The 230,686-nt window shown below is 49.2% G+C and carries 180 protein-coding genes, 7 tRNA genes, 1 other RNA gene, 1 pseudogene and 1 riboswitch (1 of these 190 cut by a window edge); of the genes and pseudogenes, 116 read left to right on the top strand and 73 right to left on the bottom strand.

Annotated features, from left to right (window positions below; all coding sequences use genetic code 11):
• Nucleotides 1-116, bottom strand: a pseudogene (locus J7439_RS26830) (transposase); the annotation flags it as partial.
• A gap of 389 nt (nucleotides 117-505) precedes the next feature.
• Between J7439_RS26830 and J7439_RS00005 the strand changes: the two are divergent.
• Entirely contained in the window at nucleotides 506-961 is a 456-nt protein-coding gene (locus J7439_RS00005; RefSeq protein ID WP_209199577.1) for a hypothetical protein, read from the top strand.
• A 430-nt stretch (nucleotides 962-1,391) separates the two neighbouring features.
• A complete protein-coding gene (locus tag J7439_RS00010) occupies nucleotides 1,392-3,836 on the top strand; it encodes a macro domain-containing protein (protein WP_209199578.1) in 2,445 nt (814 codons plus the stop codon).
• Nucleotides 3,837-4,319: 483 nt separating this feature from the next.
• Here the strand turns inward: J7439_RS00010 and J7439_RS00015 are convergent, their stop codons facing one another.
• Together J7439_RS00015 and J7439_RS00020 are read right to left on the bottom strand one after the other, a co-directional pair.
• Nucleotides 4,320-5,300, bottom strand: coding sequence for a transposase (locus J7439_RS00015; RefSeq protein WP_209199579.1), 981 nt, complete (start codon nucleotides 5,298-5,300; stop codon nucleotides 4,320-4,322).
• A 696-nt stretch (nucleotides 5,301-5,996) separates the two neighbouring features.
• A tRNA-Leu gene (locus J7439_RS00020) sits at nucleotides 5,997-6,083 on the bottom strand.
• A 326-nt stretch (nucleotides 6,084-6,409) separates the two neighbouring features.
• Here J7439_RS00020 and queA point away from each other — a divergent pair.
• From queA to J7439_RS00050, 6 genes are all read left to right on the top strand, one after another.
• The gene (gene queA, locus J7439_RS00025) at nucleotides 6,410-7,438 is read left to right on the top strand and encodes a tRNA preQ1(34) S-adenosylmethionine ribosyltransferase-isomerase QueA (protein WP_209199815.1); all 1,029 of its coding nucleotides are present in this window, start codon (nucleotides 6,410-6,412) and stop codon (nucleotides 7,436-7,438) included.
• 183 nt (nucleotides 7,439-7,621) lie between these two features.
• Nucleotides 7,622-8,737, top strand: a complete 1,116-nt coding sequence (gene tgt / locus J7439_RS00030) for a tRNA guanosine(34) transglycosylase Tgt (RefSeq protein WP_209199580.1) — start codon at nucleotides 7,622-7,624, stop codon at nucleotides 8,735-8,737.
• Nucleotides 8,738-8,924: 187 nt separating this feature from the next.
• Nucleotides 8,925-9,272 (top strand): preprotein translocase subunit YajC, encoded by a 348-nt coding sequence (gene yajC, locus J7439_RS00035; protein WP_101746272.1) that lies wholly within the window; start codon nucleotides 8,925-8,927, stop codon nucleotides 9,270-9,272.
• A 144-nt stretch (nucleotides 9,273-9,416) separates the two neighbouring features.
• Nucleotides 9,417-11,285, top strand: a complete 1,869-nt coding sequence (secD, locus tag J7439_RS00040) for a protein translocase subunit SecD (protein WP_209199581.1) — start codon at nucleotides 9,417-9,419, stop codon at nucleotides 11,283-11,285.
• A gap of 10 nt (nucleotides 11,286-11,295) precedes the next feature.
• Nucleotides 11,296-12,213 (top strand): protein translocase subunit SecF, encoded by a 918-nt coding sequence (gene secF / locus J7439_RS00045; protein WP_101746270.1) that lies wholly within the window; start codon nucleotides 11,296-11,298, stop codon nucleotides 12,211-12,213.
• 108 nt (nucleotides 12,214-12,321) lie between these two features.
• Nucleotides 12,322-14,661 (top strand): AAA family ATPase, encoded by a 2,340-nt coding sequence (locus tag J7439_RS00050; protein ID WP_209199582.1) that lies wholly within the window; start codon nucleotides 12,322-12,324, stop codon nucleotides 14,659-14,661.
• A gap of 72 nt (nucleotides 14,662-14,733) precedes the next feature.
• Here the strand turns inward: J7439_RS00050 and J7439_RS00055 are convergent, their stop codons facing one another.
• Nucleotides 14,734-15,552, bottom strand: coding sequence for an inositol monophosphatase family protein (locus J7439_RS00055; protein ID WP_209199583.1), 819 nt, complete (start codon nucleotides 15,550-15,552; stop codon nucleotides 14,734-14,736).
• Between the two features lie 252 nt (nucleotides 15,553-15,804).
• Here J7439_RS00055 and J7439_RS00060 point away from each other — a divergent pair, with 252 nt between their 5' ends.
• The 3 genes from J7439_RS00060 (at nucleotide 15,805) to J7439_RS00070 (ending at nucleotide 17,713) form a co-directional block, all read left to right on the top strand.
• Entirely contained in the window at nucleotides 15,805-16,581 is a 777-nt protein-coding gene (locus J7439_RS00060; RefSeq protein ID WP_286198110.1) for an RNA methyltransferase, read from the top strand.
• A 34-nt stretch (nucleotides 16,582-16,615) separates the two neighbouring features.
• Complete coding sequence (gene cysE / locus J7439_RS00065) at nucleotides 16,616-17,434, top strand: serine O-acetyltransferase (protein ID WP_286196282.1); 819 nt, start codon at nucleotides 16,616-16,618, stop codon at nucleotides 17,432-17,434.
• 203 nt (nucleotides 17,435-17,637) lie between these two features.
• Nucleotides 17,638-17,713, top strand: a tRNA-Val gene (locus J7439_RS00070).
• Between the two features lie 72 nt (nucleotides 17,714-17,785).
• Here J7439_RS00070 and J7439_RS00075 read toward each other — a convergent pair.
• Nucleotides 17,786-19,768: a hypothetical protein gene (locus J7439_RS00075; RefSeq protein WP_209199585.1), complete on the bottom strand. Its 1,983-nt coding sequence runs from the start codon at nucleotides 19,766-19,768 to the stop codon at nucleotides 17,786-17,788.
• A 450-nt stretch (nucleotides 19,769-20,218) separates the two neighbouring features.
• Between J7439_RS00075 and iscR the strand changes: the two genes are divergently transcribed.
• From iscR to J7439_RS00160, 17 genes are all read left to right on the top strand, one after another.
• Complete coding sequence (gene iscR / locus J7439_RS00080; protein ID WP_209199586.1) at nucleotides 20,219-20,689, top strand: Fe-S cluster assembly transcriptional regulator IscR; 471 nt, start codon at nucleotides 20,219-20,221, stop codon at nucleotides 20,687-20,689.
• A gap of 109 nt (nucleotides 20,690-20,798) precedes the next feature.
• On the top strand, nucleotides 20,799-22,013 hold the full coding sequence (locus tag J7439_RS00085) for an IscS subfamily cysteine desulfurase (protein WP_209199587.1): 1,215 nt from the start codon (nucleotides 20,799-20,801) through the stop codon (nucleotides 22,011-22,013).
• A 46-nt stretch (nucleotides 22,014-22,059) separates the two neighbouring features.
• Entirely contained in the window at nucleotides 22,060-22,464 is a 405-nt protein-coding gene (gene iscU, locus J7439_RS00090; protein WP_066016291.1) for a Fe-S cluster assembly scaffold IscU, read from the top strand.
• Between the two features lie 100 nt (nucleotides 22,465-22,564).
• A complete protein-coding gene (iscA, locus tag J7439_RS00095) occupies nucleotides 22,565-22,900 on the top strand; it encodes an iron-sulfur cluster assembly protein IscA (protein WP_209199588.1) in 336 nt (111 codons plus the stop codon).
• A 179-nt stretch (nucleotides 22,901-23,079) separates the two neighbouring features.
• Nucleotides 23,080-23,622 (top strand): Fe-S protein assembly co-chaperone HscB, encoded by a 543-nt coding sequence (gene hscB, locus J7439_RS00100; RefSeq protein WP_209199589.1) that lies wholly within the window; start codon nucleotides 23,080-23,082, stop codon nucleotides 23,620-23,622.
• Nucleotides 23,623-23,643: 21 nt separating this feature from the next.
• Nucleotides 23,644-25,521, top strand: coding sequence for a Fe-S protein assembly chaperone HscA (gene hscA / locus J7439_RS00105; protein ID WP_209199590.1), 1,878 nt, complete (start codon nucleotides 23,644-23,646; stop codon nucleotides 25,519-25,521).
• Nucleotides 25,522-25,860 carry an ISC system 2Fe-2S type ferredoxin gene (gene fdx, locus J7439_RS00110; protein WP_209199591.1) on the top strand — a complete coding sequence of 113 codons (339 nt, stop codon included), beginning with the start codon at nucleotides 25,522-25,524 and terminating at the stop codon, nucleotides 25,858-25,860.
• 65 nt (nucleotides 25,861-25,925) lie between these two features.
• The gene (gene iscX / locus J7439_RS00115; RefSeq protein ID WP_209199592.1) at nucleotides 25,926-26,129 is read left to right on the top strand and encodes a Fe-S cluster assembly protein IscX; all 204 of its coding nucleotides are present in this window, start codon (nucleotides 25,926-25,928) and stop codon (nucleotides 26,127-26,129) included.
• A 175-nt stretch (nucleotides 26,130-26,304) separates the two neighbouring features.
• Entirely contained in the window at nucleotides 26,305-26,736 is a 432-nt protein-coding gene (gene ndk / locus J7439_RS00120; RefSeq protein ID WP_209199593.1) for a nucleoside-diphosphate kinase, read from the top strand.
• A gap of 117 nt (nucleotides 26,737-26,853) precedes the next feature.
• Complete coding sequence (gene rlmN / locus J7439_RS00125) at nucleotides 26,854-28,017, top strand: dual-specificity RNA methyltransferase RlmN (RefSeq protein ID WP_209199594.1); 1,164 nt, start codon at nucleotides 26,854-26,856, stop codon at nucleotides 28,015-28,017.
• A gap of 98 nt (nucleotides 28,018-28,115) precedes the next feature.
• Entirely contained in the window at nucleotides 28,116-28,877 is a 762-nt protein-coding gene (gene pilW / locus J7439_RS00130; protein WP_209199595.1) for a type IV pilus biogenesis/stability protein PilW, read from the top strand.
• Nucleotides 28,870-29,835, top strand: a complete 966-nt coding sequence (locus J7439_RS00135; protein WP_209199596.1) for a RodZ domain-containing protein — start codon at nucleotides 28,870-28,872, stop codon at nucleotides 29,833-29,835. Before pilW ends, J7439_RS00135 begins: the two co-directional genes overlap by 8 nt.
• 196 nt (nucleotides 29,836-30,031) lie before the next feature.
• Nucleotides 30,032-31,315 carry a histidine--tRNA ligase gene (hisS, locus tag J7439_RS00140; RefSeq protein WP_502950400.1) on the top strand — a complete coding sequence of 428 codons (1,284 nt, stop codon included), beginning with the start codon at nucleotides 30,032-30,034 and terminating at the stop codon, nucleotides 31,313-31,315.
• Between the two features lie 77 nt (nucleotides 31,316-31,392).
• Nucleotides 31,393-32,094 carry a YfgM family protein gene (locus J7439_RS00145; RefSeq protein WP_209199598.1) on the top strand — a complete coding sequence of 234 codons (702 nt, stop codon included), beginning with the start codon at nucleotides 31,393-31,395 and terminating at the stop codon, nucleotides 32,092-32,094.
• Nucleotides 32,095-32,098: 4 nt separating this feature from the next.
• Nucleotides 32,099-33,265, top strand: a complete 1,167-nt coding sequence (gene bamB, locus J7439_RS00150; RefSeq protein WP_209199599.1) for an outer membrane protein assembly factor BamB — start codon at nucleotides 32,099-32,101, stop codon at nucleotides 33,263-33,265.
• Nucleotides 33,266-33,418: 153 nt separating this feature from the next.
• Nucleotides 33,419-34,843: a ribosome biogenesis GTPase Der gene (gene der, locus J7439_RS00155; protein ID WP_209199600.1), complete on the top strand. Its 1,425-nt coding sequence runs from the start codon at nucleotides 33,419-33,421 to the stop codon at nucleotides 34,841-34,843.
• 20 nt (nucleotides 34,844-34,863) lie between these two features.
• On the top strand, nucleotides 34,864-35,187 hold the full coding sequence (locus J7439_RS00160; protein WP_209199601.1) for a cupin domain-containing protein: 324 nt from the start codon (nucleotides 34,864-34,866) through the stop codon (nucleotides 35,185-35,187).
• Here the strand turns inward: J7439_RS00160 and xseA are convergent.
• Entirely contained in the window at nucleotides 35,177-36,538 is a 1,362-nt protein-coding gene (gene xseA / locus J7439_RS00165) for an exodeoxyribonuclease VII large subunit (RefSeq protein ID WP_209199602.1), read from the bottom strand. The two genes, J7439_RS00160 and xseA, sit on opposite strands and share 11 nt — an antisense overlap.
• A 130-nt stretch (nucleotides 36,539-36,668) precedes the next feature.
• Here xseA and guaB point away from each other — a divergent pair, with 130 nt between their 5' ends.
• From guaB to J7439_RS00190, 5 genes are all read left to right on the top strand, one after another.
• Nucleotides 36,669-38,138, top strand: a complete 1,470-nt coding sequence (guaB, locus tag J7439_RS00170; protein ID WP_209199603.1) for an IMP dehydrogenase — start codon at nucleotides 36,669-36,671, stop codon at nucleotides 38,136-38,138.
• Between the two features lie 130 nt (nucleotides 38,139-38,268).
• Nucleotides 38,269-39,846 (top strand): glutamine-hydrolyzing GMP synthase, encoded by a 1,578-nt coding sequence (gene guaA, locus J7439_RS00175; protein ID WP_209199604.1) that lies wholly within the window; start codon nucleotides 38,269-38,271, stop codon nucleotides 39,844-39,846.
• 144 nt (nucleotides 39,847-39,990) lie between these two features.
• A riboswitch (Lysine riboswitch) is annotated at nucleotides 39,991-40,161 on the top strand.
• A 138-nt stretch (nucleotides 40,162-40,299) separates the two neighbouring features.
• A complete protein-coding gene (locus J7439_RS00180) occupies nucleotides 40,300-41,892 on the top strand; it encodes a Na+/H+ antiporter NhaC family protein (protein ID WP_209199605.1) in 1,593 nt (530 codons plus the stop codon).
• Between the two features lie 72 nt (nucleotides 41,893-41,964).
• Nucleotides 41,965-42,387: a CesT family type III secretion system chaperone gene (locus J7439_RS00185; protein ID WP_209199606.1), complete on the top strand. Its 423-nt coding sequence runs from the start codon at nucleotides 41,965-41,967 to the stop codon at nucleotides 42,385-42,387.
• 56 nt (nucleotides 42,388-42,443) lie between these two features.
• Nucleotides 42,444-45,848, top strand: a complete 3,405-nt coding sequence (locus tag J7439_RS00190; protein ID WP_209199607.1) for a glycosyltransferase — start codon at nucleotides 42,444-42,446, stop codon at nucleotides 45,846-45,848.
• A gap of 1 nt (nucleotide 45,849) precedes the next feature.
• On the opposite strand, the gene J7439_RS00195 is transcribed toward J7439_RS00190, so the two are convergent.
• From J7439_RS00195 to sctD, 4 genes are read right to left on the bottom strand one after another with little or no spacing between them, the layout of a single operon-like run.
• The gene (locus tag J7439_RS00195) at nucleotides 45,850-46,224 is read right to left on the bottom strand and encodes a tetratricopeptide repeat protein (RefSeq protein WP_101746243.1); all 375 of its coding nucleotides are present in this window, start codon (nucleotides 46,222-46,224) and stop codon (nucleotides 45,850-45,852) included.
• 29 nt (nucleotides 46,225-46,253) lie between these two features.
• Entirely contained in the window at nucleotides 46,254-46,523 is a 270-nt protein-coding gene (locus tag J7439_RS00200) for an EscF/YscF/HrpA family type III secretion system needle major subunit (protein WP_209199608.1), read from the bottom strand.
• A gap of 14 nt (nucleotides 46,524-46,537) precedes the next feature.
• Nucleotides 46,538-46,798: a hypothetical protein gene (locus J7439_RS00205; protein WP_209199609.1), complete on the bottom strand. Its 261-nt coding sequence runs from the start codon at nucleotides 46,796-46,798 to the stop codon at nucleotides 46,538-46,540.
• Nucleotides 46,776-48,215 carry a type III secretion system inner membrane ring subunit SctD gene (sctD, locus tag J7439_RS00210; RefSeq protein ID WP_209199610.1) on the bottom strand — a complete coding sequence of 480 codons (1,440 nt, stop codon included), beginning with the start codon at nucleotides 48,213-48,215 and terminating at the stop codon, nucleotides 46,776-46,778. Before sctD ends, J7439_RS00205 begins: the two co-directional genes overlap by 23 nt.
• A gap of 306 nt (nucleotides 48,216-48,521) precedes the next feature.
• On the opposite strand from sctD, the gene J7439_RS00215 reads away from it, so the two are divergent.
• Nucleotides 48,522-50,204, top strand: a complete 1,683-nt coding sequence (locus tag J7439_RS00215) for an AMP-binding protein (protein ID WP_209199611.1) — start codon at nucleotides 48,522-48,524, stop codon at nucleotides 50,202-50,204.
• Between the two features lie 148 nt (nucleotides 50,205-50,352).
• Here J7439_RS00215 and J7439_RS00220 read toward each other — a convergent pair whose 3' ends face one another.
• From J7439_RS00220 to acs, 7 genes are all read right to left on the bottom strand, one after another.
• Nucleotides 50,353-50,751, bottom strand: coding sequence for a hypothetical protein (locus J7439_RS00220; RefSeq protein ID WP_209199612.1), 399 nt, complete (start codon nucleotides 50,749-50,751; stop codon nucleotides 50,353-50,355).
• Between the two features lie 134 nt (nucleotides 50,752-50,885).
• The gene (locus J7439_RS00225) at nucleotides 50,886-51,464 is read right to left on the bottom strand and encodes a DJ-1 family glyoxalase III (RefSeq protein WP_209199613.1); all 579 of its coding nucleotides are present in this window, start codon (nucleotides 51,462-51,464) and stop codon (nucleotides 50,886-50,888) included.
• A gap of 282 nt (nucleotides 51,465-51,746) precedes the next feature.
• Entirely contained in the window at nucleotides 51,747-52,628 is an 882-nt protein-coding gene (locus J7439_RS00230) for a patatin-like phospholipase family protein (RefSeq protein ID WP_209199614.1), read from the bottom strand.
• 34 nt (nucleotides 52,629-52,662) lie between these two features.
• Nucleotides 52,663-52,739 (bottom strand) — tRNA-Met (locus tag J7439_RS00235).
• Nucleotides 52,740-52,793: 54 nt separating this feature from the next.
• Nucleotides 52,794-52,870: transfer RNA gene (locus tag J7439_RS00240), tRNA-Met, on the bottom strand.
• A 56-nt stretch (nucleotides 52,871-52,926) separates the two neighbouring features.
• Nucleotides 52,927-53,003: transfer RNA gene (locus J7439_RS00245), tRNA-Met, on the bottom strand.
• Between the two features lie 124 nt (nucleotides 53,004-53,127).
• Complete coding sequence (gene acs / locus J7439_RS00250; protein ID WP_209199615.1) at nucleotides 53,128-55,077, bottom strand: acetate--CoA ligase; 1,950 nt, start codon at nucleotides 55,075-55,077, stop codon at nucleotides 53,128-53,130.
• Between the two features lie 364 nt (nucleotides 55,078-55,441).
• On the opposite strand from acs, the gene J7439_RS00255 reads away from it, so the two are divergent.
• The gene (locus J7439_RS00255; RefSeq protein WP_209199616.1) at nucleotides 55,442-58,945 is read left to right on the top strand and encodes a PAS domain-containing hybrid sensor histidine kinase/response regulator; all 3,504 of its coding nucleotides are present in this window, start codon (nucleotides 55,442-55,444) and stop codon (nucleotides 58,943-58,945) included.
• Here the strand turns inward: J7439_RS00255 and J7439_RS00260 are convergent.
• Nucleotides 58,942-59,610: a response regulator gene (locus J7439_RS00260; protein ID WP_209199617.1), complete on the bottom strand. Its 669-nt coding sequence runs from the start codon at nucleotides 59,608-59,610 to the stop codon at nucleotides 58,942-58,944. The two genes, J7439_RS00255 and J7439_RS00260, sit on opposite strands and share 4 nt — an antisense overlap.
• Nucleotides 59,611-59,778: 168 nt before the next feature.
• On the opposite strand from J7439_RS00260, the gene J7439_RS00265 reads away from it, so the two are divergent.
• Nucleotides 59,779-60,507: a hypothetical protein gene (locus J7439_RS00265; protein ID WP_209199618.1), complete on the top strand. Its 729-nt coding sequence runs from the start codon at nucleotides 59,779-59,781 to the stop codon at nucleotides 60,505-60,507.
• 90 nt (nucleotides 60,508-60,597) lie between these two features.
• Here the strand turns inward: J7439_RS00265 and J7439_RS00270 are convergent, their stop codons facing one another.
• Nucleotides 60,598-61,257 carry a lysophospholipid acyltransferase family protein gene (locus J7439_RS00270; RefSeq protein WP_209199619.1) on the bottom strand — a complete coding sequence of 220 codons (660 nt, stop codon included), beginning with the start codon at nucleotides 61,255-61,257 and terminating at the stop codon, nucleotides 60,598-60,600.
• A gap of 240 nt (nucleotides 61,258-61,497) precedes the next feature.
• On the opposite strand from J7439_RS00270, the gene dinB reads away from it, so the two are divergent.
• The gene (dinB, locus tag J7439_RS00275) at nucleotides 61,498-62,625 is read left to right on the top strand and encodes a DNA polymerase IV (RefSeq protein ID WP_209199620.1); all 1,128 of its coding nucleotides are present in this window, start codon (nucleotides 61,498-61,500) and stop codon (nucleotides 62,623-62,625) included.
• Here the strand turns inward: dinB and J7439_RS00280 are convergent.
• From J7439_RS00280 to nhaC, 9 genes are all read right to left on the bottom strand, one after another.
• Entirely contained in the window at nucleotides 62,609-63,229 is a 621-nt protein-coding gene (locus J7439_RS00280) for a paraquat-inducible protein A (RefSeq protein ID WP_209199621.1), read from the bottom strand. The genes dinB and J7439_RS00280 overlap by 17 nt on opposite strands.
• 100 nt (nucleotides 63,230-63,329) lie before the next feature.
• Complete coding sequence (gene recJ, locus J7439_RS00285) at nucleotides 63,330-65,066, bottom strand: single-stranded-DNA-specific exonuclease RecJ (protein ID WP_209199622.1); 1,737 nt, start codon at nucleotides 65,064-65,066, stop codon at nucleotides 63,330-63,332.
• A gap of 99 nt (nucleotides 65,067-65,165) precedes the next feature.
• Nucleotides 65,166-66,404 (bottom strand): hypothetical protein, encoded by a 1,239-nt coding sequence (locus J7439_RS00290; RefSeq protein WP_209199623.1) that lies wholly within the window; start codon nucleotides 66,402-66,404, stop codon nucleotides 65,166-65,168.
• Between the two features lie 101 nt (nucleotides 66,405-66,505).
• Nucleotides 66,506-67,894: a threonine synthase gene (thrC, locus tag J7439_RS00295; RefSeq protein WP_209199624.1), complete on the bottom strand. Its 1,389-nt coding sequence runs from the start codon at nucleotides 67,892-67,894 to the stop codon at nucleotides 66,506-66,508.
• Between the two features lie 77 nt (nucleotides 67,895-67,971).
• Nucleotides 67,972-69,276: a homoserine dehydrogenase gene (locus tag J7439_RS00300; protein WP_209199625.1), complete on the bottom strand. Its 1,305-nt coding sequence runs from the start codon at nucleotides 69,274-69,276 to the stop codon at nucleotides 67,972-67,974.
• A 91-nt stretch (nucleotides 69,277-69,367) separates the two neighbouring features.
• Nucleotides 69,368-69,628 carry a hypothetical protein gene (locus J7439_RS00305; RefSeq protein ID WP_209199626.1) on the bottom strand — a complete coding sequence of 87 codons (261 nt, stop codon included), beginning with the start codon at nucleotides 69,626-69,628 and terminating at the stop codon, nucleotides 69,368-69,370.
• Nucleotides 69,629-70,054: 426 nt separating this feature from the next.
• Nucleotides 70,055-70,456 carry a hypothetical protein gene (locus J7439_RS00310; RefSeq protein WP_209199627.1) on the bottom strand — a complete coding sequence of 134 codons (402 nt, stop codon included), beginning with the start codon at nucleotides 70,454-70,456 and terminating at the stop codon, nucleotides 70,055-70,057.
• 375 nt (nucleotides 70,457-70,831) lie between these two features.
• Nucleotides 70,832-71,845 (bottom strand): asparaginase, encoded by a 1,014-nt coding sequence (ansA, locus tag J7439_RS00315; RefSeq protein ID WP_209199628.1) that lies wholly within the window; start codon nucleotides 71,843-71,845, stop codon nucleotides 70,832-70,834.
• A gap of 175 nt (nucleotides 71,846-72,020) precedes the next feature.
• Nucleotides 72,021-73,451, bottom strand: coding sequence for a Na+/H+ antiporter NhaC (gene nhaC / locus J7439_RS00320; RefSeq protein ID WP_209199629.1), 1,431 nt, complete (start codon nucleotides 73,449-73,451; stop codon nucleotides 72,021-72,023).
• A 281-nt stretch (nucleotides 73,452-73,732) separates the two neighbouring features.
• Between nhaC and J7439_RS00325 the strand changes: the two genes are divergently transcribed.
• Nucleotides 73,733-74,965 (top strand): cation:dicarboxylate symporter family transporter, encoded by a 1,233-nt coding sequence (locus tag J7439_RS00325; RefSeq protein WP_209199630.1) that lies wholly within the window; start codon nucleotides 73,733-73,735, stop codon nucleotides 74,963-74,965.
• Nucleotides 74,966-75,051: 86 nt separating this feature from the next.
• Here the strand turns inward: J7439_RS00325 and recD are convergent, their stop codons facing one another.
• The 4 genes from recD to J7439_RS00345 form a co-directional block, all read right to left on the bottom strand.
• A complete protein-coding gene (gene recD / locus J7439_RS00330; RefSeq protein WP_209199631.1) occupies nucleotides 75,052-77,055 on the bottom strand; it encodes an exodeoxyribonuclease V subunit alpha in 2,004 nt (667 codons plus the stop codon).
• Nucleotides 77,049-80,813, bottom strand: coding sequence for an exodeoxyribonuclease V subunit beta (gene recB, locus J7439_RS00335; protein ID WP_209199632.1), 3,765 nt, complete (start codon nucleotides 80,811-80,813; stop codon nucleotides 77,049-77,051). Before recB ends, recD begins: the two co-directional genes overlap by 7 nt.
• On the bottom strand, nucleotides 80,810-84,139 hold the full coding sequence (recC, locus tag J7439_RS00340; protein WP_209199633.1) for an exodeoxyribonuclease V subunit gamma: 3,330 nt from the start codon (nucleotides 84,137-84,139) through the stop codon (nucleotides 80,810-80,812). Before recC ends, recB begins: the two co-directional genes overlap by 4 nt.
• Nucleotides 84,140-84,218: 79 nt before the next feature.
• Nucleotides 84,219-84,506 carry a hypothetical protein gene (locus tag J7439_RS00345; protein ID WP_209199634.1) on the bottom strand — a complete coding sequence of 96 codons (288 nt, stop codon included), beginning with the start codon at nucleotides 84,504-84,506 and terminating at the stop codon, nucleotides 84,219-84,221.
• Between the two features lie 133 nt (nucleotides 84,507-84,639).
• Between J7439_RS00345 and J7439_RS00350 the strand changes: the two genes are divergently transcribed.
• The gene (locus J7439_RS00350) at nucleotides 84,640-90,447 is read left to right on the top strand and encodes a transporter substrate-binding domain-containing protein (protein ID WP_209199635.1); all 5,808 of its coding nucleotides are present in this window, start codon (nucleotides 84,640-84,642) and stop codon (nucleotides 90,445-90,447) included.
• A 61-nt stretch (nucleotides 90,448-90,508) separates the two neighbouring features.
• On the opposite strand, the gene ygfZ is transcribed toward J7439_RS00350, so the two are convergent.
• The gene (gene ygfZ, locus J7439_RS00355; RefSeq protein ID WP_209199636.1) at nucleotides 90,509-91,555 is read right to left on the bottom strand and encodes a CAF17-like 4Fe-4S cluster assembly/insertion protein YgfZ; all 1,047 of its coding nucleotides are present in this window, start codon (nucleotides 91,553-91,555) and stop codon (nucleotides 90,509-90,511) included.
• Nucleotides 91,556-91,677: 122 nt separating this feature from the next.
• Between ygfZ and J7439_RS00360 the strand changes: the two genes are divergently transcribed.
• Complete coding sequence (locus tag J7439_RS00360) at nucleotides 91,678-91,944, top strand: FAD assembly factor SdhE (protein ID WP_163370676.1); 267 nt, start codon at nucleotides 91,678-91,680, stop codon at nucleotides 91,942-91,944.
• Nucleotides 91,916-92,383 (top strand): protein YgfX, encoded by a 468-nt coding sequence (locus J7439_RS00365; RefSeq protein ID WP_209199637.1) that lies wholly within the window; start codon nucleotides 91,916-91,918, stop codon nucleotides 92,381-92,383. Before J7439_RS00360 ends, J7439_RS00365 begins: the two co-directional genes overlap by 29 nt.
• Before the next feature lie 118 nt (nucleotides 92,384-92,501).
• Here J7439_RS00365 and nadB read toward each other — a convergent pair whose 3' ends face one another.
• Nucleotides 92,502-94,127 (bottom strand): L-aspartate oxidase, encoded by a 1,626-nt coding sequence (gene nadB / locus J7439_RS00370; RefSeq protein ID WP_209199638.1) that lies wholly within the window; start codon nucleotides 94,125-94,127, stop codon nucleotides 92,502-92,504.
• A gap of 579 nt (nucleotides 94,128-94,706) precedes the next feature.
• Here nadB and rpoE point away from each other — a divergent pair.
• The 13 genes from rpoE (at nucleotide 94,707) to acpS (ending at nucleotide 106,101) form a co-directional block, all read left to right on the top strand.
• Nucleotides 94,707-95,294 carry an RNA polymerase sigma factor RpoE gene (gene rpoE, locus J7439_RS00375; RefSeq protein WP_209199639.1) on the top strand — a complete coding sequence of 196 codons (588 nt, stop codon included), beginning with the start codon at nucleotides 94,707-94,709 and terminating at the stop codon, nucleotides 95,292-95,294.
• Nucleotides 95,295-95,332: 38 nt separating this feature from the next.
• Entirely contained in the window at nucleotides 95,333-96,058 is a 726-nt protein-coding gene (locus J7439_RS00380; protein ID WP_209199640.1) for a sigma-E factor negative regulatory protein, read from the top strand.
• Nucleotides 96,059-96,062: 4 nt separating this feature from the next.
• Entirely contained in the window at nucleotides 96,063-97,064 is a 1,002-nt protein-coding gene (locus tag J7439_RS00385; RefSeq protein ID WP_209199641.1) for a MucB/RseB C-terminal domain-containing protein, read from the top strand.
• Between the two features lie 86 nt (nucleotides 97,065-97,150).
• Nucleotides 97,151-97,639 (top strand): SoxR reducing system RseC family protein, encoded by a 489-nt coding sequence (locus J7439_RS26835; protein WP_209199642.1) that lies wholly within the window; start codon nucleotides 97,151-97,153, stop codon nucleotides 97,637-97,639.
• Nucleotides 97,640-97,762: 123 nt separating this feature from the next.
• The gene (locus tag J7439_RS00395; protein ID WP_209199643.1) at nucleotides 97,763-99,205 is read left to right on the top strand and encodes a DegQ family serine endoprotease; all 1,443 of its coding nucleotides are present in this window, start codon (nucleotides 97,763-97,765) and stop codon (nucleotides 99,203-99,205) included.
• Between the two features lie 252 nt (nucleotides 99,206-99,457).
• Nucleotides 99,458-101,257, top strand: a complete 1,800-nt coding sequence (gene lepA / locus J7439_RS00400) for a translation elongation factor 4 (protein ID WP_209199644.1) — start codon at nucleotides 99,458-99,460, stop codon at nucleotides 101,255-101,257.
• 32 nt (nucleotides 101,258-101,289) lie between these two features.
• Nucleotides 101,290-102,099: a signal peptidase I gene (lepB, locus tag J7439_RS00405; protein WP_209199645.1), complete on the top strand. Its 810-nt coding sequence runs from the start codon at nucleotides 101,290-101,292 to the stop codon at nucleotides 102,097-102,099.
• A 21-nt stretch (nucleotides 102,100-102,120) separates the two neighbouring features.
• Complete coding sequence (locus tag J7439_RS00410; RefSeq protein WP_209199646.1) at nucleotides 102,121-102,495, top strand: DUF4845 domain-containing protein; 375 nt, start codon at nucleotides 102,121-102,123, stop codon at nucleotides 102,493-102,495.
• Entirely contained in the window at nucleotides 102,492-103,178 is a 687-nt protein-coding gene (rnc, locus tag J7439_RS00415) for a ribonuclease III (protein ID WP_209199647.1), read from the top strand. Before J7439_RS00410 ends, rnc begins: the two co-directional genes overlap by 4 nt.
• A 15-nt stretch (nucleotides 103,179-103,193) precedes the next feature.
• Nucleotides 103,194-104,165 carry a GTPase Era gene (gene era / locus J7439_RS00420; protein ID WP_209199648.1) on the top strand — a complete coding sequence of 324 codons (972 nt, stop codon included), beginning with the start codon at nucleotides 103,194-103,196 and terminating at the stop codon, nucleotides 104,163-104,165.
• On the top strand, nucleotides 104,162-104,932 hold the full coding sequence (gene recO / locus J7439_RS00425; protein ID WP_209199649.1) for a DNA repair protein RecO: 771 nt from the start codon (nucleotides 104,162-104,164) through the stop codon (nucleotides 104,930-104,932). Before era ends, recO begins: the two co-directional genes overlap by 4 nt.
• Before the next feature lie 44 nt (nucleotides 104,933-104,976).
• Entirely contained in the window at nucleotides 104,977-105,726 is a 750-nt protein-coding gene (gene pdxJ / locus J7439_RS00430; protein ID WP_209199650.1) for a pyridoxine 5'-phosphate synthase, read from the top strand.
• Nucleotides 105,727-106,101: a holo-ACP synthase gene (gene acpS / locus J7439_RS00435; RefSeq protein WP_209199651.1), complete on the top strand. Its 375-nt coding sequence runs from the start codon at nucleotides 105,727-105,729 to the stop codon at nucleotides 106,099-106,101. It abuts the gene before it with no gap.
• A 66-nt stretch (nucleotides 106,102-106,167) separates the two neighbouring features.
• Here the strand turns inward: acpS and J7439_RS00440 are convergent, their stop codons facing one another.
• Nucleotides 106,168-108,969, bottom strand: a complete 2,802-nt coding sequence (locus J7439_RS00440) for a response regulator (RefSeq protein WP_209199652.1) — start codon at nucleotides 108,967-108,969, stop codon at nucleotides 106,168-106,170.
• A gap of 69 nt (nucleotides 108,970-109,038) precedes the next feature.
• Here J7439_RS00440 and cysM point away from each other — a divergent pair, with 69 nt between their 5' ends.
• The 4 genes from cysM (at nucleotide 109,039) to mazG (ending at nucleotide 114,828) form a co-directional block, all read left to right on the top strand.
• The gene (gene cysM / locus J7439_RS00445; protein WP_209199817.1) at nucleotides 109,039-109,926 is read left to right on the top strand and encodes a cysteine synthase CysM; all 888 of its coding nucleotides are present in this window, start codon (nucleotides 109,039-109,041) and stop codon (nucleotides 109,924-109,926) included.
• Nucleotides 109,927-110,075: 149 nt separating this feature from the next.
• Nucleotides 110,076-111,413 carry a 23S rRNA (uracil(1939)-C(5))-methyltransferase RlmD gene (gene rlmD, locus J7439_RS00450; protein WP_209199653.1) on the top strand — a complete coding sequence of 446 codons (1,338 nt, stop codon included), beginning with the start codon at nucleotides 110,076-110,078 and terminating at the stop codon, nucleotides 111,411-111,413.
• A gap of 278 nt (nucleotides 111,414-111,691) precedes the next feature.
• Complete coding sequence (gene relA, locus J7439_RS00455) at nucleotides 111,692-113,944, top strand: GTP diphosphokinase (protein ID WP_209199654.1); 2,253 nt, start codon at nucleotides 111,692-111,694, stop codon at nucleotides 113,942-113,944.
• A gap of 77 nt (nucleotides 113,945-114,021) precedes the next feature.
• Complete coding sequence (mazG, locus tag J7439_RS00460) at nucleotides 114,022-114,828, top strand: nucleoside triphosphate pyrophosphohydrolase (protein WP_286198112.1); 807 nt, start codon at nucleotides 114,022-114,024, stop codon at nucleotides 114,826-114,828.
• Nucleotides 114,829-114,876: 48 nt separating this feature from the next.
• Here mazG and J7439_RS00465 read toward each other — a convergent pair whose 3' ends face one another.
• Nucleotides 114,877-115,677 (bottom strand): type IV pili methyl-accepting chemotaxis transducer N-terminal domain-containing protein, encoded by an 801-nt coding sequence (locus J7439_RS00465; RefSeq protein WP_209199655.1) that lies wholly within the window; start codon nucleotides 115,675-115,677, stop codon nucleotides 114,877-114,879.
• A gap of 57 nt (nucleotides 115,678-115,734) precedes the next feature.
• Here J7439_RS00465 and J7439_RS00470 point away from each other — a divergent pair, with 57 nt between their 5' ends.
• Nucleotides 115,735-116,442, top strand: a complete 708-nt coding sequence (locus tag J7439_RS00470) for a pseudouridine synthase (protein WP_209199656.1) — start codon at nucleotides 115,735-115,737, stop codon at nucleotides 116,440-116,442.
• Here J7439_RS00470 and J7439_RS00475 read toward each other — a convergent pair.
• On the bottom strand, nucleotides 116,410-116,856 hold the full coding sequence (locus J7439_RS00475; RefSeq protein ID WP_209199657.1) for a GNAT family N-acetyltransferase: 447 nt from the start codon (nucleotides 116,854-116,856) through the stop codon (nucleotides 116,410-116,412). The genes J7439_RS00470 and J7439_RS00475 overlap by 33 nt on opposite strands.
• The gene (gene trmJ, locus J7439_RS00480; protein ID WP_209199819.1) at nucleotides 116,849-117,589 is read right to left on the bottom strand and encodes a tRNA (cytosine(32)/uridine(32)-2'-O)-methyltransferase TrmJ; all 741 of its coding nucleotides are present in this window, start codon (nucleotides 117,587-117,589) and stop codon (nucleotides 116,849-116,851) included. The genes J7439_RS00475 and trmJ overlap by 8 nt, the downstream gene beginning before the upstream one ends.
• Before the next feature lie 194 nt (nucleotides 117,590-117,783).
• On the opposite strand from trmJ, the gene cydD reads away from it, so the two are divergent.
• A complete protein-coding gene (gene cydD, locus J7439_RS00485) occupies nucleotides 117,784-119,592 on the top strand; it encodes a heme ABC transporter permease/ATP-binding protein CydD (RefSeq protein WP_209199658.1) in 1,809 nt (602 codons plus the stop codon).
• A complete protein-coding gene (cydC, locus tag J7439_RS00490) occupies nucleotides 119,585-121,276 on the top strand; it encodes a heme ABC transporter ATP-binding protein/permease CydC (protein ID WP_209199659.1) in 1,692 nt (563 codons plus the stop codon). Before cydD ends, cydC begins: the two co-directional genes overlap by 8 nt.
• Before the next feature lie 86 nt (nucleotides 121,277-121,362).
• On the opposite strand, the gene J7439_RS00495 is transcribed toward cydC, so the two are convergent.
• The 5 genes from J7439_RS00495 to J7439_RS00515 form a co-directional block, all read right to left on the bottom strand.
• Nucleotides 121,363-123,021, bottom strand: coding sequence for an HAD family acid phosphatase (locus tag J7439_RS00495; RefSeq protein ID WP_209199660.1), 1,659 nt, complete (start codon nucleotides 123,019-123,021; stop codon nucleotides 121,363-121,365).
• A 218-nt stretch (nucleotides 123,022-123,239) separates the two neighbouring features.
• The gene (locus tag J7439_RS00500) at nucleotides 123,240-123,983 is read right to left on the bottom strand and encodes a YciK family oxidoreductase (protein WP_209199661.1); all 744 of its coding nucleotides are present in this window, start codon (nucleotides 123,981-123,983) and stop codon (nucleotides 123,240-123,242) included.
• A 49-nt stretch (nucleotides 123,984-124,032) separates the two neighbouring features.
• On the bottom strand, nucleotides 124,033-124,743 hold the full coding sequence (locus J7439_RS00505; protein WP_209199662.1) for an HAD family hydrolase: 711 nt from the start codon (nucleotides 124,741-124,743) through the stop codon (nucleotides 124,033-124,035).
• Between the two features lie 61 nt (nucleotides 124,744-124,804).
• Nucleotides 124,805-125,530, bottom strand: a complete 726-nt coding sequence (gene ubiG, locus J7439_RS00510; protein WP_353622973.1) for a bifunctional 2-polyprenyl-6-hydroxyphenol methylase/3-demethylubiquinol 3-O-methyltransferase UbiG — start codon at nucleotides 125,528-125,530, stop codon at nucleotides 124,805-124,807.
• 488 nt (nucleotides 125,531-126,018) lie between these two features.
• Entirely contained in the window at nucleotides 126,019-126,417 is a 399-nt protein-coding gene (locus tag J7439_RS00515; RefSeq protein ID WP_209199664.1) for a hypothetical protein, read from the bottom strand.
• A 382-nt stretch (nucleotides 126,418-126,799) separates the two neighbouring features.
• Between J7439_RS00515 and gyrA the strand changes: the two genes are divergently transcribed.
• The 3 genes from gyrA to pheA all read left to right on the top strand — a co-directional run bounded on the left by gyrA (nucleotide 126,800) and on the right by pheA (nucleotide 131,744).
• Complete coding sequence (gene gyrA, locus J7439_RS00520) at nucleotides 126,800-129,403, top strand: DNA gyrase subunit A (protein WP_209199665.1); 2,604 nt, start codon at nucleotides 126,800-126,802, stop codon at nucleotides 129,401-129,403.
• 125 nt (nucleotides 129,404-129,528) lie between these two features.
• Complete coding sequence (gene serC / locus J7439_RS00525; protein ID WP_353622974.1) at nucleotides 129,529-130,659, top strand: 3-phosphoserine/phosphohydroxythreonine transaminase; 1,131 nt, start codon at nucleotides 129,529-129,531, stop codon at nucleotides 130,657-130,659.
• Nucleotides 130,659-131,744, top strand: coding sequence for a prephenate dehydratase (gene pheA / locus J7439_RS00530; protein WP_209199666.1), 1,086 nt, complete (start codon nucleotides 130,659-130,661; stop codon nucleotides 131,742-131,744). Before serC ends, pheA begins: the two co-directional genes overlap by 1 nt.
• 181 nt (nucleotides 131,745-131,925) lie before the next feature.
• Here pheA and J7439_RS00535 read toward each other — a convergent pair whose 3' ends face one another.
• Entirely contained in the window at nucleotides 131,926-135,381 is a 3,456-nt protein-coding gene (locus J7439_RS00535) for a hypothetical protein (RefSeq protein ID WP_209199667.1), read from the bottom strand.
• Nucleotides 135,382-135,743: 362 nt separating this feature from the next.
• On the opposite strand from J7439_RS00535, the gene J7439_RS00540 reads away from it, so the two are divergent.
• The 11 genes from J7439_RS00540 (at nucleotide 135,744) to J7439_RS00590 (ending at nucleotide 148,874) form a co-directional block, all read left to right on the top strand.
• Complete coding sequence (locus tag J7439_RS00540) at nucleotides 135,744-136,679, top strand: ankyrin repeat and SOCS box protein (RefSeq protein ID WP_209199668.1); 936 nt, start codon at nucleotides 135,744-135,746, stop codon at nucleotides 136,677-136,679.
• Between the two features lie 78 nt (nucleotides 136,680-136,757).
• Nucleotides 136,758-137,939: an ankyrin repeat domain-containing protein gene (locus J7439_RS00545; protein WP_209199669.1), complete on the top strand. Its 1,182-nt coding sequence runs from the start codon at nucleotides 136,758-136,760 to the stop codon at nucleotides 137,937-137,939.
• 210 nt (nucleotides 137,940-138,149) lie between these two features.
• Nucleotides 138,150-139,265 carry a histidinol-phosphate transaminase gene (gene hisC / locus J7439_RS00550; RefSeq protein WP_209199670.1) on the top strand — a complete coding sequence of 372 codons (1,116 nt, stop codon included), beginning with the start codon at nucleotides 138,150-138,152 and terminating at the stop codon, nucleotides 139,263-139,265.
• Between the two features lie 11 nt (nucleotides 139,266-139,276).
• On the top strand, nucleotides 139,277-141,637 hold the full coding sequence (locus J7439_RS00555; RefSeq protein ID WP_209199671.1) for a bifunctional prephenate dehydrogenase/3-phosphoshikimate 1-carboxyvinyltransferase: 2,361 nt from the start codon (nucleotides 139,277-139,279) through the stop codon (nucleotides 141,635-141,637).
• A complete protein-coding gene (gene cmk, locus J7439_RS00560; RefSeq protein ID WP_353622975.1) occupies nucleotides 141,630-142,325 on the top strand; it encodes a (d)CMP kinase in 696 nt (231 codons plus the stop codon). Before J7439_RS00555 ends, cmk begins: the two co-directional genes overlap by 8 nt.
• A 264-nt stretch (nucleotides 142,326-142,589) precedes the next feature.
• On the top strand, nucleotides 142,590-144,269 hold the full coding sequence (rpsA, locus tag J7439_RS00565) for a 30S ribosomal protein S1 (protein ID WP_101749090.1): 1,680 nt from the start codon (nucleotides 142,590-142,592) through the stop codon (nucleotides 144,267-144,269).
• A gap of 340 nt (nucleotides 144,270-144,609) precedes the next feature.
• On the top strand, nucleotides 144,610-144,909 hold the full coding sequence (gene ihfB / locus J7439_RS00570; RefSeq protein ID WP_209199672.1) for an integration host factor subunit beta: 300 nt from the start codon (nucleotides 144,610-144,612) through the stop codon (nucleotides 144,907-144,909).
• A gap of 15 nt (nucleotides 144,910-144,924) precedes the next feature.
• Nucleotides 144,925-145,284: a LapA family protein gene (locus J7439_RS00575; RefSeq protein WP_209199673.1), complete on the top strand. Its 360-nt coding sequence runs from the start codon at nucleotides 144,925-144,927 to the stop codon at nucleotides 145,282-145,284.
• Nucleotides 145,277-146,449 (top strand): lipopolysaccharide assembly protein LapB, encoded by a 1,173-nt coding sequence (lapB, locus tag J7439_RS00580; RefSeq protein WP_209199674.1) that lies wholly within the window; start codon nucleotides 145,277-145,279, stop codon nucleotides 146,447-146,449. Before J7439_RS00575 ends, lapB begins: the two co-directional genes overlap by 8 nt.
• 300 nt (nucleotides 146,450-146,749) lie before the next feature.
• Entirely contained in the window at nucleotides 146,750-147,406 is a 657-nt protein-coding gene (locus J7439_RS00585) for a hypothetical protein (RefSeq protein WP_209199675.1), read from the top strand.
• A gap of 64 nt (nucleotides 147,407-147,470) precedes the next feature.
• A complete protein-coding gene (locus J7439_RS00590) occupies nucleotides 147,471-148,874 on the top strand; it encodes a hypothetical protein (RefSeq protein ID WP_209199676.1) in 1,404 nt (467 codons plus the stop codon).
• A 33-nt stretch (nucleotides 148,875-148,907) separates the two neighbouring features.
• Here the strand turns inward: J7439_RS00590 and J7439_RS00595 are convergent.
• Together J7439_RS00595 and J7439_RS00600 are read right to left on the bottom strand one after the other, a co-directional pair.
• Nucleotides 148,908-148,983: transfer RNA gene (locus J7439_RS00595), tRNA-Asn, on the bottom strand.
• Between the two features lie 86 nt (nucleotides 148,984-149,069).
• Nucleotides 149,070-150,218, bottom strand: a complete 1,149-nt coding sequence (locus J7439_RS00600; RefSeq protein WP_209199822.1) for a pyridoxal phosphate-dependent aminotransferase — start codon at nucleotides 150,216-150,218, stop codon at nucleotides 149,070-149,072.
• A 308-nt stretch (nucleotides 150,219-150,526) separates the two neighbouring features.
• Here J7439_RS00600 and uvrB point away from each other — a divergent pair, with 308 nt between their 5' ends.
• Together uvrB and J7439_RS00610 are read left to right on the top strand one after the other, a co-directional pair.
• Entirely contained in the window at nucleotides 150,527-152,539 is a 2,013-nt protein-coding gene (gene uvrB, locus J7439_RS00605; RefSeq protein WP_209199677.1) for an excinuclease ABC subunit UvrB, read from the top strand.
• 81 nt (nucleotides 152,540-152,620) lie between these two features.
• A tRNA-Val gene (locus J7439_RS00610) sits at nucleotides 152,621-152,696 on the top strand.
• Between the two features lie 57 nt (nucleotides 152,697-152,753).
• On the opposite strand, the gene J7439_RS00615 is transcribed toward J7439_RS00610, so the two are convergent.
• Entirely contained in the window at nucleotides 152,754-152,978 is a 225-nt protein-coding gene (locus J7439_RS00615; RefSeq protein ID WP_209199678.1) for a hypothetical protein, read from the bottom strand.
• 210 nt (nucleotides 152,979-153,188) lie between these two features.
• On the opposite strand from J7439_RS00615, the gene J7439_RS00620 reads away from it, so the two are divergent.
• Nucleotides 153,189-153,392: a hypothetical protein gene (locus J7439_RS00620; protein WP_209199679.1), complete on the top strand. Its 204-nt coding sequence runs from the start codon at nucleotides 153,189-153,191 to the stop codon at nucleotides 153,390-153,392.
• 116 nt (nucleotides 153,393-153,508) lie between these two features.
• Here J7439_RS00620 and J7439_RS00625 read toward each other — a convergent pair whose 3' ends face one another.
• Entirely contained in the window at nucleotides 153,509-154,126 is a 618-nt protein-coding gene (locus tag J7439_RS00625) for a hypothetical protein (RefSeq protein ID WP_209199680.1), read from the bottom strand.
• 299 nt (nucleotides 154,127-154,425) lie between these two features.
• Between J7439_RS00625 and purE the strand changes: the two genes are divergently transcribed.
• The 3 genes from purE (at nucleotide 154,426) to J7439_RS00640 (ending at nucleotide 159,247) form a co-directional block, all read left to right on the top strand.
• Nucleotides 154,426-154,908, top strand: coding sequence for a 5-(carboxyamino)imidazole ribonucleotide mutase (gene purE / locus J7439_RS00630; protein ID WP_286198115.1), 483 nt, complete (start codon nucleotides 154,426-154,428; stop codon nucleotides 154,906-154,908).
• Between the two features lie 11 nt (nucleotides 154,909-154,919).
• The gene (locus tag J7439_RS00635; protein ID WP_286198122.1) at nucleotides 154,920-156,068 is read left to right on the top strand and encodes a 5-(carboxyamino)imidazole ribonucleotide synthase; all 1,149 of its coding nucleotides are present in this window, start codon (nucleotides 154,920-154,922) and stop codon (nucleotides 156,066-156,068) included.
• Nucleotides 156,069-156,397: 329 nt separating this feature from the next.
• Entirely contained in the window at nucleotides 156,398-159,247 is a 2,850-nt protein-coding gene (locus tag J7439_RS00640) for an FAD-dependent monooxygenase family protein (protein WP_209199682.1), read from the top strand.
• Nucleotides 159,248-159,313: 66 nt separating this feature from the next.
• On the opposite strand, the gene J7439_RS00645 is transcribed toward J7439_RS00640, so the two are convergent.
• The 4 genes from J7439_RS00645 to J7439_RS00660 form a co-directional block, all read right to left on the bottom strand.
• Nucleotides 159,314-160,417 carry a serpin family protein gene (locus J7439_RS00645; RefSeq protein WP_209199683.1) on the bottom strand — a complete coding sequence of 368 codons (1,104 nt, stop codon included), beginning with the start codon at nucleotides 160,415-160,417 and terminating at the stop codon, nucleotides 159,314-159,316.
• A gap of 100 nt (nucleotides 160,418-160,517) precedes the next feature.
• Nucleotides 160,518-161,780: an L-methionine/branched-chain amino acid transporter gene (gene yjeH / locus J7439_RS00650; protein WP_209199684.1), complete on the bottom strand. Its 1,263-nt coding sequence runs from the start codon at nucleotides 161,778-161,780 to the stop codon at nucleotides 160,518-160,520.
• A 251-nt stretch (nucleotides 161,781-162,031) separates the two neighbouring features.
• On the bottom strand, nucleotides 162,032-162,547 hold the full coding sequence (locus tag J7439_RS00655; protein WP_209199685.1) for a hypothetical protein: 516 nt from the start codon (nucleotides 162,545-162,547) through the stop codon (nucleotides 162,032-162,034).
• 51 nt (nucleotides 162,548-162,598) lie between these two features.
• The gene (locus J7439_RS00660) at nucleotides 162,599-165,211 is read right to left on the bottom strand and encodes a hypothetical protein (RefSeq protein ID WP_209199686.1); all 2,613 of its coding nucleotides are present in this window, start codon (nucleotides 165,209-165,211) and stop codon (nucleotides 162,599-162,601) included.
• A 343-nt stretch (nucleotides 165,212-165,554) separates the two neighbouring features.
• Here J7439_RS00660 and fabV point away from each other — a divergent pair, with 343 nt between their 5' ends.
• Entirely contained in the window at nucleotides 165,555-166,757 is a 1,203-nt protein-coding gene (gene fabV, locus J7439_RS00665; protein WP_209199687.1) for an enoyl-ACP reductase FabV, read from the top strand.
• A gap of 151 nt (nucleotides 166,758-166,908) precedes the next feature.
• Here fabV and speG read toward each other — a convergent pair whose 3' ends face one another.
• Entirely contained in the window at nucleotides 166,909-167,457 is a 549-nt protein-coding gene (gene speG, locus J7439_RS00670) for a spermidine N1-acetyltransferase (RefSeq protein WP_209199688.1), read from the bottom strand.
• Between the two features lie 340 nt (nucleotides 167,458-167,797).
• Here speG and J7439_RS00675 point away from each other — a divergent pair, with 340 nt between their 5' ends.
• The 6 genes from J7439_RS00675 (at nucleotide 167,798) to J7439_RS00700 (ending at nucleotide 173,995) form a co-directional block, all read left to right on the top strand.
• A complete protein-coding gene (locus J7439_RS00675) occupies nucleotides 167,798-168,985 on the top strand; it encodes a thiolase family protein (protein WP_209199689.1) in 1,188 nt (395 codons plus the stop codon).
• Between the two features lie 111 nt (nucleotides 168,986-169,096).
• Nucleotides 169,097-170,266: an acyl-CoA dehydrogenase family protein gene (locus tag J7439_RS00680; RefSeq protein ID WP_209199690.1), complete on the top strand. Its 1,170-nt coding sequence runs from the start codon at nucleotides 169,097-169,099 to the stop codon at nucleotides 170,264-170,266.
• A gap of 2 nt (nucleotides 170,267-170,268) precedes the next feature.
• Nucleotides 170,269-171,057 (top strand): enoyl-CoA hydratase, encoded by a 789-nt coding sequence (locus J7439_RS00685; RefSeq protein ID WP_286198116.1) that lies wholly within the window; start codon nucleotides 170,269-170,271, stop codon nucleotides 171,055-171,057.
• Nucleotides 171,058-171,086: 29 nt separating this feature from the next.
• Nucleotides 171,087-171,977: a 3-hydroxyisobutyrate dehydrogenase gene (mmsB, locus tag J7439_RS00690; RefSeq protein ID WP_209199691.1), complete on the top strand. Its 891-nt coding sequence runs from the start codon at nucleotides 171,087-171,089 to the stop codon at nucleotides 171,975-171,977.
• Between the two features lie 258 nt (nucleotides 171,978-172,235).
• Nucleotides 172,236-173,486 (top strand): NupC/NupG family nucleoside CNT transporter, encoded by a 1,251-nt coding sequence (locus J7439_RS00695; protein ID WP_209199692.1) that lies wholly within the window; start codon nucleotides 172,236-172,238, stop codon nucleotides 173,484-173,486.
• A gap of 179 nt (nucleotides 173,487-173,665) precedes the next feature.
• Nucleotides 173,666-173,995, top strand: a complete 330-nt coding sequence (locus J7439_RS00700) for a helix-turn-helix domain-containing protein (RefSeq protein WP_209199693.1) — start codon at nucleotides 173,666-173,668, stop codon at nucleotides 173,993-173,995.
• 84 nt (nucleotides 173,996-174,079) lie between these two features.
• Here the strand turns inward: J7439_RS00700 and J7439_RS00705 are convergent, their stop codons facing one another.
• Both J7439_RS00705 and J7439_RS00710 read right to left on the bottom strand, forming a co-directional pair.
• Nucleotides 174,080-174,352, bottom strand: coding sequence for an HU family DNA-binding protein (locus J7439_RS00705; RefSeq protein ID WP_101746299.1), 273 nt, complete (start codon nucleotides 174,350-174,352; stop codon nucleotides 174,080-174,082).
• 265 nt (nucleotides 174,353-174,617) lie between these two features.
• Complete coding sequence (locus J7439_RS00710) at nucleotides 174,618-175,478, bottom strand: universal stress protein (RefSeq protein WP_209199694.1); 861 nt, start codon at nucleotides 175,476-175,478, stop codon at nucleotides 174,618-174,620.
• 270 nt (nucleotides 175,479-175,748) lie between these two features.
• Here J7439_RS00710 and J7439_RS00715 point away from each other — a divergent pair, with 270 nt between their 5' ends.
• Nucleotides 175,749-176,426: an OmpW/AlkL family protein gene (locus tag J7439_RS00715; RefSeq protein WP_209199695.1), complete on the top strand. Its 678-nt coding sequence runs from the start codon at nucleotides 175,749-175,751 to the stop codon at nucleotides 176,424-176,426.
• Between the two features lie 1,464 nt (nucleotides 176,427-177,890).
• On the opposite strand, the gene J7439_RS00720 is transcribed toward J7439_RS00715, so the two are convergent.
• Complete coding sequence (locus tag J7439_RS00720; RefSeq protein WP_209199696.1) at nucleotides 177,891-178,598, bottom strand: hypothetical protein; 708 nt, start codon at nucleotides 178,596-178,598, stop codon at nucleotides 177,891-177,893.
• A 568-nt stretch (nucleotides 178,599-179,166) separates the two neighbouring features.
• Nucleotides 179,167-179,565 carry a hypothetical protein gene (locus J7439_RS00725; protein WP_209199697.1) on the bottom strand — a complete coding sequence of 133 codons (399 nt, stop codon included), beginning with the start codon at nucleotides 179,563-179,565 and terminating at the stop codon, nucleotides 179,167-179,169.
• 735 nt (nucleotides 179,566-180,300) lie between these two features.
• On the opposite strand from J7439_RS00725, the gene J7439_RS00730 reads away from it, so the two are divergent.
• Together J7439_RS00730 and J7439_RS00735 are read left to right on the top strand one after the other, a co-directional pair.
• Entirely contained in the window at nucleotides 180,301-182,937 is a 2,637-nt protein-coding gene (locus J7439_RS00730) for a hypothetical protein (RefSeq protein WP_209199699.1), read from the top strand.
• A 113-nt stretch (nucleotides 182,938-183,050) separates the two neighbouring features.
• On the top strand, nucleotides 183,051-183,347 hold the full coding sequence (locus J7439_RS00735) for a hypothetical protein (protein WP_209199701.1): 297 nt from the start codon (nucleotides 183,051-183,053) through the stop codon (nucleotides 183,345-183,347).
• Here J7439_RS00735 and J7439_RS00740 read toward each other — a convergent pair.
• Entirely contained in the window at nucleotides 183,339-184,319 is a 981-nt protein-coding gene (locus tag J7439_RS00740) for a hypothetical protein (RefSeq protein WP_209199703.1), read from the bottom strand. The two genes, J7439_RS00735 and J7439_RS00740, sit on opposite strands and share 9 nt — an antisense overlap.
• 625 nt (nucleotides 184,320-184,944) lie before the next feature.
• Nucleotides 184,945-185,691 (bottom strand): hypothetical protein, encoded by a 747-nt coding sequence (locus J7439_RS00745; protein WP_209199705.1) that lies wholly within the window; start codon nucleotides 185,689-185,691, stop codon nucleotides 184,945-184,947.
• A 751-nt stretch (nucleotides 185,692-186,442) separates the two neighbouring features.
• Between J7439_RS00745 and J7439_RS00750 the strand changes: the two genes are divergently transcribed.
• From J7439_RS00750 to J7439_RS00760, 3 genes are all read left to right on the top strand, one after another.
• Entirely contained in the window at nucleotides 186,443-186,625 is a 183-nt protein-coding gene (locus tag J7439_RS00750; protein WP_209199707.1) for a hypothetical protein, read from the top strand.
• An 85-nt stretch (nucleotides 186,626-186,710) separates the two neighbouring features.
• On the top strand, nucleotides 186,711-187,391 hold the full coding sequence (locus tag J7439_RS00755) for a MiaE family protein (RefSeq protein ID WP_209199709.1): 681 nt from the start codon (nucleotides 186,711-186,713) through the stop codon (nucleotides 187,389-187,391).
• 392 nt (nucleotides 187,392-187,783) lie between these two features.
• Entirely contained in the window at nucleotides 187,784-189,793 is a 2,010-nt protein-coding gene (locus tag J7439_RS00760; RefSeq protein WP_209199716.1) for an ankyrin repeat domain-containing protein, read from the top strand.
• Nucleotides 189,794-189,840: 47 nt separating this feature from the next.
• Here J7439_RS00760 and J7439_RS00765 read toward each other — a convergent pair whose 3' ends face one another.
• From J7439_RS00765 to J7439_RS00775, 3 genes are all read right to left on the bottom strand, one after another.
• Nucleotides 189,841-190,302 (bottom strand): hypothetical protein, encoded by a 462-nt coding sequence (locus J7439_RS00765; protein WP_209199718.1) that lies wholly within the window; start codon nucleotides 190,300-190,302, stop codon nucleotides 189,841-189,843.
• Between the two features lie 97 nt (nucleotides 190,303-190,399).
• On the bottom strand, nucleotides 190,400-191,131 hold the full coding sequence (locus J7439_RS00770) for a UDP-2,3-diacylglucosamine diphosphatase (protein ID WP_209199720.1): 732 nt from the start codon (nucleotides 191,129-191,131) through the stop codon (nucleotides 190,400-190,402).
• On the bottom strand, nucleotides 191,131-191,640 hold the full coding sequence (locus J7439_RS00775; RefSeq protein ID WP_209199825.1) for a peptidylprolyl isomerase: 510 nt from the start codon (nucleotides 191,638-191,640) through the stop codon (nucleotides 191,131-191,133). The genes J7439_RS00770 and J7439_RS00775 overlap by 1 nt, the downstream gene beginning before the upstream one ends.
• A gap of 304 nt (nucleotides 191,641-191,944) precedes the next feature.
• On the opposite strand from J7439_RS00775, the gene J7439_RS00780 reads away from it, so the two are divergent.
• Together J7439_RS00780 and cysS are read left to right on the top strand one after the other, a co-directional pair.
• A complete protein-coding gene (locus J7439_RS00780) occupies nucleotides 191,945-193,615 on the top strand; it encodes a glutamine--tRNA ligase/YqeY domain fusion protein (RefSeq protein WP_209199721.1) in 1,671 nt (556 codons plus the stop codon).
• A gap of 41 nt (nucleotides 193,616-193,656) precedes the next feature.
• On the top strand, nucleotides 193,657-195,039 hold the full coding sequence (cysS, locus tag J7439_RS00785; protein WP_209199723.1) for a cysteine--tRNA ligase: 1,383 nt from the start codon (nucleotides 193,657-193,659) through the stop codon (nucleotides 195,037-195,039).
• Between the two features lie 244 nt (nucleotides 195,040-195,283).
• Here cysS and J7439_RS00790 read toward each other — a convergent pair whose 3' ends face one another.
• From J7439_RS00790 to J7439_RS00800, 3 genes are all read right to left on the bottom strand, one after another.
• Complete coding sequence (locus J7439_RS00790; protein ID WP_209199730.1) at nucleotides 195,284-196,561, bottom strand: hypothetical protein; 1,278 nt, start codon at nucleotides 196,559-196,561, stop codon at nucleotides 195,284-195,286.
• Between the two features lie 273 nt (nucleotides 196,562-196,834).
• The gene (locus J7439_RS00795; RefSeq protein ID WP_209199737.1) at nucleotides 196,835-198,130 is read right to left on the bottom strand and encodes a hypothetical protein; all 1,296 of its coding nucleotides are present in this window, start codon (nucleotides 198,128-198,130) and stop codon (nucleotides 196,835-196,837) included.
• 190 nt (nucleotides 198,131-198,320) lie between these two features.
• Nucleotides 198,321-199,085, bottom strand: a complete 765-nt coding sequence (locus J7439_RS00800) for an NUDIX hydrolase (protein WP_209199739.1) — start codon at nucleotides 199,083-199,085, stop codon at nucleotides 198,321-198,323.
• Between the two features lie 94 nt (nucleotides 199,086-199,179).
• Here J7439_RS00800 and J7439_RS00805 point away from each other — a divergent pair, with 94 nt between their 5' ends.
• The gene (locus J7439_RS00805) at nucleotides 199,180-199,854 is read left to right on the top strand and encodes an isochorismatase family protein (protein ID WP_101746310.1); all 675 of its coding nucleotides are present in this window, start codon (nucleotides 199,180-199,182) and stop codon (nucleotides 199,852-199,854) included.
• Nucleotides 199,855-199,865: 11 nt separating this feature from the next.
• A complete protein-coding gene (gene pncB / locus J7439_RS00810) occupies nucleotides 199,866-201,056 on the top strand; it encodes a nicotinate phosphoribosyltransferase (RefSeq protein WP_209199743.1) in 1,191 nt (396 codons plus the stop codon).
• Between the two features lie 13 nt (nucleotides 201,057-201,069).
• Here the strand turns inward: pncB and J7439_RS00815 are convergent, their stop codons facing one another.
• Nucleotides 201,070-202,383 carry an RNA ligase family protein gene (locus J7439_RS00815; protein ID WP_209199745.1) on the bottom strand — a complete coding sequence of 438 codons (1,314 nt, stop codon included), beginning with the start codon at nucleotides 202,381-202,383 and terminating at the stop codon, nucleotides 201,070-201,072.
• Between the two features lie 206 nt (nucleotides 202,384-202,589).
• Between J7439_RS00815 and J7439_RS00820 the strand changes: the two genes are divergently transcribed.
• The 8 genes from J7439_RS00820 to J7439_RS00855 all read left to right on the top strand — a co-directional run bounded on the left by J7439_RS00820 (nucleotide 202,590) and on the right by J7439_RS00855 (nucleotide 209,307).
• Nucleotides 202,590-203,159, top strand: coding sequence for a hypothetical protein (locus J7439_RS00820; protein ID WP_209199747.1), 570 nt, complete (start codon nucleotides 202,590-202,592; stop codon nucleotides 203,157-203,159).
• A gap of 226 nt (nucleotides 203,160-203,385) precedes the next feature.
• A complete protein-coding gene (locus J7439_RS00825; RefSeq protein WP_209199754.1) occupies nucleotides 203,386-203,946 on the top strand; it encodes a TMEM165/GDT1 family protein in 561 nt (186 codons plus the stop codon).
• A gap of 149 nt (nucleotides 203,947-204,095) precedes the next feature.
• An RNA gene (gene ffs / locus J7439_RS00830) (signal recognition particle sRNA small type) lies at nucleotides 204,096-204,192 on the top strand.
• A gap of 151 nt (nucleotides 204,193-204,343) precedes the next feature.
• On the top strand, nucleotides 204,344-206,506 hold the full coding sequence (gene dnaX, locus J7439_RS00835) for a DNA polymerase III subunit gamma/tau (protein ID WP_209199767.1): 2,163 nt from the start codon (nucleotides 204,344-204,346) through the stop codon (nucleotides 206,504-206,506).
• Nucleotides 206,507-206,574: 68 nt separating this feature from the next.
• The gene (locus J7439_RS00840) at nucleotides 206,575-206,901 is read left to right on the top strand and encodes a YbaB/EbfC family nucleoid-associated protein (protein ID WP_101746317.1); all 327 of its coding nucleotides are present in this window, start codon (nucleotides 206,575-206,577) and stop codon (nucleotides 206,899-206,901) included.
• A gap of 248 nt (nucleotides 206,902-207,149) precedes the next feature.
• A complete protein-coding gene (recR, locus tag J7439_RS00845; RefSeq protein ID WP_101746318.1) occupies nucleotides 207,150-207,749 on the top strand; it encodes a recombination mediator RecR in 600 nt (199 codons plus the stop codon).
• 17 nt (nucleotides 207,750-207,766) lie between these two features.
• Nucleotides 207,767-208,621 (top strand): DUF72 domain-containing protein, encoded by an 855-nt coding sequence (locus J7439_RS00850; protein ID WP_209199769.1) that lies wholly within the window; start codon nucleotides 207,767-207,769, stop codon nucleotides 208,619-208,621.
• Nucleotides 208,622-209,076: 455 nt separating this feature from the next.
• Entirely contained in the window at nucleotides 209,077-209,307 is a 231-nt protein-coding gene (locus tag J7439_RS00855; RefSeq protein WP_209199771.1) for a hypothetical protein, read from the top strand.
• Nucleotides 209,308-209,494: 187 nt separating this feature from the next.
• Here J7439_RS00855 and J7439_RS00860 read toward each other — a convergent pair whose 3' ends face one another.
• Entirely contained in the window at nucleotides 209,495-210,133 is a 639-nt protein-coding gene (locus J7439_RS00860; RefSeq protein WP_209199772.1) for a sulfotransferase family 2 domain-containing protein, read from the bottom strand.
• Between the two features lie 114 nt (nucleotides 210,134-210,247).
• On the opposite strand from J7439_RS00860, the gene cysC reads away from it, so the two are divergent.
• Genes cysC through J7439_RS00880 form a run of 4 tightly spaced genes read left to right on the top strand, consistent with a single transcriptional unit; the run spans nucleotide 210,248 to nucleotide 213,054 of the window.
• On the top strand, nucleotides 210,248-210,853 hold the full coding sequence (cysC, locus tag J7439_RS00865; protein WP_286198124.1) for an adenylyl-sulfate kinase: 606 nt from the start codon (nucleotides 210,248-210,250) through the stop codon (nucleotides 210,851-210,853).
• Nucleotides 210,854-210,870: 17 nt separating this feature from the next.
• On the top strand, nucleotides 210,871-211,914 hold the full coding sequence (locus J7439_RS00870) for a phytanoyl-CoA dioxygenase family protein (RefSeq protein WP_209199788.1): 1,044 nt from the start codon (nucleotides 210,871-210,873) through the stop codon (nucleotides 211,912-211,914).
• A gap of 4 nt (nucleotides 211,915-211,918) precedes the next feature.
• A complete protein-coding gene (locus tag J7439_RS00875) occupies nucleotides 211,919-212,464 on the top strand; it encodes a hypothetical protein (protein ID WP_209199790.1) in 546 nt (181 codons plus the stop codon).
• Nucleotides 212,461-213,054, top strand: coding sequence for an alpha-ketoglutarate-dependent dioxygenase AlkB (locus J7439_RS00880; RefSeq protein ID WP_209199791.1), 594 nt, complete (start codon nucleotides 212,461-212,463; stop codon nucleotides 213,052-213,054). The genes J7439_RS00875 and J7439_RS00880 overlap by 4 nt, the downstream gene beginning before the upstream one ends.
• Nucleotides 213,055-213,114: 60 nt before the next feature.
• Here the strand turns inward: J7439_RS00880 and J7439_RS00885 are convergent, their stop codons facing one another.
• Both J7439_RS00885 and J7439_RS00890 read right to left on the bottom strand, forming a co-directional pair.
• Complete coding sequence (locus J7439_RS00885; RefSeq protein WP_209199793.1) at nucleotides 213,115-214,698, bottom strand: aspartyl/asparaginyl beta-hydroxylase domain-containing protein; 1,584 nt, start codon at nucleotides 214,696-214,698, stop codon at nucleotides 213,115-213,117.
• Nucleotides 214,699-214,764: 66 nt separating this feature from the next.
• The gene (locus J7439_RS00890; protein ID WP_209199799.1) at nucleotides 214,765-214,998 is read right to left on the bottom strand and encodes a hypothetical protein; all 234 of its coding nucleotides are present in this window, start codon (nucleotides 214,996-214,998) and stop codon (nucleotides 214,765-214,767) included.
• Nucleotides 214,999-215,065: 67 nt separating this feature from the next.
• Between J7439_RS00890 and J7439_RS00895 the strand changes: the two genes are divergently transcribed.
• Nucleotides 215,066-216,004: a phytanoyl-CoA dioxygenase family protein gene (locus J7439_RS00895; protein ID WP_209199800.1), complete on the top strand. Its 939-nt coding sequence runs from the start codon at nucleotides 215,066-215,068 to the stop codon at nucleotides 216,002-216,004.
• Here J7439_RS00895 and J7439_RS00900 read toward each other — a convergent pair.
• The 4 genes from J7439_RS00900 to J7439_RS00915 form a co-directional block, all read right to left on the bottom strand.
• A complete protein-coding gene (locus J7439_RS00900) occupies nucleotides 215,953-217,239 on the bottom strand; it encodes a sulfotransferase family protein (RefSeq protein WP_209199801.1) in 1,287 nt (428 codons plus the stop codon). The two genes, J7439_RS00895 and J7439_RS00900, sit on opposite strands and share 52 nt — an antisense overlap.
• A gap of 41 nt (nucleotides 217,240-217,280) precedes the next feature.
• Nucleotides 217,281-218,222: a methionyl-tRNA formyltransferase gene (locus J7439_RS00905; protein WP_209199802.1), complete on the bottom strand. Its 942-nt coding sequence runs from the start codon at nucleotides 218,220-218,222 to the stop codon at nucleotides 217,281-217,283.
• 63 nt (nucleotides 218,223-218,285) lie between these two features.
• Nucleotides 218,286-219,554 (bottom strand): SAM-dependent methyltransferase, encoded by a 1,269-nt coding sequence (locus J7439_RS00910; protein ID WP_209199803.1) that lies wholly within the window; start codon nucleotides 219,552-219,554, stop codon nucleotides 218,286-218,288.
• Nucleotides 219,555-219,621: 67 nt separating this feature from the next.
• Nucleotides 219,622-220,269, bottom strand: coding sequence for a phage tail protein (locus tag J7439_RS00915; RefSeq protein ID WP_209199804.1), 648 nt, complete (start codon nucleotides 220,267-220,269; stop codon nucleotides 219,622-219,624).
• A 512-nt stretch (nucleotides 220,270-220,781) separates the two neighbouring features.
• On the opposite strand from J7439_RS00915, the gene J7439_RS00920 reads away from it, so the two are divergent.
• The 5 genes from J7439_RS00920 to J7439_RS00940 form a co-directional block, all read left to right on the top strand.
• The gene (locus J7439_RS00920) at nucleotides 220,782-226,040 is read left to right on the top strand and encodes a VCBS domain-containing protein (RefSeq protein WP_209199805.1); all 5,259 of its coding nucleotides are present in this window, start codon (nucleotides 220,782-220,784) and stop codon (nucleotides 226,038-226,040) included.
• 106 nt (nucleotides 226,041-226,146) lie between these two features.
• Complete coding sequence (locus J7439_RS00925) at nucleotides 226,147-227,574, top strand: TolC family protein (RefSeq protein WP_209199806.1); 1,428 nt, start codon at nucleotides 226,147-226,149, stop codon at nucleotides 227,572-227,574.
• Nucleotides 227,575-227,576: 2 nt separating this feature from the next.
• Nucleotides 227,577-228,347 carry an efflux RND transporter periplasmic adaptor subunit gene (locus tag J7439_RS00930; RefSeq protein WP_209199807.1) on the top strand — a complete coding sequence of 257 codons (771 nt, stop codon included), beginning with the start codon at nucleotides 227,577-227,579 and terminating at the stop codon, nucleotides 228,345-228,347.
• Nucleotides 228,295-229,725: an efflux RND transporter periplasmic adaptor subunit gene (locus tag J7439_RS26840; protein ID WP_209199808.1), complete on the top strand. Its 1,431-nt coding sequence runs from the start codon at nucleotides 228,295-228,297 to the stop codon at nucleotides 229,723-229,725. The genes J7439_RS00930 and J7439_RS26840 overlap by 53 nt, the downstream gene beginning before the upstream one ends.
• On the top strand, nucleotides 229,725-230,686 hold the start of the coding sequence (locus J7439_RS00940) for a site-2 protease family protein (protein ID WP_209199809.1). It continues 1,135 nt past the right edge of the window; only the first 962 of its 2,097 coding nucleotides appear in the window; its start codon is at nucleotides 229,725-229,727; the stop codon falls past the right edge of the window. Before J7439_RS26840 ends, J7439_RS00940 begins: the two co-directional genes overlap by 1 nt.

Genomic DNA, 230,686 nt, shown 5'->3' on the forward strand with positions numbered 1-230,686 from the left:
TTTTTGCCTGAGAAATTGTCTTTGCCGCATAGGAAGGCCCTGCGAACACAGCGTGCCATGCAGTGGTAGTAGGGCGTACTGGCTGGATCTATGAGGTTTTTTCGGGCGGTCGTCATGTCATTTTTTTGGTTACTGGGTAGATTTCCTTAATGCCCTTAAGAGGCTCCAGAAGAAAAATAGACAGTGTGGCCGATTAGTCAAATTTTTGGGTGTCCTTTATTTCTATCTTTATTTCTATCTTATTTCTAGTATTTCTAGAGGGGATGCAACTCTTTATAAAAGAGTATTACACGCTAAGCCCGATTTCGACTGGGAAAAGTTTATTAATAGTCTGCTGACAGATAATGTCACACCGGAACTTTCCAATCTTTAGGCTGTCTAAAATATATTGAGAAAATCTGATAGCCCCCTTTGCCATGACAATTCCAGGGGCATAAATTCGCTTTAACCGTGTGGAATCCCGGGGTGTGGGAAATGTCTGACAGCGTCCCACAGGCATTTGGCGGTGAAATCACGAGGTGACTGGTCGGTGAATGGTACTTCTGGAGGTGTCGTATATCCACAGGCTACCCAAGCCTATGGTGCCATTGAAACGGTGTCAGGCTCACCTGATCGTCCGGCTAACCTGACAGCGAGAGCAACTGCATTTGGGCGGCGTTGTTGTGTTAGTGGTTGTGTGAGTGGTTGTGTGAATAGTCGCCTGAGTTCTACGGTCGCGATAGTGGGTGGCTATCTGTTGCTGGTTGGCGGTGGTGTGGGCGGTGCTCTTCTCTATTCCCGGTCCATTGGGCTGGGGCTAGATGACCTTGAGACAGAAACCAACGTCGTCTATGGCGGCATGGCCGGTTTAGTGGTATACGCAGCAGGAGTGTGTTGTCTAGGTGCCTGTAAACGGGTTATGGGTACAAGGGATGTCGAGGCAGCTCAGGGTCGGGAAAATTTACCTGCCGATGCTGATTGAATGTAATATTCAGCTATTTATTGCCATTCTTGGTGCTGCCCGGGCAGGCGCTTCTTCCGGTTAGCCAGTGGAGCAGTCTGTTTTTCCATCACCTGTTTTGGAGCTATGTTCCTAAATTTCAGTCTATTAAAACTATCTTTGAGGCTGTTCGAGAATAGCGCCCGTAGCGAGGATTGCGAGAAATTGAGGCTAAAAATTTCTGATTCTGAGGAGAATAGCGGGGCTATTTGACGAAGAAGAAGGAATTTTTAGACCAATTTATCGCAACTGCATGGATGCAGGAGCTAGAGCAACGCAGGAGCAGTTGCCGTGTAGGGCAGCCTATTCTCGGACAGCCTCCCAGGTAAAAAATAGTTATGGGTCTGTGGTTGATTTGTTTGCTTGTACAATTAAATAAAGGCCCACGCAGCAATATTTTAAGGAGGCTGAAATGTATGGTGCCATTAGAAATTTCTGTGATCAGGTTTGCAATTATGGCCCTCTCGAATTGCAGAAATGTGGTATTAATAAAAATAATCAATTTGTCTGTGGTCGGACGGTTGATTCAATTGATAACAAGCGCCTGCTGGTAGAATTGACAAAGTACCCAACCCTGGAACATATCATTGGCAAAACCACTGTCTCGAAACATGAACTGCCAGTGAATTACCATAATTTAGCGTCTGTTACTGAAAAAACACTACCTGGTGGCAGGGTAACACTGGTTACTTGCCATGAGGGGTTATTGGCATGGGCCGGACGTAAAAATGGTGAAAAAGCCTACGGTATTGTGAGCTCCGTCGACCAGTACATGAAGTTGGACAGAGGTATTGCAGAGGCAATCACAAGCAGGCTTGGAGGTCATGGCGGTCAATATCATCATTGGGCGTCCCGGCAACCTCAAATAAATTTTGGGGAATGTCTCACTTTTGACTTTGTCAGTGCATTCAAACCCCCTGAATTAAGTAACTGCCAGACGGTTCACAATGTATTGGTTCCTATATCAGGCCACAGGTCGTTTGAGGCAATGCTTAAAAAGGCTGTTTTCGAGGTTTTTATTGAGGCTTATCGCAGAGGCCTGGACCGGATTTTCTGTCCTTTGCTCGGTTGTGGTCGTGCCAGTGGCTCGGGAACAGCATTGGCAAAAGCGGTTCTGGCAGCCCGGGATGACTTTGCATTAACAGGCAGGCAGCCACCAGAGCTGATTCTGGTGGGCAGGTCCTCTGAGGCTGCCGATATAAAAGCGTGCATAGCCTTTGACGATCAGTGGTATGCGTCAACCCCCGCATCAAGTCTACCGGTACGCAACGTGACAACGCCCACCAGCCCCGGGGCCATGGAAATTGACACGGCAACCAGCACAGGCAGTGGTGACAACAGGTCAAGCGTGCTGATTCCTGGTCAGCTGGCAATAGTGATGAACCCTGATAATGGTATGTTCGGTTATGCCAGGGAACTCTCGAAACAGGGCATACCCTTTGATCTGGTTAATGCCGCAAATAGGAACATGAGTCATGGCGGAGGTATCGCCCTACGGTTTTCAAATGAGCTTGGTGATACATTTAACCAGGCTACTCATGGCAATGCACCGGTTCAAACTGGTATCTGTTATACCACCGGACCCCACAGTTATGCCACTGACCCCAAGTTTGGCTTGCTTCATTGCCAGCATATTCATAACGTGGTTGCCCCGAATAAGGGTGAATATGACGTGAGTGTTAACAGTTCTGATGCAGGGAGGAAAACACACTCAGAACTGCAAAGGTATCAGAAGGATTTCACCAAGGCGTTTGTTTCTCTACTCCTTTCAAGCAGTAATCACGGTAGCAATACCATTGTCAGTTGTTTTATAGGCTGTAATATTTTTCGTGGCAATGGTTCTGATATGGCCGTTGCTCTCCATGGGGCTTATAAGGATCCCCGTATAAAGCGTTTAACCAAAGTGCCCGAATTGATCCTTGTGGGTTGGCAAGGTAAGACTGATCTGGATGTATACGAAAATTTTATTCGGACTTTCAAGAGTCTGAACAGGTCTGATTCCTTAAGTCTACCCTCGGGGAGGACGCGTTTGGGTGCCTTCCCTGCCAGTACTTCAGACACTGTAGGAGTGGGTGGTGCCATCCCAAAAAGAACCTCCCCTTATTTTGGATCGGGCACAGGCCAATCAACCAGATTTATGCCTGACGTTTCAGCGCCAGAGGAAAAGAGTCTGTCTCGAACAAATCTTTTTCTCCGTGACGCCCTGTCTCCGTGGCAAAAAGAGGAAGTCATTGAGGGACAATTCCCAAGTGGTGGTAAAAAGGTGATTGATTGCGGCGTCTGCGGTGAATCAACACCCAAAAAAGATTCTCTGCCGTATCAAGGGGTCCAGGTTTGCCGGGAATGTTCAGTTTACTACCGGAATCAAGGCCATGACTTATCCGCAAAGCTTGCAGAAGAGTATACGGCAATCAATTATCTACCTCTGGTAGTCTTTCGCAGCAGAAGAGACTTGCCAGGATACGAGGGAGCAGGCCGCATTGTTGTGGGTATCGATGCCACTGCACCTGTCCAATTGAAAAGTGGACGGATGCTGGAAGTTACCCATAAAAATGCAACTCATTTTCTGCCCGATAATGAATTGGGTAATGAGCTTTACAGGCTGCTTGAGATACTCCATGAAGAGAAGTTGATTTATAAAATTGATAAGTCAAATACTACTGGCAAGTTCGGTATCACATTCAACGTCCATTTGAAAACGTTAGACCACGGTGGTGAGGAAAGACATGGTTATCCAGACAGATTTTACCCCCGTCGGGCTTTAGATGAAATAGCGGGGTTGGCAGCAGTACACGGACTTCAGGATAAACTGGACATGTCAAAACTGGTGAGTTTGGTTTTTGGCGAATCTAGTTAAGGAATTCATGGCAGAAAACCAGTTACTTTACTCCGCTGTCATTCCGTACAGGGATTGTACGGAACCCACCTTGCAAGTTGTATCCCTCGTTCTCTGGCTCGTAGTGACTGTCGCTGACGGGTTGTTGTTACGTGTTGTGGGTCTTGAATTGGAACCACAAAGGTCACAAAGAGCACAAAGGAAAAGAAAAGCTCTTCTTCGTGCTCTTTGCCGTAATAAAAACGTAATAAAAAGTGCATAATAAAAAGTAAAATAAAATAAATAAAAAAAAGGACACCCAGTTTTTAAAAAGTGAAGAGAGTACGTCATTTATTCATTTTTTTAAATGATAGTATTGATCATTTTAACAAATTCTCATTAATACCAAGAAAGAAGAGTATAAAAAGTACTCAGCAACAGCCAGATAGAAGTCACTATCGAGACAATATAAGAAAGAGCACTCAGAAAACGCTGGCCACATTAAAGTAAATGAAAATGCGTTGATCAGGCAGGATAGAGATCACCACTCACAGACATACCATGAACCCAGCATTTTCCGGTACTTTCTGCATAAGCCTTCAGTGAAGCCAGCTTGCCGACTGCGCGGTGAAAACGATTCTTCCAGCGCATAGTCTCCAGCCATTCATGTGGGTCAATACCCAAACGCTCCAGGATAGGTGGCACATCGTCAGTTATACGACCACGTTTGCCTTTGCGGACAATTCGGCCAGACCAGTCAACCAGTTCAAAGTAGCTACTGAGTGGGTATGGAATCGCCTGTTCAGGGTTTTGACCCTGAGCTTTTAACGGTTTCAAGTGCGCCTTTTGTTTTTTTCCGTTTGCGCTGTCGTATGACTCAATGCGCTCTTTAATAGAGGTATGTTCTGAGGTTTCCAGCGTTGCGGCAATTTTTGCCCGGATGGGGTTTAAGTCGACATAGGCCATGCAAGTCAGCAATGCTGCCTCATCTAACAGGGCCTGACTTTTGTAACGACCTTCCCAAAAGCGTCCTTTGCACTCATCCTCTTTATTGGCCAGCCGGGCTAAGTATTCGTTGAGACAGCGCATGAACCAGCTGATATCCATTAAACGACCTAGGTACTCCTGAGCATATTCTTCGACGCGCAGCAGCTCTGCTTTGCCTGGCTGGTCGCCGGCAAGATAACGCTGAACCAGGTGCGGGCCAGAAAACAGCTGCGTCCAGCGTTGTAAGACTTCTTTGGTGTCCCATTTTTTGGCTTGCTGACTATTGATATGGAGCACCACATGATAATGATTCGACATCACCGCATAAGCACAGACTTCCAGAGCAAAAATACCAGAAAGCGCTTTCAACCGATCAACCACCCACTGCCTGCGATGCTCAAAGTTTTTGCCTGAGAAATTGTCTTTGCCGCATAGGAAGGCTCTGCGAACACAGCGTGCCATGCAGTGGTAGTAGGGCGTACTGGCTGGATCTATGAGGTTTTTTCGGGCGGTCGTCATGTCATTTTTTTGGGTTACTGGGTAGATTTCCTTAATGCCCTTAAGAGGCTCCAGAAGAAAAATAGACAGTGTGGCCGAATAGTCAAATTTTTGGGTGTCCTTTATTTTTTCTGATACCAATCAGAGCAACCAGAGCCAGCAACACACCGACAATCATCAACACCCAAGCCATAATCCTTTTCCAGATTTCATTCTTATTTAACCCAGCCTTCACACCGGGCAGTTAGGAAATAATATACGCCAATCGCCGTATCAGAGTAACAGCCTGAATCAATAGAACCAATCAACCCACGCCAAAAGCCGTACAACCCACCAACCACGCGACCCACCGCGCTGAAAAACCAACCAACCTGAAAAAATCACTCCTCCTCGCCCCGCCTTCGCGCTTTTTGCTCCATTTTTGTGCAACTTTTTGCGATGTGCAGAAGGGTAGCCAGACAGCCCTGTTACTGGGTGTCACACAGGATTTACCCATTGCACGGTGTGCAGCTTTGTATCAGTTGAGTGTAATTCCACAGAAAGGGAAAGGTGGGTAAACTCTATAAGCGGTGCGGGTTGTCAGACAGAATTCAGCCTGCACACCTGTGACACCTTTGTGACATTTTCGGCATTGTGACACACTGGTGACACCTAAAAAATGACAGGCATAAAAAAAGCTCCAGGCCTTGATATTACTAGGCTGGAGCTTCTTAAAATTGGTACCAGTGGTCGGACTCGAACCGACACGCCCGCAAAGGCAACGGATTTTGAATCCGTCATGTCTACCAATTCCATCACACTGGCATTTGATAAGGCTGAGCTTATGTCATCTGTTCGCTGATTTCAAAACTTTTCTCATTGAATGAAAAGCTGAGTCTGGCTGGCGAAGTGGCGCTTGCTCAAGTGCGGCGAAGTATATCAAAGAGATTATTGAGATCAAGCAGTTATTGAACAGTGGGAGCAAAAAAGTAAGTTAAGTCCGTAACGTGGCATGGGATAGCCCTCCTGACACTTCCTTCGTTTTGCAGTATCCTTCGGTGCTTTTTTAATATGACTGGTTTTTCTGTGTTTTTTCCCATAAGTGGCGTGGGCTGCTTTTGGGAATGACGACATTAACCACCGGATTGTCCATGCAAGTCAGTGATTTTGATTTTGATCTGCCCGATGAGCAGATTGCCCGGTTTCCTGCAGAGGATCGTACCGGTAGCCGCCTTCTGTGCCTTGATGGCAACAGTGGTGAGGTTCGGCATCAACAGTTTTCTGATATAGAAAGTCTGCTTGAGCCCGGTGATCTGTTGGTGCTGAATAATACCCGGGTGATTCCGGCCCGTTTGTATGGTCAGAAAGAGACGGGTGGCAAAATTGAGGTGCTGATTGAGCGAGTGGTGGAGGATAACCTGGCGCTGGCCCAGGTTAGGGCCAGCAAGTCGCCAAAGCCGGGCACTGTGTTATTGCTGGCAGATGGTGCGGTGCGTGTTGTTGTGGAAGGGCGTCAGGATTTTTTGTTTATTCTCCGGTTTGAAACATCGGTTTTACCGCTGCTGCTGGAACACGGCCATATGCCATTGCCACCTTATATTGATCGTGAAGATGGTGATAGTGATCGTCTGCGCTATCAAACGGTGTTTGCAGCAAAGGATGGCGCGGTGGCGGCACCAACGGCAGGGCTCCATTTTGATGAAGCATTGCTGGCGCGTCTTGAGGCCAAAGGCGTTCAGAAAGTATTTGTGACGCTTCATGTGGGCTCAGGAACGTATCAGCCGGTTCGGGTTGAAAAGATTGAAGATCATGTGATGCACGCGGAGTATATCGAAGTTTCTGAAGCTGTCTGTCAGGCGGTGCGGGAAACCCGAGCCAGGGGTAACCGTGTTGTTGCGGTTGGTACCACGTCGGTGCGCAGCCTTGAGTCGGCCTCGGCATCCGGTGAGATTGCCCCGTTCCAGGGGGATTCCAGCATCTTTATTTATCCGGGTTATGAGTTTCGCAGTGTGGATTTGATGGTGACCAATTTTCATCTGCCGCAATCCACCTTGTTAATGCTGGTCAGTGCTTTTGCCGGTCGGGAAAATGTGCTGGCTGCCTATAAAGAAGCCGTTGAGCAAAAGTACCGTTTCTTCAGTTATGGCGATGCCATGTTGCTGACCCGTAAGGCTGACTGAGAATGGTACGGCAAGAGATATAAAAGAAGGGAACCACAAAGGCACAAAGACACAAAGACACAAAGGTTTTTTTGTTTTTTCACAGCACACAGGAAAGCCCTTTCTTTGTGCCTTGGTGTCTTTGTGGTTCACAGCTTGTGTTTTACCAAGAGCTATACAACATTCATGACAAGAGAATGCTTTATGCAGTTTGAGCAGCTGGCTACCGATGGCAAAGCCCGTCGTGGTCGGCTGACCTTTCCCCGTGGCACGGTTGAAACACCATGCTTTATGCCGGTGGGAACCTATGGCACGGTAAAAGGCATGTTGCCAAGGGATATTAAAGAGATCGGTGCAGAAATTATTCTGGGTAATACCTTTCATTTGATGCTGCGTCCGGGCACCGAAATTATTCAGAAGCATGGCGACCTGCACGACTTTAACCAGTGGCACGGTCCGATTCTGACGGACTCCGGTGGCTTTCAGGTTTTCAGTCTGGGCAAGTTGCGCAAAATTACCGAAGAGGGCGTTTCTTTCCAGTCTCCGGTGGATGGTTCCAGGGTGTTCCTGAACCCGGAGATTTCCATGCAGGTTCAGCGTGAGCTGGGTTCGGACATCGTGATGATTTTTGATGAGTGTACGCCGGGTGATGCTAATGAAGAGCAGGCGCGTACCTCTATGGAGCTTTCTCTGCGTTGGGCGGCTCGCTCCAAAGCGGCTCACGGTGAAAGTCCTTCTGCCCTGTTTGGCATTATCCAGGGGGGCATGTTTGAAGAGTTACGTGATGTGTCCCTTGCAGGTCTGACAGAGATTGGCTTTGATGGTTATGCCATTGGCGGTCTTTCCGTGGGTGAAAGCAAAGAGGATATGATGCGTATTCTCTCCCATATCACCCATAAAATTCCCGGGACCCATCCCCGTTACCTGATGGGTGTTGGCAAGCCGGAGGATATTGTCGAGGCGGTTCGTCGTGGTGTCGATATGTTCGACTGTGTTATGCCAACCCGTAACGCCCGCAATGGTCACCTGTTTGTCGATGAAGGGGTGATCAAGATCCGCAACTCGGTTCACAAGATGGACGAGCGTCCGCTGGAAGCGCATTGTGATTGCTATACTTGCCAGAATTTCAGTCGCTCATATCTGCATCATCTGGATAAGTGTGGTGAGATTCTCGGCTCCATGCTGAACACCATCCATAACCTGCGCTATTACCAGCGAGTGATGGCCGGTCTGAGAGGCGCTATCGAAGAAGGTAAGCTGGAAGCGTTTGTTGCCGAGTTCTATCGCAGGCGTGGGCAGGATGTGCCTGACTGGGGTTGATATTTTCTGGATAGTCCCAACTAACAGTCTGTTCATGTAAATCCGGACAGGCTCCTGGGATTGATGCTTTTGGAATTGGACTCTGCCACCGCTTTTGCCCGCTTTCGGCGCAAGGGTGGGTTCCGGACTGGTTGTTTTTCAGGTAAATTGCTGCGTCAACGGTAATAATACGATTAGGAGTATTGGAATGATTCCTTTCATCAGTCAGGCACACGCTGCTGCAGAAGGTGGTGCGGCTGCTGCGGCAGCTGGGCCGGGTATGATCGGTCAGCTGGTGATGCTGGGTGGTTTTGTGCTGATCTTCTGGCTGCTGATCTGGCGCCCCCAGAGCAAGCGTGCCAAAGAGCACAAAAACCTGATTGCCGGTCTGGCCAAGGGTGATGAGGTGGTTACCACTGGCGGTATTCTTGGCAAAGTCAGCAATGTAACGGACGAGTTTGTGACCCTGCAGGTTGCCGACAATATGGAACTGAACTTCCAGAAAGGTTCTGTGGCCGCTACCCTGCCCAAAGGTACCATCAAGGCCATCAAGTAACTTTTAGAAAAGCAGCCTTTTTTGGCTGCTTTCTTTTACCAAATGGACTGTGCCATAGGCCTATGCCGGAAAAGACTTTCCCGGCATAGGCCGTATAACAATGCCGCTGTTGCGCATCACTATTAAATCAGGAACCGGTGAGCCATGCTCAATCGCTATCCATTGTGGAAGTACCTGCTGATTCTGGTCATCGTAGGTCTCGGGTTTATTTATGCCCTTCCCAATCTTTACCCCGCAGACCCGGCAGTGCAGGTGACTGGTGCCAGTTCGTCCAGAGTGATGGATGAGCGCGTTCAGCAACGTGCTGAAAAGGCTCTGGCAGCGGCCAATGTTGATATCAAGTCTGTTGAACTTGACGACAAGGCATTGCTGATTCGTCTGAACCGTGCCGATCAGCAGCAGTTGTCGAAATCGCTGATCAAAGAAGCGCTTGGGGATGACTATATTGTGGCCATCAATCTGGCCCAGACGACGCCGGAATGGTTAACTTCTATCGGGGCCTACCCCATGAAGCTCGGGCTTGACCTGTCAGGTGGTGTTCACTTCCTGCTGGAGGTGGACACGGCGAAAGCCCTGCAGCTGAAAATGGATATTGCCACCTCAGAAATTCGAACTTCCCTTCGTAAAGAAAAGCTTCGCTATCGCACCATGCCTGAGCGTGTCGATGGAGCACGACAGCTGGCATTTAATGACGTGTCATCCCGTGACCAGGCAGCCCGCCTGATCAGCACAGATTTTCCTGATTTGACGGTTGAGAACGCTGACGTTAATGGTCGCCCTGTGCTTTCTTATCGCTACTCTGAAACGGCCATTAAAGAGATTGAAGATTATGCGGTGCGTCAGAACCTGACCACGGTCCGTAACCGTGTCAATGAGTTGGGTGTGTCCGAGCCATTGGTTCAGCGTCAGGGTCGTAACGGTATCGTTGTTGAGTTGCCCGGTGTTCAGGATACGGCAGAAGCCAAGCGTATTCTGGGTAAGACTGCCAACCTGCAGTTCCGCCTTGAAGCGCTGCCCAATGCTTCCAGGGCCAGCACTGAGTCGTTCAGTTTCCGGGATGCCCGTCGTCCTGCGGTGGATCTTGAGCGGGATATCATTATTACCGGTGACCAGGTGTCCAGCGCCCAGTCCAACTTTGATGCCCAGACCGGTCAGCCACAGGTTAATATCAATCTGGACAGTCATGGCGGTGCTGTAATGAACCGTGCTACCCGTAATAACGTGGGGCGTGCCATGGCGGTTATCTTTATTGAGCAGAAGCCTGTGACCAAAGTGGTCACCAAAACAGTCGACGGTAAGCAGGTTAAGGAAACGATTCCGGGTTTTCAGCAGGAAGAGAGTATTATCAGCCTGGCCACCATTCAGAGTGCGTTGGGTAATCAGTTCCGTATTACCGGCCTGAACTCCACTGCCGAGGCTTCTGAGCTGGCGTTGTTGTTGAGAGCGGGTTCCCTGGCTGCTCCGATGTATTTCGCTGAGGAAAGAACGGTGGGTCCAAGCCTTGGTGCGGAGAATATCCAGATGGGTATTCATTCTACCGTTATCGGTCTGATTCTGTTGCTGATCTTTATGGTTGTGGTTTACCGGGTGTTTGGCGTGCTGGCGAATCTTGCCCTGGCCATGAATCTGGTGCTGCTGATAGCGGTGATGAGCCTGTTTGGTGCCACACTGACGATGCCGGGTATCGCCGGTATTGTGTTGACGCTGGGGATGGCGGTGGATGCCAATGTGCTGATTTTTTCCCGTATTCGGGAAGAGATTCGCGGTGGTCGGCCGGTTCAGCGGGCGATCCATGACGGTTTTGACCGGGCGTTTGTCTCAATCTTCGACGGCAATATCACCACGCTGCTGGTGGGGATCATCCTGTTTGCCGTAGGAACCGGGCCAATCAAAGGTTTTGCGGTCACCCTGTGTATCGGTATTCTGACGTCTATGTTCACAGCCATTGTTCTGACACGTGCTCTGGTTAACCTGACCCATGGCGGTCGTAACCTGAAGAAACTGTATATTTGAGGTGGCAGTGATGAATGATTTGAAAGTCATCAATTTCATGCGGCTGCGCTCCTACGCTTCGGTGCTGTCGCTGTTGTTAATGCTGGGCTCTGTTGGTGCTCTTGCGGTTAAGGGGATTAACTGGGGGCTGGATTTTACCGGTGGTACGCTGATTGAGCTGGTGTATGATCAGCCGGTGAAAACGGCTGATATCCGTGATCAGCTGGCAACCGCCGGTTATGACAACGTTGTCGTTCAGGAGTTTGGTTCCGCCGAGGATATTCTGGTTCGTATTCCCGGTGATGATCCGAAAATGGGGGCATCAGTTGCCGGTCTTCTGGGGCAGAACTATGACGGTAATGTTGAGGCTGTGCGCGTTGAGTTTGTCGGGCCTCAGGTGGGTGAGAGGCTGAGGGAGCAGGGCGGCCTTGGTATGCTGTTCGCCATGTTGCTGATTACGCTCTACATCGCTTTCCGCTTCCAGTTCAAGTTCTCGGTTGGTGCGATTCTGTCGCTGGCTCACGATGTGATTTTCACCCTGGGCCTGTTTGCCCTGTTAGGGCTGCAGTTTGACCTGACGGTGATGGCGGCGCTGCTTGCAGTGATTGGTTACTCACTGAACGACACTATTATTGTTTATGATCGAATCCGTGAGAATTTCCGCAAGCTGAGAAAAGGGGATGCCGATGAGGTGATCAATGTGTCATTGACCCAGACCCTGGGTCGTACATTGGCCACTTCCGGTACCACCTTGATGGTGTTGCTGGCCTTGTTCCTGTTCGGTGGCGAAATGATTCATAACTTTGCCCTTGCATTGATTGTGGGGGTGGGTGTTGGTACTTACTCCTCCATCTATATCGCTTCCAATATGCTGATCTACATGAGGATCAGCAGGGAAGATCTGATTGTTCCGGTGAAGGAAAATGAAGACTCTGAGCAGATGCCATAACGCATCGGGTTGAAGAGGTTAAAAACCGGCAATTTTGCCGGTTTTTTTTGGTCTATAGTAAATTTCCTGCAAGGCAGGGCATCCTGAATACCAATTAAAGAGGTTGCTATGTTTACGGGAAATAATTTTCATCCATTTCGTCATGATGTAACCGTTAACCATCGCGAAACTGATTCGGGTGCCCAGGGAGGTGCAGATGGTTCTTTTGATAGCCGCTCTGTTAGTCCTTCACAAGGCTCTGCTTCGCAATATTTACAATACATGAAAGATCGGGAGGTGCTATTTGGACGACCGCAGGAGGATTGTATCGGGGAGGGTGGTGACCGTCTCAGGCGTCATGACAGCATTATGCCGATATTGTCGGATAAGTTTGAGGCTAAACTGAGTGGAGGCATTGAGGCAGCAACAACAGACGGTGGTAGCAGATTAAACACCGACAGGTACAGGGACGTATGGCTTTCCGGGCCAGAACCGAACAGTGTGATTGTGGCAAATGGAACACCACTTGATTCTACCTATGCGTGTTTGAATGGCAGAAATGGCTCCACCCAGGTGGTAAAAGTATTGAAACGAAATGATGTTGCGCCTGAAACAGCCTATTTAACGCAGGTGATGAGAAGTAACTGCCAACTGCCTTCCTCTGAGATGACGATTGATTTAACGCCAGTGGTTGTCACTGATGACTGCTGGGATTCAGTGGCGCTCCATATTCAGCTTCTCACGACTGTCAAAAGTGCTCCCCGGGGCCCCGGTGGGCGCGAGCCAGTAATTAAGACCTGGCAGGCTATTTCAGGGGCATTTCTGCGAATGTGTCACCGTTCCGGTTGTCCACTGCAGGACTCCCGATCCTATTTATTCAAGGATGGTGACCATTTTTTGGTTGCCAGTGTAACGCTCAGATCCTCTGGAGATGTCCGGGAGTCTACTGTTGGCCTGCTGGCCAGGGATGCCCGGGTTTCGAGTATTACCGTCAATGCCAGTTTAAGAAAAAAACTGAACATTACTGATATTCCTGCGGCCATAGATATCAAGAAGCTTGCGGAAAAGTTTGACTACAATGGTGAAGCTTACGGTATTGGTGGTGCGAATGAGGCCATTCGACAGTTTATAGATGCGTTTATCAGTCCACGACTAGTGCCGGATAAGCTGAAAAATACCATGAAATGTCAACTTACCAGGGGGGGGATTCTTTCGGGGCCTCCGGGTACGGGCAAGACGCTGTTTATCCGGGTTATTGAGTCCTTGCTCAGGGAGAACGGCTTTACTGTATCGACCCAAATCATTTCCGGGCCGGAGGTTTTTACCAAGTATGTCGGTGAGTCTGAGCAGCGCGTCAGGGCGATTTTTTCGGATGACGGCCTGGAAAATAAACAGAGTCTTCGTCTGGTGTTAATTGACGAAATTGATTCGATGCTACCGGCCAGGGGGAGGGCGGGCGATAATGGCATCGGGGATAAAGTCGTTAATCAGTTTTTGACCTGCATGGATGGCGTTAATGTGCAAAGTGGCCTGATTGTGTTCGGCACAACCAATCGGCCAGACCTGATTGACCCGGCCGTGATGCGCCCCGGGCGCATGGATATGCAGATGAAGTTTAATTTGCCAGAAGGCGACCAGCGTCTTCAGATTTTAAAGATTCAGACCAGGAATCTGTCGGATGGCGGGATGTTGAATCCGGATGTCTCTCTTGAAGAGCTGGCGAAAAATACCGTCGGCTTCAGTGGTGCTGAACTTGGATCCCTGGTGGAGAAGGCCATGCAATCGGCTCTGCGCAGGGGGCAGGGGTTGGCAGAGAGTGACACTTTTTTTTGTCCTCAGGCGCTCAGTCAATTAGCGACACTGGATGTCAGTATGGCTGATTTCAAATGGGCTTTTGCCCGGGTTCAGCCGCAGTTTGGGAAAAGTAATTTCATGTCCCTGGCGGGGAAAACCTTCGACTATGAGGGTTATTCACCAGAAATGGTCAGTGAGCTTAAGATGACACTGGCTGATTTTAAGCAGGATGATTCCTGCTCTACCATGCGTATCCTTATCATAGGGCCTCCGGGTAGCGGTAAATCAACACTGGCTGCCCTGGCGAACCATGAGTTTGGTGCGTTTTGCAGCTACGTGTCGGCCGCCGATGTGGTCAAATCCAGGGATCGCACCAGGCCGCTGAATGATGTTTTTGCTGAGCGGCGCAATCATCAGGCCAGGCCGGATTGTCATTATGCGGTGATTGTTGACGATTTTGATACCATGATTAATTACGATGGTACGTTCTATGACCGCGCCATGGTATCTGTGCTGGATGCCCATACCAAGCAATCTCTGCGGGGGGTGGGAGAAGGAAAATTGCTCACGCTGGTCACGGCGACAGAGGACGAAGATGAAGATGAAGAGGGAGGGGCTGATTTTCTTCCCCGTCTGTTTCCCGTACATCTGGTGTTCAGGACGATGGTTGAGTAACGGATATCAAGAAAAGTGAGGCGACTTAGCCTCACTCTGCTTTCAATTACAGATAGGGATTATGGGCAGGGTTCAGTAGCGAAACATACCTTCAGTTACGAAAGGTCTTATGCGCTTCAACACCTCTTTGAAACAGCCGCTGTTACCGGCAACGATCTGGTTGTTCTTCATGTAGGTGTGGCCACCTTTGAAGTCACCAACCAGTCCGCCAGCTTCCTGAATCATCAGTACGCCTGCTGCCATATCGTAGTCCTGCAGGCCGATTTCCCAGAACGCATCCAGACGACCGGCAGCCACATAAGCCAGGTCAAGAGCTGCAGAGCCAGCGCGACGGATACCAGCAGTATCCCCCAGCAGGCTTCTCATCATGTTCAGGTAGCTGTCCAGGTGGTTGATGCCCGGGCTCATGAATGGGATGCCGGTACCGATCAGTGCGCCATCCAGATTTCTCCGGTTGCCAACGCGAATGCGTTTGCTGTTCAGGATGGCACCGTGGCCACGGCTGGCACAGTATTCTTCCTCTTTGAGCGGGTCGAGAATAACGGCGTGTTCAAGGCGTCCGCGGTATTGAACCGCAATGGAAACCGCAAAATGAGGGATGCCATTGATGAAGTTGGTGGTGCCGTCAAGCGGGTCGATGATCCAGAGGTAATCTTTACCTTCACCCTTGCCTTCACGGTGTCCGCTTTCTTCACCGTAGAAGCCATGGTCAGGGTAGGTTTTGCTCAGAGAGGCGATAATGGCCTTCTCAGCAGCCTTGTCAACCTCAGTTACAAAGTCGTTACGGCTTTTGAATTCGATATTAACGTGATCGAGATCTTTGTAGGCGCGGGCTATGATTTCGCCAGCCTGGCGTGCTGCACGCAGCGCCATATTAACCATCGGTTGCATAGGCTTAATTACATCTGAAATGTGAAAGATCGTTTGGGAAAGGGATTGTACCGGATTCAACGAACCGATTGTATCCTGGGCTGTGAAAATGACTGTCTTTCAGAGAGTGGCAACATTTTCACGAAAAAGTGGGGGCGCATTTTGACAGGATGCACTTTAACTTGCAATGGAGTATGTGTGTCTGCCTGTCGGTAGTTTTACTATAAGCTTGGCATTGGCCGTAATTTGAGTACACTGACTGGCTGATACTACATGATGAAGCTAGAGATTCCTGCGGTGCTCGATAATTTTTCCGAGAACATTTCCATAGTGCTGGTCAATCCTTCCCATCCCGGTAACATCGGGGCTGCCGCCCGTGCCATGAAAACCATGGGGTTAAGCCAGTTATGTCTGGTCGCGCCGGATGACTTTCCATCCGGCACTGCAACAGCGTTGGCTTCTGGCGCTGACGATCTCCTGAGAAATGCCAGGGTTTGTGCAACATTGGATGAGGCTCTGGCGGATTGTCAGTTTGTGGTGGGTACCAGCGCCAGGGTAAGAGGTGTTTCTCTCCCGCTGGTGGACCCCCGAACATGCGCCCGGAGTATTATTGACGAAGCAGTGACCCATAAGGTCGCCCTGATTTTTGGCCGGGAAGATAAAGGCCTGACCAATGAACAGTTGCGACGCTGTCATCTGCAGGTGCATATCCCAACCAATGAAGAATTCAGCTCTCTCAACCTCGGGGCGGCGGTACAGGTACTCTGTTACGAGTTGCGGATGATGCAGTTGCTCAGTGCCGATGCCCTTGAGATGCCCGAGCCCCGCAGTCATGAGTTGGCAAATATGGAGGATATGGAGCGTTACTATGATCATCTGTACCAGGTGTTGCTGGAGATTGGTTTTCTCGATCACAGCAGCCACGAGAAGATTATGGCCAAATTGCGTCGCCTTTATGGGCGGGTTCGTCCGGATCGTGTTGAGCTGAGTATTCTTCGGGGGGTTCTGTCAGAAACCCAGCGATGTCTTGCCTCGAAAGAAACAGAATGAGCAGGGCAGGGATAATAACAGACAGGCGCAGACCATGTTTGAGCGAATAAAAGAAGATATTAAAACAGTTATGGACCGGGATCCGGCGGCTCGGAACACGTTTGAGGTGGTGACCAACTACCCCGGGTTGCACGCGTTATTGCTGCACAGGGTGTCGCACAAACTCTGGACGTCGGGGTTTTTCTGGCTGGGGCGCATGCTGTCAACATTTAATCGCTGGTTAACCGGTATTGAGATACATCCGGGCGCTACCATTGGTCGACGCTTTTTTATCGATCATGGTATGGGGGTTGTTATTGGTGAAACGGCGGTCATACACGATGATGTCACCCTTTATCATGGTGTGACGCTGGGAGGTACTTCTCCCAATAAGGGCAAGGAGCATCCGGCTAACCAGGGTAAGCGGCACCCGACGTTGGCTAATGGCGTTGTTGTGGGAGCTGGCGCAAAAGTGCTTGGACCATTTGTGGTCGGAGAGGGAGCCAGGGTTGGATCAAATGCGGTGGTTGTGCGTGCAGTGCCACCGGGGGCAACCGTGGTTGGTATTCCCGGCAGGATTGTAAAGAAGCCGGAGGTGGCGGATGGCAGCGGTGAGCGCCGTCATGCCAATGCGGAAAAGATGGCGGAGAAAATGGGGTTTGATGCCTATGCCGTCACATCTGAAATGCCTGACCCTACCGCCCATGCCATCTCGGCCATGCTGGATCATCTCCATGAAGTGGATTCCCGCTTTGATACTTTGTGCCAGGTGTTAAAAGACCATGGTCTTGAGTGTAAGGTGCGGCCATTGCCAGAGTTAAAGAAAGAAGACTTTGCACCTGTGAAAGAGGAAATTACTTCATCGCTACCATAGCTGTGAGTTTAATCTGACTGGCTTTCCGGTGATGATCTGGCTTTTTTCCTGGTTTGAGCGGGTTGCAAGTGGTGCTTTGTTTCAGAATAATTGTTCCGGTCCCGTGAGCAGTTCCTGAAACATTGCCGCAGCATTTTCTGCTGAAATTGTTGCGGCAAAGGTATTGCATTTTTTAGAAGTATTGATAATATGCGCGGCAATTCAGTCGGTTAGCTCAGTTGGTAGAGCACCACCTTGACATGGTGGGGGTCGCTGGTTCAAGTCCAGTACCGACTACCAGATTTTTATCTTTCCTCAGTAATATCCCTGCACAGCCAGCGATAGCCATTTTGACGATTGGCATTGTTAATCTTAACTTCGTGTTGTCAGTTCTGGTCTGTCTTGGATGCGTAATCCAAATTTGCAGTCTGGGTCGATGAAGTACGCAATCATCGCTTGCACATTTGGAAATCTTTTTGGGTTGACACAACTGTCATTGAGTTCGGCTATTGATCCATCGGTTCGTTTTACCAGTGTGCAGAAATGTTTAGCATTCTGGTCGACACAGACAGCCGTCCAATTCTGTTGCAATACATTTGCTATTGATGATTTGGGAATGATGTCATAATTTACGTGTAGCTCTCTTGGAATACCAAATAACAATACAGGGAAAGCGTTTCCACGATCAATGTGATTCTTAAATTTCTCAGGAAGGTCTCTGGTACGATTGTTTATTTGTTTTGTTGATAGTTGGTATTTATAAAAGCTGCTCCAGTCATTGGCCAGGTTAATAGCTTTTGCACGGTCTTTGCTTTCCATATCTTTTATTCTTTCTTCCTCACTATGCAGTTTATCTTTCAACTTGGCTAAATCTTCTTTATGCCCCGGTAGGAGTAGTTCATTTAGAAAAATAGACTGCGCTATCTCCTCTATCTTTGTTTTATGGGCTACTGGATCTTTCTTTTTTAAGTCTTCAATAGTGTCACGTTTTGTTTGATTGTCGATGGGTGTTTGTCTTATCAGGCCTTCAAGATCTGCCAGTTCCTTACGAAGATTTTTAAGGCTCTTTTGAATTTTAAGTTTTTCTTCAATCTCTTCGTCCGGTATAGGGAGTGTTTCCGGGCAAAGAGCATCCTCGCCAATAAGCTGGTAGGCAGTGACGAAAAAGAGATAATTCTGGTTATGTATTTCACACTGATTTTGTGAGATTGGCAGGCAATCATAGTCTCTGTTTTTAATCCCTTTCAGGGGAAGGTCTTCTGGTTTTGCGTCGGGTGATCTGGCTGCATGGTACATGCTTCTTTGCATTTCTTTTAATTTGTCTAAATCATTCTGCAGTTTCTGAGTGGTATTGCACCATTGACCGCTTTTGAATTGCTCGCGGTAGAGAGCAAATGTATTTTTGAGTGCGCTGCGAATACGTGATTTTGTCTCGGGGTCCCAGCGAGAAGCATTATCAGGGCCGGGAATGTTTATCAGATCAATTTCAGCATCGATATTGTCCAGGAATTGTTGGATTTGCCATTGCACCTTCCCTGAAGGGGGTTGTGCAGCAGTCATTGTCGGTCGTGTCAGTTTTTTTTCGCTTTGATATTCACGCGGTTCAAGGGGCTTTTGTTTGATGGGTGAGGTTTTGCGTGTTGCAAGAGGTTTTTTGTGAGGCGTGTGCGGTATAGATGCTTTTAGCAAACCTGGTGTTGCCTTGGCATGTTTCTTGGGAAAGGTCTTATCTTTGCCCCGTAACGCAGATTTGTCCCATTGGGTGGCAGATGTTGCTGTTGCCCATTCAGTGTAATGTTCTTTTATGGCTCTGTAATATGGTAGTTTGGCACAGGTTAAATCTATTTTGAACTCACCGTCTTTTCCGGGCATGTAGTGAATTTGCCCATCCAGCGATGTGATGGCTGCGGCATCATCGTTAAAATACGCACTATCTGTCTGGTTTTCCAGAAGGCTTTTAAGTCTTTTACAGTGTTCATCCGTCAGCAGGTTTTCATATCTGGATGATGCATTGGCTGATGCCGTTTGTGGGCCTGGAGTCGGGTATTTTTCCTTTAGTGTTGCATCATTGGCTGGCCTGACCAGGGATTTGCTGGCGTTGTGTGGTGCAACCCTGAGCTGCGCGAGGCTTTTAATTTGTGGAGGGAGTTTGTCATAAAATGCCTTCGCAAGCGCTAGATTGCATGGGTTGTTTTTGTGTTCGCCAATCTCTTCGTTGACAATGCAGACAACCCTTCTTCTATTGTTTATCAGGCATGTGTTTTCAGTGTCCAGTCGATATGTGTCGTCTATAAGGCGTTGTTCGAGATGTGTGGAAAAGCTTTGGATCAGGGCTGTGTAGAGTTGAGTATCCATTGTTGCAATCCTTGGGTAAATAATGGTTCTCGGTTGATTCCTTTGTGCGGGAGTCTCGATTTTTGACAAGTATTTTCTCTAAAAGATCCTTGGTTAACGCTTTTGTCAGTGAAACTAACTCTGCTGGAGGGGAATTTGCTGGTCAATTGTGGTGTGCCAGCTACTGGGAAAAGTGTCTTTGAAAGTTGGAACTGCTTTCTATAAAATGCCGAAAAATTATATGAATCTGCTTTTTAACATCTTTTTTATCTCCGATTTATTTGACAATTCGTTTAAGTTTTATCGCTAATAGTTGACTATTTTGCTAAGGTATTTCATAATGCTTCGCAAGTACCTTGAGTCTGTAAATATTCTGCCGTCCGGGGAGTCACGGTTAGGAATCATGGGCTTAAGGTGATCATGAACGGATAAAGAGTGATAACTCTGCCTGAATAGCAAGAGAGATGCTGTATGAGATTGACGACCAAAGGACGTTATGCGGTGACCGCCATGCTGGATCTGGCACTTCATTCCGATCAGGGGCCGGTTTCTCTCGCAGATATATCGGATCGTCAGGAAATCTCTCTCTCTTACCTGGAACAGCTGTTTTCCAAGCTACGTCGTGGTGATCTGGTTTGCAGTGTGCGGGGGCCCGGGGGAGGCTACCGACTCAGTCGTGGTGCTGAAGCTATTTATGTTGCCCAGGTGATCGATGCTGTTAATGAGTCCGTAGACGCTACAAAGTGCAAGGGAGCAGGCGGTTGCCAGAAAGGTGTAACCTGTCTGACCCATCACTTGTGGCAGGACCTGAGTGAGCAGATTCATTCGTTTCTTGGAGGGATCAGCCTCGCTGATCTTGTTGCGCGCAGGGAAGTGCAAAGTGTTGCTATTCGTCAGGATGAGCAGCAAGACAACAAAATTGCCGCTGACACCATCCTGTAAGGCATCTTTTTACAGAGCTTTTAAAAAGATGCGTGTGTAGTGGCATGATGATTTTAACCCTTTGCGAATCAAGGGTATTGAGCGTACTGACCGCCTGGAGATGTACCAGATGAAATTACCTATTTATCTCGATTATTCCGCAACAACGCCGGTTGACCCGCGAGTGGCTGAAAAGATGATTCAGTGCCTCTCTCTTGAAGGTAATTTCGGTAACCCGGCCTCCCGCTCCCATGTTTTCGGCTGGCGTGCTGAAGAGGTTGTTGAAGATGCCCGTCGTCAGGTTGCCGATCTTATTCATGCTGATCCAAGAGAGATTGTCTGGACGTCCGGCGCTACTGAATCCGATAATCTGGCCATCAAAGGTGTTGCTCATTTTTACAGCAAAAAGGGCAAGCACATTGTCACCTCCCGAATTGAACATAAGGCGGTACTGGACCCTTGCCGTCAGCTGGAGCGGGAAGGGTTTGAAGTCACCTACCTGGACCCTGACAGCGATGGCCTGATCACGCCTGAAATGGTGGAAAATGCCCTGCGTGATGACACCATTCTGGTGAGTTTGATGCACGTCAATAATGAGATTGGTGTGATCAACGATATTGAAGCCATTGGTGATCTGACCCGTTCACGCAAGATCGTCTTTCATGTGGATGCAGCGCAAAGTGTTGGCAAAATTCCATTGAATATGGAAACGATGAAAGTTGATCTGTTGTCCATTTCTGCCCATAAACTCTATGGCCCTAAAGGTATTGGTGTCCTTTATGTGCGCCGCAAGCCCCGAATTCGCCTGGAAGCTCAGATGCACGGTGGCGGTCATGAGCGGGGTATGCGCTCCGGTACTCTGGCCACTCACCAGATCGTTGGTATGGGTGAGGCATGCCGTATTGCTGCTGCGGAGATGGATTCAGAAAGAGCGCGTCTGGCTGTGCTGAAAGATCGAGTGCTTTCCCAGCTGTCCGATCTGGAAGAAGTTCATGTTAATGGCTCTCTTGAACAGCGGGTTCCGGGTATTTTGAATATCAGCTTTGCCTTTGTTGAAGGGGAGTCTCTGATGATGTCCCTGAAGGACCTTGCTATCTCCTCTGGCTCGGCATGTACCTCCGCCAGCCTTGAGCCATCTTATGTGCTGAGGGCTCTGGGCTTGAGTGATGAGCTGGCTCATAGTTCCCTGAGGATCAGTCTGGGGCGCTTTACTTCAGAGGCTGAAGTGGATCATGCCGTAGCAGAGATCAGAGAAGCGGTTGCAAAACTGAGAGAGCTGTCACCGCTATGGGATATGTACAAAGATGGCGTTGACCTCAGTCAGGTTGAATGGGTCGCACACTGATTTTTTATGAAGTTTTGCCACAAACAAAACTTCAGAGGAGAGAAAAATGGCATACAGCGAAAAGGTTATCGATCACTACGAGAATCCACGCAACGTAGGTAAGCTTGACCAGGATTCTCAAAGCGTGGGCACTGGCATGGTGGGTGCTCCAGCCTGTGGAGACGTTATGCGTCTTCAGATTCAGGTTAATGATGAAGGCGTTATCGAAGACGCGCGCTTCAAAACCTATGGGTGTGGCTCTGCTATTGCTTCCAGTTCTCTGGCAACCGAGTGGATGAAGGGCAAGACGCTGGATGAAGCGGCAACCATCAAAAATACAGATATTGCCGAAGAGCTGGCACTGCCACCGGTTAAAATTCACTGTTCGGTGCTGGCTGAAGATGCCATCAAGGCGGCAATCGATGACTATCGGGCCAAGCAGAAGCATGATGATGCAGCTCCAGCTGCCTGATGCGGTTCCGTGTATTCATGTGCAGAAGTACTGTCTTTAAATAGTGCAGGAATATAGCCGGTGGAGTCGTTTGGTTTCCCGGAAGTGGATGGAGTTTTAAATGGCAATTACCGTAACCATTGCGGCTGCCCGTCACATCAAAGGGCAGCTTTCCCGCAGAGGCAAGGGATTCGGCATAAGGCTGGGTGTACGTACTTCGGGATGCTCTGGTATGGCCTATGTCCTGGAATTTGTGGATGTAGTTGATGAGGATGATCTGGTTTTTGAAGATCACGAAGTCAAAGTGTTTGTTGACCCGAAAAGTCTGGTTTATCTGGATGGCACAGAGTTGGACCTGGTAAAGGAAGGGCTCAACGAAGGTTTGCAGTTTAACAATCCGAATGCTGCCAGTGAGTGTGGTTGCGGTGAAAGCTTTAATGTTGCTGATGCTGGCTGACGGTAATTTTGAAGCTTTCCGGCTTCGTTAATATTGTTACAGAAGTTGGCTGACACTTTTGATCTGCCTTCCGGCCCGGCTGGTTTCCACTGGTCGGGCCTTATTTATTTAAGGAGTATTCATTCTTTGATGTTAAATGCTCCGGGTTTGTCATTTCTGACTTGGGAATAGATTGCATTGTGGTTGATTTAACCAAAAACTATTTTGAGCTTTTTGAGTTGCCTGTTTCCTGCCAGGTTGATTTGCAACGCCTGTCCAGTCAGTATCGTGCGTTGCAGCGGGCAGTTCATCCTGACCGGTTTGCCGGGGATGATGAGCGTCAGCAGCGTATCTCTATCCAGTATGCTTCCCATGTTAATGAGGCTTTTAATACGCTGAAGCAGCCGTTGCCCAGGGCGATCTATTTGTTGAAGCTGGCAGGCCGTGATGTTGATATGGAGCGCAACACCATTATGGATTCCGGATTTCTGATGGAGCAGATGGAGTTGCGTGAGGCTGTCGCGGATATCAGTTCTGCATCAAATCCTGAGCAGGAAGTTGAGAGGTTGGCCAGTCAGGTGGATGCAGATATTCTTCGATATCTTCAGCAGTTCGAAGGCTTCTGGGTATCTGGAACTGAGCAGGATCTTGAACAGGCAGAAACGGTTGTCAGAAAGATGCAGTTCATGGTAAAGCTGGCGGCTGAACTGGAACAGCTGGAATCCGAGTTGTTGGACGATTAATCAGGAAGAGAAGAGGCAGATATGGCGTTACTGCAGATTTCCGAGCCGGGACAGGCTCCGGAACCTCATCAATACAAGCGTGCTGTAGGCATTGACCTGGGAACCACCAACTCCCTGGTTGCTGCTGTTCGATCAGGTGCTGCTGAGACGCTTCCTGATATCGATGGCCATCATACCTTGCCTTCTGTTGTTCACTATGGCGAACAGGGGATTGATGTTGGCAGCAGCGCAAAAGCCAGTGCGCTGATTGACCCAGGCAATACCATTGTATCTGCTAAGCGCATGATGGGGCGAGGGCTTGAGGATGTTGATGCCCTTGGCGGTGTGTTGCCTTACCGGTTTGTAACCGACGCTTTGGGAAAAAGCGAAGGAATGCCGTTTATCAAAACCCGGCGTGGTGACGTCAGCCCGGTTGAAGTGTCTGCCGAGATTCTCCGTTCTCTGGTTGGTCGTGCAGAAGAGACGCTGGGTGGTGATCTGGATGGTGCCGTGATTACTGTACCGGCGTATTTTGATGATGCCCAGCGACAGGCAACCAAAGATGCTGCCAGGCTTGCAGGGCTGAAGGTGTATCGTCTGCTGAATGAGCCCACTGCGGCAGCCGTTGCCTATGGTCTGGATCAGGGTGGTGAAGGCATTATCGCTGTCTACGACCTTGGTGGTGGCACTTTTGATATCTCGATTTTGCGTCTGGAAAAAGGCGTATTTGAAGTGATGGCCACCGGCGGGGATACTGCCCTGGGTGGTGACGACTTTGACCGTCTGGTGGCACGCTGGATGCTTCGTGAGGCGGGGATTGATGAGTCCTCAATTAACCCATTGCAGCTTCGGGAAGCGATGGTTGAGGCTTGTCGGGTTAAGGAATCGTTGACCGCCGGATCTGAAGTGGAAGTCAACTTTGGTGAGTGGCGTGGCCGGCTGTCCCGTGCGCAGTTTAACGAACTGGTAGATCCCTTGATTGATCGTACTATTCGGGCATTCAAGCGATCCCTTCGGGATGCCGGGCTGAAGGCGAATGAGATTGATGAAGTGGTTATGGTGGGGGGGTCTACCCGCATGCCAAGGGTTCGAGAAAGGGTTGAGGAATTTTCCGGCAGGCAACCGTTGACCTCCATTGACCCTGATCGGGTCGTGGCCGTTGGTGCAGCTCTTCAGGCTAATGTTCTGGCTGGTAATAAATCGGCAGAAGATATGCTGCTGCTGGATGTTATTCCGCTCTCCCTGGGGCTGGAAACCATGGGCGGCCTGATGGAAAAGGTGATTCATCGCAATACCACTATTCCGGTCAGTCGGGCCCAGGAATTTACCACTTACAAGGATGGTCAGACGGCTATGGCTATTCATGTCTTCCAGGGGGAGCGAGAGTTGATTCGTGATAATCGCTCCCTTGCCCGGTTTGAGTTGCGTGGAATTCCCGCTATGCCTGCGGGCGGTGCTAAAATCCGTGTGACCTTTCAGGTGGATGCGGATGGTTTGCTCAGTGTTGCAGCAGAGGAGTTGTCCACCGGGGTTAAGAGCAGTATTCAGGTGAAACCTTCTTATGGTCTCAGTGATTCTGATATCTCCCGAATGCTGAAAGATTCGTTTGCCCATGCCGGTGATGATCGTGATGCAAGGGCGCTGCTTGAGCAGCAGGTTGAGGCTGACCGGGTTGTTGAGGCGCTGGTAGTTGCGCTGGATAAGGATGGTCAAACACTGCTTGATCAAGATGAATACAGTTCATTGCTGGCAGATGTTGAGTCGCTGAAACAGTGCCGTAAAATCGGTGATGCCAAGTCCATTGCCCGTGAAATTGAACGTATTGCCAAGTCCAGTGAAGAATTTGCTGCCCGTCGAATGAACCAGGGTATTCGTCAGGCTCTTTCCGGACAGAAGTTAGATGATTTGGAGGAGTTCTGAATGACTCGTATCGTTTTTCTACCTCACGATGAGTTGTGCCCGGAAGGTGCTGTTCTCGAAGTTGAGCCCGGAGTCACAGTGTGTGACGCAGCTTTACAGAATGGAATTGAAATTGAGCACGCCTGTGAAAAGTCCTGTGCCTGTACAACCTGCCATGTCATTGTCAGAGAGGGCTTCGACAGCATGGAAGAGCCGGATGAACTCGAAGAAGATATGCTGGACAAGGCCTGGGGACTTGAACCTGAGTCCCGACTGAGCTGTCAGGCTGTGGTGGGTGATGAGGAGTTGGTGGTAGAGATTCCCAAGTACACCATTAACCAGGTTTCTGAACGTCGTTGATGTCGGTTGCTGGTCTGTTTGCGGTTTTCCCGAACAGAACAGCGCAATGATCATGGAGTGAGACAATGAGTTTAAAGTGGGCAGATGTTTATGATATTGCCATTGAGCTTTATGAGGCTTATCCGGATGTGGATCCGCGGTATGTTAATTTTGTCGATCTGAGAAGCTGGGTTTTGGCGCTGGACAGTTTTGAAGATGATCCTGAACGTTGTGGTGAAAAGGTGCTTGAGGCCATACAGATGGCCTGGATTGAAGAGTCTGAAGAGTGATTTTTTGGCGTTGAGGCTGAAAGAACTGACACTATCGACTCTATTGTATACAATGCTGCCAGAACTCCTGCTACGGACAGCCTGAGCCAAGACATGGAAAGCTGAGAGAGTCGTACGTTTTTAATAAGTAATAACAATCCCGAAAGGGCACGAAAATGACAATCTGGAGATCGTAATGGCGGTAGAGCGCACTTTATCCATTATAAAACCTGATGCAGTAGCCAAGAGTGTCATCGGTAAAATTCTTGCTCGTTTTGAGCAGGCCGGTTTGCAGGTTGTAGCGACCAGGATGATTCATCTTACTGACGAGCAGGCGGGTGGTTTCTACGCTGAGCACAAAGAGCGTCCATTTTATCAGGACCTGGTTGCTTTTATGACGTCAGGGCCTGTTGTGGTATCCGTCCTTGAGGGCGAGAATGCCGTAGCCCTGAATCGTGAGCTGATGGGCGCTACTAACCCGAAGGAAGCTGCTGAAGGCACCATTCGGGCTGATTTTGCAGAGACCATCGATGAAAATGCGGTTCATGGATCTGACTCAGTAGCATCTGCTGAGCGTGAAGTGGCCTACTTCTTCGAAGGTTCGGAGATTTGCCCCAGAACACGTTAACGGAATCAGCCCGCTGACAAATTGTCAGTTTGCCCTGGTCTGACCGTGTTCGGGGTGAACATGAGAATATGAGCCATCAGGAGGCAGCCCTTCTGATGGCTTTGAGGTATTAATAAGATGTCAGAATTGATCGAGCCATCCATCGATCAGGCCAGTGAACCGGCTGGCGAGCTGTCCACTCAGGCAGCCAAGGTCAATTTGCTGGGGCTTTCACGAAAAAAAATGGAAGCCTTCTTTCTTACTATTGGTGAGAAAAAATTCCGTGCTGAGCAGGTTTTGAAGTGGATTCATCATCATCGGGTTGATAATTTCGATGAGATGACCAACATCAGTAAATCCCTTCGTGAGCAGCTTAAGGCCAATGCTGAAATTCGCGGTCCTGAGGTGGTCAGCAGCCATTTTTCTGAGGATGGAACCTGTAAGTGGGTTGTGCGGGTGGCCAGTGGCAGCTGTGTTGAAACGGTATTTATTCCTGAAAATGGCCGTGGAACGCTGTGCGTCTCCTCCCAGGCAGGCTGTTCCCTGGATTGCAGTTTCTGTTCTACGGGTAAGCAGGGCTTTAACTCTGACCTGACGGTGGCGGAAATCATTGGTCAGGTATGGGTTGCTGCCCGCCATTTTGGCAATGTGCCGGCCAGGATGGATCGATCCATTACCAATGTGGTTATGATGGGTATGGGCGAGCCATTGATGAACTTCGATAATGTCGTTGATGCCATGGACCTGATGATGGACGACCTTGGCTATGGACTTTCCAAACGGCGGGTGACGTTGAGCACATCCGGTGTTGTTCCTGCGCTGAGAAAGTTAAGTGAAGTGTCTAATGTCTCCCTGGCAGTGTCACTGCATGCACCAAATAATGAGCTGAGAAACCAGCTGGTGCCGATCAACCGGAAGTATCCGCTGGATCAGCTGCTGGATGCCATACATCATTACATGAACAGTTTGACGGACAGTAAGCGGGTCGTTACGATCGAGTATACGTTGCTTGCCGGCGTGAATGATCAACCTGAACAGGCGCAGCAGTTGATTGCTTTGCTGAAAGATCTGCCCTGTAAGATAAACCTTATTCCGTTCAATCCATTTCCTCATTCAGGGTATGAAAGACCCAGCAATAATGCAGTGAGACGGTTTCAGGAAAGTTTGCAGCTGGCTGGTTTTAATGTCACCGTAAGAAAGACAAGAGGTGATGACATTGACGCTGCCTGCGGTCAGTTAGTGGGCAATGTAATGGATAAGACCCGGCGCAGTGAGCGCTACATAGCAGCCAGACAGGTATAAGCTGTTCGGGATGTATCTGCCATCTGACAGGCTTCCGGAGGTTGCTACTCTCAACAGCGTCCCGGATATATTTATAAATTGCAAATGTGGGGGTCAGCATGGGAGTTAAATTGAGGCCCATTGCACTACTGTTTTCTGTATCTCTGGCACTGACAGGCTGTGTCACCACTGACAGTCGGCCTGTTAATGAGAACAGGGCAGTGGTGGACTATATGAATCTTGCCAGGGGTTATCTCCAGGAAGGTTATTCGGAAAAGGCAGTAAGGCCGCTGGAAAGAGCCCTTGAGATTGAACCCTATTCGGCCAGTGTTCATGGCATGCTGGGTATGGCTTATCAGCGTCAGGGGGAAGATCAGCTTGCCGAGCAGGCGTTCAACAAGGCGCTGGCCATTGACCCTGATGCCTCGGACATACGCAATAACTTCGGTGCTTTCCTGTTCTCCAAAAACCGGCTTCAGGACGCTTATCGCCAGTTTGAACTGGCTTCCGGAGATGTTGCTTATTCCCAGCGCAGCCGAACCTTTGAAAACCTCGGGATTGTTGCCTTGCGAATGGGCCGGTCTTCCCTGGCGGTTGATCACTTTACCCGGGCTCTTCGTCTGAACAATAACTTGCCAAGGGCTAATCTGGAGCTTGCCGCTATCTACAAAGAGCAAGGTAATCTCTACACAGGGTGGCAGCACTACCAGGCCTTTGCCGGGTCGGCTGAGCAGACTCCTCGCAGCTTGTTACTGGGTATTGAGTTGGCAAGGGCAAACCGGGATCAGGATAAAGCGGCAGGTTATGCTTTGCAGCTGGAAAGGTTGTATCCCGGCTCTGTGGAGCTGAAGCATTATCGGAGTCGATTGGGTTATGAGTGAACAGGATACTCAGCAGGAAGAAGCTATTCAGACGTTTGCTCCCGGCGCTGTGCTTGCCCGGGCCCGTAACAGTCAGGGGCTATCTATCCTTGAAGTGGCTGAAAGCCTGAAGATTACTGAAAGTTATGTTAAGGCCATTGAGGAGAGCACGTTTGATATGCTGCCGCAGGCGGCATTTGTCCGTGGCTATATTCGTAATTATGCGAAACTGGTGGGGCTTAATGGCGAAGATCTGGTTAAGGACTTTGACCATTTTATGGGTGTTGATGGGCTGGAATCTCCGCGTTTACAAGGTTCCAGGAAGTTGACGCCGCTGCGAGCTCACAGTGCGCCTTCTCCGGTATATGCGCTTGCGCTTTTGCTGCTTGTGTCGCTGGGAGGGTTTGGTTATTACCTTTGGAATAGCTGGCTGGGTATTGAGCCAGTGGTCGAGGTGGCCATTATCGAAGAGGTATCTGATGATGTGCCTGAGCCTCTGGTGACTGATGCCAGTGTTGTCTCTGTCCCCTCTGTTGCGGAAATTAGCGAAAGCGTGGAAGAAGAGGCTGTTCCAGCTGATGACACCGCAATTGTACAAGAAGAACCAGGCCTGGAAAAAGATGAGCCTGTTCTGAAAGAGGCCGGGCCAGAGGTTCTTCCAATTGCCATGGCCAGTTCTGAGGTTGTTAATACGGCAGATGAGCCCAATTCACCGATTGTTGATCCGATCAAACCTCTTGTTATTAATTTCTCAGAAGATTGCTGGGTTGAAATCAAGGATGCCACCGGTGAAGTGCTGATTTCAACCGTGCAGAAAGCCGGTTCTTCCATTAATCTTGATGTTTTTCCTCCAGTGAATTTGCGGTTCGGTAATACCCCTGGTGTGGACAGTATCCTGCTGGATGGCGAGCCGGTAGCCAAACCCAGCTCGAATACCCGGGTGGCCAGTGTCTTGTTAACAGGCAGTGATCAGGGTTAAACCAATAGTCCTTAAAACTATGTCCTTTCAGTGAAGAAACTCCCCGCAGCGATGGACATTCTCTAATGGGAGGGCTGTGGGATTGTCACACAAAGGCGTTAACGGTTATAGTTGCCTACTTTTTATTGCGAACCGCCAAATCTCCTGTTCCTGGCGAACCGGGTGAAGTTATGTGGTGTTTTTTGGTAGAGGACATTTGAACTTGGGCAAGCAGCTTCAAGCCATCCGTGGGATGAATGATATTCTTCCCGAACAGACCCCTGTCTGGCAGTACCTTGAGCAGCAGGTACGCTCTGTCCTGACCACTTATGGTTATCAGGAAATCCGGGTTCCGATTGTGGAAAGCTCTGCTCTGTTCAGTCGGGGCATTGGCTCTGGTACGGATATTGTTGAGAAAGAGATGTACACCTTTGAAGATCGCAATGGTGACAAGCTTTCCCTTCGTCCTGAGGCCACTGCCGGAGTTGTTCGCGCAGGTATTCAGCAGGGTCTGTTTTACAACCAGATTCAGCGGTTGTGGACTTCTGGCCCGATGTTCCGCTATGAGCGGCCGCAAAAAGGCCGTTATCGCCAGTTTCACCAGATCAGTGTTGAAGCCTATGGTATGACAGGTCCGGATATTGATGCGGAAATGATCATGATGACGGCACGGTTCTGGCAGAAGCTTGGTCTGTCAAAGCATGTCACGCTGGAGCTGAATACTCTGGGTACTCTGGAAGCCCGTATCCGTTATCGTGAAGCTCTGGTGACTTATCTCATGGATTATGAGTCAGAGCTGGATGATGACAGCCGTCGTCGCCTGACCATTAACCCGCTGAGAATTCTCGATAGTAAAGATCAAAACACACAGAAAATTGTTGCCGGTGCCCCCGAGCTGTTCGACTATCTGGATGAAGAGTCACGGGAACACTTTGCGCAGTTAAAACAGATTCTGGATGAGGCGGGTGTTGCTTATCGTGTGAATCCCAGGCTGGTGCGCGGCCTTGATTATTATGGCAGAACCGTTTTTGAATGGGTGACAGAAAGCCTGGGTGCCCAGGGTACTGTGTGTGCCGGCGGTCGTTATGATGCGCTGGTTGAGATGTTGGGTGGCAAGACGACACCTGCCGTAGGCTTTGCCATGGGCATTGAGCGCCTGGTGTTGATGCTGGAAACGCTTCAGTTACTGCCGGAATCCGTTTCTAACCGGGTGGATATAGCGGTGGTAGCTGTCGGTGAGGGTGTTGGCCACAGAGCGCTTCCGTTAGTGGAAAGACTGCGTGATGGGTTGCCGGAACTGAAGATTCTGATGAATTGCGGTGGTGGCAGCTTTAAAGCACAAATGAAACGTGCAGATCGCAGTGGTGCTGCCTATGCTCTCATTCTGGGCGAAGATGAGTTGGGTGCCGGGATGGTTACTGTGAAATCCCTGAGGACGGATGAAGCCCAACAGCAGCTGCCAATCGTCGAAGTGGCCGGATATTTGCAAAAAGTACTATAGAATACTGTTGTTCATTAAACTGCTCGTTGATGCGATCGTACTGTTAACGGCTTCAGGAAAGAAGTCAGGAGTAAAGGGTGAGTTACCAATCTGATGAAGAGCAGGTCCAACTGCTCAAGAATCTATGGAAAGACTATGGTCAGCCGGTTGTGCTGGGTGTTGCCATGACACTGGCAGCGGTTTCCGGTTATCAGTACTGGCAGAAGACGCAGCAGCAGGAAATTGCTGAAGCTTCATCGCTTTATCAGAACTTGCTGGATACTATTTCCAATGGGTCCTCTCTGGAGCAACAGGCCCCGTTTTCAGCGCCGCTGACTGAGGAGCAAAAAGCAACGGTAAGTCACGTTGTATCTTCATTGCAGAAGGATCATGGCAGCAGTCAGTATGCCGCGTTTGCAACGCTTTTTCTGGCTCAGCAGCAGGTGCAGGATAACCAGTTAAGTGCTGCCCGGGCTTCCCTGGAGTGGGTTTTGGCTCAGAAACCCGCAGCTGAAATTCAGACAATGGCCAGTGTCCGGCTGGCAAGGGTGCTGATCAGTGAGTCTTCCGGGAATGGTCAGCAGGCACTTGATATCCTGACCAGACTGAATGCTGGCAAGTCCTATGAGGCAACCGTTGAGTCAGCAAAAGGCGATGCTTACCTTGCCGTTGGTGATCGTAAGCAGGCCGAGATGGCTTACCGTAAAGCGGTCGATGCCGCACGGGAGAATGGTCTGAACCGTCCGTTGCTGCAACTCAAGCTGGACGATCTGGCCGCAATGTCACCTCAGGAGGGATAACAAAATGGAGAGGTTATTCAAAGGCTCTTTGATTCTTCTGCTGATGCTGGGGCTTTCTGCATGCAGTCTTTTTTCATCGGATGAAGAGGAGGTGAGAACGGCCAAGCCTCTCCAGACGATTGCTGAGGAAAAGGTCAGGCTGGTTGAAGTGTGGTCCAGGGGTGTTGGCAAAGGGGTTGGCAAGCGATTCGAAAGCCTGAAGCCAGCGTTGGATGGTGATAAAGTCTTTGTTTCTGGCGCAGAAGGTACGGTTTTTGCCCTTCAGCGTGATACCGGAAAGGAAGTCTGGAAGAAAAAACTCAATACCCGTGTTGGTGGTGGCGTCAGTGCCGCAGCCGGTATGGTGCTGCTGGGGACACTGGATGGTGAAGTGATTGCCCTGAACCAGGAGAATGGCGATGAACTCTGGCGAGAGCGGGTCAGTAGCGAGATTCTCAGTGCGCCGGTTACTGATGGCTTTTATGTCGCTGTGCAGAGCATTGATGACCGTCTGACCGTGCTTGATGCTGAGAGCGGGCAGTATCTCTGGCGTCAGGAAGCGTTGCAGCCGGCACTGACGTTAAGAGGTTCAGCTGCTCCACTGATCTTCAGTGAAGCGGTGTTTGCCGGGTTTGCCAGCGGCGAAGCAAAAGCCTTCCGTCTGAAAAACGGTGCGCCGCTCTGGAGTTCCCGGGTTGCGGCCCCTAAAGGCAGTACTGAGCTGGAACGGATGGTTGATATCAAGGGGGCTCCGCTGATCCTTGGAGATTCGATTTTCTTTGTCAGCTTTCAGGGCAATGTTGCCGGGCTGGATCTTTACAGTGGTCGGGTTCGTTGGGCAAAAGAGCTGTCCAGTTATGAATCCATGACAGAAGGTTTTGGTGCTATCTACCTGACCAGTGAAGAGAGTTATGTCAGCTCCATTGATCAGAGAACCGGTGCCGCTAACTGGCGACAGGAAGATTTTGAGTTCCGTCAACTGTCAGCACCAGCGGCGTTCAGCAGTTATGTTGTGGTCGGTGATGGTGAGGGTTATGTGCATCTGTTGTCACAGGTTGATGGCAGTCAGGCTGGGCGTTTCAGGGTTGACTCGTCTGCAATTAAAGCTCAGCCCCTGGTGGATGGTGATTTGATCCTGGTCTTGTCAGCTGATGGTGAGCTGGTTGCTTTGAAGGAAAAAGCTTCCGGATAGAGGAAGCTGGTTTCTGACTTTTAAGAATGTTGTCGGGCTGAATCTTTAAAAGGATTCAGCCCGTTTTCAATTTCGGTCTGATGACCGATGCGCTGGGAAGGTCTTGTTCTGAATGATTTCCCCGCTGCGTAATTTGTAATTTTGGTAAATCTTATGGTTCCTGTAATTGCCCTGGTGGGTCGGCCAAATGTTGGCAAGTCCACCCTTTTTAACCGTCTGACCCGCTCCCGGGATGCTCTGGTGGCCAATGTGGCCGGGTTAACCCGCGACCGGAAATACGGTGAGGGCAAGATTGGTTCGCATCCCTATATTGTTGTCGATACCGGCGGTATTTCCGGTGATGAAGAGGGGATTGACTCTGCCATGGCAGAACAGTCGCTGGCGGCCATCAATGAGGCGGATGTTGTCCTGTTTCTGGTGGATGCCAAAGCCGGGTTGACAGCTGCTGATGAAATGATTGCTTTGCACCTTCGCAAGCAGGGTAAAAAGTATCATCTGGTGCTGAATAAGGTAGACAGGGTAGATGCTGAGCAGGCCGAGGCAGATTTTGCTTCCCTGGGTATCGGCGAAGCCTATCATATTGCTGCCGTGCATGGTCGGGGCGTAAGCAACATGATCAATGACGTGCTGCTGGAGTGTACTGACGGTGAGGCAGAAGAGTCTGATGAACTGTCAACCAGGCCCAGAGGTATCAAGATTGGTATTGTTGGTCGTCCCAATGTGGGTAAATCTACCCTGGTTAACCGCTTGTTAGGCGAGGAGCGAGTGGTTGTTTACGACCAGGCGGGAACGACCCGTGACAGCGTTTACATTCCTTATGAGCGTTTTGGTCAGGACTATACGCTGATTGATACGGCGGGTGTCCGCAGAAGAGGCAAGGTGTCCGAATCCATCGAAAAGTTTTCGGTCATCAAGACGCTGCAGGCGATTGAGGATGCCAATGTGGTGGTTCTGGTGCTGGATGCCCGTGAAGGTATCGTGGAGCAGGATCTGCATCTGCTGGGCTTTGTTCTGGACGCGGGTCGTGCTGTGGTCATTGCACTGAACAAGTGGGATGGCATGGAAGAAGAGCAGAAAACCCGGGTAAAGGCAGAGCTGAAGCGTCGACTCGGGTTTATCAATTATGCCCGCATTCATATGATTTCTGCAAAACACGGCACCGGTGTCGGCAATCTGTATGACTCGATTGAAGAGGCGTATGAAGCGGCGACCAGCAAACTGTCCACCAATCGTCTGACGCGAATTCTGGAAGATGCCGTTAAGGAGCATCAACCGCCCATGGTCAATAATCGCCGTATTAAGCTGCGTTACTGCCATGCTGGTGCCATGAATCCGCCAACGATTATTATTCATGGCAATCAGACTGACCGGGTGCCGGCGGCTTACCGACGTTACCTGGAAAATACCTTCCGCAAAGTGCTGAAGATTATGGGGACGCCTATTCGAATTGAATTCCGCTCAGGTGATAACCCTTATGCGGAAACCAAAGAGATTGATCAGAGGCAGGCTCACCGTAAGCGCAGAGTTGAAAAGTCTGCACAGTTTGCCAAAGAAAAGCGTAAGACAAAACGTTCCTGACTGGTTCAGGTGAGTAGTCAATGAAAAACAATCTGTTCGAACACATACCTGAAGAATTACCTGAAGAGTTGTTTGAGACTCTGCTGGAATCCGGTGGCGTTAAGATAGAGCGGATTGTTTCCCGTGGTCATACGACGCCAACAGGGGAGTGGTATGACCAGCCTTGGGGTGAATGGGTGGTGCTGTTAAGTGGTTCAGCGGCACTGGAATTTGATGGGGAAAGAGCCCCTGTAACTCTCCATGCCGGTGATTATGTTATGTTGCCTTCCGGGTGCAGGCATCGGGTCGCATGGACTCAACCCGATGTCGATACCATCTGGTTAGCTGTTCATGTTAATTTGTGATTTTTTCCACTTTGCAGATCGCCTCGCCCTTTGAGAATCGTGTGGTTACCCGATCACCTTCCCGGAGCTGCTGGCTGCTTCGGATAATTGCATCGCCAGCCATGGTGATGGCATAGCCTCTTGAAAGTGTTGCCAGAGGACTCACGGCATTCAATTCGCCAGACACTTTCTCCAGCTTCAGTTGGCGTTTTTCCAGGCTATTGGATATGAGCTGAATCAGCTTTTGGCCCATATTTTCATTACGGTTTTTCAGTAGTTCCAATTTGCGTTGGGGGTTCTGTTGATTTGCCCGGTCTCTGATCCGGCTCAGGTTTGACTGAGCCCGTTCCAGTTTCAGGGTAATGGCCTGTCTTAACCGGATTTCCAGATCATCCAGACGCTGGCTATTGTCTCTCAGGCGATCTCCGGGGTGTCTTAACCGTTTTTGCAGGTTATCAAGCTCTCGCTGGCTTAACTGCAGCTTATGACGAGTCAGTGTCGTGAGCTTTCTGCTGATCAGGTTGAGCTGATTTAATAGGGCCTGGCGATCCGGGCTGAGGATTTCTGCCGCCGCTGATGGGGTTGCGGCCCGGTGGTCAGCCACAAAGTCTGCAATGGTAAAGTCAATTTCATGACCAACAGCGCTGACTATGGGGATAGGGCAGCCTGCTATGGCCCTGGCCACCAACTCTTCATTGAATGGCCATAAATCTTCCAGTGAGCCACCGCCACGACCGATAATCAGTACATCAAACCGGTTGGCACTTTCTGCCAGTTTTAACGCACTGACCAGATCGTGCTTCGCCTGCTCCCCCTGGACTGAGCTGGGAATAATGGTGACCGGTATGGCGGGAAAGCGTCTTTTCAGTACGGTTAAAATATCCCGAATGGCTGCGCCGGTGGGTGAGGTAATCACCCCGATATGCTTTGGATGAGCGGGCAGGGGTTGTTTGCGCGTGATGTCGAACAGGCCTTCAGCAGCCAGTTTTGCCTTGAGAACCTCAAAGGCTTTTTGCAGGTCACCGGTGCCGGCATTATCCATGTGTTCAACAATCAGTTGATAGTCACCTCTCCCTTCATACAGGCTCACACGTCCCCTGACCATCAGCAGCATGCCTTCAGTCGGGACAAACTTAAGCGTCTGGTTACGGTTGCGGAACATGGCACAGCGGATCTGTGACTGCTTGTCCTTCAAGGTGAAATACCAATGCCCGGAGCTGGGTCGGGCCAGTCCGGATATTTCGCCCTCAACACGGACATTATTGAAATTCATCTCCAGCAATCGCCTGGCTTTACCATTTAACTCCGTAACAGAAAGGGCTTTTGCGGATGCCTCAGCGTTTTGCGTCGGTTTGTCTGTAAAGTGGTGCATGGATCAAGCCTGGCAGGGGGATTGTCGGTTTTTTTGGTATTCTGCCTGAATAAGTGGTTTAGCTGAAGTTGAAATATAGGGTATACTTGTCCGAATTTTTTCCCATAAAATAAACTCTTGGTAACAGGCAATGCTGAGAATTGCACAAGATGCACTCACCTTCGATGATGTCCTCCTCCTGCCCGGCTACTCCGAAGTCCTCCCCAAAGATGTCTCCCTGAAAACCAAACTGACCCGCGGTATTGAGCTGAATATTCCGCTGATTTCTGCGGCGATGGATACCGTTACCGAAGCGTCTCTGGCTATTGCCATGGCCCAGGAAGGCGGGATCGGGATTATTCACAAGAATATGACGCCGGAGCAGCAGGCAGCTGAAGTGCGCAAGGTTAAGAAGCACGAAAGTGGTGTGGTCAAAGACCCGATTACCATTGATGCCAGTGCCACCGTCAGAGATCTTCTGGAGCTGACCTCCAGACATAATATCTCCGGTGTTCCCGTGCTTTCTGGCAGCGATCTGGTGGGTATTGTTACCAGTCGTGACGTCCGCTTTGTCTCGAATCTGGATAAAGCCGTTTCCGAGATCATGACCCGCAAAGAGCGTCTGGTGACGGTTCAGGAAGGCACTGATCCGGAGACCGTTCGCAAGCTCCTGCACAAGCATCGTATTGAAAAAGTGCTGGTGGTGGATGATCAGTTCAATCTCACCGGTATGATGACTGTTAAGGATATTAAAAAGGCCCAGCAGTACCCGAATGCATCGAAAGACAGTCAGGGACAGTTGCGAGTCGGGGCGGCTGTGGGTACTGGGGTGGAAACGCCTGATCGTGTTGCAGCCCTGGTGGCTGCCGGTGTTGATGTCATTATCGTCGACACAGCTCATGGCCACTCCCGTGGTGTGATAGAGCGAGTGAAGTGGGTGAAGGAAAATTACCCGCAGGTTCAGGTGATCGGCGGTAATATTGCCACCGCCGAGGCAGGCAGGGCCCTGGTCGAAGCGGGCGCTGATGGTGTTAAAGTGGGTATCGGTCCGGGCTCTATCTGTACTACCCGTATTGTGACCGGTATCGGTGTGCCTCAGATCACTGCGGTAGCCAATGTGGTTGAAGCGCTGAAAGATACCGGGGTTCCTGTTATTGCTGATGGCGGTATCCGTTTTTCCGGTGATATGGCAAAAGCGATTGTTGCCGGTGCCAGTACCGTCATGCTTGGCAGTATGCTGGCGGGTACTGAAGAGGCACCGGGTGAAGTGGAGCTTTACCAGGGGCGTAGCTATAAGGCTTATCGTGGCATGGGTTCTCTGGGGGCAATGTCCCAGGCTTCCGGTTCCAGTGACCGTTATTTCCAGAGTGCCGAAGCGGGCGCTGAAAAGCTGGTTCCGGAAGGTATTGAAGGGCGTGTACCTTACAAGGGGCCTCTCCATGCCATTATCCATCAGATGGTGGGTGGCTTGCGTGCCGCGATGGGGTATACCGGTTCTGCTGATATGGAAACCATGCGCACCCGGCCACAGTTTGTTCGTGTAACCAATGCCGGTATGGCCGAATCCCATGTCCACGATGTAACGATTACCAAGGAAGCGCCTAACTACCGTGTTGGTTAAGACTGCTTCACAGCGTTGTTCATGTTGACACCCGCAGCCGGGCAGAAATGAGATAGCTTCTGACCGGCTGTTTACTTTCAGTAAGGGTAAGCCTCCCGGCCCTGCTGATCACAGGACTTAGAGATTAATCATGTCCCAGGATATCCATTCAGACCGCATTCTGATTCTTGATTTTGGTTCCCAGTACACCCAGCTTATTGCCCGAAGAGTGCGTGAGATCGGCGTTTATTGTGAACTTCATCCCTACGATATGGATGATGGCGCTATCCGGGAGTTCAGCCCAAAAGCGATCATTTTGTCCGGCGGCCCTGAATCCGTTACCGGTGATAACTCTCCAAAAGCATCTGATATTGTTTTTCAGCTCGGCGTTCCTGTGCTTGGCATCTGTTATGGCATGCAGGCTATGGCAGAGCAGATGGGTGGCAAGGTCAGTACCTCTGATCTGCGTGAGTTTGGCTATGCCCAGGTTCAGCTGGAAGCGAAAGTGCACCTTTTTGATGGCATTGAAGACCATGTCTGTGAAGGTGGCCGTCTGACACTGGATGTCTGGATGAGCCATGGTGATAAAGTGACCACCATACCTGAAGGCTTTGTGGTTGCTGCTTCCACCGGCTCCTGCCCGATTGCTGCCATGGCTTGCGAAGAAAAGCAGTATTACGGCGTCCAGTTCCACCCTGAAGTGACACATACCACCCAGGGATTACGAATTCTTGAGCGTTTTGTGGTTGATATTGCCGGGTGTCAGAAACTGTGGACGCCAGGCAAGATCATCGATGATGCCATTGCCCGTATTCGTGAGCAGGTGGGTGAGCAGAAGGTGTTGCTGGGGCTGTCCGGTGGTGTTGATTCCAGTGTCGTAGCGGCGCTGCTGCATAAGGCGATTGGTGATCAGCTGGTCTGCGTTTTTGTTGATAATGGTCTGCTCCGTCTCCATGAAGGCGATCAGGTGATGGCCATGTTTGCAGAAAATATGGGGGTTCGGGTTATTCGTGCGGACTCTGAAGCGTTGTTCCTGGGGCGTCTGAACGGTGTGCAGGACCCTGAAGACAAGCGCAAGATTATTGGCAATACCTTTATCGAAGTGTTTGATGAACATGCCAGTGCCCTGGACAACATCACTTTTCTGGCTCAAGGCACCATCTATCCGGATGTTATTGAGTCTGCTGGTTCAACAACCGGTAAGGCACATGTCATCAAGTCCCATCATAATGTGGGCGGTCTGCCGGAAGAGATGAAGATGGAGTTGGTTGAGCCGCTACGTGAGCTGTTCAAGGATGAGGTTCGAACCATTGGTCTGGAACTGGGTCTGCCTTATGACATGGTTTACCGTCACCCATTCCCGGGACCGGGCCTCGGCGTTCGTATCCTGGGCGAGGTCAAAAAGGAATATGCGGATATTCTCCGCCAGGCGGATGCTATTTTTATTGAAGAACTGCGTAAGGCCGACTGGTATCAAAAGACCAGCCAGGCTTTTGCTGTTTTCCTGCCGGTGAAATCCGTTGGCGTGGTGGGTGATGGTCGCCGCTATGAGTATGTGATTGCCCTGCGAGCGGTGGAAACCATAGACTTTATGACCGCTCGCTGGGCGCACCTGCCCTATGATTTGCTGGAAAAAGTCTCTAATCGGATCATCAATGAAATGGAGCATGTTTCCAGGGTGACCTATGATGTATCCAGTAAGCCACCGGCTACGATTGAGTGGGAGTGATAAAGTCATTACTAAATGTAATAACTGATTCCTTTACTTATACTTGCTTTGGGTATTTATATCGGGAGCAATGGTGCATAATGCGCCCATTCAGGGGTGATGTAGTGAGGATCCTTTTACTACATTCCTGCCTGTGATCCTCTTTCCCTAGTTAGAGGCGCGCTGTTTATCAGTAAATCGGAATAGGGTGACGTCCGTAGTCCGATTGAAAGGAAATGGTGCCGAAGTGAGCCTGGTGGTCTACCAGCCTCACTGGTAGTGCATCGAACAGGTGTACTACTGTCACAGTTTTTACTGTGGAGAGCTAACGGGTACCAGAGAGCGCTGATGAGGTTTTCTTTATTCGCGCTTCCTCCATGTACGCTTGCCTCCTGATCTAATTACAACTGGTTCACTCATCCTGATAAGCATTGGAATAACGGGCATGGGTGATCAATAAACGAGATCAGTTTTATGGAATTAACCAGTTTCAGTGATTCGTCGTTATCGTTATTGGCCCCAGCCATCGCAATTATTCTGGCAGTAATAACCCGGAAAGTATTATGGTCTCTGGGCGCTGGTATTGTCACCGGTGCGTTACTGCTGACCGGCTTGAACCCGCTTATCACCATTCACCGTATTTTTGATGGGTTTGTTGGTGTGTTTTGGGATGAAGGCCTTAATTTCAGCAATCTCTATATTCTGTTGTTTTTGCTGGTCCTGGGTGTGATCACCAGTCTGATCAGTATTTCTGGTGGAGCCAGGGCCTTTGGTGAGTGGGCTCGTGAGCGTGTCAAGACCCGTCAGGGCTCACAGGTACTGACGGTGTTTCTCGGTGTTATCATTTTTATTGATGATTATTTCAACAGCCTTGCCGTGGGGAGTATCAGTAAGCCACTCACTGATCGGCACAAAGTCTCAAGAGCCAAGCTCGCTTATTTGATTGATTCGACCGCTGCCCCAATCTGCGTAATTATGCCAATTTCAAGCTGGGGTGCTTATATCATTGCCCTGGTGGGTACTATTATGGCGACCCACGGTGTTGGTGGCGATAGCCCGGTCTTTTCATTCCTGGCCATGGTTCCCATGAACCTTTATGCAATTTTTGCGCTGGCTCTGGTTTTCTTTACCGCAGCCATGGATCTTAATGTTGGACCTATGGCCAGACACGAGAGCGCAGCGCTTGCTGGCACTCTGTTTGATGCCAATAAGGGTAACCCTCCGGGCGCTCCATCTCTGGAAGAAGATAAAAATGGCCGTGTGGCTGACCTGGTGTCACCGATTCTGGTGTTGGTACTGGCAACGATGGCTGCCATGATCTGGACGGGGTATACCGCTCTTGCTGGTGATAATCAGGCATTTTCCATCCTGGGTGCCTTTGAGAATACCGATGTTACGTTATCGCTGATCAGTGGAGGTATGATTGGTCTTCTGTTTGCGATAGCCCGGTTGCTGGGTCGAAATATTTCCGGAAACATCTGGAAGAAGGCGATCGCTGAGGGCAGCAGGTCAATGTTACCAGCTATCTATATTCTTGTGTTTGCCTGGGTTCTGACCGGAATAATTGGCCAGCTGGAGACCGGTAAGTATCTGGCTGGCCTGGTTAGTGGGAATATTTCTCCCAGTTTTCTGCCCATGATGCTTTTCATTGTCTCTGGTGTGATGGCCTTTGCTACCGGAACCAGTTGGGGCACCTTTGGTATTATGCTGCCCATTGCCGGAGATATGGCGGCTGCAGCTGACATAGCCATGATGCTGCCTATGTTGGCTTCTGTACTGGCAGGCGCTGTGTTTGGTGATCACTGCTCTCCGATTTCTGATACGACAATTCTTTCGTCCACCGGGGCATCCTGTCACCATATGGATCACGTCAATACTCAGCTTCCTTACGCGCTTGCCATAGCGGCTGTGGCCATGTTCGGGTATCTGGTAATGGGGATCACTCACTCGATTTCCTTAGGCTTTGTTGCATCACTTGTGGCGTTTACAGGTCTGGTTATTCTGTTCAGAAGGATTTCTTTGAAATCCCGCTTATTGACACCCGCTTCCGGTCATCTGGCCAAGTAATTCAGCTGCACTATGCTTAAGGAGAGGCAGGGACGCCTTTTTGAACTTATTTAAATCAAGGGCATGGATGCTATGAGCTTTGAACAATTGATGAATTCATACGCTGCTCGTCAGCAGATGGGTGAGCTGGAGTATGAAAACGACAGATATTCTTTGTTGGTTAATGATCGGATAGAGGTTGCCTGTTTTCAGGCCAATGGTCGCTTTTATGCTTATAGCATCATTGCCAGGCTGCCCGGGGAAAATAGTAAGCGTGAAGAATTGTTGATCAGGCTGTTGGGGAAAAACCTGGCTCTGATTGCCCATGAGCGTGTTTCATTGTGTATCGACCCTGATGTTGATGCACTGGCTCTATATGCTTCTGCTCCGATAAAGAGCCTGAATGTTGATGGTATTGAAGAGGCCATTGCAGCATTGGCTAATAATCATGCACTTTTTGTAAATTGGGTTGAGCAAAGTGCCCCCCCTGGCCCAGCTATGATGTTCATGTCCTAATAGAAGCTGCTGTCAGTTCGATATATAAGGTATGTCAATGATTAGAGTTGTTCGATATGCCTTCGAAAAAGCAGCAATCCACTGCTTCCTCAATATTTGGTTGCCTGGTTGCCAGTACTGAAGCTGCCTATTTCAATGGACTCCGGCGTGCCAATGACGGATTTCTGAAAGCCATCATTCGTTACAGTCGATTCAAAGAGATACATATATTTTCCCCTCAGTCGTTATTGCCGGAGTTGAGATCCGGCTGGGAATCTTTTCTTCAGCATTATGGCAGTGATAAAGCCATCCATTTCTTACCGGCTCATGAGTTAAGCCGGTTTTTTTCCCGGGTCAGGTACCAGGTTTTTCATCAGGGGGATCCCTGGGTTGGTCATCTCGCAGCGCTGCGTGATGCTTACTGTATAGAACCATTTCCTATTACGGGTCGGGCTCATACGTTGAGTACAGACTCAAATATGTCAAATACCCGTGATCTTCTGTTGTCACCGCTAAAAAGCTGTGACGCAATTTTATGCAGCAGTGAAGCGCAGAAAAAAGTGATGATGCGTCTGTTGTCTGCCGCGAGTTCCAGTATTTCAGATCATATTGGTGTGGCTATACCTTACAAGGGGAGTGTTGCGAAGCTGCCCCTGGGGATAGAGCCTGATGAGCGTTATGCAGGAAGTAAAGAGGAAGCCAGAGGGGTATTGGGTGTTGATCAGGATTCTTTTGTCATTTTAACCCTTGGCCGGCTTGCTCCTTCAAACAAGATGGACCTCCATCCGGTATTGCTGGTAATAAATGATCTGGTGGAGGGTTATGGGCACAGAAATATCAAGTGGATTATTGCGGGTGCAGGAGATGCTGGGAATCCAACTGTGCAGTCCCTGTTAAAACAAGCTTATGATTTAAACCTTGAAGGCAGTGTCCGCTTTGAGCTGGAAATTGCAGATGACCGTAAACATCAATGGCTGTCAGCCTGTGATCTGGTTCTGACGCTTTCGGATAATATTCAGGAAAGTTTTGGCATCGTACCTCTGGAAGCAATGGTTAATGGCAAGGCTGTAGTTTTATCCGACTGGAATGGTTATTCGGAATTGGTTGAGGATGGGGTCAGTGGCTGTTTGATTGAAACCGTATCCACAGATTTGGATGATCTTGCCCGTCCGCTTGGTTCATTGTTGACGGACCATGCTCATTTGCTACAAGCCCAGGGGACAGCGGTTAATTTGAGCCAATGTTCAGAGAAAATTCATCAGCTGATTCAGGAGCCTGAGCTTCTGTCGAGCATGGGAGAGCGGGGAAGGCAGAGAGTATTTGAGAATTATCGATGGGAAGCCATTGTTGATGAATATCATCAGTTGGTGAGTGACCTGAATAAAGACGCTGATCAGATTTCCCGATTAAATAAAAGGCCAGTGGGGCTTCCTTATCATCAGATATTTGAGCATTACCCAGCCAGTCAGTTAGCAGATGACCAGTTCCTTAAGACAACGGATCGAGGCGTTAGATTGCTGCTGAGATCCGAGCAGTTAGTTCACTATACCGAAATGGAGTCATTGTTAAAAATCCACCTGATTGACCAGGTAGCCCATCTTTGTTTATCCGGTTGCCATGTGACGGACTTGAAGGCGAAGTTTCCCCGGGAGCCGGCACTTCTGTTGAATATTATGTGGATGTGTAAATATCAACTGCTGGCCCTGACCGATAAACCGCTATTAAAGCAGGCTAACCATCAAAAAAGATGGTGGCCTGAAGAGCAAAGGCTACCGGCTGAGGTGATGCTGCATCTGGATTGTGTCGAGCCACATCGGTTCAGACTTCTGGAGCCTTTGCTACGCTGGCTGGATGTGCAGCTGGCGTTCTACCATAACCAGTCAGAAAACCCTGAATTTCGAGCGAGCCTGCTAAAGCCCTTTGCTGCAAAGCTGGATGGCCAGCTGTTGCAGGCAATTGGTTGGGTTGCTGAGATGAAAGGGACTGTGCAATATACCGATGTGTTGGACTCTGTCGTTGAGCAGGGCGGGCTGGTATTCCTGAGTGCTGAATTTCCTTTGTGGTATCGTTTGAATCGCTTATGGATTATCCGTGCACTGAAAGACTTTAAACAATTATTTGCCCGGTTTTACCGAGATCTTGGGGGGGTCAATCAGCTGTTTTCTGATTGTTGGCAACAGCCAGCGCAGAGTATTGTCCGTCTTGATTTTCCGTTAAGTACTTCGTCTTCTTGCATGATTGCCATTATTGTTTGTGATAATGGCGAGAAGCTGGTTTATAAAAACAGGGATCTGGCTGTCGAGCGGCAAATTATCGGACATACTGCTGATAACAGTAATATCGCTGGAAAGCTTAACCAGTGGCTGGATGGGCAGCCCGGGCTGGCGACCCTAAGGATATTGACAGGATCGTTTGATGGCGCTTACGGCTATTGTGAGTTTGTTGATAAAGGTCTCAATGAGGCGCTGGATGATCAGCAGATAAACGATTACTACCAGCGCCTGGGCGTTATTGCTGGTTTATCGATTCTGTTGGGAATGGGAGACGTTCATAATCGAAATGTCGTATCCAGAAATGGCATACCTCATCTTGTGGATGTTAAAGCTGCTTTCTGCCCGGGTGTTATAAAAGCGTTCGAGTCTGAGTTGAATGATCCCCAGAAAGCCTTCTGTGGCACGGATAACAGCTTTATGCTCACGTCTCTCTGGAGTGTTTTTGAACAGTTTCACTTTAATGGTTATCGGGATTGCTTATTCCAGTTAGTCAATGGAGAGTTGATCGAGATGCCGTCGGTGGAAGAAAGTCTGGTGATCAATAATTTGGTTCGGACCTGTGAGAGTGACTCGTTATCAAGCATCAAGCCTTTCCTTTGCAGTCAATATGCCAGCGCTTTTGAAAAAGGCCTTGATGCTACGTTCAGAGTCGTTGTGGATCATCACGATGACTGGTGTGCGCTTCTGGAACGTTGTAAAGGAATGACTGTTTGTCACTTACCGCGTTTAGATCAGGAGTTCTATTGGCAACAGAAAGTTAATCTATGGACCTTTCATGGCTTTCAGGCATTCTCAGGAAAGCGTCTCAAGGGTTATTTTGACAGGGTGATGAGTCGATTATGTCAGGGGGCAGAAGAGATTCAACGCTGGGGGGAGCCTGAATGGTTTGAACCTGCAATAGCGCTGTCAGATGAGTTGGTGAAGAATTTGCTTTTTGGCTCAATTACTGAGTTCAGGCGTGAAGTTGGAGGGAAGGGGATATTCAGTGAGTCTGGTTCCAGGCTATCTGAAAGGGTAATTTCTGACCATTATTTTTCAGTTGATACGTTAAGTAAGTCTGTCCGTCTGGTGCAGACTATGGCTGAGAACCCTCAACAACTGGAGCAATTTCTAATCTTTCTTACGGCGGTGGTCAAGCAGTGGATGATTGAGAAAGCGGTGCCGGGGAAAAACTTCCCGGAAGCTTTGCAAGCTAAGCTTCCGGAATAAGCTATTGGCCGTGGATGTTGGCAAGAAGTTCTCTGGCCATTTCAGCGGGTTCTGCCTCTTTTGAAGACAGTAGTGGTTTAAGATAGTCTTCACTTTCTTTATTACGTCCCTCAAACATCAAAGCTAATCCCAGAAAAGCCTTGATAGTAGGGTCTTCAGGGTGCTTTGCCAGACCTTCCTTATGCAACAGGTCAATAGCTTCCTGATGACGTTTTCGATTCATAAACTCAAGGGCAAAGCCAATGGTGCTAAGTGGGCTGTCAGGCCTGGCAGCTTCAATACCGTTGAAAATGCCAAAAGCATGTTTTGGCAGTCCGGTTCCGCTGGCCATAAAGCCAATATCCGCCAGAGTTTTTAAAAGCTTGTCATCAATCATTGCTGACTATCTCCATCCATAAAATTAGTTTAGAGCTTCTGAATAATACTCTGTATCGTATCCTTGATGGATTTGACGATACTTGAACGAAGACCTTCAACAATCATGTACTTGTTGAACTCTACCTGGAACTCAACCATATCCTTGGTACTGTTAGGATCCATATTGGCGACACGGTTTTTCAGTGCTGTATCGAGAGCTTCTGCCTGGCTTCCGAATGTTTCAGATACTTTGTCAAAGCTGAAACCGGCGCTTCCTGGCTGATTGTAATTCGGGTTGTAGGTATCCTGGTATGCCATGGCTGAGTTCCCTCTCAGGCTTTTGATTGACCGTGATGCTGTTTCCAGCTCTTATCAACGACCTCCATAGCCGCAACTACAGCGGTGAGCAGGCTGTCGATTTTTGAAAAATCTTCCGGAGCTGCGCCTTTATCTTTTAATCCTTTCAGGCGAGTCGCTTCAGAGAGTAAATGGTTAAGGATCTGATCCCGGTAAGAGCCGTCCTTATCTTGAATCAACTGTTCTTCAGTTGCTGAGAGAAGAATATTCTCTTCATTTTTCGGTTTGTCCGTCACGGTTCCCTCCAAGACGGTATTTGATTCTGTCAGTTCCGTTAGCTAATAAAAGATACTCAAGGTTGATATCTTCAATTATATACCCATTAGAAAGTTTTGCTCCTATGAGGTACTTGGAACCATCTATCAGTATCACGTAAGGCACTTTGCCCATACTGATACCGCGTATATTTAACGATAAAGGTGATTGACTGTCCGTTATTGTACCTCCTGCATACTTGGTGGCTAATTCAATGGATGGTTTGTTGGCGTATTTTTTCTGAAACTTGGCTACTACCGTTTGCAGGTCATAAACTTGTCCTTCATCCAGCAGGTGCCCTTTCAGGATCACCGTCTGATCCCGGGTGACGACGTGAATTCTTGGTATTAGCCCTTTTTCCCGGAGCATGGATTTGAGGGTATTGACCCGACTAATCTGGTTTTCAACCTGATCAACAACTGACGTAAGCCCATAAATCTCCTGTTTGAGCATGCTGATAATGTTATCAAGCTCATCAGAAGTTGAAACATATCCGGTTATCACCAGAGATCCGGGAGTGTTATCCAGCTCCAGCTCAAGTTTGTCATAACCACGATCTCTGAGGAGCAGTTCAGCGTTATCACGCATTTCATTCATAACAATGATCTGCAAATTAAAAGGAATTCCCTGCTTTCTGAGAAATTTTTGCAGCTCAAGTCTGTCCTGAAGCGTTGGTGTATAACCCGACACGAGTAATGATTTATCGGGCAACTGTTTGAACTTTACCTCTTTAAGTCCAAGCTGGTCCCTGGCCTTTGCCGAGATTTCGAGAACTCCCGGGATGTTTGTTACTTTTTGTACTTCTGTATCCGTGTTGGAAATCATCAGACTCACGCCGGCTATCACAATCAGCAGTATGACTGGAATAGCGGCAAGCCATCTTTTATCAATACTTGCTATAAAGGATGTATCATCAAAATCGTCATCATCTTCTTCTTCGTCATCCTCTTCATCCTCATCTGACAGTGTCTGCTGGAAGTCAGATCCAGATAGATCTAGCTCATCTGCGTCAGTAGATGGCTGCTCTTCCTCACTGACAGTCAGTTCCTGTGTTGGGGGAGGGGCTATGTTCGGTAGTGCCAGAGATGGCCACTCCGCATCAGCGGGGCCGATAGCTATGAACAGGCTGCTTGAGGTAACAACATCAAAGTGGCGGTAGTGAATACTCGAGCCTGCGGGTTCGCCATTTACATATAAAGGAGTATCCGCTGTGCTTGATTGGATTTTTACCTGGCCATCATTAGAAATCTCAATAATGAGCTCGATATCATTCAGGTTGTCGTCGGTTAAGATCAGGTCACAACCATCATCTTTACCCAGGGAGTACCTGCCCGGCTCGATGGGGATCTCGGCACCAATATGGTTGCCGGAGAGTATTTTCAGGTAAAATTCAGTCATAAATGACCTCCTGCCATGGTAAAGCAGAAAATGATCTGACTGGGCCCGTAGACGGTTTTATGGTCAACATCCTGTTGATTCTGTCCGTAGTTATTACTGGTGTCTTTACGTGCTCTGACTATCTGCGTAAATTGAGTCTTAAAAAGTAGATTAAGGTAAAAAAAACGTCATTGCCAGAGATTACATGATAATTATTCGGCAAATTCGTCACTAATTAGATGCCTGTCGATAAAATGTTGGGTAAAATTTCCTGAAAAGGTTAAATAGCCCTGATAACAATAACCATAAAATAAGAGGCGCAGTGTTATGGATGCATCATTCTGGAATGGTAAAAGGCCTGCTGGGGTTGGTGATTCTGTTAACCCTGATGAATATTCCAGTGCTTTATCTGTGATCAATGCTTTTTTAAATGAGAATAGCTCGCTCCCTGCATTTACGGGCATTGGACATACACTGACTTATGCTGACATTGATCTTTACAGTCAGCAGTTTGCAGCATACATCCAAAGAAATACTGATCTGCAACCGGGGGATCGAATTGCGATTCAGATGCCCAATCTTCTACAGTACCCGATTGTCGTTTATGGCGCGTTGCGAGCAGGATTGGTTATCGTAAATACCAACCCGCTTTATACTGCCCGGGAAATGTTGCACCAGTTCAAAGACTCGGGAGCAAAGGCATTAGTATTTTTTGAAAACTTTGGTGATCTCGTTGAAGAGGTGGTTGGTCAGACAGATATCAAACACCTTTTTGTGACCCGGCTTGCTGATATGGTTCCGGCTCCGAAACGGCAGGTGGTTAATTTCCTGGTCAAATATGTTAAGAAGATGGTGCCACGGTATTCCTTACCCAAAGCAGTTCCGCTGCTTGACGCCTTCAGAGCTGCAAAAGCCTCTGACTATCAACCGATTCCAGAGGGTAAGCTCTCTGATCCGCTGGTACTTCAATACACTGGTGGTACTACCGGGGTGGCCAAAGGTGCCATTCTGACTAACAGGAATTTGATAGCAAATATGCTTCAGTCCAAAGAGATGCTGTCTCAAGTGGATCAACAGGGGCAGAAAATCTTAAAAACTGGGCGCGAAACGCTTATCGCGCCATTGCCGCTCTATCACATATATGCCTTCACAGTGCACTTGATGTGTATGCCGTTTATGGGGAATCACAGTATTCTGATAGCTAACCCGAGAGATACAGATACATTTATTAAGTCGATTAAGCCGTGGCGTTTTACTGCTTTTATTGGTCTGAATACCTTATTTGCCAGCTTGCTGAATCATCCCAAATTTAAAGAATGTGATCTCTCAGGTTTAAAGGTAACTTTATCGGGAGGGACTGCGCTGCAGGAGGCAACGGCTCAAAGGTGGCATAAAGAGACCGGGTGTATTATTTCTGAAGCTTATGGGTTAACAGAGTGTTCTCCCGCCGTTTGTATGAATCCAGCCGGTGATTTGTCACAGCCAGGCACTGCGGGTCTGCCAATACCTTCCACAGAGCTGAAAACCATAGACGAGAATGGTGGTGAGACAGCGATAGGTGAGCCTGGTGAGCTTTGTGTCAGGGGGCCGCAGGTTATGTCCGGATACTGGCAGCGAGTTGAAGCAACAGCTGAAGTACTCAGTACGGATGGTTGGCTGAAAACCGGAGATGTCGCTGTGATCCAGGAAGATGGGTTTGTCAGAATTGTTGACCGCATCAAGGATATGATTCTGGTTTCCGGTTTTAATGTCTATCCGAATGAAATTGAGGATGTTGTTTCCGGCCATCCAAAGGTGGCAAACTGTGCGGCCATTGGGGTTCCCGATGAGAACTCTGGAGAGAAGGTTAAGTTGTTTGTTATCAAGTCAGATGACAGTCTTACAGCTGACGAGTTACTAAGCTGGTGTCGTGATTATCTGACGGCCTATAAAGTGCCCAAGGTGTGTGAATTTCGTGATGAATTGCCGATGACACCTGTTGGCAAGATTTTGCGCAAAGACCTCCGGTAGTCAGAGGTTGTGAGTTAACCTGTTATGGGTTGGTGGGATCCATCCGGAAGGGTGGTCTCTTTATCACAAGTCCTGTAATCCCTGGTAATCAGGGTTACAGGATATTTTTTATATGTCGTTTATATTTTAAGGAGATTTTGGCAGTCAGTTATGCTGACTGCTGGTCATGGTTTGAGAAATAACGATGCAGTATTTCAGGGTCATCTTTCAAAGCATTAAATGCTTCTTTGGCATCGGTGGGTGTGATGCTGGTGCGATCCAGTTTCATGCGATGTATAGAGGCATCAAACCAGAACCAGTGATTGTCTTCGGTAAGACATAAGGCTCTTACTGAATAGCTGGTTGCTGGAATGAAGGGCAGGGGCATTCCACTGGTTAGTTGCTTTCTGACAATGGTGGAATTTTGACAAGAGTAGGTGGTGTTGTGGTAAATCCGCTCGAAACGGTTGAATTCGTGACCAAACATCTTGTTTGCCATAATGTCCTGTTTTTGACTCAGGTAGTACAGTGCAAAAATGCCAGCCACAATCAGGATAAAGCTTTCCATTTTTCATACCTCGTGGGTTAATGCACTGGGCTTCCCTGCGGCTTCGGAAAACCCTTATATGTATTCTATACGCATTTGTACAACTATGTTCAATTAACATCGCTGATGAGATTGGGGTTTTTACTGGAGAAGGATCACAATGCCCAGTCAGCAATCATCTGTTTGGCTATCGGCCGAAAAGCATCTTTTCCATAGAGCGCATCAACTAATTTAAATGAAAATCCCATGGCATTGCCCGGGCCCTGGGCTGTTATAACCCGTTTTTTTTCGTCCACCACTACGGTGTTTCCGGGATGTGTCAGGGGGCCTTCCATTTGCTCCATAAAGCTGGGATAGCAAGTCGCGTGGACGTTATCCAGTAAACCGTTGTGAGCAAGAACTACCGCAGGCGAGGCGCATATAGCCGCATACCATTTTCCTGCTTTTTGCTGATCATGCAGCAGTGTTATCAGCGTTTTGCAGTTCTTCAGGTTCTCGGCACCGGGCATACCACCAGGAAGGGCAATCAGGTGAAACGGCTTGCCTGTGCAGGCTTCTATATGCACATCTGCTGTGATCTGCATTTGGTGTGAGGTGGTGATGGTCTGCTTGCCATCAGGAAGACAGCTGGCTACAGTGACTTGTGCGCCCGCTCTCCTGAGTGTGTCTATGATGGTCACAGCTTCAATGTCTTCAGAGCCATCAGCAATTGGGATGAGAACCTGTCTTGGCATGGTAGACCCTCATTATGAAGGTGGGGTGTTAAGTAAGTGTCTGCAGCTTAAGGCCGTATAGGATCTTGTTGCGGGTAGTTAAAACTGAGAGATAAAGCTTCTGTATATTGGCTCTCTTCTGCACAGAATCAGACTACAAAATGAGAAAAAATGAATAACAGGATTGTTTTATCGTCGCTTTCAGTTCGCATTAAGATGTTTAAACAGGCTCTTATATGCCGACAGAATTTTAATCTAGCAGATAGTTAAGGCTGGTGAGATAAATTTGATAATGAATTGGTATTATGCCAGTTGCCCGGCAAGGTTGTAGCCGAGGTTGTAGCCACTGTGGTAATCAGACACAAGGTGATTTCTGTGTCTTGTTCCTCTGGAGGTGTTCAGTGGCTTCAGTGGCGAGATATGAACCAGATATATGCTTGAGTCTTGTGCAACTGATTCAGCAAGGTCTGCCGCCTGGTTGTAAATAGTGTTCTGATCTTTTATCAGCATTGACACGGCTGGCATTTGACGATTTTGCCAGGCATAAATTTTTGACCCGGTCGCTGAGCTTTTACGAAAGTTTGCTTGCCTGGTTCTAAGTACAACAATCTGGTTATGGCCGTCATCAATCGCTTTTTGTATTGGCAAGGGGTCTGATAAACTGCCATCGGTCAGGGCGTGGTTATTAACCAATACCGGTTTTCGATAAATCATGGGTAAGGCGCTGCTTGCCTTCAATGTGTCGTTGATCACCTCATTTGGTGTGTTGCTGTCAATGCTGTGATAAATGGGTTTTCCGCTTTCAATACATGTGCTGACAACGGTAAAGCGTTGAGAGTTCAGCCTCTTTCTGAAACGGTCAAAGTTTAAAGCGTTTTGCTGTGAAAGCTTTTGGAAAAACCAGTCAAGATCAAACAGATCCCCACCCCTGATATGGCGCAGAATACTGATAAACTCAGAGTCAAGGCATAGTTTGGTATAGATATCCAGATTGCGTCCACGTTGACCCGCAATAAATGAACTGAGATTCAGCGCGCCAGACGATACGCCATAGTAGCCATCGAAAGCTTTGACTCTTTTATCAAGAAAAGCGTCCAGAATACCAGCAGTGAAAATACCACGCATACCTCCACCTTCAACAACCAGCGCTCTTTTTATGGATGAGGAGGGGGCGATGTGTTGCATGGTTGGAGTGTTGAGGTTATTGATTGAAATAAGATGGTTGCGGGAGCTGGATTCGAACCAACGACCTTCGGGTTATGAGCCCGACGAGCTACCAGACTGCTCCATCCCGCGACAAAACTGCTCAGCTGATTCTTTCAAAAAGAAACATCAACTGCTTTATAAAAGTGGTTGCGGGAGCCGGATTCGAACCAACGACCTTCGGGTTATGAGCCCGACGAGCTACCAGACTGCTCCATCCCGCGATAAAGCTGATCAGTTGATTCTTTCAAAAAAAGAAACATCAACTGCTTTACAAAAGTGGTTGCGGGAGCTGGATTCGAACCAACGACCTTCGGGTTATGAGCCCGACGAGCTACCAGACTGCTCCATCCCGCGTCGAAAGAGAGGCGAATTATAGGGACGCTGGTTATAATGTCAAGGATTACCTGCGGCAAAAGGAGAAGGTGAAAGTGAGTGCGGTATTGGTTATGCAGGAATACCGCACGACAATTGACAATTATTAGCTGGCCACCGCTTTATTCGCGATCAACTGGTTCACGACTTCAGGATCTGCCAGCGTTGATGTGTCGCCAAGGTTTTCGAACTCGTCAGCAGCTATTTTCCGGAGAATCCGCCTCATGATTTTTCCAGACCGGGTTTTGGGAAGTCCCGGGGCCCACTGAATAATATCCGGGGTAGCAATCGGCCCTATCTCTTTTCTTACCCAGTCCTTCAGGTTCTTTTTCAGGTCTTCACTGGTGTCTGTCCCGCTATTGAGCGTGACATAAACATAGATCCCCTGGCCCTTGATATGGTGTGGGAAACCGACAACTGCAGCTTCCGCCACCTGCTGATGGGCTACCATTGCCGATTCTATTTCTGCCGTTCCCATACGGTGGCCGGAAACATTAATGACATCATCCACACGACCGGTGATCCAGTAATAGCCATCTTCATCCCTTCGGGCTCCGTCACCTGTTGTATACATGCCTTTAAAAGATGAGAAGTAGGTTTGAACAAAACGTTCATGATCTCCATAGACGGTTCTCGCTTGTCCGGGCCAGCTATCCAGGATAACAAGATTGCCTTCTCCGGGGCCATGGATCAGACGACCCATATTATCTACCAGGGCAGGTTGTACACCAAAGAATGGTCGTGTGGCTGAACCCGGCTTAAGGTCAGTAGCTCCCGGAAGTGGAGTGAGCATCGCAGCGCCTGTTTCGGTCTGCCACCAGGTGTCGACGATAGGGCAGCGCTCTTCACCAATGGTTGAGTAGTACCAGCTCCAGGCCTCGGGGTTAATGGGCTCACCTACAGAGCCCAGCAATCTGAGTGAGCTTCGATGAGTGTCTTTGATCACCGCATCGCCTTCTGCCATTAATGAGCGGATAGCCGTTGGTGCGATATAAAGAATATTCACACCGTGTTTATCGATGATTTTGCTGATGCGATTGGTTTCAGGATAGTTAGGCACTCCCTCATGCATCACAATGGTTGCGCCATTCAGCAAGGGGCCATAGGTGACGTATGAGTGTCCGGTAATCCAGCCAACGTCAGCATTGCACCAGAAGACTTCGCCGGGTTGATAGTCAAATACATATTGATGGGTCATGGAAGCGTATACCAGGTAGCCACCTGTGCTATGCATGACACCCTTTGGCTTTCCGGTAGAGCCTGAGGTGTAGAGGATAAAGAGTGGGTCCTCGGCATTCATCTCCCTGGCTTCGCAGTGTGGAGAAGTGAGTGCCGTTAACTCCTGCCACCAGACGTCACGGTGACGATGCCAGGCAATATCAGCGCCTGTGTGCTTGAGAACAATGACCTTCTCAATGGTGTGTGTGTCGGGGTGTGTCAGTGCTTCATCGACGTTGCTTTTAAGAGGGACTGTGCGCCCGCCTCGAACACCTTCATCGGCCGTAACGACAATCTTAGCTTTTGAGTCAATGATTCTTCCTGCCAGTGATTCCGGTGAAAATCCGCCAAACACCACGGAATGAATGGCCCCTATACGGCTGCAGGCCAGCATCGCAACGGTGGCTTCGATGACCATGGGCATATAGATTGCTACCACATCACCTTTGCGAACACCCTGACTCTTCAATGCATTGGCAAAGCGGCACACAAGTTCATGCAGTTCCCGGTAGGTGACCTTTCTGGCTTCACCTTCATCATCCGGCTCCCAGATAATGGCCAGCTGGTCACCTCGCTCTTCCAGGTGCCGGTCAAGGCAGTTGTGGGACGCATTGGTGGTACCATCATAAAACCAGTTGATGCTGACAAAGTGGTCGTCAAAAGAGACTTTTCTCACTTTGGAGAAAGGCTGGAACCAGTGGATGCGTTGGCCATGTTCGCGCCAGAAGCCTTCAGGGTTAATGATGGATTGCTGATACATTTCCAGATACTGGTCGTTGTTAACCAGTGTGTTCTCAAGAGCAGCAGGTTTTACTGGATAAACGGAGGTGTCAGACATATCACTTCCCTTAGTGTTGTTATTATTATTTAGTTCAAAATGACTCAGGGCGGTTTTTTATTTTGTTCAGGTTGAGTGATTGCTCACTAAAACGACTGTGAACGTATTTATTGAAGTGTTCTCAGTTTAGGATTTGCAGGGATTTCTGGTATTAGACTTTGGTCTTAACTTCTATCAGATAAAGTATACGGTCCCGATTTTGTGTAAACAATAACCCTATCACTATTTTGACTAATATCGAAAGTATCAGCCTTCCGACTGACGTACGATCAAGGGCGACATTCCACGGGCACCGGTGTATATTTCGCAGAGAAACGCCACAGAAAATTCTGCTTTGGTGGAATGACTTATAAGAATAATAGCTATGTCTGGATGGATACTGGCCCTTATTGCCACAGTGTACGTCGCCTGTCTGTTTATTGCGGCCTGGTTTGGTGATTATCGGGGGGCTGCTTTCAGAAAACGCTGGCAGCCCTTGATTTACAGCCTTTCTCTGGCTGTTTACTGTACTTCCTGGACTTTTTTCGGCGCTGTGGGGCAGGCCAGTGAAAATCTGTGGTCATTTCTTCCCATCTATCTTGGTCCCATCCTGGTTTTTGTTCTTTTCTGGAAGCTTCTGGTCAAGCTGATTACTGTCAGTAAACAGGAGAACATTACGTCAATTGCCGACTTTATCGCTTCCCGTCATGGTCGTTCCCACTTTATGGCGATTCTGGTGACCTTCATTCTGGTCATTGGTGTGCTTCCCTATATAGCACTGCAGCTAAAAGCTATTGTGATGGGCTTTGCTCAGCTGACGGATGACAGTCCAGGGTCTGGCCGATGGTCTCGGGAAGATCTGGCATTAGCCATCACCTTAACCCTGAGTGTTTTTGTCATTATGTTTGGTACCCGAAAGCTGGATGCTACCGAGCATCAGAATGGCATTATGACGGCTATTGCCTTTGAGTCTCTGGTTAAGCTCTCAGTTTTCCTGCTGGTGGGAATCTGGGTTTCGTGGGCTGCTGTGGATCATATTAATTTTGATGTCATCATCCAGCCGGGTGACGGGAATGCCGGGGTCAGCTGGTTTGATAGTATTATCATGCCTACGGTAATGGCCATGGCAGCCATACTGTGTCTGCCCCGGCAGTTTCATGTCACGGTGGTAGAAAACAGCAGCATTGATGATTTCCATAAGGCTCGATGGCTGTTTCCCGCCTATTTGTTGTTACTGGCTCTGTTTGTGATACCACTGGCGCTGGCTGGCAATCAACTATTGGGCAGCGCTGTGCCCGGTGATGCCTATTTGATTGAACTGCCAAAGCTGATGGGCAACTTACCCATGGCTGTGCTGGCTTTTCTGGGGGGCGTGTCTGCTGCCATCAGCATGGTGATTGTGGCAACACTTGCTTTGACCACCATGGTATCCAACGAAATTTTAATGCCATTACTGCTGCGCAGAAATAATCACAGTTACCGGGACAGTAATGACTTTTACCGGTTCAGTGGCCTGTTGCTGACGGTAAGGCGTACGACGATTGTCATTTTATTGATGTTGTCATGGGGTGTTTATCGACTTCTGGAAGGCGCTGGTTCTCTGGCTGCTATCGGTCAGATGTCATTTTCGGCCGTTGCTCAACTCGCCCCGGTGTTGCTGGGTAGTCTCTACATCAGGGAAAGCAATGCCAGGGCAGCCGCCGGTGGCCTGTTAGTAGGTTTTATGGTCTGGCTTTTCTGTCTGGTGATACCTGTGCTGGTTGATGTTTCATGGCTGGGTACCAGTGTTGTTCAGCAAGGTGTTTTTGGTTATGAGTGGCTTAAGCCAGATAATCTTTTTGGTCTGGGGGTTACCGGTACGGTCACCGGAGCAACACTGGTTGCGCTGTCTCTGAATACCTTTGTCTATCTTTGTGGCTGTCTTTACCTTAGGCCGGGTATTGAAGAGAGAAGGCAGTCCCGGAAGTTTGTTGATGCGGTCCTTTCTGAAGATGGTGTTTTCCCGAATGCAGCCATTACGGTAGGAGAGCTTGAGCAGCTGGCCAGCCGCTTTGTCAGTAAAAACCGGGTGCAGGGTGTTATTCAGAGCTTTGAGTCCGGGGATAGAAGGCTGCTATTCGGAGCGCTGAATGGTCATAAGCAGGCAGGGCCAGAACTGGTGGCCGCGATTGAACGGTTGCTGGCAGGAACGCTGGGGGCGTCATCGGCCCGTATTGTGATGAAGTCTCTGGCGCATGGGAATGTCGCGCTTGAAGAAGTTCAGGCTATGGTGGATGAGGCCTCGGAAGTATTTCAGTTCAACCGGGAACTGCTGCAGGGAGCGATTGAGCATATCAGTATGGGGATCAGTGTGGTTGATCGTAACCTGGAGTTAGTTGCCTGGAATCAGCAATATCTGCAGTTGTTTGACTACCCGAATGACCTGATTAAGGTGGGTCGTCCTATTTCAGATATGATTCGGCATAATGCCCTGAATGGACTTTGCGGCACCGGGGATGTGGACCATCACGTCAATAAACGGCTGTCATATATGAGGAATGGGACGGCCCATCGCTCAGAAAGGCGGCGACAGGATGGCAGGGTGATTCAGATTCAGGGGAATCCCATGCCCGGTGGTGGATTTGTTATGGCTTTCACCGATATCACCGGGTTCCGTCAGGTTGAGCAGGCCCTGAAAGAAGCAAATGAAAGTCTGGAGCATCGGGTGCAGGAGCGGACAAAAGAGCTGTCATTGTTAAATGTGCAACTTTTAGGGGCAAAGTCACAGGCCGAGAAAGCGAACCACTTGCGCTCACGTTTTTTTGCGGCAATCAGTCATGACCTTATGCAGCCAATGAATGCGGCTCGACTATTTACTGCCTCCATGGAGCTGGAAGCAAAAGGCACCGTGCATGAAGAACTGGCGCAAAATATCAGCAACTCATTAAGGTCTGCGGAGCATTTGTTGACAGATCTGCTGGATATGTCGCGAATAGAAGCCGGTAAGGTGGCGGTGAATCTTCGGGATGTTCCTGTAATGGAGGTTTTAGAGCCCCTGAGGTCTGAATTTTCGCTGTTGTCGAAGGAAGGCAGGCTGATGTTCAGGGTGGTCAGTTCTGATCGGCGCATTAAAACCGATCCGGTGCTTCTGAGAAGAATCTTACAAAATTTCCTGACCAATGCGTTTCGTTATGTTGCCAACACCCATAGAACAGGAAAAGTGCTTCTGGGATGTCGTTTTATCAACAATCGACAGCTTAGACTTGAGGTAAGGGATAATGGGCAGGGCATCCCCCAAGACAAGCAGGCACTGATTTTTGCAGAATTTGAGCGTTTATCGACAGCCGTGAATGGGTTGGGGCTTGGGCTCTCCATTGCTAAAGGTATAGCTCAGATCCTTGAGGCAAAAATTTCCTTGTCATCGTCGCCGGGAGAGGGGGCTGTTTTTTCCGTTGTGGTTCCTTTGGTCTCTGGGAGTATTGTGGATCCCGCAGTGTTGTCTTGTGATCCTGATCAGGGGAAAATGGGGTTGAAGGTCCTGTGTGTGGATGATGAACCGGACATTATCAAAGGTATGGCCAGTCTGTTAACTCGTTGGGGGTGTCGGGTGGAGACTGCGCAAAGTCATCATGAAGCCATTCAGTCGCTTGAGATCATGACGCCTGATTTATTGATGGTGGATTACCAGATGGGGGATCAGGCCAGCGGTATTGAGTTAATAGAACGTATCCGTAAAAGATCAGGTTATCAAACAAGTGCTGTTCTGGTCACCGCTAATCAACAGGATGAACTGCGGCGGCAATGCCGGGAGCTGAATATCAGCTATTTGAAAAAGCCCGTCAAGCCAGCTGCCATGAGGGCCATTCTGAACCGTTATGATGTTGAAAAACGCCAGTTAGAGACGGTTTAGTCTGCGGTTTTATGATCTTCCGGATCTTGACCGGGCATCTCAATTTCCAGCGCTTTGATGGCGATGACCGCCTGGGTCCTGCTTCTGACCCCCAGCTTTTTGAAAATGGCGGTCACATGAGCCTTGATCGTCGCTTCCGATACATTCAGGTCATAGGCAATCTGCTTATTCAACAGGCCTTCACTGATCATGCCCAGAACCCTGAACTGCTGTGGTGTCAGGGTTGCCAGTCTGGCTTCCATATCACTGCTTTGCCGGGATTCGACAGGTTGGAAGTTATCAGGCCACCAGTTTTCTCCATCCAGAACGTTGATAATGGCGGCTTTCAGGTCATCCAGCGGCGTAGACTTCGGAATGAAGCCACTGGCTCCATGGTTTTTGGTTTTCTGTATGATCTGCTGGTCATCAGAAGCTGAAACAATGACAACAGGAACATCCGGATATTGCCCTCTGAGAAATATCAACCCGGACAGCCCGTGCGCTCCTGGCATATGCAGGTCCAGCAAGATCAGATCCGGTGAGGCATTGTTGTCCAGAAGCATTTGCAGTTCAGCGATTGAACCAGCTTCGTGGATCACAGGTTCCTTGAGCGCGTGACCAACAGAGGACTTGAGAGCAGTCCGGAATAAGGGGTGGTCATCGGCAATTATTATTGTGTAGTCCATTTTTTGAGATTGCCATTATCTGTTTGATCGGTCAATTAAATAACCTCTGTGAACCCGTCAAAGATTCAGAGGTTTATTAAAGTATAAGTAAATCGATTTCAGATGATGGAACTATTCTCTGTTGGGGCGGTCATATGTAGTGGATAAGTACTGAAATAAGGGCTCTAAATGGTTGGTTCGGTCAATTTTTCTTCAGTTCCAGTTGCTGTTGATCAGGGTAAATACACTAAGGAGTATTTTGAGGATTATGAATCAAAAGCTCAAAGCCTGGCTGAATTAAAAGAGGACCGGGGAAAGAGTCCAGGATGGAATACGGTCAAGACGGTTGCGGTTTCTTCCCTTGCGGCAGTTTCCCAGCTCGGACAACTGGTTGGTAGCATGTTTGGCCATACTGTCTTTGCCCTCCCATCTGCCATGGTGGGTGGAATTTTCGGCTTTTGTGTTTATGCGCCCTTTATGAAGGCTGTGGATCATCTTTCGGGGAGAGAAAACACCAAGTCGTTCCTGGAATATACGATTACTCCAGCAAACATACTGAGTAATTTTATCTATAACCGGGTTACAGACCTTGCTTGTCGATATGTTGTGGGTTTCGGGCTTATGGTTGCGGTTGTGGAACCTGTTTATATCATCCTGGGCGGTCTGGCAGCAGGCACTTTATTGTCCCCATTAATTTACAATGACTTTAAAAATAATAACTCTAAAAATGTCGAGCATTTTATCGATGGTCCGGGAAATTTTTCAGTCAAGCTCAGTGCACAGCACTATTTATGGCAAAAATTTGATGATTGGGCTGCGGGCATTAAAAGAACTCCTTTAACTCTTCATGATCGAATTGCAGCTCAAGTGAATGCCAGGCAGGTTTCTATCAAGGATTTGGCGGATCTGGTTGGCTGATGATAAAGGGCATTCGTTTCCCCTGCTGCTTTACAGGCGCTCAATAACGCCTGTTGTAAAGCACTACACCCATTCTCAGCAGGGCGAAAATTAATCACAGGCATTATGAAGTCGGTGCCTGGGATGACCCTGAAGGTTGCGCTTTATGCATTTTGGTGATACCGGACTAAAGCATTCCGGATGTTTACCATAAATGTCTGAGTAAAATGCCTGTATTTCCGAAAGGTCTTTTTCGATGTCCTCCCCTGGCTCGATAACAGGACCAAATCCTCCGGTTCTGTCCTTGAAATCCAGAAAGGCAAGTACAATGGGGATGCCGGCATTTTTTGCCATATGGTAAAAGCCTGTGTGCCACCGCTCGCCACGTGCCCGGGTACCTTCAGGGCATATAACCAGGCCCAGCTTTCTGTGTTGCTTGAAAGTACAGACCGCCTGTTCTACCAGGCTGCCTCTTCTGCATCTGCCATTTCGATCCAGCGGAATCCCTCCCATCCAGCGCATAACCCAGTTGAACGGCCCCCAGAACAGGGTGTGTTTGCCCACCCAGTAACACTGTACACCGGTAGCAAGGCCAATCGCCATGCCATAGACAAAGTCCCAGTTACTGGTATGGGGAGCACCAACAAGCACGTACCTGGCCAGGCGTGGGGCTCTGCCCTGAATCCTCCAGCCCATCACTTTGAGAAACAGTTTTGCGAATAGAGAAAGGGTCTGGCTGACAATGGGTGTATTGAAAATTGTGATTTGCATAGTTCTGAGGGTGCCTTGCTATCCCGTTTACAGGAAGCGGTGTTGAAAGCTATCAAAAGAGCGATCGCTTTGAGCACAGCTTCATAACAGAAAATGAATGTATGCAGCCTTAACGATCCTTTTTTGCTGCATGAAGCCTGCTGCAAAAAAGCCATCTGGGGACTGGTTAACAGGCAAGGAATTGCTTGCCAAAAGCATTCTGTATGTATATACAGTGCTTATCCCTGAGCTAATTGGAACATGATGGAAAGTAATGCCATTCTTGAGCAAAAGGTGGTCCAGAGAAAAATCATACATATCGATTTTGACGCCTTCTTTGCCAGTATTGAAATACGTGATAATCCGAGGTTGTCAGGAAAGGCGGTTGCTGTCGGGGGGGCTCCGGATCGTAGAGGTGTGATTGCCACTTGTAACTATGAGGCGCGTCGATTTGGTGTGCATTCAGCCATGTCTTCGGCCCAGGCGATGAGACTCTGCCCGGAGCTGAAGATCATTCCTCCCCGCTTTTCTGTTTATCGTGCCGCGTCTTCTGAAGCTCATGCCATTTTTCGCCAATATACTGATTTAATTGAACCTTTGTCCCTGGATGAGGCCTATCTCGATGTCACCGGAACGCATCTTTGTCGAGGCAGTGCCACCTTGATTGCCGAGGAAATCCGGCAGAAAATTTTTCAACAATTGCATGTCACCGTCTCTGCCGGCGTTGCCACGAATAAGTTTCTGGCCAAGATTGCCAGTGACTGGAATAAACCCAATGGCCTTTTTGTGATCACTCCGGAACAGGCGGATGATTTTATTTTCGATCTGCCCGTGAAAAAAATTCATGGGGTAGGGCGGGTGACCGCCGGGAAATTGCACAAAAAAGGCATCAATACCTGTGGGCAATTACGCCAGTATTCCATTCTTGAGTTAAGTCGCTGGTTTGGCAGTTTTGGTGAACGGTTGTGGGAGCTGTCCCGGGGGAGGGATGATCGTGAGGTGCAGACCAGTCGGCGCAGGAAGTCCCTTTCTGTTGAGCATACTTATGATAAAGACCTGGCGGGGCTTGCGGATATTACTGCACAGGTTATCCCGTTGCTTGAAGAACTTCAGGAACGTTACCAGCGTATTGAAAAGGAATACGAGGTGCATAAGCACTTTGTTAAGGTGAAGTTTGCTGATTTTACCCAGACCACCCTTGAGGAGAGTCTGCCGACAACCGGTGAAACTGTTATGGAACATTTTACTCAGTTGCTGGTAAGAGCCTGGGAGCGGGGAGGCCGCCCGGTCAGGCTTCTTGGCTTAGGGGTCAGGCTTGTGGATCTCCGTGAAGAAAGAGCGCTTGAGCAGCTGGAGCTTTTTGAAAAGAAAATCATGGGGCTGGTGTAGTCTCCCGTTTTATTTCTGCCAGCTGTCCCATCACATTACTGACCAGACAATAAGCCACGAACCAATAAAAGCCAGAGTGCAGTGATGCATCAAATTGCACAATCTGCCTGGAATCGACATATCCAGCAGTTGTGGCATTGGCCGCCAGAAAGGCGATAAGCACACCAATGGCAAACACATCAGCCATGGACCATTTGCCCAGTAAACTGTTCAGCCTGAGCAGTCTCTGGTTTTCCCTGACAAAATTAGCCAGCAACAGGAAACCCAGTTTTGTCACCGGGATCACCAGGCTGAAGGTGACAATCAGTATTGCCACAAAATAATAGCCACTGTTCCAGAGATCTCCAGCGGTACCGAGAATGGAACGCTTCTTTTCATAAACAGTGGATGTTCCTTTAACATCCAGACGATTAAGGAACTGGGTAGCCAGACCCGCCATGGCAGGATGAAGGTTTTGCTGCTGAACGATATGCCTTGCCTCATTCAGCATTGCCTGACGATCAAGATCGGCCTTGATGGTCATCATGGGTTGAGTCACTCCCGGAATCAGCAGGCAAAGGGAGGTGATTATCATCAGCGTGAGTAGCCATCTGGAAGCTGTCATCAACGACCTCATTGTTCTTCTTAATAAGGAATAGATTCTGATAGCTCAGTTTGGTCTAAGTAGCTGCGTTTGTCAGCTTGCCAATCATGATGGGGCTATTTCATGCCGGTTCAAAATGTTCAACCATCAGTTGTAAGTTGTGCTGACCACGGAATTCATTAATATCGAGTTTATAGACAGCCTTGATCTGACGAATATTGGGATCAGGCCACACCCTGTTGTCAATATTAAAGGCAATGGCATCCAGCCAGAGTTCACTGCCGGGTATTTTGAGTACCATTTTGAGGTGCTTCTCTCCCACCAGTTTCTGCTGAATGATTTGAAATTGGCCATCAAAGCAGGGCTCAGGAAAACTTTGTCCCCATGGCCCCCCTTCGCGGAGGGTATAGGCGGTTGCCATGGTTACCTGGCCAGGCATCAGTTCACCGTCAGTGTGCACTTCTGCCTGAAGGTCTTCAGCGGTCAGTTGTTTTCTGACTTCAAGGTCAAAAGCCGTTTGAAATTCGTTGTATTTTGCTTTTGTTATGGACAGCCCCGCGGCCATGGCGTGACCACCAAATTTGATAATAAGCCCGGGGTTATCCCTGGCAATACTGTCCAGTGCATCACGCATATGCAGTCCCTGAATCGACCTGGCAGAGCCTTTCAGTTCTGGCTCTCCCACTGGATTATCTGCTTCAGCAAAAGCAATCACTGGACGGTTCAGTTTCTCTTTTACCCGGGAAGCCAGAATGCCAACCACGCCCTGGTGCCAGCTTTCCTGAAACAAACTGACGCCCCATGGCAGGTCTGTTTGCTGGTTAAAGCGGATTTTCTCCAGCTCTGCCATGGCCTGGCTGTGCATACTGCCCTCAATGGCTTTTCGGTCACGGTTAAGACCATCCAGCTCAACGGCTAACTCCCTCGCCCGGTTTATATCGTCGCAAAGGAGCAGTTCGATACCAATCGACATATCATCCAGGCGTCCAGCCGCATTAAGTCTTGGACCCAGGGCAAAGCCCAGGTCAGACGCGACCAGTTTTTCAGCATTTCTACCGGATACCTCAATCAGCGCTGTAATGCCCGGTCGACAGCGGCCAGAACGGATACGGGCAAGCCCCTGGAATACCAGTATGCGGTTATTGCTGTCCAGCTTGACCACATCAGCCACTGTGCCGAGGGCAACAAGGTCGAGAAGTTCAGCCAGATTGGGCTCTGTGTTCTCCTGAAAATAACCCCGTGACCGCAACAGGGTTCGCAAGGCACACATCAGGTAGAAAATAACGCCTACCCCGGCGGTATTTTTGCCGGGAAACGGGCAGTCTGGCTGATTAGGGTTAACAATCGCATCGGCTTCAGGCAGTTCGCGACCCGCCAGATGGTGGTCGGTAACCACAACTTTCATCCCTCTGCTTTTTGCTGCCAGTACACCGGTAAGGCTGGAGATGCCATTATCGACGGTGATTAATACATCCGGTTGAAAGGGCAGGGCGGCTTCAACAATTTCAGGGGTCAGGCCATAACCATAGTCAAAGCGGTTGGGCACCAGAAAATCGGCATGGCCACCCATGCTCCTCAGCGCCAGAACAGCGAGTGCACTGCTGGTGGCACCATCGCAGTCGAAGTCGCCAACAATTAACATGCGCTGCTGGTTGATAATAGCCTCAGCCAGAATGTCAGCGGCTTTATCAATATCCCTGAGTTGCCGGTAGTCGCTTAACTGTTGCAGCTGGCGAGGCAGTTCATCCTGAGTTTTAACGCCCCGGGCACTGTATATTCTGGCCAGCAGAGGATCCATCTCTGGCGTGAAGCAACAGGTTGAGAGGTCGTAGGTACGGCGGATTATATTCACAGGCATAAATGAAACAACAGGCGATGAAGCGAAAGGAAGTGTCAGGGTAACACAGTTTTCGTTTAGCGGGGGCGAAATAGAGAGCCTGCAAAGCACCGTAATGGATTACTTTGACGCGTTTATCTTCCGTCTCAGTTCAGCCATATAATGCACATGTGACCGACTATGACGGCCATACAATGTATTTTTCCCCGTGGCTTTATGAGCGTGAATTATGGTCCGTCGACCAAGGATGGTTGGAGCCAGGCGTTTATGCCATCGCTTATAGCCAAAGGGGGTGTTAATAAGGTCATGGTGAATCAGATAGTTGTCAATCAGTCCGTTTTTGGCCAGCTCCCTGTCATCTATTGTCAGATTTTTTATTGCTTTTCGGCCCAGTGCGACCGGGTTGAATGTTCGACCCGGAACCCTGTTTTTCGCGGCGCTGTATTGAACCAGGCCGCCGCCCAGAGAGTGCCCGACTAAAAACAGCATACCCAGAGAGTTATCAAGCCCCATGGCTTTCAGCGTTGCTTTGGAATGGGTCATACTCTTGATTAACTCCACCAGTCTGGATGCCTGAAGGTAGCAGTCCGGGATCTTATATCCCGCCAGGTTTTGCCAGTCAGCTTTTAGCCGGGCTCGGAGCCGACCTGGTTTTTTACCTATTTTCAGGCCGTTTTCATCAAGAAGTTCACTTGCGCCATTGGCTGAATTGGTTCCACCAAAAACCAGTGTTATTTTGTGGGTGACCTGATTAATCGCCATAACCGCAATCAGCCCTGTCGTATGATCTATGATCATGCCAGAGGGCAGCAGAGTTATATTCCGGAAGCATTCGCTGTTTGCCATGTCTTGCTGCTCAGGAGTAAGTGAACTCTTTTTTTGCTCCGGGCAATGATCTTCTTTTGCACAACTGAGGATTTCTTCGAAAAAACGGGGCTCAATTTTATGGTGCAATGCTTCTGATCGATTGGTATCACTACTGTCCATCAGAATGTTTTCAGCTTCCCTGACTATTTCCCAGCAACGGATCGGGTCGTGGTTGAGTTTGTATGGGATCTGGGCAATGGCTGAGTCGATAGCCAGTTCTCTTAGTTGCTCTGGATTATTGGGCAAAGGCACTTGCTCCCAGTACCGCCCACTCATTAATGGCGGGGTTATTCCCGGAACCTGGCGTATTGATCGATGCAATAATGCCATTCCTGCCTTGAAGTTCATCTTCAATGATGACATCCACCGGGTAAACTTCTGGCCAAGAGACCGTTTTACCTGGTGTCCCTGATGATGCCCTGTGGGCTCTTGCGTCGAAGTGTCCGATGACGAGGGTGAATTTATGGAAGGGGCAATTTTATCGGGTTTCATTGGTGACAGTTTCCAGAACACTCCCTGTTCTGGATCGGCAGAATCACAACTGCTTGAAGGCGAAACCAGCATGCACTTTGCAGGCGTGATGGTTTTGAACGTCAGGTGCTTTGGATGAAAGACTTGAGAGATGAAAGTTCGTTGTCAAGAATATCGTAACGCTCCTCCCGCCCAAACAAATCAGCCATATGAGCTGGCAGTGCTGGTGCGTCCAGGCCCGCTTTGACGATCGCGTCAGGGAATTTTACCGGGTGGGCGGTTGCCAGGGTTACCACTGGCGTTTCTCTGGCCAGCCCAGCTTCTTCGGTTGCCCGGATACCGGTTGCTGTGTGGGGGTCCGCAAGATACCCGGTGTTACTATACAGGGCGCTGATCGTATCGCAGACCTGCTGATCATCAGAACGGCTGCTATCAAACAGTGCTCTGATGGCCTGCCATGCATCATTATCAACACGGATATTTCCCGTTTCCCGAAAACCAGACATCAGTTCCGCCAGGGCGTCGCCATTACGGTTATGCATATCAAACAGCAGGCGTTCAAAGTTACTGGAAACCATAATGTCCATACTGGGCGACAGTGTCTGCTGCAGTGCTTCCTTGCGGTAGTCATTGTTCTGGAAGAAACGGTGGAGAATGTCATTGTGATTGGTGGCAACAATCAGTTTTTCTATGGGCAGGCCCATTCCCCGGGCGATATAGCCTGCAAAGATATCGCCAAAGTTGCCGGTAGGCACTGCAAAGCTGACAGGTTGATCCGGCGCACCAAGGGCCAGGGCCGCGTGAAAATAATAGACAATCTGGGCCATGATTCTGGCCCAGTTGATGGAGTTAACGGCAACGAGCCGGGTGTTTTCCGGCAGGAACGACTGGTCGGCAAAACATCTTTTCACCATATCCTGACAGTCATCAAAATTGCCCTGTATGGCAATGTTGTGAACATTGCTGTCCAGAACCGTCGTCATCTGACGACGCTGAACTTCTGATACCCGTTGATAAGGATGAAGAATAAATATATCCAGATGATCGCTGTGGCGACAGCCTTCGATGGCTGCCGATCCGGTATCACCAGACGTTGCACCCAGTACTATGGCCTTTTCATTACGCTCTGTCAGTGTGTGGTCCAGAAGGCGACCCAGCAGTTGCAGTGCAAAGTCTTTGAAGGCCAGGGTTGGGCCGTGGAAAAGTTCCATAACCCACTGATTGGCACCGAGTTGCTGAAGTGGTGCGACAGCCTGATGGCTGAACCCGGCATAACTGTCATCAATCATCTGCCTGAGTTTGTTATCCGGGATGGTTCCACCGACAAAAGGCTGGATGATTTTAAAGGCGAGCTTATGGTAGGGGAGCCCCTTTAGCGACCGAATAGTCTCAGCGCTGAACTGTGGCAGGGTTTCTGGTACGTAAAGACCACCATCATCCGCCAGCCCGGCCAGCAGAACATCCTGAAAATCTTTGGTGTGTCCCTGTCCTCGGGTACTGATGTATTTCACTGGGAATTCCGTATATCTGTTTATTACTCTGACAGCACCGCTTACCCACCAAAGAGTAAGCGGGTGGGCAAATAGCTTCAGGCCATGGTTTCAACACGAATTCGGGTGATGGGGGATTTAATATCCTCCAACGCTTCGAGTTCAGAGATGGCTTTGTCCATGGTGCCTTCAAGAGTACGGTGGGTGAGGATAACGATATCCGCACAACCATCATCTTCACGAGTGACTTTCTGGGTAATGGCGTCGATATTAATGCCGTGTCTGCTCAGCACCCGGGTAACGGCATTCATTACTCCGGGGTGATCGTCGGCATGGATGCGCAGATAAAAACTGCACACTGTCTCGGTAATCGGCAGTACCGGAAGTGTGTCGCTCAGGCTTTCCGCTGAGAAACCCAGGGCATTAACGGCAGCGTCTGGAGCGTCAATGGTTCTGGCAATATCAACGATATCGGCGATCACGGAAGATGCCGTGGGTTCAGCACCAGCCCCGGGGCCGCTGTACATGGTCTGGCCAACTCCATCCCCCTGAACCACAACTGAGTTCATCACACCATTGATGTTGGCCAGTGGACGATCGGAAGGAATCAGGGTCGAGTGGACCCGAAGTTCAATGCCATTGGCTGCCTTGCGGGCAACACCAAGGTGTTTGATTCTAAAGCCAAGAGAAGCCGCATACTGAATGTCACTGGGCGTGATTTCGCTGATGCCTTCGGTATAGGCTTTGGTGAACTGCAAAGGAATACCAAAAGCGATAGACGCCATAATAGTCAGCTTGTGACAGGCATCAATACCTTCGACATCAAACGTTGGATCTGCTTCAGCGTAGCCCAGCGCCTGTGCTTCTTTCAGAACATCGGCAAACGGGCGGTTATGGTCACCCATTTCCGTCAGGATATAGTTGCCGGTACCGTTAATAATACCCGCCAGCCAGCTAATGCTGTTCGCCGACAGCCCTTCCCTCAGACACTTGATGATGGGAATGCCACCGGCAACCGCCGCCTCATAGGCGACAATGACATTTTTATTACGGGCAGCCTGGAAGATCTCGTTACCATGTTCGGCAATCAGGGCCTTGTTGGCAGTGACCACATGTTTTCCCTGTTCGATTGCCGTCAGAATCAGCTCTTTGGCGACATCATAGCCACCAATGGTTTCTACCAGAATATCAATTTCAGGGTTGTGAGCGACTGCAAAAATATCCCGGGTAACGTTGATGTCCCCGGTGTCGCAGTCAGAATTATCCCGGCGGGCACCAACCTGCTCAATAATCACAGGACGTCCGGCCCGGGCAGTAATAATTCTGGCGTTACGATGAAGTACATTGAAGGTGCCACCACCAACAGTACCAAGTCCACAGATACCTACTTTGACCGGTTTCAAGGTGTTCCCCATATTCATTGTTATGATCATTCCCGGTAATACCGGTAGGGATTATAACCTTAAACAGGTTTTTGATGCGATATGGGCGGTGTCATTCGCGGGCACTGTCTCGCAGTAATTTCATGGCGTCTTCATAATTGGGGGGATCCGGGAACAGGTGTTTGTAGGATGGTGGAACGTTAAGGGGATCCATGGAGTCCGAAGATGCACGCATATCAGCCTTATCTGGCAAGGACTTCTGGTCAATCATTCCAGTGGCCGTAATCAGGGCTGTTGTTACCGGTTCTGTTGTTTCCTGGTCTGTTGTGCCGGTAATGTCTCTGGCAGGTGTATCGTCCTGATCAGGAGGCAAATTGTCTTCCTTGGAGTCATTATTAGCAAGACATGATGATTTCTGTATTTGTTTCGCGCACAGATATCCCGCACCACCGAAAGCCAACCCAGTGACAATTGTTATTCCCACAGTGGTTAGAGAACATAAGCCTGTTGCAGCAACACATTTGTCGCAATCAGTTACATTTCCATATTGCAAGCAGTACATGCAATCATTGACGTTCCAATTGGTGATTGTGGACCCCAGGTAACTACCAACGCCAAGGCCAGCAGTGGCCCCGCAGACCGAACAATTACGACGGTTGACAGCCGGGTCGGTGATGGGGTCGGTGACGTATCTGGTGATGGTTTGTGCAGTGGGTGCATTAAGCATTTTGCGATTTACTCCGCTTAACGGATTTAAAAACAACAGGCAGTGTATGCGCTGTCACGTATGGCTATTGAATCATGCTACGTCGCGCACTGAGTTAATTGCCTCTTCATAAGCGGGAGGGGCGTGGCTCAGGTTGTCGTAGATTGGTGGATAGGGAGGGGAAGCCATTGAATCCGGAGATGCAGGCAAACGATTTTCGTGCAGCAAGGGTTCGACATCAATCACTGAAGAATCCTTACCTGGCGCTGTTTGCTCCTGATCTTCCGAACGACTAGAGTGCCTGTCAGAGAAAGGGCCTTTCGGATGACACAGTGCCTTGGCCAGCCTGTAGCCATCTTTGGAAGAGTAGAGTGATCGCTGTTCCTGAGTTGCACACGTGTACCCCAAAGAGCCCAGAGTCAACGCCCCTGCCAGACCGCCGACTATTGCCATTCCTCCGGATATGCCGGTGATAGCGCACACTTTGCCGGTCATTACACAGCAATTGAAACAGCAGTCTGCTTTTTTCAGATTTCCAAGAAAGCAGCAACAGTCTTTGACAAAATTCGTGCAAGTACAGGAAGTGACTTTGACTCCTGTGAAAAGGCCTAAACCCCCGCCAGTATCAAACCCGCAGAGGAAACCTCCATCGCAGCAGACTTTTGGCTCGGTCATTTGTCTGGTGATAGTTTGTGGAGTAGGTGCTGTCAGCATAACCCTGCTACCTCATCGCAATTTGGAATTCAATGTCCATGTAGACAGAATTTTTTGGCAAGAGTTCACTGATATTTTCGAGGAGAGGCAGATAGCTGGAAAGGTGGGAAGGAATAAGGGTGGTCTGGACACCCTTATCACAAGAAGAAATGGCAATCAGATAGAGACTTCACCAGCCAGACTGACACTGAGCATGGCTTTAACCGCGTCGGTGCCGAGACCCAGAGAGTAAAGATGATGAAGTTTACAGAACATGGCTTCAGTAGTGGTATCCAGGCCTCCCACAATACCCGCTTTGGCCAGCGCTGAACCTGCTGCATAGCTACCCTGGTGAACTGTGCCACGGTGACACTGGGTCAGGTTAACAATCAATTTTCCTGAAGCGGTTGCCCTGGCAAAGGTGTCCAGCAGGGCATGGTCAGCATCAGGGCCATTGCCAGTACCATAGGTGCGCAGAATAAAAGCATCTATGGGTTGATTCAGCGCAGACTCCATCCACTGGGCATTAATGCCCGGGAACAGCTGCAGAATGGCAACATGGGTTTCCCCGTCGCAATCAAGCTGAAACTTTTCAGATTCCTTTGGCCGCCACAGGAGCGTTTCATTGAGTTCTACATGGATATCTGCCCGGCCAAGCCAGGGGTAGTTGGGGCTGTCAAACGCATCAAAAAGATAGGCGTTCAGTTTACGGGAGCGGTTGCCACGCAACAGGCGGCCGTTGAAATACAGGCAAACCTCTTTGATTCGGTCATCAGTCGCCACGGTCAGGGCTCCAACCAGATTTTCCAGACCATCGGTGCGGGCTTCACACAGAGGAATCTGGGAGCCGGTAAAGATGACCGGCTTCTGCAGGTTTTGCAGCATAAAGGAGATCATGCTGCAGGAATAAGCCATGGTATCGGTACCGTGCAGGACGACAAAACCATCAAACTGCTCATAGCGGCTGGCGATATCAGCGGCGATTTGCTGCCAGTTACCCGGGCGGATATTGCTGGAATCGATCAGCTGAGGGTACTCAAACAGTTCGAACGCTGGCAGGCTGGCCATCACATCAGGAGAAAGTTTCTCTTCCAGCAGCCCCATCAGATTATCCCCGGGCGCATAGCCGGAATCTGAAGGGCGCATACCAATGGTTCCACCGGTGTAAGCAACGTAGATTTTCTTGCTCATGAATTTTCCTGATTAAGATCAGCCTCATAGTATAAACGACGATTGTCATTGGGTGATGGGCTTTAATCAAGTCTATCACTGCAATGCACGGTCAGGTGGGGCAGAGGCTGAAAAAAAACGCCGCCCTGTTGATAACAACCCGGGCGGCACTGGGAATGAATGATAAAGAGAGTAATCAGGCAGTAGCCATCTGGCCGTGGACTGAATGATCTTCCACTGGTTTCACATACTTGTTATCCACCGGGCGGAATTTACCCAGGTAAGCAAAGGCAACAACCAGGCCGATGCTGATGAAGCTCATCCACATATAAGGCACGTAGGCGAAAGTAGATACCCCCAGCAGGCCCGCCATGAAGATACCGTTGTCAGACCATGGCACCATACCTGAAGTCAGAGTACCGCCAAATTCCGAGCTGCGGGAGAGCATACGACGGTCAACACCCATGCGGTCGTAGTTTCCGGACATGATCTTGGGTGTCAGGATCAGGGATACGTACATGGCAGAACCGAATACATTGGCCAGGAATGCCGTAGCCACAGTGTAGGCAGTCAGGTTGCCTTCATTGGTGATACGGTTTTCAAAGGTGCGGGCGATGGTTTCCAGGATGCCCACCTTATCCAGCAGGCCACCAAAGCCCAGGCCGAAGATAATAACCGCAACGGAACCCAGCATATTAACCATACCGCCCCGGTTCAGGATGTTGTCCAGAAAAGCGTTACCGGAATCAACCGTCAACGGTGCCCACAGGGCGTTTATGGCGTCGATGGGCGTGCGGTCCTGGAACAGAACTGCCCAGACCATACCCAGGCCAGCACCCAGCATGATAACCGGGTAGGATGGGAACTTTTTGGCCAGCAGGAAAAGAATGATAACTACCGGGACAAAAGCCATGACGGAGATGCTGAAGTTCTCATCCATCAGGTTGATAACTTCCTGCACCTGAGCCATATCTGCACTGCCGCCAAACTGGAAACCGTACACGGTGAAAGCGATGGCTGTCAGGACATAAGCAGTCAGGCTGATGGGCAGCATGCCCTTGATGTGGTCAACAATTTCAACCTCGGACATTGAGGAAGCAAGGATAACACTGTCAGACAGGGGAGAGAGTTTATCGCCGAAGTAAACACCGGACAGGATGGCACCGGCAGTAACCGGCGCAGGAACGCCGAGACCCTGACCAATTCCCATCATGGCGATACCCGCAGTACCGGCTGCACCCCATGAGGTACCGGTTGCCAGGGCGGTCATGGAACAGATCACCATGGTGGCCAGCAGGAAGATGGAAGGATGAATAGTTTTCAGGCCGTAGTAAATGATCGATGGAACGATACCTCCGGCAATCCAGGTGCCCACCAGTGCGCCTACGGCAATCAGAATCAGGATCGCACCGGTGCCTTTGAAGATACCTTCTGCGGCAGCCGCTTCAAGATCTTTGTACTTGTGGCCCAGTTTGACACCCAGTCCCATGGCAAGGAACCAGCCAATGCAGAGTGCCAATTGAATAGGAAGGTTCAGTTTGGCGGTAAACGCAAAAGCGAGAACCAGAAAGGTACCTAATACCAGGGACACTTGTCCCATAGAAGGTAACTTGATCTTCTGCTCCATGAATGAACTCCGAGGGGTTATTAATTTAATCAATGCGGCATTGAACGCGCATATCCTAATGATCTGGCAAGTATATTTTTTGATCTGTGTCAGAGAATGACAGCGAATCCTTACAGTCCCTTCGGAAAAGCGAAAAATAATGAGCTGGGACAATTTTTTCTTAGAACTTATGTTCGGAATTGTGAGTTTTCAGGCTGAGAGAGCGGTCATATTTTGACGATGCAGAAAAAAAGTCTATGTTTTCATCACAGTCAGTTTTATTACCGGAAAAGAGGAGATTCGTGAATATTATTGAGCATCTTGCCAACATTAAGCTGCCGGCCACACTTCTGATGGTGTTGTTAATCCCTTTTCTGACAGATCCCTGGATGAGCTATGATGTTAAGTCATTTTTTTTCACCCTGAGCCTGACCATCAAGTCACTGCTGGTTTTTGTCCTGCCATTTATTGTGTTCAGCTTTGTGGTCTCCTGTCTCGCCAGAATGGGTAAGAATGCTCTGCTGTTTGCCCTGCTGTTGATCATGATGGTATTTGCTTCCAATATCACGGCCATTTTCACCGGGTATACCATTGGCAGTGTCATGGTGCCGCTGATATCCATGCCTATCACCCTTGATGATCTCGATGGCAGTGGTCTGGCAACCATGTGGGTGTTTGAATTACCCCCTCTGTTCACAAATATGAATGCCCTGATTGTGGGATTCATTGCAGGCCTGCTGGTGAACCTGCTGGATATGCAACCGCTAAGGGCGCTTTCTTTCAAAGCCGGTGATGTTTCCAGTTGGTTCCTGAAACATTTATTTATCCCGATACTTCCTTTCTTTATCCTCGGATTTGCTTACAAACTCCATGCTGATGGAATTTTGAGCCAGGCTATCTCGGCTTATGGCAGGATTTTGCTGCTGGTTATTGTTTCTCAGCTGGCCTACCTCTTTATCTACTTTTTTGTGGCAGCAAAGTGTTCATTCCGTGCTTTTATCACCTACGTGGGCAACGTATTTCCTGCATGGTTAACGGGTTTAAGTACGGTCTCCAGCGCAGCCACGATGCCGGTGTTAATAGACAGTACCGAAAAAAATATCGGTAATCCCATCATGGCTAGAACCATCGTACCTGCCACAGTCAATATTCACACCATTGGCAGTGCGATCGGTTTGACCATTCTGGCGCTGGTAACACTGAATACTTTTAATATGCCAATGCCTGATCTGGCAGGTTTTGCCATCTTTGGCTTTTATTACGCATTGGCCAAATTTTCGGTAGCGGCTGTGCCCGGGGGCGTCATCCTTGTGGTAGGACCAATCTTGCAGAGTTTGATGGGCTTTTCGGATGAGATGCTGGGTTTAATTACCGCCGTCTATATGATTTTTGATCCCTTTGGTACCGCCATGAATGTGAGCGGAAATGGGGCTTTCGCCATTGTATTTTCAAGGCTGTGCCAGAGGCTTGGGCTTAACGGCGGCGATGATGGCAATGAGGATGATAAGCAGGAGCCTGAAAGTAGTGTGGCTTGACGTAGCACAGAGATCATAATGCACACTGTGAAAAGCTTGTCTCTTGCTTATCGGGTTTTTTGATCTCTGTGGTTTTTGTCAGGTTGTTATTGAACCAGCCGCTGATAAAGGCCTGACTGCCTCTTGGTTGGTGACTTTGCTGCTTTGATCAGGATATCCATTTCGGCAAAGAGCGTGAGCCTGGATTTGGCCCGGGTAATTCCCGTATAGACAAGCTCACGGGTAATGATGGGGCTGTCTTTATCCGGTAACACCATGACAACATCCGCAAACTCAGAACCCTGGCTTTTGTGAATGGTCATGGCGAAAACGGTTTCATGCTCAGGAAGTCGGCTGGGTAGAAACTGCCGGACCTGTTTATCGGGCAACTGAAAAGCGATCCGAAGCTGGCCATCAGAGCCTCTGATGGTAATCCCGATATCACCATTGTACAGACCAAGTCCGTGATCATTGCGGGTGATCAAAACGGGGCGGCCTTCATACCATTGTCCAGTCACGTCAATCAGGCCTTGTTGTTGCAGGGCTTTTTGTATTGCTTCGTTCAGCCCTGAAATACCGTATGGGCCTTCCCGCAAGGCACATAACACCTGAAACTGGTTAAAGGCATCAAGAATATGGTGAGGTGCTGATGTCTGTTGAATGAGTTCCAGGTAGTGTCGGTAGGATTCAACAGACTGCTGTATCAGTTGCTGATAATCAGAGTCCCCGGCGATGGAAAAGCGCTCAATATCGTCAAAGCCTGAGGTAAATACCGACTTCAGAGATCGCAGATCATTGTTGTTTACGGCTTTGGCCAGACTCCCTATACCGGAATGGGCATCAAAGCGGTAGCTTTTGCGCAGCAGGCAAAGGCTGTCGGAAACGGCGAGGTTTGTCGTAGTCTGTGCAGGCTCTATTTTAGCAAGATCATGTCCGGTTAACCTTTCCAGCAGATGGCGTTGTTCATTTGAGTAACCAAAGCTGGCAGCTGCACAGATATCACCGAGGACACTGCCAGCTTCCACTGACGAAAGCTGATCACGGTCACCTAGCAGAATTAACCGGGCATGATCTGGCAGTGCTTCCAGCAGTTGGCTCATCAGTGGCAGGTCAATCATGGAGGCTTCATCTACTACCAGAATATCCAGGTGTAACCGATTGTTTTTATTGTGGATGAATCCAGTCTTTCCGGGAATGACGCCCAGTAAACGGTGCAGTGTTCCGGCTTGAGTCGGGATCTTTTCTCTTACTGTTTCACTGCAGTTTATTTTTGCCAGTGCGCCGCCAATGGACTCGGTTAAACGGGCTGCTGCCTTACCCGTTGGGGCAACCAGTTTGATGTCCGGAGGGGATTGGCGTTTCAGGCCCAGCTCTGTAAGCAGGGCAAGCAGTCGGGTAACGGTTGTGGTTTTGCCGGTTCCCGGGCCACCACTGATCACGGAAAATGAGCGACTGGCGGCCAGTGCCGCAGCAATTTTCTGCCAGTTCAGGCACGCCGACTCGGGAATCAGTGAATTAAGGGTATCGTTATCAGTGCCGTGGTTAACCGAATTTAGAATGGCTTGCCAGTCAAGCGTATCAACGGACTCAATATCCAGCCACTTGATAAGCTCAGCTTTCTGAGCGGCTTCGGACTTCCCTTTACACTGTTGGAGTACAAAGTGGTAATCCCTGTTAAAGAGTCTCTGCAAAATCGACAGGGCTTCATCGGTATCCAGTGTTTCGGTGCTTCTGCTCTTGAGAAAACCGGCGACACTGCGTTCGTATTGCCAGTACCGATAAAGGTATAGACGCCCATCATCCAGAACCAGGGGCGTTGGTTCACTGCCTTCACCCACAACCTGAGTCCGTTTGAGGCGGGTTAGCCACTGGTCTTTTGGAATGGCAACGGTATCCATCAGTTCGGAACTTTCCTGCCGATCCAGACCAAAAAGGCTGAAGTCCGATGCCAGAGACATGCAGACATTGCCCTGGCCCAGCTCAAAGCTGACATTGGCGGCGGCCAGAGTCAGCAATGGATCGGGATTCAAGGAGTGGATCAGTTTGGCGAACTGGTAATCCAGGGCTCGAATAGTCCCCTGCTGTTCCAGTATCTGTAGCTGATTTAACATCTTATCAGCTCCTCTTCTTGATTATCTTTACCACGGAACAGCTGATCCAGACCATTAATGAGTTGAAAGGAGGGCTTATGGCTGAATATGCCGTGTTGCTCAGGATCATTCATCTGAACCCCGCGCAGAAACAGATAGATAACGCCACCGAAATGCCGGTCATAGTCATAATCCGGTAAACGTTGTTTGAGCAATCGGTGCAATGCCAGAGAATACAGCTGGTATTGCAGATCGTAACGATGCTCTATCATGACTTTCTCCATGGCTTCCCTGGAATAATCACTGATGTTATTTCCCAGCCAGTTTGATTTGTAATCGAGCACATACCAGCGCCCCTGATATTCAAAGGTCAGGTCAATAAAGCCTTTCAGCATGCCCTTCATACGGTGGAACTGCAGCTCTCCGGCCTTGGCGCTCAGTGAATCGTGTTGAGCAATCAACCGATTAAGGCTCTGGGGGTTAAGCTGTTCGATAGGCAGATAAAACTCCATTTCAACCCGTCGAGCGGAATCTGGCAGATTTATAAGACGAAGATTGTCTTTATCCAGCGGCGCGTTGAGGCAAGTTAACAACATACCTTTGGTGGCGGGCAGCCACTCTTCGCCATAACCGGCCCGGGCGTGGCTATCCACCAGAAAGCTGTCGAGATAGGCGTCATTGTCTGCACAGCGCAATGCGTTCATATCCAGCTCTTCAAACAGGCTGTGCATAAACGTTCCCGGTTGAGCACCCTTAGGAAAGTTGAACAGGCTTAAAGGGTCGGCTTCAGACTGCGGGTTATCCTGGGCCGTATGTTGTTCATTGATGGCATCAGTATCAAACCCCGGCGATTCATTACTGGCAACGGCCGGTGTCTCAGCGCGATGTGATGCATGCCGTGAAAGCGCCGAGTAGCTGGTGGTCCACCAGTTCCTTTCAATATTTCCTGTGAAATTCCGTGCGCTTAACGACGCTTCTTGTGTATTTACTGGAGCATAGGGTGGGAGAGTGTCGGCTGGTGGTGCAGAAATCACGATCTGTTGATGAGCACATTGCCCGGCCACTTGCTCCAGCAACAGGTTCAGATCCTGACTGACGATCTCTGAGCCCTGGTTGAGCAAGTAACCAATCGCGCTATGGTGCAGGTCGGTTTTACCCTCTTTACCGGCTCTTCCGGATTTGTAGGGAGCCATGCCCAGATAGCAGCAGTAGACCGAGCGGGTCAGGGCAACATAGAGCAGGCGCAGGTCTTCTGCCAGACGCTCTTTTTCTGACAGCACGGAGGCTTGCTCCGAGGGTGTTAATGCCAGCCAGGTTTCACTGGTTTGCGGGTCATGGTACAGGGGGGAATCCGCTTTGCGCAGATGGCATGGAAAGGGGATAAAGACCACCTTGTACTCCAGCCCCTTGGATTTATGAATGGTAATGATCTTGACCAGGTTCCGCTCGCTCTCCAGATGCAGCTGTTGATCATCGGCGTTTTGATCAGGTCTGATGACCTGTTCGGAAAGCCAGCGAGCCAGGGCGGATGCTCCCTGCTGTTCCAGGCTGGCGGCCGCCAGCAGCTCGCCAAGGTGCAAAATGTCAGTAAGACGCCGTTCCCCATCCTGGAATGAGAGCAGTCGTTCGGCAATTTTCCGCTGGAAGATAAGCTGGCGCAACATGGGCAGGATGCCTTTTTTCTGCCAGAGTTCGCCATAGTGAGTGAACTCTTCTACCGCGCTTTCCCAGGCTTGCTCATCCACATTGAGTGCATCCAGGGCCCGGGCATTAAGATGGAAAAGCGTGGTGGCCAGCGCCGCTTTCAACACCCGTTCGCTGGTGGGTTGCAGGCAGGCCTGAAGGACTTTTTCCAGGTCAGACGCTTCCCGTGCAGCAAATACCGAGTCCTGGTTGCTCAGGTAGATACTGGCGATATTCTGTGCGGCCAGGGCCTCGCGAATCTTCTGGCCATGTCGGCCACTGCGAACCAGTACGGCAATATCACCGGGCTGTAGAGGTGTTTGCCGGTCGCCGTTGTGAATCTGGCAGTTTTCCCGGTCTGCGGCTGAGAGCAGGCGATTGATCTCGGTGGCGGTTGCCTGGCTCATGGTATCCAGATAGTTCTCGGCATTGACAGTTGGCCCGTCAATGGGCTGCTGCAGCCACAGGGTCATTGCCGGTAGTGCTTCTCCCTCATGATAAAGACGCTTCTGCGCGGCACCCGGTGATGGGTGAACCGGTTCAAAAGGGATGCTGTCGTTGTAGATAAAGGGGGTCTCTGAATGCTGGAATACCGTATTCACCGCAGACACCATGGCATCGCTTGAACGCCAGTTGGTAGTCAGCGTGTAATGGCTGTGTACCTGTTGCCTGGCCTGCATGTAGGTGAAGATATCGGCACCACGGAAGGCATAGATGGCCTGTTTCGGATCACCGATCATAAACAGGCCGACGCCGGGGTCACCGCCTTCCATGTAGATCTTGTTGAAAATGCGATACTGGAGAGGGTCGGTATCCTGAAACTCATCAATCATGGCAATGCGATACTGGCTGCGAATTGCCTGGGCCAGCAGTTCGCCGTCACCGGCCTTCTCTTCGCAATTGCCTTCAAGATTGCCTTCAGGGAACAACGCACGGGCCAGGTTGGTCAGCAGGTCATCAAAGGAGAGTTGATAACGGCTGGCTTTCAATTGTGTCAGCTGGTTTTTGATATGTTGCAGAGCATCCCGGGTAATCAGGCCCTGAAGCGCCTCCTTGAGAGAGAGTGGCAAATCCAGGAATTCATCAATTTTCCGGAAAATGGGGTGCTCGGGCAGCTTGCCGGTTTTTAACAGGCTCTTTTGTAATACTTTGGTGCCGTAGATCTCCCAACTGTCTTTTTCCAGATTGGGAATCAGATCATCAGAGGCAAGAAAACTGTTCATTTGGCCAAGACGTTTCAGCGGTTTTCGGTCTTTGCGCAGGCCACAGTTACGCAACAGGTCTGCGATGGTGTCCTGATCGTTTTGCCAGAGTGTCTTCAACTCACTGGCGGGTGACAGATAGACCCTGTTGAACTCCTCCATGGATTCCGGCACCTGGTCTCCGGCCAGTTTCAGATCTGACAGGGGCAGCCAGCTGCGCAAATGACTCAGCAGGTCATTGGGTGTTTTCCATAGGTTGCGGATCAGTTTTACCAGCGGTTTTTCCAGGGGATAGAAATTCCGGCGCCAGTAGTCCGCAGCACTCAGCTGCAACATGGGCTCGGTATCCGTAATCAGCTCACTTGAGAAGAGTGTGCCACTTTCAAACGCATGCTGTTTCAGCATACGCTGGCAGAAGCCGTGGATGGTGAAAATCGCCGCCTCATCCATCTGCTGTTCTGCCCCCAGCAGCAGTGCCTGGCACTGTTCTGGCTGATCCATATCCTCAATCAGCTGCTGAATAAACGGGTCGCTGGATTTTCCCGCAATAAAGTCATCCCGGGTCTGGTGAATTCTGGCCCGGATACGATCCCGCAATTCGCCGGTGGCCGCTTCGGTAAAGGTAACCACCAGTATCTGATCAACGGTTAACGGGGTTTCATGTTGTGTTTTATCGCTGCCATGGCCCAGCAGTATGCGAAGATAGAGATTCGCAATGGTATAGGTTTTGCCCGTGCCGGCACTGGCTTCGATCAGGCGGACGCCGTGCAGTGGCAGGGCGTGTGGGTCCAGTGTTTCCGGAACCAGGTGGTTCTGGTTAGTGGCTTTTGACTGGCTCATGGCTTTTGACTGGCTCATGGCTTTTGACTGGCTCATGGCTTTTGACTGGCTCATGGCTGTTCCTCCAGCAAACAGTCAAACGCAGGAGCCATAATCTCTCTGGTAAGGCTGGTCATTTCAGTAAATACCGGCGTCAGCTCAGGGTAGACCCGCTGTATATAGTCATCACTGCACTCTCCCCACACATGGAAATCATCCCCGGCAAAGGCTTTTTCGGCGGCTTTTTCTGCCTTGTCCGGGTTATCATCCGGATCGGCCTTCAACCAGCTATAGGCCGTTTCCGGGAACCAGGGCAGCGGCAGGTTCTGACCCATCTGGAAATAATGGATCAGTGTGGACAGGTGTTGTTCTGCTTCCTGTTTTGGGATGACCGGCAACAGGCGCTCTTTCTCCGGGTCATGAATACGGGTCACGATTGGATTTCCGGTCATGCACTGACACAGGTGCTCAATCCAGCTCCTGATCAGATCTTTACCTTTAAAACTGGCGGGGCGGTAGCGAAGCATACCGGACGCAGAAAAGCCTTTTAGCCAGCCGGTCAGATGCACTGGAGGCTGCTGACGTTCGAGGTGAGGGAGTTGCAGGTTCACTTCCCGGTCTTCAGCGCTATTTTCCAGCTGTATGCTTAACCTGTCTGCCATTGGGGTAAGGTCTTTTATCTGCTCATCCAGCAGAATCTGGCCAAAAGCGGAGTGTGGCAGCTTGCCAGAAGAGTGCAGTCGGCTTACCAGGCGTTCGGGTGCTTCTTTGCTAATCAGACTGTCAAGAATCCCGGCTTTCAGCTGGTAGTTCTCCAGCGGCTCCATGGCGAATGTTTCGGTCTCCTCCAGGGCCTGGTCCTGAACGGAGAAATAGACTTTCAGGCGGCGGTTAAAAAAGTAGCGACTGGGGTTGCTGTAAAATCTCAACAGCTCGGCAAGCTCCACGTCATTGAGGTTAACTCCCTCTTCATCCGGCAGGCGCGTCTGAATAAACTGGCCTGGCCTTTCTTCAGTGCGACTGGCTGCCGGTAACCACTCTTTAATGTAGCTGTGAAAAGTGTGCCCTCTCTGGTCTGGCTCAGGCTGATTCAAGAAGTTTCTGTGGCTGAACGGCTGCAGAGGGTGTTCGATAACCAGCTGCTCTGATTTCAGGTCAAAACCCTGTTCGCAGTAGTTGAGCAGTTCGGTGACCAGCACAGAAGGTATGCGCTCACTGTTATCCTGTACCCGTCGGCCAACATAGCTGATGTAAAGGGTATCCTGAGCAGACAGCAGAGCCTCCAGGAACAGATAACGGTCGTCTACCCGACGGGAGCGGTCACCACGCCTGCCATGGCGGGCGATCAGGTCAAATCCGGCCGGGGCAATGCTGCGAGGGTAGGCACCGTCATTCATACCCAACAGGCAGACAACCCTGAACGGGATGGAGCGCATGGGCATTAATGTGCAGAAATTGACCTGGCCTGCCAGGAAGCGCTGACTGCTGCGCTCCTGAGTCAAACGTTCGGTCAGATAACTGATAAAGACACTGCGTGATAATGGTTGCTGGTATCCTGCTTCCTGCAGCTGTTCGTAGAGGTGAGACAGGGTATCCCTGACCAGTGTGAGTGCTGCTTCATCCTCTTCCGAGCGGGTGAGGAAAAAGCGATCCAGCAGCTGATGAGTGAAATGGATCCATTGTTCAATGGTTCGTGTGTTATCCAGTTCATTGAGTAATTGCTCACTGCTATCAATAAAACTGGCCAGATAGCCTGCCAGTTTTGCATTCATGCCCTGAACCGCGTCCATCGGCAAAATATCATCGTAAACGCCGGTATTTTCCGGCATGGCATAGCCCAGCAGCATCCTTCTGAGCCCGAATGACCAGGAGTTGGCCTGCAGTTCTGGCAGGTCAAACCGGGTTTGGTGGGCAGGGGTTAACCCCCAGCGTATACCAGACTCATGGGTCCATTGTCTCAGAATGTCCAGATCACCGGTGGTCAGGTTGAAACGGTATTGAATGGCGGGCACTTCCAACAGCTCCATAAGCTCCGGAGCGGAGCAGCGGCTTTTGTCCAGCTCCAGCAGTTTAAGAAGTGCGGAAAGGACAGGGTGCTCGTTTTTTGCACTGACATCTGAAATGGCATAGGGGATACGACGCTGGTCATCCATGCTGCCAAATACGGCTTGAATCCACGGAGTATAGCTGTCGATATCCGGCAGCATGATGACAATGTCTTTGGGTGTCAGTTCCGGGTTCTGTTCAAACATATCAAGCAGATGATCATAAAGTATTTCCACCTCTCTGAGTGGACTATGACAGCTATGGAATTGCAGAGACTGATCGTTTGGAATCTCCGTTTTCTGGCCCTGGGCTGTCCGGTCGTGCAGCTCGAAGATGTCCTTTTGCAGATTGCCCAGCAGGGTATCCTTGTGGTCGCTGACAAAGACATCGATATCAAAAGCATCCAGGCCGTGGAGCTGGTGGAAGTAGTCTCTACCAAGCTTGCCCATGGAGCCCAGCAGCGGATTGCCAATGGAGTCCAGGTTGCCAAAAGCGTCAGGAGAGTCCAGAGAGAGTCCCTCCTTACTGAACCAGCCTTTATCCTGCTTCTTCTTTTGATCCAGCAGTTTACGGGCTGCCAGCTTGCGCAGGTATTTTGGATCCCGTTCATCTCCCCAGTAGTGCTGGCAGGGGTTAGCGACCATTAAATGCACATCGCACTGGCTGGACATTGCCTCGATGGATTCGACAAAATGCGGTGGCAGGGCAGAAATACCAAAGACAAACAACCGCCGTGGCAGCTGTGAGCTGCAATCATTATCGGCCATAGCCTCAAGAAAGCGGTGGTGCATATTGGCCCTGTGCCAGGGGGATTGTTCCAGTTCAGCCGTTCTTGAGACCAGGGCACGCCATAGTTTGGGCTGCCAGGGCTGGTCAGAGGTGACTGTGCTGGTATCATCCCCCTGTTCCCAGTCCAGAATCCAGTCAGGGCGATAGACAAGATATTGGTCAAAAATATCAGCGATTTTTCCGGACAACTGAAACTTCCGAATGTCGTCATCATCGCTTGCCAGGTATTGGGTTAATGAATAGAAGTCAGGGTCGTGTTTCAGGGAGTCAAGGAGATCCATCAGCTTCCAGGTCATTGACTCCTTATTGAAGGCGGATCGGCGTGGAACGTCCGGCAGGATGCGGGTATATATTTGCCAGAGGAAACTGGCCGGCAGGGGGAAATTGACACCGGCGGCTATACCCAGTCCTTTCGCCAGTTCCAGTCTGAGCCACTGGGCCATTCCGGGGCTTTGTACCAGAATCTGTTCATCTTCCAGGGGGTTGCTCGGAGGGGTTTGGCGAAAAAGCTCGACCAGAAGGTCTTTAAGCACATCCAGATGATTGGAATGGTATATGGTCAGCACAGGGAAACGTCGTCATTAACCGATAGATAAGGCTACTGTCGGCGCTATCCACCATGCTGTCAACCGAATTGGTGGAAACTCAGGCCTGTCCCCTGCGGAGAATATTGTTTAACAACCCCGTTTTATTTTTTTTGCTGGTCTGCTGACTATTTCCGGGTTTGCCGCTGTAGGATTCTTTAATCTCCTGTTCGGCTTTTTGTAACAGCGCGAGGTCAGGGTTGGTCTTTTGCAGGAAGCGTTGCCCGCAGCCTTCACTGAGATGCAGTTTTTTCTTCAGCATTTTCATCGAATCCATTAATGATTCAGCCCGGGCAATGGCTTTTTTACTGGCATCAAGTTGTTCGTTGGAAAATTGTTCGGTTGCCATGGTATTTACCTGATAGTTATTCTCACGATTATTTTAGCAAATAACCGAATTTACCTTTTCTTTGATAGGTGATTGTCTTGATACAGGGTAAGATAAGCCCGCTTTCCGGTTCCCTGACTTATCCCGAATTACTATGCCCTTCGCACTGAGCCGTTATTCCCGAACGATTTTCTGGACTTTGATATTACTCCTGCTGTTTTTCCTGACGTTGCCTGTCAGTACGGGGCTTTATGCAGAGGGTAATAAAAAACCGATCAAAATTGCTTATTTTGCCGATGATGCCCCCTGGATGTTTACCAATAATGAGGGAGAGGCTGACGGTGTGCTTCATGACCTCTGGGAACTATGGTCAGAAAAAAGCAACGTTGATATACAGTTTGTGGTGTCTTCTCCGGAAAAAATTGAGGCACAGCTTAAGGGTTCCGAAGTTGATGTTCTGGCTTACTCGCCACCGGGCATGCAGGATCAGTTGCGCAAGAATGGTCTGGAGAGTGTACCGATTCACTCGTTTGTTCCTGTTCTGTTTGTAAGAAAAAGCAGTCAGATAAGTAGCTTTGAGGAGGTACTTGCGAAACTCCGGGTTGGCTATATCAAAGGTTATAGCTGTCAGCCCTGTCTCAAAAGCTTTAATGCAGACGCTGTTATTGTGCCCTTCACTTCAAACTCATCAATGGCCAGAGCGGCATCCAAACTTGAGGTCGACGCGATACTTGGCGGCCGTACAAGCTTGAGCTACTACTTGCATAATGTGGGTGTTAAAGATGAATATCAGGTGGTGCAAACGCCTTTGCCACCCGCTGAAGTCAAGGCCATTGTTGCCCCGGGGCGAACGGATCTTGTGCGTGTTATTGAACATGGGGTGGCGGCAATTTCTGATCAGGACAGAGCAGATCTTATTGAAGAGCTGTTCAGGTTTATGCATTGTCACCCTGAAAGTCTGGTCGTTGCCCTGGAGACCGACCTTTCTCCGCTGTCTTTTATCAATGCACTGGGTAAACCCTCAGGCCTGTTTGTTGATATCTGGAATTTATGGTCAGAAAAAACAGGAACACCGATTAAATTCAGAATGGGCCCTATCGGTGAAAACATAGCGGCTTTGCAAAAAGGTAAGGTCGACGTTATTGCTGCCGTGTCTCCGACGATGGAACGAAGCCAGTGGATGGCGCTGTCAAATCCTTACTATGGATTGAATACCCGAATTTACTTTCGCCCTGACAGCAACCTGGGTGATCCCGGGTCGGAGTTGAATGGTAAAAAGCTGGGTGTGATCGGTTCTTCAAGCCCTGAGGAATTCGTTCGCCGCTGGTTGCCGGATGCGTATCCCATTGAACATAGCAGTGTCTCCGAGATGATTGGGAGCCTTTTCTCTGGAGAAATAGATGCCTTTCTTGGTGAGCCTGTGATTGTCCAGTCTGCCCTGAATCGCCATGGTCTGGTGGGTGAGGTGAACTCCAGCGAGTACTTTAATCTGAATGAGGCGGTTGGGGCTGGTCTTTTGCTGAACAGGTCGGCGGACTTATTGCCGGAGTTGAATAATGGCTTTCGGGCAATTACTCCGGATGAGTATCGTGCCATTGAAAACCGTTGGATTATCAGTAGTCGAGATCGCTATTTTCGCAGAAGTGGTTCAGTGGTTGAACTGAGTGATTCTGAGCGCCGCTGGTTAGGTGAAAATCCGGTAATCAGTGTTCTGGTTGATAATAATAAACCGCCATTTTCTTATATTGATAGAAGGGGGCAATGGCAGGGAATGGCCATAGCTTATCTCAGGCTGTTGGAAGACAGGCTGGGCATCACCTTTCAGCTTCATCAGGATCCTGTATGGACCAATGCCTTGATTCAGGCTTATCGGCATGATGTTGATGCCGTTGCGATGTTACAGAAAACGGAAGAGCGCAGTCGTTATCTGAATTTTACCAAGCCATTTGTCAGTGTGCCGGCTGTGATCCTCGCCCGTGTTTCCGACAAAAGCATCCGCTCTCCAGGCCATTTAAATGGAAAAAGGGTTGGCTTTACGCCAGGTTATGTCACTTATGAAATTTTCCGGCAGAACTACCCGGGCATCAATTTTGTCAAGATGCCGGATATTGCCACAGGCTTGAATCAGGTTGCCAGCGGCGTTCTTGATGCCATGGTGGTCAACCTGGCTTCTGCAAGTTATGAAATAGAGCGCATGAAAATAACCAACTTGCAGGTGGTTGCTGAAGCGGGTTTTAACTATGACTTCAGTATGGCATCGAGAAACAACTCTCCTGAACTGGCCTCTATCCTGGAAAAAGCGGTTGATACAATTACTCCGGAAGACCGGGAGGCTCTTGAAAGCAGCTGGCTGTCGATTCAGGGAGGCATGTGGCGGCCTAATAAAGAGTTGTTTATTGGTCTGGTATTGATTCTGGTGACATTGATTCTCATTGTTTACTGGAATCGTCGTTTAACCATCGAGATTGCTGACCGTGAAAAAGCAGAGGAAGGGCTGCGGGTTCGTTCCGAACTGGACCGCCTGTTGAGTGATATTTCCAGGCATTTCATGGACCAGCCGTTGCATCGGGCCAATGACTATTTTCTGAGTCGGCTTGGGCGCTATCTCAACGCTGAAGCCGTCTGCATCTTCTCCTGGGAGCCCCGGGCCCGTATTGAGCATTACTGGTCATGTCGGTCTGATCCTGATCCTGCAGCTTTTGAGCCACTGTTTGACCATGATTTTTCCAGTGTTTATGGCGAGGTGAAAAAGGATCAGGGCAACATTCTGATTCGTGATGAAATATTGCAGAAGGGAGACCTTGAAGGTGCTGCCATTCTGGATGATTTGGGTGTTTCCATCGCGGTTTATGCGCCTATGTTGCTGTTTGGTCGTGTGGTTGGTGGTATTGGATTGATCAATACGCCGGAAAAATATCAGGTTTATATCAATGAAATGGATTTGCTGCATCGAATGGGTGAGCTGGTGGCGGTCGCCCGTGATCGTCAACATGCGGAAGATGCCTTAAGAGTCAGTGAGGAACGTTACCAGCTGGCAATGGATGCGGCTTCCGATGGTCTCTGGGATTGGGATGTCCCCGGGGATAACATGTATTTAAGCCCCCGGTATCAAACCATGCTGGGTTACCAGCCCGGAGAACTGTTGGGCAATATCCGGACCTGGCGACGGCAGCTTCATCCAGAGGATAAAATTTCCACCATTCATTTTTTTGAACAACAGCTGGAGACTTCCGATAACTCGTTCCAGTTTGTTTACCGTATCCGCAGGAAAGACGGCAGTTATTGTAATGTTCGCAGCAAAGGGAAGGTGGTGTTCAGGGATGAGCTGGGGAAACCCCTGCGGGTCATTGGTACAACGGTGGATATTACTCACCAGATTGAACGGGAACGTGAGCTGTCGATGGCCCGTTTCTCCCTCGATAGTGCCGGTGATCATATTCACTGGTTCAGAAGGGATGGTTACCACAATTATGTCAATGAGTCTGCCTGTAAGGCCCTGGGATTTTCTCAGGAAGAGTTAATGAAACTGTCCATCATGGACATTAACCCGGCAGTTACCCGGAGTTCCTGGAAAAAACTCTGGGAGCAGCTGGTGCTGAGAAAAGGTATGACCTATGAAACGCTGCGAAAAACATCCGATGGTACTGTTTTTCCAGTGGAGGTCACTGCGAACTATATGGAGTATGAGGGAGAAGGGTACCTCTTTGCTTCCGGGCGCAATATTACTGATCGAAAACAGACTGAAGAAGCGTTACGCAAGGCGAAAGAAGTGGCTGATCAGGCCAATCAGGCAAAAAGTAATTTTCTGGCCAATATGAGCCATGAGATCCGTACGCCGATGAATGCCATTATTGGCTTGAGTCATCTGGTTCAGGAAACCAGGCTCTCTTATCAACAGCGGGATTACGTCAGTAAAATTCAGACATCTGCCCATGACCTTCTGGGTATCATCAACGATATTCTTGACTTCTCAAGAATTGAGGCAGGCAAACTCAATATGGAAAATATTGAATTTGACCTTGGGGGCGTTTTTGACAACGTCTATAACCTCAGCAGTATCAAGGCCAGGGAAAAGGGCCTGACACTGACTTACGATATTCAGTCTGATGTGCCCAGACATCTGCGGGGTGATCCGCTCCGGCTTGGGCAGATACTGATCAACCTGACCCATAATGCCCTCAAGTTCACCAGTGAAGGCGAAGTCAATGTGTCTGTCAGGCTGGTCAGCAGCAGGCAGGATGTGGTCAGACTTCAGTTCTCGGTGACCGATACGGGTATTGGTATCAGTAAACAGCAGCAGAATAAGTTGTTTCAGTCATTTTCTCAGGTTGATGGGTCAACAACCCGGAAGTTTGGTGGTACCGGGCTGGGGCTGGCTATCTGTAAGAACCTTGTGTACATGATGAACGGGGATATCTCTGTTGATTCAGAACCCGGCAAGGGCAGTACTTTTTGCTTTACCGTTGAACTGGGTGTTGCCCATCAGGTTCAGGTACTGGAACAGTCCCTTGTCGGGACTCGTGTGCTTGTGGTGGATGATAACCCGGAAGCAAGAGCACTTCTGATCAGTCATTTGCAAACATCCGGATGCGAAACCCTGGAAAGTGACCATGGTGACGAAGCGCTGGCGTTGCTGAAAGAGAAGAATTCTGGTGCTGATGAGACTATTTCCCTGGTGCTGCTTGACTGGAGAATGCCGGATATGGATGGCATCGAACTGGCAGAACGCATTCATAAACTCAATCTTGCTCCGGAACCCAAACTGATGATGGTTTCGGCCTATGGTCGGGAAGAGCTAATGGCAAAAGCCTCAGGTACAGTGGATGCTTTTCTGATTAAACCGGTCAATCACAGCGTTTTGGTAGAGACTATTCTGCGCCTGTTGCAGTGTCAGAAAAATCCGAAAACTGAAATCATCGAAGAGGCTCGATTTTGCGAGATTATGCCTAAAGGCCGCATACTGCTTGCTGAGGATAATGAAATCAACCGCCAGGTTGCCCGTGAGCTGTTACAGGGCATGGGGCTTGAGGTCGTCATGGTCACGAACGGTGCCGAAGCGGTGGAGCGGGTGAAGCACGAAGACTTTGATCTGGTTTTTATGGACATTCAGATGCCTGAAATGGATGGGTATCAGGCAACACGGAAGATCAGGCGAAAACTTGGCAAAGATAAGCTGGTTATTATTGCCATGACCGCACATGCCATGACCGGAGATCGGGAGCGCTGTTTGCAGGCTGGAATGAATGATCATATTTCCAAGCCATTAAGTCCTGATGCCCTCAAGCAGATGGTGCGTCACTGGTTGCAGGCAGGAGAAACCGATGTGCTTCAGGCTGTTGCTTTGCCACAGGCATCAGAGAATATATCCTGCCTGAAACTGCCGGGAATAGATGTAGACGATGGTTTGCAGAGACTTCAGGGCAACCAGGCGCTTTATGAAAAGCTGTTGACAGACTTCTATCATGGCCAGCGGGAAGATCTGATCCAATTGCAAGGGCTTCTGGAAACCGGTAAATGGCATGAGGCTTGCCAGTTGGTGCATGCATTGAAAGGGGTTGCCGGTAATTTAGGGGCAAGCAGCCTGCATGATCAGGCTGCTCAACTTGAGCACAGTTTACGCAGACAATTTGAAATGCCTGACAATAGCTTGATGGATTCGTTTGTGCTGGCCTTTGAGCAGGTGATGGAAGGCCTAGAACATTTGCCTCCGGTTAAAGAAGGTTTGGAACCCGCCGGGGAAGGATCTATTACCGTTGGTGAACTGAATGAACTGCTTGATGAGATGGAGCAAAAGCTCAGTGCAGGTGATGTGGATGTGGTTTCTCTCCTGCCAACGCTTATTCAGGGACTGAAAGATCAAATTGACCATAAAGAGCTGACGTTATTTCAGGATGCTGTTATCAGTTACGACTTTGACGAAGCCTATGGTGTGCTGGTGGAAATCAAAAAGAATATCAGCTGATAGCTTGCTAATCACCCAGGGGTCAGTAATGACCCTGGGTGAGTGGCATTGACTGGGGCGACTATTTTTGCAGTTCGGCCTTTGGATCTATTGCATAGGGTATTTTATGAACCTGCAGCTGATGGCTTTTTTCTGTATCCATAAAGACATCGTTGGCTTCAGCCGCTTCAATCCTGATAACAGCCAGTAATTCAATGTTGTCGTTTTCGACATTACGGGCACGCTGAATGACTTCACCCACCGGCTTACCATCACTGTTGTAAAGTCGGGTGTTAATGTCAGGCTCTTCGACGCTTTCCAGGCTCAACCAGTAACACCGGCTTTTCTGCTGCCCAAGGTTTTGCATTCGGGTCACAATTTCCTGCCCGGTATAGCACCCTTTTCTGAAACTGACTCCGCCAAGGGAGGGTTGATTGAGATGTTGGGGAATGTATTTATCGATGGTTTCCTGACAAAGCTCTGGAATGACTGACTCAATATTCAGTAACGCCCAGAAATCTTCCGTTGCAGGTGTAAGCTCTTTGGTCAGTTCTGGCCATAAAAGAGGAAGGTCATCCTGATGAAGCCAAAGCTCATAGCGAGTCCTGATACCAGTGGCTTTCATAAGGTAGCCATTGGCGGAGACTTTGATGACTTCGTTTGGCTCTGGAAGTGATGAGTCAGGGAAAATATTGGTCAGCAGGGTGTCGATATTGGCTCCGGACAAGCCGAGAACCACGTGCTCTGGTTGACTGGTGAGATTAACCTTAAAAAAAACCGCATACTTTTTCAGAGTGTCGAGAGTGGTTTCAGTCAGACCTGAGTTCATGGTCAACAGGTAGTCTTCACCATTGTCCATGATTTTGAAACTGGTATACATCCGTCCTTTAGGGGAGCATGCCACCCCGGTGCTGTATTGATGAGCGGCCAGCTGAAGCATATGTGTTGAAATCTGTCCCTGCAAAAACTTCTGGCGATCGGTGCCGTCGATTTTGACAAAGCTGTGGCCAGAGAGTACTGAGACAGAATTTTCATCCAGTGCCTGTGGTGTTTTGGCAAAGCCTGTCAACCGCTCTTCTTTATAAACAGCGCCCTGAGTTGTTAAGTAGGTCTTCCAGTCGGTGGCCATCTGATTACCTTGTTATCTGGTTGCCGCAATTGCATTTGATAGATGCTGGCATAATAGAAGATTATTGCTGCGAATTTAAAGGTATAATAACCGGCAAAATCCATAATAGGAGTTATTCTAAGATGCTGGGTGAAAATGAGCTGAAATGCCTGCAGTGGCGAAGTCGTCGTGGGATGCTTGAGCTTGACGTGCTTTTGGAACCTTTTACCAGGGAGGCGCTGTCTGAGCTCAGTGAAGCTGATCAGCTAACCTATGTTCGCCTGTTGGAGTGTGAAGATCCGGACCTCTTCAGTTGGTTTATGAGTGGTACAAGGCCTGAAGATCAGGCTCTTAGCCGCATGGTTGACAGAGTATTGGAGCGTGGGCGCTACAAAGGCGAGTCTTTGTGAAGTTAATGTAAGAAGTTCCCGTTACCACCTTGCCTTGATGCTTATCAGCCACGGTGCCGCTTGTGTTGCGCTGTGGCTTTGTTCAGTCTGGCCTGTGGTCAAGTTTGCCCTGGCCATGGTTCTCGCCTTGCATTTCTATCGACACTACCTTCAGTTTATTGCTCAGAGTCTTCCGACCAGTATTTCTGTCATTCGGTTGCTGGAAGATCAGTGGCGGGTGAATCTTGGCGGTGCCTGGTATCGCGCCTGGCCTGAGGGTGAAATTGTTGTCACCTCAATATTGATTTGCTTTAAGTTGAGAGTTGAGGGTAAGCGGCATCCTTCCCGCCTGATTTTGTTTCCAGACAGTGCTGACCCGGTTGAGCTGCATGGTTTCAGGCTGCGGCTGATGCTTGAGTCTCACTCTCTGTTCGGTGGCAAGGGCGAGGGGCACGTATAGTTCATGCCCATCGTATTCGTTCTGTATGTCTTCGTTGTGGCATTACTGTCTTTATCCACCAAGTTGTAATACCTGAAGGTATTCAACAGGGTTGGATACGCTGAGCACCCACAAAACGTCAACAGCCCCTGAAGTTCTCTGGAGCCAGAATCGTGTCTTCAGGAACAGGATTCGTATGAGGGTAATCCAGCGTGTAGTGCAAACCGCGGGACTCTTTCCTGGCCATGGCGCATTGAATAATCAGCTCAGATACCTGGGCAAGGTTGCGCAGCTCTATCAGGTCATTGCTGACTTTGAAATTGCTGTAGAACTCATGAATTTCAGATTGGAGCAACTCAACGCGATTCATTGCTCTTTGCAGACGTTTTGTGGTGCGGACAATACCCACGTAATCCCACATAAAGCGGCGAAGTTCATCCCAATTGTGAGAGATAACCACATTTTCATCGGAATCTGTTACCTGGCTTTCATCCCAGTTCGGCAGAGAGGGTGGTTGTGGGTATTGATCAATGGTATTGCGTATCATCCGGGCGCAGCTTTTGGCAGTGACAAAGCACTCCAGCAGTGAATTACTGGCCAGCCGATTAGCGCCATGCAGGCCGGTAAAACTGCACTCACCAACGGCAAAAAGGCCTTGTACATCGGTTTGACCGTTTTTATCAACCAGTATTCCACCACAGGTATAATGGGCAGCAGGAACAATAGGGATTGGGTCTCTGGTGATGTCGATATCGTAGCTGAGGCAGCGTTCGTAAATGGTTGGAAAATGAGAGCGAATAAACTCCGCCGGCTTATGGCTGATATCCAGGTAAAGGCAGTCTGACCCCAAACGCTTCATTTCATGGTCAATGGCCCGTGCCACGATATCTCTGGGAGCCAGCTCTTCCCTATGGTCGTAGTCTGGCATGAACCGGCTGCCATCGGCCCGTTTGAGCAGGCCGCCTTCGCCCCGAACGGCTTCTGAAATCAGAAACGACTTGGCATTTGGGTGGTATAGGCAGGTCGGGTGAAATTGATTAAACTCCATATTGGCAATCCGGCAGCCCGCCCGCCAGGCCATGGCAATGCCGTCTCCGGACGCACCATCGGTGTTACTGGTATAAAGGTAGGTTTTACTGGCACCTCCGGAGGCAAGCACGGTACAACGGCTCTTGAAGGCATGCACCTGGTCTGACACCAGGTCGAGTATGTAAACACCAACACAGCGCGGTTCATGGTGGTGAATGTGAGGTTTCAGTTTGCTGGTGGTGATCAGGTCTACAGCCAGGTGATGGTCGTAAAGGTCTATGTTCGGCTTTAACCTTGCCTGTTCCAGTAAGGTATCTGAAATAGCCCGGCCAGTAGCGTCTGCGGAGTGAATGATTCTGCGGGAGCTGTGCCCGCCTTCCCGTGTCAGATGGTAGTCGAAGGGCCGGTCAACGGTATGATCCGGTGTGAATGGTACGCCCTGGCTTATCAGCCACTCAATACTCTCTCTGCCATTCTCCACGATATGTCGAACAGCCGACTCGTTACACAGGCCGGCACCCGCGGTGAGGGTATCTTTCACATGCTGGTCAATATTGTCGCCGGTCTGGTCCAATACCGCCGCCACGCCCCCCTGCGCCCAATAGGTTGAGCCAGCGCTTAATGAGTCTTTGCTGAAAATGGCTATTCTGGCATCATCAGGCAGCTGCAGTGCAGTGGTCAGTCCGGCTGCGCCAGAGCCAATGATGATTACATCGTAATTGTAGGGCTGTTGCATAAGGCTCCCCAGTCATCAAGTCACTCTGACATCTTTTATCCTTCCTATAATCCATAGGAAAATGAATGCAGTGTGGTTTAATGTGCTAGCCTGTGGAACTGTACATGTCTGGATAAGTAACATGATGAGTTCTTTATTGAGTGGCTTAGCTATTTATCGGTATGATCAATGACAGTTACTGGTTATGTGCATCGGGCTAAAGAGGCTATTTTACGGGTCGATGTTAAAATTGCTGCTGACCTGAATCAAGAGGCCCGACTAAACTTGTCTGACCTGTGTATTTTGTGAACCGGGCCAGCCAGTTGACTGGAATATTCATTGTCAGGGCATTATATAGAATGTCTGGAAGTTACTGTAGTGTCGTTGAAGTGCTAAAAATAACCTGTCGGTTTTCCAATATAATTACAACACTCGGATAAACCGGGTTGTGGTGGACAGATACCTTTGAAGTAAAAAATTGAAAATATCAGGAACTTTTCTTCATTTTGATGGTCTATATACTTGCTGCTGAGCTAAACCCTTTATTGCACGATGGTGCCTTTTATGGTGTTCCTGCCATGCATGGGTGGAGATGCCTTAATGGTTGATAGTCCGGATACTGATCAGCAGTTGGTTGATCGTGTAAAGCAGGGTGACAAAAGAGCTTATGATATGTTGGTTATTAAATATCAACACCGTATTCTTGGTCTGGTTGGCGGTTATGTCAGTGACTTTCAGGAAGTTCAGGATGTTACGCAAGAGGCTTTTATAAAAGCGTACCGTGCACTGGATAAGTTTCGTGGTGACAGTTCTTTTTATACCTGGCTGTACCGTATTGCTGTCAATACAGCCAAAAATCATCTGGTATCCAAAGGGCGAAGATTGCCAGAGTCTGATATTGATGTTCATGATGCAGACTTTCTGGAAACAGCGACAACCTTGAGGGTCGTTGATACCCCTGAGCGCAACCTGTACTGTAATGAAATCGAGCAGGTCATCCATGATGTCATTCAGCGTTTACCCGATGAACTGAGAACAGCGGTAATGTTGAGGGAGTTTGATGGCCTCAGCTATGAAGAAATTGCCGATGTTATGGACTGCCCGGTAGGTACTGTACGGTCCAGAATTTTCAGGGCTCGTGAAGCCATTGATCGTGAGATCAGACCGTTATTAGGGCAAAGTGGTTAAACAAGGTTTAACTCATGTGCGACAGAGTGAAGGTCGGCATGAACACCAGAGGTTTGTCTATGAGTGAAAAGAGTTCTCAAAACAGTGCCAGAGAACATTTGAAAGAATCTTTATCGGTTTCTCTGGATGGACAGGCCAGTGAGCTGGAATTGCGTCGAGTGATTGATAATATCGGCAAGGACGATGACCTTCGTTCACTTGCGGGTCGTTATCAGCTGATTGGTGAGACACTGCGTGGTAATAGCAGTAAATTTGCCAATGTCGATATTTCCAGGGGCGTGATGAATGCCCTGGAGCAGGAAGAGGTCGATAATACCGGTGCGCAGAATGTCTCTGGAGCAGAAGGTTCTTCTGCGATCAGTCCCGTATCCGGCCGCTTTTTTGAGGATGTATGGGCTTCATTGGGTAAGGTTGCGGTTGCAGCCTCAGTGGCTTTTGCCATTGTTGTCGGGGTCAGAAACAGTAATCAGTCTCCTGATTTGCAGGTTCTGGCTGAAAATGAACCGGTTACCCTGACTCAGCCAGTGCAGCTGGCGCAATCGGGTCATAACGATTATGGTGCATTGGGTATTCGTGCCGGGTACAACTCAAGGCAGCATGACGGTATTACCCCTGAACAACTTGCCTATGCCCAGAGTCTTGCTGACAGGGCAACCAGGGAACGTTTTCATGCCTATGCACTTCAGCATGCAGAGCTTGCTGCAATGGGAAGTGGCCAGAGTATTTTGTCATTTGCCCGATTGACCAGTTTTGACAACCAATAAATTTATGAAACAGAAGCAAGGGATTACCAGAAAGCTGCTGATTATATGTTTTTTCGTCAGTGGCTTTGTGTCTGCAGAAACTTCATCCGATGCAGGCTACCTGCTTGAAAGAATGGCTGCTTCCGCCAAACGTCTTAGCTTTCAGGGAGAGTTTGTTTATCAGCAGGGAGCGCAGCTGCAGACATTAAGTGTTATTCATCAGGCTGAAGCTGAGAACATATCGGAAAAAGAACGTATCCTCTATCTGGATGGCGCTCCCCGGGAAGTCATACGCTCCGGACATGAACTTTTCTTTTCCAGTTACAACGAAGGGGTGACCAGGTTTCAGCATGGCTCATTGATGCCGGTACTAAACAAGTTTCAGTCGGGTGTTTCTGAACATTTCTATGACTTGAAAATTGTAGGTATTGACCGCGTTGCTGGTCGCGAAGCCGTGCTGTTGCTTGTGCTGCCGAAAGATCGTTTCCGTTACGGCTATCAGTTATGGCTTGATCGGGTATCCTCATTGTTGTTGAAATCAGTGCTGGTTGATGATCAGGGTAAAATCATTGAGCGACTGCAGTTCACTTCCCTGAGTATTGGTCAGCTACCAGACGATGTTCTGGCACTCCTGGACCGCAAACCCTCCAGTGTTGATGAAACTATTCAGATAAGAAACAATCCAGAACACTCGGAGAAACCTGATGTACCCCCGGAATGGGAAACGGGCTGGCTGCCTGAAGGCTTTGTGCTGGAAAACAGCACTGTGCGCCCTTCTCCAGTTAGCAAGCACGATGTGGATGCTTTGATTTTTTCTGATGGAATTGCCAATTTCTCTGTTTTTGTTGAGCAGGATGATACTCGGGTACTAAGTCAGGCTTCTGAACAAATTGGTGCTCTTTCGGTGGTTTCAAAGATTTACAGAGAGGGTAATCAGTACTTCCATGTGACGGTTGTTGGTGATATTCCTCTGGGTACGGCAGAGAGAGTGGCTGTATCTGTTCGTCCGGTAAAAATGAAGCCTTGATGTAATGATCAAGTAAGTTTGCTGGACTTGAAGACTGGTTTTTTTTGTATTATTTCGTTACCGATCTATATCAGGTTTTCAGGAATATGATAGAAGAGCAGGGACGAGTTGTGGCTGTAGAGCGTGATTTTGTCTGGGTTGAAACAATCAGACAGTCCGGTTGTTCAAGCTGTAGTGCCCGAAATGGTTGTGGGCAGCATCTCTTTGAAAAGTACAGGGTCGGCTCATCCTTTTCATATATCAAAGCGCTTTGTCCCTGGGTAGTGAAAGAGGGTGACATGGTTGTGGTCGGTATTCCGGAAGGCTCGTTGCTAAAGGCTTCTTTTCTGATTTATCTCTTCCCGCTTCTGCTTATGATGGCTGGCATCTGGTTGTCCTCAGTAATGGGGGCAGCAGATTGGCTGCTGCTTGTCTCAGCTGGCTTGCTCCTGGCATGTGGCTTTGGCGCAGTAAGGTTATTTGGGAAGAGATCAGCTGATATGTGCCGTGTTGATGTGGTAAGGGTATTACCCTCTGACAATTTGTCGTTATCAGGCAGCTCCTTCGGGCGAACGCTTTCTTCCAGGCAGGGTTGAATGTTCTTGCTTTATTTCTGATGCTGCCGGGTCGCCTTTTTATCACGTAATTATAAATAATATCGCAGGAGCGTATGGCTGCGGTGAATCTTTTCAATAGTTGAATACTGGAGAAAACATAATATGAGTAGGGTGTTTTTTCTCTGCAAAAAGTCACTTTATAACGTTGGGTTTTCCCTGCTTTTGTTTTACGCAACACTGGCAAATGCTTCAGTCAGGGGTTCAGGCTTGCCAGATTTTGCGGCATTGTTTGAACAGGCATCACCAGCGGTAGTGAATATCAGTACTCTGGCCTCACCAAAAGCGAGACCGTCAATATATGGGCCGGGCGGGGAGGAGATTCCTGAAATTTTCCGCCGTTACTTTGGTATCCCGCTGCCTGATGAAAGCCCTTCCGGACGCTCTCAACCGATGTCGCTCGGTTCTGGCTTTATTATCTCGTCAGACGGTTACATTCTGACCAATAACCATGTTATCGAAGGTGCTGATCAGATTATTGTCAGACTCAGCGACAGGAGTGAGCGTGCTGCAGAACTTATCGGTGCCGATAAGCGTTCAGATCTGGCGCTGTTAAAAATTAATAATGACCGCAGTCTGCCCGTCGTTAAGCTTGGTGATTCCGAGAGTGTTAAGTCTGGTCAATGGGTAGCAGCGATTGGGTCTCCGTTTAATTTTGAATATTCGATTACCAAAGGCATTATCAGCGCTCTGAATAGAAGCCTGCCCAGCGACTCCTATGTCCCGTTTATTCAAACCGATGTCCCTATCAATCCGGGTAACTCGGGTGGTCCGCTGTTTAATATGAACGGCGAAGTCATCGGAATTAACTCCCAGATTTTTACCCGCTCTGGCGGTTTTATGGGGCTGTCATTCGCCATACCGGTTGATCATGTTATGTGGGCGGTTGATCAGCTGAAAGAGAAGGGGTATGTCACCCGGGGATGGCTGGGGGTCGCCATTCAGGATGTGGATCGGGATCTTGCCGAATCGTTTGGTCTGGAAAAACCCATGGGGGCATTGATCAGTCAGGTGGTTCCCGGTGGTCCGGCTGATAAGGCAAGGCTTCATCCCGGCGACATTATTGTCAGATTTAATGAAAGAGTTATCAGCAGCTCAGGCGTGTTGCCAATGTCGGTGGGTGTGATAAAGCCCGGCGAAAAAGCCAGGCTGGAATATATCCGTAATGGCAAGCGCAAGACCGCAGATGTTGTAGTGGGTGAGCTGCCGGATGAAAATAGTGGTGCCCCTGAACACAGAGGAGATAAGACGCCTTCTGATAAGAACCCTCTGGGTGTTCAGGTAGCAGAGCTTGATGAGAATTATCGCAATAAGCTGCGCCTGGATGAGGATGTTCAGGGGCTGGTGGTGATCGGGGTTAACCGGGGAGCTGGACGTTCTATTGGATTGCGCCAGGGCGATGTTATCACGGACCTGAACAACATCAGTGTAACAACGGTAACGGAATTCAAAAAAGTGGTTGCCAAACTGCCCAGGAACCGCTCGATTTCGATGCGGGTTATTCGCGGTGGAAATCCCGGTTACATCACCTTCCGGTTACAGGAGTGATCAAATGTGGATAGCACGGTATATGACCATGGAGTAGTGTGCTGACATGTTATAGAATATTATGGAATCATTTATGCAGATCAGACACTTGTTAATTGCTACCGGAGCTTTAGCCACAGGCATGAATAGAATCAATTCATGCTGTTTAACAGCCGGTAAGTCAGTTTGATCCGCAGGCCAATTCCCTAATTCAAGACGGTCCCCGCGATTGCGGGGATCGCTTTTTGTGACGTTTTTATAGTAGATACTATCGTGAGCGACCTAAGCTTAATCAGGAACTTTTCCATCATTGCCCATATTGATCATGGGAAATCAACCCTGGCTGACCGTTTTATCCAAACCTGTGGTGGGCTCAGTGATCGTGAAATGCAGGCCCAGGTGCTTGATTCCATGGAGCTTGAGCGCGAGCGTGGCATCACCATCAAGGCCCAGAGTGTGACGCTGGATTATCATGCCAAAGATGGTAATACCTATCAGCTGAATTTTATCGATACACCAGGACACGTTGACTTTTCCTATGAAGTTTCACGTTCCCTGGCGGCCTGTGAAGGTGCGCTTCTGGTGGTGGATGCGGCCCAGGGTGTTGAGGCACAATCCGTTGCTAACTGCTACACCGCCATAGAGCAGGGGCTGGAAGTCATGCCCGTGCTGAATAAAATGGATCTGCCCCAGGCAGAGCCAGACCGGGTCTCCCAGGAAATTGAAGAGATTATCGGTATTGACGCAACCGATGCTGTCCGCTGCTCTGCCAAGAGTGGTTTGGGCATTGAAGACGTTCTTGAGCGACTGGTGTCCACTATTCCTGCCCCTGAAGGTGATATTAATGGGCCATTGCAGGCACTGATCATCGATTCCTGGTTCGATAACTATCTGGGTGTGGTGTCTCTTGTGCGGGTGAAAAACGGTACGTTGCGCAAGGGAGAAAAGATCGTCGTTAAATCCACCAAACAGTCTCATGTTGTGGATAATGTCGGTATTTTTACGCCCAAGCGGACGCCCACCGGCGTTCTTAAAGCCGGTGAGGTTGGTTATGTGGTTGCCGGTATCAAGGACATTCACGGTGCTCCCGTCGGTGACACCCTGACTCATCTGAAAACCCGGGATGTTGAAGCGCTGCCAGGCTTTAAGCATGTTAAGCCGCAGGTCTATGCCGGCTTGTTCCCGGTCAGTGCGGATGATTTTGAAGATTTTCGTGATGCGCTGGAAAAATTGAGTCTCAATGACGCTTCCCTGTTTTACGAGCCGGAGAGCAGTGACGCGCTGGGCTTTGGTTTCCGCTGTGGCTTTCTGGGCATGCTGCATATGGAGATTATCCAGGAGCGACTTGAGCGGGAATATGACCTGGATCTGATTACCACGGCTCCCACGGTAATCTATGAGTGTCATATGAAAAATGGCAGTGTGGTGGAAGTCGATAACCCTTCCAGACTGCCTGACCCCGCGGGTATTGACGAAATTCGTGAACCCATCTCCCGGGCCAATATTCTGGTACCCCAGGAATATCTCGGTAATGTGATTTCTCTCTGCGTTGAAAAGCGCGGCGTACAGAAAGATATGCAGTTCACGGGTGGTCAGGTCTCACTGACCTACGATATTCCGATGAGCGAGGTGGTGCTGGATTTCTTTGACCGACTGAAATCGGTGAGCAGGGGGTTTGCTTCTCTGGATTACTCTTTTGATCGTTTTGAAACCGCTAAAATGGTTCGGGTGGATATTCTGATCAATGGTGAAAAGGTCGATGCACTGGCGGTTATTGTGCACAAAGATCACGCAGTTTCCCGTGGACGGGTTCTGACGGAAAAAATGAAAGAGATCATTCACCGTCAGATGTTTGATGTTGCCATTCAGGCGGCCATTGGTGGGCAGATTATTGCCCGGACCACGGTAAAAGCGCTCAGAAAGAACGTCACTGCGAAATGCTATGGTGGTGACGTGAGTCGTAAGCGTAAACTGCTGGAAAAACAGAAGGCCGGTAAGAAACGGATGAAGCAGGTTGGACGTGTGGAAATTCCTCAGGAGGCTTTCCTGGCAGTTCTAAAGGTCGACAAATAATTCACCATTGATTATATAAGAGAAAAACAGCCATGGATTTTAACTTTCCACTGCTATTGGTACTGTCGGTTGTTGTTACAGGTATCATCGCACTTATTGACCGACTTTTTTTGTTACCAAGGCGAAAGGCGGCTGTTGCCAGGCTCGGTGCCGAGGGCGGAGATGATGACGCCCTTGAGAAGCTGGCCAGGGAGCCGGCCGTGGTTGAGACCTCCAAGTCTATCTTCCCGGTTTTGCTGTTTGTTCTGGTGATTCGATCCTTTTTGTTCGAACCTTTTCAAATTCCTTCTGGCTCCATGATTCCGACCCTGGAAGTGGGTGATTTTATTCTGGTAAATAAATACAGTTACGGATTGCGTTTGCCCGTGTCAGGCACCAAGGTGCTTGCTATCGGTGAGCCTGATCGTGGTGATGTGATGGTGTTTAAACAGCCAGGGAAAGAAAATATCAACTTTATCAAGCGTGTGATCGGTTTACCTGGGGACGTTGTGCGATATATGGACAAGCGGCTGACGGTGAACGGCCAGGCGGTTCCTGAAGAGTTTGTGGCACAACTCAGTGATGCCCGATCCATTTATCGTCTCTATAACGAAGGTGATGAAGGCAAGCGCTACCAGGTTCGAAAAGAGCTGGCCAGTCATGATTTTCGGGCTGAAGGAGGGTGGGTTGTGCCTGACGGCATGTACTTCGTCATGGGGGATAACCGTGACCGAAGCAATGACAGCCGGTATTGGGGCTATGTTCCTGAACAGAATATTGTCGGTAAGGCGGTTTACATCTGGATGCACTGGCCGAGCTGGACTCAACTTCCCGGCTTTAAGAACAACGGGGTGATTGAGTAAGCTGTCTAAGGAGAGAATCTTATGTATGGTATGAAGAGCCGACAACGAGGCAGTAGTGCAGTCAGTTGGCTGTTTTACCTGTTAATTGGTGGACTATTGTTGTCTTTTGCGGTTAAGGTTGTGCCCTTTTATGTGGATGACCACTCTGTTAAGCAGGTGGTATCTTCATTAACTGACCGGCCAGGCTCTGCCACTGCATCCGTTACCCAGGTGAGAACCTGGATAAATAAAGGGTTGCAGCTAAACCTGATCAAGCTTGATCGCAATGAGGTTAAGGTCACCCGCGAAAACGGTGTTGTCGCTGTCGATATTGACTACGAGCGACGGATTCATTTTTTCCATAACGTTGATCTGGTATTAACGTTTGAACATAACTGGAAAGCTGGAACTCAGTGAAAACGCTTGAACTTGCCCGACTGCAGAAAAAGTTAGGGCATGAATTTTCCAATCAGAGCCTGTTGGCGCTGGCGCTCACCCATCGCAGCTTTGGCAGTCGTAACAATGAGCGATTGGAGTTCCTGGGCGACTCGATTGTCAACTTTGTTATTGCTGAAGCCCTCTATGAGCGTTTTCCCGATGCCAAAGAAGGGCAGTTAAGCCGCCTGCGGGCTCGAATGGTGCGTGGTGTTACCCTGGCCGAGCTTGGCCGGGAGTTTGAGCTTGGTGACTTTCTTCGTCTTGGCTCCGGTGAGTTGAAAAGTGGTGGCTTCAGGCGGGAGTCCATTCTTGCGGATGCGGTTGAGGCCATTATTGGTGCGATTTACCTGGATGCCGGGATGGCCGTTTGTCACCAGCGAATTCGCACCTGGTTTACCACTCGTCTGGATCAACTGACCACGACGGATGAGCAGAATAAAGACCCGAAGACCCGCTTGCAGGAATATTTGCAGGCGCGGCAGCAGTCACTGCCAAAATATCAAGTGACAGATATTCAGGGGGAAGCTCATGACCAGCACTTTTCAGTGATTTGTGAACTGGAAGGTCTGGATGAGCCGTCAAAGGGGGAAGGGTCGAGTCGTCGTGGTGCTGAACAGCAGGCGGCTCGCAATGCATTGAAGTTGCTTGGCGTTGATCATTAAGAGCGCAGAAAACAGATGACATCTGATGTAAATCGTGAAGAGCCCGCTGCTCATGAACTAAGCCTTTCCGATCCGGCTTCGGAACACAGCCGTTGTGGTTACGTCGCCATTGTTGGCAGACCCAATGTTGGTAAATCAACCCTGTTAAATCACCTTCTCGGCCAGAAGCTTTCCATTACCTCCCGCCGCCCCCAGACTACCCGCCATCAGGTTCTGGGTATCAAGACGGAGCAGGGGATTCAGACGGTCTATGTTGATACGCCGGGCATGCACAAGGTGCAGAAAAAAGCGATCAACCGCTATATGAACAAAGCGGCCAGCAGTGCCCTGGCGGGTATTGATGCCATTGTTTTTGTGGTTGACCGCCTGACCTGGAATGAAGAGGATCAGATGGTCCTTGACAAGGTACAGGGTGCCCGTTGTCCGGTTATTCTTGCGATTAATAAAGTGGACAAGATCACGGATAAGGGTCAATTGATCCCACACCTTGAGTCTCTGTCAACAAAAATGGATTTTCATGGGGTGATGCCCATCTCTGCGCAGCACGGCCATAACCTGAAACAGCTGGATGAAATGATTACCCGGCTGATTCCGGAAGGCGTCCATCATTTTCCTGAAGATCAGCTGACGGACCGCAGTTCCCGTTTTCTTGCCGCTGAGCTGGTGCGGGAGAAGGTTATGCGGCAGCTGGGTGATGAGCTGCCTTATGAAGTGACGGTGGAGATTGAAGAGTTCAAGCATGAGTTGCGGCCGAAAGGTCCACTGTTGACCATCAGTGCCTTGATTCTTGTGGAAAGAGCGGGCCAGAAAGCCATTGTTATTGGTGACCGGGGAGCACGACTGAAAAAAATCGGACAGGAGGCCCGCAAAGATATGGAGCACATGTTTGACTCAAAAGTCATGCTGAACCTTTGGGTTAAGGTCAAGGCAGGCTGGTCTGACGATGAGCGTGCCCTGAAAAGTCTGGGGTATGATCACAACCTGTGATTGGTAATGAATTCCATAAAGCCTGGTTGCTGCATCGGCGCTCTTATAAAGAGCGCTCAGTGATTGCTGAGTTTTTAGTGGAAGGCCATGGCCGTGTGGCCATGGTGGTTAGGGGAGTACGGCAGTCAAAATCCCGGCTGGCTTCGCTGTTACAGCCTTTTCATCAGGTACTGGTGCGCTGGAAAGGGCGAAGTGAGCTGAAAACACTGGCTGACCTGGAGCTTGATCGCTTCACCTTTCTGACCGGTGAACGGCTTTATTGTGGGTTCTATGCCAATGAGTTGTTGATGAGATCAATGATTCCGGGGCAGCTGGTGGATGGCGTGACGGATTTATACCGGGACATACTGGCCCATCTTAATCAAAACGCGCCTCTTGAACCGTTGCTCCGTTCCTTTGAACTGGATTTGTTGGAACTCTGCGGCTATGCCCCACCGCTTGACTGGGACGTGGTCAGTGGTGCGCCTTTAAAAGAAGGTATGGTTTACCGCTTTGAACCTGAGCATGGGCTGGTACCGACCAATGGACAAGTCAGCTACCATGAGAGACCGTTTTGCTACACCGCAGAGTTGCTTCAGGCACTCTCGGCCAGGGATTTCACCAATGCTGATTTCTATCCGGGTTTTAAGCGCTTCACCAGGCAGGCCATGAAACCGCTTATCGGTGACAGGCCTATGCAGAGCCGCATGCTGTTCACTAACAGAAAACCTCAATCGCCACCGGAGAGGCCATTAGTAGAAAATGGCGCACTCTCTAAATCCCGATAACGGTCGCACAATTCAATGCGCCATTTTCTACAACAGGTGTATTTATGATTCCTCATCAGCGTATTTTGCTGGGTGTCAACATTGATCATATTGCAACCATCAGGCAGGCCAGGGGGATTCGCTACCCTGATCCTGTTCAGGCGGCAATTGAAGCTGAAGAGGCCGGGGCAGATGGCATCACATTGCACCTGCGCGAAGACCGCCGACATATGCAGGACCATGATGTATTCCGCATTCGTGATGTCTTACAGACAAGAATGAATCTGGAGATGGCAGTGACCGATGAAATGGTTGGCATTGCTGAAAAGCTCAAACCTGAACATGTTTGCATGGTTCCGGAGAAGCGGGAAGAAGTCACCACTGAAGGCGGGCTGGATGTGAAAGGCCTGTTTGACAGTGTGGCTCCCGCCTGTGAGCGTCTGGGAAAACAGGGGATTGAAGTCTCGCTGTTTATTGATCCTGATATGGATCAGATTGAGGCCGCTGTCAGGGCCGGGGCGCCTGCCATTGAACTGCATACCGGTGCTTATGCTGACGCTTCGAAAGCTGAAGCAATGCAGGATGAGCTTGACCGTCTCAGAAATGCGGTTGTATTTGGTCTGGAACAGGGGCTGATCGTCAATGCCGGCCATGGCCTTAATTATCAGAATGTTGAGCCTGTTGCGTTGATCGCCGGTATCAATGAACTGAATATTGGTCACTCGATCATTGCCCGTGCCCTGTTTACGGGATTGAAACCAGCGGTACGAGAGATGAAAGCCCTTATGTTGGCAGCTTCACGGACTGCGTTTTAAGTGATTGTTGGAATAGGGACAGATATTGTCCGTATCGATCGGATTGAGCGCTCACTCAGTCGGCTGGGCGAGTCGTTTGCCAGAAGAATCCTCACTGACCATGAGCTGTCGCAATGGCAGCAACGTTCATCCTCACCGGCCTGGCTGGCCAAGCGCTTTGCAGCGAAAGAGGCCGTTGCCAAAGCGTTTGGTACAGGAATCGGAAAGCTGTCATTCCGGCACATAGAGGTAAGAAATAATACTTCAGGCGCTCCTGAGTTGTTTTTATCGGATTATGGCCTTGAATTGCAGCAGCAAAGAGGGGTTAAACGGCTCCACCTCAGTCTTTCTGATGAGCAGGATAATGCGATTGCCTTTGTAGTAATGGAGAGCTGAATCAGCTCTCTTGCTCATCGCAATAGCGCCCGACTCACTACCCTCATAAACGGCTTGGAACTGGTATTATGACTCAGCCGTTTCCAGACTCTCTATTTCCCATTGATTGAGACGGGTGATGGACTGAAGCAATAATTGAAAGTCTTCGGAGACTTTATTATGGTCCAGGGTGTTGTATTTCTTCAGTCGTGTTTCCAGTCGGTTGCAAATACGCTCCAGTTCTGGCACTCCACAATAACGACAGGCACCGTGTAATCGGTGTACCCGTTCCAGTACAGCCGAATAATTATTGGCAGCCCAGCCATCTCTGAGAGTTACAAGATCGTCATCAAGTCCCTCTTTCATCATCACCAGCATCTCCTGAGCCAGTTCCCGGTTTCCGGCAGCCAGTTGCGTAGCCAGGTTGATATCCACAGGACTTTCCTGTTGATCCATTGCCGGATGTAAAGAGATGCCGGGCTTTGATGGTGGACAATATTCTCTATGCTCTATTATCTCGGTAGGGTTCTTTGCCCACTGGTTGATCATGCTGATGACGTGTTTTTCACTGACCGGTTTACTCAGGTAGTCATCAAAGCCACTTTGCAGCAGCACCTTTTTCTCCTCGGGTAGCGCATGGGCAGTTACTGCAATAATAGGGGTGCGCTGGTGGTTCGGGATTTCACTGCGAATTCGTTTTGTGGCTTCGAGTCCATCAATGACCGGCATATGAACATCCATAAAAATAATGTCGAAAGTGAACTGCCTGCACAGTTCAATGGCATCAAAACCATTTTCTGCGGTTTGCAAATCTTGCCCCAGATTGCCAAGAATGGTTTTCAGCAACTTCAGGTTTACCGGGTTGTCATCAACGGCCAGAATACTCAGGGATTTGTTGATCTGTTGTTGATGATGAATCTCTTTGCCTTCCTGATCCGTATTTATACGCGCCAACAGTGCTTTCAGCCTGTTCAGTCCAACGGGCTTCAGAAGAGTATCAGTACCGTCCGGAAGAGCAGGATCCATAGCACCTGTTATTCCTGTCGAACTGAGTACAATAATGCGGGCGTTGCTATAGGAGGCTGTTAACTGCGTGATTCCCTGAACCGGTTCGATATTATCAGGGTTGATGAAAATATAGTCGTAGGAGATATTTGTCTTGTTTGCTGACATTCCCTGCTGGATGCTGGCTGCTGCGGTGATATTTGCACCCAGTTTATCCAGTAAGTGAAAAATCGATAGCCGGGTCAGCTCATGGGTTTCGATAAGTAGTACTTTCTGGCCGTGCAGCAGTGTTGGTGCCAAGTCTTCCTGCTCACAACCATCAGCAACAGCCGGTTCACCATTTTTGTTATTCAGGGTGGTTTTAAAGGTAAACCAGAAGGTTGCTCCCTGACCCAGATCGGACTCCAGGCCAATTTCTCCACCCATTTGCTCAACCAGGTTTTTGCAAATCGACAGCCCAAGCCCGGTTCCCCCGGATTTGCGTGTTTTACTGGAGTCTGCCTGGGAAAAAGCCTGGAACAGTTTGTGGTGTTGCTCCCGGGTAAGGCCAATGCCGGTATCCGCCACTGAAACTCTCAGGGTCAGGGGCTCATTACGTTCTTGCTGATAAGGCTTGCCTTCCTGATCCAGCATTACTCGCACAGCAACGGAACCATAACTGGTGAATTTAATGGCGTTGCTGATCAGGTTGGTGAGGATCTGCTTCAACCGCAGTCCATCAATGATGATATGTTCAGGAACATCGTCGTAGATAAAGTGGACAATTTCCAACGATTTACCATAGGCGACAGGTGCCATAAACGTCATAACATCCTCAACGATCTCCCGCAGGCAGACGGGTTGGGGGTCCAGCACCAGCTTACCGGCTTCCATACGGGAAAAATCAAGAATATCATTCAACATCGTCAGCAGCCCCTGAGAGGATTTCTCAATGGTACTGACATAGTCGTATTGTCGCGGTGTGAGCCTTGAACTGAGCATCAGGTTGGAGAAACCAATAATGCCATTCAGCGGTGTTCTGATTTCGTGGCTCATATTGGCCAGAAATTCGCTCTTGCTCCTGCTTGCTTCAAGTGCTTCCTTTCTGGCGAGGTCCAGCTCGACATTTTGAATTTCAATGGTTTCCAGTGTTTCCTGCAGTTCATCATTGTACTGGGCAATATGACTGGTCATCTTCTGATGTTTGCTCTGCAGGCCATTGAGCATAATGTTGATAGACGATTCCAGTTCATACATCAGGCTGCCAGGGTTGTCTGGCAGTCGGGTATCGAAGAAGCCATCCTTGATGCGATCAATGACCCTTGCCATACGGTCCAGGGGGCGGGTAACACCACTGCCCAGCTTCAGGCTAATGATCAATGCAACCAATAACCCCATGGAGACAACAATAATGCTGAACGCCAGAGAGCGAAATTGGGTCAGATGAGTTTCTGCGTAGGCGTAATCGGTAATCAGCCAGCCAGTAATTTTGGTCGTATCCGGGCTGATGATTGGGGCGGCAACCTGGATGACCTGATCGTTCCGGAACCAGCGCTGGCCAGGTTCCAACAGCGAGGATAAATTTCCGGTGGCCGTGAGCTTTGGGCCGGCATGAAGAATCTCCCTGCCTTGCTCATCGACCAGGCTTACCGCACGAATATCCCTGTCATCCAGCAGCATGCTGATCAGTGCTTGCAGTTCTTCATGTCGGGGGTTATCCAGCAGCAGTGAGGCAACGGCTGCCTGCCGTTCAGACTGAGTCAATGCCTTGGCCATGAGCTGGTTGTCCAGTTCCTGATACCGCTTAACCAGATAGACACCGCCCATCAGCAGGGAAACAACAATGCCGGGAAGAAAAGCGAGCAGAAGAATCCGTTGGCGGAATGCCGTAAGGTGCTGTTTCATGGTACTGCCTTTCCCTGTTTGGCTTTTGTTCTGTATTATTGCCGGAATAATAAAGTCTACGTAAGTTATATGTCCATGGAATATCCGACAATAGAGTCGATTATTGGCAACACCCCGCTGGTTCGTCTGCAGCGTATGCAGGGGAAGAGTTCAAATACCATACTACTGAAACTGGAAGGACAAAATCCGGCCGGTTCCGTGAAAGATCGACCAGCCCTGTCCATGATCGCCGAGGCTGAACGCCGCAATGCCATCAGCCCGGGGGACACATTAATTGAAGCTACCAGTGGCAATACCGGTATAGCACTTGCCATGGCAGCGGCCGTTCGCGGTTATCGAATGATCCTTATTATGCCGGACAATATGAGCGCCGAGCGTCGTGCAGCAATGAGTGCTTATGGAGCAGAATTGATTCTGGTCAGTAATGGCATGGAAGGTGCCCGGGATAAAGCGCTGGAAATGCAGCAACAGGGGCAGGGCAAGGTGCTTAACCAGTTTGCCAATCCGGATAATCCCCTGGCGCATTATGGGACCACCGGGCCTGAAATCTGGCAGCAGACCCAGGGTGCGGTCACGCATTTTATCAGCTCCATGGGCACTACCGGGACGATAATGGGGACCTCCCGTTATCTGAAAGCGAAGAATCCTGCCATTCAGATCGTTGGTCTGCAGCCGGAAGAGGGGGCTCAGATACCAGGCATACGTCGTTGGAGTCCTGAATACCTGCCTGCAATTTTTGACCGTTCCGCCGTTGATGAGGTGATGGATATTGGTCAGACAGAAGCTGAAGAATGCATGAGGCGGCTGGCCCGGGAAGAAGGCATATTCTGCGGTGTTTCTTCCGGGGGAGCAGTTGCTGCTGCCCTGAGACTGTCAAAAAGCGTAGAGCATGCCACCATTGTGGCGATTATCTGTGATCGTGGTGATCGTTATCTTTCCACGGGCGTATTTCTGTAGGAAAACCATCCACTGGTTTCTCTGGCCATGATTGAATGTCAATGTATGCAGGTATGAATCCGGGTTTGTTGTACTCGATATCCAAGGTAAAATTGCGCTTTTAAACGGCCATGAGCTGTTCATGTTCAAGAGAATGTTGGAAGTACTCTATGCGCTTTAAACGTGCTGCCTCAACCCCTGTTATTATTCATGAGGATGTGCGTATTGACGGGCTTTCCCATGATGGTCGCGGGATTGCCCGTTACCATGGGAAGACCCTCTTTATTGACGGGGCACTGCCGGGAGAAACCGTTCGTGTCCGGGTTCTGGAAGACAAACGTCGTTTTATCAATGCCCGTGTAACAGAAGTGCTGTCGGCATCACCCGAGCGCCGTGAGCCTGCCTGCGCCCATTTTCGTCAGTGCGGAGGCTGCAGCCTGCAGTACTGGTCCCATGAAGGGCAGCTTGACAGCAAGCAGCACATCGTTCTCGATCAGTTAAGGCGATTTGCCCATGTTGTGCCTGAGCACATTGAGGAACCACTGGTTTCTCCACCCTATGGCTATCGCCACCGTTGTCGTTTTGCCATCCGCTGGCGCAAAGGCAGACTGAGCCTTGGCTTTCGGGAAAAGGGCAGTAATGCTATCTGTGACATTAATGAATGCCCCATACTGGCAGAGCCTTTGCAGGAGATGCCCTTACTGCTGAAGTCATTTTTGCCAACGTTAACAGGCCGGGAAGCCATTTCCCACGTGGAGTGCTTTCTGGCAGAGCAGGGGCGAGGGTTACTGCTGCGTCATATTCGTCCTCTGTCGCAAGAAGACCAAAACCTGTTGACAGCGTTTGCTTCTGCTCATCAGTTGATGCTGTACCTGCAGGGTAGTCCGGAGAACATTCGGCTTTTATATCCTGCCAGATCTGACGACGATGCCGCAGCCGCATTGCATTACTCGCTGCCTGAATCAGGATTACAGCTGTACTTCCGGCCACAGGACTTTACCCAGGTCAACCGGGTGATTAATCAGGCGATGGTTGAGCAGGCTATCCATTGGCTTTCTCCGCAGGCATCCGATAAAGTGCTTGACCTGTTCTGTGGCCTGGGTAATTTCTCTCTGCCACTGGCGAAAAAGTCAGGCCATGTGACGGGGGTTGAGGGTTCACCGGGTTCGGTTGCCCAGGCGGCAAAAAATGCCGGTCTGAATGGTTTGAGTAATGTAAGTTTTCACTGCGCAGACCTGTCCAGTGATTTCACCACTGAGTCCTGGGCAAAAGAGCATTACGATATAGTGGTTCTGGACCCCCCCAGGGCCGGTGCGGATTTTATGATTGAGCAACTGGCCTGTTTATTGCCTGACCGACTGTTGTATATTTCCTGCAATCCGGCAACCCTTGCCAGGGATGCCGGAAGTCTGGTCTCCCATGGTTTCAGGCTTGAGCGTTTGTGTGTAATGGATATGTTTCCGCAAACTTCTCATGTTGAGTCCATGGCGCTTTTTGTCAGGTCATAGATTATCAAACAGTAATTTATTGGAAAGTAGCCTGTTAATGGCTGCTTTGGGGTAGTAGTCTAGGAGCCTGTCCGAGAATAGACTGCCCTACTGCGGTGGCAGCAAATTGGTCTAAAAATCCGCTTTTGTTCGGCAAATAGCCCCGCTATTCACCTCACAAAACCGAATTTTTATCCTCAATTTTCTGCCATCCTCGCTACGGGCGCTATTCTCGGTCAGCCTCCTAGCCCGACGCCTGACAGGGCATCATTTTTACAGAAAGAGATGGAATGGAATAGATGGTCAAGGTCAGAGAGGATCAGCCCCAGCTCTTCGACGGCAGTGTCGACCTGGATGCCTGGCTGAATCGCCTGCAGGAACGTTACGGCGTTGGTGATACGGATAGTCTTAGGGAGGCCTGTGAGCTGGCCCAACAGGCTGAACTGCTGGCATTGCAGCGGTCTCTCGAATCTGAAGAAACAGTCTGGCCTACTGGAAAAGGGTGTTTCCGGACCGGTCTGGAAATGGCCGAGATCCTGGCCGAGCTGAAACTGGATATGGATACCCTGGTTGCTGCGGTCCTCTATCGGGCTGTTCGTGAAACCAAACTCTCTCTTGACCAGGTGGAAGAGAATTTTGGCAAGGTAGTTGCCGGTCTGATCAAAGACGTTCAGGGCATGGCGGCCATCAGCAATATCCAGAACCCCAGAAAGCAGGTTCTCGATCATCGTCAGGACCAGCTGGAAAAAGTTCGCAAGATGCTGGTGTCCATTATTGACGATGTCCGTGTTGCCCTGATCAAACTGGCTGAGCGAACCTGCGCTATCCGGGCTGTTCAGCATGCCAGTAAGGAGAAACGTCAGCGGGTTGCCAGGGAGGTGTTTGAAATTTATGCGCCGCTGGCCCATCGGCTGGGTATTGGTTATATCAAGTGGGAGCTGGAAGATCTCTCCTTTCGCTACCTTAAACCCCAGGACTATAAGAAAATTGCCAGGTTACTGGATGGCAAACGACTGGATCGCCAGAAATACATTACCAACGTCGTAGATGCCCTGAAAGCATCACTGTCGGATGCACGGATTGAGGGGGATGTCAGTGGTCGGGTGAAGCATATCTACAGCATCTGGCGGAAGATGAAACGGAAAAACGTCGATTTTCGTGATCTCTACGATATTCGTGCGGTCCGTATTCTCACCCATGAAGTCCGCGATTGTTATGCGGCACTGGGGGTGGTGCACTCGCTCTGGAATCATATTCCCAAGGAATTTGATGATTACATTGCCACTCCGAAAGAGAATGGCTACCGCTCGCTGCACACGGCGGTGTTTGGCCCTGAAGGCAAAACCCTTGAAGTCCAGATACGTACCCATGATATGCATGAGGAAGCAGAGCTGGGTGTTTGCGCACACTGGAAGTACAAGGGCACTGATGTTAATAGCCGCAGTGACAGCTACGAGGAAAAAATTTCCTGGCTGCGTCAGGTGATGGAATGGCATGAAGACCTTGGTGATCTGGGCGAGCTGGGTGGTCAGTGGCGTGCGGATGTCGAGCCAGACCGAATCTATGTGTTTACCAAAGATGGGCATGTGGTTGATCTGTCGGTGGGAGCCACCCCGATCGATTTTGCCTACCGGATTCACTCAGAAGTGGGCAGCCGCTGCAGAGGCGCAAAAGTTGCCGGTCGTATTGTCCCGTTAACCCATAAACTCAAAACCGGCGATCAGGTGGAAATCCTCACTGCCCCTAATGCCCATCCCAGCCGGGACTGGCTGAATCCTGATCTTGGCTATGTCACCACCAGTCGAGCCAGGGCCAAGATCACCAGCTGGTTCAAAAAACAGGATCGGGACGCCAATATCGCCGATGGTCAGAGCCTGCTGGAATTGGAGCTTAAACGTCAGGCGTTGCAGAGTGTTAATTACCCGGAGCTTGCCCAGGCAGTTAACTGCCTGTCACCGGATGATATGTTTGCCGGTATTGGTGCCGGTGACATAAAGCTTCGCCATGTGGTTTCCCTGGCGCAGAAGCAGGTTGCGCCGGAAGAGGAGAAGACGTTTGAAATTCGCACCAAGCCACAACAGGAACGGTTATCGGACAGCACCATTACTATTGATGGTGTCGGTAATCTGCTGACTCAGATGGCGGGTTGCTGCCAGCCGGTGCCGGGGGATCCGATCATCGGTTATATCACCGTTGGCCGTGGCGTAACGATTCACCGGGAAGACTGTAACACGGCGCTCTCTTTGCGCAGTCGTGAGCCGGAGCGCCTGATAGAAGTTAACTGGGGAACCCGTCCGGACTACAGTTACCCGGTTGATGTTATCATTACGGCTTATGACCGTCCGGGCCTGTTAAGAGATATTACCGTGGTATTGGCTAACGATAAGGTGAATGTTCTGTCTATGCAGACCCGGACCAGCAAGGAAGAGCATTTAGCCAGCATGCTGCTGACTATGGAAGTTCCGAGTCTGGAGAGTCTGGGGCGTATCCTTGCCAAGGTCAGTCAGTTGCCCAATGTTATCGATGCTGTTCGCCATCGTAAAATGAGTTAAGTTATCCTGCTGATTCTCACGTCTTGCGTGGGAATCCCCTCCTTTTTCATCCGTTTACATTCTTTCAGGAGCCGGGTTTGTCACATTCCATTGATGATCTGATTACTTTGATGGCCAGACTCAGAGATAGAGAACATGGTTGTCCATGGGATCTGAAACAGACCTTCGCCACCATCGCCCCCTACACACTGGAAGAGGCCTGCGAAGTTGCCGAAGCCATTGAGCGGGAAGATTACGACAACCTGAAAGAAGAGCTGGGTGACCTGTTATTTCAGGTGATTTTCCATGCCCAGATGGCCAGAGAAAGCGGCTTTTTTGACTTTGCCGATATCAGTGAGGGGTTATTGGCAAAATTGCTGCGCCGACATCCCCATGTCTTTCCTGATGGAAGTCTGAAGTCGTTTGCTACCGAACAACAGCTGACGTCTGAACAGGTCAAGCAGAAGTGGCAGGAAATAAAGGCCGAAGAAAAAAAACAGAAAGGCCCCAAAAAGAGTGACTCAGCCATGCCTGATGATTTGCCAGCCATGTTGCCAACCTTGCAGCGTGCCGAAAAAATTCAGGTGGCAGCGGCCAGAGTCGGTTTTGACTGGCTGGAGCCAGAGCCGGTATTTGACAAGATTCACGAAGAGCTGGATGAAATCCGTGCCGCCAGAAGTGAAAGTCAGGAGCGGATTTCGGAAGAGGTGGGTGACCTGTTATTTGCCTGTGTCAATCTTGCCCGACACCTCGGTGTTGATGCCGATATGGCATTGCGTAAGGCCTGCCATAAATTTGACCATCGGTTCAGGAAAATGGAAGCCCTCGCTACCGAACATGAAGAACGTTTTGAACAGCTCACGCTGGAAGAGATGGAGAGCTACTGGCAGCAGTGTAAACAATGACTCTGCAGAAAGTGCCTCCATTGTTAACCGGAGGCAGGTTATGTTCTGTCAGCCATTGGATTTTATCATTAGCTGTTCATAGTCGTAGGTCAGGTCGTTCATTTTTTTCAAAATCGATTCGGTTGTTACTGAGACCACGGTAGGAACAAAATGGCCCTGGTGACTGATTTTGAATCCGGCATTGGTAAAATCCCACTGACTCTGGACTTTCGCCAGCTTTTGTTTGATATCGCTGGAGTTTAGTTCTGACTGGCGGAGGGTTGTCAGTGCGCTGCCAAACTCATCAATGGCCAGATCCAATGATTGATCAACCGACGGATCCTTAACACCCCATGCCCGGGTAATATAGAGTTTGGCGATACGCTGACTGAGCATTCGCTGTCGGCCGGAAATATTCACCAGTTGACCGGCTTTATGTCCGGCGTGTTCGGTGATCGCTTTAACCACGGTTTCACTGCGAGCCAGAAGCTCATCACTCAGTGCCAGAATGGTCAACGCTTTTTCGCGCGTTGGTGTTTCAAGGACTTTTAAACGGAACGCCTGCCAGGTGATGGCGGCATCATTCAAGCTGTTGCGAATCTCATCGTTAGGGGCGTAATCCATAAGTTCAAGAAATTGCTGCTCGAACAGGGCCATACTGGTATCCAGGTCAGCTGTCGCTTGATCCGGATTTACATCGGAGCCAATCATAATGTAACTTTTAGCGATCCTCTGACTGAGCATTCGCTGGCGACCTGCCTTGTTAATGGCTTCTGCATCATTGATGGTTGCCGCTGCTGGCAGTGAAGTTATGACCAGAGTGAACAGGATGCTGAGTATGCCTGAAACTTTGAAAATCTGATTTAACATATCCGTATCTATGAATTATTATTGATTTAAAAGGCGGATAATACCTGAAAATTGTTTATGATTCGCCTTTCCAAATTTATTGCCGATGCTGGTTATTGCTCACGGCGGCAAGCTTCACGACTGATTGACAGTGGTTGTGTGCTGGTTAATGGCAGGCCGGGATTGCATATTGATCGAATAACAGACAGTGACTGTGTAATGGTCAATGGTCACGAACTAAAATCAGTAACTGAAAAACTATACTTTCTATACAACAAACCAGTGGGCGTTGACTCAGTTTGTGATGTCGAGGATCCGGCCAGTATTGTTCACCATTTACCTGCCCTGAATGACAATTTGCGGATTTTTCCCGTTGGCAGGCTGGACAAGGATTCCCACGGTTTGATGCAGCTGACCAACCAAGGTGAACTGTGCCAGGCCCTGCTGCATCCGGATTATTACCATGAAAAAGAGTATCGGGTGAATGTCGACAAGCCAGTTGATGAAGCATTTCTTTTGTCCATGGCGGCAGGTGTCAGCTACGGCGATGTCACAACAAAGCCCTGTGTGGTGGAGAAAGTCGCCAGTGATACCTTTACGATTGTCCTGACCCAGGGACTTAATCGTCAGATACATCGAATGTGTCAGGCGCTGGGTTATCGGGTCATGGATTTACAACGTATTCGTATGGTGAACTTACTGCTGGACGGTATCGAACCGAATCACCATCGATTGCTTCGGTCCGAAGAAATTTCAGGCCTGCTTCGGGCAACGGGCCATCAATAAGAACGTGTGCCCCTGTTGCCGGTACCTCAGGTAAGGGGCCAGGATATCAGAAGGTACACTGTCCGGCTCCGGGCTGAAAAAGCCTGCTCTCTGGTAAAAAAGTTCAAGGTGAACGTAGGGATAGCACCAGCAGTTGACAGCGTTTAGATTTTTCAGGACTTCGCTCAAAAAGAACGAGCCAATACCCTTTCTTTGGGCATTGCTGGCTACCTGGACGCTTCTCAGCAAATAACCATCGGATTTTGGACTGGCCCTCAGGCCAGCGATAATGTTTCCCTTTGCGCAGCGGGCGACCCAGACCCGCTCCTCACTCGACGCTTTTCCCTTGTGCCCGTTCTCTTTAAAAAAGCGGTTAATCAGGGGAAAGGCAATGGGGTTGAGTTCCTCAACGGTATGCACAACACACTCAGTCACGGCTTTTTCCGGAGGCATTCTGGGCGGCTCCCAGAATGCCCCGCAACATATTCAGCTCTTTGGCTTCGGGGCGGGCACGGTTGAACAAGCGACGAAGCCGGGTCATGACCAGCCCCGGGTGCTGTTGAATAATAAAATTGATGTCGGTCAATGTGGTTTCCAGGTGCTCGTAGAACTTTTCCAGCTCCTGATTCAGAGGGTATTCCTGTTCCGGTTTTTCACCATGCCAGTGGTTCTCTTTATTCAGTGACGCCTTGAAGATCTCATAACAGAGAATCTGAATGGCTGAAGCGACATTAAGCACCGGGTACTCCGGATTCGCATCAATACTGGTATGGAAGTGGCACTTTTCCAGCTCGCTGTTGGTCAGACCCATGGTTTCCTGGCCAAATACCAGGGCAACCGGCGATTGGCGTGATTCACAGAGCAGTTTCTCAGCGCACGCTTCAGCCCCCAGCATCGGGCGTGAAAACGAATGGGTGCGTGATCTGGCACTGGTGCCAATGACCAGGGAGCAATCGGCAATGGCTTCATCCAGTGAGTCCAATACCCGGGCGTTCTCCAGCACATCCAGGGCACCGGCCGCCATGGAGTCCGCCTCCGGCGCGGGAAATCGTTGCGGTGTCACCAGGCAGAGGTCACTCAGGCCCATGGTTTTCATGGCCCGGGCAGCGGAGCCTATGTTGCCGGGGTGGAAGGTATTGATAAGGATGATGCGAATATTTTGAAGCATGGTGACCAATGGTTGAATGACGGAAGAAGCTGTCCTTTTGGACACTCTTTTAGCAAGAGCTGAATCACAGAATAAATTTGACCCGTAATTATAGGCGGCGGAAGTACTTGAAAACCAGTCATCGTGGTGAGTACCGATCGAGTTATGTACAATGCACCGCACGTGGTCAGTAGTCCGGGAAATACATTGAAAAGATGAGTCAAAGTACACAAAAGCAGGCCTATCGCTGGTTGTTACGGCAGATAGGGGCGGCCCGGCACTGGCTACTGATCTCCATGGGCCTTGGTTTGCTCAATGGTGTCTTGCTGATTATTCAGGCTTCGATCATGGCAGGAATGATCCATCAGCTGGTGATGGAGGGGGCCACCCGCGAGATGCTGACGGATGATTTTTTCCGGGTATTGCTGTTGGTTGTTGCTCGTGGAGCCTGTACCTGGGGGCGTGAGTTCTGTGGTTTTCGGGCAGGAGCCTGTGTTCGGGTGCAAGTGCGTAAACTATTGCTGGATAAGTTACGTCGCCTTGGGCCACTGGTGATTGCTGAGCGGCCTGCCGGTAGCTGGTCGGCGATTGTTGTTGAACAGGTGGAAGAGCTTCAGGAATTTATTGCCAAATACCTGCCGCAGATGGCTCTGGCGGTGATGTTACCGGCCATTATGCTGGTGGTTGCTTTCCCCCGGAGTTGGGTGGTGGGCATTATTTTCCTGGGAACAGCGCCACTGATTCCTGTTTTTATGGTTCTGGTAGGAATGAAAGCCGCACAGGCTAACCGGAAAAACTTTCAGGCACTCTCACGCTTGGGGGGCTTCTTTCTGGATCGGCTGCAAGGGTTGGAAACGCTGAAACTCTTTCAGCGAACCAGCTTTGCACAAACACAGTTGGCCGATGCCAGTGAAGACTTTCGGATAAAAACCATGCAGGTACTCCGTCTGGCTTTTCTGTCATCTACGGTGCTGGAGTTTTTTGCTTCGGTGTCCATTGCGCTGGTGGCGGTGTTTCTGGGGATGAGTTTTCTGGGGCATATTACCTTTGGTGGTGAAGTGACACTGTATACCGGGCTGTTTCTGTTGCTGCTGGCGCCTGAGTATTATCAGCCACTGCGGGAGCTGGGAACCTATTATCATGCCAGGGCCAAAGCGGTTGGTGCGACGGAAGAGATTCTGGACGTATTATCCCGGAAAGAATCGGAGGCACACCATGGCGGGTTGTCTTTGCCAGAGGCAATGCCGCTGAAGCTTGAGGTAAAAGAGCTATCCGTCTCGGCAACCATCAGGTCCGCAGTTAACCCGCTGACAACGGATGCTTCAGACAACAAACAGCCACTTTTACTGGATTGTCTGTCATTTAAGATCGAACCCGGAACCCGGGTCGGTATTATTGGCAGCAGCGGTGCCGGTAAAACAACGCTGATCAATACGCTGATGGGCTTCTGGAACTACCAGGGTGAAATAAAGGCAGGCGGGCAATCGCTGGCGGATACCCGGCTCGACAGCTGGCGTAAAGGGATTGCCTGGTTGGGCCAGCAGCCATTGATTATCCATGGCTCTGTTTATGACAATATCGCCTTTGGACGCGCAGTTTCCCGTGAGCAGTGCCTCGACGCGCTGGGCAAAGCTCAGGGTATGGATATTCTGGCAAACCTGCCGGATGGGCTGGACAGTGTCCTTAAAGAGCAGGGCGGTAACCTGTCGGTTGGTCAGGCCCAGCGGATTGCCCTGGCAAGGGCTCTGGTACTGCCGGTACGGTTATTAATTCTGGATGAACCGACAGCCAGTCTGGATTCTGTCAGTGAGAGCCTGGTGCTGGATGCCCTGGATGCCATACCTGAAGATTGTACGGTCATTACCATTACCCATCGAATCAGTCAGCTCAAGGCCATGGATCAGATCCTGATGCTGGAAAAAGGAAAGCTGGTGGCTGACGGTGCTCCGGCAACGCTGGCGAGGGAAAGTTCTCTGTATCAGCAGTTCATCCACATGAACAGTGGGAGTATGGACGATGAATGACCTGTGGCCTTTCCTGAAATTGTACCGTCAGCATCTGGGGATGCTGTCATTAGGTGTGTTGCTGGCAATGGTTACCCTGCTGGCGAGTCTCAGCCTGCTCTCACTGTCCGGCTGGTTTATTACCGCCACCGCCATTGCCGGGTTGACCTTTACCACGGCCCAGACCTTTAACTTCTTTACCCCGGGGGCGGGCGTTCGGGGCTTTTCCATTGCCCGTACTGCTGCCCGCTATGCAGAACGTCTGGTCAGCCATGATGCCACTTTCCGGCTGTTGTCAGGCCTGCGCAGCTGGTTTTTCAGTAAACTGATTCCACTCTCCCAAGAGCAGCTCGGACAGTACCGTAAAGGCGAGCTGCTTGATCGGCTGGTGGCTGATATTGATGCCCTGGATCAGCTCTATCTGAGGCTGGTCAGCCCATTACTGTCTGCTGTTATTGTTGCTCTGTTGTTGTCACTGTTTATCGCCTTTTTCAGTACTGCGGTGGCAATGGTGGTGTTGCTGGTGATGACGCTCTGGATTATCTCCATGCCGCTGCTGTTTTATGTCCTGGGTCGCAGGACCGGGGAGTCAATGGGTGTCAGGCAGGCGCGTTTGCGCCAGGAGGTGCTGGATTATCTGCAGGGCATGGCGGAACAGCAGATCTATGGCAGTGATGCCAATAGTCGTGCCTCGATGGCTGAATCAGAACAGAAACTGGTTGCCGACCAGTCCCGCATGGCAATGATGGAAGGCTTTGGCTCCGCCCTGTTTGTTTCCGGCTCCGGTGCTGCGGCATTACTGGTGTTGTATATCGCCAGTGGTGAGATGAGTGCGGGCCTGTTTAGTGGGCCGGTAATGGTTATGATGGTGTTTGGGATGCTGGCCAGTTTTGAAGCGCTGATGCCGTTACCCGTTGCTTTTCAGTTTCTCAGTCATACACGGCAGGCGGCAAGTCGTTTGCGCCAGGTGGTGGATTCACCGGTGGTTGCATTTCCAGAAAAGGCAGCAGGAGAAGTATTAAAGGGTGAGATTCAGTTTACTGAGGTCTCCTGTCACTATTCCAATAACAGCGATGCCAATAACCAGCCAGTCATTAATCAGCTATCACTCCACATTCCTGCAGGCAGCCATATTGCTCTGCTCGGTAAAACCGGATGCGGTAAATCAACGCTGATCAAGCTATTGAGTCGTGGATTGGAGCCCTCTGGTGGCAGGATTTTACTGGATGGCCAGCTGATTCAGGAATTATCAGAACAGACACTTTACCGGGCCATCACGTTTGTTCCTCAGAAAACGCATGTGTTCAGTGCCACGCTCAGGGAGAATCTGCTGTTGGCCGCACCAGCGGCAAGTGATGAGGCTCTGTTAGCAGTCGTTAACGATTCAGGTCTGAATAGGCTTGCTGCTGCCAGGGAAAACGATGGTGATCTGCTGGATATCTGGCTGGGGCAGGGTGGCATTGCCTTATCCGGCGGAGAGCAGCGTCGTCTGGCCATTGCCCGTGCTTTGCTGAAAGCGGCCCCGATACTGGTGATGGATGAGCCGGGGGAAGGGCTGGATGTTCACAGCGAACAGGCATTGATGGATACCGTTTTGGGTCAATTCAAAGACAGCACCATCATTATGATCACCCATAAGCGGACTGCCCTGGAAAACATGGATCAGGTCTTGCGAATGGAAAATGGCAGTTTGATCAAATGGTAATAGGCCGCCTGTTGGGCGACACTGTTACACTTTGCCAATCACCCTTGGACTTCGCTCAAGGTGAACGGAGACTGTACACATCAAACTTATTGAAATGATGTGCTGGCCTGGGCCGCTTTGTATAGATCCTTTTCAGGCCAATCTTCTATTAGGCTTCTGCGAATGTCAGAACGTTCCTGATCACTCAACTGGCAAATATCTTTTCCTGCAATCTGTGAATAGTACTGCCGCATCCAGGTTTTGTTGACCGGATTGGGAATAATAAAATATTTTCTTCCGTACAGGTTTTTGGTTTTTTCAACGGAAACCCGGTCAAAAGGTGATAACCCTTGCTCTTTTAAATCAAAGTCATCCAGCAGGTCACCGACAAACAGCCTGACATCATATTTTTTTCCATTGATCCTTCCGGACATAATGGCTTTTCGCTGGTGCTCTTTATCACAGCTTTTTTTATTGACCGGACAATATTTGGAGCGGTTCAGCAGGTTGGTTTGCGTAACTTTGGGGAATCCATTGGCAGCAAGCTGTTTTAAGGTGAAGTTTTCTACATCCCCTTTATGGCCCGGGCGGCCGGAAGAGTGCTCCCGGGCTGTTAGATAAAAGATTTCATAACCCAGGGCGGCCGCTTTGTTTAAAAACTCTCTGGCACCGGGAATAGAGGTAGATTGAAGCTGTTTTTCGTAGTTCCTCATCTTCTCTTCAGGTTCAGGGAATGCTTTACAAAGAGGTGGGATTAAATGATTCGGAGGATAGTCTATTAGCGTGCCATCAATATCAACAATAATTGCCCGATCAGTGGCGTAGCGGTTTTCAGGGGCTTCAAGAGCCTTGCTGGCCAGGTTATAAGTCTGAATAGCGGTGGCATTGAAATCTGCAGATTTCCTGACCCAGAGATCGGCCATGATAATATGCTGCCGGTAGCTCTCGGGAATAGGCACTGGTAACTCTGTGTCGTTAACTTGCCGGATGCGAACCCGGTGTTTTTCTGCTGGGCTCAGTGTTCGGTAGTCTTTGCTGATGGCTTCTTCCCAGAATCCGTAAACGGTATTTGGCAGAATAAACCACTGGCTGCCAAGTTTATCCTGATGCTGACTTACCCACTTTTTCTTTTCCGGATACAGACCTTTAACAACCTCACCAAGATCGTCCAGCTGGTCACCAAACAGCATGATCGGGTAGTAGCCCGCTTTTATGATGTGCTGTCGCTTGTCCTCTTTGCTGAGGGTAATGTTTTTTTCTGCCTGGAGAATCACATGACTTTCACCGTTAACCGGATAACCCAATTGCTTAAGTTTATTAATAGTAATGGTTTTTACATCGTTAAAACGGCCGCTGATATAGAATATTTCAATGCCCATACTATTGGCCCTTTGCAGGAATTCAACCGATCCTGGCAGTGCTTTCGTCTCTTGATGATTCCACCAGAACCTGGATCGCTCAATACTTCGGGACTCATGAGTGTCAACCATACTGGTAAAATAACGGGTGCCTGATATCAGAGTATCATCAATATCGGTGATTATTGCAGGCTTTTTACCTTCAGGTGCCTTTGTCAAAAGAGCTTCCAGTTGATCGGTTGCGCCGTTAAAACTCTGATAAAAGTAAGCGCAGTATTCCCCGGAATGCTGTTGCCAGTTTGCGGCAATGATAACTTCATTATTTAAAGCTTTCTGATCAAAGCTATTGGCAAAGAGGGGCTGTGAGCTGAGTAATGGTGAAAGTAATAGAGCGGCCAAAACTTTCATGTCCGCTTTCTTTTCTATAAAACGTCGAATTTTCATAATTCTGATTGTGATAATTCTATTTGAGATAAGAGTGACCGCATCAGAATAGACGAAAAGAAATAAAGTCTATGGAAGTGTTTGTTCTCAGTGTAGTGATAAATAAGTTCTTTTTTGTTGACAGCGCCGTTGAAACAGTCGTTTGCCGCCCCGACTTTCAGTCAGGGCCAGTGACTGCATTTTTACTGCTGGGCATGAAAAGCCAGGCCATTGATATCCTGGCTTTCGTCCCCCATCAGGTAAAGGTAAACCGGCATTATGTCTTCCGGTGTGGGTAGTGTTTCCGGGTCTTCTCCCGGAAAGGCCGCTGCCCTCATTGCGGTGCGGGTGCCACCGGGGTTAATGCTGTTGGCACGCACAGGGCTGATACCGTCTTCCTCATCCGCCACGATTTGCATCAGACCCTCAGTGGCAAATTTTGACACGCTATAGGCTCCCCAGTGCGCCCGTCCCTGGTGACCCACTCCGGACGAAGTAAAAATTATCGATGCTTTTTCTGACAGCCGGAGCAGGGGCAGCAGTTCCCGGGTCATCATAAAGGCGGAATTCAGATTAACCTGCATGATGCGCAGCCAGGTTTCTGTGGGAAACTGGCTGATGGGTTTCAGCTCACCTAGAATGCTGGCGTTGTGTAACAGACCATCAAGCCGACCGAATTCGTTCTCAATGGTTTCTGCAAGATTACTGAAATCGATATCACCCGCGCTTTCCAGGTTTAGTGGATAGATGGCTGGCTGAGGCCACTGATTGCGTTCAATTTCATCGTACACCGCTTCCAGCTTTTCAATGCTTCTGCCCAGCAGAATGACGGTGGCACCGTGGCGGGCGTAGGTAAGGGCGGCGACCCGGCCGATGCCACTGCCGGCTCCGGTTACCAGTATGACTTTATCCTTCAGCAGGTCTTTCGGAGCCTGGTAGGTAAACATGATGTTACTCCCTGGTTTTTGGTTTGCTGCGCAATTTTCAAACAGCCTGTCAGGCATGGGACCTGTCTTTAATGATTTGCCAGTTGTGCTGTTCAAACCAGCGGTGCAGCTGCTGGATATGGTCGATATTCAGGTCCGCACCCCACTGTGCAGGATCTTCACCTTCAGCAATGTAGCCATAATGCGCGGCAACGGTGATCATCCCCGCTTGTTTTCCAGCTTCGATATCACGAATATGGTCGCCAATATAGACGCTGAACCGGGGTGAACTTCCGGACTGTCGGCAGGCAAGAAAGAGGGCCTCCGGGTCTGGTTTCGGCTTTTTGACATCCTCCGGGCAGACAATGGCATGACTTCGTTCCAGCAGGCCAATTTGCCGGATCAATGAGATGGCATAGGGTCTGGGTTTATTGGTGACAATACCCCAGGCAATATCCCGGCGTTCAAGTTCCCCGATCAGTGACAGTATGCCAGGGTAGGGCCGGGCAAATGATGAACGACTGTGGTCCTGGATATGCCGGTCATAGTATTGCAGAAACAGAGCCCTTTTCTGTTCCAGCTCATCGCCGGGCGCAAGATTGAAGGCAAGCTTCATCAGCGCCCGTGAGCCGGCAGAAACATTCTGCCGAATCAAATGGCTATCCATTGCCGGGTGCTGGTGATCTGCCAGCATTTGATTCACTGTAATCACGAAATCTTCTGCGGTGTCCAGCAGGGTGCCGTCCAGATCAAAAAAAACGCCTTCAATGGCTTTCATCATCGTTACTCTTGGTTATTTCCCGGATGGCAGTGGTTCTCGTTGCCAGAAACTGAGCCATCAGTTAAGAGGTGGCTGACTTTGAGCCATAAATCAGGTAATTGACGTCTACATCCTTCGGGTTAAGCCGGTACACTTTCGTCAAAGGGTTGTAGGTCATTCCGGTCATGTCATGAATATTCAGTCCCGCTTTTCTCATGTCCCGGGTTAATTCGCTGGGCTTGATAAATTTCTTGTGCTCATGAGTGCCTTTTGGCAGCAGTTTGAGTATGTATTCCGCACCGACAATGGCAAACAGGAATGACTTGGGGTTGCGGTTGATAGTGGCAAAAAAGATCTGTCCACCGGGTTTCAGGAGTTTGCTGCAGGCTTTGATGACGGAAGCCGGGTCGGGAACGTGCTCCAGCATTTCCAGGCAGGTCACCACATCGAACTGGGCGGGCATCTCTTCGGCCAGCTCCTCAGCGGTAATTCGGCGATAGTTCACCTCAACGCCACTTTCCATACTGTGCAGGCGGGCAACAGACAGGGGGGCTTCGCCCATATCAATGCCAGTGACATGAGCACCCCGTTGCGCCATGGACTCACTCAGGATGCCGCCGCCGCAGCCAATATCCACCACCTGTTTGCCGGCCAGCCCGACACGTTCATCAATATAATTCAGGCGCAGGGGGTTGATCTCATGAAGCGGTCTGAATTCGCTGTCCGGGTCCCACCAGCGGCTGGCCAGTTCTTCAAACTTGGCGATTTCTCCGAGGTCCACATTTTGGGCTGAGCGCATGTCGGGCATTGTTCTGATCCGTCAAAGCAGTGTAATTGAGGCAGTCAGGGCTGCCATATCTGCGGATTATACCGTTAATCCTGCAGCCGATCACACTGTTGAGTTTTGGAGTTGTCCGGGAGTGAAAAATTGAACTTCAGTACTGAAGTTAATGTGATTAAGAAGAGATAAGGCTGAACCTTCAAGTACAGCCTTCATGCCGCGTCCAGTGTTTTACCGGCCTGTCCACTGCCTTCAGCACCCATTCTATCCAGTCCGGTGCCGTGGCCCCGATAATGGTGGATGGAACCAGTCCACGTTATAAACGGCAGTGACCGACCCGTTGATCAGTAGGTGGTTCACCTGCTTCATGGTGAGCCGTACACCGCCTTGTACGGGCTGACATAGACTTGCACGTTAAACTCTCCTGAGGCCTGTGGGGGGGGAGATTTCTCCATCAATCCTCTCAACTGGCCTGGTTTCATAAAAAACGTTCAGGCTGTCAAAAGTCAACGCTGTTATTTTTTTTCGTAGGGGGCGAGACGACTGGGGTCCAGCTTTCCGGGATTACCTGGTTTTACCGGTTTAGTTGCTACAACGGCAGGCTCATTTTTTTCATCAGGCGCTGTTTTAGTTGTTTCTGTTTTGTTACTTACCGCCTCAGCCTTCTGAAGGGCACGGTCGGCAAGTGCTTTTTTGACATCCTCTTTTACTTCTGTACCATCGTCAATTGCAGAAGCTAGATAATTGACAAGGTTCCTTAATTCTTTTTTGGTTTCGACAGACCATTTATTCTCAAACCATGCCTGCTTTACTTCGCGTGAACAAGCAGCAGCCAAGTCTAAGTGCTCAGAAACTTTGTTAAATTTCTCCGGGTCAATATTCATTTCGCGGAGAAATTCTGCTCCTATCTTCATGGTAACAATCCTTTGTTGAGTTTAAGTATCAAGCGTCAGTGCTTACTTCAAATCTAGTCCGGTTCAGGAAAAAACACAGGTTTACTCTGTTGGTACTTTTTTGACGATTTCCTGAAAGTGGTTGTCCGCCCTGTGCCATTGATGGACCGGCAAAAAACATATTCCCAAAATGGTTGATGTATCTCGCGGATAAGGCATGAATTGTGGTAACATCGCGGTTTTGAAAATCAATTACCTTAGGCGATCATTCCATTGAGATGCTCTGGGAAAGAGCATTTTTTCTGTTTGGATAAGACTTTATTATCGGTGTCCTGATCCACAGAACTGGGATGGATGCTGACCGCTATCTGTTGGCCGTAAGCAAAAGGACGACTGGGTTTCCATGACTGAAATTGCCAAAGAGATTCTCCCGGTAAATATTGAAGATGAACTCAAGCAGTCCTATCTGGACTACGCCATGAGTGTCATCGTTGGTCGTGCCCTGCCTGATGTACGTGACGGGCTCAAGCCCGTGCACCGGCGCGTACTGTTCGCCATGAGCGAACTGGGCAACGACTGGAACAAGCCTTACAAAAAATCTGCCCGTGTGGTCGGGGATGTGATCGGTAAATACCATCCCCACGGCGACTCTGCAGTCTATGACACCATTGTGCGGATGGCGCAGCCATTTTCCCTGCGCTACATGCTGGTGGATGGTCAGGGTAACTTTGGCTCCATTGACGGTGACTCCGCCGCAGCGATGCGTTACACGGAAATCCGGATGGACAAGATTGCCCATCAGCTGCTGGCGGATCTCGACAAGGAAACCGTAGACTATGTGCCTAACTACGATGGCACAGAGCAGATTCCTGCCGTTTTACCCACCCGTGTCCCTAACCTGCTGGTGAATGGCTCGGCCGGTATCGCGGTGGGTATGGCCACCAATATCCCGCCTCACAATATGACCGAGGTGGTGAATGGCTGTCTGGCGCTGCTGGACGATGAAGCGCTGACGGTTGATGACCTGATGGAGTACATCCCGGGTCCTGACTTTCCTACGGCTGCGATTATCAATGGCCGGGCTGGTATCCTTCAGGCCTATCGCTCTGGTCGTGGTCGCATTTACATTCGTGCCAGGGCCGATATCGAGCACGATGAAAAGAAAAACAAAAGCACCATTATTGTCACCGAGATCCCTTATCAGCTGAATAAGGCACGTCTTATTGAGAAGATTGCCGAGCTGGTAAAAGACCGCAAGATCGAGGGTATTTCCGAGCTGCGCGATGAGTCTGACAAAGACGGCCTGCGTGTGGTTATTGAGCTTCGCCGTGGTGAAAATGCCGAGGTGGTACTCAATAACCTTTATGCCCAGACCCAGCTTGAGTCCGTTTTTGGCATCAACCTGGTGGCTCTGGTGGATGGTCAGCCCAAACTGCTCAACCTGAAAGAGTTCCTGGAAGCCTTTATTCGCCATCGCCGTGAGGTGGTCACCCGACGCACTGTCTATGAGCTGAGAAAGGCCCGTGAGCGTGGTCATATTCTGGAAGGTTTGGCGGTTGCCCTGTCCAATATCGATCCGGTTATCCAGCTGATCAAAGACTCGCCAACACCGGCAGAGGCTAAAGAAAAGCTGATCGCCAAAGGTTGGAATCCCGGCCATATGATGGAGATGGCCGAACGTGCCGGTGCCGATGCCTGTCGTCCGGATGATCTGCCTGAGGCTTATGGTCTCAGGGATGGGCTTTATTACCTGTCGCCAGTTCAGGCCCAGGCCATTCTGGAAATGCGACTGCACCGACTGACCGGTCTTGAGCATGAGAAGCTGCTGTCTGAATACCGTGAGCTGCTGGAGAAAATTGCCGAGCTGATTCTGATCCTCTGTGATCCAATGAAGCTGCGTGCCGTCATCAGGGAAGAGCTTGAGCAGGTTCGGGATGAGTTTGGCGATGAGCGCCGTACCGAGATCACCAGCTCCCGTCGTGATTTGACCGTAGAAGATCTGATTGATGAAGAGGATATGGTGGTCACCCTGTCCCACGGTGGCTATGCCAAGACCACGCCCCTGGATACCTACCAGGCGCAGCGTCGTGGTGGCCGTGGCAAGTCAGCGGCTTCCGTTAAGGAAGAGGACTACGTCGAGCACATGCTGGTGGCTAACACCCATACCCAGATCCTCTGCTTTTCCAGCAAGGGTAAGGTCTATTGGTTGAAGGTCTATCAGATCCCCCAGGCTGGCAGAACCTCCCGTGGTCGACCGATCGTTAATATTCTGCCGCTGGAGCAGAATGAGAAAATCACTGCCATGCTGCCGGTGGAAGAGTTCACCGAAGGTCATTTCGTCTTTATGGCGACGCTGAATGGTACGGTGAAGAAGACACCTCTGGAGCAGTTTGCCCGCCCGCGTTCTTCCGGCCTGATCGCCCTGGGTCTGGATGAAGGGGATACCCTGGTGGGGGCTGAAATTACTACCGGAGATAAGCAGGTGATGCTGCTGTCTAATGGCGGTAAGGCGGTGCGCTTCGAGGAGACTGATGTTCGCGCCATGGGGCGGACAGCCCGTGGTGTCCGTGGTATGAAACTGCCTGAAGGTCAGCGGATTATCTCTCTGATTATTCCGGAGGAAGATACTCAGATTCTGACGGCCAGTGCCAAAGGTTACGGTAAGCGAACTGCCGTTGATGAGTTCCGACTCACCAGTCGTGGTGGTCAGGGGGTTATCTCCATGCAGTGCACGGAGCGTAACGGTGAAATCGTAGGTGCTATCCAGGTGAAGAGCGGCGAGCAGATTATGCTGATTTCTGACCAGGGTACACTGGTGCGGACCGGGGTTGATGGCGTCTCTTCACTGAGCCGTAATACCCAGGGGGTTACGCTGATCCGTGTCTCTGAGGGTGAAAAGCTGGTTGGCGTTGCCCGTGTTGAGGAGCCAGAGGCTGTGGATGCGCCTGAGCTTGAGACTGAAGGGCAGGATGATCCCATTGCCAGCGAAGGGACGCTAGAATCCTGATAGTTTGAAAAACGCCAGCCCAGTGCTGGCGTTTTTCATCGTAAACAGTCACTCACCCGGAGTGAATTAGAGAGTTTGTCGGTAATGATCGGGGTAAACCGCCGTTAAGTGGCGAGGGAGTCATTGTGAAGCCTTGTGTAACAGATGGTGTAAATGATGTTCTGGCGCAGCTGGATAATCGGGTTTACAACTTTTCAGCCGGACCTGCACCGATTCCCTATGAGGTGCTGCAGCAGGCCCGGGATGAGATGATGAACTGGCAGGATGTGGGCGCTTCGGTGATGGAAGTGAGCCATCGGGGCAAGGAATTTCTCGCGGTTGCCCATGGGGCCGAAAAAGACCTGCGTGATCTGTTGAAGATCCCTGATAACTACAAGGTGCTTTTTCTGCAAGGGGGAGCCCGGGGGCAGTTTGCGGCTGTGCCACTGAACCTTAAGGGAGACAAGGTTTTTGCTGACTATGTCAACAGTGGTTACTGGGCCCAGTCAGCTATTAAAGAAGCCCAGCGCTATCTGGATGTGAATATTGTCGCTGATGGCAAGGACAGAGCCTTTAATGCCATGCCCGCCGAAGACCAGTGGCGGATAAGTCAAGATGCCGCCTATTTGCACTACACGCCCAATGAGACCATCGGTGGCCTTGAGTTTTCATTTATACCTGAGACGGGTGATGTGCCGCTGGTGGCGGATATGTCTTCCAATATCTTGTCCGGCCCGATTGATGTCAGCAAGTTTGGTGTTATTTATGCGGGTGCCCAGAAGAATATTGGCCCGGCCGGTCTTACCGTAGTGATTGTTCGTGACAACCTGTTGGAGCGCGGTTCATTGATGTGTCCTGCGGTGCTGGACTATAAGCTGCAGGCGGGCAATGATTCCATGTATAACACACCGCCTACTTTTGCCTGGTATCTTGCCGGTCTGGTCTTTAAATGGCTGAAAAAACAGGGCGGGCTTGCAGCGATTAATGCGCTCAATGAGCGCAAGGCCAACAAGCTGTACGCTCAGATTGATGGCTCCGGTTTTTATCAGAACCCGGTGGACCCAAAGTGGCGCTCCCGCATGAATGTGCCGTTTACACTGATCAATCCGGAGCTGGATGCAACGTTCCTTGCCGAGTCCGAACAGGCAGGCTTTCGTTACCTGAAAGGGCACAAGGCAGTAGGCGGTATGCGGGCAAGTATCTATAATGCAGTGCCAGAGCAGCATGTGGATGCTCTTGTTGACTTCATGAAAGAATTTGAACGGCGGTATGGATAATGGCAGAAGAGAAGTTGGGGCAGTTGCGAATTCAAATTGATTCGCTGGATCAGCAAATCCTTGATCTGATCAGCGAGCGTGCGCGATGTGCCCAGGAAGTGGCCCGTGTAAAAACAGAAGCTGACCCCTCTGCTGTGTTTTACCGACCTGAGCGCGAAGCCCAGGTACTTCGTAATATCATGAAGAAAAATGACGGGCCTTTGAATGACGAAGAGATGGCCCGTCTGTTTCGTGAAATCATGTCGGCGTGTCTGGCGTTGGAAGAGCCGGTCAAGGTCGCTTTTCTGGGGCCGGAAGGCACATTTACCCAGCAGGCTTCCCTGAAGCACTTCGGCCACTCTGCGGTTTGCGTGCCCATGGCGGCCATTGATGAGGTATTCCGGGAAGTGGCTGCCGGTGCGGTCAACTATGGAGTGGTGCCGGTGGAAAACTCCACGGAAGGTGTGGTCAGTCATACCCTGGACAGCTTTCTGGACTCTTCACTGAAGATCTGTGGTGAAGTGGTGCTGCGCATCCATCAACATATGATGGTTTCAGAAAACACCCGGCGGGATCATATCACCCGCATCTACTCCCATGCCCAGTCTTTTGCCCAGTGTCGCAAGTGGCTGGACTCCCACTGGCCCATGGCTGAGCGGGTTGCGGTCAGCTCCAACGCAGAAGCAGCGAAGCGGGTCAAGGGTGAGTGGAATTCTGCGGCCATTGCTGGTGATATGGCGGCAGAAATGTATGGTCTGGAAAAGATCGCCGAGAAAATTGAAGATCGCCCTGATAATTCAACCCGGTTTTTGATCATTGGCAATCAGCCGGTTCCACCCAGTGGTGATGACAAAACGTCAGTGGTCATCAGCATGCGCAACCAGCCGGGAGCGCTCCATGCGATTCTTGAGCCTTTCCATGTTCACAATATCGACCTGACACGGGTTGAGACCCGCCCATCCAGAACCGGCATCTGGAACTATGTGTTTTTTGTGGATTTTGAAGGTCATCAGGATGACCCTGTGGTTGGCAAGGTGCTGGAGAAGCTGGGTGAGCGTGCCAATGACCTCCGTGTGCTTGGTTCTTACCCCAAGGGTGTTCTCTGATCGTTGTTGTCTTAAGCAGACAAAATTATGGTTGTTAAATGTCCAAAGGCTCATGACCGGTGATGAGCCTTATAAGCTGACTTTTTTATCACCCTGCAACAATGAATATGCTTTACGGTCAAAGTGCAGGGCAGGTTGCTACCTGCCTTACCTGGGGATTTCCACGGGAGGCAATCGCGGCCTATATCCAGAACTCTAGTTTCATCTGATTGTAACGATTGTAACCAGACAGAATTTTGTCCAACTCTTTTTGGTCAACTGTGTTGAGCAACTTGAGTGCAGATTGTGCCTGTTCCATGGCGTTAGTAATGTCCACTGGTAATTCTTTTTCAGGCGCAGCTGACAGATGCTCCGGAAAATAATGCAGTGCTATCTGATCATCCAAATTGTGCAATACCTGATAGAGATGCCCTGTTTCTACGCCCCTCTTACCCAGTTCCGCAAGTTTATGGGACAGGTAACAGGCTGCAAGGCTATCCCTTTTTGTCTGGTCCTTTTGGTTTGTATGGCTGGTCTTTTGGTTGATATCCCGTAACTCATCCAAGGCCAATCCCATGGCGAAACCAATCGAAAACCAGTTATGGCTTAATGGCAAATGGCGCAGAAAATCCGGGGTCAGCGGTTTTGAAATGGCCGAGGCGGCAGTGTTGCCATCACCCTGGTTATAGAGTGGTTTGACTGTGGGTGGCTTTTCAGGACTTAGGTTCTGAAATAACGACAACGCTTTTTTGTGAGTGGCAATGAAGTTATCCAGCTGTGTTATTACCAAGTGGTTGGATTCGGCAGCTTTATGCAGGGCGTATAAAATATGGGCCGGAGTAAGCTCGGGCTGACAACGAAATGCTGCAAGCAGTACAAGCCATAAATGGTGAGATTGTTCTTGGGTGGCGTCATCGAAAGTAGATTGGTTGAGAATTCCCTTGCGGATTGGCCATGATACTCCCAGGGCATCTCCAAGAGCGTCAGCAGGGATCTGGAGCTTGGCGAGTTCGGTAGACAAAAAGTAATTTTGGTGGAGCAGTATGCCTTTTTTTACAGGGGTCATTAGTACTTTATTGTTTTTCATGGGTTCAATCAGCTGATATGCACAAGTGATGTTGTCAATCTCAGGGTGGCGCATCATTTTCACCAACTCATTTGTGGTCATGCTGCCCCCTTGTTTATCCAGAACTTTTTTTAGCAGGATCTGAGTTGACAGTTCAGTGTCTCTTTTTGAGATGGCTTGCAGATCCTGATCCATCATCAGTTCCGGATATCCGGCCGCATAGGCAATTGTTGCCGTCGGGACTTTATATAGGTAGCCATCATTTTGGAAAATCTTATGCAGCTTGAAGAAATCCAGCTGATAAGCCAACGCAACATTGTCATCAACAGCCTTTACAGCGGGTGGCCATTGAGTCGGGAACCGACTCGGGTCAAATACAATACCGAAATTTTTACAGTGTAATTTAATCAGATCCAATCTTGAGATACCCGCCAGCATTGACAGCAGTGTTTCATTGGTTATCGTGAGTTTTTCACGGATTAACCCATTTTCTCGCTCTAAGGCAGGCAGGGATAAATAGTTATGCTGCGCAAATATCAGTGAATGTATAGTTTCTTTAATGTTGGCAATATCTGCTAATGGAAATCCCAGATAGATGGCAAACAGTAGCTGCTCATCGGCTGATACGCCCCAGGTAATTTTACTGTCCAAATTGTTCCAGTATACAGTGCTGTCCAGTTGTGTTTCAGACAGCTGGGAACATTCAGTGCCGGAGATGACACTCCGTTCAAGCATCGGGGCGACGTTGTTTGCAGTAACAGTGGAAGGCTTTGCTTTTACTATCTTCGTGGCGGCCGATTCAGTAGCTGGATTGTCAGTGGCTGGCCTTTTCAATGATTTGAGTCTATTCCCACTATTTGCAACTGTGCTGATCATAGATCTAAGAAATATTATGTTTTCCGACCCGAGAGCGGGAATAATCCGCGCCGTTAATTGTCCCTGCTCAAAAGCTTTAGCGATCTCCCCGGGTAATTTTTTTTCAGGCTGGTCATCCGAATGCTTTGGAAAATAAGTCAGTGTTGCTTGATCGTCCAGGGTTTTCAGTGCCTGGTAAAGATGACCTGTTTCCAACCCTTTTTGAACCAGTATCCGGGATAATGCCGGAGCAGCAAGGCTCAGCTTAAATCGGCTTGGCAGACCGTTTTCCGTGATCGTCCTGGAACCAATGCTTTCCAGCTCATCCGCCGATAGCCCCATGGTTAAACCAATCAAAAACCAGTTATGGCTTAATGGCAGGTTACGCAAAAAATCCAGGGTCAACGGTTGCGAACTGACAATCCCGTTAGAGTTGTCATCTTCCGGCAGATAGAGTGGTTTGAGTTCAGGTAACTCTTCAGGAGTGAATTCGTTTAGCCAGGGTAAACGTGTATTCCTTTTGTCTGATTTTTTATCCTTTTCTATCCATTTTTCTAACTCTTCGCGACAACCACTGGCACTGCCTGCTTCCCGCAGTGCATGGATAATGTGCCCGGGTGTGAGTCGGGGGGAGCAAAGGATTGCTTGATTGAATAAATCATCGAACATTTCTTGATTGCTTACCAAGTTATAATCTCTATCAACAATTTTCTGGATGATATGCAACGGTACCCCCAGTGCCCGGCCCAAATGTTCAGCGTTTATCCCAAGCACTGAAACCTGGTATGTCAGATCGACAATCTGCTGATTCCAGCTTAAGTTATGGCTGCGGAAAAAAGGTATGGTGTTGCCTTTCAGCGATTCAATGAGGCGGTACGCGCAGCTGATAATCATAATCTCAGGATTGTGCATTATTTTAACTATTTCATTTGTGCTAATGCTCCCACCGTGTTTATCCAGGATTTTTTTCAAAAGGACTTTGTTTGCTTCATCGTTTGCTACTCCAGAGCATTGTTTAATATGCTGATCATCCATCAGTTCCGGGTATCCGGCAGCATAGGCTAATGTTGTCGTCGGAATATCATAAAAAAAACCGCATTTTGCTTTTTGGAAGATCTTATTCAGCTTGAAAATATCCAGCTTATGATTCAGCGCAGCATCAGTATCAGCAGCCTGTACACAGGCAGGCCAGTCAGATAAGAACTGACTCTGGTCAACGGCAATACCAGACGTTTTACAGTGCAATTTCACCAGTTCTGGTTTTGAGATATTTGCCAGCACCATGAGCAGTTGTTCATGGGTTATCTTGCAGTTTTCTTCAATTAAAATGCGATCCATTAGCTGAAAAGGCTGGGTTGAATCATGACGAGTCGGCAATTTTCGTTGGAATGCCAATAATTTATTTAACGGAAGATCCAGATAAACAGCGAACAGATACACATTGCCGAACGTTAGACTTTCTCTGATTTGCTGGTGCAATTCCCCCCAATTCACAAAGTCGCCCGGTTGTGTTGCAGGCAAAGACCCGGAGGCGGCACTCCGTGCAGATATGGCAACTGTGGATGTTAATGATTCCGGCTCAATGGGTTCAGAGCCGCCTCCGGCAACGGCGACACGCTTTCCGGCAAAAGGGGAAATTGACGAATAACGGCTTGATGGCTCGTGGTCTGCCAATCCCGGGAGCCTGGCAGGTGGATCAGATGGAGGGATCCGTTGATGAGCGGTTGAATTAATCATGAAACTGTCTCCAAAATTTTCATTGTTCAATGTCCAACGGCAGATGACTGTTAATAGGGATTGGTAATCCGTGTTTTCGGTCACCCTGCATAATGAATATGCCAAACTCTCCGGGAGGCTGTCCGGGAATAATCTGTGCTGTGCAGCAGTTGCTCCTGCATTAAATTGTTATGCCTGGCTTGGAGAATTAACACTGAAAAAGCTGTATGACTGATTTAGACGATCGGACAGAAAAAAAGTTCAGTCGTCATTACTTAAACGCCTCACGAGACTGTCTTCCTGGCAGTAATAGCTGGAGCTGACGATCCAGAAAGCAGTCTTGTCCCGGCGTTGACCAAACACTGGACGATGTGGAAGTCGTTATGATTACACTGTTGAGAGTCATTACAAATGCTCTGTTTGGCGCAGCAGACGAACTGTCCCCGGAGGACAAAAATCTGTTCAAGGCAGCCGGGAATGGCGACCCGGGATCGGTGAAGGCGCTGTTGGAACAGGGGGCTGATATTGAGGCCAGGGACTGGTCTGGCAAAACCCCGCTATTTCTTGCGGTAATGTCGGAAAACCCGGAAGTTCTCAACGTTCTTCTGGCTGCAGATGCCTGCCTTAATGCCCGCGATTGTTATGGTCAAACTCCGTTGCACAAAGCCCGTAGCCGTGAGATTGTCAACGAGCTGCTGGCTTGGGGAGCCGATATTGAGGCCAGGGATAATGATAAAGCAACGCCACTCATTTGTGCGATTACACATCATGACAGACTGGAGGCGACCAGGGCGCTTCTGTTCGCAGGTGCCAATATTGAGGCTGCTGATGAATTTCAACGGACACCATTGCATCTTGCGGCTAGCTCTAAGTGCTACGACTTGCGGTATATGGAGGTACTTCTGTCCGAGGGGGCCAATCTTGAAGCCAGGGAAGAAAGTACAGGATATACCCCGTTGCATGAAGCAGTATTTAGTGGTTCGGGCAAGAAAGTACAAGTATTGGTGGCTGAGGGTGCCAACTATAAGGCGCTAGATTGGAATAGGAGTACACCGTTGCATGTGGCCATGGGCAGAATTGACAAATTGGATGACCTGCTGGCAGCGGCTGGCAGGTTTGACAGCATCGATTCGGATAATGAGCCGGTTAGTTTTCAGCCCCAGTCACTTCAGGCCTGCGCCCGTACCGCTATCCGCTCGCGCCTGGTTAAACACCGGAAAAATACCGGACAACCGTTGTCAGAATCGGTGCAGGATCTGCCGCTGGATCCGACGCTGAAAGCCTATCTCTATAAGCCCCTCATGGGAACTTATCTATAATCAGCGGCTACTTGTTTTAATCGTCGGTATTTAAACTCCCCTTGGGATTATCTTTTTGATAATTTGTTGGAGCTATTGATGAATACCCCATCAAGCAGGTCTGAACCAGGCGATAAGCAAACACTGGAAGCGTTGCAAGTTAGCGAATTATTAAACGACAGTGATTTTAATTTGCTTGATGCAGCCAGCCATGGAGATCTGGCATCGGTGAAGGCTTTGCTGGAACAGGGGGCTGATATTGAGTCCAGGGACCAGGCGGGCAGAACCCCGCTGTTTCTGGCGGTAATGTCGGAAATTCCGGACGTTGTCAACATTCTTCTGGACGCAGGGGCCAGAGTCAATACCTGCGATCGTGATTATCGAACTCCGTTGCATGAGGCCCGTAGCCAGGCGATTGTGAAAGCGCTTTTGGCCAGGGGAGCTGATCTTGAGGCCAAAGGCAGGCGAGAAGAAACTCCACTGATATCTGTGGTTTCTGATCCAGACAGCTTTGGGGCTGTAAAGGCACTTCTGGTCGCAGGTGCCAGCGTTAATGCCCGCAATCGTTTTGGTCGAACTCCGTTGCATATTGCCCGTAGCCAGGCGGTTGTGAAAGAGCTTCTGGCCCGGGGAGCCGATATTGAGGCCAGGGATAATTATCAGGCGACGCCATTACTTTTTGCGGTTTCAGAAGCTTATGAGCCGAAGGTGATCAAGGCACTATTGGCCGCGGGTGCCGATCTTGAGGCTACTGATCAATTCGGCCGGACGCCATTGCACCATGCGGCTGGTAATGGTGGATGCCACCTGCAGCATATCAGTGTGCTGCTGTCTGAGGGGGCCAACCTTGAAGCCAGAGATAGTAACAGGCAATATACCCCGTTGCATAAAGCGGCAATGAGGGCTTTCGGCAAGAAAGTAAGAGTGCTGCTGGCTGAGGGGGCCAACTATAACGCAAAAAACAGCAGGGGCCAGACACCGTTGGACGTTATAGGCTGCAGCAACGAAGGCTTAAAAGCTCTGTTGGATTCAGGTGCCAGGTGTAATCGCAGACTGACTGGCAGGAGGAGTTGCCTTATTCCGTGTAATTTTCAGCCCCACTCACTTCAGGCCTGCGCTCGCACCGCTATTCGATCGCGCCTGGTTGAACACCGGAAAAAAACCGGACAACCGTTGTCGGAATCGGTGCAGGATCTGCCGCTGGATCCGACGCTGAAAGCCTATCTCTATAAGCCCCTGATGTGGGAATTTATCTATAACCAGGGACTGTATTCGTCTTAGTCGTCAGTACTTGAATTTCCCCCGGGATTATCTTCTTGACAATAGTTGAAGCTGATAACAACATTTTCAGGCTGTATTTGCCCGAAAAGCGTATAACCGCTGAAATTTTCCATAATCAATAAAAATTGCCACGAGTTGGAAATGGCTTTTTCATCGTCTTAAGTGAGTGAGCCCGTTTTCAAGTTTCATAACCCAACTGAAGGTCAAATTATGTCCTGTGATTTTCTGCAGCTGGCGGTACCCGGAGTAAGAGGAATGAGTCCTTATCAACCAGGCAAGCCTATTGAGGAGCTTGCCAGGGAGCAGGGCTTGAAGGTTGAGGATATTGTCAAACTGGCCAGTAATGAAAACCCTCTGGGGCCACCACCTTCTGCGCTGAAAGCAATGGCCGAATCCCTGGCAGAGCTGGCCCGTTATCCCGATGGCAGCAGTTATCAGTTAAAACAGGCGCTGGCAGAAAAACTGAAGGTGGCACCGGAGCAATTAACCCTGGGCAATGGGTCCAATGATGTGCTGGTGCTTCTGGCGGAGTCGTTTCTGGATACCAGCAGTTCTGCGGTTTTTTCTCAGTATGCTTTTGTTGTTTATCCTCTGGCTGTGAAGGCCGTCGGTGCTGAGAGTATTGTGGTTCCAGCGCTTAACTATGGTCATGATCTGGATGCCATGGCGGCAGCGATCCAGGCCAATACCCGGATTGTCTTCCTGGCAAACCCTAATAATCCCACCGGTACCAGCTTCAGTGAACAGGATCTGCTGTGTTTTCTTGGCAAGGTGCCGGAAGAGGTGATCGTTGTCCTTGATGAGGCCTATTTTGAGTATGGGGTGGGTGGTGACCTGCCTGATGGTATTGACCTGCTTGACCGCTATCCCAATCTGGTGGTGACCCGAACCTTTTCCAAGGCTTATGGGCTGGCGGGGGCCCGGGTCGGTTATTCGATATCCAATCCTGAAATAGCCGATGTGCTGAACCGTTTGAGGCAGCCATTTAACCTGAATCTTCCTGCTCAGTTCGGTGCGGTTGCCGCGCTGAAAGATGATGCTTATCTGCAGCAGTCCATTGAGATTAATCAGCAGGGGATGGCATTCCTGGAGCAGGGGTTTGCCGGCCTTGGGCTGAACTGGATCCCTTCATCGGGTAATTTCATCACCGTTGATCTCAAGCGGAATGCCATGCCGGTCTATGAAGGGTTGTTGTCCAAAGGCATTATTGTTCGGCCAGTGGCCAATTACGGCATGCCTGAGCACCTTCGTATTTCCATTGGTTTGCCGGAAGAAAATCGTCGTTGTCTGGAAGCGCTGAGCCAGGTTCTTGGTCAGTCGTCGTAAGGAGTGCGTTTGTGAAAACAGTTGATACACTGCTGGTGGTTGGGTTGGGCCTGATCGGGGGATCTTTTGCAGCGGCGGTAAAGTCCGCCGGTGCGTGTCGGCAAGTGTATGGTTATGACCAGGATAAAGCCTCACTGGAAGAGGCCGAGGCGCTCGGGATCATTGATTATGGCTGCGAAAGCCTCTCCGACGGTGTTGCCGCTGCTGATGTGATTATGCTGGCTGTGCCCATGCTGGCAATGAAGCCCGTTCTTGCGCAGCTATCTTCCTGCTTGCCCGATGGCGTTCCTGCTGAAAAAGTGATTACCGATGCCGGGTCCAGTAAAAAAGCGCTGCTTGATGCCGCCCATGAGGTCTTTGGCAAAGTTCCCTCCTGGCTGGTACCTGGCCATCCAATTGCAGGGTCGGAAAAAAGTGGTGTCGGTGCCGCAAAAGCTTCCCTGTTTCAGGCCCATGATGTCATCCTCACCCCATTGGCAAATACTGACTCTGTGGCACTGGCAAAGGTCAAGATGCTTTGGGAGGCCTGTGGGGCAGTGGTTACCAGTATGGATCCCTATCATCATGATGAGGTTCTGGCAAAGACCAGCCACCTTCCCCATTTCCTGGCATTCTCACTGGTGGATACGCTGGCCGGGAATCCGGATAATCAGGATATTTTTCGCTTTGCTGCGGGCGGCTTTCGGGATTTTACCCGGATCGCTGGCAGCGACCCTATTATGTGGCATGATGTGGCACTGGGTAATCATCAGGCGGTGCTGGAAGCACTGGATGAATTTACCGAGGGCCTTCAGGTACTCCGGGAAGCGATTTTGCAGAAAAACAGTCAGTCGCTGCTGGGAATATTCAGTCGTGCACAATCAGCGCGTCAGCATTTCTCTTCTCTGCTGGAGAGCAGAAAGCAGCGGGTGAAGTCATTGCCTGATTCTGTCATGGCTACTGGTTTTTCGGGCTCTGTGTTGATTGAAGGTGAAGATTCAGTTAAAGAAGCTAGGGACACTATGAAAGAAAGTACCCAGACATTTATTGCCAGCCCGGGAGGGGCTATCTCCGGTGAGTTACGTGTTCCCGGAGATAAGTCTATCTCTCATCGTTCCATCATGCTGGGTGCCCTGGCGGAAGGGGAAACAGTGATTGAAGGGTTTCTCGAAGGCGAGGATGCCCTGGCAACCCTGAAGGCATTTCGGGATATGGGGGTTCAGATTGATGGCCCCTATCTTGGCAAGGTCACTATTCAGGGAGTTGGCATGCATGGCCTCAAGCCGCCGGAAGGGCCGCTTTATCTCGGTAATGCCGGCACTGCCATGCGCTTGATGGCCGGGTTGATGGCAGCCCAGTCCTTTGATGTAACATTAACCGGTGATCACTCCCTGTCCGGTCGCCCCATGAATCGGGTGGTGGACCCTCTTGGCCAGATGGGTGCCGCCATCGAGACCTCAGAAGGTGGTCGCCCACCTCTGAAGATCAAAGGCGGCACACGGTTGCAGGGTATTGAGTATCATCTGCCAATGGCTTCGGCCCAGGTGCAGTCCTGCCTGTTACTGGCGGGCATGTACGCAGATGGTGAAACGGTGACGGTTGCTCCGGGTATTGTTCGTGACCACACCAACCGTATGCTGAATGGCTTTGGTTATAAGGTCTCTGTCGATGGTGAGAATGGCAGCAGGGTCGCGATTAAAGGAGGAGGCAAGCTGACGGCTACCCGAATCGATGTGCCTTCCGATGTGTCTTCAGCGGCGTTCTTTATGGTGGCAGCCTCAATCGCCGAGGGGTCAGAGGTCCGTCTTTGCCATGTTGGCATGAACCCGACCCGTTCTGGTGTGGTTGAGATCCTGCAGCTGATGGGGGCGGATATTACCCTTGAAAACGAGTCCGTTGTGGGTGGCGAGCCTGTGGCCGACCTGGTAGTGCGTTCTGCGCCGCTGAAGGGTATTGATATTCCTGAGCGTCTGGTACCCATCGCCATTGATGAATTTCCGGTGCTTTTTGTTGCAGCAGCCTGTGCAGAAGGCAGAACGCTGCTCACGGGTGCCCGTGAGCTTCGGGTGAAAGAGAGTGACCGGATTCAGGCCATGGCCGATGGCTTGATTGCCCTGGGTATTGATGCACAACCACTGCCTGATGGTATGATGATCAATGGTTCCGGTAATGCTGCTTCTGAAAAGAAGGGGAAGCCTGTATTTAACGGTGGCACTATTGACAGCCATGGCGATCACCGGATTGCCATGTCATTCGCAGTAGCTGCACTGCGGGCAAAGGACGATATTCGCATTCTTGACTGTGCAAATGTGGCGACTTCATTCCCGGATTTTGCAGGCCTGGCCAATCGAGCCGGTATGCGTATTGTGGTAAAGGTAAATACCAGTGAGTGAGTCTCAGACACCAGTGACAGTGGTCACCATTGATGGTCCCAGCGGGTCTGGCAAGGGAACGATTGCAGCCCTGCTGGCCAGAGAGCTTGGCTGGAGGTTGCTGGACAGTGGGGCGTTGTATCGGTTAACCGCTCTGGCAGCGATGAATCATGGGGTTGATTTTGCCGATGAATCATCGCTGGAGGTTTTGGCAGGCCACCTTGATGTTCAGTTCTTGCCATCAGAATCAGGCGCAGGTCTGACCATTATTCTCGAAGGTGAGCGGGTGGGTGCCAGTCTGCGGACGGAAGAGGTGGGTGCCATGGCTTCCAGGGTTGCGGCACTGCCGGGTGTTCGGGCGGCGCTGTTGCAACGGCAGCGCGACTTTGCCGAGCTGCCGGGTCTGGTGGCTGATGGCCGCGATATGGGGACGGTTGTGTTTCCCGATGCGGCGCTGAAAGTCTTCCTGACCGCCAGCGCCGAAGAGCGGGCCAAAAGACGTTATGTCCAGTTGCATCAAAAAGGGATTGATGCTAGTTTTGATCGCCTTTTGGCAGATATTCAGGCCAGAGATGAGCGAGATAGCCAGAGAGCTGTAGCGCCGCTCAAGCCTGCCGATGATGCCATCATTCTTGACAGTACCCGCATGAGTATCCAGGAGGTATTCAACAAGGTGCTGGAACAGATGCGCCGGAGAGGGCTGGTTTAGGGATTTTCCTGACAGCCTTCCAGGTTGCAGGGAAGTGGGTTCTCCACTTCAGTAAGCCTGAGTGCGCCACAGGTTGCACTCAACATTATCTGGAGGTTCGTTTCTGGCGTAAAGCCAGCATTGCAGATTCGAACCTGATTAAAGTAACCCACTCCGGCTGGCGGTGTGGATGACATCCAGTGTACGTTATCCGGTTATCATTGGCTGGTTTTTTGCTGATAAGGCAGAGGCTTTGCAGATGCGTACACTGTCACAGGAAAAATCATGAGCGAAAGCTTTGCAGAACTGTTTGAAGAGAGCCTGAAAGAAATCGAAATGAAGCCAGGCGCCATTGTCAGTGGTGTTGTGGTCGATATCGACAGTGACTGGGTAACTGTTCATGCTGGTCTGAAGTCTGAAGGTGTTATTCCCAAGGCTCAGTTCCAGGATGAGAACGGTGAACTGACCATCGCTATTGGTGATGAAGTCCAGGTAGCTCTGGACGCGGTGGAAGACGGTTTCGGTGAGACTCGTCTGTCCCGTGAAAAAGCCAAGCGTATGGAAGCCTGGAAGGAACTGGAAAAAGCCTTCGAAGCTGAAGACGTTGTTAAGGGTGTTATCAGTGGCAAGGTCAAGGGTGGCTTCACTGTTGACGTGGCCACTATCCGTGCGTTCCTGCCAGGCTCTCTGGTAGACGTTCGTCCGGTTCGTGACACGGCGCACCTGGAAGGCAAAGAGCTTGAGTTCAAGGTTATCAAGCTGGACCAGAAGCGTAACAACGTGGTGGTTTCCCGTCGCAGCGTTCTGGAAGCTGAAAACAGTGCTGAGCGTGAGCAGCTGCTGGGCTCTCTGCAGGAAGGTCTGGAAGTTAAGGGTATCGTCAAGAACCTCACTGACTACGGTGCCTTCGTTGATCTGGGCGGCGTCGACGGCCTGCTGCACATCACTGATATGGCCTGGAAGCGCATCAAGCATCCTAGCGAAATCGTTAACGTTGGTGACGAAATCAACGTTAAGGTCCTGAAGTTTGACCGTGACCGTAACCGTGTATCCCTGGGTCTCAAGCAGCTGGGTGAAGATCCATGGGTTGCTATCACCAAGCGCTTCCCAGAAGGTGCCCGTGCTTCTGGCCGCGTAACCAACCTGACTGACTACGGCTGCTTCGTTGAGCTGGAAGAAGGTGTTGAAGGTCTGGTACACGTTTCTGAAATGGACTGGACCAACAAGAACATTCACCCATCCAAGGTTGTTAACCTGGGTGACGAAGTTGAAGTTCAGGTTCTGGACATTGATGAAGAGCGTCGTCGTATTTCTCTGGGTATCAAGCAGTGCAAGACCAACCCATGGGAAGACTTCTCCGGCTCCTTCAACAAGGGCGACAAGCTGGCTGGCAAGATCAAGTCTATCACTGACTTCGGTATCTTTATCGGTCTGGACGGTGGTATCGATGGTCTGGTTCACCTGTCTGATATCTCCTGGAACGAAACCGGTGAAGAAGCTGTTCGTCAGTACCGTAAGGGCGACGAAGTAGAAGCGGTTATCCTGGCGATTGATGCTGAGCGTGAGCGTATCTCCCTGGGTATCAAGCAGCTGTCCGAAGACCCGTTCAATGCCTACGCTGGCCTGAATGAAAAAGGTTCTGTTGTTAAGGGTATCGTTAAGGAAGTCACTGCCAAAGCGGCTGTTGTCGAGCTGGCGGAAGACGTTCTGGCTACTCTGAAAGCTTCTGAAATCAGTGTTGACCGCGTTGAAGACGCAACTAACGTCCTGAAAGAAGGTGAAGAAGTCGAAGCTCGTATCATCAGCATCGACCGCAAGAACCGCAACATCAGTCTGTCGATCAAAGCGAAAGATCAGGCCGATGAAAAAGCAGCGATGAAAGAGCTGCGTACCAAGCAGGACGAAGAAGCTGCCGGTCCGACCACCATTGGTGATCTGATCAAGGCTCAGATGGAAAACAAGTAATCCATCCTGTTCCTGATTGCTCAAGGGGTGCTTTTGTTTGAAAAGTTGCCGCTAAGAGCAAAGAAAACCGCGAGTGCTTTTGCCTCGCGGTTTTTTTTGATCAAAAGGTTGTGTGAGATTTAGCCAATGTATTGCTTCGCTATCTGCCGGGAGCAGAGAGTGGCAGGTATTCTTATGAAATGTGCGGGCTAATCAAAGGGTTGCTTGATTTCTCGGTGTGGGTTAGCTAGTGTAGAAACAGTCTGGTTATTTAAGGCGCTTTTGAACAATAAGCGGTGTCTATCAAGGTCTGCAGGATCTTTTAGGCATTCCGGGAATGGCAGGGAAAGGAAAAACGAAGATGACCCGGTCTGAACTGATTGAGCGGATTGCCGAGTTGCAACCGCAGCTCTCTATCAAGGATATTGAGTTAGCTGTAAAGGCTATCATTGAGCAAATGTCTGATTCGCTGGCCAATGGCGAGCGGGTTGAGATCAGGGGGTTTGGTAGCTTCTCCCTTCATTATCGTGCCCCCAGAGTCGGGCGTAACCCTAAAACCGGTGAAGCTGTGAGCCTTGATGGCAAATATGTTCCCCATTTCAAGCCGGGCAAAGAGCTGCGGGAAAGGGTGAATCGTGGCTTACAGGCAGAAATGGATTGATCGTGAAATAAGTTTATGGCGGACTACGAGTTGCCTCTTGTCAAGAGCAGTTTTACGACAATAGTCGTTTGGGTCAAGCGTCTTCTGGTTTTGGCGTTGTTTGTTGTCCTACTGGTGTTTTTCGTCAACTTTACCCTCTCCAATACCGAGCAGATCAGCCTTGAAATGGGCGGGTTAATGATGCCGGCCGTAAGCAGTTCCACGCTGGTTATGGTGCCCTTTGTACTGGGTGGCTTTGCCGGTTTGCTGGTATCCCTTATGCTGGTTATCCGTTTGCGACTGGCTAATGCCAGCCTGAGAAGAAAGCTGGCGCGGCGTGACGCCGAACTCCAGAAGTTGAGATCCAGTGCCCTGAAAGGCTTTACGGATGCCTGATATTGCGTTATTGGGCCTTATTCTAGCTGCAATCGTCATTGGTTATTTTCTGGGCTGGCGTGATCAGAAGAGAAGGCGGGTGAATAGCTCTGGCCAGTTGTCTAAGGACTATTTTGTCGGTCTGAATTATCTGATTAATGAGCAGACGGATGAAGCTATTGATGTCTTTATCAAAGCCCTGGATATCAATAATGACACCGTTGATACCTATCTGGCGCTGGGAAACCTGTTTAGCAAGCGCGGAGAAGTAGAAAAATCCATCCGAGTTCATCAGGATTTGCTGGCGCGCCCAAGCCTGACTTCCATCCAGTCTTTTCAAGTTCAGCTTGCACTTGCTCATAACTACTCTTCAGCTGGTCTGCTGGATCGTGCTGAATCCATTCTGATTGACCTCAGTCGTCAGAATCATGAGCTGAGAGACCAGGCTTTGCAGCAATTATTGCGTGTCTACGAACAGGAGCGGGAGTGGGTTAAGGCAGCAGAAGTAGCAGAAAGGTTGAGGCCGGGCCGGGGAGAGCACTTTGCTGTCATTCTGGCACATTATTACTGCGAGCAGAGCGAAATAGCCCTTAAGCAGAATGATCGGGTGAATGCGCGCCGTCTGATACGTCAGGCGTTTTCCCGGGATAAAAACAGTGTCAGGGCCAGTCTTTTACTGGGTCAAATGGAATTTGACGAAGGTGGCTACAAAGAGGCAATTAAAGTGTTGCAGAGAATATCGGTTCAGGATATCAGCTTCATGCCCCTCTCGCTGCCATTATTGGAGAAATCTTTTGAGCATACTGGAAGTTTGCGAGGGTTTGGCGCTTACCTTGGTCGTTGCCTGAATGAGCGTCCCGGTACTGCGGTTATCATTGCAATGACTCATCTTTTGCTCAGGGAGTCAGGGGAGTCTCAGGCTGTTAACTTTCTAACAGCGCAACTTGAACGTCACCCTACACTGAGAGGCTTGAATGAGCTGATTGATCTTCGTCGTCAGTTTCAGGGTGACTTGTCGGACAATGTACTGGAATTGATTCACCATCTTACGGACCGGATGCTTGAGTTTAAACCTGTTTTCTCCTGTGGTCGATGTGGCTTTTCCGGGAAAGAAATGCACTGGCAATGTCCTCGCTGTCATCATTGGGGAACAGTTAAACCGATTCAGGGTTTTGAGGGAGAGTAGTCTAAGTGATTTGATTGAAATAAAAGCGAAGATTGAAATTAAAGGTAAGATTGAAAATAGAGCCGGGCTTTCTATTTGAATAAATTATATCAGGCTCGATTTAAACTGCTACTTTCTAATCTTGTGCTTCGAGTATATTTCAATAATTTTCCATACTTACAATAATGGCCAGATCGTTGATGACTTTGGATTCAGTTGTTCCATAGTCTTTATAATCTGGTTTTTTAGTGGTCTGATTTTGCCTCTTTGGAATTGCTAATAATGACCTCTTACTTCTTGTGTTATTCCTAAGAATTATCTTTGGCAAAGGTAGCGAGAAATTATATGAATTTTTATGAGGCTTATTTTTCTTTCTCCCAAGGAGATATCCTGGGCAGTCGAGTAGAAGGAAACTCCAAGTCTGCTTACGGAGCTTGTCATGCTTTTTCACTTCACTGGCTTCGACTGATTTTAACAAGCGTCAGTCGTCAACTAGCGCCCGCACAGAGAATGGCAGAACTTAATAAGAACAAAGGTGGATCCAATCCTTTGTTACAATATACGTTGGATATGCGCTATGAACCGGAGGAGCTGATGGTATTTGATCAAATGTTAATGCGGCTTCGTGGCTTGAAATACACAAAAAAAGTGCCGATAAGGTATACACCTTATTGCTTTATTACCCTTTTTAATCAACTTTCATGGGAAGAAGGGGCTTATTTCTATGGATTCTGGTATAGGCAATATCCGGGTGCCCAACAAGTATATGGGCATGCCATGGCATTTTACCGTACCAAAAGTACTGCTGGTCATAGCGGCTTTATTATCGTTTATGATTCCAATCTTGGTGAGTTTTATGTGTTGCCAAGTAAATTTCTCTCTTTTTGGTTGGGACATGCGGCCTCCTATGGTTGCATTGAGCACCACATATTAAGGAGTGTTGAAATTGACGGTAAGGATAGCGTGGATGGTTATTGACCTGCCTCTTTAATTACCAGCTCGATTGAACATCTCAGATTAACTGTTTGAGAGGGTTTGATGTATGTCACCTGGCAAAGTCACTTCTACCAATGTCATCGGAACTAATGAGCTTGTAACTACATTTTTAACTACAGCGGAGCCTGCCAAAAACAGAGTTAAGCAAGTTGAAGGTCGTAAACTCACCAGTGGGGATGCAGGTGGTGCTATTTCCTGCTCATTGGCGGATTCTTTTACGAAACTCCTTAATGCAGGAGGTGAATCCGAGTCATTGGAAGTTGTTCAAAATACATCGCCAAAGCTAAAGCTAATTCATTCTGAATCCAGCGCGGCTTGCGGGCAAACATCCAAGGTTTCAGCTCTTGTGAAGAAGGATGATTCGTTACAGTCGAGCAGGGTTGTTACCGCTGAAAGATTCATAGAACTGATGCGTAACAATCAATTCGCAGCAGATATTCATTATATTGTTGATTCATCTCTTGATCTAAGAGGGCTTGAAAACGTTATTCTACCTGCCAGTCTTCACATCAAGGGGGATATCCGAATAGGGCCAAAGCATATTAATGTATTGCCTGAAAACCTGCTTGGATATGATATTCAGACGGCAAAAAGGAATCAGGCGTTTATCCTGGCGAGTGGTCCCGGTTCAGACAGTACTGAATTTATAGTCGATGTGCCTGATGATACTGATATTGGTTATCTGTCTGATAACTTAATTGTGGATGGAATGTTTGTTGCCTCAAATTGTTCCAAGTGGCTTGGCTTTGGTAATAAGACGTTGATTATGGGGGATTGTAAAATATCCGATTGTAAAAACTTTGAGTCGCCTGGAAAGCAGTTTGAAGTACGAAATGGTAGTTTATCAGTCAGGAGGTGTCCCGGGTTTAAGTTGCTGCCTGAGACCTTGTCGGTGCAATTTTCGGTTACTATGAATAAAACGGGCCTGGTCCATATCCCGGAAAATATGAAGTTTAACGGCTCTCTGAATCTGATTGACTGTGATGATTTCAAATCTATTGGTTCTGGTGTTTCTGTGGGTAGTGTGATTATTGAAAACTGTAAAAGTTTTACGCAATGGCCCATAGATATGACGGTGCAGAAATCTATTTACCTGACCGGCCTTCCAGGCGTGATGGTTTTCCCTGAAGTGCTCAAGCTGGATAGGGATTTCAAACTGTCAGAAATTAGTGTGAAACTGCCCCATGACCTGAGTGTCGGAAGAGATTTGATGATGACTGCAACTGAGATTATAAATCTGGATGATGATATCAAGGTGAAAGTTAAATCACATATCGATTTAGAAAATACTTACATGAAACAGGTTCCATCCTGGTTGAATAATTGCTTTGAACCAGATCCGAAACTGCTAATGCCGCATCAAGTGTATTTGCAGGGTACCGGGTTGACCAGGGCAGGGAGCAAACTGGAGGACTCTAATGAGATAAATTTCCATTTTGATAAGACATGATAATCTGCGGGGATGATTTTTCATTGAAGTGCCTGGCTCCCCGAGCTGGACTCGAACCAGCGACCCAATGATTAACAGTCATTTGCTCTACCAACTGAGCTATCGGGGATCAAAAGGTAAGGTAAATAATACCTTTCTTAATGAGTCTGTCAAGTTGCTGAGTACCAGAAGCTGGTACTCAGCGCATATCGTTTATCAGGCCAGCGCTTCCTGAAGCCTGTCCAGAGCCTTTTCTAACGCCTCATCGCTGGTCGCAAACGATAGCCTCATGCAGCCATCAGAACCAAAGGCAGAGCCGGGAACCAGGGCAACGCCTTTTTCCAGGAAGAGAGCTGCCAGATCCGTATCTTTGGTATAGCCCAGCTTTTTCATTGCTTCACTGAAATCAGCAAAAGCGTAGAAAGTACCGTCACCCTCAATAGCGCTCACGCCCGGCAGCTGATTCAATCGCCCAACAACGTAGTCATGGCGCTTCTTAAACACCTTGACCATCTCTTTCACGCAATCCTGTGACCCATTCAGTGCCTCAACGGCAGCAGCCTGGGCGATAGAGCAGGGGTTGGAGGTGCTCTGGGACTGGATCTTCTTCATGTTTTTGATCAGCCACTCTGGCCCGCCCGCATAACCAATCCGCCAGCCGGTCATGGAGTAAGCCTTGGAAACGCCGTTCAGAACAATCGTGCGGTCATAGAGTTCAGGGCAAACCATCAGGATGTTGCAGAAAGGCTCTTCAGTCCAGAGGATATGCTCATACATATCATCGGTGGCGATCATTACCTCCGGGTACTTTTTCAGCACATTGCTCAGTGCTTCGAGCTCTTTGCGGTTATAAGCGGTTCCCGTCGGGTTTGAGGGGCTGTTGAGTACCACCAGTCTGGTTTTGTCAGTGATGGCGGCTTCCAGTTGCTCGGGTGTGATTTTGAAGCGGTTTTCCAGACCGGCTTCGACGATAACCGGCACACCCTCGGCGATGACAACCATATCCGGGTAAGATACCCAGTAAGGGGCTGGAATAATGACCTCATCACCTTTGTTCAGCAGTGCCAGGGCCAGGTTGAAGAAGCTCTGTTTGCCGCCGCAGGAAACCAGAATCTGGCTTTGCCCGTATTCAAAGCCATTATCCCGCTTGAACTTATCAATAATGGCCTGTTTCAGCTCGGTGGTTCCATCCACGGCAGTGTATTTTGTTTTCCCTTCAGCGATGGCTTTGACCGCTGCGGCCTTAATATGCTCCGGAGTGTCGAAATCGGGCTCTCCGGCACCAAGGCCAATAATATCATGTCCGGCAGCTCTCAGTTCGGCAGCCTTGGCGGTGACTGCCAGAGTTGGAGATGGCTTGACCATTTGCACGCGTTGGGATGGATGACCAGTCACAGTTTTCCTCGTTTATGGTTGTAACACTGAGAATTATAAAGCTGTTTGCCTTCCGCTATTGGCTGGAGAAGATCGCTTGAGTCTGTGTAAGCTCTCTGATGTTTGGTTAGACTTCCAATGGCGGAAACTATCTACCAATAGCTGTACTATAACGGTGATGATTAGCAAGTATCCGTCATGCGACCAACAGAAGGCATCATACACAATACGATGTACCGTTGATATGCGTTTGTCGGTTACCGTTGGCAAATTTTTTCTGCTCCAGATGGAAGGGTAGCATGAGTCGATCGTTTAAAGTTTCTTCCCGCTTCGGTCCCGCTGGTGATCAACCGGTTGCTATTGAACAGCTGGTCAAGGGCATTGATGCTGGCCTTGCCTGCCAAACATTACTGGGGGTAACAGGCTCCGGCAAGACCTTCACGGTGGCCAATGTGATCGAAAAAATACAGCGGCCGACGATCATCATGGCCCATAACAAGACACTGGCCGCACAACTCTACGGTGAGTTCAAGGAGTTCTTTCCAGACAATGCCGTGGAGTATTTTGTCTCCTACTATGACTATTACCAGCCAGAAGCTTACGTACCCACGTCAGATACCTATATCGAGAAAGATGCATCGGTTAATGAACATATTGAACAAATGCGTCTCTCTGCCACCAAGGCCCTGATGGAAAGACAGGATGCGATTATTGTGGCAACGGTTTCGGCCATTTATGGCCTGGGTGATCCACAGTCTTATCTGAAAATGATGATGCATCTGGACCGTGGTGACAGGGTGGATCAGCGAACCATTCTGCGGTGCCTGGCGGAATTGCAGTACACGCGCAACGATGCGGATTTTCGGCGGGCCACTTACCGTGTTCGCGGTGATGTTATTGATATTTTTCCCGCTGAATCGGAAAAAGAGGCGGTCCGTTTGGAGCTGTTTGACGATGAACTGGAAGCCATCAGCGAGTTTGATCCGTTGACTGGCGAGGTTCTGAGAAAATTGCCCAGGGCGACCATTTATCCAAAAACTCACTATGTGACCCCCAGGCAGACCATTCTGGATGCTGTGGAAGCCATTAAGGTAGAACTGGTGGATAGGCTCAATGTCTTGCGCGATAACAACAAGCTGGTGGAAGCTCAGCGACTTGAACAGCGTACGCAGTTTGATCTGGAAATGATGATTGAACTGGGTTACTGCACCGGCATTGAAAACTATTCCCGCTACCTCTCCGGCAATAAACCCGGCGAGCCACCGCCAACCCTGTTTGACTACATCCCGGATAATGCATTGCTGGTGATTGATGAATCCCATGTGACTGTGCCGCAGATCGGTGCCATGTATAAAGGGGATCGCTCTCGAAAAGAGACACTGGTGGAGTATGGTTTCCGCCTGCCTTCTGCCCTGGATAACCGTCCTATGAAATTTGAAGAGTGGGAAGGACGACGGCCGCAGACTATTTTTGTCTCTGCGACACCGGGGAAGTATGAGGAAGAGAACCAGGGGCAGGTGGTTGATCAGGTGGTCAGGCCTACCGGTCTGGTGGACCCGGAAATTGAGGTCCGACCGGCCTCCTCTCAGGTGGATGATCTGCTGATGGAGATTAATAAAACCGTTGCCAAAGAGGAGCGGGTGCTGGTCACGGTGCTCACCAAGCGTATGGCCGAGGACTTAACCGAGTTTTTGCATGAGCAGGGTGTGCGGGTACGCTATCTGCACTCTGATATTGATACGGTGGAACGGGTAGAGATTATCCGTGACTTGCGTATTGGTGCCTTTGATGTGCTGGTGGGTATCAACTTGCTGCGGGAAGGCCTTGATATGCCCGAGGTCTCTCTGGTCGCTATTCTGGATGCCGATAAGGAAGGCTTTCTCCGTTCCGACCGTTCATTGATTCAGACCATTGGCCGTGCTGCCCGAAACATTAATGGCCGGGCGATTCTCTATGGTGATCGGATGACCGGCTCCATGGAGCGGGCAATCAGCGAGACCAAACGGCGTCGCAAAAAGCAGATGGCCTACAACAAGAAACACAATATTACGCCAAAAGGTGTGGTCAAATCCGTGGCTGATATTCTTGAAGGCGCTGTTGTGCCCGGACGGAAGAAAGGCAGTAAAGCCCAGAGGGCAGTGGCAGAGCCGGAAACTGAGTATCAGGTTCCCATGACCCCGGACGTCATGGCCGCGACCATCAAGAAGCTGGAAGCGAAAATGATGGAGCACTCCCGTAACCTGGAGTTTGAACAGGCTGCTGCTGTCAGGGATGAAATTGCCTTGCTCAGAGAGCAGGTTTTAAAGCACTGAGATCAGGTATTTACCCTGTTAGAATTAAGCTGATTGAAGTGTTGCATTTTTTAGCTGCATTGATAATATACGCACCACTTCAGTCGGTTAGCTCAGTTGGTAGAGCACCACCTTGACATGGTGGGGGTCGCTGGTTCAAGTCCAGTACCGACTACCAGTTCTACTTCATGCTGCATTCCTGCTCCCTCGCGCACTACCTAAACAATTCTTTTTGCTACCGGGTGGTCTCTGGCTCAGGTGCCTCTTCCATTTCTATTAGCTGATACCACTTCGCATCCAGTGCTTTCAACAGTTTCCCACTGTCGTCTTTTGTATCAACCAGCCAGCCAGATGGGCAGTCAATAGAACGATAGCAGCGGATGACGGTTCTGCGGCGGTTTTTCTGGACCGGATAAAAATGAGTGGTCACCTGGTCTCCAGGCTGAAAAGGCATTTTCATGGCAGACTTCTGATATTTACCTGGTTTAGTAATCGACTTCGCACGTTGCTGTATTGCCTGTAAGGCTGACTGCTGAGACTATAAATAATATATCGGGTTTCTCAAAGCGGTTTCATTGGCGTTAAACAAGCTATTACATTCCTCGGGAACTATTCATATTTAGACTATCCAGCCTGTTTGCGCTGAACAGTTTACATCGGCTTATCAGGAATGGACTTTACCAGGCTAACGGGACTGAACCGCCTTCGACTGCAGGCCAGCCTGACTTCGCCAGAAGATAGCACAGCAGACATTGGGGGGAGAGTTTGCGTTAACGCGATCGGCTGCATCGGATCAAGATGGTCCATCAGTGAAGATGGGATCTATGTCAATAATGGCTCTTTGGAGGGTGCCATGGGATTGATTGATGGATAGTAAATGAAGATTGTATGCTGCCCCGGGTTTAAGGCAGCATTTCATGCTTTTTTTACGACAGTAAACTTATATTTTCCTGAAAAGAATTTAAATTTTTCAGTCTGATAAACATCAGTTTAAACACGTGCCCACCAGCTTTCAATTCGAGCTTTTCCTGCTTTAAAAGCAGCTTCACTAGTAGCCACGGCTCTCTTGGCTGCCTTTAAGTATTGCCTATCCTCTAGCTCTTCCTTCATCTTTGAGGTATTTGTCTTCATGGCTTCTTCGTTTGTAAGGATAGCCAACTCTGATTTTGATTCATCTCTGGATTTTTTAAGAGCTGCTCGTGCTTCCTGACTACGATAAAAATGAAGTTTTAAACTCACATTGCAAGTAAATATGTTAAAGTAATGTTTAAACTTTTCTAGCCAGACAATTTTACGCTTGGAAAGATCTTTTCCGCCAATTTCAACCTTGCCTGGTTGAGGTGCTCTTTCAGCATGTACTTCTTCAGTCTTTCGGTGAAATGCTTTACCCCTTTCACCGCGTTTAGTTTTTTTGGTGTCTTTAGGTTTTCCAGCTTTTCCGGCTTTTTCAGTTTTTCCAGCGATTTTATTGTTAAGTTCACTAGCGGTTTGAGCAAATGCTGCAGCGCTATTTTTAAATTTTTTAGATTGTTTATTTGTTTCCCCGAGTCTGGTCTCACGATTTTCTAATTGAGACCGCGTCGGTGTTCCATTATAAAAACCAAACATAGTCCGTACTCCTTTCTAGACCAATTTTTTCGTCAATATATGGAATAATGAGTAAAGGTAAAATTATACTTTAGTATCATTTCTCTATAAAAATAAGCTAATCTATTGATCTTTATAGAATTATATTAAATCAGGTGGTTGTTTTCAGCTTGAAAAGTGACAGATGGCTGCCAGGTTGCCTTGTCTGTAAATTGCTGAGCCATTCTTATGCAAGCCTGCTGGCCACGACTTGGTCTGTTTTCCCTGAAGGCAAACGGGTTATATGTGCTATTATTGCCGCTCAGAATAAAGGAGTGGTTATGACCGTTGCTATTATAATGGGGTCCAGGTCCGACTGGCCCACGATGCAGCATGCAGCTGAAATGTTGGAAAATTTCGGCATCGACTACGAAACAAGGGTTGTTTCTGCCCATCGCACTCCACAACTACTGGCAGATTATGCCTCCCAGGCTGCTGCCCGGGGAATCAAAGTGATTATTGCCGGTGCCGGGGGGGCTGCGCACCTGCCGGGAATGGCTGCCGCCTTTACCAGCCTGCCGGTGCTGGGGGTTCCTGTTAAATCCAAAGCATTGAACGGTATTGATTCTTTATTGTCTATATGTCAAATGCCCAAAGGTGTTGCAGTCGGTACTCTGGCCATTGGCGATGCCGGGGCGGCCAATGCCGGCCTGTTGGCAGCACAGATCCTTGGTTGTCAGCAGCCAGAGTTGCAGGCCAGAATTGATGATTTCAGAAAGCTGCAAACCGAAACCGTATTAGCGAATCCTGATCCTGCCGAGTGATAAAAAGCAGTATGAATATTCTAGTGTTAGGCGCGGGCCAGCTTGCACGCATGATGAGTCTTGCGGGCGCACCGCTGAATATCAATATCCTCTCCTATGATGTGGGCTCCACAAAGCTGATGCACCCCCTGACGCTTCAGGTCAGCGATCAAACCCTTTCGGAGGCTATTGCTGAATGTGACGCCATCACCGCTGAGTTTGAGCATATTCCTGACGATGTGCTGACTCTGTGTGCTGCGTCCGGAAAGTTTTATCCTGGTAAGCAGGCCATTAAAGTCGGTGGTGACCGCAGTATGGAGAAAGCGTTACTGGATAAAACCGGCGTACCCTGTGCACCTTACCAGCTGATCACTGACCGTTCTCACTTTGATGCAGCCATCGGGAAACTGGGGCTGCCACTGGTCATTAAAACCTGTCAGGCAGGCTATGACGGTAAAGGGCAGTGGCGGGTCAGGTCAGACAGTGATCTTGAGCAGATCTGGTCGGAAATGTCAGACTTCCTGGCTGCTGGCCGTGAACATTCACCCCACTCGATTATTGCGGAAAAAATGATTCCCTTTCAGCGCGAGGTGTCAGTTATCGGTGCCCGGGACAAACAGGGGAATATGGCTATTTATCCGGTCACTGAGAATGAGCATACCAATGGGGTTCTGACGCTATCTATCGCGAAATCCATCTCTACCGGGATTCATCAACAGGCGGTGGACGCCTTCAGTAAGCTGGCTGCTGAAATGGACTATGTCGGGGTCCTGGCCATCGAGTTTTTTGATGTGGATGGCCAGCTGATGGTAAATGAGATAGCCCCCCGGGTTCATAACTCCGGCCATTGGACCCAGCAGGGAACCCTGTGCAGTCAATTTGAAAACCATCTCAGGGCCATTGTCGGTTTACCCCTTGGCACCACTGAAGCCATTGGCCCCAGTGCCATGATTAACGTTCTGGGTCAGCCTGATATTCCCGCTGAAGTGTTGTCAGTTGCCAATGTCACCAGCCATTGGTACGGCAAAACCCAGCGCCCTGGTCGTAAAATGGGGCATATCAATCTGGTGGCTGAGTCAGAAGAGGCACTGGGTGAAATGCTGGTGGCTCTCTCTGCGTTTTTGCCTGAAGATGACTATCCCGGGGTTGCCCGGCGAGGTCTGGATTTATCCCTGGACTAATTCAAAGATTTTCCTTTCAAACTGGGGGCGATGTAACTGAATGGTTATGTCGTCTTCTCTATTGTCTGCCGGGTCAGGAAGCTTGGCATGACTCTCTCTTATCATTCTTTGTTCAAGTAAGGTGCTTTTGATCAGGAGCTGCGATCAAGCATAACGTCAACCCATTCTCCATTAATATCGAAACAGAACAACTTCCACAGGGCGGTAAGGCATAGGGTGTCATCGTAACTGACTATTCGGTTAGTGATTTATATAAAAGCACATTGTTAACTAGCCAATGATCTGAATAGGACCTGTCCGACAGTTTTTAACATACAAGGAGTAATGGAATGGATACCGGCAGACCCTCAGGGTTATTAAATAATGAACCCTATGCTTATATCAAAAACACGCTGGCAGAACTTGAAGCAATTCATCAGAATCATCAACTGGCAGAACTGAACATTTCCCTTGAATTGAAACACGCTGGCGATGCTCGTCAGGGCGCGGTATGGCATCGAAAAGTTAAGGTAGTCCAATCCAATACCTCTTTGCTTCAACGTTTTTTAAGCCTTTTCACGACAGAGGGTCGCAAGCAAAGAAGACAAAATTATGAAGCGGCTGCTTTATTCCGTGGTCAGTTATGGGAATTGCTCCAAACTGAAAAGGCACCTTACAGTCTAAAAAAACAGGTCATACAGGCCGTGGAAAATGGCGTTCTGCCTTTTCTTAAAGAATCAGAGTGTGAAGCGATAGTCAGTAGTAAGGATACAATTCTAAGTAATACGAAAGAACGTAAAATTATCCGTGAAGCCGCTGGGTTTCTGAAAAAAGAGCTTTCCGGATTGCTGTCTCGCCTCCCCCGGGTGACTTTGGAAGATACCAGAGAAGTGCTGAAAGCCTATTATCAACTTATTATTCTGTCACCGGAATTGTTACCGGATGAGCATAAAGCTCACGAAGCTATCAGCAAGTTGGAAAAGCACTTTCGTAATACCCGGCAATCTGGTGGTTTTATTGACCTGGAAGATACCATCACCCTGTCCGTTTTACATAACATTCGGGAGGAGCTGTCTCTTGAAGAGTATCAACAATTAACGAAACGAATCGGTAATGTATTTATCTATCCATACTCCCGGCGTCAGCGGGCCTTGCGGTATGCGCTCAATCGGATTTTTGATAATGGCCTGGGCAGTTCGTCTGTGCAGGGCCATCCCCGGGAGTTGGTGTCTGCCAGAGATCTGGCCTTGGTTAAAGATAGCTATCAGGGGCTATTTTTTCGTTACTCGCGAGTACACCGGCTAGAGGAAAATCTGTTTGCAGACGGTTGTGCTGTAGCGGCCAGAATAAGTCGATTACCCAGTGAATTGAGAACGCTTGATCTGGACCGGGTTAAAAAAGATTTTCAGCAGTATGAGTCCTTAAGGAGCACTTTGTCCGCAGAAAATCAGGATCAAGACCAGGAGTTTAAAGAACTCGAAGCCCGTTGCAAAACACATCGGGCCTTGATAGCAGAAGGTCGGGCGGCATTGTTGCATGTTCAGCTGACTCAAGGGCGGCGTTGGGAGTTAAATCTGTTATTAGAAGGTATAGGAAAGGCCAATATCTATGGTACTGATTCTGAGCACAATCAGCAGATGTTCAAAAAGCTGCTGGATTTGGCTCAGTTAAGAGGACCACAAGTGGATTTAGCCCAGCTGGACTGGATCATAGCGCAGAACAATAAAGCAAACAGACATCCGAATGTTGCCATTGAAGGGGCTGGGCCAACAGGGCTGATGCTGGCTTTCACCCAGTTTCAGGAGGGGGCCAATGTCTCAGTGTTTGAGAAACGGAGCACTGAATATAACCGGTTGCAAGTGGTTCGACTGGATCCTAAATGGATGGATATGCTGAAGTTTTATCTTGGAGAGCATTACTACGACCTGTTCGGAGAGAATGGACAGGCTGGAAAGGGTATTGTTCGTGTGGATGGTTTGGGAGAAATGGCAGGAGAAATTGTCACTCACCGGTTGGAAGAAGCTTTGAATCATAGACTGGCTGAACTGATGGCACGCAATTACGATCATACTTCCCAGCGTGATGACCCGCAGAAAAACCGATTGGAGCGGTTGGCTGCCTATGAAGTGACCAAAGTAGAGGCCGGTGAACAAGGCTATACAGTACAGGCTGAATATCACCCCGGGAATGATCCCTCTCCCTTTGCCAACGGCAAGAAAAAGCCGCCTGCCGGTTATCAGAAACCTGGAGCAACGTTAACCCGTCCCGTGGATTTAGTGATTTGCGCCGGGGGTAAACATAGCAAAATTCGTAATAAATATATGAGGGACAGGGCCGTAACGTCTGCCCGAAGCTATGGTGTCTGTTCCTGGGAAGGACCAAAAGACCAGCCCCTGCAAAATGATCGGCTGAAAACTTTTCCGGATTTTCGCGGGTTGGTGGTACTTGATCAACAGTTTCAGCAGTTTTTCCAAGAGCAGATGATATCTCAGGTGGAAAGGATTGAGGGGCTGAGTTCAGATGAACGAAGATTGCTTGCCCGGCAAATCCATGAGCAGTCAAGCGGTGTTCGCAGCTTGCAGGCATCCACCCGTGGAAGTGTGATGCAAACCCGGTGTTTTGACAATAAAAACCTGGTCTATATCGGGATGGAGTTGCCTGAAGCATTTACTCAATTCTGTCAGAAGGTTAAGAACAAGTTAGCGGCATTACCGGTGCCAGATCTGGATCAAAATGGCAAAAAACGATCAGCAGCCGACCAGAAAGCATGGCGTAATCAGCGCGTAGCCAGGGTACAAAAAGCGCTTTCCAGGGCATGGTTTCAATCAGTGGCACATAGCTATGGTATTGACCAGTCGCTGGGTGTTACCCCGGAAAAGATTAATGACTCATCTGCGGCGGTATTCTCTTTACAGCAACGCCGGGTTTGGAGAAATGTGATAAAGAAAAAATCAGGCTCCCGTCAAGTAGTGATCACTGCTGCTGGTGATGCAGCTACCAGTCCCCATTTTATGACCGCCAGCGGCCTGACTGGAGCCAGGGAGAATGTGCTGTATCTGCAAAACTACACGAGGGATGTGTGGAACGGTCCAAGAATATTTCACGAGTATGGGCTGGAGCAAAGGCAGGACAGGCTTGAGCGAGCACAACAGGATACGGCGGACTTTGTGATCCGGCAAGGACTGAATTTCCTGATTTAATCGAGATTAAAACGGTTATTAGAATAATTAATAACCGTTGGGGATTAAATAGTTAACCATCGCTCACTATCCCCATGGTTCTTTAATATAGGCGGCACCCACTAACCTTCGTTTATCACCCTGATCATTAATCATGGCAAAATAAAAGGGGCGATTGATGTACATCAGATTAGGTATTCCACCGCCAAGAATTTGGAATGAAGCCGCAACATGGGCACCTGCCTCATTGATGCTAAGATTTGTCTTATGTTTTCCTGAACCGAGCAGCTCAGGGTAATCTGTCTCATAGACATAATCGAATTGATATTTGGGTAAATACAGTGAGACGTGTCCTTGATCAAATTCAGGTTCAGGGGCAAAAAATGAGTTCAAGCCTTTTGTAAGGATATGGCTGACTTCGTCAGTGTGTTCTTGTTGCGCCGCTTTGGGAGGCATTATGAAAACAGCGTCCAACCCGGATTCCTTAACAGGCAAGGCAATGAACTCAAAGCCTGAAATATTTTTATAACCAATTAAGTTTGTCCCTTTGCCGCTTTCCATCCAGACGATCTCCGGCTGCTTCTGACCGTTCCAGGTCATGTGTGTTCGATACCCCTGGGGTATCACCATGAAAGGTTGTTCCCACGACACATTTTGAAACAACCAGCTTACTAACACGAAAGCTGTTTTTGGGTCTTTCAGCGTACCAGGGTTGAGCAGGTTGGTAATCACTCCGTTAGTATCTTTGGCAATCTGTTCATTGAGCCTTTGAGTGGCGTTATCGTACCCTTGTTGTCTCAGTTCAAGATTGCTGGTACAGGGGACGCCCAACTGTTTCAGCGTCCTGTCAATGGTTGTGGTTTTAGAGAACAAATGGATTTTCTCCAGTGAACTGTGATCCGCTGGGTTATCAGGTTTATCACTTATGTCATCGGGCTGTAGTAGTCCCAGTAACTTGTTGGCTACCTTTTCTGTTTCAGAAACCAGAAACGGTGAAGCCGCAATATTTCGATCACGAATGTTTTTTTTCGCTATCTCCATAAAAAGCCTGACATCCGACCCCAGATTGCTCATCTCTTCGAGAGAGTGAAAAACCTTAGAGTACGACGAGTCCGTTAATGGTTGTGCGCTTGCTGATGCAGCGGTGGGTGAGTACTGTGCTGAGGGTGAAAAAGCAGGAGGAATATTCATTTCATGGACTCCTGAGTCAAATGAGTTCTCATTATCGCCCTCAGAGCCTAGCTGCTTATTTGCATTTATCCACACTGTAGTGATGATGGATAACTTGAATTCAAGTAATACCAGTATCCATACAAGCCGACTTTTGCTTTTGCATTTGCCTTTGCCACCATAGCAATGGTGAGGCAATCGCCAGCATGCCAGCGGCATAAGCCATTTTCCACCCGAGGCCCCAGGCAAGCATAAAGCAGAACAGGCAGCCAAGTATGTTCATCCAGTGGTATTTAGCAGGCAGCAGTCGGAAAGCTGCCAGCATGGATGCCAGGTAAATAATAACGAAAACCCCATTGACCCAGGAAACCAGATCTTCCAGATCCTGGTCTGTAAAGTGAGTAAAGATCAGAATCGCCGCAATGATGAGTAGTAAGGTTGCCAGGGCGCGTTCGGAAATACCGTAACGATTCTGTTTACTGAACCAGGCTGGCAATACGCCTTCCTGGCTGAAACTCAGTGTCAGACGGATCAGACTGGCGATGTAGACATTGACGGTGGCAATACCACCTGCCAGCCCGAGAGTCCCGATGATTGGTGAACCCAGTCCGCCCACCAGCTGATCAAAGACACCCGCCATGGCCAGGGGAGCAGTCACCGGTATGGACAGTATCAACCATGTACAGGCCAGATAAATACAGCCAACGATGGTAACGCCGATCATGATGGCCGGTTTCAGGTCTTTTTCGGGGTTTCGGAAGTCACCTGCCAGATGGGACATGGCCTCCATGCCCAGGAAACTCCAGAAAGCAAGCCCGGCGGCTTTAAGAATCATGCTGCGGCTAACGGCAGTTTTCTCCGGGATGGCTGGTACATCAACTATCCCCCAGGCCATGATCATCAGAATCAGTACCGCCATGATAGAAAAAGTCAGTATCAGCTGAAGGGTGGCAGAAATATGTATGCCCCGAAAATTCAGACCATAAAGCAAGACCAGGAACGCTAATTGAACGGCAATGGTTATTGAGCCCGGCACCATAAACAGAGCATCAATAAACTGGTAGGTCATAATGATAGCTGCGGGTGCACCCAGGGGGACAGCGCAAAGAAAAATGATGCCAATGGTTCTTCCGGCGACAGAGCCAAAGGCCTTTTCCACGAAATAGGCCGGTCCGGCTGCATGGGGGAACCGGCTGGCCAGACTGGCAAACACCAATGCCACTGGAATAATGGTCAGGGTAAGCAGAGCCCAGGCCCACAGGGCACCGTAGCCTGCCAGTTCAATGGTTAACTGGGGAAGAATAAATACGCTGGTACCCAACAGGGTAGTGGCGAGCAGCCCTGCTCCCTGCCAGCATCCGATTCCGGAAGTTGGTAACTGCACTGTGATGACTACCTCTGGGATATCATTTGCCGTGAAAAATATTTTGCGTAACCATTTTTCATCCCTGAGGGTGGTGCAAAATATTTTCACGCGCCATGGGCATTTGTTATTTGTTTCTATGGCAACGGATTAAGGCATTTACTATAGGCCAGATTAACTTAATATTCTGTCAAACTTAGCGCTCTTCTGGTTATTTATTCCGTCGAATTGTCGGATACCGGGGGGGGGGAAATAAAACGGTCGGTTTTCAACTATAAAATGGCCAGGGCATGTTCAATGGCGCTGTCCGCTTCATGCTGCCAGTTTAACTGTCCATTCTGGAATTTGCCTATTCGGCCATAGAGAATATCGGAGTCAACAACCACCAGTTGATCCTCGCATGAATCCAGGGCTGGATGGCAACTGAGCTCTATGGTCTGCTGCATTAAGTGCGTGAGCTGCCCGGGTTGTAATGCAGATGATGACAGTACTGGCATAGAACGTTGTACGAACAGGGCGCACCGGTCTGTTACCAGGTAGTAATGCACAGCCCTGGAGTTAAATCCGTGGCCACTTAAACCATACATAACATAATCAGATGGCCACTGTTTCAGCAACTGCTCAAGATGAGCTTCAAGGTGATACAGGGGGATTTCCGTCAGACATGAACCAAAAGCGTAGTCTGAGAGTGGCATTAAATACTCAGAGAGTGCTTTGGGTACCGGAGGGAAAGGAACACCAGGCGCTTCCAGGTTCACGGCAATATCAGCAAGTGAGAGGGTAGCCATTGGGTTTTGTGCATTCATAGATGATCCCCGTCGTTCATGGATGCTACCTTATTAATATATGGTCGTGTAAAAATAGCTTCGGCTGGTAGCATACCTCTGATTCACTTCATCATTACTCAGCAGTTTATTTCTCCATAAATAACTTCTGACAATATTGCTTTCCCGATCAGACAGTGGTTCATTTGACTGATATTTACTGAGAATAGGCTGGATACGACTCTCTTCTTCCTTAAGGGCCTTCCGCTCTTTGTTGACAATGTCGTGCATTGGCAGAGTGAGAAACCCGATAGCGGGTTCGTTAGTCGTAGGGTCACGCCACGATTCCCAATCATCGACTATCCGCCCGGCAAAGAATAATGCCTGACTGTGTTGCTGAATCAGGAATATTCGCTGCCTCAGAGCGTTTTTAACATTCAGATCGAAGCAGGCTGGTAGTGATTCACACAACAATTCTACATCAAGCTTCTGTAAACGATCATAAGACTTGCGGGTCATCAGCCGGGGATAACCGACGCGGCATCCTTTACGCCATTCAGCGTTTCTACTGTCAGCGGATGGCGCAATGATGTCTCTGAACGGGTAAAGACAGGTATCGTTATCAATACCCGTTACCCGGCCAGTCCCATAGTCTATGAAGTAATTACCATCATGTCGGTCTGGTTGGGCACAAATGGCATCTAACAGCTCAAGGTCAGCCAGGCCACTGAATATTTTGTTTTTGATTTCCCAGTTGTCCTCCTTATCAATCAGTTCCTGATGGCCCAGTTTTTTCTCTTGTTTAGGACCGGTACTGGCACGTACACTGGTCTCGGCTGATGTTCCGGAAGCCAGTTCCATCTCCAGTCCAATCTGGTGGTTATGTTCGCAAAATGACATATCGGGCATCACGTTCATGCCCAGCAGGCGGGCAATCTCGCCGGTGGCCAGATTTCTGGCCGTAAGATTTGGATGATCCCTATCGTGGTACAACTCCGGGGAGATGATTTTTCTCCAGTCTGAGGTGTCAACGGCCTGTTCAGGTTTGAACACCCGCTTTACTGTGTCATTTCCGGTTTTATAGGATAACAGATATACCGTATTCTCCTTCCCACTACCCAGTTTCCGGGGAGGGTTGTCACGATCCAGAAGTCGGTCGGTCCATCGACCGGGAAGGGTGAGTTCATCGTTCAGATCATAGCCAACCCGCTTGAACTCCATTGCCGCCTGCCAGCTGATTTTTCCGGCAATAGACGTTAATGCCGGTGAGTCTAATACCTGAAAAAGCAGCAGTTGGTCATTTCTGAGCTCGGTGATTTTATGTTCTAAAATCATGGGTTCTGACTGGTCTGGATGATGACGGTGCTTATGGGTTATTTTGCTTATTTCATTCCGGATTTTTTTATTACTGGTTAGAATCTGCTTCGCTTCCTGTTCTGCTGCTGTCTGTTCAGTGGGTATTTCCCGGGTTAACTGCTGCTCATAGCGATTGATCATGCGGTAAGCTCGCAGCTCTCCAGCATCATTCTTTTTTTCAGGTAATGGTCTGGTTACTTGATTATGGGCAGATAAATAGAGCAGTTGTTTCTGGGTAACAGCGGGTTGGTTGAAACGTTCCGTGACCCGTTCTTGAATAGCCTGTTTCCTTATGGCCAGCTGCTTTGGTGTTAACTGACCGGGTTTAACTGACTGGTTATAGGCTGACAGTTGCTCACGGGCGTGGATGATCTCCCGCCTGATGCAATCAGGTTTTACCAGTTCCAGTTCGCCACGCTTTTGCAGGTTTCGGATATGGCTGTGAAGCAAGGCAAGATCTTTGGGAACCCCTCTGGCTATATCAGCTTCTGCCTGGTGCCACTCTTTTTTTACCAGGGCCTCCAGGCGGTTCGCATAATGCTTGCTCTGTGGTTCTTTTCTGCGTTCCGCAATAATGGTTACACCCTGACCAAATGGGTTGGTCAATACCCTGGTATCCAGACCGGGAAATAACTCCGCCGAGCCAATTCCGGGGTCCAGGGTGGACGGATATTCAAGAACTGCAGCAGGTCTTTTTCCCTGATATACACTGAGCACCTGCTGTTCTCGGGATTGTAGCTCGGACCGATCAAGCCATTGGTAATCGCAGCTTTTCGAAACCGGGTGTCTTGTCTGCTCTGCAATGATTGTTTTATAAGCCTGGCTGGGTTTCACCACCGCGACGATTGGTAGCCGCGGATTAAGCCCGGGCGTTTGCCCCATAACCCGGGGACAAGCCTTACCTTCCTGAATTAATACGACATCAACCCACTGTTGATCTTCTTTGCTCAGGAATTGATCGAGCCATGCATTATCATTCAAAGTATCGGTATCGACCTCTATCCATGATGGCAGCGGCTTGATGCAGGCACCCTTAAATGCATTACTGAGTCTTAATGTGACAACGGTTCGATCTATGGGCTTGCTTACCGCTGTATTGGGTGCGTCAGAGAAACCCGCAGAGGTTAACTGTTCGGGCCTTGTCGCTGGCTTTGTCAGACAGTTATCAGTGACCACTTGACCGATAGTGCGTTGTTCAAGACTGGTAAAACAGGTATCAGGTTCAGAGACCATAGAACTGAGTGTTTGCGGCGCAACCGGAGGTGCCTTTGCAAAGTCTTTTTTAACCTCGACCGGGGGCTGTTTCTCTGAAGGGTAACCTGGAGGTATCACAGGAGTCTCCATGACCTATGACTGACAAATCCACCTATCGGCTGTTAACCCGGATATTTCATAAAGGCAGTAAAAGCTACTTTAGTATTACTTCCAGGCGCCACACAGGACGTTATTCCTTTTTACTGAAAATCCTGCTGTATCGGCGTTATCGAGAACCGCTCACCTCGCCTGCTCTTTACAAATCCTAACAAACCGATCCATAACGCTACCGACTTATACGCGCTATCTCTTTCCCGGGCTTTGGCTTTTGGATAAGCTACTCCGTTATTCATACAGACGGGCTCATGACTGGTACTAAGCCCCTGGTTTTCGAAGCGGATTTCACTTGTTGGGGACAACGATGATCATTAAACCAAGGATTCGTGGATTTATCTGCACAACCACTCACCCGGTAGGTTGTGAAGCCAATGTAAAGGAACAGATTGCTTACACCCGGTCACTGGGTCCCGTAGCCAATGGCCCCAAGAAAGTGCTGGTGATCGGTGCTTCCAGCGGTTATGGACTGGCTTCCCGTATCACCGCAGCTTTTGGTTCCGGTGCGGCCACCATTGGCGTGTTCTTTGAAAAGCCGGCCACTGAAAGCAAGCCGGGAACAGCGGGCTGGCACAATTCTGCGGCCTTTGATCAGCTGGCCCACGAAGCTGGCCTCTACGCCAAAAGTCTGAATGGCGATGCCTTCAGCCACGCAGCAAAAGAAAAGACCATTGAGTTGATCAGGCAGGATCTTGGCCAGGTGGATATGGTGGTTTACTCGCTGGCATCACCCGTGCGAAAACTGCCGGATACTGGCGAGGTGATTCGCTCGGTACTGAAGCCGATGGGTGAGCCATATCGCGCTACCGCAGTGGATACCAACAAAGATGCATTGTTTGAAGCGACGGTGGAACCGGCCACTGACGCAGAGGTGGCAGCAACGGTTACGGTCATGGGGGGGCAGGACTGGGAACTGTGGATGAATGCGCTGTCTGCTGCGGGCGTTCTGGCAGAAGGCTGCAAAACAGTGGCCTACAGCTATATTGGTACGGAACTGACCTGGCCGATCTATTGGGATGGTGCCCTGGGTGAAGCCAAGAAAGACCTGGACCGTACAGCCCATGCCATCGATGATTCGATGAAATCAATCCACGGTTCCGCCAATATCGCGGTACTGAAGAGTGTGGTCACTCAGGCCAGTTCAGCGATTCCTGTTATGCCCCTTTATATCTCCATGGTTTTCAAGAAAATGCGGGAAGAGGGCGTTCACGAAGGGTGTATCGAACAAATCAACCGTATGTTCCGTGAGCGCCTTTACCGTAGTGATGGTGCGGCTCCGGCAGTGGATGACAGTAACCGGCTTCGCCTTGATGACCTGGAGCTGAGAGAAGATATTCAGAAGCATTGCCAGGAGATCTGGCCACAGCTGACCAATGACAATCTGGCTGAGCTGACCGATTACACCCTCTATAAAGATGAGTTTCTGAAGTTGTTTGGTTTCGGTGTTGAGGGTGTGGATTATGATGCTGATGTGAATCCCCTGGTGCCTTTTGAGGTGATTGATATCTGACAGGTCGATCAGAAAGGCAGGGATGCCTCTGCTTTAGAATACCTGAGATATCAGTGCATAAGTTATATGGGGATGTCCGTCAAGGGTGCCACTGCTTCAGACTGCGCCGGAAAGCTCCGGCGTGTGCGTTGTTAAAAACCAGCCGCATCTATCAAGGGGGTGAGGGACGTGTTTTGTCCAGATAGTCCCTCTGCAGAATGTACATTCTTAATGCATCACAGTATTGGCCATTGGTGAAATATTCCTGAATCATTCGACCTTCTTCAATAAAGCCGGTTTGTTGATAAAGGTGAATGGCTTTCTCATTATCAACGGCCACTACCAGATACACTTTGTTCAGGTTGAGTATGGTAAAGGCGTAGTCCAGGGCCGATTTGATCAAGACACGGGCATGACCTTTCCCCTGATGCCCTGGCGCAATAATGATCTGGAATTCTGCCTTGCGATGCACATAGTCCATTTCGATCAGCTCTACCAGGCCGATGGATTCTGCTTCGTTATTTTCAGTGGCCGTAAGCTCAGCAACAAAACGGCGTTCGGTATTGTCATGGATATGCTTGCCATAAAGGTCTTCCAGTTCATCGAAAGACTCATAGGGCTCTTCAAACCAGTAGGACATAATACTGCGGTTATTATTAAGAGAGTGCACAAACCGCAGGTCTTTCTTTTCCAGTGCTCTCAGTCGGATACTGCTTTTCATCCGGTAATTCCATCAGTCAGAGATCGACTCTGTATATCAATAAGACTTCTATCCCCTGTATCAGAGTGCAGAAGTCTCGGTATTCTACGTGAGCGTAAGGGTAAATGACTATCTTATTTTTTTAATGAGTTGTGCGTTTAAGCAGTTATTTCATGCCATCTGTTTGCTGGAGTCATCATCGTCCCTGGCTATTAATAGTCGGTAAAGAATTGCCTGTTTCAGTTTTGCCCTGATGTCGTTTTCTGCTATCAATAAAGCTATGATACAAAGAGACAGTAAAAACAGTGACCACTGTCCTGCAAATCAGAAAGAATAAATTACAGAAAAAGCGAGTTTCACTATGTCTTCTGCACCTGACCCGTCACAGGAAAACATTGTTATTGTTTCCGCTGCCCGCACCCCAATGGGTGGCTTTCAGGGTAACCTGTCGTCTATGACAGCGGTTGACCTGGGTACTATTGCGATCCAGTCAGCACTGGAGCGGGCAAGTGTTGCTCCAGAGGATGTATCAGAAGTACTGATGGGCTGTGTATTGCCAGCAGGTACCGGCCAGGGGCCTGCCCGTCAGTCGGCACTGCATGCCGGTATTCCAGACCATGTCCCGGCCACTACAGTGAACAAAATCTGTGGTTCCGGTATGAAAACGGTGATGCTGGGAGCAACCCAGCTGAAAACCGGTGAAGCCGATCTGGTGGTGGCCGGTGGTATGGAAAGTATGACCAATGCCCCTTATCTGCTGGATAAAGCCAGGGGAGGGATGCGACTGGGTCACGGCCAGGTCAAGGATCATATGTTCACCGATGGTCTGGAGGATGCTTACCAGGGCGTGGCCATGGGGGTCTTTGCCCAGGCAACCGCTGATCGCTTTGGCCTGAGCCGTGAGGCTATGGACGACTATGCCCTTGCTTCTCTGGAGCGGGCCAGCAAAGCGATCAGTTCTGGTGCGTTTGCTGAAGAAATTGTGCCGGTTGAAACCCGTAAAGGGCTGGTTGATATTGATGAACAGCCGGGCAAAGCCAGGCCGGAGAAAATCCGTCAGTTACGTCCGGCCTTTAGCAAAGACGGCACGGTTACAGCGGCAAACTCCAGCTCTATTTCCGATGGTGCAGCGGCGCTCGTGTTAATACGTGAAAGTGATGCAACAGCGCAGGGCTTACAACCTCTGGCAAGAATTATTGGCTACCAAAGCCATGCTCAGAAGCCTGAAGAATTTACCATTGCTCCGGTAGACTGCATCCGTAAGCTACTGAAAAAAACTAACTGGCAGGCCAGTGATGTAGACCTGTTTGAAGTGAACGAGGCGTTTGCCGTAGTGGCCATGATGGCCATTCGTGAACTGCGTCTGGATCATGATAAGGTCAACATTCATGGTGGTGCCTGCGCACTTGGTCATCCCCTGGGAGCCAGCGGTGCCCGCATTCTGGTAACGCTGTTGCATGCCCTGAAAAAGACCGGCGGCACCAAAGGAATTGCTTCACTCTGTATTGGTGGAGGAGAAGCTACCGCCATCGCGGTTGAGATGTTATAAAAAAACACATGTCGAGTGCACCAACCTGGCGAACATGCGCTAACCATTAATAAAAATGCCGCATGCCCCCAGGCCTCAAAAACAATATAAAACAAGAGGCGGCATTTTTATATGGATTATAACTTTTCTGAACAGCAGATTGCTTTTTGTGATCTGGCCCGGCAATTTGCCGAGGCCGAATTGACCCCCCACGCAGCGCAGTGGGATCTTGATTGTCATTTCCCGGTTGATGTGATCAGGGCAGCGGGAGACCTCGGGTTCTGTGCCCTGTATACCCATGAGTCCATGGGAGGGCTGGGCCTGTCCAGGCTGGATTCCCATATTGTTTTTGAACAGTTGGCCATGGGGTGTACGGCTACCACCGCCTATATCACCATTCATAATATGGTTACCTGGATGATCAGTGAGTTTGCTACGGATCGGGTAAAGTCAGATTGGGGGGAAGGGCTGGTCAGTGGCAGCAGGCTGTCGTCCTATTGCCTTACCGAGCCCGGAGCGGGCAGTGACGCTGCATCGTTGACGACCAGCGCCGGGCGGGATGGCGATGAGTATGTGCTCAATGGCTCGAAAATATTTATTTCCGGGGCAGGAAGTACCGATCTGCTGCTGGTGATGGCAAGAACCGGCGAAGAAGGTCCGAAAGGCATTTCGGCCTTTGCCGTTCCCGCCAATCTGGCAGGCATCCAGTACGGCAAGAAGGAGGAAAAGATGGGCTGGAATGCCCAGCCAACCCGACTGATTTCATTTGACAATGTTCGTATACCCGCAGACCACCTGCTGGGCGCGGAAGGTCAGGGCTTCTCTTTTGCGATGAAGGGCCTGGATGGTGGTCGAATCAATATTGCCACCTGCTCCATAGGTACAGCGCAGCAGGCACTGAACACGGCGCGAGCCTATATGAAAGAGCGGAAGCAGTTTGGTCGTGAACTGGCTGGTTTCCAGGCCTTGCAGTTCAAGCTGGCGGATATGAATACCGAGCTGGTGGCTGCCCGGCAGATGGTTCGACTGGCAGCCTTCAAACTGGATCATCAGGATCCGGAAGCGACGGCATACTGTGCCATGGCTAAACGTTTTGCTACGGATATCGGGTTCCGGGTCTGTAACGAGGCCCTGCAGATTCATGGCGGTTATGGTTATATCAGGGATTACCCCCTGGAGCGACATGTGCGGGATACCCGGGTCCACCAGATTCTGGAGGGAACCAATGAAATTATGCGCTTGATTGTCGCCCGTCGTTTACTTTCCGAAAGCATTTCTCATACGGGTATGGAGTTACAGTGATTATGTCTGAGCTTATGTCTGAAAAGTTACGTCTCGCCTGTGAAGAACGTACCGCCATTCTCACCCTGGACAATCCTCCGGCAAATACCTGGACGCCAGAAAGTCTGGATGAGCTGGAGCAGATTATTCACCGGTTGAACCGCGAGTCTGATGTGATTGCCCTGGTGATCACTTCGGCTTCGGAGAAGTTCTTCAGTGCCGGCGCTGATCTAAAGCGATTTGATAACCTGACCCCGGAGGAAGCTCGCCCATTTGCTGAAAGCTTTGGCAGGGCTTTTGAAGCCCTCAGTAACTTTTCTGGGCTCAGCATTGCGGCCATCAACGGTTATGCCATGGGCGGTGGGCTGGAAGTGGCACTGGCCTGTGACCTGCGTATTGCTGAACAGGGTGCCATTATGGCTCTGCCAGAAGCGTCGGTGGGGTTATTACCCTGTGCCGGCGGAACTCAGAACCTTACCCTGCTGGTGGGCGAAGCCTGGGCCAAGCGCATGATTCTCTGTGGCGAGAAAGTGACCGCAGAAAAAGCATTGGCGATTGGACTGGTAGAGGAAATAGTGGACAGTGGTGAGAGTCTTGAACGGGCGAAAGCGCTTGCGGCCAATGCCGGAAACCAGAGTCCGGATGCCTTGAGGGCCTGCAAAAAGCTGATCCAGATGGGACGATCCGGATTTTCCAGAGATGCCTTGCCGGAGGAAAGGGAGCAGTTCCTGACGTTGTTCAATGGCAGGAATCAGCAGGAAGGCGTCAGTGCGTTTCTTGAGAAGCGCAAACCTGAGTGGCATTACGACTAATCCGGCTATTTTGAATAAGGATGATAATAATGACAAAAATTGCATTTATCGGCCTTGGCAATATGGGTGGTCCCATGGCTCAGAACCTGGTGAAAGCCGGGCATGATGTCTGTGGTTTCGATCTGGTTCCTGAGGCGCTTGATCAATTGGAACAAGCCGGAGGCTCAAAGGCCGAATCCGTGACTGAGGCTGCACAGGGTGCCAGTGTGGTGATCAGTATGTTACCGGCTGGCAAACAGGTTGAATCACTTTACCTGGGAGATGATGGACTCTTCAAAACGATGGGTAACCGCTGTCTGGTGATTGATTGCAGCACCATAGAAGCTGAAGTTGCCAGAAAAGTCGGGCAGCAGGCAAAAGAGCAGGGTATCGACTTTGTTGATGCACCGGTGTCCGGTGGTACCGCCGGAGCTGCTGCTGGAACACTGACGTTTATGGTGGGTGGCAGTGCCGGGACCGTAGAGCAGGCCAGGCCCTATCTTGAGATAATGGGGCAGACTGTTTTTCATGCTGGCGATACGGGTGCAGGGCAGCTGGCCAAGATCTGCAACAATATGCTGCTGGCTATTGTTATGACAGGCACATCGGAAGCTCTTAAACTGGGTATCGATAATGGCCTTGATCCGGCAGTACTTTCAGAAATCATGAAGAGCAGTTCAGGTGGGAACTGGGTACTGGAAAAGTACAACCCGGTGCCGGGCGTCATGCCCCAGACTCCGGCCAGTAATGGTTACCAGGGCGGTTTTATGGTGGCACTGATGGCCAAGGATCTTGGTTTGGCTCTGAATACGGCTGCCAGCAGCCATACCGCAACGCCCATGGCTTCGCTGGCTGACAATCTGTATAAAATGCATGCAATTCGCTCCGGCAGTCACCAGGACTTTTCAAGCATTATTCAACTGTATGATTCAGCAGATTAGATGATTATTGGCTGCTATTTCTTTGAATGCATGATCAATTTTATTATTCAATAGATAGATGCCGATTATCGTTCAGTTTATTTTTCTTCTGTTGATTTGACTCAATGTTTTGCTTAGAAACTGTTCTAATTTTGAACAGTTGTGTCAGATAATGGTTCTGTTTTTGTAAATCAGGTTATACAATCCACCCGGATTTATCTAAAGTTCTGGCCGGGTAACCGGTCGGCACCGATCATCCATCTGAGGTAACCTGTTCCCATGCAAATACTTATGAGTCTGGTGGGCATTGCCAGCCTTCTGGCACTTGCCTTTTTACTGTCCGATAACCGAAAAGCGATCAACCTGCGAACGGTGGGTGGTGCCTTTGCCATCCAGGCCGGACTGGGAGCCTTGGTTCTTTATGTTCCCCTGGGCCAGGAAATTCTTGGTGGTGTCTCCAACGCGGTAAGTAATGTGATCAGCTACGCCAATCAGGGTATCGGCTTCCTGTTTGGTGACCTGGGTAACTTCAAGGTCGGCTTTATTTTTGCTATCAACGTATTGCCGATTATTATTTTCTTCTCCTCCCTGGTTGCTGTTCTTTACTATCTGGGCGTTATGCAGAAGGTGGTTACCTTCCTGGGCGGTGCGTTACAGAAAGTACTGGGTACCAGTCGTACAGAGTCACTGTCGGCAACGGCAAATATTTTCGTTGGCCAGACGGAAGCTCCTCTTGTGGTAAGACCCTATATTGGTCGCATGACTAATTCTGAGCTGTTTGCCATCATGGTGGGTGGTCTGGCTTCTGTTGCTGGTTCTGTTCTGGCCGGTTATGCAGGCATGGGTGTTGAGCTTAAGTACCTGATCGCAGCAAGCTTCATGGCGGCACCTGGTGGTCTGTTGATGGCCAAGATGATCAAACCGGAAACCGATACTCCGGATAATTCTGAGCTGGTTGATGACGAAGGTGATAATGAAAAGCCTGCCAACGTAATAGACGCAGCCGCTTCTGGTGCCTCTTCCGGTATGAAGCTGGCCGCTAACGTTGGTGCCATGCTGCTCGCTTTCATTGCCCTGATTGCCATGATTAACGGTATCATGGGCTGGATTGGTGGCTTCTTTGACTATCCAGACCTGAGCCTTGAAGTCATTCTGGGCTACCTGTTCAGTCCGCTGGCCTTCCTGATTGGTGTGCCAATGAATGAAATCGTGACAGCGGGCAGTTTCATTGGCCAGAAGCTGGTGGTGAACGAATTCGTTGCCTACATGGATTTCGTCAATTACCTGAACCCTGAAGCGGCTGCGGCGGCTGGTGTTGAAGTGTTGTCACAGCGTACGCAGATCATCATCACCTTTGCACTGTGTGGTTTTGCCAACCTGTCTTCTATTGCCATTCTCCTGGGTGGTCTGGGCGTTATGGCACCGCACCGTCGTCAGGATATTGCCCGCATGGGTATCAAGGCAGTGGCTGCTGGTACTCTGTCTAATCTTATGAGTGCTACAATCGCCGGTCTGATGTTGTCTTTGTAATGTTTTTTTCGGGCCACGGTCTGACTGTGGCCTGCTTTCCTTCCTGTATTTTCCCTTCATCAGCTGAATCTAACGCTTTTCAGCAAATGGCCGAATGACATAGTGAAATAATTATGTCGGAGTATCTGTGTGCATTGCTGGCATGGATATCTTTCTGAACCTGTCGTGAGTGTGCAAGGATGAACCTGACAACAAGGATTTTATGCTCCCGTAAAGACAAGAAATTTTCACAGCAGGCCCTGGCGGATTTGATTGGTGTATCCAGAAGTGCACTGGCCCAGTGGGAAACCAGTATGAGCAGTCCCAGCCTCGATAATCTGCGGAAAATGGCTGAGATTCTTGAGGTGTCTTTCGAGTGGCTGGCCACCGGGCGTGGAAATCAGTACCTGATCAGCTCTGATGAGGTAATCAGTGACTCGGAAGTGGATGGGGAGATTATCGGTCAATTACATCGAATGAATCTGATGAAGAAAAGAGCCATTCTGAATGTGATGAGAGCGATGGCATAAAGTAGCGAAAAACGCTCAGACAAAAGCGCCTTACCGGCGCTTTTTCGCTTTTTGCAGAACAGTTTCAGTAAATGCAATGAGCCTCTATTTGATCATTTCCCGGAACTTATTGCCCGGCTTGAACTGAGGCAGTTTGCAGGCGGGGATATGAATTTCTTCACCGGTTTGTGGATTGCGCCCCTTCCTGGCCGCCCGATCTGCTACCGAAAATGTGCCAAAACCAATAAGTTGAACGATGTCGCCGCTTGCCAGTGTCTCCTGTGTGTTGCTGATAAAGGCATTGACAACCAGCTCGGCCTTGCTTCGGGACAGGTTAGCTTGTTCAGCGACTTGCTCAACCAGTTCTTTCTTGTTCATATCCAGTCTCAGGGAATTACCAGTTATGTGGAAAGAAAATACCAGAAGATGGGTGATCCGCCTCTGGCTTCGCTTGGCTCAGGGAAAAACCTGGGCAGGTGGTGAAACACAATCAGCCTGACGTGTATCTCTTGCTGGAAAAACAGATGATGGGAGAAAAACCTTGCTACAACAATATAGAAGTTTTTAGGCGCTTTATCCGGTTTCGTGACTGGATTATTTTGAGGTGGCTGCCAGGATGGGGGCTGGCAGCTATTGTGTGGGCTTATTTCCCCAGTTCGCGTTCAAGTGGGATCATGTGATGTTTTGGCTGCAGTACCAGAATATCGGTTTTGACCTCGGAGATCAGCTGTTCGGCGGTATTGCCAATAGCCAGGGCGCTGATACCGGTTCTTGCGTGAGTGCCAAGAATCAGCAGTTTGGCATCAATGTCTTGCAGCAGCGCGGGGATCATGGTTTCGGTTGGACCGGGTTCAATATGGAAATAGTCTTCATTGAGATTGAACTCCCGGGCATATTCCTGACAATGCTTTTCGTAATAGTCCTTGTCAGTCCGTCCATCACCGTGATCCTGAATCGCCAGCATCGTTGTCGGGTACGCGGTGGCCAGATGCAGCTCTGATGAGAACTCACTGGCGATGTCCGTCGCGTATTGCAGGATCGCCTGGTTAAGAATGCTGTGATAATGGTCTCTCGGGTCGGCATTAATGGCCGCGAGGATTTTGCCTTTGGTCCAGTTGCTATTATCCTGAACCAGCAGGACAGGAACCCGGCAGCGACGGAGGAGGCTCCAGTCTTCAGGCGTAGAAAAGGCTTTCTTAAGTGCGGTGATTAGCTTGGCATCTTTGACTATCAGGTGGCAGCGTTCCATCTGACGCACATGGATAATGGTTTCAATAACAGAGCCATTCCACGTTTCATGCAGATAAACCTCCTGACCTTCAGCCATCAGTGGCTTAGCCAGTGCTTCCAGGCGAACCATTGATTCACCATCGGCCCTGGGGTTTGGCGCAAGAATATGCAGGGCAGCGCCGGTTATCCGGCAGATCTGACTGGCCCGTTCAAGGGCAAGCTGCTGGTCCTTTCTGGTATCAACAACGGCCAGAACCTTGGTAATTCCACGCATGGTTTTTCCTCTCTTGCTGAATATTCTGTTTGTTATAGTTCCATCATGCATGAGCATAACTGATGTTTTTATGATCTGGGTCAATAAAATGCTGTGCTGTTAGGAGTATGTGGATGTTATTCCATGAAAATCTGCATTAATAAAAGAGATTTTTCGACATTAATTGGTTCTTTTGGGGATTTGATCTGTGTCAATAAATTTATTGGTTGATGTTTATACACTTACCATCAACTTACATTTCCCGTGAATCAATAACAAAAAGGACAAGGAATGAAGATCAAATCCCTTTCTCTTGCAATAATCAGCGCAGCTGTATTGCTGTCAGGTGCTGCCCAGGGCTATGAAGCAGGCGACATTATTGTTCGTGGTGGTCTGGCCAGTGTGAACCCTGATGTGGATAGCGGTAACCTCAATGTAAATGGCTTCCCGCTATCTCAAAATGCGAAAGTTGATGTCAATAATGAGACTCAGCTCGGTCTATCACTGACCTACATGGTCCGGGATAACATTGGGGTTGAGTTGCTTGCTGCTACTCCTATCTCCCACAAGCTTCAGGGCAAAGGTGATCTTTCCTTTTTGAGTGATTTCGCTGAAGTAAAGCACTTACCACCTACTTTGAGTGTTCAGTATTATCCAATGGGCAATGCTTCAGCTTTCCAGCCTTATTTTGGCGCTGGCTTGAATTACACTATCTTTTTCAGTGAACAGTTTGTTGGTGCTGGTTCGGATGCAGGTTTTCGAAATCTGAAACTGGATGACTCCCTTGGTCTGGCGGCTCAGATCGGTTTTGATTACCTGGTTGCTGATAACTGGAGTGTGAATGCTGCCGTCTGGTATATGGATATAGATACAACGGGTACTTTCAAAGATGGCTCAAATAACGATTACAAAATTGATGTATCTCTGGATCCCTGGGTATATATGGCCGGTGTAGCTTACCTTTTTTAAAATCCCCTGACTATTAAGTTGAATATATAACCGCTGTCAGTTGCCTGGCAGCGTTTTTTCTTACTGCTGAATTAAGTCTGACGTTAACACAGGGTATGAAAACTTTGTCTCCAAAATTGACCTGAATGAGAACTCTGCGAAGCTCAGCCGGCTGGGTAAAATTGATGCAGGCTCGCGGCTCTATTCTTTCTAAACATTCCCGGTAAATTTCTTTCGTTCTACACCACAAAGTTTCAAAATAACCTTACTGATAACTTATACGGTGAGTGTAAATGACAATTTCTAATAAAGAATTCTATGAACTGATTGGTGCTCCACTCAAAAATTACCGTTGGTCATGGGGAGCTGTACGTCCTGATAATTCTATCATGCTGACCTGCTCGAACGAAGAACGTCGGACTGTCAACGGTAAGACATATACCCTGACCATTTGGTCGGGTAATAGGTTGAATTGACCCCCTCTCAGGAATCAGTCCGATTTTGATAAAGAGTAAATCAAAAATATTCAGGAAGCTCGCTGCGTTCGTCGAGCTTTTCTCTGTGGTAAAGATTCGTTATCCGACAAACACTACGAACACCGTCGCCAATGGGTGGAAGACCGAATTCAGCAGCTATCGTCCATCTTTGCATTGGAAGTTTGTGCTTATGTGGTCATATCCAATCATTACCACATTTGAGTTTGGCAGACTCACTATCTTTTACTTAACTAAGTACGCTGGAATTTGTTGTATTTGAGTGTCACAGAGTGATGTAATGGTTCTTTGGAGTTCATATCCCCCGATAAATTCCCTTTTGAATAACGCTTTAAAAAAGCATCAGAACACTCCCGCGTAACTTTTAAAAAGTTCAAGTTAAACAAATTCCAGTTTGATTGGCATGGAGCTGGTTTGAATCCTTCCGGATTGCTGATCTAATGGGATCTATCACACGCTGGAGCCTCCTAGGAGGCTGACCGAGAATAGACTGCCCTACTGCGGTGGCAGCAAATTGGTCTAAAAAGTCGGAAATTTTTAGCAAATAGAACTACTATTCACTAAAAATTTCCGACTTTTTATCCTCAATTTTCTGCCATCCTCGCTACGGGCGCTATTCTCGGTCAGCCTCCTAGGTATAAGTCTTGTATTGGTTGATACCTTCATTCCAGGTTGCCCTTCCGTGGCGAAAGCCGCCTCGATAAACCCTGAGGCTATTGGAAGATTGTACGACAAATATTCATCATAGCCCACGCTTACTGGCCAGAGCCCTGATGGACCTTTCTCTGGATTTGGCACTGTACTCACCATAGCAGAGGTCGAGCAATGTGTTCAGGTACTCCGTAGAGTAGTAAGCTAACTGCTGGATTGCGTGGCAGGAAAGTTGGCAGCTTCAGTCAGAGCCAGACATACTTTCACCGGTGTAGTCTTTGACTGGAGCAGAGTTGGCAACAATAAAACAGCGTGATGGCTGTATTGATCTCTTTCTCACTTAACCCTTAATGATATTATCACCTACAAAGTCGATAATTTTTCTGCTCTCTTCCATTATTTTATTTTGTGCATCTTGCAACACTTTTTTAAGTTCCTGAGGTTTTGTGTTTTCTGATTCAATCTGCTGACTTGTTTCACTGATTGTTTTTTCAAGTGGTGCTATTTTGCTATCGATATGATCGAAAATCTTATCTGCTTTTTCACGCAGCGAGCCACTACCAAATTTGTCACTTTTATTCTTCAGTTCATCAGCCAGGTTATCAAGAAGGTTTTCATATTTCATAACTTCCTGATTAATAGGTCTGCCTGCCTCTGCAAATAGTTCTTCTATCATATTATTTCTTTCAGTCAGTCTTTCGTTAAGCATTGTTGTCAATTTATCAAGAGACTGATTTAACGAATGAATCAGTTCGTAGTTTTTTCCTGCGTCAGGATCGAGTTCAAACTTATTCAGTGCATCCTGAATGGTTTGTATCCCGATTTTATTGCCTATAAGGAGACTGCTCACCTGATCCACAGAAAGAGCGGTAATCTCAAAATCCTGTATTGACTTATTACCAGGTCCCTCTCCTTTTGCCTCCGGAAGCTGATTAGGAACATCCGCCTTCGTGACCGAGACTCCTTTAAAGTCCCCCTTAATATCAGCAACGGGAGCCTGAGTCGTTAAATTATTAACAGCTACAGCATTAGAATTATTAACATTCATCGATATCTGCTCTCTCTGCGAACGATTAATGAATAACTCTTCAGAGTTTAGATCATTGAATAACCACAACATTAACGAGACTTGCAGCCCTCACAAAATGGGCTTACGCAATGAGACAGTAATGTGCTACCTCGATAAACCGCTGACTAATGACAGAATTTTGACAAGAACATTTCCTGCCGTTGTCTGATTGTTGTCATTTCAATAGGAAAAGGGTGCAAGGTTAGCTCCTGAACCTCTGGGGTTACCCCTTAGCCACAGGAATGGTGGGTGAAGGCATGGTTGCTTGTGCAAGCGTTGTGTTGGGTCCCGTCGTTGTTGTTGGTACAAGGGGTGTGGTTTGTGTAGAGTTTCTTACAGGGTTGCATAACTCCGCCCGCTCATCTGAGTTATCGTAACAATCTTTTTCTCCATCACATTGCCAATCAGCGGGAATACATATGCCGTCGTCACAGATAAAGCGTCCTAACCTGCTACATGTGTTCTGGGTACAGTTCTCATCAGAGCCATCTCTACAATTTACATACACATTACATCGCTCATAGTCGAGCTTGCATTTGTCTTTATCTCAGCGGAATTGACCGGACCAACATGCCGCCTGAGTCGGCTGCAACTGATTATTTATAACCGCCAGTGTAAATAGCAGTGTTTTTTTAAGACCTGGCATCATTGCACCGATATACGGTGAACTCACCATCTGGTTGAAAGCAAAACCCGCTGCAGCGCGCCCCAGTCTCTTTCCGACCTGCAAGGCACAATCGGCCAGCGGTCTTATTCCATGGGCAGCAATCGGTTTGGGCTTCGGCTTTTGCGCCAGGTCATTAGGACACTGGGTGCGTGCCTGGCAAAAAGTTATACCTCCACCCTTGTCAGGCTCCTGTTGGTAGAAAGCCATTGTATGTGAGCTGGATCTGTATGATGTAATTTGCGTGTAAACACCTTTTGGATAAGTCGATGGTTTCTCCATCCGCATAGGCCTATCACAAAATGTCCTGCTGCTAAGAGGCTGTCTGAGAATGGTTCAGCTTATTGAGACAGCATCAGACCACCTTCCGTTCAAATGTCAAAGGCTAACCAGCCCAAAGAAAATGATGGCGACGTAGATAATGTCTAATAGTTAATTGAAAAATTTTTCCTGATTCAACCTGCGCCGTGAATCAGCAAAATCAGGGGGCAGATCTTTAATCTTGCATGCACCAAGAGAGACCTGACACTCGACTCCCCTAAAGCATGGGAACCAGAGTTTTGCGACACCCTCCTTTGCGGGAATGACGACTGCTTTCACGGGAATGACGACCTCCTACTCTTTTCCCGGTTTCACTCCCGTCATTGCCGCGAAGGAGGGAATCCACACTGACTCACCACCAGAACCCTACTGCACGGTGCCCCCAGTAGGCTGACCGAGAATAGGCTGCCCTACGCGGCAACTGCTCCTGCGTTGCTCTAGGAGGCTGTCCGAGAATAGACTGCCCTACTGCGGCGGCAGCAAATTGGTCTAGTCATCCCCGAGAGGGCGGAGACCCGCTGTTGACGCTGGATTCCCACCTTCCCGGGAAAGATGGAACTAATAACTGGATTAACAGTCAGATACAGTATTATTCGGTTTGATTCAATCAGACCGGTACTGTAAGGACCGCCCACAATAGAGCTAGGTAAATTGGATTCTTGTCAATCAAATGGTTTGGGTCAACAGTTGCGTGATTTGAACATACAGCCACCCATTGACTTTTCAGAAGAAGCGGTAGGTGACTCCGTTCAGTACTTGGGCAGGCAGGTAAAGCGACAGGATGGCAACACCGATTGCTCAGAGAAAACGGCTCGAAAAAGACCGACAACTGCAACAGACGACCCTTTACTACCCGGTAAACTTCGTCAAATAATGCCAGAAACTGAAGTTTTACCTATCAAAAATGAGCAGTTAATGTCAGAGGGATTCTTCATTACTACCGGGAGTAAACCGCTATCTGAACGGCAGGTTAATCTTGAGATACAACCCTTTGATTCAAGAGCTGAAGCTATACAGATGGCCGCCAGGAATCTGGTGGGTCAATTTCAATTTGAGGCAATAGAAAAGTCACCAACCAATGAAGTGAAATATGCCGTTTTCCTTGAGTGCCTGAAACTTGATGTTGAGAATACGCTGATAAGGCTAAACACAACAACATCTTTAAATGGGGCTCAAAAGCTCCTGATTTTGTTGGCAGCTGAAGAAGAGCAGAAACAACAGAATAAACGTCCACTTGCTGAGGGCTACTGGATACTTGCGAGTATTCCGTTATCCATCGGTTTTGAGAAGGCAAAGAACCTGTTTCAGCGCCTACCTGAAACGCCTTCTCTGCCAGAGGTGGACAATGTCATTAATGAGCAGTTGACAGCATTAAGAGCTGATAACATGCTCAGGGACAGACTTTTGGAGGTCAGGCAACCCCTTAAATCGGAAAACAACGAACTTTCCAGACAGCTGTTGTGTGAAGTTGACAATATTGAAAAAAAATTTATCCCAAAAGTTGGATGGAACGGCCGTTTTTCAGACGTTGAGGATTATAGAAATTTCCAGATCTATGCAAGAAGATTGCTGTATCTCTATGCAGCCTGTTCCGGTTTTTCACAGCAGGCTGATATTGCTGAGTTAATGTCGTACATTAAGTCTGTTCTTTATATCATCGAGCCAAATAACAACCATCCAGCTAACATCTGGCATATTGCTAAAGAGCTGGCCTATTTGTCGAAACAACCCGGCTCCATCGATTATTGCCGCTATATTAGTACCCTGGCCAATTGTTTGAAAACACCGGCACCTGTCGCCTTACAGTTTAAAAAGCTCAAACAACTCAGTGATATCAAAGGGTTCGCTTTACTTGAAAGCAAACCGCTGGACAAGTATCTAACTGTACTCAGAGCAAACATTGATAAAATGGCTCCGGAATATTCACGGGTATTGCTCGATGCAGTTGACGATCTTGAAAAAGAGTGTGCTGGTATATCACTACCGGAAGGCAAGCCCGATATCAAAGCGAAAGTGCATCGACTTTTAATGATCATTGCCGCCTGCAAATCATCCAGAGAAATAATGGCTACTTCACTATTGGAACACTTTGTCACGGCCATTATGGAACATGGCAATAAAAAAAATATTCCCTATCTGATTGCCGGGCTGGCCCGTCTGGTTCAGAGTACCCCGAAAATACAGAAAATACTGGGTGAGCCCGTAATCAAGGGTGGGGAGCATTTGCGAATGGCACCGCTGCAATGGCTGGCATTTGTACCCAATGTACTCTCAGAAGGTGACATTGAGGAACTCTGTAAATCTTTGCAAGCTTCCAGCGCCAGCAGGCGAAAGATGAAAGATGGCAAGGTTTTCCACTTGTGGCTGGCTACTATGGAGCAGGCAATGGCCAGCGAGGTTATCAATAAGGCCATGGTAATGCCGATTCTGAAAAAGCTTACCCAAAGTCTGACTTATGAAAAACTGGGCTGGCTTTATATGGTTTTCAGCATGGGAGACAGGTTTAATCTATTTCTGGACATCATGGGTTTCAGCTGTCAAAAGGAAGGATTACCATTGTTGATCGCAGAAAAAGGGGCGGACGCTTTGGTGGGCGTCAATAAAGAGTTCTCACAATGGCTGATGAAACAACGACATCACCATCTCCTGCCTTTTTACATGGCATCAATGATAGAAGAGGGGAATGCAGCAGTCATAAACCTTACCCATCAGTTTATAGAGACAAGCGTTAACAATACTTTTGTTCAGAGCAGGCAGTCACCGCTGCACAATCCACACCTGCAGGCCATTTACAAGAAATATCCCCGATTGGAAGCAGGTTGGGGAGCGAACTTCAGAGGTTTCAGCGAGGAAACCCGAAACAAGCTCTTGTCCGAGGGAGAAACCCTGAAGCTGACAGAGGACCCCTGGGATCTTTTTATCAGTGGGCTTGAAGTTAAAAGCTGTTTATCACCTGACGCCCTGAGTTTTAGAAGTGGACTGATGAGTTATGTGATGGATGGACGCAATGCCATGATTGTCATAAAGAACCAAAAAGGAAATATTCTCAGCAGAAGTGTGATTCGCATGGTGCTGGATCAGGATGATTGCCCTGCGTTATTGCTTGAAAAAGGCTATCCCGATAAGCGTAATTTATTGTTCATTGATGCCGCACGGGACATTGCTGACGAGATGGGCCTGCCCCTTTACCACTTCGTGGATGCTAAAACATGTACAAAAGGTATGATAAAACTTCTGGAAGGGAGAGCACCTCTCGATTATTTTGACGCTTTTCCTTTATTAAAGGAGAGACAGAAACTTACGATTACCGACGTACAACGTGATGTAAGGTAATCATAACGGATGCTTGCAGGCTCCTCAGGTGGCAGACCTTTCTTTGTGCAAGGCAAAGATTAAAGATCTGACCTCTGATTTTTACCTTCGATGTGTCTGGCATCAGTCGTTGGATGAATGAGACAGCGAAAAATGCTGCCTATGTCAAAAGTCAGTACCTGGAGCAGAAGATCGCCCTCGAAGAACTGTTAGAGAGTTATGAACTCGGCGGTTCTACATCGAGAAGTTTTATCCGTCAGGGCGAGCGAGCCGCTGATTCGATGAATCTTCTGAACAATCAGGACTTAGACCGACTCAATAATGCTATTCGCTCGGCAGAGCAGAACATGGCGAGCTTGGGCGACAGTTCCCGTAATACCCTGAACAGCTTGCAAGATGAACTGGATGAGCAGGGCAGGCAATCAGACTGAATTTTTACTGGAACTCTGGTTTGTTCCAACTGAATTAGAAGTCAATGTTAATCCACCGGAGTTTCCAGCTGAATGGATTGACTGGAGATACTGCTCTTTTGCGATTTTTGCCTGCTTTGAAGCTTCTTCCTTGTTGGCAGTTTGTCTTTTGATTCTGTTGTAAGTATTCATATAGATTCTGTGCCCCTCTACGAAGAGGGGATCTTTGCGACGCTCCCTTTTGCGCTCCCTTTCGCGTTCCTTTTGGCGCTCTGCGAAAGTTGGATCTTTGCGACGCTCCTTCTGGTGCTCCCTTTGGTACTTCCTTTTGCGCTCCCTTTCGCGCTCTGCAAAAGCGGGATCTTTGCGAAGCTCCCTTTGGCGCTCCCTTTGGCGCTCCCTTTGGCGCTCTGCAAAAGCGGGATCTGTACGGTAGCGCTCCCTTTTGCGCTCCCTTTCGCGCTCTGCGAAAGCTGGATCTTTGCGAAGCCCTCTTTGGTACTCCCTTTGGCGCTCTGCGAAAGCGGGATCTTTGCGACGCTCCCTTTGGTACTCCCTGTGGTACTCCCTTTTGCGCTCTGCGAAAGTGGGATCTTTGTGACGCTCCCTTTGGTACTCCCTTTGGTACTCCCTTTGGTACTCCCTTTCGCGCTGGGCGTAAGCGGGATCTTTGCGACGCTCCCTTCGGCGCTCCCTTCGGCGCTCCAACTGAGAGGCTTTGTTGTCAGTTATTTTTTCTGGTGGGTTTGAAACAGACTTATTACTCAAGTTATCAGCGTGAATTATCGGACTGATTTTCTCCACCACTTTAGAATAGTGATGGCTGTTATTAACAGAGTGAGAACCGCCTTCTTCAGCCATACTCCAAACTTGCACAATTTTTATTTCTGATTCAGTGTCACTACCGGCTTTCTGAAATGTTTCTGGTCTTACGGTTAATTCAAAAGACTGGTCCAGGCAGATCTCTTTAGCATCGAGAATAGTGATTGACATTTGTTTAATTCTTGAATCATTGAGTCGGTTATGGAGTCTATCCTCATCGGGTATTGAGGTGTTATTGATTGGGGCCGTTTGTTCCACTTTCTGACCGAATGCTATAGCATTTTTTGGTGTATGGCGATTGGAAAGTGACTTACCGTCGGACATAACAGCGTCATATGCAGTAAGAAAATTCGAATAACAGCCTTGTAAGTTACAATCTGGATCAGTCATTAATTCATAAATTCATTAAGTTATTGAATCACAGCATAAGACTCCCGCTTCGTTACACAAGTTCCTTCCTGACACAACCCATTCACCATTTACATCAAAAAAAACATAAGGATTTGATATGACTATTAACCATGATGATGTAAAACTCTTCAAAAGCCAGCGATTCACGGCTGAGAAAGACGGTGGCGGTCGTGTGACTGGGCGGCTAATAAAACCATGACCTTGACGCTTCAGGATAAACGACAGTTCTCTGTAATTTTTGATCGCTCTAACGGCGCTCCCGTAGATGCAAAGCAGGTTTTACCGTTTGCTTATCCAGAGGACAGAGACCAATACCTTCTTACTCTTGGATTGCTGACTGTTCACTCAGGTTGAGACAGGCTCAATCAGGACGGTAAATATTCCTTCAGCTTGAAGACTGAAAAATGGCAGGGGGAGTGCCATCTGAATTTTTACTGGAACTCTGGTTTGTTTCAACTGAGTTAGAAATCAGTATTAATTCTCTGGAGTTTCCAGCTGAATGGATTGTCTGGAGATACTGCTCTTTTGCAATTTTTGCCTGCTTTGAAGCTTCTTCCTTGTTGGCGGTTTGTCTTTTGATTCTGTTGTAAGTATTCATATAGATTCTGTGCCCCTCTACGAAGACGGGATCTTTGCGACGCTCCCTTTTGCGCTCCCTATCGAGCTTCCTTTCGCGCTCTGCGAGAGTGGGATCTTTGCGACGCTTCCTTTGGTACTTCCTTTGGTACTCCCTTTCGCGCTCTGCGAGAGTGGGATCTTTGCGACGCTTCCTTTGGTACTCCCTTTTGCGCTCTCTTTCGCGCTCTGCGAAAGCGGGATCTTTGCGACGCTCCCTTCGGCGCTCCAACCGAGAGGCTTTGTTGTCAGTTATTTTTTCTGGTGGGTTTGAAACAGACTTATTACTCAAGTTATCAGCGTGAATTATCGGACTGATTTGCTCCATCACGTTAGAATGCTGATGGCTGTTATTAACAGACTGAGAACCGTCTTCTTCAGCCATACTCCAAACTCGCACAATTTTTAATTCTGATTCAGTATCACTATCAGCTTTCTGAAATGTTTCTGGTCTTACGGATAATTCAAAGGACCGGTCCAGGCAGATCTCTTTAGAATCAAGAGTAGTGATTGACATTTGTTTAATTCTTGAATCATTGAATCGGTTATGGGGTCTATCCCCATCGGGTATTGAGGTGCTATTGATTGGGGCCGTTTGTTCCACTTTCTGTCCGAATGCTATAGCATTTTTTGGTGTATGGCGATTGGAAAGTGACTTAACGCCGGACATAACAGCGTCATATGCAGTAAGAAAATTCGAATAACAGCTTTGTAAGTTGCAATCTGGATCAGTCATTAATTCATAAATTCATTAAATTATTGAATTACAGCTTAAGACTCTCGCTTTGTTACACAAGTTCCCTCCTGACATAACCCATTCACCACTTACATCAAAAAAACAGTCACTCTCGATGAATACACGTCAACTGACAAAACATGAAAATTGACGTATTTATAATTTCTGAAAACGTAAGGGAGCCTGCAGCTTTCACTGCCAAGAAAAATCACTATTAGGCTTATTTATATGACAGTAAATTTCATTAAGCCGCTCTTCATCGAACCCTGATAGTGAATCGAACTTTTGATGCACCATCGCAAAAGCAGGTTTCAGGAAATAAGGAATGGGTATCATGTATTTGTTTGGACGATGATCTGGGATGCAGTCAAAACATTCTTACACTGTTTTTATCCAGTAAGAAGCACTGAACTGGCTGATATTTTTCTGAATAGCCGTACCCATGACTGGGTCGACGGCAACGATTGAGTAACAGGTCATTTCAGCTGATGAATTGTGCGGGCATGATTTTTTTACCTCTTCTGCATCTCATGTGGCTGTTGTGCTTCAGGATTCGTCGGGAATTGCTGTTGTTATTGAGCAATATCAAAAAGAAGGTGTTGAGGTTGCTGCACTCGAAGCAGATAAGTTTGCCGAAATTGCAGCTGATGTAATGAATGCATATAGTAAACACCCTGCAACACCTGACCTCCAGCGTATCGCCATCACGCCCTAATCCAGACACAGCCTGTAACCAACCACACGAACCACTGTTACCAATCGAATTAACCACATATCATAACTTCCAGACTGGAGGCCATATGATCGTAGACATTTTCCATATCTTGGATTTCTTACCCTGTCCCACCCCTCAAGAGTGGATTGAAGCAGCGTGTAAGCCTGAAAACTTACCTCTAATCCTTACAGATCATGCAAACAATGAACTGAAGGCTGCTCAATCAGCGATGGCGATCATGAGCCGTTATCGAACCGGGACGTTCAGCCGAGGTAACGGTCGCCGTGAACAGCAGAAAGGTGGGCTGCAACTGAGAATAGAAGATCAGTTAAGCCTGCTGAACAAAATGTCCAGACTGGCCCGTGAAGAGCTGCGGCACTATGAGCAGGTTCTGGCCATTATGGCTCGCCGGGATATTCCCTATGTTTACCTGGAAGCCGGTCGCTATGCGGGGCAGTTATGTGCTGCCATCAGAACGTTTGAACCATTCAGGCTGGTCGATACCCTGGTGATGGGGGCGTTTATTGAAGCCCGTTCCTGTGAGCGTTTTGCGGCACTCTCGCCCTGGCTGGATGATGAGTTGAAGAAGTTTTATCAGTCATTATTGAAGTCTGAAAGTCGACATTTTCAGGACTATCTGGCATTGGCAGAGGCCATTAATGGCGGGTCAGTGGCTGACCGGGTGGCGATATTCGCCGGGATTGAGCAGGATGCCATTGAGTCTCCAGACAAACTATTCCGTTTTCACAGTGGTGTGCCTGTCTGAGAATATTGCTGCCAGGGTCTTCGCCGCTGTGACGACTGTCCGTAAAACGTGATAGACCGGCTCTGCATTGTCGTGGTTTTAAAATTTCCAGGAGCCTGTCGGACTTAAGCGTCCGTAGCGAGGATTGCGAGAAATTGAGGATAAAAATTTCTGCTTCTGAGGAGAATAGCGGGGCTATTTGACGAGGAAGCAGGAATTTTTAGACCAATTTATCGCAACCGCACGACTGCATGGATGCAGGAGCTAGAGCAACGCAGGAGCAGTTGCCGTGTAGGACAGTCTTAAGTTCGACAGGCTCCTGGCTGTCTTTTCTTTTAAATAAACGTCCGGGGGATAAAAAAAGGGAAATAAATGTCCAACAGGGTTATCAAAAACTGAATTGGAATGACAAAATGTATAGTGCAGTTTCCAGTCCTGATAGCCAGAGCACATTCACCGGTACAACGCTCTCTGGCCCTGATGCCAGGGATAAGTCGTCAGCCTCTCTTTTTCCTGCCTTGCCAAAAGCTCCTGCCCACAACCGCCCTGTCCCCGTCACTTCCCTGACGAAAAGAGCCATTGCACCATCATGGAATAATAACCCACGCGCCTTGCCGGAAAACTGGCAAAGACAATTTGTCACTGGAATCCTGAATGGAAAAATCCTCGCCATTTCAGGATTGCTTCAACGGGGTGCCGATGTTAATGGTGACCTCTCCGGGCAGATTGCAAAATTGGATCAACAACCTGTCAACATTCACGGGACGTCCTCTTATGTTATAGCCCGTCTGGGCAGGACTATTAAGATGGGGGCTCAGTGCACCCCACTCTGGCTGGCAGTTGGGGCTGGCAAGCTTGAAGTGGTAAAACTTCTGCTGTCTAAGGGAGCATTCCCTGACGCAAAGGGCTCTCTCTATGGACCTCTTGTGATGGCGGCCGTTTCAGGGCATCTGGAGATAGTCAAGGTTCTGCTGAAATATAATGCAGACATACAGGCTGGCAGTACCACAGGTTTTATTTCTCCACTGTACTGGGCCATTCATGCTGGCCATCAGGATGTGGTGGCGTTTCTGAAAAAGAACGGTGCCCGTTTGCAAGTCGGTTGCCCGGGCATGGATGCTCTGATTTACCAATCAGCCAGAATGGGATCGACCAATTTAATCGAGTATCTGCTCAATCTCGGCGAGGACATTGATAACCACAGTACCGGCCAGAGTACCCCGGTTCATGCCGCGGCAATCAATGGCCATTTCGAGCAGGTCAAGTTACTGCTCGAGCGAGGTGCAAACAATAGCCATGGCGAAACCGGTAGTAAAACCCTGATCTGGGCTGCCTGTCGCAGCGGCAACCTGCAAATGGTCAAATATCTGCTTGATCAGGGGGCGGATATCAACGCCGGCTGCGGTCATACATACTCCAATACAAACCCACACCCCGTTGAGGCAGCTGCTTATTCTGGTAATTTGCAACTGTTGATGTTCCTGCTGGAGCGCCTGAATCTGAATATTGACACTCCCCACCTCAGCGCTACTCTGTTCCGCCAAGCTGCTGAGGGTGGCAAAGTGGTGATGATGGATTACATTGCCAACAGGGCAACCATCAACATTAATGAGACGGGTTACAATTCCCCGATCTCTGCTGCGGCCCGCAGTGGTTCAATCGAAGCCGTAACGTGGCTACTTGGCAGGGGGGCCAGCGTCAATGCCAATGCTTCAGGTTTTGGTACCCCTATCTATATAGCGGCGGGGAAGGGGCTTGGGGAAATGATGGAATACCTGTTGGAAAAAGGCGCAGATATTAATGCCAACGCCAGGCTCGATACGCCTATCGTTGAGGCTGCATCGAAGGGGCACCTTGAGCTGGTCAAGCGTCTGGTTCATAAATCCGCAGCAATTGATGCGCATTCTTTGCTTTTTGTCGCCGCTCTGGGGGGGCGCTGCCACGTACTGGAATACCTGTTTGAAGAGTACACAATACTGCAGCGTGTCCAACCGTCACACGTTTCATCGGCGCTCATTCATGCGTCAACACAAGGCCACCTGAACGCAGTAAAGTACCTGCTCAGCGCATTCGATACCCATTTTAATGTACCCAAGCCTGACATTTCTGAATCGCTCTGTATGGCGGCCCAACGTGGGCATATTGATGTGGTGAAGTATCTGGTTGCACAGGAGGATGACGTTAATGTGAAAAGCCAGAACTTTGGCAGCGCGATCTGGGCTGCATCACAATATGGTCATCTTGATACCGTCATGTACCTGCATCAACAGGGTGCCGACATTCGCTACTCAAACCCTGCCAACAATACGGATGTACTTTCCATTGCTGAGAAAATGGGGCATTTGGATGTTGTTCAATACCTGCAGCAATTTAATATGGCCAGCAGTCTCGGTCGGAAACCTTGGGGCGCTTTCCATCGATGAGTCAAAATTGAGTGACATCCGATGTCACAGTGGTACCTGATTTTTTGTCAGACTATTTTTGAGCGTTTATTCGCGATGATAAGGTTTGCAGCGGATTGACTCTGTGCAGGCTGGTTTTCAGTATTAGAAGGGGTAGGTGGAGCTGACGTTTGAGTGGGAAGAAAATTGTTCATAAACACATGGGCAGCCAATGTGATGGATCCTGAAATCAATGCCTGGGCAAAGAAAGACAGAGTTTGATGTTCGTCACGTAGTTCATGATAATTGATCCATTGATGAGTATCGTTAGCAAAGTAGTGTTGGTCTAAAAAATCTGCGGCAGGCTGGTTGAAGTATGATTGGACCCTATCGGTCGCCAAGGCAGTCAAGCAACCAAAACTATACGCCAAAGCACCATAAGCAGCGAACTTGAATGCCTTGGCAGCCGGTGTTGATTCTAAGGACCGAGGCTCTTGGGAATCAACTGGCTGTCTTGTCTCAGGAGTTCTGGTGATGTTACTGGGGAACATGATCAAATCCTCTTAATTAATGTAAGATTAATTCTATTGACAATATCAGAGGATCATTTGTTCAATTTTTGAAAAAAAATTATGGTTTTTATGCCGATCATGGATGTTTTATCGGGAAAGCATCCAGCGTTATGCCATTGCTGTCCAGCTCAATTTCCCAGCCCTTATCAGTCCAGTCACCCAATACATAGCGTTTGCCGACTCCATGTTTCAAGGCGACTTCATGGATGTCCGGGCGGTGCGTATGGCCGTGGATCAAGGTATCTACCCCGAACCTTTCCATCGCCTCAACAACTTCGGATCGCGTAACATCCATAATGTCCAGCGCTTTTCCGATTTTGGCCGCTTTGCTTTTTTGCCGGATTTTACGACCCAGATTCTTGCGGTAAGACAAAGGAGTCATACGCAGTAAAGCCATAACCAGGGGGTTACGGATAATTTTTCGGTAGCGCTGATACTGCTTGTCTGCAGTGCAGAGTGAGTCGCCGTGCATCAGCAGAATTTTCTGGTTATTAATGGTGATCAGTGTCGGGTCTTTCAGCCACTGTGCGCCGGTTGCCTGCAAGAAGCTTTTCCCGATGGCGAAATCCCGGTTGCCGGGCATCAGGTACAGGGCCTTGCCGCTGTTGGTATACTGTCTGAGTCGCTGGGCAATATCGTGTTGAAAGTCATCCATGGCATCATCCCCGACCCAGTACTCAAAGAAGTCACCCAGAATATAAAGGGCATCAGCCTGCGGGGCCCGATCAGCCAGGTAATGGCAGAACGCCCGGGCAACCGCCGGGCATTCTGGTGTCAGGTGAAGGTCTGAAATAAACAGCGCCTTCATCAGGCGGTTTCCACGTTCTCAAGCACTTCTGCGGACTCAATCATCACGTCTTCTACCGGAACATCCTGGTGGCCCGCACGGAAAGTGGTTTTAACCCCTTTGATCTTGTTGACGATATCCATGCCTTCAGTCACTTTGCCGAAGACACAGTAACCCCAGCCATCACTGGTTTTGCCGCTGTGGTTAAGGAAGTGGTTGTCTTTGACATTAATAAAGAACTGGGCAGATGCCGAGTGCGGGTCCATGGTTCTGGCCATGGCAATAGTCCCGGTTTCATTCTTCAGGCCGTTATCGGCCTCATTGTCGATGGGCATCCTGGTTGATTTTTGCACCATGCCGGGCTCAAAGCCGCCGCCCTGGATCATAAAACCATCGATAACACGGTGGAAAATGGTGCCATTAAAATGGCCGCTGTTCGTATACTCAATGAAATTGGCAACGGTTTTTGGTGCTTTTTCAGCATCCAGGTCCAGTTTGATATCACCGAAATTGGTGTGTAATACGACCATCATGTGGGTCACCACTCTTGTTAGATAACTCTGGGAGCGTCAGGAAAACAAGGGATTCTAGGTGTTTCTCGTACCTGTGTAAAACCTATTCGTTAAACCAGGGGCTGAATACTGATAGTCAATACAGTCTATTATTGCCTGTTCAGCCTATCTGTCGGTAAAAAGCGAAACCATGCCTGGTAAATTCTCCTGGCAGGGTAATGAGTTATTTTCCAGCATTGGCAGATATGGTAGTCTCAGCCGATTATGGCGTAGGTATATAAACCCTGTTCGCCAGTAACCTCTCATAGATGCATCAGTGACAATGACTGCTACCGAAAAAGCCAGAAACTTTCTGGAACAGATTATTGAAAAAGACCTGGCAGAAGGCCGGGTCAGCCGTATTCATACCCGTTTTCCTCCAGAGCCGAATGGTTTTCTCCATGTTGGCCATGCTACTTCTATATGTCTGAACTTTGGTCTTGCAGAAAAGTATCAGGGTGAGTGCAATCTCCGTTTTGACGATACCAACCCGGAGAAAGAAGAACAGGTTTATGTGGATGCCATCCAGGAAGATATCCGCTGGCTGGGCTTCCAGTGGTCCGGTGAGGTTCGTTATGCATCCAGCTATTTTGACCAGTTTTATGATTGGGCCCTGCACCTGATTTGTGAAGGTAAGGCCTACGTCGATCATCAGGACGCTGAAGCCATGCGCGTTAACCGGGGTGATTTCAATAAACCCGGTGTTGAGAGCCCGGACAGAAACAAGTCTGTCGAAGAAAACCTGGCTGAATTTGCCAAAATGCGGGCCGGTGAATATGAAGAAGGCAAAGCGTCCCTGCGGGCTAAAATCGATATGCAGAGCCCCAATATGAACATGCGGGACCCGGTTCTCTATCGGATTCGCAAGGTGCCTCACCATCAGACCGGCGACAAGTGGTGCATTTACCCCAGCTATGACTTTGCTCATGGCCAGGAAGATGCCATTGAGCATATTACCCACTCTATCTGCACCCTGGAGTTCCAGGATCACCGTCCTCTCTATGAATGGTTCCTGGATAACCTGCCGGTTCCGGCCAGACCCCGACAATATGAGTTTGCCCGTACCAACCTGAATTACACGGTGACTTCCAAACGCAAGTTGAAGAAGCTGGTGGATGAAGGTGTGGTGAATGGTTGGGACGATCCCCGAATGCCAACCATCTCCGGTATGCGTCGTCGTGGTTATACCCCGAATGCCATCCGCCGCTTTTCCGAGATGGTGGGTGTAAGCCGATCCGATGGCACCGCTGATGTGTCCATGCTGGAACATGCCATTCGTGATGACCTGAACACCAATGCCGCCCGAGCCATGGCGGTACTCTCGCCTTTGAAACTGGTGATTCAGAACCTGCCGGAAGGCGAGGTGCAGGAGATGGCGGCGGCGGCGCATCCAAATCGTCCGGAGCTGGGGCAGAGAACCCTGCCGTTTACCCGGGAAATCTATATCGATCAGGAAGACTTCACCGAAGATACCACCTTATCCCGCAAAAAGTTCAAGCGTCTGGTGATTGGTGATTATGTTCGTCTCAGAAGTGCTTATGTTATTAAGGCAGAAGCAGTGATCCGTGATGAGAGTGGCAATATTGTTGAAGTTCATGCCTCTTATGTGCCGGGTACGGTAGGGGAAGATCCACCGGAAGGTATTCGTCCTCGTGGTGTTATTCACTGGGTTTCGGCGACTCACGGCCAGCAGGCTGAATTGAGAATGTATGATCGTCTGTTCAGCCATCCGGCACCGGATCGTGGTGAAGAGGACTTTCTGAGTCATGTGAATCCGGAGTCCCTGAAGGTGACTCAGGCATGGGTTGAGCCATCGCTGGTCAATGCGGCACCGGAACAGTCCTTCCAGTTTGAGCGTGAAGGTTACTTTGTTGCAGACCGCCGTGACCATTGTGCCGAATACCCGGTGTTTAACCTGACCATTGGTTTGAAAGATACCTGGGCCAATAAGTAGTTGGTTAACTACTTAATGCCTGAAGAAAGGATACCGATAAAGTGCTGCAGATTTATAACAGCCTGACCCGCAAGAAAGAGCCGTTTACCCCACTGGATGGCAATCACGTGCGCATGTACGTTTGTGGTATGACGGTATACGACTACTGTCATATTGGTCACGCCCGTACAGTAACGGCGTTTGATGTGGTGGCTCGTTATCTCCGTGCCCGTGGTTATGATCTGACCTATGTTCGCAATATCACGGATGTGGATGACAAGATTATTCGCCGGGCGGCCGAAAACGGTGAGGATTTTATGACCCTGACCGGTCGTATGATCGCCGCCATGCAGGAAGACTTCCAGCGATTGGGTAACCTGCCACCAGACCAGGAGCCCAAGGCCACCGAATTTGTACCGGGTATGGTGGCAATGATCGAGCAGCTGATCGGGAAGGGCTTTGCCTACGCACCGGGTAATGGGGATGTCTATTACCGTGTTCATAAGTTTGCAGATTACGGCAAGCTGTCCGGCAAGGTGCTTGAAGAGCTGGAAGCGGGTGCCCGAATTGAGGTGGAAGAGCAAAAAGAAGATCCTCTGGATTTTGTTTTGTGGAAAGCTGCCAAGTCCGGTGAGCCCAGCTGGCCGTCGCCCTGGGGTGAGGGGCGTCCGGGCTGGCATATTGAGTGCTCTGTTATGGGTAAATGCTGCCTGGGCGATACCTTTGATATTCATGGTGGCGGTTCAGATCTGAAGTTCCCTCATCATGAGAATGAGATTGCCCAGAGCGAAGCATGTAACGACGCCAGGTTTGTGAATACCTGGATGCACTCTGGCGCAATCCGCATTGATAATGTGAAGATGTCCAAGAGCCTTGGTAACTTCTTTACCATCCGTGAAGTGCTGGATAAGTACGATGAAGAAGTGGTTCGCTACTTTATGATCTCCAGTCACTACCGCAGCCCGATCAATTATTCCGAAGATAGCCTGAAAGAGGCGGGTGTGCGCCTTGAGCGTCTGTACACCGCGTTGCAAGGGCTTGACCTGGAAGGTGTGTCCGCAGCAGAAAATAATGAGTTCGAGCAGCGGTTCTTCAAGGTTATGGACGATGACTTCAATACCGCAGAAGGGCTTGCCGTATTGTTTGAGTTGGTGCGTCACCTCAATACCGTGCGCAGTCAGGACGAATCTGCCGCTCTGCCACTGGCTGCCCTGCTGGTTAAGCTTGGTGGGGTTCTGGGTATTCTGCAGAGGGATCCGGAAGTGTTTCTGAAATCCGGTGCGGATGTGGATGAAGCCATGATTGAAAGCATGATTGAGCAACGCAACAATGCCAAGAGGCATCGTGATTTTGCTGAAGCAGATCGTATCCGTGATGAACTTGCTGCCCGGGGAGTTATTCTTCAGGACAGCAGAGAAGGTACAACATGGCGGATTGAGCGTTAAGGTCATTTTATACGGCTGGCGGCCTATCCCGGATATTTCATAAACGTGCTCCCGCTCTCGCTTGTCCTTTACCGCTCTAAGGGAGTTTTGTTCAGTCGACCGTACTTCCCGGTATGGCGCTCCCTCACAAAATCCCTTAGAGCGCAAAGTCCTCGGCTTTGGCATCCTGCGTCGCCCTATCTCCCACATCCATGTGGTCGTGCGCGAGATTCGGGGCAGTTTATGAAATACCGGGCTATTGCTGTCAGCTCCCTTTCGGAAGGAGAGAAACCTCGCTGGAGCGCAGTTTTATTTTATTTATATTAAAGTCTCTCATAAAGGCTTCAGCCCCAAAGCCAAGAACATAGCTTATTAATTTTTCATCATCGATTGGTTTTATTTTTGCCTGCAATTTACGGTATTTATTCGACAATTCTGCGATCGGCACACTTTTTAATTCTTGATCAGGCAGTCTGAAAAGGAAGCGGGTACTGATGCCACTTGCTTCATCATAATGGCAGGCAATACCTCCCTGATGCTTGCTAAAAAACATCAGGATATCTGCAGTGATCGGCTGTCCGAAAAGTGATTTAATATGAGTCAGCACCTGTTGGGATTCAGGTGTAATTCTTCTACTGGCTTCATCAATCAAGGCGGTAGTTATCAAATAGATGGGAATTTCTTTTGCATGCTTCACATTCTGAAGCCGTGGGTCGTAAAAAGCCCCTTCAGAATGTTTTTTGACATACGCTGTCACTTCGCTCTGATTAAATTTCAGGTTCCCTTCTACCTTCATTGCCTTGATTTGTTGGTTGGGCAGTGCTTTAAACGCCTCAGGGAACCAAATGCGGAATTTAATGTGTAGCGGGTAGATTTTAGCTATGCCAAGACCAGCGGATTTATAGCCTGTTACATGAATGATATCGCCATATATACGTTGGTTTCGATAAAGGTTTAAACATTCTATTACATCAAGGCATTGCTGGCTGTGGGAAGGCACCCAGTTCGCGGTTGGCTGATTGAAAGTAGTCGGATTAGGCAGCAAGGGTGCCTTATAATTTTGGTTTTGCTGTAAAAATAAATGAAAAGCTCTTGCCAGCAAGGTGTTAGAGGGCGGGATCCCAAAAGTATTTTCATAATTGAGGGTGGCTGCCCATAATTCGGCCATAAGCACTTGTACATGGGGATTACTTTGCAGGCTGGAATGAGGATCGATTGAGCTGCCAGCGAATGCTCCGGGTAACATTCCGTTGTCTTCTGATAACGATGCTTCAGCACTTTCAGCGGATTCATTAATCCCGGATGATGTTTGAGAAAAACTATCAGTGTATCTTTTTCCATCGTCGGGGCAGTGCTCAGATTTTCTGGGGTGGGGCCGATTCGGATTGCCTGTTGTTGTAGATTTGGGGGTATGTTCTGAAGTATGGGGTGTTGGGATATGTACGGGTGCCGACTTTTTCCTTTGTCGCATGCGCGGTTGCACATCGGCAATGCTGGTGCTGCCAGGACCGGTGAAACCCGGGTTTAAATAAGAGGTGAACATCTGCCCCTGTTGATCTGGAAAGTATGGGAGTTGAAGTCGCTGTGCCAGATGAGCTGTGTGACTTATATTCCGCCCATGCCAATGGGGCATTCCTGTAAAGGAGGGCTGTCGATAAGGAGAAGTCAGTTGAGTTGATACTGGCTCATCGTATCTGGGGTATCCTTGTGCAGTGGCGTTTGTTGTGTATGGATTGTTGTTCATTGTGAGTCACTTTGCCTGATTAAGTTGTTAAATAGCTGGATTAAGAAGCGTGATGTCTTATTATCTCCCGGACTAATCATCTGATAGAAAACTAACAGTGTGAGAAAATAACTGTATGCTCCCCCTTCTGCGAATGCCTCGTCTAAGAAAGCTACCTACACCCAAAGATTCAATATAATCTGATAACTCACTGTCATTCATGGAATGCTGTATGGTAGCTTCCAGTTCGTAAAACAGCCCCCTGAGCGATGATACTGACAGTGGCGTATACACTGTAGGTGTGTTAAACATAAAATAGGTAAGATAGCCTGTTGTCCGATCTCTATGGCAGGCTATTCCGCCAACTTGTTTGGAGTCAAAGAATACTATTCTGGCATTGACTCTTTTCTCATTCAGGGATTTCAGGTGATCGATAATTTTTGGTATTTCCTGCTCTGCCTTCAATGGGTCAATGCTCTCCTGAGTGATTGCCAGCTGAGTAGATGAAGATAATTTCATTTCATCACATTTCAGGAAAATAGGGATTCTGCTGACGGGCTCTCTTTGCTGGTCTTTGTTATAAAAGCAGCCGGCGGGTTGTCTGGATAAGTATTGGGTCAGAGCCTGCCATGATGAGAAGCATAGCTTTCCCTGTATTGGTGACGAGATCATATCGCTGGCTATTAGATCTGATGGAAAGCGCAGGCCAACCTTCAGATTAAAAATCCCCAGTTGTATATTGCCAGTACCAGCTCTTTGATGGTAGGCAATGTCGTCAATGGTTGAAGTTAAGTATCTTCCCCGGTTTAGGGTAATGAGTTCCATGACTTCCGGGGCTTCAGATGCTTTTGCTGGTACTGTTCCTGCTGAGCCTGCCGGAACACGGGGCAAAAATTGAATCGCAGTGTCTGGGCAAGCCGGTTGGGGGATGTAGCAGGGTGTCAGGCTGGCCTGGAATGGACTAAAAGGGGTAGGAGGAGCGCAAAAGGTTGGTCGACAAAAGTAAAGCGCTTGCTCTTGCGCGGGGATGAAAGCAGGCATTCTTTGACGTGTTGACACAACAGCAATGGGGCAGGTGTCACTCTGTGCAGATACCGTTGGTAGTGGTGCTGCTGCAACTCGGAGCGGTACCGGGTAAAAAACCGTCTGAGCAGGTGGGTTGAGCGCCTGTGAATAATAAACTTTTTGTTCTGTTGGCTGGTCTGGCAGGGCAACCTCTCTGTGCCGCCATATTTTTACTGGTTTTACCAGTAATGGGTTATTTGCTGTTGGTTGTATGATGATATTGTTGGTATCTGTACCAGGTCGAAGCGAATTGACATGCATCTTTGAAAATTGCTCTCTTGGAGTAAGTGGACTATTAAAATTACTTTTTAATGGATGGCGCATTCACAGGGGAAGGCTTTATCTGAGTAAATTAATAGAAAGATGATTCAATATTTCATTATTATTCCTGCGACTTGTCATTTAGTGCAATTTGTAACTGTTAATCAGTTTTGGCAATCAATTTTGCTGATCAATTTGCAGGGGTTAATATGTGACAATTCAGATGTAATATGAATTCTCACCAGAAGATTTTTCAAACTTTAGTTGTTAAATAGAGCCTGTCAAATAACCAGTTTTCTGACTGTCGGTTTGTCTGGTAAAGCGTAGCGGGCCGGTTGCTTCCATAGCGCTTTTTGCCGGTATCCTCAAGCAGATTGTAATTCAGGAATCGGTTGCGGATCGAGCGCATGGGTGGGGCTTTGCCAAGAATAACAGAAAAGACATGTTGAATATCGGATAACGTGAACTCTGTTGGAAGCAGGTAAACAGGCAGCGCACTGTACTGTATTTTATTTTTCAGTCTGTCCAGCGCTTCCATAACCAGTTGGTTATGGTCATAGGCCAATGTGGTTACCGGTTGATCATTCACAACATCAACCCATACCGCCTGGGCCTGTAATGACTGTTCATTACCCGGACGAAGGAGTGCGTAGTAAACGACGGTTAATGACCAGCCCCTGGAGTCTCTCTGGTTATCGCCAATGGTGACGACCTGCTCGAAATAGGTGGCAGGTTCTGACGTCAGTCGGCTCAGTTGTCGTTTTGCCGTATCTTCAAGGCAGTGATCAAATTCAGGCTCTATTCTGCCTGCCGGGAGCTGGGGGCACTTATTTTCCGGTAACTGATGAACAAGTACCTGGAGGCTGTTGTTGGCGCTGAGCTGAAACACGACCAGATCGACAGAGATAAGTGCCGTGTTCAGGCTCTTGATTGTCTTAAGGCTTTTAATCGGCTGATGGCTCTTGGTTGGCTGATGGCTCTTGGTTGGCTGATGGCTCTTGGTTGGCTTGGGGCCCATGGACAAATCCTGATGGCAGATACTCTGGTTGACAGGTTAGGGAACATAATTCACTATGTTAGTGAATCAGATTCCTTTTGTCACGGTGAAAATAATGTATGCCATTGGGTCGAGGGAGACTATTGCTGCTTTTGATGTGGATGCCCAGAACTGTTTCACCCCGTTGTGTCCAGATGAGCTACCGGTTCCGGATGGTCATAATATCGCTGCTGAGTTAAATCGCCAGGCCCGGCTGGCTGGTGTTCGTGTGGGGTCCAAGGATGCGCATCCGGCCAATGCAGTATGGGTGGCTGGGGCAGAGTATCCGCAGTTGACGCCGGTAACCGGCCATAAAAATGTTGATCTGCGCTGGAATCGACATGCTGTCCCCGGCACACAGGGGTTTGAGCTGGTGAGTGGGCTTCCCGACGTGACGGATTATGATTATTTTGTCTGGAAGGGGGTCGAGATGGATATTCATCCTTATGGTGCCTGTTTTCATGACCTGGTAGAACGGTTGAGTACAGGCGTTATCGAATTTTTAACCAATAAAGGCATTACCACCGTATTGGTTGGTGGTCTGGCGCTTGATTTCTGTGTAAAAACCACGGCACTGCAACTGCAGCGGGCTGGTTTTCAGGTGTATGTCAATCTTGCTGCCACCCGTGGCCTGGCTGAATCATCAGTGGCTGATGCTATTGCCGAACTGAATGCCGGCGGAGTTATTTTGGTAGAGAGTGCCAGCGATCTGATCATTGCTGATGCGGTCAGTGATGCCGACGCTCTCTGAAGGAAAGAAGTATGGATAGCCCGATTATACCAACCCTCCTCGACACCGACCTGTATAAATACACCATGCAGCAGTCCATGGTGCACCGCTATCCGGATGCCTGGGCTCGCATGGAGTTTCATTGCCGTAGTGACCAGCCGTTAGCCCTGTCAAAAAAGCAACTGAAAAGGCAGTGTGAATTTCTGGGAGAGCTGCGCCTGGGTTCGGAAGAACTTGAGTGGCTGTCTACTCTGCCGTTTATTGCGGATGATTTTATCGAGTATCTTGAGGGTTTCCGGCTTGACCCCCATGCGGTTGCCATTGAACAGACCAGTGGTCAACTGTCGTTGGTGATTGAGGGGCTCTGGAGTGAAATTACCCACTTTGAAATTTTCCTGCTGGCAATTGTCAGTGAGCTTCATGGTCATAGCTTTTATGGTCAGGGAACTCAGGATGATGTGATTACTCAAGGCCAGCGTCGCCTTGATGAGAAGCTGAGCCAGCTTCCGGGCGATAGTGGTATTACTCTGGTCGATTTTGGTACGCGTCGGCGGTTTTCAAGGGACTGGCATTACCACGTCGTGGAAAGCCTGAAGCACCGCTTACCAGATAACTTTGTGGGCACCAGCAACCTGAATCTGGCAAGAACCCTTGGCTTGAAACCGGTAGGCACCATGGCCCATGAGTGGCTGCAGTCCCATCAGGTTCTCGGTCAGAGTCTGCGGACCAGTCAGAAAGATGCGTTAAGGGTATGGCTGGATGAGTATCAAGGTCAGCTCGGCATAGCGCTTACGGATACCATCAACATGGCTGCGTTTCTGAAGGACTTTGATGTTGAGCTGGCCAGGGCCTACCAGGGGATGCGCCATGATTCCGGTGACCCTTTCGTCTGGGGGGAATTGGCCCTTGATCATTATCGCCGACTGGGCATTGACCCGCGCAGCAAAAGTCTGGTGTTCAGTGATAAGCTGAACTTTGATAAAGCGTTGGCTATTTACCACTGGTTTGCTGGTAAAATTAATGTCAGCTTTGGGATTGGTACCTATCTCACCAACGATATGGGCTTTAATGCGCCCAATATTGTTCTGAAATTAACCGAGCTGAATGGGGCTCCCGTCGCCAAACTCTCAGACAGCCCGGGTAAAACACTGTGCCGTGATAAGGACTATATTGAGCGGTTAAAGAAAACGTTTGGCTATCAGTCAGATTACGGATACTCATGACCAATCATGCCGGTCATGGGGATTTGACTGGAAAAAGCTGGGGGTTGGCCTGTTTTATCAGTTCAACCAGCCTTTTGTTAATGTATCCTTTCATTTTTCCCCACGTCAGGATCTCCTCACTCCCCGGGTGGGTGTTGATCAGCTCATCCCTTGCCATATCGAAAACTGCTGTTATTTTCTGGCTCAATTCCTTTCGAGTATTCAGCGTGCCCTGTTCTTTAATCAGGTCCCTCCGCTCAATAATGTCAAGTAACTGGTTAGCCAGTTTCTTTCTCACCTGATCTTCAACTTTTCCGCCAGCAGACGATGCCCCGGCTTCCCCGGCAACCCAGTCTGCCAGGAGTTTATAACAAAAGCGTCGTCTGGTGTCTGTTCCTTCAACAAAGCTGGGTAGCGGCTCATTGTTTCTCTTTTTTTCCTGAATGGCGTTGCTGGCTTCCGTATCCCTGAAAGTGGGCACATACAATAATTCGTGCTCGGGCTGAATCACTACCCCTTCAATATCCGTGGTCAGTTCTGAAGGCATGATCTCAATGCTATTCGCTTTACTGGCAAGCATCGCAGCCGATGTTCCGGGAACATGATTAACCTTGAAATTACAGAGTTCCTTGAAAGTTCCTTCTGCCAGCACATTGACCTTTTGCAGGTTTGGAGGACGAATTTCCTTATCCCACAACTGACTGAACTGATCGAAAGGGAGTTGTTCCCCCTCTATATCCAGGGCAAATGCAATCAAGTGCTGACTCAAACCGTAATTCTGTCTGTTTTGAATATTAAAGCCCACCATTTCACAGCGGAGGAAGACAGTATCGATGTTGTTTTTATTCATCCAGCGATTAACAGCAAAGATATCTTCAGTGTATTTATTCTCAATAAGCCCCGCCAAAGGATCGCTTTTGTTATGTACCTTGGTCAGTCTTTTGTATAAACAAACGTTGCCATTCCTGTCGACTTTAATGGTGGTGTTAATGCCATCGTGCTTTTCTGTTGCGACACATTTAAGTGCATCCACATCCACTTCATTGATTGATCGCAATTCAGACATGAACCGGTTGTGTTTTTCCTGATCCGTTCTGGAACCGATTATCGAGTTAAAATACCTGAAACCGAGGTGGCTTCCTTCGGCCTCATAATTTACCGTTATTCCATAATCATCAAGGCATTTTTTCTCAGGTGTTGTTGTATATCTCCCTTCATTGATCTTTACCCGGGTTTCTGGCTTGACTACTTGTGTTTTGCTGCCATCAAACTCTGTTGAACATTCGATCGATAATTGGTTTGTCAGTGTGGTTGCTGTTGGTGGTGAAATTGTTGATGGTGTAAACATTATTCAATACCTGTCAAATAATGGCTGTCAGGAAAAAACAAATGTTTCAGGAAATCATAGGCCTTTCAATCGATACGTGTTGAACTTTTTTTTGGAAAGAAAGTCATAAAATTGTGAGTTGGCATTTGTTCTTCAGAAAGTCGTTTTCATATGAGCTGACCCGGCAGCATCAACTTATTTTCCATACTGGTAACAGGAATTGAATTATGCAGTCTACATCATGTCCAAGTGCGCCGTCCTGCCATCTGAAAGACTACCTTTTGAACGAAGAGGTATTAATTACCTCATGTTCTTGCGGTCACATTGGCTCACTTTTATGTTATGCGGTATCGGCTCTCCCTAAAGCTGCTCCTATCGGTTTTGTTTCATTTTGCACAGCTTCAGCCATTGGTCTCGCCATGGAGCAACGCAATATTGTCCGGCACGACTATGAAACCAAACTGTTGCTGATAAGCAACAAAGAGTTAAAAAGAGAGTTAAAGGAAAAGCTTGAACGATTATCCGTGAGGCAATGTGCTACTTTTCTTGGATGTAAAAAAAATCGGGAGGCAATTGCTGATCTTAAAAAATTGATTAAAGGAAATGATGAAGCGCTGTATAAAAAGCTTGAGCGAATATCCAGTAAGCAAACCGTAAATAATCATACATGCACAATGAATAGCGAGAAAATGGAGGGCCTCCATGAACTGATAAACAACATGTCAACGGTAATAACTGAACAGCCCGGGGTATTAAATCAACTACCCACAGACTGTCATCGGCAAAAAAACAGGTAGTTGCCCTTGATATCTACCTTCTCCCAAAGTGGCATAGAGTCTGACGGATATCTCCTGGTTTGTAAGAAATGTAAAGCGCAGGATTTGTTCCATATCAGCACCGGCTTTCAATGTTTTCTGTATTCTCCGGTCTGTTGTGTTCAACACTGTGGTTCAGTAGAGTCTGGCCAATACTGGTTCCGATCCGGTTCAAGAGCCAATCATTCATCGCCTCCCCGGATTTGTTATGGAAACCTTTTCCCTTTCCGCACTGGTGGTTTTTCTCGCTGAAATCGGTGACAAGACCCAGCTGCTGTCGCTGATGCTGGCGTTGCGGTTTCGCGCTCCCTGGCTGATCTCTCTGGCTATTTTGCTGGCGACTCTGTTGAACCATGCCGTTGCCGTCTGGTTTGGCAGTTGGGTGGTTGCCTGGATTTCCCCTGATATTCTTCAATATCTGATTGCCGCTTCCTTTTTTGCTGTTGCTGTATGGACCCTGATCCCGGATAAGCTGAGTGACAATGATGGGGCAACGACGGGTTATGGCGTTTTTCTAACGACACTGGCTCTGTTTTTTGTGGCCGAGATGGGCGATAAGACCCAGGTCGCGACTGTGCTTCTGGCGGCTGAATGTTCTGCCACGATCATGGTGATTGCCGGCACTACGCTGGGCATGCTGCTGGCCAATATACCCGTGGTCTTCTTTGGTGAGAATTTGGCAGAGAGGCTGCCACTGCAATGGATTCGCCGTGGGGCTGCGTTGTTGTTTGCCGGGTTGGGCGTGATGGCGCTGGTGAATCCATCATAATATTGTTTCCGGGCTTACCAGCCGGAAAAAAGCGGGCCTGATTGTGAATAAAATGATGGCCAGATGTGCGCTGGCAGTTGACGTCAGATCGGGTTTTATGCAGAATGCCCTGCATCGGGACGCGATGCCCCGATCCTTATGGTGGACCTTGCCGGTCCCCCCGCAATAATCAGCTACGAACCCCGCCAGGCCCGGAAGGGAGCAACGGTAGTAGTGACATTATGTGCCGGGGTGTGGCTGGCAGGGTTCGCCTCCATTATTCCGGGTTCTCCGGATTTTCCTCACTCCCAAACTCGCTTTCAAATACTTCTCTAACGTTTCCTGATCGTGCAATTTCAAGGCTTCTTGGTTAGCATAGATATTCTTTAATTCCCACATCAGGTATTGACGCTAATCAATGAGCTATCAGGTTCTTGCACGCAAATGGCGACCCCGTTCTTTCAAAGAGCTGGTAGGGCAGTCCCATGTTCTTCAGGCGCTGGTTAATGCCCTGGATCAGGATCGTCTCCACCATGCCTACCTGTTTACCGGTACCCGGGGTGTGGGTAAGACCACCATTGCCCGTATTTTTGCCAGGTGTCTGAATTGTGAGCAGGGTGTCAGCTCGACCCCCTGTGGCCAGTGTTCAGCCTGCAAAGAGATTGATGATGGCCGGTTTGTAGACCTGATTGAAGTGGATGCGGCCTCCAGAACCAAGGTAGAAGATACCCGGGAACTGCTGGATAACGTTCAGTATGCGCCAACCCGTGGGCGCTATAAGGTGTACCTGATCGATGAGGTGCACATGCTCTCGGCGCACAGTTTTAACGCGCTGTTGAAAACGCTGGAAGAGCCGCCTCCCCATGTGAAATTCCTGCTGGCAACCACGGATCCTCAGAAGCTGCCGGTGACCATTTTGTCCCGCTGTCTACAGTTCAGCCTGAAGAATATGACGCCAGAGCGAATTGTCGGTCATCTGGAGAATATTCTTGGACAGGAACAGATCCCCTGCGAAGTGGCGGCACTGTGGCAGCTGGCCCGTGCTGCGGATGGCAGTATGCGTGATGCCCTCAGTTTGACGGATCAGGCCATTGCTTTTGGCAACGGGCGGGTCAGTGAGGCTGAGGTGGGGGCGATGCTGGGTACCATTGACCAGGGGCAGGTGATGAAGATGGTGGTGGCGCTGTCGACCGCCAATGCGGCTCATATCCTGGGTTCGGTGTCATCCCTGGCAGAACATTCGCCGGATTATCTGGCAGTACTGGATGATATGCTGTCCCTGCTGCATCGGGTGGCCATTGCCCAGGCTGTGCCCGATGCCGTTGATAACAGTCAGGGTGATCGTGAGCAGGTTATAGCGCTGGCATCATCAATGACGGCTGAGGATGTGCAGCTTTATTACCAGATTGGTCTTGTGGGCAAGAAAGACCTGCCCCTGGCACCGGATCCCCGGGGTGGTTTTGAAATGGCCTTGCTGCGTATGCTGGCGTTCCGGCCCGATGGTGCGCCAGCGGCTGGCAGGCAGCTTGAGATTTCTGGTGCAAAACAGGGTGTGATGGCGGTTGCAGCGCAGCCGGTAAATAATGTCGCCTCTTCATCTGCGGAAAGCTTTTCATCAGCTGAAGGCTCTTCATCAGCTGAAGGCTCTTCATCAGCTGAAGGCTCTTCATCAGCTGAAGGCTCTTCATCTCACAACAGCACTTCTGATGAGGAAGGTGCTTCTGATCCGGAGCCTGAGCCTGCTACCCAACAAGTTGATGCGCCTGCTGTTATTCATGAAACTGCTCAGGAAACCATTGAGCAAGAAAACCCTTCGCTCCAGAGCAGTGGTCACAGGGATACCTTTGAGCCTCCTGTTATTGCTGATGAGCCACCAAAAACACCACCAGAGGAAATAACCTCCCGGGCTGTGGTCAGTGAAGATGCACCGCCAATCCCGGAGGTCGTGCCACTGTCAGCGTATGACCAGGCTGCCTTTGAGTCGCCCGTTTATGATGAGCGTGACAGTGCTCTGGATGATATGCAGGCACACTGGTCGTCCGGAGTCGATTCTCAGGAAGTCGCTACTGTAGCGGGTGCCTCTGCTCACCAGTCTCTGAGTCTGTCATCGGTTGTTGCTCCTGAAGCCCCGGTCAGGGCTGTGGTGGAATTACCGGCAAAAGAAGATCGGGTGCCATTTACGCAGATGGATGCTGTGAGCTGGATTCAGGTTTTTCGCGGTCTTCCCCTGGGAGGGGTGACAGGCACCATTGGTTCCCATTGTGAGTTTGTTGACAGTGAACAGGGTGCCGTCCGGTTACGACTTGATGAGCAGCGCAGCACGCTCTACAACGACACCCATCGTCAGCGTGTGGAAAAGGCGCTGTGTGATTATTTTGAACAGTCCGTTAAACTGTCAATTGACACTGGTCGTATTGTTAATGAAACTCCTGCTGCCTGGCGCGAACGGAAAATTGCCGAGCGTCTTCAGGAAGCGAAAGAGAGTATTTATTCCGATGCCAGGGTAAAGGGGTTGATTGAGACCTTTTCGGCCATGGTCCTGGATGACTCGATTCAACCAGTTGGTAATATTATCAAGTAAAAAGCCCGGGCGTGATGATCGGTGAATTCCGGTGGTCCCTGTTTGGTGTTTTTTGTGCAGAGGTCAATATGTTTAAAGGTGGTATGGGCAATCTGATGAAGCAGGCCCAGAAAATGCAGGAAGATATGGAGAAGCTCCAGGAGGAGTTGGCCAATGCAGTAGTCACTGGTGAAGCCGGTGCCGGGCTGGTTAAGGTCATCATGACCGGTCGTTATGATGTTCGTAAGGTAGAGATCGATCCAAGCCTGTTTGCGGAAGACAAGGAGATGTTGGAAGATCTGGTGGCTGCTGCTATCAATGATGCGGTTCGTAAAGTAGAAGAGAACAACAAGGAAAAAATGGGTGAGCTGACCTCAGGGCTCGGTCTTCCAGCCGGTATAAAACTGCCATTCTAGGAGGCTGTCCGAGAATAGCGCCCGTAGCGAGGATGGCAGAAAATTGAGGATAAAAAGTCGGAAATTTTTAGTGAATAGTGGTTCTATTTACTAAAAATTTCCGACTTTTTAGACCAATTTGCTGCCACCACAGTAGGGCAGTCTATTCTCGGTCAGCCTCCTAGACTCCTTACGCCCGACACGCTTGCTATGTTACTTAGAGCTAATGGGTGTCGGGCAGCGATATCATTGTTAATCAGGTTTTGTTTATGTTCAGCCCCATGATCAGGGAATTGATGGAGTCATTGCGCTGTCTGCCAGGCGTGGGGCCGCGTTCGGCCCAGAGAATGGCGTTGCACCTGCTGGAAAGGGATCGTGACGGGGCTGTGCGCTTGTCGGCTGCTCTCAGACAGGCTGCCGAAGGGGTGGGGCGATGCGGGCATTGCCGTACACTGACGGAAGAGCCTGTCTGTCAGATCTGTGCCAATCCCGGCAGGGATGAAAAACTGTTGTGTATTGTCGAGAATCCTTCGGATGTTATGGCCTTTGAGCAGGCCGGTGGCTTTTCAGGACGTTATTTTGTGTTAATGGGGCATTTGTCGCCTATTGATGGTATCGGGCCAGAAGATATTGGCATTGAACACCTGTTGAAAACGGTGGCTGATAATCAGGTAGAAGAGGTTATCCTGGCAACCAACCCGACGGTGGAAGGTGAGGCCACGGCGCACTATATTGCTGAAGAGTTGAAAACCCTCGGGGTGACGGCCACTCGCATTGCTCATGGTGTTCCCCTGGGTGGTGAGCTTGAGTTTGTGGATGGTGGTACCCTGGCCCATGCCCTGGCAGGCCGCAAGAAGGTTGAAATCTGACCAGAGGTTGATCAACGATGTCACAGCCTCCCTTTTTTCTTGGACTGCCCATGTGGAGTAACCGGGATTGGTTGGGAGGCCTCTTCCCGCAGCATGCGTCCAGTAAAGATTTTTTGCACCATTACAGCGGCGCATTTAATACGGTGGAAGGCAATACCACCTTTTACGCCTTGCCCGGCGAAGAAACCGTTGCCAGTTGGCAGGCGCAATTGAACCCCGGCTTTCGTTTCTGTTTTAAATTCCCAAAAACAATCACTCATGGTGGGCATTTATCCAATAGTGATGCGTTGCAGCAGTTTTTTGAGCGGTTGGGTGTGTTGAAGGCCTCACTTGGCCCTTTTATGATTCAGCTACCGGCTTCGTTCTGTCCTTCCCGGTTGGCTGAACTTGGGCGTTTTTTACGATCATTACCACAAGGTTATAGTTACGCCGTTGAAGTCCGTCACCCGACTTTTTTCACCAAAGGTGATGAGGAGCGCGAACTCAACCGGTTGCTGATGGATCTGGCTATTGACCGTGTCTGTTTTGATAGCCGTTCTCTGTTCAGCAGGCCTGCACGCAATGAAGCAGAGCGGGATGCTCAGGCTAAAAAGCCCCGTCTTCCAGTGCATGCAATTGCTACCGGACAGTTTCCAATGATTCGTTTTATTGGCCTGGGAGATATGACCTGTGATGAAGAGTACCTTATACCCTGGCAGCACAAGTTGAGGGAATGGCTATCAGCAGGAAAACAGCCTTACTTTTTCATGCATAGCCCAAGTAATCGCGAGGTTCCTCTTCTGGCCAAGAGCTTTCATGACAGTTTTCAGGATTTGCCCGGATGGCATCCGCTGAAGATTGAGGCTCAAACCGATCAGCTGGATATTTTCTAAAGATGGGAGATTTTAAGGCTTGGGTAATACCAGGGAGTAGGTAAATCTGAGAGATATCCGTAATAGAAAAAAGTGTCCCTGATTTCAGGCTAAAATTAGACGAAATAACGCTTTTATATCAATAGGTTATATTTATAGCGTTGTTGCTGGAGTAACTGTTTGCTGGAACCAGCAAGGCCGTAACGCAAAGAGTTATCCTCGCATCATGAGCACTCTCTTTTTAATCGGACTTATCTGGCAGGTTGTGGATCGTGGATACGTAACTCGTTGAGCCGACTTTCGCTCATTTGCTAGGTAATCCACTGGCTTAAATCTTCCGGAGGCTTCATGTCATTGGTAATACATGCCTCCAGAAAGCCTGTAAGCCACCGCTTCTGGTTAATCTGGCCATTAACGCCGTATAAAGTCAGGCTACCAATGGCGTTATTTCCAGTTATACCGGCATATCCAATACCATGTTAAAATCTGCGCCGGATCGTTCATCGTTGACCCGGGAGTTTGCCGACTGTGTAGGGAAATATAACCAGGTGGCACGGAGGCTTTACCAAAATGGCCCAGACTATAAACAGAGAACATTGGTACGATATAAGCGACTACCCACTGCTGGTGTCTTTCACCCGACTCTGGCGGATGCTGAAATGACTGCCCATCTCTGGTTACGAATGCTGGAAAATTTGGGGGAATAATATCAACTGTCGACGTTTCGTTTAGCCCGATGCAGAAACTGGGGCGTACAGGGAAAGGTTCGGTACATACGTTCCTGCAAAAGCAGGCCTGGATAAAGTTGACGATGGATTGATTTACCAACTTCAAAGCTGAACAGAGCCTATCCACAATTTCAATGTCACAAATTTCCATACCCACTAATTCATTTCAGAGTTCTGGAGCTTCGAACCCAAATCGCTCTATTTCAGTCTGGTATTGACCTTTCAGCTTATGTACTGTTTTTTTCTGCCATATGAATGGGCGGTAAGAGCGGTCATAGTTATTCTTATTTTCAGGGATTCTGGTTGGCTGAATATTTAACCGTGAGCTTATATGGTCAAGCCCCGTTTGTAATTCCTGACATCTTTTCTGGTGATTAAAACTGTGCAATTCGATGATTTCATCGACATCCTTGATATACCTGAGTTGGCAGAGTGTGTCATCAAATCGGCCCTCATTATGCATAGGTGCCCTGAGGTGACTTTCTTTCGGTGGAGGACAGCCTGAGTCAACCCAATCTTCAAAACTGATGGACTGATAACTTTTTGAGTCTGCTGTGTGCCGGTAAAAATAGAAGAATGAGTGTGCCCGATCCCAAGTATTCCTCACAACAACAAATGTTGTGTAGTTTTCCCACTTTTCAGGATATTTTGAGCGAATCACTTCAGGGATTGCATGATTAACCGTGGCAATACGATGGTCGAAGGGGTTATGGATATTTTGCACACCCATGAGTGCATGTTTAATGGAATAGGTTGCTGTTTTAGGGTTTTCTACAAAAATATATTTTTTATTGTCATCAATCATCTTATTGATGCTCTGTCGAGTTGATCAGGTATATGCTGTTAATTTAATGTAAAAGAAATGCCGCAGGCAATATAACAACAGGTACTTTGAAAGGAAGCATCGCTTTTAATGACTATGAAGCCTGTCAATTGGCACAGACATATGGTTCCGAAAAATGCTCGAAGCAGGCTTAAACGGCAAAAACCCTGTCTCCTCTGGTTTACGGGGCTGAGTGGGGCTGGAAAATCAACGTTGGCCAATTCAGTAGATCATATGCTTCATGGGATGCAGTTGCATACGTATGTGCTGGATGGTGACAATTTACGACATGGTTTAAACAGCGATCTGGGTTTCAGTTATCAGGACAGAATGGAAAATATCCGCCGTGCCGGTGAAGTATCCTCACTGATGGTCGATGCTGGTTTGATCGTTCTCGCTGCCTTTATTTCGCCGTTCAACTGTGATCGCTCTCTGGTTCGAAAAATGCTGAAGAACGGAGAATTTATAGAAATATATCTGAATACCGACATTTCTGTTTGCCAGCAGCGTGACCCTAAAGGTCTATATGACAGAGCTATTTCTGGAGAAATAAAAGACTTTACCGGGATAAGTTCACCCTATGAAATACCAGAAAACCCTGAGCTAACCATAGATACCGAAAAGCTTTCGCTGACAGCATGTACAGAGTTAATTATTAACTACCTTTCTTCCCATCACTTTATTGAAGAGGGGGAGTGGTAGTGAGCTTGATACAGAGCATGGATGATATTACTGATAAGTTACCCAGTGGGTTTGAGGTTGGTCGTTTGGGAATACGTCATTCCCGGAGATTCTGGTTTTCAACTCTGGCTCTGACTGAAGGAGGAACACCTGACCGGTTGACAGAATACCATCTTGATCGGGTGTTGCTCGATTGTCTGGGTGTAGGTTTGCACCAGGCAATACAATATCTGTTGTCGAATACACCTTCCTTTGAGTTGTTTGAGCAATGGGTTGTCGATATTGCCGGTGAGCCCGATCCTGACCAGGTGATGCGTTTCAACATGGAGTATGAACACTTAAGTCCCTGTGCAGAATATTCCTACCGCGCAGAGAAGAATCCTGACAACGCCATTCTTACCCATTCAGATATGCAGTTCTGGCATGAGAACGGGTATATCAGGATCAGTGATCTGATAGATCCTGCTCTTATCATGAATGCCTGTGGTGCGGTATGGCAAGCGGCGGGTGCGTCACCAGCAGACAACGCCAGCTGGTATTTGGGAAGCCGATCCGGAATCATGATTGGATTGATTCAGCATCCTGCCCTGGAGGCAATCAGGCGCTCCCCAATGATTCACCGGGTCTTCTCTGAACTCTGGGATACAGGGCATTTGTGGGCCTCAGCCGATCGTTGCAGTTTTCACCCTCCGCAAACGTCAATACATGCTTTTCAGGGGCCGGATTTACATTGGGATGTTGATGTTAATCACACGGTTTCGCTGTTCACACAAGGACTCGTGTATTTAACAGATACACCGGCTGAGCAAGGTGCTTTAACACTGGTTCCGGGTTTTCATCACCGGTTTCAAGATTGGATCAATGATCGTGGCCTAAATCCACAGATTGACCTGGAGGAGTTGCATGCCCAGGGATCGATCCCCATTGCCGGAAAGGCTGGAGACTTGATTATCTGGCATCACTGGTTACCCCATGGCTCAAGACCGAATCTTGGGAACCTGCCTCGGGTTGTGCAATATCTGAATATGTACCCCATGCATCTGGATTATGGTGATAAAGCCGCAATGCAACAAGGACAATGATCTCATGAGCGACGCAGACCATCCGCTTTCTGTTTTATACAACAGGGTAAGGGCTTTTGAGCTGGTTCAATGCAGGATGAAGCATGAAAATATTCTTCAACGCGATCACCAGTCTCTGGATGTGATGTCTGAAGATCCTGCTTATAAGAGAGAGCCACTGTGTCATGCTGCCATCAGGGCCAGGCGACTTGGATGCGCTCATACGGGAGCACGCAGAGAGTTTTGCCGAATGCTGGACGAGTTCCCGGAAGCCTGGTTTGCAACTTCACAAATAGCAGGATGGAAAGAGCAGGTACATGCTGTCGAAGAAACCATTAACCAGGTAGATCGGCAGAAGAACATGGTTACTCTTGAATACGCCAGAGTGTCTATGCAAGGTTCAGCCCTCTCTGACGAACATCATCATCGGACATTGACTGATCTATCAGGCACCATTGAGCGGCTTAATGACCAGCATGGCCTGTGTGTTGATCAGCTTCGGGTGATACAGGAGTCTATTCTGGCCGCCTTGTTGAGTGCTTCAGAGAAAAGGAAGGGGGAGAAAGCATGAGGCAATTGCCGTTAAATTGCGAAGTTTATTACATTGCTGACTTTCTTGGCCCTGCAGAAGCAGAGTCGTTGTACCACGAAATTACGACAGGATTTGATGTGACCAACAGAGTCATCATCATGGCTGATGGATCTGAAATAGTGACTGGAAATGGCAATTATCTGTTTTGCCATCCGGAGTTGACCTCTTTTAAGAAACTGCATGAAACGTTCGGTGCCCGTGCTGCCTGGACAGATTCATTAATCGGCGTCAGGGAGCGGATTTACGAACAAACAGGTCATTGCTTCGATGTTGCCAGTTGTAATTATTATCAGGACGGGGCGGATTACATCGATTATCACCATGACCTACCGGCATTTGGCCCTACAGATCATATTGCTTCGCTCTCCCTCGGGGCGGAGAGAGAGTTTGTGCTTCGAAGCCTTGATGATCCCACGAAGGTTCACTCCCTGGTCATGGCTTCCGGTAGTCTGATATTTATGGGGGAAGGGTGTCAGGAACGCTTTGAACACAGCGTGCCGCCAGATCTACATTGCACCAAACCCCGGTTAAATCTGTCTTTCAGAAAATACCGCGGACAGAGTAATTGAGGCTTCGTTGAGAGTGGGGAGTCAAACAAACTTCAGCCAGGCCTGCTCTGTCAACAGGCCCTAATTAATCTTCAATAATTGATAGCCAGGTTTTTCACTGGTCTCATACTTGAGTTGTATGGTCTTCACAGGTTGGTCATGTTGGTACTGAAGGGTTTCTGGCCTATTCAGACTGCACTCATAGTTTCCCAGAGCCATATCTCCATAGACCTGAATATGCGTTTCCAGTATCACAGAATCCAGGTGCTGATTCTGATTGAGCCTGAATGTTTTATCCAGGGCATCTTCAGATCCTCTGCAAAGCGCGCGTGCAGTCTCCTGCTTGAGCTGGCTGACCTCTCCCAGATGGGTTGTGGTGTGATCATCATAAACGGCAAAGGCATTGATGGTCACGCTTTCAGGTATTAGGCATCCGTCGTTTTTCAAAGTATTGACCAGATTGCTGAAAATACTGACCTGGCACTCATCGACAAGAGCGGCCTTCATGGTTTCTGAAATAATGAGGTCATAGGACTCCTCTGGCTGCCAGTCACAGGCATTGGCGCACACGAACTGACTGGCGAAAGCCTCAAGGCCTGTCAGTTGAAGAATTTGCTTAAGGGTGTCGATGGAAAACGGGTGAATGTCCAGAAATGTGACTGAAACCCGATTGGCGTCCAGTAATGGCAGTAACGGTAACAACAGGGTAGCGAAAGGACCTGTGCCTGCGTAGAGGATATTTATGTTGCCCTGAGTCTCCAGCCTGTCGCAGATGGCTTGATGAATCCCCGTGATAAAGCGTGCCGATCGGAGTTGCTCGGCCGCACATTTAGCAGCGCTCAGTGGTGAGATGGCTCTGCCATTTCCGGTTTGCGTGAATTCATCGTTGGCTGGCATGGTAAGCTGCATATCCATGCCAATAAGGTCAGATAACCCGCTCATAAACGACAGGAGCTTTCTTCGGAGCTGGTCATGGGATGCGGACTCATGATCCAGCATGGTCTGACCGATACTGGCTATCCAGGCCTGTCGCTGAGGAATATCGAGTTCATCAAGCTTTACCGAGTCTGGAATACCAATCAGGTGTTGCAGCCATTCATTGCTGAGGCAGTCAATGACCAGATGAATCCGTGGGGTATCGCTGTTGTTTGCCACAGAATGGGGTTCATCTGCATTCAGATACCAGAGCTCTCCTTCCAGGATATGGATCTCCTCACCGGCAATGGTAAAGGACACATCGTTATTACTGAACAGGCAAAGATGCAGGCGTACCTGACCTTTTGAAAAGCAGAGGTCCTGATCCCTGTGAGTTCGGATCATGGCTCCGGGTTCCAGTTTCATCAGTCTTGCTGACAGAACACCACAGCGTAGCTGTTGCAGTAGAGTCTCTACACCGGGTAGCTGCCGGATGATCGGGTAGTTTATGTAATGTTCGGGATCATGGTCGGATATCTGAAATGCCTGAAGGATCGGATGGGCATCGCGATGGCAGATCAGCCCGCGCAGTGGAAGAACCTGCCACTCACCGTTATAGTCACGTTGATTGACATGCTCAATCCAATGTTCATTTTCAAGAGTCTTCAGCGTATCCCGCTGCAGGCTGGCAAAATCCTGAATAGTAAAATGCAGCTTTTTATAGGGTACATCCGGTAGTAAGTCTTTCATTGAAACGGCACTTCCCTGCGTTATTTTGAATCTGGTGGGGGTGTCACTCTCTCAGTATGCTTATGGCTATTGAGATTGTCGAAGCAATTCAAGTTCCGAATAGTGTTCTTCAATACGGTGCAGCTGATGATTGATTTCTTTGGGCATCGCCAGCCGCTCATCTTCTTCATAGCTGAAGACGGGTTGTTTGGAATGTCGCTGCTGACGATGCTTCATTTTTTCCAGAGTTTTCTTTAGCGATACTGGATACCAGCCAAGATCGGGCAAGAAGTTATTATCCATATTCTTTTGATCATCCATTGTCATCTATTAGCAGACTGTTATTCTGATAATTGCTTAACAAGCCAGTAAAGGATTACCGCCTGAAATGCCCATTTTTGCAACTCAACCTGCACAGAAACAGCAACTGTTAAAAGACGGTTATGTCCATTTGCCATCAGCATTACCAGAGACACTTCTGGAGCACTGGCGAGATCTCGCAGCACGACTGGAGCAGGATGCCCTGCGGGCACATGCAAGATCCGATACTTTGCATGGTGCCTGTGTGATAGATGATCCGGTCGGGCCCAGGCTGATGCGTTTTGATGATGTACTGGCGGCTGATCCCGAAGCCGTTCTGGATCTACTCGCCTGTCCGGCGATGATGGCTGTAGCCCGTGAGTTTGGTGGGGAAGGAACGGTCCCTGTACAGATGGATATTCTGTACAAACAGCAGCACCCTCATCCTGTTGTTCTCTGGCATCAGGGGGCTCAGCATCCCAGGGGGTACCCATATTTGAATGTTGGGGTTTATCTGGATGATGCACTGGAAGGTGATGGTTGTCTGCGATATGTGCCCGGTACCCAGCATGAGTTACAGGATATCTGTGGCCTGTCGGCACAGTATGGATGGGACATTCCCGGTACTATAGAACAACCGGCCAGGGCAGGGGATATCTTGATTCAGGACATGATGATTCTGCACGGTTCACAGCCAAAGTTGACCCCTGGTGTTCGTCGTACCATTTATATAGAACTGCGTCCGGTAGCAGGTATTCAGGAAAGCGAGGTTTATTCCAGAGAGTGGATTGAACTCAGGAAGCGCTGGATGGCACTTGTTTTGCAAAGAGCGGAATCAGGACATTGGCCAGACCGCTGGCTCAGGCAGATACCCCGTGACCCTGGCACCGTTGAAGACGTGGTTAGGGCGATAATGGCGCGTCGTGAAGCACCTATACCGGCGGTTTATTGCCATCAGCCGGTAGTGACAAAGGACTATCCGGTCAACGCCAGTGCTTCTGCCAGTGGCGACAAGTGCTCTGCATAATGTTCCCAGCGTCCTATTGATGAATGGTATAGCGGCCTGCGGACCTGCAGGTCGCTGGCGGTAGAAACAGGTCTTGGGTTCTTATGAAATAGCAGACACTGTTCATCCCACTCAAGGTTGCAGTAATCAATAATCTGTCGGCTGATTTTTTCAGGGTTGGCAACCAGTGCTTCGTACTGAATCTCAAGCATTGAGACAGGCAGCACCCTGCGCCAATGATTCATTAGCCGCTCATAGGCTTTATAGTACTCCCCAATTTCCTGCAGGTCATAGCTGAAATACTGTCCGGTATGAAACCAGGTTTGGAAGCAGGAGAGGCCGATGTCCATTGGGTTACGTCGACAGTGAATGATTTTTGCCCTGGGAAACAGGGTAGCTATCAGCCCGAGGAAAAGATAATTATCCAGTTTTTTATTGGTGATGTTGGTTTTATCCGGTGCAATAGACTGCAGCTGTTCAAGATACTGGCTGCCCAACAGGCGAATGGCTGCTTCATCCAGCGCAGCCAGTGATTCAAACACCGCGTCTTTTTGAACGATGCCTGACAGCAGGGTATCCAGCAGTGGAGTTTCTCCACCACCGTGTGCCAGTGGGTGTGATGCGATGATTTGTTCGATCAGTGTTGAGCCAGAGCGAGGCAATCCGATGATGAAAATAGGTGTTTCTGCAGACAATGCCTCGCACTCTTTCTGTTCATCAAAATAGTGCTGGTTGAATATTTCTATAATCGAATCAAACATGGCAGATTCTTTTTTACTGCTGTAATTGATTCGACTGCGCTGTAGGCTGTTACCCTCAGCATTATGAAAAAATGCATCGCTGTATAAGTTCAGATGATTATAGACAATGGCAAGAGTCAAGTGGAGAAACTGACGGTCTGTTTCTGGAAGATCCGGATGTTGCAGAAACCAGCGTATATTGTCTATCTCGGTGCTCGTGAGTGAAGGCTGAAGTTGAACCAGGTTAAAATAGGCAATCCCTGAAGATGGTGTTAAAGAAACAAGCTGTCTGAATGTTTCAGCTGCCTTTGAAGTTTGTCCCTGTTCTCTTAATGTCACCCCCAGGTTATTCAATGCGCCAGTATGATAAGGGTTGATGGCCAGTACTTGTTGATAATGCTCCATCGCGGCCTGGTAATAACCCTGTTTCTGGAATAAAAGCCCCTGACTGAAAGCATGCTGCTCGAGATCAGAGGGTGGCGATAACGAATGAATGGATAAATGCTGGAGAGTCATGATGTTTTTAGAACTTGATTTTACCTGATGTCAATTCAGTGCTACGAAAACTGCATGCCGGCATCCAGATTGAAGCGTTCGGCAAATGCCAGTCCACTGAAGAGACCTTCAGTGACCATGATGATATCCAGCCGCAGAGCCCCATCCACTGTGGCTACGATCATGCCTTCGGGTTCACCAATATGCAAAATGGTGCCGGGCTCAACGCCATACTTTGGGTGTGCTACGGAGGTGGCCTGCATCAGTGCAATGTGTGATTGCCGCCAGATTACCACGGCCCCATTAAACTGGGGATTACCAGCCTTGGCCATGGCCGATATTTCAGCGCTGGTCATGGCGTTCCAGTCAACGACAAGGTCTTCCGGTTTCGGCATGGGGGCCAGCGTCGGTTCACCTTCCTGAGGTACAGGGTGAAGCTCTTCAGAGGCAAGCTTCTCCAGAAACTCCAGAATCAAACCGGGAGCCTGGGCTGCCATGGTATTGGCAAGGGTATTCAGCGTGTCTCTGTCGTGGATTGGCAACGGTTGCTGAAGAACAATGTCACCGCTATCGGCTTCATCTTCCGTTTGAATAATGGTCAGGCTGGTTTGTGTTTCACCGTTGCGGATCTGCCAGTAGAGTGGCATGGCACCGCGGTATCTGGGCAGAGGGGAAGCGTGCAGATTATAAAGACCGAAACGAAAGGCCTGTCGGATACTGCCTGGGAGCAAACTGGGAAAGGTATAGATCAATCCGGCGTCGGCCTGCCACTGATCAATGACCGGCAGAATGTGGTCGGGTTGCTCATTCAGGTAGACCTGAAAAGGGATACCTGCCTGCTGCAGTTGCTGTACCAGATGCTGAGTACCCGGCTCCTGCCGGTTTGGAACGATCACGCCAGCCAGCTGCCCGGTTTGCAGCAATTGGTTAATGGCTGGAATAACGATCATGCTGGAGGCAAATAGAACCAGTTTGTTTTTTTTATTGAGATGGCGCACGGGCATTAAACGACCTTTTGCATTTATTGGTTTTAGGCTCTGTTGACATAAGGTGTTGAAATCGATGTTTCATGCTTTAACGGGCAAAAAACCGGGCAATCCATTCAGTCGATAATAGAAGGTCAGCTGGTCGCCACTGTTTACCAGCAGATCCCCGGGCTTTGGCTCTGTGGGGACAAAGTTGATGCAGGCCTGCATATCGGGCAGTGGGTGAGTGATTCCTGAATCATACTCACCAATGATCTCCTGATCTTCACCGTTGTCACCGGTAATTACCCGGGTGCAGATCATCATGATCGGGTGCTTCATATGCTCAGGCAGTTCCGGCAGGGTTACCGTGCCGCACTGAATCAGGCTGGTAAACTCATCAATCACCTGTTCCGGTAAATTGCGCAGGCTTTCCAACGTCAGGCTGAGAATCTCCCCAAGATCGATACGGCGTTCAAGGGTTTCCTGACTCATATTGGCGGCAAAAACCTGGCCGGATTTATCCTGCCACTGATCGTTATACTCCTGCTGACCTTCATTGATGACTGCCCGCAGGCTTACCTCACGGGGAATGAAAAAACCGCCTGGCTCTATCCGGCTGGCAAAATGTCTGGCCAGAGCCAGATGCCCCTCGCGGCTGAAACCGTGCTGCATGGCTTCGAGCACCACAATGTGAACAGGCTCGGAGGTTTCATACATGCAGCCGTCCAGCAGCTGGATATCACGAATAAAGGGGGTAATCTGCAGTGCATCCACCTGAGCATGCAGGCTGGCCACCGCACCGGGCTGCATATCAATCAGCGTGATTTGCAAATCCTGCCCGCTGTAAAGTCCCAGTTGCTGGTAATAGGCGATCAGCGGCAACAGAAGGGGAGCCAGAGGACCGCAGGCAGGATAGACAATATGCAAAGGTCCGGGCGTATGTTTAACCAGTTTGGCAACTGCATGATTGATGGCCCGGATAAAAGCCCGTACGCGCAGGCTGTCTTTCTGGGTGGTAATGCCGTAGTCCGGTGACATGACCAGCCCGTGTCGCCCGATATACTGTCGTTTACGTAACGCCGATGATATGTCACAGCCGTTATAGATGTTGTGCTGGTGCTCAAACAGTTTTTCCAGCTTGAAATCCAGGCTGGTTTTATCCAGCGGCTGTTGCAGAATCTCTCTGACTGTGGCTACTGCGCAGGTCAGAAGGCTCTCGGTTTTTTCTGTTGGTTCAACTGCCGCTGGCTGTGTGTTCTGAGAAACACCGGCCAATTGCCCACGCAGAATGTCGTTGAGGGTACCGGTTATCGATGCTGTGTCTGCATAGGTCGTGGCTGGCGGTGGCACAGGTTGGCTTTTACTCATGGCTTTCCCGGTTTTTCTGTTGAAGGCCGGAGAATCTCCGACCATTTTCATTGGAAGATTCTTACGATTAATTTCTGGGAGGGTAAAGGCCGTCAAGACAAATGATATAATGGATGCCTAAGCTGGGCTGCATAATATAAAAAGGCTGATTGCCTCCTGTGTTACCAATGGTGACGGTGCCACCGGTAATGCCGCCACCACCAGTTACCGTTACATCAACTTCTACAGCATCTTGAGCCATCGTTTTGTCGGAAGTGCTGGAAAAGCTGTTTTCAGCCAGTGTCAGCCCATTTTTTGCCGTTGCCCAATAGTTTCCGCTGGCCTTATCGGCATTTCCCTCACCATCATGTGCTTTTACGGTTGCAGTTGCAGTTGCAGATATTGGTTGTCCTGAACCACCGCCTGTGGGGTAAAATTGCGCATCATGTGAGTGATTTGGAATCTGAGTAGTGTTCAATAGGACGCGTTCGCTTCCTACCAGCTGGCCTGAGAGAGAAGGCGAAAGTCCCGGCCCGTGACCTGCTCCACGAGCGACTCTTCCCCTCAGGTCAGGTAGACCAAAATTGGTTCGTCCATCCCCGCCGAATTGGGTTCCCAGTAATGAAAAAAGCGCTGAGTTCTGACTGATGGCCAGCAGTTGACCCTCACAAAATGCCCAGTCTCTGGGGCTAAAAATTCCGCCAAAAGAGATAATGCCGCCTGTGTAAAAATCCATTTATGCGTTCCGCTGTTTGCTGGTTTTAGTAACTATTCTATTGGAACTGCTGTTTCTTTAAGCCCGCGTGACCTTATACACGAAGCAAGCCGGTTTACTGGGCTTGATTATTCTTTCCTGTATGTGGGGTGAGGGCTATAGCACCATAACAGACTGCTCAGTAGCCACAATTATCTTGCTGAATGCGTTGAGTAAAAACAAGCGGTTTTGTTGTTCAAAAAATAAGTCAGAGAAACCGTCGAAAGGGTAAACGTTTATGGCCGTGTTTGTGACAAGCCCTTGAGGCACTAGTCCTTGTTTTAAGATTGCTCTGGCCGATACACAAAAAATCTTTTATTCTTTTCAAAAATTATCAGTTGGACATAAGCATGGATGGCTCAATGATTCGACCCCTCAGGTTGCTTTGGAAACAGTGTGTACATAAAACAAAAAGTGCTGTTGTCCAGCCTTCTCAACCTTCTGGTCTTCCCGGTTTTGCACTTGAGCCTCGTATTATGCTGGATGCTGCTTTAGTGAATACTGGGGTTGAAGCGCTGAATGAATCAGACGCCGTAATGTTGGAACAGCATCAGGCTCCGGGTCAGGAGGATATCGCTTCAGAAGGCAGTGCGGGACTGTCCGCCGCACTGGAGTTCAGGGCGACCAGTCACGAGGTGGTACTGATTGATCCTTCCATTCCCGATTATGAAACCCTGCTGATGGGCATCCCGGAAAATGCTCAGGTCCATATTCTCTCTTCCTCTGCGACATTGAAAGAGATCGCTGACGTTCTGGCGGGATATCAGGAACTGGATGCGGTTCATCTTTTTTCTCATGGCAGTGTTGGCTCACTGTCGCTAAGTGGCGAGGTGGTTAATACCAACGGGTTGACACTGCAGCAGGAGACGCTGGCCATCATTGGAGAATCACTCAGTGATGACGGCGATATCCTTCTTTATGGTTGTAATGTGGCGAAGGATGCGGAAGGTCAGGCCTTTATCGATCAATTTGCAGAACTGACCGGGGCGGATGTGGCGGCTTCCGATGACTTTACCGGGGCTGCAAAGCTTCGAGGTGATTGGGAGTTAGAAGTTTCAGTTGGATCTGTGACCGCGGATGTAGCTATTAGTCAGCCCACACTGGATAGCTATAACTCCATTCTGAACACTATAGATAATTCGGGTAAGTTATCGCAGTCTAGTCTTGGCATTGATATTGGTCAGGTTTTTACCGCCACAGAAACAGGGATCATTGAGCAGATTCATGTTGCTTCAAACACCGCTACTACAATTACTCTGTATATTTATGATGGAAATGGTGTTGATATCGGAAATCACGTCCATTCACAGTCGGTAACTATTAGTGATTCCATAACAGCTGTAGACGATTACACCTTTGAAACTATAGATATCATCGACACGGTCAACATCACCGCCGAAAACGAATACACTTTTTATTTTACTGGAGCTGAGGTTGATCTGGGTTATATAACTAATGACAATGCTGTTGGGGGGGGGATTGTTGATGGCTCCCCATACCCCACTATTGATCTCGCATTTAAGGTGGTTCAGGGCGCTGGTGTGACCAATGACCCTCCATTATTAACCGGACTTCCAACCGATATCTCTGCCACAGAAGATACCGAAACTCACCTGGATTTATCCGCCGCCAGTTTTTCTGACCTCGAAGGCGATAATCTCACCGTTACCCTGACAGTAAATGCCGGTACATTCACTGCTCCTGTCAGTAGTGGAGGGGTAACAGCCACTCTGGCCAGCAATACGCAGATCACCCTTGCGGGCAGTGCAGCCGCTATCAACACCTATCTGGATACTGCCAGCAATATTAAATACACCGGTGCGGAAAACGCCAATGGTGACGATGCTGCTATCCTCACGGTGTCTGCTACGGATGGTAGTGATTCCATGACCCCGCAGACAGTCAATATCGATATCGCTGCGGTCAACGATGACCCAGCAGCTTCCCTGCCAGCCAGCGTAACCGTCACCGAAGATACCGAAAATAATCTGGATTTATCTTCCGCCAGCTTTTCTGATGTGGATGGCGATAACATCACAGTCACTCTGACAGTGAGCGCAGGCACATTCAGTGCGCCCGCCGATGGTGCAGGGATAGGTTCTGGTGTCACAGAATCTCTGGTCAATAACACAACAGTAACCCTGCAGGGCAGTGCTACTGATATCAACACCTATTTGAATGCAGCGACCAACATCAAGTACACAGGTGCCCAGAACGTCAATGGTAATAACGCAGCAACCATTACTATAACCGCCAATGATGGCGCTGGCTCAGGGGATGTGAATCTGGGCACAATCAACATGAATATCACGGGGGTTAACGACGATCCCACAGCCACTCTGCCAGCCAGTGTGACCGTCACTGAAGATACCGAGGGTAATCTGGATTTATCTTCTGCCAGCTTTTCTGATGTGGATGGCGATAACATCACCGTTACTCTGACACTGAGTGCAGGCACATTCAGTGCTCCCGCCGATGGTGCAGGGGTAGGTTCCGGTGTCACAGAATCTCTGGTCAACAGCACTACAATAACCCTGCAGGGCAGTGTTGCGGATATCAATACCTATTTGAATACAGCGAGCAACATCAAATACACAGGTGCCCAGAACGCCAGTGGCAATGGTGCTGCAACCATCACTGTGACTGCTAACGATGGTGCAGGCTCAGGTAATGTGAATCTGGGCACTATCAATATTAATATTACGGCTGTGAATGATAGCCCTGTTGTGAATGCTGACCCGGATAACAGCTCCGGCGGTGCTGCAGGCTATGAAACCACCTTTGCCGCAGGCAGCCCAACCGGTGTGGCGGTGGTGGATACAGATTTCAGCATTACCGATATCGATGATACTGAGATAGCAGGTGCCGTCATCACCTTAACCGGTACGCGGGATGGTGCCAGTGAAAGCCTTACTATTGATGGGACTCCTGCCACGGTGAACGGTATCTCTATTACCTACACCTCGGCGAACGAAATCAACCTGTCCGGATCAACGACAATCGCCCACTATCAGGCACTGATTCAACAGATACGTTACCAGAACAGTGAAAACCCTTTGGATGCCACGCCGGGAGCCAGAACAATCAGTATCCAGGTTGATGATGGTGGTTCAGCTAACAACCAGTCCAACACCGTCAATACTACTGTTTCTGTGGTGGCAGCACCTGTTGTTAATACCGGGCCTGGAGTGACGTTTACCGAAAATAATACCAATACTCCGGTGTCGGTGGTTGCCGCTACCGCCAGTATTTTTGATGCCGACAGCACACATTTAAATGAGATGGTGATTGATCTCACCAATGCTAAAACAAGCGACAGTATTACATTAAATGGTCGTGACAATGCTGATGTTGTTAATGGTATTACCATCACTTACGACAATGCAGCCAGGATCACCCTTTCTGGTAATGCGACTACGGCGGAGTATCTGGCATTGCTGAAAGAGTTACAGTTCGTCAACACCAGCGATAACCCCGATACCTCAGACCGGACCATTTCTATTGCAACCACCGATACGGACAGTTACACCGGAACAGCCACTACAACCGTGTCGGTGGTGGCTTCGGATGATCCATCGGTTATATCCGGTGATAAAACCGGTAGTGTAGATGAAGGAAATGTGGGTGATAGTGCCGTTACGGCCAGTGGCTCACTCACCATCACGGATGTTGATACAGGGGACAGCCCATGGATTGCGGATCAGGGGGCAACCAACGGCGATAATGGGTATGGGATTTTTGCTCTCTCAAGTGGAACCTGGACCTATACCCTGAATCAATCCACCGTTCAGTCTCTGAATGTCGGGGATTCGGTGACGGACACCATTACCTATATTGCCTCTGATGCCAATGAGGTTGTGATCACCGTGACCATCAATGGTACCAATGATGCCGCAGAGCTGAGCAGTGCCGATGTATCCCTTACCGAAACCAATGCACCGTTGAGTACCAGCGGCACGTTGACCAACAGTGATATAGACGATGCAAACACCTTTGTAGCTCAAAGTAATGTTCCGGGTGCTAACGGTACTTTCAGTATTGATACCAATGGCAACTGGACTTACGTAGCCAGCAGTGCTTTTGATCAACTGAATACCGGCGATAATGTCAGTGACACGTTTACGGTAACTGCAACAGATGGCACCCAGACCAGCGTTAAAGTCACCATCAGTGGCAGTAACGATGCGGCCGTTCTCAGCAGTGCCGATGTATCCCTGACCGAAACCAATGCGCCTTTAACGACCAGCGGTACGCTGACCAACAGCGATGTCGACAGTGCCAACACCTTCCTGTCACAGAATAATGTATCGGGTACTAACGGCACGTTCAGCATTGATGCCAATGGTAACTGGAATTATGTGGCCAACAGTGCATTCGATTCACTCAATACGGGAGACAGTGTCAGTGACACCTTTACGGTCACATCCATTGATGGCACTCAGACCAGTGTCAAAGTCACGATCAATGGCAGTAATGATGCTGCTGTTTTGAGCAGCGCCGATGTATCGCTGACCGAAACCAATGCACTGTTGAGTACCAGCGGCACGTTAACCAACAGTGATGTGGATAATACCAACACCTTCCAGCCCCAGAACAGTCTGGCAGGGTCTTATGGTGCTTTCACTATCGATGCCAATGGCAACTGGAATTATATAGCCAGCAGTGCACTGGATAACCTGGATGCCGGTGACATTGTCAGTGATACCTTTACGGTGACGGCCAGCGATGGCTCCCTGACACAGGTTAAAGTCACCATTAATGGCAGTAATGATGTGGCCGTGGTCAGTGGTGCGGTATCGGGCAGTGTTACTGAAGGTAATGAAGGTGACAGTCCGGCTACGGCTACTGGTTCTCTGATCATCACTGATGCGGACGATGATGATTATCCCGGCTTTGCTGACCAGGGAATAACCGGTGGTGATAATGGCTATGGATCTTTCGAACTCAATGATGGTACCTGGACTTACACGCTCAATCAGGCAGCTGTGTCAAACCTGGATGAGGGCGACACGCTTACGGATACCATTACTTATACTGCTACCGATGGAACAACCCAGCTGGTAACTGTGACCATCCTTGGTAAAGACGAGTCGATAGTGGTCAGCCCGGTGGACGATAATGTGCCAGACAGTGGCGAAATGGTTTATGAAACCTCATCGGAGCCCGGTATTCCGGACCCTTTAACAACACCTGATGGGGCAGCGCTGCTTGGTCTCGGAGATGGCTTAACGGTGGAAACACCTACCAGTGATGTGGCACCCGGCGCTGGCAGCCCGACTGAGGCTTTGGCAGGGGATAATGGTCTGGTGACGTCTGCTCAGACACAAGCTTCTGCTTTTGCGGTACAGGGACTGTTCAACCAGCAAAATCTCATTGATGCCCGCTACGGTTCCGATTTAATCACAGACAGTTCAGGTCAGGTCAGTGTTGAGGCTTCTTTGCCTTCATTAATGCAGGTGCCTGATGTCGCCTTTGAATTTGAGGCTGAGTTGGGTGAAGAGGCTGAATTTAATAACGAGTCAGGCCAACAGGAAGAGAGTGACCCACAACAATTGCCGTTAGAGGGAGAAGGGCTCAATGAAGAGCCTCCGGAAGGTGAAGAACTGTCATTATCGACTCACGATTACCCTGTGCAGGTTTTTTCAACGCAGCTGGCATTGGCCGTTGATGGGTTGCAAATGGACATGCAGAAGCTGGATGAAGCCTTGATGCACGTTGTCCGGGCAGAAGACTCTGAAACAGAACATTCATAAAAAATCTAACAATAAATGGCTGTTTAGCATTCAAGGAGAGAATAGCGTGAACCCCCCCTTTCACTTTTGGCTGGTATTGTCTGCATTTGCCTTATCTGCATGTTCAGTGAAGCCTGTTGTTATTTCAGAACAGGAGCACAAAGAGCGGGTATCAGCGGATGGTCAGCAGCTCTATCAGGATCAGGAACCCATCACTTCCTCTGTCAGTCTGCATGAGGCCATGGCGCGGGCCATTCGCTATAACCTTGACCACCGACTGAAAATCATGGAAGAGGCTCTGGCCAGTGATATGCTGGATGTTTCACGTCTGGATATGCTGCCTTCGCTGGTAGCGAATGCCGGTTATAGAGGGCGCAATAATGATTCCGGCTCCAACTCCCGCTCTCTGATTACGGGCAATGAGAGCCTTGAAGTTTCCACATCACAGGAACGTGAGCGTATGGTTGCTGACCTGGGATTATCCTGGAATATTCTGGATTTCGGTGTTTCCTATTATCGTGCGAAACAACAGGCTGACCGCCTGATGATTGTTGCCGAGCGTCGTCGTAAAGTAATTCAGAATATTATTGGAGAGGTTCGAGACAGCTACTGGCGTGCCTGGGCTGCACAAAATGTGTTGGATGATATCGCGCCGTTGATGGACCGAATTCAAAAGGCCCTGCTGTCGTCTCAGCAGGTGGAAAAGCGTGGCCTGAAAACACCACTGGAAAGCTTGCAGTATCAGCAGCGTCTGTTGAGTAGCATGCGCCAGTTGAATGAAGTGCGCAGAAACCTGGTGACGGCAAAGACAGAGCTTGCGACATTGATGAGCCTGCCGCTAAGTACGGATTTCACACTTCAACAGCCTGAAGTAACGATGCCTGATATTCCCCTTTCTATTGAACAGCTTGAAGAGCTGGCGCTGCTACAACGGCCTGAGTTGCGGGAGGAGGGGTATCACGATCGAATCTCTGCGGCAGAAATCAAGCGTACGATGGTTAGCCTGATGCCGTCCCTGACCTTGAGCACCACCTACAATTACGACAGTAATGATTATAATAGGCATGCCAGCTGGCTGGATTTCAGTGCCATGATTTCGGGGGACCTGCTGGATATCGCTACCTTTAATCAGCGTTTAGATATTGCGAAGTCGCAGGCTGAGGTGGTAGACACACGTCGGCTTGCATTAAATATGGCGGTTCTCAGTCAGGTCCATATTGCCGTTCAGGACTTCTCTGAAACGGTGGCCATGTATCAGACCGACAAGGCAATTTTTGATGTTGAAAACCGCATTCTCAATTATGTCAGTGCTACTGCTGACAGTCAGTCCGGTCATGAGCTGGATGTGATTGAGCGGGAGTTGAATGCGGTATTTGCTGAACTGCAAATGGGTGAAAGCTATGCCTTGCTTCAGTCAGCATATGGGCGTGTGTACCTGACAATTGGAGCAGATCCGTTAACGGAGAGTGTGGCAGACTATTCCATTGACACCCTGGCCAGTGCATTGGCCAGTGGCGAGAAAGCATGGAGTGAGATCGGGAAGCAGGCTCAGTAAACATGTCAAACGTTGTTTTGTTGTTACGCAGTGGGCTCCTGCTGATAATCGTCTTTGTCATTCCATTGAGCTTTGCTGATACTCGTTCTGACCTTGCTGTCAGGGCCATGCTTGAACCGGTTCAGGAGGCGGTTGTTTCCAGTGAACTGGCTGCACGAATCAATGCCATTACTGTTCGCAATGGAGAAGCTTTTAATAAGGGGGATCCCCTGATGCTGTTTGATTGCTCTCTCCTGCAGGCTAACCTCGATGAGGCTCAGGCTGATCATGGGGGGGCTTTGCTTCAACTGGAAAACAAGCGTGATTTATTCCGGCTGAATTCCGCGGGTCAGATGGAGGTTCGCCTGGCCGAGCTGGATGTTGATCGTATGAAAGCAAGACTTGATTCTGCAAAGACCATGAAAGAGCGATGCACATTGAAAGCACCCTTCAGCGGGCGTGTTGTCGATGTTATGGTCAATCCCTTTGAAAGTGTGGCGGTGAGTGATGAGCTTATTTCCCTGCTGGATGACAGTCAGCTTGAAGTCAGTCTGGTGCTGCCATCAAGCTGGTTGAGCTGGCTGGAAACGGGTGTTCCATTTTCCTTGATGGTTGACGAAACTGGAAAGGAGTATGCAGGATATATTACTCGCCTGGGAGCACGAGTGGATGCTGTCAGTCAGTCTGTCCGGGTTACCGGGCAGTTAAACAAGGCGCACAGCGATCTGATGGCAGGAATGAGTGGAACGGTCTGGTTTGATAACAACACCGATAAGAACAAAAAATCCAGATAATTCAGACACTGCTGACAAAAAACAATCCAGGGAAGTTAATGCTTATTTGCGTTTGCTGAGTCTGGAAAAAGAGATCCGCAGTGCAACGGATGAGTCATCTCTTCATTCAATCATGCTGAACCGGCTGAAATCCCTGATTCATGCGGATCATCTGGTTTTATTCAAGCAGCACAGTGATCATCGGTTGACTGCCGTTGCCTCCAGTGATGTATCTGGCATGGATCATAACGCGCCTTTCGTGAAACCACTGGAAGCGTTGATCAGTCACAGGTTACTTGAGGAATCTCCTGAGCGGAGTAAGCCTGTAGACCTGTCTCAACCGGTGAGCAATTCTTTGGGAAACAAGACCGGAGAGGTTCCTGGCTGGTTCAAACCTGCAACGCTCCTGATCCCTTTGATACATCCTGATGGGCGCAGGGTTGGTCTGATGTTGGTCAATCGTCAACTTCCTTTTTCACCACATGAACAGACGCTGGCCGATCATATTGCACAGACAATGGCCCATGCCTGGCAGGCTCTCATACCCGTTCGCAGGCAGTGGTTGAACACGTTCAGGCAGTATAACCTGCGTTGGTGGTTTCTGGGTATTCTGACGATCAGTATGTTTATTCCCGTCAGGCTTTCGGTTCTGGCACCTGCCGAAGTGGTTGCTGATCAGCCCGAGTTAGTGGTGGCTCCCTTGACTGGTGTTATCAAGGAGGTGCTGGTTACGCCCCATGAACAGGTTACACCCGGTCAGCCACTGATTCGGTTTGAGGATACCGATCTTCGTAACCGACTATTGCTGGTGGAGGAGGAGTTGCTGGTTTCAGACGCTCAGCTATTGAAAGTCAGGCAGCAGTCATTTCTGGATGGGCGCTCTGCCGAACAGATTGCGGAGTTACAGGCCAGGGTGAACTTGAAGAAGGCGGAACTCAGTTACTCAAGAGAATTACTTGAACGGTCAACGGTGAGTGCCCGACAGCCAGGAATAGCGGTATTTCGTGATAAAAGTGACTGGACAGGTAAGCCCGTTCAGCAGGGAGAACGCATTTTCTATATTGCCGACCCCGGTTTGGTAGAGCTGCAGATTTTTCTTCCGGTTCGTGATGCGATTGCTTTAACACCCGGCACCGACGTAAAACTATTTCTGGATACCCTGCCGTTGGAGCCGTTGGTGGCAACGCTCACTTATGCTTCATACGATGCTGAAGTGACTCCAGAAGGTATCCTTGCCTATCGGCTGAAAGCTTCATTGCATACCAATGAGAGTGGATCGGAAGAACTCCCAAGGATTGGGTTACAGGGTACAGCAAAACTTTATGGAGAATATGCCCCATTGGCTATGTACCTGCTCAGACGACCCCTGGCTTATTTACGACAGTGGATTGGTTTTTAATGGGTGATTTTCCTGCTTTACGAGAAGAGCTTCAGCTATTGCCCGGTGAGCAGGATGCAAGAGGGGCTCCAGGGTGGTTTATTTTCGACCCGATCCGAAATCAGTACTTCCGTATAGAGCAGGAGGCGTTGTTAATTCTGCATTATTGGCGGGAAGGCAGCCTGTCTGAACGGATGGATAAAGAAAAAGGGGCGGTTGATCAGAATGCCGTGGAAAATGTAAAGACCTTTCTACTGGAGAACCAGTTATTAAAAGTGACAACCGCTGATGATCTGTCCCGGCTTATTTGCAGGCAGAAAAAAGAACAGGAGGGCCGGAAGTTCCAGCTGATTTTCAGTTATCTTTTTTACCGTATTCCTCTTATTAATCCAGATGCTTTTCTTGAACAGTTGATGCCGTTATTCAAGAAAGCCATTCATGTTCGCTGGGGCTACCTTATTGGGTTGTTGGGCGTTGTTGGATTTTATCTGAGCTTCAGACAGTGGGATGCCTTTGTTAACTCGACGACATCATTGATGTCACCCGGTGGAGTCATTTATTTTTTGATTGCCTTGGTGCTAACCAAGGTGGTTCATGAGTTTGGGCATGGCCTCGTGGCAAAATACTATGGTTGCCGGATTCCCACCATGGGCATTGCGCTCATTGTGTTTTTCCCCATTCTGTATACCGACACAACCGATAGCTGGCGACTGGGTTCTTATCGTAAACGAATGATGATTGGCGTTGCAGGTATTGTTGCAGAGATGATTATTGCCTGTCTGGCGGTTTTTATCTGGCCCTTTCTTCCTGATGGTAATGTAAAAAATGCCGTATTCATGTTGGCGGCAGTGACCTGGATCAGCAGTCTGCTGATTAACCTGAACCCATTGATGCGCTTCGATGGCTATTACCTTTTATCCGATGGGTGGCGGATTGAGAATCTACAGAGCAGGGCATTCGCTTTGGCACGGTGGCAACTCCG

Origin of the sequence: Salinisphaera sp. G21_0, from assembly GCF_017744115.1 — a bacterium.
Classification (GTDB): domain Bacteria; phylum Pseudomonadota; class Gammaproteobacteria; order Pseudomonadales; family Endozoicomonadaceae; genus Endozoicomonas.

Excerpts from the sequence above, each read along its gene's own strand:
- J7439_RS00540 (WP_209199668.1), top strand. The coding sequence starts at position 135,744 with ATGATTACACTGTTGAGAGTCATTACAAATGCTCTGTTTGGCGCAGCA.
- J7439_RS26835 (WP_209199642.1), top strand. The coding sequence starts at position 97,151 with ATGATAGAAGAGCAGGGACGAGTTGTGGCTGTAGAGCGTGATTTTGTC.
- J7439_RS00915 (WP_209199804.1), bottom strand. The coding sequence starts at position 220,269 with ATGGATTTTTACACAGGCGGCATTATCTCTTTTGGCGGAATTTTTAGC.
- J7439_RS00635 (WP_286198122.1), top strand. The coding sequence starts at position 154,920 with ATGAATATTCTAGTGTTAGGCGCGGGCCAGCTTGCACGCATGATGAGT.
- fdx (WP_209199591.1), top strand. The coding sequence starts at position 25,522 with ATGACTCGTATCGTTTTTCTACCTCACGATGAGTTGTGCCCGGAAGGT.
- J7439_RS00180 (WP_209199605.1), top strand. The coding sequence starts at position 40,300 with ATGGAATTAACCAGTTTCAGTGATTCGTCGTTATCGTTATTGGCCCCA.
- bamB (WP_209199599.1), top strand. The coding sequence starts at position 32,099 with ATGGAGAGGTTATTCAAAGGCTCTTTGATTCTTCTGCTGATGCTGGGG.
- J7439_RS00230 (WP_209199614.1), bottom strand. The coding sequence starts at position 52,628 with ATGCAACACATCGCCCCCTCCTCATCCATAAAAAGAGCGCTGGTTGTT.
- J7439_RS00715 (WP_209199695.1), top strand. The coding sequence starts at position 175,749 with ATGAAGATCAAATCCCTTTCTCTTGCAATAATCAGCGCAGCTGTATTG.
- J7439_RS00780 (WP_209199721.1), top strand. The coding sequence starts at position 191,945 with ATGACTGCTACCGAAAAAGCCAGAAACTTTCTGGAACAGATTATTGAA.
- J7439_RS00870 (WP_209199788.1), top strand. The coding sequence starts at position 210,871 with ATGGATGATATTACTGATAAGTTACCCAGTGGGTTTGAGGTTGGTCGT.
- J7439_RS00680 (WP_209199690.1), top strand. The coding sequence starts at position 169,097 with ATGGATTATAACTTTTCTGAACAGCAGATTGCTTTTTGTGATCTGGCC.
- sctD (WP_209199610.1), bottom strand. The coding sequence starts at position 48,215 with ATGACTGAATTTTACCTGAAAATACTCTCCGGCAACCATATTGGTGCC.
- J7439_RS00350 (WP_209199635.1), top strand. The coding sequence starts at position 84,640 with ATGCCCTTCGCACTGAGCCGTTATTCCCGAACGATTTTCTGGACTTTG.
- J7439_RS00075 (WP_209199585.1), bottom strand. The coding sequence starts at position 19,768 with ATGGATACTCAACTCTACACAGCCCTGATCCAAAGCTTTTCCACACAT.
- ndk (WP_209199593.1), top strand. The coding sequence starts at position 26,305 with ATGGCGGTAGAGCGCACTTTATCCATTATAAAACCTGATGCAGTAGCC.
- J7439_RS00905 (WP_209199802.1), bottom strand. The coding sequence starts at position 218,222 with ATGCCCGTGCGCCATCTCAATAAAAAAAACAAACTGGTTCTATTTGCC.
- J7439_RS00765 (WP_209199718.1), bottom strand. The coding sequence starts at position 190,302 with ATGTTCCCCAGTAACATCACCAGAACTCCTGAGACAAGACAGCCAGTT.
- cysM (WP_209199817.1), top strand. The coding sequence starts at position 109,039 with ATGTCCATGGAATATCCGACAATAGAGTCGATTATTGGCAACACCCCG.
- J7439_RS00710 (WP_209199694.1), bottom strand. The coding sequence starts at position 175,478 with ATGCGTGGAATTACCAAGGTTCTGGCCGTTGTTGATACCAGAAAGGAC.
- J7439_RS00615 (WP_209199678.1), bottom strand. The coding sequence starts at position 152,978 with ATGAAAATGCCTTTTCAGCCTGGAGACCAGGTGACCACTCATTTTTAT.
- J7439_RS00755 (WP_209199709.1), top strand. The coding sequence starts at position 186,711 with ATGATCGTAGACATTTTCCATATCTTGGATTTCTTACCCTGTCCCACC.
- guaB (WP_209199603.1), top strand. The coding sequence starts at position 36,669 with ATGCTGAGAATTGCACAAGATGCACTCACCTTCGATGATGTCCTCCTC.
- J7439_RS00380 (WP_209199640.1), top strand. The coding sequence starts at position 95,333 with ATGAACACCAGAGGTTTGTCTATGAGTGAAAAGAGTTCTCAAAACAGT.
- J7439_RS00310 (WP_209199627.1), bottom strand. The coding sequence starts at position 70,456 with ATGACCGGCAAAGTGTGCGCTATCACCGGCATATCCGGAGGAATGGCA.
- J7439_RS00160 (WP_209199601.1), top strand. The coding sequence starts at position 34,864 with ATGAAAAACAATCTGTTCGAACACATACCTGAAGAATTACCTGAAGAG.
- trmJ (WP_209199819.1), bottom strand. The coding sequence starts at position 117,589 with ATGCTTCAAAATATTCGCATCATCCTTATCAATACCTTCCACCCCGGC.
- fabV (WP_209199687.1), top strand. The coding sequence starts at position 165,555 with ATGATCATTAAACCAAGGATTCGTGGATTTATCTGCACAACCACTCAC.
- cydD (WP_209199658.1), top strand. The coding sequence starts at position 117,784 with ATGAGTCAAAGTACACAAAAGCAGGCCTATCGCTGGTTGTTACGGCAG.
- J7439_RS00620 (WP_209199679.1), top strand. The coding sequence starts at position 153,189 with ATGGACTTTACCAGGCTAACGGGACTGAACCGCCTTCGACTGCAGGCC.
- J7439_RS00225 (WP_209199613.1), bottom strand. The coding sequence starts at position 51,464 with ATGCCAAGACAGGTTCTCATCCCAATTGCTGATGGCTCTGAAGACATT.
- J7439_RS00840 (WP_101746317.1), top strand. The coding sequence starts at position 206,575 with ATGTTTAAAGGTGGTATGGGCAATCTGATGAAGCAGGCCCAGAAAATG.
- recJ (WP_209199622.1), bottom strand. The coding sequence starts at position 65,066 with ATGCCTGTGAATATAATCCGCCGTACCTACGACCTCTCAACCTGTTGC.
- dinB (WP_209199620.1), top strand. The coding sequence starts at position 61,498 with ATGATGGAAAGTAATGCCATTCTTGAGCAAAAGGTGGTCCAGAGAAAA.
- J7439_RS00695 (WP_209199692.1), top strand. The coding sequence starts at position 172,236 with ATGCAAATACTTATGAGTCTGGTGGGCATTGCCAGCCTTCTGGCACTT.
- J7439_RS00015 (WP_209199579.1), bottom strand. The coding sequence starts at position 5,300 with ATGACGACCGCCCGAAAAAACCTCATAGATCCAGCCAGTACGCCCTAC.
- ihfB (WP_209199672.1), top strand. The coding sequence starts at position 144,610 with ATGACCCGGTCTGAACTGATTGAGCGGATTGCCGAGTTGCAACCGCAG.
- J7439_RS00930 (WP_209199807.1), top strand. The coding sequence starts at position 227,577 with ATGTCAAACGTTGTTTTGTTGTTACGCAGTGGGCTCCTGCTGATAATC.
- J7439_RS00805 (WP_101746310.1), top strand. The coding sequence starts at position 199,180 with ATGTATGCCATTGGGTCGAGGGAGACTATTGCTGCTTTTGATGTGGAT.
- J7439_RS00655 (WP_209199685.1), bottom strand. The coding sequence starts at position 162,547 with ATGGCTACCCTCTCACTTGCTGATATTGCCGTGAACCTGGAAGCGCCT.
- J7439_RS00360 (WP_163370676.1), top strand. The coding sequence starts at position 91,678 with ATGCTGGGTGAAAATGAGCTGAAATGCCTGCAGTGGCGAAGTCGTCGT.
- J7439_RS00410 (WP_209199646.1), top strand. The coding sequence starts at position 102,121 with ATGTATGGTATGAAGAGCCGACAACGAGGCAGTAGTGCAGTCAGTTGG.
- J7439_RS00600 (WP_209199822.1), bottom strand. The coding sequence starts at position 150,218 with ATGGTCAAGCCATCTCCAACTCTGGCAGTCACCGCCAAGGCTGCCGAA.
- xseA (WP_209199602.1), bottom strand. The coding sequence starts at position 36,538 with ATGCACCACTTTACAGACAAACCGACGCAAAACGCTGAGGCATCCGCA.
- J7439_RS00010 (WP_209199578.1), top strand. The coding sequence starts at position 1,392 with ATGTATGGTGCCATTAGAAATTTCTGTGATCAGGTTTGCAATTATGGC.
- secF (WP_101746270.1), top strand. The coding sequence starts at position 11,296 with ATGAATGATTTGAAAGTCATCAATTTCATGCGGCTGCGCTCCTACGCT.
- J7439_RS00190 (WP_209199607.1), top strand. The coding sequence starts at position 42,444 with ATGCCTTCGAAAAAGCAGCAATCCACTGCTTCCTCAATATTTGGTTGC.
- J7439_RS00515 (WP_209199664.1), bottom strand. The coding sequence starts at position 126,417 with ATGAAGATAGGAGCAGAATTTCTCCGCGAAATGAATATTGACCCGGAG.
- J7439_RS00440 (WP_209199652.1), bottom strand. The coding sequence starts at position 108,969 with ATGAAACAGCACCTTACGGCATTCCGCCAACGGATTCTTCTGCTCGCT.
- queA (WP_209199815.1), top strand. The coding sequence starts at position 6,410 with ATGCAAGTCAGTGATTTTGATTTTGATCTGCCCGATGAGCAGATTGCC.
- J7439_RS00820 (WP_209199747.1), top strand. The coding sequence starts at position 202,590 with ATGCAGTCTACATCATGTCCAAGTGCGCCGTCCTGCCATCTGAAAGAC.
- J7439_RS00770 (WP_209199720.1), bottom strand. The coding sequence starts at position 191,131 with ATGAAGGCGCTGTTTATTTCAGACCTTCACCTGACACCAGAATGCCCG.
- J7439_RS00055 (WP_209199583.1), bottom strand. The coding sequence starts at position 15,552 with ATGCAACCGATGGTTAATATGGCGCTGCGTGCAGCACGCCAGGCTGGC.
- J7439_RS00900 (WP_209199801.1), bottom strand. The coding sequence starts at position 217,239 with ATGACTCTCCAGCATTTATCCATTCATTCGTTATCGCCACCCTCTGAT.
- J7439_RS00705 (WP_101746299.1), bottom strand. The coding sequence starts at position 174,352 with ATGAACAAGAAAGAACTGGTTGAGCAAGTCGCTGAACAAGCTAACCTG.
- J7439_RS00685 (WP_286198116.1), top strand. The coding sequence starts at position 170,269 with ATGTCTGAGCTTATGTCTGAAAAGTTACGTCTCGCCTGTGAAGAACGT.
- J7439_RS00775 (WP_209199825.1), bottom strand. The coding sequence starts at position 191,640 with ATGGTCGTATTACACACCAATTTCGGTGATATCAAACTGGACCTGGAT.
- J7439_RS00465 (WP_209199655.1), bottom strand. The coding sequence starts at position 115,677 with ATGTTAAATCAGATTTTCAAAGTTTCAGGCATACTCAGCATCCTGTTC.
- J7439_RS00185 (WP_209199606.1), top strand. The coding sequence starts at position 41,965 with ATGAGCTTTGAACAATTGATGAATTCATACGCTGCTCGTCAGCAGATG.
- J7439_RS00735 (WP_209199701.1), top strand. The coding sequence starts at position 183,051 with ATGAATGAGACAGCGAAAAATGCTGCCTATGTCAAAAGTCAGTACCTG.
- J7439_RS00860 (WP_209199772.1), bottom strand. The coding sequence starts at position 210,133 with ATGATTGATGACAATAAAAAATATATTTTTGTAGAAAACCCTAAAACA.
- J7439_RS00645 (WP_209199683.1), bottom strand. The coding sequence starts at position 160,417 with ATGAATATTCCTCCTGCTTTTTCACCCTCAGCACAGTACTCACCCACC.
- rpsA (WP_101749090.1), top strand. The coding sequence starts at position 142,590 with ATGAGCGAAAGCTTTGCAGAACTGTTTGAAGAGAGCCTGAAAGAAATC.
- recR (WP_101746318.1), top strand. The coding sequence starts at position 207,150 with ATGTTCAGCCCCATGATCAGGGAATTGATGGAGTCATTGCGCTGTCTG.
- hscA (WP_209199590.1), top strand. The coding sequence starts at position 23,644 with ATGGCGTTACTGCAGATTTCCGAGCCGGGACAGGCTCCGGAACCTCAT.
- J7439_RS00470 (WP_209199656.1), top strand. The coding sequence starts at position 115,735 with ATGATTCGCCTTTCCAAATTTATTGCCGATGCTGGTTATTGCTCACGG.
- dnaX (WP_209199767.1), top strand. The coding sequence starts at position 204,344 with ATGAGCTATCAGGTTCTTGCACGCAAATGGCGACCCCGTTCTTTCAAA.
- J7439_RS00060 (WP_286198110.1), top strand. The coding sequence starts at position 15,805 with ATGATGAAGCTAGAGATTCCTGCGGTGCTCGATAATTTTTCCGAGAAC.
- J7439_RS00740 (WP_209199703.1), bottom strand. The coding sequence starts at position 184,319 with ATGTCAATCACTATTCTCGATGCTAAAGAGATCTGCCTGGACCAGTCT.
- era (WP_209199648.1), top strand. The coding sequence starts at position 103,194 with ATGACATCTGATGTAAATCGTGAAGAGCCCGCTGCTCATGAACTAAGC.
- J7439_RS00495 (WP_209199660.1), bottom strand. The coding sequence starts at position 123,021 with ATGAAAGTTTTGGCCGCTCTATTACTTTCACCATTACTCAGCTCACAG.
- J7439_RS00385 (WP_209199641.1), top strand. The coding sequence starts at position 96,063 with ATGAAACAGAAGCAAGGGATTACCAGAAAGCTGCTGATTATATGTTTT.
- J7439_RS00890 (WP_209199799.1), bottom strand. The coding sequence starts at position 214,998 with ATGGATGATCAAAAGAATATGGATAATAACTTCTTGCCCGATCTTGGC.
- iscR (WP_209199586.1), top strand. The coding sequence starts at position 20,219 with ATGAGATTGACGACCAAAGGACGTTATGCGGTGACCGCCATGCTGGAT.
- J7439_RS00085 (WP_209199587.1), top strand. The coding sequence starts at position 20,799 with ATGAAATTACCTATTTATCTCGATTATTCCGCAACAACGCCGGTTGAC.
- iscX (WP_209199592.1), top strand. The coding sequence starts at position 25,926 with ATGAGTTTAAAGTGGGCAGATGTTTATGATATTGCCATTGAGCTTTAT.
- lepB (WP_209199645.1), top strand. The coding sequence starts at position 101,290 with ATGGATTTTAACTTTCCACTGCTATTGGTACTGTCGGTTGTTGTTACA.
- purE (WP_286198115.1), top strand. The coding sequence starts at position 154,426 with ATGACCGTTGCTATTATAATGGGGTCCAGGTCCGACTGGCCCACGATG.
- hisC (WP_209199670.1), top strand. The coding sequence starts at position 138,150 with ATGTCCTGTGATTTTCTGCAGCTGGCGGTACCCGGAGTAAGAGGAATG.
- J7439_RS00885 (WP_209199793.1), bottom strand. The coding sequence starts at position 214,698 with ATGAAAGACTTACTACCGGATGTACCCTATAAAAAGCTGCATTTTACT.
- J7439_RS00795 (WP_209199737.1), bottom strand. The coding sequence starts at position 198,130 with ATGCGCCATCCATTAAAAAGTAATTTTAATAGTCCACTTACTCCAAGA.
- J7439_RS00215 (WP_209199611.1), top strand. The coding sequence starts at position 48,522 with ATGGATGCATCATTCTGGAATGGTAAAAGGCCTGCTGGGGTTGGTGAT.
- nadB (WP_209199638.1), bottom strand. The coding sequence starts at position 94,127 with ATGCAACAGCCCTACAATTACGATGTAATCATCATTGGCTCTGGCGCA.
- J7439_RS00790 (WP_209199730.1), bottom strand. The coding sequence starts at position 196,561 with ATGTTCACCTCTTATTTAAACCCGGGTTTCACCGGTCCTGGCAGCACC.
- J7439_RS00500 (WP_209199661.1), bottom strand. The coding sequence starts at position 123,983 with ATGTTTACCTACCAGGCTCCGAAAGACCTGCTGAAGGATAAAGTCATA.
- rlmD (WP_209199653.1), top strand. The coding sequence starts at position 110,076 with ATGCGCTTTAAACGTGCTGCCTCAACCCCTGTTATTATTCATGAGGAT.
- acs (WP_209199615.1), bottom strand. The coding sequence starts at position 55,077 with ATGTCTGACACCTCCGTTTATCCAGTAAAACCTGCTGCTCTTGAGAAC.
- J7439_RS00590 (WP_209199676.1), top strand. The coding sequence starts at position 147,471 with ATGTCACCTGGCAAAGTCACTTCTACCAATGTCATCGGAACTAATGAG.
- recB (WP_209199632.1), bottom strand. The coding sequence starts at position 80,813 with ATGAGCCAGTCAAAAGCCATGAGCCAGTCAAAAGCCATGAGCCAGTCA.
- J7439_RS00050 (WP_209199582.1), top strand. The coding sequence starts at position 12,322 with ATGTTTACGGGAAATAATTTTCATCCATTTCGTCATGATGTAACCGTT.
- speG (WP_209199688.1), bottom strand. The coding sequence starts at position 167,457 with ATGAAAAGCAGTATCCGACTGAGAGCACTGGAAAAGAAAGACCTGCGG.
- J7439_RS00880 (WP_209199791.1), top strand. The coding sequence starts at position 212,461 with ATGAGGCAATTGCCGTTAAATTGCGAAGTTTATTACATTGCTGACTTT.
- J7439_RS00815 (WP_209199745.1), bottom strand. The coding sequence starts at position 202,383 with ATGTTTACACCATCAACAATTTCACCACCAACAGCAACCACACTGACA.
- J7439_RS00535 (WP_209199667.1), bottom strand. The coding sequence starts at position 135,381 with ATGATTAATTCAACCGCTCATCAACGGATCCCTCCATCTGATCCACCT.
- cysC (WP_286198124.1), top strand. The coding sequence starts at position 210,248 with ATGAAGCCTGTCAATTGGCACAGACATATGGTTCCGAAAAATGCTCGA.
- J7439_RS00290 (WP_209199623.1), bottom strand. The coding sequence starts at position 66,404 with ATGAAACCCGATAAAATTGCCCCTTCCATAAATTCACCCTCGTCATCG.
- J7439_RS00135 (WP_209199596.1), top strand. The coding sequence starts at position 28,870 with ATGAGTGAACAGGATACTCAGCAGGAAGAAGCTATTCAGACGTTTGCT.
- recD (WP_209199631.1), bottom strand. The coding sequence starts at position 77,055 with ATGTTAAATCAGCTACAGATACTGGAACAGCAGGGGACTATTCGAGCC.
- J7439_RS00255 (WP_209199616.1), top strand. The coding sequence starts at position 55,442 with ATGTCTGGATGGATACTGGCCCTTATTGCCACAGTGTACGTCGCCTGT.
- nhaC (WP_209199629.1), bottom strand. The coding sequence starts at position 73,451 with ATGGAGCAGAAGATCAAGTTACCTTCTATGGGACAAGTGTCCCTGGTA.
- J7439_RS00270 (WP_209199619.1), bottom strand. The coding sequence starts at position 61,257 with ATGCAAATCACAATTTTCAATACACCCATTGTCAGCCAGACCCTTTCT.
- J7439_RS00505 (WP_209199662.1), bottom strand. The coding sequence starts at position 124,743 with ATGATGAAAGCCATTGAAGGCGTTTTTTTTGATCTGGACGGCACCCTG.
- guaA (WP_209199604.1), top strand. The coding sequence starts at position 38,269 with ATGTCCCAGGATATCCATTCAGACCGCATTCTGATTCTTGATTTTGGT.
- uvrB (WP_209199677.1), top strand. The coding sequence starts at position 150,527 with ATGAGTCGATCGTTTAAAGTTTCTTCCCGCTTCGGTCCCGCTGGTGAT.
- J7439_RS00760 (WP_209199716.1), top strand. The coding sequence starts at position 187,784 with ATGTATAGTGCAGTTTCCAGTCCTGATAGCCAGAGCACATTCACCGGT.
- J7439_RS00395 (WP_209199643.1), top strand. The coding sequence starts at position 97,763 with ATGAGTAGGGTGTTTTTTCTCTGCAAAAAGTCACTTTATAACGTTGGG.
- rlmN (WP_209199594.1), top strand. The coding sequence starts at position 26,854 with ATGTCAGAATTGATCGAGCCATCCATCGATCAGGCCAGTGAACCGGCT.
- J7439_RS00265 (WP_209199618.1), top strand. The coding sequence starts at position 59,779 with ATGGTTGGTTCGGTCAATTTTTCTTCAGTTCCAGTTGCTGTTGATCAG.
- J7439_RS00855 (WP_209199771.1), top strand. The coding sequence starts at position 209,077 with ATGTTAAAATCTGCGCCGGATCGTTCATCGTTGACCCGGGAGTTTGCC.
- J7439_RS00700 (WP_209199693.1), top strand. The coding sequence starts at position 173,666 with ATGAACCTGACAACAAGGATTTTATGCTCCCGTAAAGACAAGAAATTT.
- ansA (WP_209199628.1), bottom strand. The coding sequence starts at position 71,845 with ATGAGCAAGAAAATCTACGTTGCTTACACCGGTGGAACCATTGGTATG.
- J7439_RS00895 (WP_209199800.1), top strand. The coding sequence starts at position 215,066 with ATGCCCATTTTTGCAACTCAACCTGCACAGAAACAGCAACTGTTAAAA.
- cysE (WP_286196282.1), top strand. The coding sequence starts at position 16,616 with ATGTTTGAGCGAATAAAAGAAGATATTAAAACAGTTATGGACCGGGAT.
- J7439_RS00800 (WP_209199739.1), bottom strand. The coding sequence starts at position 199,085 with ATGGGCCCCAAGCCAACCAAGAGCCATCAGCCAACCAAGAGCCATCAG.
- J7439_RS00675 (WP_209199689.1), top strand. The coding sequence starts at position 167,798 with ATGTCTTCTGCACCTGACCCGTCACAGGAAAACATTGTTATTGTTTCC.
- iscU (WP_066016291.1), top strand. The coding sequence starts at position 22,060 with ATGGCATACAGCGAAAAGGTTATCGATCACTACGAGAATCCACGCAAC.
- J7439_RS00200 (WP_209199608.1), bottom strand. The coding sequence starts at position 46,523 with ATGGCATACCAGGATACCTACAACCCGAATTACAATCAGCCAGGAAGC.
- rpoE (WP_209199639.1), top strand. The coding sequence starts at position 94,707 with ATGGTTGATAGTCCGGATACTGATCAGCAGTTGGTTGATCGTGTAAAG.
- mmsB (WP_209199691.1), top strand. The coding sequence starts at position 171,087 with ATGACAAAAATTGCATTTATCGGCCTTGGCAATATGGGTGGTCCCATG.
- J7439_RS00640 (WP_209199682.1), top strand. The coding sequence starts at position 156,398 with ATGGATACCGGCAGACCCTCAGGGTTATTAAATAATGAACCCTATGCT.
- J7439_RS00910 (WP_209199803.1), bottom strand. The coding sequence starts at position 219,554 with ATGAGTAAAAGCCAACCTGTGCCACCGCCAGCCACGACCTATGCAGAC.
- J7439_RS00345 (WP_209199634.1), bottom strand. The coding sequence starts at position 84,506 with ATGGCAACCGAACAATTTTCCAACGAACAACTTGATGCCAGTAAAAAA.
- pheA (WP_209199666.1), top strand. The coding sequence starts at position 130,659 with ATGGCAGAAGAGAAGTTGGGGCAGTTGCGAATTCAAATTGATTCGCTG.
- J7439_RS00825 (WP_209199754.1), top strand. The coding sequence starts at position 203,386 with ATGGAAACCTTTTCCCTTTCCGCACTGGTGGTTTTTCTCGCTGAAATC.
- pncB (WP_209199743.1), top strand. The coding sequence starts at position 199,866 with ATGGATAGCCCGATTATACCAACCCTCCTCGACACCGACCTGTATAAA.
- pdxJ (WP_209199650.1), top strand. The coding sequence starts at position 104,977 with ATGATTCCTCATCAGCGTATTTTGCTGGGTGTCAACATTGATCATATT.
- pilW (WP_209199595.1), top strand. The coding sequence starts at position 28,116 with ATGGGAGTTAAATTGAGGCCCATTGCACTACTGTTTTCTGTATCTCTG.
- J7439_RS00850 (WP_209199769.1), top strand. The coding sequence starts at position 207,767 with ATGTCACAGCCTCCCTTTTTTCTTGGACTGCCCATGTGGAGTAACCGG.
- J7439_RS00720 (WP_209199696.1), bottom strand. The coding sequence starts at position 178,598 with ATGAATGTTAATAATTCTAATGCTGTAGCTGTTAATAATTTAACGACT.
- J7439_RS00625 (WP_209199680.1), bottom strand. The coding sequence starts at position 154,126 with ATGTTTGGTTTTTATAATGGAACACCGACGCGGTCTCAATTAGAAAAT.
- der (WP_209199600.1), top strand. The coding sequence starts at position 33,419 with ATGGTTCCTGTAATTGCCCTGGTGGGTCGGCCAAATGTTGGCAAGTCC.
- J7439_RS00220 (WP_209199612.1), bottom strand. The coding sequence starts at position 50,751 with ATGGAAAGCTTTATCCTGATTGTGGCTGGCATTTTTGCACTGTACTAC.
- iscA (WP_209199588.1), top strand. The coding sequence starts at position 22,565 with ATGGCAATTACCGTAACCATTGCGGCTGCCCGTCACATCAAAGGGCAG.
- J7439_RS00875 (WP_209199790.1), top strand. The coding sequence starts at position 211,919 with ATGAGCGACGCAGACCATCCGCTTTCTGTTTTATACAACAGGGTAAGG.
- ygfZ (WP_209199636.1), bottom strand. The coding sequence starts at position 91,555 with ATGGCCACCGACTGGAAGACCTACTTAACAACTCAGGGCGCTGTTTAT.
- J7439_RS00545 (WP_209199669.1), top strand. The coding sequence starts at position 136,758 with ATGAATACCCCATCAAGCAGGTCTGAACCAGGCGATAAGCAAACACTG.
- cydC (WP_209199659.1), top strand. The coding sequence starts at position 119,585 with ATGAATGACCTGTGGCCTTTCCTGAAATTGTACCGTCAGCATCTGGGG.
- yajC (WP_101746272.1), top strand. The coding sequence starts at position 8,925 with ATGATTCCTTTCATCAGTCAGGCACACGCTGCTGCAGAAGGTGGTGCG.
- J7439_RS00745 (WP_209199705.1), bottom strand. The coding sequence starts at position 185,691 with ATGTCAATCACTACTCTTGATTCTAAAGAGATCTGCCTGGACCGGTCC.
- J7439_RS00260 (WP_209199617.1), bottom strand. The coding sequence starts at position 59,610 with ATGGACTACACAATAATAATTGCCGATGACCACCCCTTATTCCGGACT.
- gyrA (WP_209199665.1), top strand. The coding sequence starts at position 126,800 with ATGACTGAAATTGCCAAAGAGATTCTCCCGGTAAATATTGAAGATGAA.
- relA (WP_209199654.1), top strand. The coding sequence starts at position 111,692 with ATGGTCAAGGTCAGAGAGGATCAGCCCCAGCTCTTCGACGGCAGTGTC.
- J7439_RS00575 (WP_209199673.1), top strand. The coding sequence starts at position 144,925 with ATGGCGGACTACGAGTTGCCTCTTGTCAAGAGCAGTTTTACGACAATA.
- ubiG (WP_353622973.1), bottom strand. The coding sequence starts at position 125,530 with ATGCCCGACATGCGCTCAGCCCAAAATGTGGACCTCGGAGAAATCGCC.
- secD (WP_209199581.1), top strand. The coding sequence starts at position 9,417 with ATGCTCAATCGCTATCCATTGTGGAAGTACCTGCTGATTCTGGTCATC.
- tgt (WP_209199580.1), top strand. The coding sequence starts at position 7,622 with ATGCAGTTTGAGCAGCTGGCTACCGATGGCAAAGCCCGTCGTGGTCGG.
- J7439_RS00195 (WP_101746243.1), bottom strand. The coding sequence starts at position 46,224 with ATGATTGATGACAAGCTTTTAAAAACTCTGGCGGATATTGGCTTTATG.
- J7439_RS00280 (WP_209199621.1), bottom strand. The coding sequence starts at position 63,229 with ATGACAGCTTCCAGATGGCTACTCACGCTGATGATAATCACCTCCCTT.
- lapB (WP_209199674.1), top strand. The coding sequence starts at position 145,277 with ATGCCTGATATTGCGTTATTGGGCCTTATTCTAGCTGCAATCGTCATT.
- J7439_RS00725 (WP_209199697.1), bottom strand. The coding sequence starts at position 179,565 with ATGGAGAAACCATCGACTTATCCAAAAGGTGTTTACACGCAAATTACA.